We start from the raw sequence: 224,470 nt of genomic DNA on the forward strand, positions 1-224,470 counted from the left end.
CGTCTGCTGTCGCCGTCTGAGTGCCGGAAACGAGGTAAACCTTGTCGGTGACCAGAATGTGGTCGATATTGGCGTCACCCGATACCAGCGACTGGTTCTGCTCCTTGGCTGCCTTGGCGACCGGATTGTCCTCCGCCGGCTTGGCATTGGCATCAGCGGGCTGCTTCTTCTTGTAGAAAACAGTCATCTTGCCAGCCTGCATCGTCGTGGTCCCCTGAACCACCTTGACGTTGCCGGTGAACACGGCCTGGCTTTCCGCATCATGGATTTCCAGCTTGTCGCTTTCGATCTGGATCGGCTGATCCTTGGAAAGCGCAAGCCCTGGCATGTTGCTTGTCGTTGCCTGCGCGCCTGCTTCCGCCGCTGCGAAAAAGGCGAGCGCGCTGAAAGCACAAAAAAGGCCTGCCTTGCGCAGGCCGGAGTTGAAAATTGAATGTGTCCAATCGTTTATCATGAACCGCCCGGCTTCTGTTCGCTAGCTGTGTTGTGGAATGCGGACGGTTCGATACGCATTTGAACCTGCCCGTCGAATTCGATTACGCTCCCCTTATCCGTCATCTTGAGCGAACGCGCAACAACCGACATGCCACCTCGCTGGATTGCAACCTGATCCTGGCTGGACAGGTCGCCCTTCTTCACATCGAGGAAAGCGGTCTTGAACTCGGCGCGCAAGCCGTTGTCCATCTGAACGACGAAGGGCTCGGTCAGTTTCAACGTGTCGGCCTGGCGATCGAAATCCGCGCTCTGGGCCGTCACATGCGCGATCACGTCGGTATTGACAGGCATCGATGCCTTGATCGTCTTCAGCGTGATCATGTTCGGATTCCGGATATCTTGCAGCGCCTTTTCCGCAAGCAGGGAGTAATTGATGCCGTCCTTGTTGCGGCCGGCGATGGCGGGACGCTCCATCACGACCTTGCCGTCTTCGATCTTGGCGCCCTCGATCTGGATGTCGGCCGGCAGATAGGCGCGGATGACGGAGACGGCGATGAAGATGAGCGAGACGATGAAAGCGGCCAAAGGCAGCAATATTCGCAGCCTCTTCACACGTGCGGAGTGGAAAGTGGCGACTTTATACGCATTTCGGTCCGGCGCTGAGTGGATTGCGTGGCCGGAGGTCTCGATCGTATTGAGCATGCAACAGGTCCGTCTTTTCTGATCCGGAGAACGGCATTCACGTCATGCACAGACTGTGCCAAAAGGCCTATCGGATCGTTTCGCATTATTGCACTGGCTTGCCAATATGGATTTTTTTCTGCAGCCGAGGAATTTTGGCAGAAAAATATGCCATTTGCTGGTTTCATCCGATCAGGCGATGTCCTATCTGATGAAGCATCGGAGTGCTGTTCCGTCGAGGACATCGAAAAACGGGATCGCCCTTTGCTGAGGATTGTGCCTGTTTCAAGGTATTATGCATCCGGTTCGTAGCGCATTCGGTTTGTGACAGGGAGAAATAAAGCGTTATGGACAGTTCTGCAATTGCGGACCGGCGACAAATGCGCCGCAAGCTTGGTTTCTGGCGTGTCATCGCTGTTTTACTCCTCGTCGCGCTCGGCTTTGCGCTCTATCGTTTCGTCGCGGGCGACCTGCCCGACACGCGGGGACCGCAGATTGCCCGCGTCACGATTTCCGGGCTTATTCAGGACGATCCCGAACTTCTCGAGCGGCTGAAGAAGATCCGCGACAACGATCAGGTCAAGGCGTTGATCGTGTCGATCTCTTCGACCGGCGGCACGACCTATGGCGGCGAACGCATCTTCAAGGCGATCCGCGCCGTCGCCGCCAAGAAACCCGTTGTCTCCGACATCCGCACCGTCGCGGCGTCTGCGGGCTATATGATCGCAACTGCCGGCGATGATATCGTCGCGGGCGATACCTCGATCACGGGGTCGATCGGCGTCATCTTCCAATATCCGCAGGTCAAGGATCTGCTCGACAAAATCGGGGTTTCGCTCGACGAGATCAAGTCTGCGCCGCTGAAGGCCGAACCGTCGCCTTTCCATCCGGCCAGCGAAGACGCCAAGAATATGATCCGCAATATGGTCATGGACAGCTACGGCTGGTTCGTCGACCTTGTGGCGGATCGTCGCAAATTGCCGCGCGAAGACGTCTTGAAGCTTGCCGACGGCAGCATTTTCACCGGCCGTCAGGCGCTTCAGAACAAGTTGATCGATACGCTTGGTGGCGAAGACGAGATCCTGGCCTACCTCGAAACGCGCAAGGTCAAAAAGGACCTGCCGATCGTCGACTGGAAGGCGGAAGGCAAAAGCTCATCCTTCTTTTGGCCGGGTGCCGCTTCCTGGTTGCTAAATCGTTTCGGTTATGATGATTTTGTGAGGGGAGAGGGCCTCCAGAAAATCATAACCGAGAAGTTGTTTCTTGACGGCCTGCTTTCTCTTTGGCAGGGTGCAGCCAACTGATAAATCAATGATTTAAGGGGGTAGCCGTGATCAAGTCGGAATTGGTGCAGATTGTTGCCGCCCGCAACCCGCATCTCTATCACCGCGACGTCGAAAATATCGTCAACGCTGTCCTCGACGAGATCACCGATGCGCTTGCCGCGGGTAACCGGGTTGAACTTCGCGGCTTCGGCGCTTTCTCCGTCAAGAACCGGCCTTCTCGCTCCGGTCGCAACCCGCGCACGGGCGATACGGTGTTCGTCGAGGAGAAGTGGGTTCCCTTCTTCAAGACCGGCAAGGAACTGCGCGAACGCCTGAATCCGGGCGCCGGCGATGAGGAAGACGACAACTAATAGCCGGCTAGGCTCGTTCTTTCCCGAAATGTGCCCGCGGACATATCCATTGGACATGATTGCGCCGCGACGCGGTGGTACTTGAACTCGGCCGCGTCTTTCCTATTCTGCGGCTGGCGGCATCACGCGTGCAGTCGCACGGATACGCCTGGATAAAGGAGCTGCGCAATGGCCAAAAAGATCGTCAATCTGCTGATATTGCTGCCGCTCGGCATCATCCTGATCGTATTCTGCGTTGCGAACAGGCAGTCCGTGACGCTCGCGCTTAATCCGTTCCGGCCTGAAGATCAGGTCCTGTCGCTGAACGCACCGCTGTTCGTATTGCTGTTCGCGGCATTGATCCTCGGCATGCTCGTCGGCGCTGGGGTGACCTGGTTCAATCAGGGAAAACACCGCAGGCGCGCTCGCAGCCAGTCGCAGGAGGCGGTGCGCTGGCAGGCCGAGGCTGACAAGCACCGCACACGCGCCGAGCAGATCGCCGGACAGCTCCCGTCAAAATGACCGGCTGTTGCCGAGCCGCATCTCTTTGTAATCGCCTTCCGCCGAGGCGCCGTCGCCGATGATTTCGAAGCCCATTGCCTGATAGAAGGCCATCGCACGCGTATTTTTGACCAGGCACTTCAGCCGGTAGTGGCGGCTTTTCCAGTCCGGGAGCGCGGTCAGCAGGGCCTTTCCCGCGCCGTGGCCCTGGAAGGCCGGGAGAATGTACAGCATGTGGATGAAATCATCCGGCTCCCAGATCGCCGCGAAACCCGCGATCATGCCGTGCACGTCTTCGCAGACGAACAGGCGCTCGCCCGTTGTATGGATGGCAAGGTCCTCAAGGCTGAAACGACCGGGATCGACCCAGAGGAATGTTTCCCGGCGCACGCGCAGATAGATCTCGGCAAGAGGCGGCATATCCTGCTCCCGCGCCGGCCGGATGGTCCAAGTCTCTGATCTCGATATCATGAGCGGATTATATGGGCGTCAAAAATGTCAACGGCAATCAGGCGCTGGCCTGACCGTTGATCGCTGCGGTGAAATCGGAAAAAAACTGCTGCGCAAGCTTCTTGGCGCTGGAATCGACCAGCCGCGAACCAAGCTGCGCAATCTTGCCTCCGACCTGTGCCTTGGCCTCGTAATGAAGGATCGTCTCGTTGCCGTCTTCCTTCAGCACGACGTCGGCTCCGCCTTTGGCAAAACCGGCGATCCCGCCCTTTCCTTCGCCCGAGATCGTGTAGCTTTCCGGAGCATTGATGTTGGAGAGCGTCACGTCGCCGCTGAACGATGCGGAAACCGGGCCGATCTTCAATTTCACCTTTGCCGTCAGTTCGGTCGGGGAGACCCATTCCAGGCTCTCACAGCCGGGAATGCACTGCCTGAGGATATCAGGGTTGTTCAGCGCCGCCCACACGGTGTCCCTGGGTGCCGTGATCCGCTCCTCGCCGGTCATGTCCATGCGCAATCCTCCCAATGTGACATTTTGTGCATGGATCATCGCAGATCGGAAAGCGCTTTGCCAAGTGGCGGTCAGATGCTATTTGCACGCTCATATCAATTTCGAGACAAGCATGGTGAAACAGAAGGAACGCCGGCCCGGTCAGAAAGCTGCGGGCGGCCCTGGCGCAAAGCCCCGCCCGGAGGCGCGGCGCGATACGCCCGTCAAGACAGGCGGCAAAATGCCAGCATCGCGTGACCGCGGCGAGCGGATTGCCGAACCGCGTACCGCCGCCTCCACGGTTGCGGCGCCTGAGCGCCCGCTGATCGTGAGAAATGGCGAGCGACCGCCGGAGCGTGTGCCGGTCATCCTGGAATCGTTGGGCGCCGGGGATTTCCATCTGATCGACAGCGGCAACGCACTGAAGCTCGAGCAATATGGCCCGTATCGTATCGTTCGGCCGGAGGCGCAGGCGCTGTGGCAGCCGTCGCTCGCCTCGCATGTCTGGGACAATGCCGATGCCGTATTCACCGGCGATACCGACGAGGATGGCATGGGCCGCTGGCGGTTCCCGCGCGAGGCGTTGGGCGAAACCTGGCCGCTGCAGTTGCTCGGCGTCGATTTTCTCGGCCGCTTCACCGCATTCCGCCATGTCGGCGTCTTTCCCGAGCAGATCGTTCACTGGGCCTGGATGAAGGAACAGGCAGAGGCGGCGAAACGGCCGCTGAAGGTCCTGAACCTCTTCGGCTATACCGGCGTTGCTTCTCTGGTCGCCGCTGCGGCCGGCGCGGAGGTGACCCATGTCGATGCCTCCAAGAAGGCAATCGGCTGGGCGCGGGAAAACCAGGCCCTGGGCCGCATGGAAAAGCTGCCGATCCGCTGGATCTGCGAGGATGCGATGAAGTTCATCCTGCGCGAGGAGCGGCGGGGCAACAAATACGACATCATTCTCACCGACCCGCCCAAATTCGGCCGTGGCCCGAACGGCGAGGTGTGGCATCTTTTCGAGCATCTGCCCTTGATGCTCGATATCTGCCGCGAGATCCTGTCGCCGAAGGCGCTCGGGCTGGTGCTGACGGCCTATTCGATCCGCGCCAGCTTCTATTCGATCCATGAATTGATGCGCGAGACCATGCGCGGCGCCGGCGGTGTCGTCGAATCCGGCGAGTTGGTCATCCGCGAGGCCGGCCTCGACGGCAGCACGCCCGGCAGGGCGCTTTCCACCTCCCTCTTCAGCCGCTGGGTGCCGAAATGAACAAGGATTTCCGTAACGACGGCCCCCGCAAGGTCGGACAGGTCAAGGAAGTCACTTCGCTTGCCAATCCGATCGTCAAGGATATCAAGGCGCTGACGGTCAAAAAATCGCGCGAGGAGAGCGGCGCTTTCCTGGCCGAAGGTTTGAAACTGGTCATCGACGCCCTCGAGCTTGGCTGGACCATCCGCACGCTGGTCTATGCCAAATCCGCCAAGGGCAAGCCTTTGGTCGAGCAGGTCGCCGCCAAGACGGTCGCTGCCGGCGGACTGGTGCTTGAGGCCAGCGAAAAGGTCATTGCGTCGATCACCCGTCGCGACAATCCGCAGATGGTGGTGGGCGTCTTCGACCAGCGTTGGCAGCAGCTTAGGGATGTCAAGCCGGCGGCCGGCGAGACCTGGGTGGCGCTGGACCGCGTGCGCGATCCCGGCAATCTCGGCACGATCATTCGCACTGCCGATGCAGCCGGCGCTTCCGGCGTCATCCTCGTCGGCGAAACGACCGATCCCTTCTCGCTGGAAACCGTGCGCGCCACCATGGGCTCCGTTTTCGCGGTGCCCGTCGTCAAGGCGACGCCGGAAGAGTTTCTGACCTGGAAGAAGAAGGCTGATGTCTCCGTCGTCGCCACTCATCTGGCCGGCGCGGTCGATTACCGCACGATCGACTATAAGAAGAAGCCCGTGGTGCTGCTGATGGGCAATGAACAATCCGGCCTGCCGGATGTCCTGGCGAAAGAGGCCGATGCGCTTGCGCGCATCCCGCAGGCCGGCCGCGCCGACAGCCTCAATCTGGCGGTTGCGACGGCAGTCATGCTGTTCGAAGCCCGCCGCCATCTTCTGACCCTTAGCGAGAGCCGATGACCGAGAGCCAGACCCACGAGCAGGTGCCCGCAAAACCCGCACTGTTTTCCCGGCCCGTGCCGATCCTGATCTTCATCGTCGTCGCAGTCATTCTCGACCAGGCCGTCAAGATCATGGTCGACCAATGGCTGCCGCTGCAGGAGATGGTGCCGGTCATTCCGATGCTGGCGCTGTATCGCACCTACAATCTCGGCGTCGCCTTCTCGATGCTGTCGGGCATGGATGGCTGGTTCATCGTCGGCATGCGGCTCGTCATCGTCGCCTTCGTCCTCTGGCTTTGGCGGCGTGCCCCCAATCATCGCTGGCTTGCCCATCTCGGCTTCGCCTTGATCATCGCCGGGGCGCTTGGCAATTTGATCGACCGCTTTCTCTATGGCCACGTGATCGACTATATTCTCTTCCATACGCAGACATGGTCTTTCGCCGTCTTCAATCTTGCCGACAGCTTCATCACGGTTGGCGCCGGCTGCGTCATCCTGGACGAGCTTCTGACGCCGAAAAAGGCGAAAAACTAAAATTCTAGCGTTTCCTTGAAGGCATCGGGAAGGATGCGTGTGTTAGCCAGACTGCATGAGCACTCTGGCTAACCTGCAGGAAAAGCTTGCGGCTGCGATCGCCCGCGGCCAGACGCCGCCAATCGAAGGAGCGGCCGATGGCGTGTCGTCCCTGATCACGCCGATTGAGACGCCGCGTCATGCCGAACAGCGGGCGCAGCGCGCGACGGCGCCATGGAGGCTGCAACGCCGCTGGTTGAACGGCGGCGGCCTGGTTGCCGGAGCCGCCCTGCTCGCGATCGGCTACGCCGGCGGCCCGCCGGCACTGTTCGCCGCGCTATGCGTTGTGGCGCTGTTGCTGATAGCGATGGCTATCTTCACAAAATGGAGCGTCGTCCGCAGTCCTGCCGTCACCGATCTCAGCGAAAACGAGCATGATCGTCTTTGGGAGCGCAAGGAAAGCACCAGCCTGCTTGCTACCATCCATGACGCACTTGGTGACATTACGGTCACGCGCGGTATCGACCGCCGGATTCTGGATGCCAATGCCACCTTCCGCCGGCTGACGGGGAGAACAAACCCGGAGGGCCTGACGCTGGAGGAAACCGGCCTCGTCTTCCGTGCCGTCACCGATGCGCAACATCAGGATGCGGAGATTGCCACGCCCGAAGGGCAGCGTACGTTCGCCTGGTACGACGTCATGTTCCGCGATCCGACAACGGGACAGTTGTGCATCCAAAGCGTGGCGCGCGATGTGACCGAAGAACGGCAGATCACCCGCCTTCGCGAGGATGCGCGGCTGAAAGCCGAATACAACAGCGCAGCCAAATCGCGGCTGCTGGCCACCGTCAGCCATGAAATCCGCACCCCCTTGTCCGGCATCCTCGGGATGAACCATCTGCTTGCCCAGACGCGGTTGACGCTCGAGCAGGCCAATTATCTGACGGGCATTCGCCAGTCGGGCCACGCCTTGGTGCAGTTGGTCGAAGATCTCCTCGATTTCTCCACGATCGAGGTCGGCCGTTTCCAGTTGCATCCGCGCAAGGAGGCATTGCGGCCGTTGCTGGAAGGCGTCGTCGAAATGCTTGCCCATCGCGCCCACGAAAAGGGCCTGGAAATCGCGGCAAGCGTCGCGTCCGATGTCCCCGAGATGTTGGAGTTCGATCCCGCCCGCCTGCGTCAGGTCCTCTTCAACGTCATCGGCAATGCAGTGAAATTCACGCAGACCGGCGGCATCCTCATCCGAGCGGGCCTCAAAGGGCGGGACCTGACGATAACGGTCCACGACAGCGGCCCGGGAATGACGGAGGAAGAGCAGGCCCGCATTTTCGGTGAATTCGAGCAGGCTGGTTCCATCGTGGAAAAAAGTGCCGGCACCGGCCTTGGGCTTGCGATCTCCGCCCGCATTCTGCGCGAATTCGGTGGTGGGCTCAGTGTTGCCAGCCAGCACGGCAGCGGCAGCGTGTTCACCATCCGCTTTCCGATCGGCCTGGTTGCCGAGGAGGATGGATATAGACGGCGTGACGCCGTGCTCGAGGGGTCGCGTGTCCTGTTGCTGGCGCCGGAGGGCGCGGCAAGCACAGCGATTGCGCAAACCATCCGTGCTCTCGGTGGCCATTGCCGCCTGATCGGCTCAGGCGATATGGGCGAGTTGCGGCAATCTTTCCCGATGGGGGGAGGCGGTGCCTGGACGGATCTTATCGTCGATCATCGCATGGCGCCTTGGTATTTCCGCGAGGGAAGTGAGCTGGCGACACCGGCGCTGCGCAAGATTTTCCTCGTCAATCCCGAGGAGCGCAACACCCATCCGCTCGATCTTTTCGACGCATGGCTCATCCGGCCGCTGCGCGAACAGTCGCTGATCGACGTCTTGAGCGGTCGCATGCGCGGCATGGAAAGGCGCGACCATTCGAGTGACGGTTTGTCCGAGATCGGGATAACGACGCCGGAGGCCGAGGATCCCGCACTCAACATCCTGCTTGGCGAGGATGATCCGGTCAACGCGATGCTGGTTCGCGCCATGCTCGCCAAGGCCGGTCATAGGGTTCGCCTCGTCGAGGATTTCGACGGCCTGCGTGCTCGCGCGCAAGACGGCGAGGCTCGGCCGGATATCATCGTCACCGATTTCAACATGCCCGGCGGCACCGCAGTTGCCGTCCTAGCGCAATTGCGCACCCATGAGCGCCGGCAGGGATTGTCGCCCTTGCCGATCATCGTATTGACCGCCGACAGCCGCGATGCGATACGCCGTCAGGCGCTGCTTGCCGGGGCCGATGCCGTCATCGTCAAGCCCGTCGATCCTAAGCGGCTGATAGCCACCGTGCAGAGCCTGTCGAAGGCGGCTTTCGAACGCGCCTAAGCCAGGCATTTGATTTTCGAATCAAGATCGGGCATATCGATCATGTCGCCTGAACCGATTAGGCGGCAATGACTGATAGTGGCTTGCGGCGACCTTCAACCTGCGCGAATTGCTGTCGTTTAGTTGGGGACGGGGCGCCCATTCAAAAATTGCAACGGGCACACTTCTTGCTTTTAGCAAAGCTGCGTGTCACTTTCCTGTCGCACGAATTTGGTTTATGGCGCTATATCGGCCCGCAGGGGGAGAATCGCCATGTCCATCGAAATCTTGAATCGCGAAGCTCAGGGCGAAATGGTTCAGTCCTCAAAGGCAACGGTTGCGCCGGTTGCCAGCGATGTGCTCGGACGCATCGGAAATCTAGAAACGCGCCTTGCTCGCACGGCGCGCGAAATTGATGCCGCTCAGGCCGTCCGCTATCGCGTTTTCGTCGAGGAGATGAACGCGCAATTGCCGGCCGACGCCATGCGTCGCCAGCGTGATATCGACGGCTGGGACGCAATCTGCGATCATCTGCTGGTATTGGATCGCTCGCTTGAAGGCGATCCGGAAGACCAGATCGTCGGCACCTATCGCCTGCTGCGCCAGGAAGTGGCCATGGCCAACGGCGGCTTCTATTCCTCCTCGGAATTCGACATCGACACGCTGCTCGCTCGCCATCCCGACAAGCGCTTCATGGAGCTCGGCCGTTCGTGCGTGCTGCCGGAATACCGCAACAAGCGCACCGTCGAGTTGCTGTGGCAGGGCAATTGGGCCTATGCGCTGAAGCACGGCATGGGCGCGATGATCGGTTGCGCCTCTTTCCCCGGCGTCCTGCCGGAACAGCATGCGCTGGCTCTGTCCTTCCTTTATCACAACGTCCTTGCGAAGGACGAATGGACGGTCGGCGCCTTGCCGTCGCTTGCCCGCAACATGGACCTGATGCCGGTCGAAGCCGTCAATCCGAAGAAGGCGCTTATGGCGCTGCCGCCGCTGATCAAGGGTTATCTGCGCCTCGGCGCCATGGTCGGTTCGACCGCCGTCGTCGATCAGGCTTTCAACACGACGGACGTCCTGATCGTCCTGCCGATCGCCAGCATCTCGGATCGCTACGTCAATTATTACGGCGCGGATGCCGGTCGTTTCGCAAGCTGACGGATCTCAAGGGATCGCAAAGATATCCATCGCATCCGTGATGCCTCGAAGCGCGACGTGATGAGATTGCGGCGTGAGGCCGCGCGTTGTCATCAGCTCGGCGGCGAGAGGATTATCGAGCACCGAACTGGTTGCGAATATTTCGCGTGACGTGGCGAGATGCTGGACGCGGGATGCGATATTGACCGTTTGCCCGAAATAATCCTGCCGTTCGTTCAGGCTCACCGCGATGCACGGTCCCTCATGGATGCCGATTTTCAGAAGAAGATCGTCGCTGCCGCGCTCCTTGTTGAGGCTGAGCATGGCCTCCCGCATCCGCATTGCCGCCATCAACGCCCGGTCCGGTGTCGGGAAGGTGGCCATGACGGCATCGCCGATGGTCTTGACGACCGCACCCGCCTCCGCCGCCACGATCTCGTGCAGGATGCCGAAATGGGTCTTGACCAGATCGAAGGCTGCGAGGTCGCCGACCCTTTCGTACAGCTCGGTCGAGCCGCGCAGATCGGTGAAGAGAAAGGTGAGGCTGGTGATCTTCAGTCGCTGGTCGATGTCGATCGTGTCCGTGCGGTAGATGTCGCGGAACGTCTGGTTGGAGAGCAGACGCTTGGCGGTCAGGAACGGTCGGCGTTGGCCGAGCAGGGTGTGGAGAGCCTCGTTGGCCAGACAGATCGATGGCAGCACGCGGAGGTCCGTGTGGTTCTCCATCATGATGCGCAGGGGGCCGGGGCGCAGTTCGATGGCCTCGCTGTGTCGGTGCATTCGGTCGAAAACGAGCGAGAGAGTCTGCCTTTCCTTCGATGGTTCTCCCTTCACGTCGAGGAACTGCGCGGCGTGCGTGACCGGTTCGAAGATGATGGTAAACTCCGCAGGTAATTGAAGCGATATGACGGCCTTCTCGCCAGGCGGCAGTTCCAGCGATTCCAGGATGAATTGATCGACCTTCTCCTCGTAGCCCTCATCGGGAAGATCGATACCCGAGCCCCAATAGATTTGTCGGAAATATTCAAGCGGCGGCAGTTCGTGCGGATTGTGGGCTTCGATGTGGCGCACGCGCGGACTGACGGTGAAGGTGACCTCAACCATCTCGTCGAGCGTCGGCTCGTAGCCGGCTGCGCACAGCGTGCAGTTATAGGTTTCGCTTTGCACTGTTTTCAGCGAGGTATTGGCGTCCAACACGCCACCGCAACCCGGGCAAAGAACATTCCACGACATCTCGAACAGGCCGAGGCGCGAGCCATGCAGGAAGGCGTTGATGGTCTGCTCTTCATCGAAGCCCTGGTCGGCCGCGAAGGCAAGCACGTTCACGCGATTGAGCTTGCGATCGGGCGCCTCAACAACGAGCCGCTCGATAGCATCGACGATATCCGACCGCGCCGAATGGCGCAGTATTCCGAACAGGACCTGAGCTTCACTCATCCTGATAGTCTACACCGAATTGATACGGCAGCCCATCACCTTTGTTCGGTCACGGGCTCCGCCATCTGGTGTAGTGGCTACGATCCCGCGCCATAGGCGGCGATGGCGGCCATGTTGACGATGTCGGAATCCTTGGCGCCCATGGAGGTGATCTGCACCGGCTTGTCGAGCCCGACGAGCAGCGGCCCGATCACGGTAGAACCGCCGAGTTCCTGCAGCATCTTGGTGGAGATCGCGGCCGAGTGGAAGGCCGGCATCACAAGCACGTTTGCCGGTCCGGAGAGTCGTGAGAAGGGATAGAGGCTCTCCATGATCTTGCGGTTCAGCGCCACGTCGGCGGCCATTTCGCCATCGAATTCGAAGTTCACATAGCGCTTGTCGAGGATGCTGACCGCTTCGCGCACCCGTTCGGAGCGTTCACCTGACGGATGACCGAAGGTGGAATAGGCGAGCATGGCGACGCGCGGCTCATAGCCCATGCGCCGGGTGAAGCCGGCTGCTTCTTCGGCGATGTCGGCCAGCTCCTCGGCCGTCGGCATGTCGTGCACGGCGGTATCGGCGACGAAGACGGTGCGGCCGCGGGCGATCACCAGCGACACGCCGATGACCCGGTGCCCAGGCTTCGCGTCGATGCAGCGGCGCACGTCTCCGAGCGCTGTCGAATAGTTGCGCGTCACGCCCGTCACCATGCCGTCGGCATCGCCCAATGCCACCATGCAGGCGGCGAAGTGATTGCGGTCGTTATGGATCAGGCGCGTCACGTCGCGGTGCAGATAGCCCTGGCGCTGCAGCCGGGCATAGAGATAGTCGATATAGGCATCGACCCGCTTGGAAATGCGAGCGTTGACGATTTCGAGGCCGGGCCGGTTGAGGTCGATGCCGGCGCGTTCGGCGGTGGAATGGATCAGATCTTCGCGGCCGAGCAGGATGGCGGTGCCGAGCCCCTGGTTGGCATAGGAAAGGGCGGCGCGCATGACCTGCTCTTCTTCCGCCTCGGCAAAGACGATGCGCTTCTGGTGCCGGCGCACACGCTCGTAGAGCTGCGCCAGCGTCGAGGCGATCGGATCGCGCCGGGCTGAAAGCTCGCGGGCATAGGCCGCCATATCGGGCATCTCGCGGCGAGCGACGCCGCTCTCGATCGCCGCCTTGGCCACGGCCACCGGGATTGCCGAGATCAGGCGCGGATCGAACGGCACGGGAATGATATATTGCGCACCGAAACGCGGCCGCGCGCCCTGATAGGCTGCCACGACGTCGTCAGGCACGTCTTCGCGTGCGAGGCTTGCCAGCGCATTGACGGCTGCGATCTTCATCTCGTCGTTGATGGTGGTGGCGCGCACGTCGAGCGCGCCGCGGAAGATGTAGGGAAAACCGAGGACGTTGTTGACCTGGTTCGGATAGTCCGAGCGCCCGGTCGCCATGATCGCGTCGTCGCGGATACGGGCGACTTCCTCGGGCGTGATTTCCGGATCGGGATTGGCCATGGCGAAGATGATCGGCTTGTCTGCCATGGAACGGATCATGTCGGCGGAGAAGGCGTCTTTCTGCGACAGGCCGAACACGACGTCGGCACCTTTCATCGCTTCTTCCAGCGTGCGCTTGTCGGTCTTGACCGCATGCGCCGACTTCCACTGGTTCATGCCCTCGCTGCGGCCCTGGTAGATCACGCCCTTCGTGTCGCAAAGGATGACGTTGTCCGGGTTGAAGCCCATGGCCTTGATCAGCTCGACGCAGGCGATTGCGGCGGCACCCGCGCCATTGCAGACGAGCTTGGTTGTCTTGAGGTCGCGACCTGTCAGCTCGAGCGCATTGATCAGGCCGGCGGCTGCGATGATGGCGGTGCCGTGCTGGTCGTCATGGAAGACGGGGATGTCCATGAGTTCGCGCAGGCGCTGCTCGATGATGAAGCAGTCGGGCGCCTTGATGTCTTCGAGATTGATGCCGCCGAAGGAGGGACCGAGATAGCGCACGCAATTGATGAATTCATCGACATTCTCGGTATCGATCTCAAGGTCGATCGAATCGACGTCGGCAAAGCGCTTGAAGAGAACCGCCTTGCCTTCCATGACCGGTTTGGAGGCCAGTGCCCCGAGATTGCCGAGGCCGAGAATGGCTGTGCCGTTGGAGATGACGGCGACCATGTTGCCGCGCGTGGTATAGTCATAGGCTGTGGCGGGATCGGCGGCGATTGCCTTCACGGGAACGGCGACACCGGGCGAATAGGCAAGGGAAAGGTCGCGCTGCGTCGCCATCGGCTTGGTCGGATTGATCTCAAGCTTGCCGGGGCGGCCCTGCCTGTGGAAATCCAGTGCCTCCTGATCGGTGATCCCCGCTCCTGGACGCGACTTGCTCTTGTTATCAGCCATTTTTCCTCCAAACCTCCTGTGGGCGACCGGTCCCTCTTGCCCGATAGCTGTTGTCTTCTATAGCGGCGCGCGGATAGGGTGACACCTCATTTTTTTGGAAAAACTGCACCTCCGTGAACGAACGTATAACCACCAGCGTCGATGCTTTCTCGGCCGCCGAGCTTGCCTCGGAGGAAAGTCGCGCCTCCGCGACTCCGATGATGGAGCAGTACATCGAGATCAAGGCGAACAATCCGGGTTCGCTCCTGTTCTATCGCATGGGCGATTTCTACGAATTGTTCTTCGAGGACGCCGTCGATGCGTCGCGTGCGCTCGGCATCACGCTCACCAAGCGCGGCCAGCATATGGGCCAGGATATCCCGATGTGCGGGGTGCCCGTGCATGCCGCCGACGATTATCTGCAGAAGCTGATCTCACTGGGTTTCCGCGTGGCCGTCTGCGAGCAGGTGGAAGACCCGGCCGAGGCGAAGAAGCGTGGCGGCAAGTCTGTCGTCCGGCGCGATGTCGTGCGTCTGGTGACGCCGGGCACGATTACCGAGGAAAAGCTGCTCTCGCCCTCGGAATCCAACTATCTGATGGCGCTGACGCGCATTCGCGGCGGCGCCGAGCCGCAACTGGCGCTCGCCTGGATCGACATTTCGACTGGCGTCTTCCGGCTGGCCGAAACGGAAGCCTCGCGGCTGCTCGCCGATATCCTGCGCATCGATCCGCGCGAGCTGATCCTGCCGGATACGATGTTCCACGATCCGGAGCTGAAACCGGTCTTCGACGTGCTTGGCCGCACCGCCGTTCCGCAGCCGGCAGTGCTGTTCGACAGCGCCAGCGCCGAGGGGCGCATCGTGAGATATTTCGGCGTATCGACGCTCGACGGCTTCGGCACTTTTTCCCGCGCCGAGCTTGCCGCAGCTGCCGCTGCCGTCGCCTATGTCGAAAAGACCCAGATCGCCGAGCGGCCGCCGCTTGGGCTGCCGGAACGCGAAAGCGGCGCATCGACGCTGTTCATCGATCCCGCCACCCGTGCCAATCTCGAACTGGTGCGCACGCTCTCCGGCGACCGCAACGGCTCGCTCCTGAAGGCGATCGACCGCACCGTGACCGGTGGCGGCGCTCGTCTGCTCGCCGAGCGACTGATGTCGCCGCTTACCGATCCCCAACGCATCAACGAACGGCTGGATTCGATCGGCTTCCTTGCCGAGGAGCCCTCTCTTTGCAGCGATCTGCGGACAGCGCTGAAGCACGTGCCCGATATGCCGCGCGCCTTGTCGCGCCTGGCGCTCGATCGTGGCGGCCCGCGCGATCTCTGGGCGATCCGCCAGGGGCTGGGCGCGGCTGCCGATATCGCCCGTATGCTCGGTGCAGCACTTCTGCCGGAAGAACTGAAGGCTGCATTTGCTGGGCTCGGTGCCTTGCCTGACGATCTCGAAGCCCTGCTCGCCGCCACGCTCGCCGACGAACTGCCCTTGCTGAAGCGCGACGGCGGCTTTCTGCGGGAAGGGGCGAATGCCGAGCTGGACGAGGTGCGCGCGCTGCGCGACCAGTCGCGCCGCGTCATTGCCGGCCTGCAGCTGCAATATGCCGAGGAAACCGGCATCAAGTCGCTGAAGATCAAGCACAACAATGTGCTCGGTTATTTCATCGAGGTCACAGCCGGCAATGCCGGTCCGATGACCGATACGTCCGAGGCCAAGGCGCGCTTCATTCACCGGCAGACCATGGCGAACGCCATGCGGTTCACCACGACCGAGCTTGCCGATCTCGAAAGCCGCATCGCCAATGCCGCCGACAAGGCGCTCGCCATCGAGCTCGAAGCCTTCGATCGCATGGTCGCGGCAGTTGTCGCCAATGCCGAGCCGATCAAGGCCGGCGCCCGTGCGCTGTCGGTAATCGATGTCGCGGCGGGCCTTGCGCTGCTCGCCGAGGAGCAGGCCTATTGCCGGCCCATTGTCGACGCGAGCCGCATGTTCGCCATCGAAGGCGGCCGCCATCCGGTCGTCGAGCAGGCGCTGCGCCGCCAGGCCGGCGGACCTTTCGTCGCCAACAATTGCGATCTGTCGCCCAAGGCTGACGGCAAGGATGGCGCCATCTGGCTTTTGACCGGCCCGAACATGGGCGGTAAATCGACCTTCCTGCGCCAGAACGCGCTGATCGCCATTCTCGCGCAGATGGGTTCTTTCGTGCCTGCCGCATCGGCGCATATCGGCATCGTCGACCGGCTGTTCTCGCGTGTCGGCGCTTCCGACGATCTGGCGCGCGGCCGCTCCACCTTCATGGTCGAGATGGTCGAGACGGCGGCGATCCTCAATCAGGCGACCGAGCGCTCGCTGGTCATTCTCGACGAGATCGGCCGTGGCACCGCCACCTTCGACGGTCTTTCCATCGCGTGGGCCGCCGTCGAGCATCTGCATGAAGCCAATCGCTGCCGCGGCCTCTTCGCCACGCATTTCCATGAGCTGACCGTGCTGTCGGAGAAGCTCGGGCGACTCTCCAACGCCACCATGCGCGTCAAGGAATGGGATGGCGACGTCATCTTCCTGCATGAGGTCGGGCCGGGTGCTGCGGACCGCTCATACGGCATCCAGGTGGCGCGGCTTGCCGGTCTGCCCGCCTCGGTGGTGGCGCGCGCCCGCGACGTTCTGACGCGGCTTGAGGATGCCGACCGAAAGAATCCGGCAAGCCAGCTCATCGATGATCTGCCGCTCTTCCAGGTGGCGGTTCGCCGCGAGGAAGCCTCCGGCCGGCGCGCGCCGTCCATGGTCGAGGAGAGGTTGAAGACGCTCGATCTCGACGACCTGACCCCGCGCGCCGCCCTCGATGTGCTCTACGAGCTGAAGAAAACTGTGACCAAGGCCGGCTGACCGAAGGCGATTTCCAAGGACAATACAATGCATATCGAAAATCTTCTCGCCGAGGTCCGCATACTGGCCGATCGCTTTTCCCCCATCGCCGCGCGTGGCAAGATCTGCGGCGAGGGCGAGGCGCCGGATTGCGAGTCCGATCGCGGTCTTCTGAACATTGCCCTGTCATGCAGCCGTATTTCCGACATCTGCTCGAGGATCGCAAATGCTGGCTATTGGGAATGCGAGCGCGAAATGGTGACGCAGATCGGTGCCCAATCGCGAAACATATTATATAGCTTGAACGAGCTCAGACGGGCGCTTGATATGCCGAGGCCCTAAAACCGCCGATTTCTGCGTCGATTGCCGTCACGCTTCGTCAACCTTGACCCGATAGAAATCCTGAGATCGTCGATTAGACAGGTTTGGCTCAGGCTGGATTATGGAAATTCGGGCGTAGAATGCCTGTGTCAATCGCTGGGCAAAGAGGCTATAGCGCATGCAGACGAAAAGACAGGCGCGCCAGCGGTGGGCCGCGGTCAACGAACAGGAATCCGGTCGGCAAAGCATGGAAATGCATGACATCGATTTTCCCGCCATTCTCGACGTTCCCTCTCTGAGGGCGGAATGCGAGGCCCTTGCCAACCGTCATCTGGATAAGAGCGAGGAGCGGTCCGCTCTGCTCGCTTTGTTGAAGAAGGCGAGCCAGGAAGGGCGCGAAGAAGCGCGGCGGTTGCTGGCGGCCCAAGGCGGCGGGCTGGATTGCGCCCATCGAATTTCCTGGCTCCAGGACCAGATCATCACCGTTCTCTACGATTTCACCGTTCACCACGTCTATCCGAATCAGGCCGGCAACTTCTCTGTCACCGCCGTTGGTGGCTATGGCCGCGATACGCTGGCACCGGGCTCGGATATCGACCTTCTGTTTATCTTTCGGCCGAAGCCGGACAGCGAAACACACAAGGCGGTCGAATTCATCCTCTACATGCTCTGGGATATGGGCTTCAAGGTCGGCCACGCCACGCGCACCGTCGAGGAGTGCATACGCGAGGCGAAATCCGACATGACGGTGCGCACCGCCATCCTCGAGACGCGCTATATCTGCGGCAGCGAGCCCTTAGCGCACGAGCTGGAAACACGCTTCGACAAGGAAATCGTCACCAATACCGGCCCGGAATTCATCGCCGCCAAGCTGGCCGAACGCGATGAGCGCCACCGCAAGGCCGGCGACACCCGCTATCTGGTCGAGCCCAATGTCAAGGAAGGCAAGGGCGGCCTGCGCGATCTGCACACGCTGTTCTGGATCTCCAAATATTACTATCACGTCCGCGATACTGTGGAATTGGTGAAGCTCGGCGTGCTCTCGAAGCAGGAATACCGCCTCTTCGAGAAGGCCGAGGATTTCCTCTGGGCCGTGCGCTGCCACATGCACTTCCTGACCGGCAAGGCCGAGGAGCGGCTTTCCTTCGATATCCAGCGGGAGATTGCCGAGGCGCTTGGTTACCACGCCCGCCCCGGCCTTTCCGCCGTCGAACGCTTCATGAAGCACTATTTCCTCGTCGCCAAGGATGTTGGCGATCTCACCCGCATCCTCTGCGCGGCGCTTGAGGACCAGCAGGCCAAGGCGACGCCCGGTCTTACCGGCGTCATCAGCCGCTTTGCCAATCGCTCGCGCAAAATCCCCGGCACCGTCGAGTTCGTCGAGGATCGCGGCCGCATCGCGCTCGCCAATCCCGAGGTCTTCAAGCGCGATCCGGTCAGCCTGATCCGGCTGTTTTTCGTTGCAGATATCAACGGTCTGGAATTCCATCCGGACGCCTTGAAGCGCGTCACCCGCTCGCTCGGCCTGATCGACAGCGATCTGCGGGAGAATGAGGAGGCGAACCGGCTTTTCCTCTCCATTCTCACCTCCAAGCGCGATCCTGCGCTGATCCTGCGCCGCATGAACGAGGCCGGCGTGCTCGGCCGCTTCATTCCGGAATTCGGCAAGATCGTCTCGATGATGCAGTTCAATATGTATCATCACTATACGGTGGATGAGCACCTGATCCGTGCCGTCGAGGTGCTGTCGGAGATCGACAAGGGCAAGGCGGAGGATATCCATCCGCTGACCAACAAGCTGATGCCTGCTATCGAGGATCGCGATGCGCTTTACGTTGCGGTGTTGCTGCACGATATCGCCAAGGGCCGCGAGGAGGATCATTCCGAAGCCGGCGCCAAGGTGGCGCGCAAGCTCTGCCCGCGCTTCGGCCTGTCGCCGAAGCAGACCGAGCTGGTGGTGTGGCTGATCGCCGAGCATCTCACAATGTCGATGGTCGCCCAGACGCGCGACCTGACAGACCGCAAGACGATCATCGATTTCGCCGATCGGGTGCAGTCGCTCGACCGGCTGAAGATGCTGCTGATCCTGACGGTCTGCGACATCCGCGCCGTCGGTCCGGGTGTGTGGAACGGCTGGAAGGGCCAGCTTCTGCGCACCCTCTATTATGAGACCGAGCTACTGCTTGCCGGCGGCTTTTCCGAAGTGTCGCGCAAGGAGCGGGCGGAAGCCGCTGCCAATGCGCTCGAAGCGGCATTGGATGATTGGGGTCAGAAGGCTCGCAAGGCCTATGTCAAGCTGCACTACCAGCCCTATCTTCTATCCGTGCCGCTGGAAGATCAGATCCGCCATACGCGGTTCATCCGCCAGACGGACAAATCGGGTCAGGTTCTGGCGACCATGGTGCGCACGGACAGCTTCCACGCCATCACCGAAATCACTGTCTTGTCGCCCGACCATCCGCGCCTTTTGACCGTGATCGCCGGCGCCTGTGCTGCGGCGGGCGCCAACATCGCCGACGCACAGATCTTCACGACGGCCGATGGCCGCGCTCTCGACACCATCCATGTCAGCCGCGAATTCCCCGACGACGCCGATGAGCTTCGCCGCGCAGGCACCATCGGCAAGATGATCGAAGACGTCCTTGCCGGCCGCAAGCGGCTGCCGGAAGTCATCGCCACGCGCACGAAGAACCGTCGCAAGAACAAGGCCTTCGTCATCCCGCCGTCGGTGACCATCTCCAACAGCCTGTCCAACAAGTTCACCGTCATCGAGGTCGAATGCCTCGACCGCACCGGCCTTCTATCGGAAATCACCTCGGTTCTCTCGGATCTGTCGCTCGACATTCACTCGGCGCGCATCACCACCTTCGGCGAAAAGGTCATCGATAGCTTCTACGTGACCGATCTCGTCGGGCAGAAGATCTCCAACGAAAACAAGCGAGCCAATATCACCGCGCGCCTGAAGGCGGTTATGGCGGGTGAAGAGGATGAGGTGCGCGAGCGCATGCCCTCCGGCATCATCGCGCCCGCCGCCACGCGCACTTCCGCCGCCGAAAAGCCAGATACTGAAAAGAAAGCCGGTTCAGCCGCATGAGCCTCGTTAGGAAATTCATCACGGTCGGTGGCGCGACGCTTGGCAGCCGTGTCTTCGGCTTCGCCCGCGAAACGTTGATGGCCGCCGCCCTTGGCACCGGACCGATGGCCGACGTGTTCTACGCCGCCTTCCGCTTTCCGAACCTCTTCCGCCGCCTGTTCGCCGAAGGCGCCTTCAATGCCGCCTTCGTCCCGCTTTTCGCCAAGGAGATCGAGGCGAACGGCATCGAGGGCGCGAAGCGCTTCTCCGAGGAAGTCTTCGGCGTTCTGTTTTCCGTCCTCTTCCTGATCACCGTCGTCATGGAATTGGGCATGCCGCTGATCGTGCGCTGGATCATCGCGCCTGGCTTTGCCGGCGATCCGGACAAGTTCTCGATCACGGTGCGCATGGCCGCCGTCATGTTTCCCTATCTCATGTGCATGTCGTTGACGGCGATGATGAGCGGCATGCTGAACTCGCTGCATCATTTCTTCGCCGCCGCCGTGGCGCCCGTCTTCCTGAACGTTGTCATGATCGGCGCGCTGTTCTATTCGCTCTATTTCGGCGCTGTGCCGCTGCAAACAGCCTGGTATCTCTCCTGGGGCGTGCTTGCCGCCGGCATCCTGCAGTTGTTCGTCGTCTATGTCGGCGTGCGCTATGCCGGCATCAGCATCGGTTTCCGCTGGCCGCGCTTCACGCCGAATGTGAAGCGGCTGCTGATCCTTGCCATACCCGCCGCCGTCACCGGCGGCATTACCCAGATCAACCAGATGATCGGCCAGGCGATCGCCTCCAGCCGCGAAGGTGCGATCGCGGCCCTGCAATATGCCGACCGCATCTATCAGCTCCCGCTCGGTGTCGTCGGCGTTGCCGTCGGCGTCGTCCTCTTGCCCGAACTCGCGCGTGCCTTGAAATCAGGCCATCTGAAGGAGGCCGGCAATCTGCAGAACCGCTCGATCGAATTCGTGCTGTTCCTGACCTTGCCGGCCGCGATGGCGCTCTGGGTTCTCTCGGACGACATCATCCGCGTGCTCTACGAGCGCCGCGCCTTCCATCAGGAAAACACGATCATCGTCGGCTCGATCCTGGCGATCTATGGCCTGGGCCTGCCGGCCTTCGTGTTGATCAAGGCGCTGCAGCCGGGCTTTTATGCCCGCGAGGATACCAAGACCCCGATGCGGTTCTCAGGTGTTGCGGTCGCCACCAACTGCGCGATCGCGCTCAGCCTCTTCCCTTACATGGGCGCGCCCGGCATCGCCGTCGCCGAAGCAACCGCCGGCTGGATCAGCACCGTGCTGCTCTTCACCACGCTCTTGCGCCGGGGCCATCTGACCTGGGAGTGGGGACTTGCCCGCCGCGCGGTGCTGCTGCTTGTTTCAGCCGGCGTCATGACCGGGATGATCATTTTTCTTCAGCATCGCTGGGAACCGTATCTGGCGTCCGGCACGTCGTTGCTGACCAAAGTCGGCACGCTCGGCCTGCTGATCGCAATTTCCATGCTGGTCTATTTTGTGGTCGCTTTCCTCATCGGCGGCGCCGATCTCGGCATGATCCGCCGCAACATGAACCGCAAGCCGGCAGCACCAGCGCCGGATGCTGAGGCGATGAAGGGGAGTGACTAGGCTCCTTTGCCCCGCGATGCGGGAGAAGGTGGCTTGGAGCGATCGAACGGAGTGAGATTGCGGCAAGTCGGATGAGGGGTCTTCACGGATGTCGGCACAAAGATAAACTCTGCCGGCCCCGCCATCGCTGCGGCTGGCCAGGATAATCTGCCGATGCCGGACTTTTGTGCTTGGCCCCTCACCCTAGCCCTCTCCCCGCCAGCGGGGCGAGGGAACGGCTTTACCAAATGCGGAGTTCTTCCATGCCCCAATCCCTCTTTCTCGTCGCCCTCGTCGTCGATGATTATGATCGTGCCAAGGCTTTCTACTGCGATTGCCTCGATTTCGACTGTCTGCTGGATGAGCTGCAGCCGGAGGGCAAGCGCTGGGTCGTGATCAAGCCGAAGGGCGGAGAAGGCGCTGCGCTGCTGCTTGCGCAGGCGGCCGATGACAGGCAGCGCGCCGCGATCGGCAACCAGACCGGCGGCCGCGTCGGGTTCTTCCTCAAGACCGACGATTTCGCCCGCGATCATGCGGCGATGAAGGAGAAGGGCGTGCGCTTCCTGGAAGAGCCGCGCCATGAGGTCTACGGCACCGTGGCGGTCTTTGCCGACCCCTACGGCAATACCTGGGATCTGATCGAGCATTCTTCGTGAGTCGCAACGATATAGCCTCTTGATCCCGGCCTGTCCGGCGTGCATAAGCCGCTCGAAACCAAGGGTCGAGCGCTGCTCACCCGGGCCCTCCACAAGCCTTTCGAGGACGACATGACCGAATTCAAGCCGCTGGTATTCTCCGGCGTTCAACCCACAGGCAATCTCCATCTCGGCAATTATCTTGGCGCGATCCGCAAGTTCGTGGCCCTGCAGGCCAACAACGACTGCATCTACTGCGTCGTAGACATGCATGCGCTGACCGCTCAGCTCGTGCATGACGACATGCCGGGCCAGACGCGGTCGATCACCGCCGCGTTTCTCGCCGCCGGCATCGATCCGGAGAAGCATATCGTCTTCAATCAGTCGGCCGTGCCGCAGCACGCCGAACTCGCCTGGATCTTCAATTGCGTCGCCCGCATCGGCTGGATGAACCGCATGACGCAGTTCAAGGACAAGGCCGGCAAGGATCGCGAGCAGGCCTCGCTCGGCCTTTACGCCTATCCGAGCCTGATGGCCGCCGACATCCTGCTCTATCGCGCCACGCATGTTCCGGTCGGCGACGACCAGAAGCAGCATCTGGAGCTGACCCGCGACATCGCCATGAAGTTCAATCTGGACTACATGGAGCACATTCGCCGCACGGGCTATGGCATCGACATCACCGTCGGCGACGAGCCGGTGCATGCCTATTTCCCCATGGTCGAGCCGTTGATCGACGGCCCGGCACCGCGCGTCATGTCGCTGCGTGACGGCACCAAGAAGATGTCGAAATCCGACGCCTCGGACCTGTCGCGCATCAATCTGCTCGACGATGAAGAGAACATCTCGAAGAAGATCCGCAAGGCCAAGACCGATCCGGACGGCTTGCCGAGCGAAGCAGACGGCCTTGCCGGCCGCCCGGAGGCCGACAATCTGGTCGGCATCTATGCCGCGCTCGCCGACAAGTCGAAGGCGGAGGTTCTCTCCGAATTCGGCGGCCAGCAGTTCTCCGTCTTCAAGCCGGCGCTGGTCGATCTTGCCGTGCAGGTGCTCTCGCCGATCACGAACGAAATGCGCCGGCTGATGGCCGATCCCGGCCATATCGACGCCGTCCTGCGTGACGGCAGCGCCCGCGCCCGCGCTCGCGCCGACGTGACGATGAAGCAGGTCCGCGACATCGTCGGCTTCATCTACTGATGATCTCGTAGACGAGGGCTCCCGTCGAAAAACGGGGGCTTGCAAAACGCCGCCTTCGGGTGTCAGAGTCGCCGCATGGTATCAACACGTCTCTCACGGCTCGAAGGTCATCGCCGCAAGTTCATGGCGGTCATCGACGGCACACCCGAATGCCAGCGCGCCGTCCATTATGCCGGCCGGCGTGCCAAGAATTCCAATGGCGGCCTTGTGCTCCTCTACGTGATCCCCGAGGGCGACTTCCAGCAATGGCTTGGCGTCGAGGAGATCATGCGGGCGGAGGCGCGCGAAGAAGCGGAAGCGGTGACGGCAAAGGCGGCGCAGAATATCCGCGAGAATGTCGGCATCGATGCGGAAATCGTCATTCGCGAGGGATCCGCCGCCGAGCAGATCAACGCCGTGATCGAAGAGGATCGCGATATCGCGCTGCTCGTTCTTGCCGCAGGTTCGGCCAAGGAAGGGCCGGGTCCGCTGGTCTCGTCGATCGCCGGGCGCGCGGCTGCCTTTCCGATCCCGGTGACGGTGCTGCCTGATACGCTGACCAACGAGGAAATCGACGCCCTCAGCTGATCCGTGCGTGCTATTTCTTGAGAATTACTCTCTTGAATAGAGCGGCCAAAAGGCCTATTTTCTTTTGAAGCATTCTAAAGTCGGGACCGGGTTTGTGCCCGCCGCATGGAGATCAAGATGTTCATTCAGACCGAAGCGACGCCGAACCCCGCGACCCTGAAGTTCCTGCCGGGCAAGGTGGTGATGGAAAACGGGACGGCCGAGTTCCGCAGTGCCGAGGAAGCCGAAGTCTCGCCGCTTGCGGCCCAGCTTTTCGAGATCCCGGGCGTCACAGGCGTCTATTTCGGTTACGACTTCATTTCCGTCTCCAAGGAGCAACAGGAATGGCAGCATCTGAAGCCCGCCATTCTCGGCTCGATCATGGAGCACTTCATGTCGGGCAAGCCCGTGATGGGTTCTGCCTCGGTTCTGTCCGAGGTGCAGGATGCAGGCGGCGAATTCTTCGATGAAGGCGATGAGGCGATCGTGCTGACCATCAAGGAACTGCTTGAGACCCGCGTGCGCCCCGCCGTTGCCCAGGATGGCGGCGACATCACCTTCCGCGGCTTCCGTGATGGCAAGGTCTACCTCAATATGAAGGGATCCTGCGCCGGTTGCCCGTCTTCGACGGCGACGCTGAAGCACGGCGTGCAGAATCTGCTGCGCCATTTCGTTCCGGAAGTTCAGGAAGTCGAAGCCGTCTAATCTCCGGCTTTTCGGAAAGTTGACATGATCGTACTGGCGCTCGACACGGCAGGTGTGGATTGCGCTGCCGCTGTGTATGATAGCGGCAGTGATTCTGTGATGGGGGAGGTCACGGAAACGATCGGACGGGGACATGCCGAGCATCTGATGCACGTGGTCGACGAGGCGCTGGCGAAAGCCGGTACGGCGCTCTCAGATGTCGAACGCGTCGTCGTGACGGTCGGTCCCGGTTCCTTCACCGGCATCCGCATCGGCGTTGCCGCCGCGCGTGGTTTTGCACTCTCCCTCGATATTCCGGCCGTTGGCGTCACGACCCTCGAGGTCATGGCGGCGGCAGCCGGAAAGCAGAATCCTGGCAAGCCGGTTTTGGCCGCCATCGACGCCAAGCGCGAGGAGATTTATCTCCAGGCCTTTGGCGCCAATGGCGACCCGCTGGACGAGGCACGTGCGGTGACAGTCGATGAGGCGCGGACGATCGCTGCCGCCTTCGACGGCATTGTCACCGGAACGGCTGTCGCCCGGTTGAGCGATGCGCCGCCAGCGGAGCGGCCTGACGCATTTCCGATTGCCGTCGTCGCCCGGCTGGGCGCTGCCAAACCTGTCAGCGAAAAGCCGAAGCCGCTTTATCTTCGCGGACCCGACGCCAGACCGCAGGCCGGATACGCAGTTGCCAGGCAGTAGAAATGCTCGAATCCTATCTCACTCTGAAAGCCGAATACGAAATCATCCCGATGGAGTTAAAGGATTGCGCCGAGGTGGCGCTCCTGCACGGTGAACGATTTTCGCGGGTTTGGGACGAAACCGAATTTCAGGATCTCCTCTCGCAGGACCTGACTTTCGGCTTCGTCGCCCGCCAGACCAATGCCATTCTGAAGAAGGCGCTTCCCGGCTTCGTGCTGGCAAGGCATGTGGCGGGCGAGGCCGAGATCCTGACGATCGCCGTCAATGCCAAGCTCGGCCGCTCCGGCCTCGGCTGGCGGCTGATGCAGGCGGCATTGCGCGAAGCCCGCAATCGCGGCGGCGACACCATGTTCCTGGAGGTCGATGGCGGCAATAAGCCGGCGCTCGGCCTCTACCGCAAGCTTGGCTTCGAGACGGTCGGTGAACGCAAGGCCTATTATGTCAGCGACACCGGCACGAAGTCGTCGGCGCTTGTCATGCGCCGCGTTCTTCGCTAGTCCGTTGTCGCAGTCCAATAGACCGAAGACAGCAATTGATGGATGATCCGGTAAAAACCCTGGAGGAGCTTTGCGCCGAGCGCGGCATGCGCATGACGGAGCAGCGCCGGGTCATTGCACGTATCATCGAGACCTCCGAGGATCATCCGGATGTCGAAGAGCTTTACCGGCGTTCCGTGAAGGTGGATGCGAAGATCTCGATCTCCACGGTATATCGCACTGTGAAGCTGTTCGAGGACGCAGGGCTGCTCGCTCGCCACGATTTCCGCGATGGCCGCTCGCGCTACGAAACGGTGCCGGAAGAGCACCATGACCATCTGATCGATCTGAAGAGCGGCGAGGTGATCGAATTTCATTCGCCGGAGATCGAGGCGCTGCAGGAGCGCATTGCCCGCGAACACGGTTTCAAGCTCGTCGACCATAGGCTGGAGCTTTACGGCATCCCGCTGAAGAAGGACGAAGGTTGAGGTGAAGGCAGTCGTGCGGGAGCGAATGATTTGGTGACCTGGCTGCGCATCGGCTGTGCCGCCATCGTCATTTCTGTCGTCAGCCTGGTGCTGCTGCCGCTGCAGATCGTTTGCTTGCGTTTCGACTGGAAGCTGAGGCGATATCTGCCGCGCTACTGGCATCGCATCGTCTGCTATTGGCTCGGCGTCCGCATCCATGTGATCGGAAAGATCGAGGCTGACAGACCCTTGATGCTCGCCTCGAACCACTCATCCTGGCTCGATATTCTCGTGCTTTCGGCGGTCGCCGATGTCGCCTTCATCGCCAAATCCGAGGTGAGGGACTGGCCGATCTTCGGTCTTTTCGCGCAATGGCAGAAGAGCGTCTTCATCGAGCGTGAGCAGAAACGCAAGACCGGCGAGCAGGTGAACGAAATCGCGGAGCGTATGGCTGACGGCGAAATCATGGTGCTGTTTCCGGAAGGGACGACCTCCGATGGCAATCGCCTGCTCGAGGTCAAGTCCTCGCTGTTCGGTGCCGCCGCCGCCGCGTTGCCGAAGACGCCGGATGCAGTCGTGCATGTCCAGCCAGTCGCCGTCGCCTATACCCGCATTCACGGTGTCGCGATGGGTCGTTATCACCGACCGATCTCGGCCTGGCCCGGCGACATCGAGCTGGCACCGCATCTGAAGGATATCGTTGCCTGTGGCGCCATCGATGTGGATGTCTGTTTCGGCGAGGCCGTGGATTATCGTGCCGGCTCCAACCGCAAGGACGTCAGCGCCACCATCGCGCGGCGCATCCGCACAATGCTCGCCAGCCGCCTGCTTGGCCGCGAGATCGCTTGATTTCCAGGTGATTCCAACTTTTTCATTTTCTCGGCAAGCAAAAGCCACTACATAGCGGCCATGACCAAGGACAGTGCACTTCTCGACGCCCCGGCGACGGCTGCATCGCAGCTCGGCCACCGCGACGGCTCCAACAGCCGCAAGGTTTTCATCAAGACCTACGGCTGCCAGATGAATGTCTATGACTCCACGCGGATGAGCGACGCGCTTGCCCGCGATGGCTATGAGCCGACCGAGGACATGGAGGAGGCCGATCTCGTCCTCCTGAACACCTGTCATATCCGCGAGAAGGCGGCCGAAAAGGTCTATTCCGCGCTTGGCCGCCTGCGCGACATGAAGAAGCGCAAGGCCGCCGACGGCCGCGAGATGATGATCGGGGTTACCGGCTGCGTCGCCCAGGCAGAGGGCGAGGAGATCCTTCGTCGTGCGCCGGCCGTCGATGTGGTCATTGGCCCGCAGACCTATCACCGCCTGCCGGATGCGCTACGCCGCGCCAAGGAAGGCCATCGTGTCGTCGATACGGAATATGCGATCGAGGACAAGTTCGAACATCTGCCGGCGCCGGAGAGGGCGAAGATCCGTTCCCGCGGCGTCACCGCCTTCCTGACGGTGCAGGAAGGCTGCGACAAGTTCTGCACCTTCTGCGTAGTGCCCTATACGCGCGGCTCCGAAGTCTCCCGCTCGGTCGCCCAGATCGTCGAGGAGGCCGAGAAACTTGTGGATGGCGGCGTGCGCGAAATCACGCTGCTCGGGCAGAACGTCAATGCCTGGCATGGCGCCGGCCCCAATGGTGAAGCCTGGAGCCTGGGTGATCTGCTCTATCGTCTGGCGGAAATCCCTGGCCTTGCGCGGCTGCGCTACACGACCAGCCATCCGCGCGACATGGATGAGCGGCTGATCGATGCGCATCGTAACCTGCGCACGCTGATGCCTTACCTGCATCTGCCTGTTCAGTCCGGTTCCGACCGCATCCTGAAGGCGATGAACCGGCGGCATACGGCTGCCGAATATTTGGCGCTCATCGAGAAAATCCGCGCCGCGCGGCCGGATATCGCCCTTTCCGGGGATTTTATCGTCGGTTTCCCGGGGGAGACAGATCAGGATTTTGAGGATACATTGAGACTGGTCGAGGAGGTGAACTATGCGCAAGCCTTCTCGTTCAAATATTCCACGCGTCCGGGCACACCCGGTGCTGACTTGAAGGACCAGGTGGCCGAAGAGATCAAGGCGGAACGGCTGGAACGGTTGCAGGCGTTGCTGTTGAAACAGCAGCATGCGTTCGCCGACGCTTGTGTGGGCAAAGTCGTGGATATCCTCCTGGAAAAGCCGGGCCGCATGCCGGGCCAGTTGATTGGACGATCTCCCTGGCTGCAATCTGTGAATGTTGATGCAAAAGCATCGCAAATCGGTGACATTATCAACGTACGAATCACCGGAACCAGCACGAACAGCCTTTTCGCTGACTTGCTCTAGGTTCTGGACGGGCACAAGGAGCCACACCGCTTGAACGGACAGGAATTGGTTTCTTCTTCATCGCGCCAGCCCCGCACCGCGAGCGACGCCAATCACTTCATCCTGACGTTCGAGAACAATAGGTTCGCCAGCGAACTCTTCGGACAGTTCGATCAGAACTTGAAGCTGCTTGAGGAACGTCTCGGCATCGATGCCCGCGCCCGCGGCAATTCGGTCGTCATAACAGGCGATGTGCCGGCCACCAATCAGGCGCGCCGCACGCTCGATTATCTCTATGACAAGCTGCAAAAAGGCGGCAATGTAGAGCGTTCCGACGTAGAAGGGGCAATCCGCATGGCGGTTGCCGCCGATGACCAATTGACGCTGCCGACCATGGAGAGAAAAGCCAAGTTGACGATGGCGCAGGTTTCGACGCGCAAGAAGACGATCATCGCTCGCACGCCGACCCAGGATGCCTATCTGCGCGCCCTGGAGCGGTCCGAGATGGTCTTCGGCGCCGGCCCCGCCGGCACAGGCAAGACCTATCTCGCCGTTGCGCACGCTGCCCAGCTTCTGGAGCGCGGCGCCGTGGAGAAGATCATCCTGTCGCGGCCGGCCGTCGAGGCCGGTGAGCGCCTCGGCTTCCTGCCCGGCGACATGAAGGAGAAGGTCGATCCTTATCTGCGTCCGCTTTATGACGCGCTCTACGACATGATGCCGGGCGACAAGGTCGAACGTGCCATCACCGCAGGCGTCATCGAGATCGCGCCGCTTGCCTTCATGCGCGGCCGCACGCTCGCCAACGCCGCCGTCATCCTCGACGAGGCGCAGAACACGACGTCGATGCAGATGAAGATGTTCCTGACCCGCCTCGGCGAGAATTCGCGGATGATCATCACGGGCGATCCGAGCCAGATCGACTTGCCGCGCGGCATCAAGTCCGGCCTGGTGGAAGCGTTGCAGCTGCTCAACGGCGTCGAGGGCATCAGCATCATCCGCTTCAAGGATATCGACGTCGTCCGTCACCCGCTGGTGGGGCGCATCGTTCGGGCCTATGACTCGACCTATGCCGCACAGGCAGAGGAAGGCGCTCCGCAGATTTGATCTGCGGCGCACAAGCTCATGGCCGAACTCGACATACAGATCAGTGTGGAGGAGGGCGCTTGGCCCTCCGAAGAGGTATTGCAGCCGCTCGCCGGGCGTGTGCTGGAAGTAGCCGCGAACTACCTTAGGAAACACGAGAAGCAGCCCTTTCCGAAGATGGCGCCCGAATTGTCGCTGGTGTTCACCGACGACGCCTCGATCCGCGAGATCAACGCCGAATGGCGCTCACAGGACAAGGCGACGAACGTACTTTCCTTTCCCGCCTTTCCGCTGCAGCCCGGCGGCAAGCCCGGCCCCATGCTCGGCGATATCATCATCGCCAGGGAGACGGTGGAGCGCGAGGCGATCGACCTCGAAAAGAGTTTTGACGACCATCTGACCCATTTGATGGTGCATGGTTTCTTGCATCTCTTCGGCTACGACCATATGAATAATAGCGAGGCCGAAAGAATGGAGGGGCTGGAGACTCGCATTTTGGCGGAGCTTGGCCTATCTGACCCCTATGCGGGACAGGACCCCATTTGATTTGAACCCTGTCTGACCAGGAACAATGAGCGACTTTACGACAAGATCGGCCCCCGAGGCCAAAGACGGCGCCGATACGGCCTCCTCCGACGAGGTTGGCAGTAGTAGCAACGGCAAGCGATCCCAATCTTCATTCTGGGCGCGTGCTGCGCGCATTCTGCGCCCGGCACAGGACTCCGCCCGGCTGCGCGAGGATCTCGCCGACGCGTTGATGACCAACGCGACGGGTGACGATGCCTTTTCCCCGGATGAGCGGGCGATGTTGCACAACATCCTTCGCTTCCGCGAGGTGCGCGTCGAAGACGTCATGGTGCCGCGCGCCGACATCGAGGCAGTGGATCAGAACATCACCATCGGCGAGCTGATGATCCTGTTCGAGGAGAGCGGCCGCTCGCGCATGCCTGTCTATGCCGATACGCTGGATGATCCGCGCGGCATGGTGCATATTCGCGACCTCCTGTCCTATGTCGCCAAGCAGGCTCGCAACAAGCGCCGGAGCGGTACAGCCAAGGCTGCCGGGTCCGCGACAGGTGTGACTGCTGCGGCAGAAAAGGCGCCGCGCTCGGCCAAGCCCAATTTCGATCTCTCGCGCGTCGATCTGCAGAAAACGTTGGCGGACGCCGGCATCATCCGCAAGATCCTGTTCGTGCCGCCGTCCATGCTGGCCTCCGACCTCTTGCGCCGCATGCAGGTCAACCGCACGCAGATGGCGCTGGTCATCGACGAATATGGCGGTACGGACGGCCTGGCCTCGCATGAGGATATCGTCGAGATGGTCGTCGGCGACATCGACGATGAGCACGACGATGACGAGGTGATGTTCAAACGCGTTTCCGAGGACGTTTTCGTGGCCGACGCCCGCGTCGAACTGGAGGAGATCGCCGAGGCGATCGGCCCGGATTTCGATATCGCCGAACAGGTGGACGAAGTGGATACGCTCGGCGGCCTGATCTTCTCAGCGCTCGGCCGCATTCCCGTGCGTGGCGAGCTCGTACAGGCGCTGCCGGGCTTCGAATTCCACATTCTCGATGCCGATCCACGCCGCATCAAGCGGGTGCGCATCACGCGCAAGCGGCATGCCGCACGCCGTCGCCCGATCAAGGCAGAGGGCGAAGCCGGCGTGACCGAGCGCGGCCTGCCGTCACCGGAGGCAATCGCCGAGGAAACTTCGGCCGAGCGCAACAGCGCCAGCCAATAAATGGCGCCTCGGCGGGACAAACCGCTGCTTTTTTGAAAGACTGCGGCCAGTTGATTCGCGGTTGGACGGAGCTGGCGCATGGAATGGCTTTCGGGCAGGGTGATCCTCGTCTGGGGTTTTAAACGTGCGCTGCTTGCCATTCTGGCTGGTGCCTTCGGCGTGCTGGCGCTGCCGCCCTTCGGCTTCTTTGCCGCCATGTTCGTCTCCTTTACGCTGCTGGTCTGGCTGCTCGACGGCGTCGCTGCCGGCCCTGATAGCGGGCTTTTAGGCCGGCTATGGCCGGCCTTCTTCACCGGTTGGCTGTTCGGTTTCGGCTATTTCGTCGCCGGTCTGTGGTGGCTTGGCCACGCGCTGCTGATCGACGCCGATGAGTTTGCCTGGGCGCTGCCGCTGGCAATCCTCGGCCTGCCGGCCTTCCTGGCGATCTTTTATGGCGTGGCGACCGTGCTTGCTCGGATTTTGTGGTCCGACGGCATGGGACGCATCGCGGCGCTCGCCTTCAGCTTCGGTCTGCTGGAGTGGTTGCGGAGCTTTCTCTTTACCGGCTTTCCCTGGAATGCCATCGGTTATGGCGCCATGCCCATTCCGCTGATGATGCAGTCGGCGCATGTGGTCGGCGTGCTTGGCGTCACCGTGCTTGCCGTCTTCGTCTTCGCCGCGCCGGCCCTGCTCGGAACGCGTCAGGGCCGGGTGCCAGGGATGGCGCTGGCCGTGCTCCTCGCCGCCGCCGATTTCGGTTACGGATACTATGCACTGAGCCTGCCGGATGCGCCGTCAGCGGGCGGCAAGGCGGCAACCGTCGTGCGCATCGTCCAGCCGTCCATCGATCAGGAAACCAAGATGGACTCGGATGCAGACCGCGCCGCCGTCTTCGACAGGCACCTGGCTCTCTCGGTGCAGCCGCCGGCCAATGGCGGCAAGCGCCCCGATATCATCGTCTGGCCGGAAACCGCCGTGCCCTTCATCCTGACCGACAATCGTGATGCGCTTGCCCGCATCGCGGACCAGCTCGACGACGATCAGATCCTGATCACCGGCGCGGTTCGCGTCGAGGACATGGGCCCTGGCGCTGCGCCGCGCTATTATAATTCGATCTATGTCATCGACGGCCGCGGCCAGATCATCGGCGCATCCGACAAGACCCATCTCGTGCCCTTCGGCGAATATGTGCCCTTTGAAAGTATCCTGAGCTATCTCGGTATCGAGAACGTCGTGGAATTGCCGGGAGGATTTTCCGCGGCCACGAAGCGGCAGTTGCTGACTTTGCCTGATGGCATCAAGCTTTATCCACTGATTTGTTACGAAATCATCTTCCCGAACGAGATGACGCCGGAAATCCGGCAGGCCGACGCGATATTGAACGTCACGAATGATGGCTGGTTCGGCGACACGCCGGGGCCTTATCAGCATTTCCTGCAGGCAAGGGTAAGGGCGGTGGAGCAGGGACTGCCGCTGATTCGCAGTGCCAATACCGGCATCTCGGCCTTTGTCGATCCGCATGGGCGTGTGCTCTCCGGAATCGATTATAATCAGCAGGGCTTCATAGACGCGACTTTGGGTGGTGCAACCCCATCGGGTATCGACGACGGAGCACGAAAAGTATACTTCTGGTTGATTACGGGTATAGGCGGCATAATCGCGCTGATTTCACGCATGGGTTTTATTTCAAGGGTGAATTGACCAAAAAACCCTAAAATTGCATAGTGCTTGGTGTCCGCCTTTTTGAACGTAAACTGGAGGCCTTGGGGGCGTCGGCTGCAACGTGGCGTTATAGGGGTGGTGAAGGGTACCGGGTGGCAAGGGCCTGAATTCAACCTATGTTAGGGTAATATGATGATTGAGAACAAAAAAAAGCCGAACCCCATCGACATTCATGTCGGAAGCCGCATACGCCTCCGCCGCACCATGCTTGGCATGAGCCAGGAGAAGCTCGGCGAAAGCCTCGGAATTACGTTTCAGCAGATCCAGAAGTACGAGAAGGGCACTAACCGCGTCGGGGCAAGCCGTCTCCAGAATATTTCCAGTATTCTCAATGTCCCGGTTTCCTTCTTCTTCGAGGATGCCCCAGGCGAGCATAACACCAGCACCGGCGGCATGGCCGAGGCGTCCAGTTCCAATTATGTCGTCGATTTCCTGTCTTCCTCCGAGGGTCTGCAGCTCAATCGCGCCTTCGTGAAGATTTCGGACGGCAAGGTCCGCCGCAAGGTGGTCGAGCTGGTCAAGGCGCTCGCTGCTGAGGCGGACGCCGAATAGACCTTTGGGGACAGCACCGGTATCGTTAAGTCGAGAGGCGGCCATTTTGGCCGCCTCTTCCGTATTTATGGCAAAATTTTACCACTTCAGCCGGGATATAAAGATATATTTATGTCCTTGTGCGACTTGTTTTTCGAGCCGGAGGCGACTATCAAATGTAGAGATTTGTTCTTTGAGGGGAATCCCGTATGCGCGCGAATTATCTGTTTACGAGTGAGTCTGTTGCCGAAGGTCACCCGGATAAAGTTTGTGATCGTATCTCCGACGAAATCGTCGATCTGGTTTACCGCGAGGCCGCAAAGACCGGCGTGAACCCTTGGGGCGTGCGCATTGCCTGCGAGACCCTTGCCACCACCAACCGCGTCGTCATCGCCGGCGAAGTTCGTCTGCCGCCGAGCCTGATGAAGAAGGACAAGGACGGCAACGACGTCATCAATCCCTCGAAGTTCAAGGCTGCGGCTCGCCGCGCCATCAAGGATATCGGCTACGAGCAGGACGGCTTCCACTGGAAGAAGGCTCGCATCGACGTGCTCCTGCATTCGCAGTCCGCCGACATCGCCCAGGGCGTTGACAACGCCTCCGACCAGCAGGGTGACGAAGGTGCGGGCGACCAGGGCATCATGTTTGGCTACGCCTGCCGCGAAACGCCGGATCTCATGCCGGCGCCGATCTACTATTCGCACAGGATCCTGCAGCTGCTCGCCACCGCCCGCAAGAAGGGCGACGGCGATGTCGCAAAGCTCGGCCCGGACGCCAAGAGCCAGGTGACGGTCCGCTACGTCGACGGCAAGCCCGCTGAAGTGACCTCGATCGTGCTGTCCACCCAGCATCTTGACGACAGCTGGGATTCGAAGAAGGTTCGCGCCGTCGTCGAGCCCTATATCCGCGAAGCGCTTGGCGACCTGAAGATCGCGCATGATTGCAAGTGGTACATCAATCCGACCGGCAAGTTCGTCATCGGCGGTCCGGACGGCGACGCAGGCCTCACCGGCCGCAAGATCATCGTCGACACCTACGGCGGTGCAGCACCGCACGGCGGCGGTGCCTTCTCCGGCAAGGACACCACCAAGGTCGACCGTTCCGCCGCTTATGCAGCGCGCTACCTTGCAAAGAACGTCGTGGCCGCCAGCCTTGCCGATCGTTGCACGATCCAGCTGTCCTACGCCATCGGCGTCGCCCAGCCGTTGTCGATTTATGTCGACCTGCACGGCACGGGCAAGGGTGTCAGCGAAGACGATGTCGAAGCAGCCATCCGCAAGAGCATGGATCTTTCACCGACGGGCATCCGCCGGCATCTCGACCTCAACAAGCCGATCTATGCGAAGACCTCGGCCTATGGCCATTTCGGCCGCAAGGCCGGCCGCGACGGCTCCTTCTCCTGGGAGCGCACGGATTTGGTGAAGGCTCTCAAGGAAGCTGTGAAGGTGCGGGAAGCCGCATGATCGACGTCGCTCGCCGATCGCGGGCGACGGAAGCATTCTTCGGCCGGCGCAAGGGTAAAGCCTTGCGTGGCCAGCAGGCCGAGAAGCTGGAGGTATTGCTGCCGCGATACCTCGTCGATCTTTCCGCTCCGGCGCCGCAGCCGCTGAATGACCTTTTCCCGGTGCCGACCGAGCGTCTGCGCCTGGAGATCGGCTTCGGTGGCGGCGAGCATCTGATTCACAGGGCACTGGAACAGCCGGCCACCGGCTTTATCGGCGTCGAACCATTTGTCAATTCGATGCAGAAGCTGCTTGCGCGTGTCGACGAGACCGGTGCGCGCAATCTCCGCGTCTACAATGATGACGCAACACAGCTGTTGGACTGGCTCCCGGACGGCTGCCTGGACCAGATCGATCTGCTCTATCCCGATCCCTGGCCGAAGAAGAAGCATTGGAAACGACGCTTCGTCTCGCAGGTGAATCTCTCCCGTTTCCATCGCGTGCTGAAGCCGGGCGCGTTGTTCTGCTTCGCTTCCGACATAGACACATATGTCAATTGGACGCTGCAGCACTGCCATGCGCATGGCGGGTTCGAATGGACTGCGCGGAATGCCGCCGATTGGCTGACGCCTTACGAGGGATGGCCGAGCACGCGCTATGAGGCAAAAGCCCGGCGCGAAGGGCGGTCTTCGGCCTATCTGACCTTCGAAAGGGTCTGATTGCAGCCGTCAAGGGTAAGAAGTCGGCAAAAAATGTCGGATTGAAACAGGCGCTATTGCGCCAGGACAGCCACATGCGGCCACTGGCTCGAATACACATGCGCCACGATGTTGGCCGGTGTAGAGCACAGTCCTGTGCGAACGGTGAAGCTCACCGTCAGGCGGCGTGATCTGTCAGTGCAGGCTGACCGTCTTGAGTTCGTCCTCGGCAGCGCGATAGAAGGTGCTGGAGCGATTGTCCGTCAGCAGGATCGGCGTGCCGTCGGCACCGAAGAGAGCCCAGAGGTCGACATCGGGATCGATATCAGGCGCCTCGGGGAAGCAACGGGAGACTTCGTTCCAATCCATCTTTCTGATGTAGGCGACTTCGCCGGTGCCGATATTGGCAAGCTCGGATTCGGTTAGGCGGGCGTTAGCTTCTTTCAAAAGCATGTTCGTACCTCCAGTATGAGGGACCAACGGCAGTGAGCCGTTGTCTTACTGTGAGACCGAAATGTTAATTTTCTTTACTATGCGATCCGGTTCCGGCCGAATGAGATCGACGGAGAGAAGCCCATTCTTCAGAACGGCGCCAAGGACCTGCATGCCGTCGGCAAGGACGAAGACGCGCTGGAACTGCCGGGCCGCGATGCCGCGATAAAGATAGTCGCGCTCCCCCTGTTCAATCTGACGCCCGCGGATCAGAAGTTGGTTCTCTTCCGTTGTGACATCAAGTTCGTCCTCCGAAAAACCGGCAACTGCAAGCGTAATGCGCAGACGCTCCGGCTCGCCCGAGAGACGGTCGGCCTGCATGCGCTCGATATTGTAGGGAGGATAACCGTCACTGGCCTTGGAAATCCGCTCCAGTGTCTTTTCCATGGTGTCGAACCCCAGAAGCAGGGGGCTGGCAAAAGGCGTCGTCCGGCTCATCGTTTCAAGTCCTTGGTGTCAAGCGACTGTTCCGGACCTGATCTTCAGCACCCGGTTGCCGTTAATATGGGATTACGCGCCAATGAGTGCAAGGCATCGTGTCTTCGCATTTGCGAGATCGAATTCCGTCGCGAAATATCGGCTTTCGGCGCGCTTCCGAATGTCTTGACAAAGCCTGATCGGACTCGCATCAAAGCCCGTCGATCTGCACCGGAGGAAAGTTACAAACATGACCGAACCTAGAAAAATCATCATCGATACCGATCCCGGTCAGGACGATGCTGCCGCGATTCTGCTTGCTTTCGGCAGCCGCGACGAGATCGAGGTGCTCGGCATAACGACGGTCGCCGGCAATGTGCCGCTGCGGCTGACGAGCCGCAACGGCCGCATCATCTGCGAGCTCTGCAACCGCCGCGATGTGAAGGTTTTCGCCGGTGCCGACGCGCCGATCAAGCGCAAGCTGGTCACCGCCGAACATGTGCACGGCAAGACCGGCCTCGACGGTCCGGATCTGCCCGAGCCGACCATGGAGTTGCAGCCGGGCCATGCCGTCGATTTCATTATCGACACGCTGCGCGGCCAGCCCGAGGGTACGGTCACGCTCTGCACGCTCGGCCCGCTGACCAATATCGCGCTGGCCTTCCAGAAGGCGCCCGACATCGTCGGACGCGTGCGCGAGCTGGTGATGATGGGCGGCGGCTTTTTCGAGGGCGGCAACATCACGCCGGCGGCGGAATTCAACATTTACGTCGATCCCGAAGCGGCGGATATCGTTTTCCGCGCCGGCGTGCCCATCGTCATGATGCCGCTCGACGTCACGCACAAGCTGCTGACGCGCAAGGATCGCGTCGCTCGCATCGCCGCCCTCGGGACTCCACCCGCCAAGGCCATGGTCGAGATGCTGGAGTTCTTCGAACGCTTCGATATCGAGAAATACGGTTCGGATGGCGGTCCGCTGCACGATCCGACCGTGATCGCCTATCTCCTAAAGCCAGAGCTGTTCAAGGGCCGCGATTGCAATGTCGAGATCGAGGTGACATCCGAGCTGACCGTCGGCATGACCGTGGTCGACTGGTGGGGCGTCACCGATCGCAAGCAGAATGCCAAGGTCATGCGCGATGTCGATGCTGACGGCTTCTTTGCGCTGTTGACGGAACGCTTCGCCCGCATCTGATGCGCGAGCAAGAAAAAAGGCCGCCGGATCGCTCCGGCGGCCTTTTCGGTTGCTGAGTTAACCCGGCTTAGAATTCTTCCCATGCGTCCTGTGCCAGGGCATTGGCGCCCTGGGTCTGCGGACGTGGTTTGCGTACCGGTGCGGGCGCAGGCGAGGCCCTGCGGGCAGAGACGGGCGCCCGCATCTGCTGTGCTGCCGCTCGCAATGCGCCGGCATTGTCCTGGGTGCCGTAGGAGGTGCGGAAGCGCGCGACCAATGTCTTCAGGGTCTGGGCTTCCTCGGCAAGCGTCACGCTTGAGGCGGTGGTCTCCTCGACCATCGCGGCGTTCTGCTGCGTCACCTGGTCCATCTGGTTCATGGCCGAATTGATCTCCTTCAGCCCGATGGCCTGTTCGCTTGCGGAGGCGGAGATCTGGCGGATGAGGCCGTTGATCTCCATCACCTGCTCGGCGATCTTGTGCAGGGCGTTGCCGGCGCGGCCGACCAGATCGACGCCTTCCTTGACCTGTCCGGCCGAGGTGTTGATCAGCGTCTTGATCTCCTTGGCGGCATTGGCCGAGCGTTGCGCCAGTTCGCGGACTTCCTGGGCGACGACCGCAAAGCCCTTGCCTGCTTCGCCCGCGCGCGCGGCTTCGACGCCCGCGTTGAGGGCAAGCAGGTTGGTCTGGAAAGCAATCTCGTCGATCACGCCGATGATGCGCGAGACTTCCTGCGAGGATTGTTCGATACCGTGCATGGAGGCGATGGCCTTCTGCACGATCTCGCCGGAGCGTCCGGCATCCTCTGATGCGGCGTTGACGCTGCTGGCGGCCGTGCGGGCGTTTTCGGCGCTGGAGTTGACCTGTGCGGTAAGCTCGTTGAGGGCCGCAGCCGTTTCCTCGAGGCTTGCCGCCTGCTGCTCGGTGCGTCGGGCAAGGTCCGATGCGCTGTTGCTGATTTCGCCGGTACCGCTGCCGATGTTGCCGACGCTGAGATTGACCGTTTGCACGGTCTCTTCGAGGCTGGCGAGGGCGCCGTTGAAATCCTGCTTGAGCTGGACGTATTCGCCGGGGAAATCGTCGGTAATCCGATGGCTGAGATTGCCCTTCGAAAGCTCCGCAAGGCTGTGGCCAAGAATACCGACAATATGACGCTGCAGAGCGACGCTCTCGTTGCGTTCGGTTTCCGAGCGGCGGCGTTCGCCTTCGGCAGCCAGACGCTGATCGTTGGCTTCACCTTCCAGAAGCTTTGTGTTGGCAAGCGCGAAGCGGAAACCTTCCAGCGCCTTGGCAACCGAACCGACCTCGTCGGCCCGCGCCTGACCGGCAACCGGTTCTGCGTAATTGCCGGCGCTGAGGCCCTTGACGCTGGCCACAAGGCTGGCGAGCGGCGTCTGTACAAAGCCGCGAACGGCGGCATAGAGAGCCAGCATGACGGCGACGAGTACAAGAATACCGGCCACGATCATCGTATAGGTCTGATCACGCACGGGCGCTGCGATCGCGCTATGCGGCACGTCGATGAGAACGACCCAGGTGGCGTTGAGGCCCGGAACGGCGAAGGGATAGACAACGCGGTCGAATTCCTCGCCGCCATTGTCCGACAGGTTCTTCAGGATGCTCGCTGAAGAGGAGGTCAGCGCCGCCTTGATGATATCCGCGCCTGCACCGCTATAATCCTTCATCAGCAGGCCCGCAGTCGGCGCGACCAGCCACTTGTTGTCCTGGGACACCAGCAGGACGCGACCGGAACCGAACGGCTGCATCTTCTGCAGCTTTGTGGAAAGCGAGCCGAGAGAAATGTCGACGCCTGCGACGCCGATCAGCTTGCCGCCAGACATCACCGGATAGGCGATCGAGCTCATGGTCGTCGGAACATCGGTACCTTGGGCGAGATAGGGCGGAGTGATTGCACCCTTGCCGCTTTCGGCGGCGAGCTTCCACCAAGGTGCCGTGTAGTCGTTATCGAAAGTGGAGAACTGGATGCCGCCATCCTTGGTCTTGGACCAATAGGGCGTAAAGGCGCCCTTGTCGTTGACGGCTTGATCCTTGTTGTTGGCAAGCTCCGTCGTCTTGCCGTCGATGGCGCCGAGCTGCTCGCAGAACCAGCTGCCGAAGGCAAACGCATTCTGCTCGACATTCGCCTTGAGGATGTTGATGATACCCTTGCGGTCGAAGGAATGACCTTCGTGGCCACGGCCGATGATGCCGGCCATGGAACGGGCGGCGCTGGCCATCTCGCCGACATTGGCGGCAATTTCGTTGGAAATGGACTTGGCCTCGGTATTGGCCTGATCCATCGTCAGAGTCTCGACGCGATCGCGAGTCTGGGAAATCAGCAGAAAATTGGAAACCAGCAAGACGAGTGCTATCGCCAGCCCCGTGACCAAGATCAGCTTGGCCGCAAGCGACTTCATACGAAAGATGAACATCATTTCCTCGAAAAAGCGATGCGTCGGATAGGCATTATCCAGATGCAAAGTCGGCGCAGGATGGCCCTGTCATGGGGCCGCCGTGAGAATACCTGCCGCAGCCGGAAGGCTTGGACGTCAGGCCAGAGGAGAATGATACCGAAGCGCAAAAATTTAATTAATTACACTTCCCGATGCTTACGAATTCCAGCCGTTAGAGCCGTTCTTCGACTTCGCTGGCAACTGGAATGGAAGGCTGTGCACCCGCCTTGAGGCAGGCGAGCGAACCGGCGACGGCGGCGCGGCGGAGGCTGGCGTGAAAGTCCATGCCCTGGTCGAGGCTTGCGGCAAAATAGCCGCAGAACGTATCGCCGGCGCCGACCGTATCGACAGGCTCGATGACCAGACCCTTGGCGCGTGAAACCTCGCCATCGCGGATGGCGATGACGCCGTCGCCGCCGAGCGTCACGATCAGCGTTTGCCCGGTTTCGGCATGCAGGCGGACGAGCGCTGCCTCGCGTTCCGCTCCCGACATGTTGTCCTGGCCGGCCAGTCTCTCGAATTCCGTCTCGTTGGCGATGACGATATCGGCGAGCCGCCCGAGGCGCGCTGCCTCCGGGATCAGAGGAGCGAGATTGAGCACGGTGCGCACGCCCTTGGACTTTGCTGAAATCAACGCTGTCTCGACCGCGGCAACGGGGATTTCGAATTGAAGCATCAGCGTATCGCCGGGGTTCAGCGCGGCGACAGCCGCTGCTGCGTGTTCGGCCGTATTCGTGCCGTTGGCGCCGGGTACGACGGCGATCATGTTCTCGCCGTCGCCGCCCACGAGGATCAGGGCTGTGCCGGTCGGTTCCGAGACGCGCCGGGTGGTGGAAAGATCGGTGCCGGCAGCGTCAAGCAGCGCGAGGGCAGGCTCTGCGAAGCCGTCATTGCCGACCGCACCGCTCAAGCGGACCGTTGCGCCGGCGCGCCGCGCGGCCAGCGCCTGATTGGCGCCCTTGCCGCCGGCGGCGGTGGAAAAACTGTTGCCGGCGACGGTTTCGCCCGGCTTCGGCAGACGATCTGTCGTGGCGATGAGGTCCATGTTGATGGAGCCGAAAATGGTGATCATGCGATATCCTGCCCTGGGTGTTGATTTTGCATGATCCTGCCCGAAGGCTGCCTTCAGTCTTTTGGGATCACGCGCCGATTTGGCGCGACACTGCCCGAAGCGATCAGTCCTCGTCAACCACCCTCAGCTTGAGTTGGCTGGTGCGGTTGTCGGTCGGCTTCGGCCTGTCCTCCACACGCGTCTTTGCTGGTTCTTTCGCGGTCTCGAATTCCAGGGCCTCTATTCTCTCGCCGCGCCTTGCCAGCTTGTCGGCCGAGGTGACGATCATGTCGACATCCTTCTGCGCCATGGCGAAGTGCCCCTGGAGCTTGCGCACCCGTTCGTCCAGGCGCGAGAGATCGTCCATCAGATGTGCCACCTCGCTTTGGATGACATGCGCCTGCTCGCGCATGCGCTGATCCTTCAGCACGGCCTGTATGACCTGGATCGACAGCATCAGCAGCGACGGCGAGACGATGACGATGCGCGCGCGCTGAGCCTTCTGCACGATCGCCTCGAAATTCTCGTGGATCTCGGCGAAGATCGATTCGGAGGGGACGAACAGGAAGGCCGTGTCCTGCGTCTCGCCCGGAATGAGATATTTCTCGGCTATGTCGCGGATATGCAGTTCCAGATCGCGGCGGAACTGCTGTCCGGCGATCTTGCCGTGCTCAGGATTGGCGGCGGCGCGAATGGCGTTCCAGGCTTCGAGCGGAAACTTGGCATCGATGACCAGCGGCGGCGAGCCATTCGGCATGCGAATAGTGCAGTCCGGCCGCGAGCCATTCGACAGGGTCGGCTGGAAAGAATAGGCGCCCATGGGCAATCCATCGGCGACGATCGTTTCCATGCGTGCCTGGCCGAAAGCGCCGCGCGTCTGCTTGTTGGAGAGGATGGCCTGCAGGCCGACCACGTCCTTTGCCAGCGTTTGGATATTGGTCTGGGCTGCGTCGATGACGGCGAGCCGCTCCTGCAGGCGGCGCAGGTTTTCGTGCGTCGACCGTGTCTGCTCGCCGATCGTCGCCGTCACGCGCTGCGACATGCCGTCCAGACGCTGGCCGATGGCCTGGTTGAGCTCCGCCTGCCGCGAGCCGAACACTTCGGCCATGGTGGCGAGCCGGCCTTGCATCTCTGCCTGCGCCCGCAAAAGCGTCGCCATGTTGTGCTCGGATTCCAGCATGTCGTCCTCGGACCGCCCCCTTCCGCGCATCATCAGGATGATGACGGCGAGCATGAGCAGGATGACGAGACCGGTCAGAACCTGGATCGTGGAGATGGCTTGGCCGAAGATGATGAAGGACATGGAACCGAGTATGCTTGTGGAATTCTTACCGACACCATAACAAAACCGCCGTGAATAGCTAGATCAAAACGTGAACAAGATTTTCCGCCAGCTTATTCCGGCCTGGGTCGGCGTCGTTGAAAAAACACCTCGATACGGCCATCTTGGCGATTCCATCGCACAACAAGATGCGTTATGGGAAAAGTCATGACGATCAAGCCACTTATCATTTTACCCGATCCGCTGCTCCGCCAGGCTTCCAAGCCTATCGAGCGCATCGATACTGAAACTCAGCGCCTCGCTGACGATATGTTGGAAACCATGTATGACGCGCCGGGCATCGGCCTTGCCGCTGTCCAGATCGGCGTTCCGCGCCGCATGCTTGTTATCGACGTGTCGCGCGAGGGCGAAGAGAAGACGCCGCTGGTTTTCATAAATCCGGAAATCGTCGCCTCGTCGGACGATCGTTCGGTTTATGAAGAGGGCTGCCTTTCCATTCCGGACTACTATGCGGAAGTGGAACGCCCGGCCCGCGTCACCGTCAAGTATCTCGACCGCGACGGCAAGGAGCAGCTCACCGAGGCCCACGGCCTGCTCGCGACCTGCGTGCAGCACGAGATCGACCACCTGAACGGTGTGCTGTTCATCGACTATATTTCCCGCCTCAAGCGCGAGATGGTGATCAAGAAATTCACCAAGGCCGCCAAGGCCAAGGCTCTTTGATCTGCGGTTATTGAAAGATTGGGCTGACGCACATATGATATCATTGATATCATACAGAGGTGCGGATGAGTGATCTTTTAATTCGCGGCATTGACGACACGCTGAAAAAGCAATTGCAGGCAAACGCCAACCGGCATGGCCGTAGCCTTTCCGATGAAGCGATTGATCTGTTGCGCCAGTCGCTTGGGCGCCAGGAGGATTCCAACAGTTCCGCAGGGCAACGGCTGAGAACCATTCTTGGCGGAGAGAAGCTGAGCGGAGAAGAGATCGATGCAATCGCCGCCTTTCGGCACGCTCCAGATCGTGAACCGCCGCGATTTGAGTGATTCTATCTTGAGGTACTTCGGATGATTGTGCTCGACACCAATGTCGTATCCGAACTTCAAGGGCGGTTGCATAGCGATCGGATATTGCTTTGGCTCGATGGTTTCGCTGTCGAAACCATTTTCCTAACGACCATTACCGTGGGTGAGATCCGATTTGGTCTGGAGCTATTGGCAGACGGGAAGCGCAAGGCGGCATTGATTGTGCAATTGGAAGCGATAGAGGCTGAGTTTTCCGGCCGCGTCCTCGGGTTTTCCAGCAGTGCGGCGCATCAGTATGGAATAGTTTCCGCCCGACGTCACAAAGTTGGACGGCGAATGGAAACAAAGGATGCCATGATCGCCGCTATCTGCCTTGCGCACGGCGCGACATTGGCGACGCGCAACACAAAAGACTTCGAGGGGCTTGATCTCAAGCTCATAAACCCGTTTGAAGACGGCTAGCGTTTGGTCCCCCGATAGCGCGGCGCGTCTTTGGGGCAGATCACGCGAAACTCGATTTCTTAGCCGGATGGATCGCATGTCGCTCAGCATCATTTTCATGGGAACGCCCGAATTCTCCGTGCCGACGTTGCGGTCCTTGATCGATGCCGGGCACAAGATTCGTGCCGTGTATACGCAGCCGCCGCGCCCAGGCGGCCGGCGCGGGCTGGACCTGCAGAAATCGCCGGTGCATCAGGCTGCGGAATTGCTGGGCCTGCCTGTCTTTACGCCCGTCAACTTTAGGGATCCTGACGAGCGCCAGCGGTTTCGCGATTTGGATGCCGATGTTGCTGTGGTCGTGGCCTATGGCCTGCTGCTGCCGGAAGCCATTCTGACCGGCACGCGGCTCGGCTGCTACAATGGCCATGCTTCGCTGCTGCCGCGCTGGCGTGGAGCGGCGCCTATCCAGCGTGCGATCATGGCTGGTGATAGCAAGACCGGCATGATGGTGATGAAGATGGACAAGGGCCTCGACACCGGCCCTGTTGCCCTGACGCGCGAAGTCGAGATCGGCGCGACCATGACATCAGGCGAACTCCACGACAGGCTGATGCTGGTCGGCGCGAAGGCGATGGCAGAGGCCATGAACAAGCTGGAGCATGACGAACTACCGCTGACCGCCCAGCCGGATGAAGGCGTCCTCTATGCCGCCAAGATTGACAAGGGTGAAACGCGCATCGATTTCGACAAATCCTCGGTGGAGGTGCACAATCATATTCGGGGCCTCTCGCCTTTCCCCGGCGCCTGGTTCGAGGCCGAGATTGCCGGTCGGCCGGAGCGGATAAAGGTGCTCGGCTCGGAACTGGCCGAGGGAAGCGGAGCGCCCGGCAGCGTCTTGACCGATGATCTTGTCATTGCTTGCGCCTCCGGTGCCGTGCGGCTGACGAAGCTGCAGAAGGCCGGCGGCAAGCCTCTGGCATCGGCCGATTTCCTGCGTGGTACGCCGATCGCGCCAGGCACCGTGCTCGCCGCGGAGCGGACCTGATGCCGCGCTACAGAATGACCGTCGAATATGACGGCACCCCCTATGTCGGCTGGCAGCGTCAGGACAACGGTCCCTCCGTGCAAGGGGCGATCGAAGGCGCCATCCTGTCACTGACGGCGGAGACGGTCTCCATCCGCGGCGCCGGGCGTACCGATTCCGGCGTCCATGCCATGGGCCAGGTCATGCATGCCGACCTGACCAAGGAGTGGAAGCCCTATACCCTGCGCAATGCGCTGAATGCCCATCTGAGGCAGGCGGGCGAACGTGTCGCCATTCTCGATATCGCGGAGGTCGACGCCCGCTTCGATGCGCGCTTCTCGGCCATCCGCCGACATTATCTCTATCGCATCATCACGCGCCGCGCGCCCTTGGCGCTGGAGGCCGGGCGCGCCTGGTGGGTGGCGAAGGACATGGATCACGAGGTCATGCATGCCGCGGCGCAGACTTTGGTCGGCCGGCACGACTTCACGACCTTTCGTTCCGTGCATTGCCAGGCAAACAGCCCGGTGCGTACGCTCGACCGGCTTGATGTCACGCGCCATGGCGAGCTGATCGAGATCCGCGCTACGGCGCAGAGCTTCCTCCACAATCAGATCCGCTCCTTTGCCGGAACGTTGAAGCTTGCGGGCGAGGGCAAGTGGACGCCCGACGATGTGCGTGGCGCTCTTGAGGCGCGAGACCGCAAGGCATGCGGCCCCGTTGCCCCGCCGGACGGGCTCTATTTCATGCAGGTGGATTATCGGGATGATGGGGCGCCTGCGATGCCGTTGCCGGATGACGATTCCTGACGACTGCGGCGGTTCGATCACGACCAGCTTCACACCGGCGGATAGACGCCGAGGAAGCGTTGCAGGAAATCCGTCAGTAGCATGCTCGGGATCAGCAACACCAGCGTCAGCGTGCCGATGAAGAGCGGGTGAGTGCCGCAGATCATTCTGAGGATGCGCGCCAGCGCAAAGATGATTGCCATTGTCAGCACCAGCGATAGAAGTGCTGCCAGACCCTTCGAGCCGGGGACAAAGACGATCAATGCGAGGAGCAGCGCGTTCAGATAGTTTGCCGGTACGAAAAGCCAATTCACGGTAACGACGATCGGCGCAAACTTGTCGCCGAAGCGGAAGACCAGAAGCAGCACGCCGGCGAGAATGGGTGGTATCAGCCAGTTCGCCGCTTCGACCAGCGCCAGCCGCAGGAAGAACGCGATGCCGGTCGATGTTTCGGGCGGCATGGCCGTCAGGTAGGCCTGCTGCCACCAGAGCCAGGAAATGCCGATCGACGGCAGGCTCCAGAAGACGGCCCAGAAGGAGCGCAGCATGCCGCGATCCGATATGTCGAGATACTGGAAGCCGCGCGCATCCATCCGGATCAGCAGCCAGAGGCCGGACAGATAATATTGGACTTCCTTAAAGGTCGGCATTCTCGAACCAGCGCTGGATGAAGGTCTCATAGATCTCGGTCAGCGTTTCGAGATCCGATAGCGCCACGCGCTCGTCGACCATGTGCATGGTCTGACCGACCAGGCCGAATTCGACGACGGGGCAATAGTCCTTGATATAGCGGGCATCCGAGGTGCCGCCGGTCGTCGAGAGCGCCGGCCTCAGGCCGGTGACGTTTTCGACCGCCGAAGAGAGCGAAGCGATCAGCGCATTGTTGCGCGTCAGGAAGACCTGGCTCGGACGCTCGGACCAGGTGATGTCGTATCTGGCTGGCGGACGTCCGGGGCGCAGCGTCTGGTCGGCCGCGGCCGCATCCAGGCGCGCAAGGATTTCCGCCTTCAGCGTATCGACCGTCCAGGTATCGTTGAAGCGGATGTTGAAGGCTGCGGTTGCCTTGGCGGCGATGACGTTGGTGGCGGCATTGCCGACATCGATGCTCGTCACCTCGAGGTTCGACGGCTGGAAATTGTCCGTGCCGGCGTCGAAAGGCGGGTCAAGCAGCGCTTCGGTCAGCTTGAGGATACTGCGCACCGGGTTATCGGCGAGATGCGGATAGGCGGCATGGCCTTGAACGCCGTGAACGGTAATGAAGCCGGAAATCGAGCCGCGCCGGCCGATCTTGATCATGTCGCCAAGCTGGTCCGGATTGGTCGGCTCGCCGACGAGGGACGCATCCCATTGCTCGCCGCGCTCGGCCGCCCATTGCAGCAGCTTGACCGTGCCATTGATCGCCGGGCCTTCTTCGTCGCCGGTGATCAGGAAGGAGATCGAGCCCGCAGGTGGCCCGTGCTTCTCGATATGGCGCGCCACGGCCGCCGCGAAGCAGGCAATGCCGCCCTTCATGTCGACGGCGCCGCGGCCGAAGAGCTCGCCATCGGCGATTTCCGCGGCGAAGGGTGGACGGCTCCAGGATGCGGCATCGCCCACCGGAACGACATCCGTATGGCCGGCAAACATCAGATGCGGACCTTCCGTGCCGAGCCGGGCATAAAGATTCTCGATGTCGGGCGTTCCCGGCTCGCGGGCCGTCATGCGCTCGACTTTGAAGCCGAGCGGCAGCAGCATGTCGGCAAGCGCTGTCAGCGCGCCGCCCTCGGCCGGCGTCACGGAGGCACAGCGGATCAGGGTTTGCAGGTTGGCAACGGGATCGGTAACAGTCATCGGAGGCAACTTATCCGGCGGGAAATGGCAAAGCGATGGCAAAGGGTCGGCGATAGGCCGAAAATCCTTGCCGCGATTCCAGCAATCGCACGGGCAAGCTTACCCGGCAAGCGTGAGAGGAGCGCGATATGGCGACCGCGCTCCCGAATTTACAATCAGTCGCGCAGAAGCTCGTTGATACCGGTCTTCGAGCGGGTCCTTTCATCGACGCGCTTGACGATGACGGCGCAATAGAGGCTGGGGGCCGGCTGGCCGTTCGCCATGGTGTTGCCGCTCGGCAGCGCGCCCGCGACGACAACCGAGTAGGGCGGCACTTCGCCATAGGTGATCTCGCCGGTGGCGCGGTCGACGATCTTGGTCGACTTGCCGATGAAGACGCCCATGCCGAGCACCGATCCTTCGCGGATGATGCAGCCCTCGACCACTTCGGAGCGTGCGCCGATGAAGCAATTGTCCTCGATGATGGTCGGGCCGGCCTGCATCGGCTCCAATACACCGCCGATGCCGACGCCGCCGGACAGATGCACATGCTTGCCGATCTGCGCGCAGGAACCGACGGTCGCCCAGGTGTCGACCATGGTGCCTTCGCCGACATAGGCGCCGAGATTGACGAAGGACGGCATCAGGATGGCGTTCGGGGCGATATAGGCGGAGTGGCGCACAACGGCGTTCGGCACCGCGCGGAAGCCGGCTTCGCGGAAGCGGTTCTCGCCCCAGCCTTCGAATTTCGAGGGAACCTTATCCCACCAGGTCGCGCCGCCCGAGCCGCCTTCGACGATCTTCATGTCGTTCAGGCGGAAGGAAAGGAGCACCGCTTTCTTAAGCCACTGGTTGACCGTCCAGATGCCGTCCGCACCGCGTTCGGCCACGCGGACCTTGCCGCTGTCGAGCAGGTTCAGCGCCATCTCCACGGCGTCGCGGACTTCACCCCGCGTCGACGTGTTCACATTGTCGCGATTGTCGAAGGCGGCCTCGATGGTCTTTTCGAGAGAGGCGAGATCGGTAGCGCTCATGGGAATTCCTTAAAACGTCTGTAGCTGTCGTGGTTTTCGGATAGAGGTCCGGATATGGTCGATTGGTCCTACAGCATGGGCTTGAAAAATGGAATGTCTTTTCCGCGCCGATTGAGCTTGGATTCGGGGCGTTGTAGGGGCATATGCTGAGCTCGGCCGTTGCTGCCTACGGACAGGGCGGCTCGGCATGATCTATTTGAAAGGCATGGTCAATGAGCAAGGCGAAGAACGGCAGGCTGAGGCGCAAGGACGGGGTATGGGATCCCTTGAAGACGAGCTCGGCGGACAAGAAGCGAGCCGAATCCGTGCCGCGTACGCCGCAGTCGATGTCGCCTTCCTACAGGCTCGCCTATGCGGACGAGGATTTCCTTTGCCGTGAGGAGTTACGGCCGATCCGCCTGCAGCTGGAATTGCTGAAGACCGAAATGTATCTGACCGAACGCGGCATCAAATCGACCGTCGTCATGTTCGGCGGCGCGCGCATTCCCGCACCGGGTGCAAACGCATGGGCCGCGCGCAACGATGTGCAGCGTGCCAACCTCGAGACCGCATCGGTTTACTATGAGGAAGCGCGCAAGTTCGCCCGGCTTTGCTCGCGTTATTCGGCGAGCTTCGATTTCCATGAATATGTCGTGGTGACCGGCGGCGGTCCGGGCGTAATGGAGGCGGGCAATCGCGGCGCGTCCGAAGAGGGCGCTCCTTCGATCGGCCTCAACATCGTCCTGCCGCACGAGCAGGCGCCGAACGTCTACGTCACGCCCGAGCTCAGCTTCAACTTTCATTATTTCGCGATCCGCAAGATGCACTTCATGGTGCGCGCCAAGGCGATCGCGGTGTTTCCGGGCGGTTTCGGCACACTTGACGAACTGTTCGAATGCCTGACGCTCATCCAGACCGGCCGCATGGAGCGCCTGCCGCTCATCCTCTTCGGCGAGAAGTTCTGGCGCAACATCATCAATTTCGAGGCACTCGCCGAATTCGGCACCATCGCGCCCGATGACGTCAATCTGATCAGCTTCGTCGACACCGCCGACGAGGCCTGGAAGATCGTCGCGGATTTTTACGAGCACGATAACGGCCATTGAACAGCGAAAGCCCGCCGTCGCATGGCGATGGCGGGCTTCGGTCGTAGGGGTACCGCTTAGGGCGCGATCCATGAAGCGTGACGGTGCTTCGTGGAGGGTCGTGCCCGATCGATCGGCTTAAAGCAGCGGGCGGTCCGGCATGTCGTCCAGCGAGATCACGCCGTCATGGTTGCGATCCATGCGGTCGAAGAACTTGCTGGCGGCGTCTTCGGCCTCCTGCTTGCTGATCTGGCCGTTTTCGTCCTTGTCGATGCGATGGAACAGCATCATGCCGCGCATGAGACCTGCCTCATGCATGAAGCGGCCGTGCGGTCCGTGATGGCGCGGGCCATTGTCACCCTTGTTGTCGTTCTGGGCCTGATCGCCCTTGGCCTGGTCGTTTTGGGCCTGGTTGTTGCCCTGATCGTCGTTGGCCTTGGCGTGTGCGGCCTTCCATTCCTTGATGCGTTCCTGACGATAGGCGCGCACCTCGCCGGGCGTGAGCTCGCCGTCATGGTTGGTGTCGATCTGATCGAAGATCTTGTCGACGCCGGCCTTGACCTCATCCTTGGTGACCTTGGTGTCGCCAGGCTGGCCGAATTGCTTCAGCATGCGCACATAGACGATTTCCGGCGAAAAGTGCGGTCCATGCCAGCGACCGCCGTGACCACCCCTTGCCTCATCGCCTTGTGCCGCGAAGGTTGCCTGAGCGCCAGCGCCCACCAGAAGGGCTGCGGAAAGTCCCGCAAGAAGAATTTTTTTCCCGTTCATCGTTTTTCCTTTCGTGTCGAGGAATGGTCAAACGATACGGCGGGCGGCCGAAAACGACCAATTAAACCTCTGTAAGGCGGATGAAACTTTCGTAACCCCGTCTTAAAGAAAGGTTAAACCAATGCCTTGAGGAAAGCTGTGAGATCGTCGGTCACATAGTCGATGTGATCGTCCTCGCCGGTCGTCCGTTCCCACCATTCGACGACGGTCGTCTCGAGATTTTGGGGCACGAGCAGCACTGTCTTCATGCCGAGCGCCTTGGGCACGGTGAGGTTGCGCGGCAGGTCCTCGAACATCGCGGCCCTCTTCGTATCCACTCGATTGAGGCTCATGAACTTGTCGTAGGTGCTGCCGGCTGGCTTCGGCACATAGTCTGCCGCCACGATATCGAAGATGTCGTCGAAATTGTCGAGAATGCCGAGCGCGCCGGCGGTCGCCTCGGCGTGCTTGACGCTTCCGTTGGTGAAGATGAACTTACGTCCCGGCAGCGCCTTGATGGCGGCGGCCAGCTCCGGCTGCGGCATCAGTGCCGAATAGTCGATGGCATGCGCCTTCTCCAGGAAATCGTTGGGGTCGATGCCGTGATGGAGCATCAATCCCTGCAGGGTCGTGCCGTGATCGAGATAATATTGCTTCTGCAGCTTGCGCGCGTCTTCGCGCTCCATCTGCAGGAGAGCCGAGACATAGGCCGTCATGTTCTTGTCGATCTGCGCGAAGAGATCGACATGGTGCGGATAGAGCGTGTTGTCGAGATCGAACACCCACTCGCGGATATCGGCAAAATCTGAAGGTTCGGATAGCGTCTTTGTCTGGCTCATGGCCGTCTTATGGCATGCCGCCTTATCGGAGGAAAAGGAAAATATTCATGCTACGCCATATGGGGGATACCGCCGACATTGCCGACCGATCCAATGCCGGCTATGATTTTACCATTGAATTCCGGGGCTTTGCTCTATTTGCAAAGTGAGGGGGAGCTTACGCTCTTTCGGGGTTGTGAAGAGGAAAGTCGCCCGACCGGGCTTTTCGGAGGGGATACGATGAGTCAGGTGGAAAAGGCGCAGGAATTCGCGCGGCTGCACAAAAAGGGTGAGCCGCTCATCCTTTTCAACATTTGGGATGCCGGTTCGGCCAAGGCGGTCACAGAGGCGGGTGCGAAGGCACTGGCCACGGGCAGCTGGTCTGTCGCCGCCGCCAACGGCTTTGGTGACGGCGAGGCGATACCACTGTCGCTGCTTGCGGTGACGGCGCGGTTGATTTCGGTCACGAGCCCGCTGCCTCTGTCAGTCGATTTCGAAGGCGGCTATGCGGTGGAACCCGAGGCGGTGGCGGCCAATGTCGAAAAGATCATGGATCACGGCGCCATCGGTATCAATTTCGAGGACCAGGTGGTCGGCGGTCAAGGCGTCCATCCGATCGAGCTGCAGGCGGCGCGCATCAGCGCCATCCGGGAAATGGCCGATCGGCGGGAAATACCATTGTTCATCAATGCCCGCACCGATCTTTTCCTTCAGGAAAGCGATACGGCGCACCACCAGATCCTGCTCGATGAAGCCTATAGCCGCGTCGATGCTTTCGCCGAGGCGGGCGCCAGCGGTTTCTTCGCGCCCGGCCTTGTCGACCCGGAACTGATCGGAGCCCTCTGCGAACGCTCTCCCTTGCCGGTCAATATCATGGTGCGTCCGACGACGCCCGACAATGAGACTATGGCCGGCCTCGGCGTCAGCCGCATCAGCTATGGCCCAGCTCCCTACCGCTCTGTCATGGGAATGTTGAAAAGCGAGGCCGAAGCAATTTATCGGCCGGCTTGAGCGAAATTGAAGTCCTCTGAGGCGGTCGCCCTCCTCAGGGGACGATCAGCGTACCGGCGCCGTGCTCGGTGAAGATCTCGAGCAGCACCGAATGAGCCGTCTTGCCGTTGAGGATGACGACGCCCTGAACACCGGCCTTGATGGCGTCGATGCAGGTTTCGACCTTCGGGATCATGCCGCCGGAAATCGTGCCGTCGGCCATAAGTTCACGCGCCTGCGAAACCGAAAGCTCCTTGATGAGCTGGCCCTGCTTGTCGAGCACGCCCGGAACATCCGTCAGGAAGAGCAGGCGCGTGGCGCTGAGCGCGCCGGCGATGGCGCCGGCAAAGGTGTCGGCATTGATGTTATAGGTCGCGCCGTCGCGGCCTGGAGCAACCGGTGCGATGACGGGGATCATCTCAGACTTCGCAAGCAGGTCGAGCAGCGTGCGGTCGACTTCGACCACTTCACCGACGAAGCCGAGATCGAGCACGCGCTCGATATTGGAATCCGGATCCTTGATGGTCTTGTGCGCCTTTTCGGCGAAGACCATGTTGCCGTCCTTGCCGCAAAGACCGATCGCCCATTCGCCCGTCTGGTTGATCAGCGCGACGATTTCCTTGTTGATCGAGCCAGCCAGCACCATTTCGACGATCTCGACCGTCTTTTGATCGGTGACGCGCAGGCCGCCCTCGAATTTCGATTCGATGCCCATCTTCGTCAGCATGGCGCCGATCTGCGGCCCGCCGCCGTGGACGACAATCGGGTTGACGCCCGATTGCTTCAGAAGCGCGATGTCGGCGGCAAATGCCTTGCCGAGTTCGGCATTGCCCATGGCATGGCCACCGTATTTCACCACGATGGTCTTGTTTTCATAGCGTTGCATGTAGGGCAGGGCCTGCGCCAGCAGGCTGGCTTGAAGCTCGCTTTGGGATTCGGACATGGTGCACCCCGTGAGATTGTTTGCGGCCTTTTATCTCAAGTTTCTGACAGAGGGAATAATGATGTCCGGATTAGTTTGCTCGGTGTCACACTGGCGTTGATGAAATTGATTTCGTCACCGCGCTTGCCAGCCGGGACTTTTCTCTTAAAGATTGGTCTTGGTGGAGCAAGCGGGGGTCGGATGGCGAACGAGGAGACGGAAGGGCTTATCGGCCGCGTCGCCATGCGTGATCAGAAGGCTTTTACCACGCTTTATAAACGTACCAGCCCGAAACTCTATGGCGTATGCCTGCGTATTATTGGCAACAGGACGGATGCCGAAGAGGTTTTGCAGGAAGTTTACGTGAAGATCTGGCAGCGGGCCGAGCAGTTCGCCGCAACGGAAGGGCCTGCAATGCCGTGGCTGACGGCGATCGCCCGCAATCGATCCATCGATTTCGTCCGTGCCCGCAAGCCTGTGGCCGATGAAATCGACGCCGCACACGATCTTGCCGACACCGAACCCGGCCCGGAAGAGCAAGCAATCGTGAAGGGAGAGGGTAGGCGGATTGACAGGTGCATGGAAGAGTTGGAAGCTGATCGCGCGCGGGCGGTTCGCAGCGCCTATATCGAAGGCTTGAGCTACCAGGAACTCGCCGATCAATACTCGGTGCCTTTGAATACCATGCGCACCTGGCTGCGCCGAAGCCTGATCAGATTAAGAGAGTGCATGGACCGATGAGTACACCCGATCAAAGCAAGGGAGGCCGCTCCCGCGACGAAGTTCTGGCCGGGGAATATGTACTTGGCGTACTCTCGCTGGAGGATCGGCAGAAGGTCGAGCGGCGCATGCGCAGCGATCGTCAATTTGCCGCGATCGTCAGCCGATGGGAGCAGAACCTTTCGGAGTTCAATGAAGAATACGAAATGGTGACGCCGGCGAAGTCGGTCTTTCCGAAGATAGAAAGACGTATCTTCGGAGATGCGGCGTTGGGCGCTCATCTCTGGAATTCGCTGCTGGTCTGGCGCGTCGTTGCCCTCGGTTCATTGTTCCTTGCCGCAGGCGTGGTGGTTTTCACCATCACAAACAATGGCATATCCCGGTCCGTACCGGGCAAGCAGCTGACGGCTTCCCTTGCCGGCCAGAACAGCGCCATCAATCTCCTGGCCGATTATGACGCCAGCAGCGGGCGGCTGAAGGTGACGCCCGTTGCAGCCGGAAAGCCGGAGGAGAAATCGCTGGAGCTCTGGCTCATTCGCGGCAGCGATCCTGCTGAGGCGCTCGGCGTGCTGCCGCAGACCGGCGAAGGCGAAATCGTCCTGCCGCAGGAACTTCACGGCAAGCTGACCGAAGGCGCAATCATCGCCGTCAGTATCGAGCCTTTCGGCGGTTCTCCGACCGGCAAGCCCACGGGCGATGTCGTGGCATCCGGCACCATCCGTTTCCCCTGAGAATTTATTTCCTTCGAAAGACAATCGCCGCTGAAACTCTTCTCCATGGCCCTCCGTATCTTCCTGTGACCCCACATGATCGGGGCAAGAACAGGAAGAGGAAAAGCTATGATTAAGACCGTGATTCACGTCGTCGCTGTGGCCGCAACGCTTGCCGCCGCAACCAGCCTCGCCCACGCAAAGGACCCCATGGTGGGGGGCGCGGCGATGTACGCCAGCAAGAATATCGTGCAGAACGCCGTGAATTCGAAGGACCACACGACTTTGGTCGCTGCCGTCAAGGCTGCCGGCCTTGTGGACACGCTCGAAGGCAAAGGCCCCTTCACCGTCTTTGCGCCGACGAATGAAGCCTTTGGCAAGCTTCCGCCCGGTACGGTCGAAACCCTGCTGAAGCCCGAGAACAAGGCAACCCTAACCAAGATCCTGACCTGCCATGTCGTCGCCGGTGACGATATGGCCGCCGCCATCAAGAAATGGGCGACGAGCAAGGGCGGCGAATACGACCTGAAGACGGTCGGTGGCTGCACGATCAAGGCGATGGACAAGGGCGGCAAGCTGACGCTGACCGACGAGGCCGGCGGCACCGCTCATATCACCATCGCCGATGTCAAACAGTCGAACGGCGTGATCCACGTTGTCGACAAGGTGTTGTTGCCGAAGATGTAATCCTCGACGGCGACAGGGCCGCCGCTCCCCGCGGGGCGCAGGGCGGCGGCCTCATCCGGCTGACCTGATGTTCAGACCGGAATTCCCACTGTCAGGCCAATCGCCTGGCGCAACTCCTCGAGACCCACACCCTTCTCCGATGAGGTGGCGAGAATGCCGGGATAGGCGGCAGGGCGCTTGCGGATTTTTTCGGCGGTATCGGCCAAAAGCTTCGGCAGGCCCGCCTCCTTGATCTTGTCGGTCTTGGTCAGCACGATCTGATAGGAAACGGCGGCCTTGTCGAGCAGGCCGAGGACCTCGTCGTCGTTCTTCTTGATGCCGTGGCGGCTATCGATCAGCACATAGACGCGCTTCAGCGTCGTGCGTCCGCGCAGATAATCGAAGACCAGCTTCGTCCAGGCATCCACCTGTTCCTTCGGCGCTTCCGCATAGCCGTAGCCCGGCATGTCGACCAGCGCCATGGGCGGCAGGTCGCCACCCTCGCCGGAAAAGCCATCGGGAACGAAATAGTTGAGCTCCTGCGTCCGCCCCGGCGTGTTCGAAGTGCGCGCCAAACCCTTATGGCCGACCAGCGCATTGATCAGCGACGACTTGCCGACATTCGAGCGCCCGGCAAAGGCCACTTCCAAAGGCCCCTCCGGCGGCAGGAATTTCATCGCTGGCACGCCGCGGATGAAAATCCACGGGCGGCCGAAAAGCGGCTTGTCGTCTTTTATGGTCTGTTCTGCCATGCTGCTTCAGGTCTTCCGGTTCGATTGTTGACTGGCTTCGAGGTTTTGCCGGCGAAAGTCAAGTTTTGATCGGTGTGCCCGTCGACGGTCTTTTGGCGATGCATTCTGACCGGCACTCGCAAAAATCCGCAATTGCTGCGCCGCGCGTCCGTAAAGGCCATGCTACTCTTTGGCCTCATGAAGACCAGCACAGAAGAAAATTATCGTCGGCGCATCGCCCGCGTCATCGAAGCGATTATGGTCGATCCGTCAGCGCCTCATTCGATCGAGAGCCTTGCTGCCGTCGCTCATTTCTCGCCATTCCATTTCCATCGGCTCTATCGCGCGCTGACCGGCGAAAGCATTGTTGCCACGACACGCCGGGTTCGGCTTGCCCAGGCGGCGCATCGACTGGCCGGCCGCACCGTCTCGGTTACTGAAACGGCATTAGATGCAGGCTACGACAGCTCGCAAAGCTTCGCGCGCGCCTTTCGCAATCTGACCGGGCTTAGTCCGACCGATTTCCAGATGCAGCAACAGTCGATCACGATGAGCCTTCCTCCGGTGACGATCGTTGATCGGCAGCCGGTGACTGTATTTGGTGTGCGTCACGATGGGCCGTTCACAACGATTCCTCATAGCTATCGGCGTTTGCGGCAATGGTCGTCGGAGCGTGGAATAGCATGGAACGACGTTGCTCGTATCGGCGTCTGCCATGGCGATCCGGATCAAGGTGACGGCTTCCGATATTTTGCCGGGCTGATCCTGTCGAACGATGAGCTGGCGACGGACGGGCTTGAACGATGCGACGTGCCGGGCGGGCGCTATGCCCGGCACCGGCTGATCGGTCCCTATGCGCTCATTTCTCCGACGTTTCAGACGCTCTTCGGCGGATGGCTACCGCAAAGCGGCCTCGAGCCTGACGATCGCCCGGCGCTCGAGATCTATCTCAATCACCCAAGGCACATAGCCGACAGCGAACTCGCCACCGATCTGCTGATTCCGCTTCGCGACGCAGCCGAGTGATGCATTGCACCAACCCCGTTCGATTTTCATTTTGGGAAAAGAAAATGCGTTTCACAAAGACTCTATTCTTCATTGCCGTCAGCTTGACCGCAACGTGGGCTCACGCAGCGGGCCTGAAATCGTTTGAAGTCCCGGCGGACGCAAGCGGTCCCGCTCTCCGCGCCTTCATCTGGTCGCCCTGCACGGTTGCGCCGGTGGACATTACGCTTGGATCGATCGTCGTTTCTGGTGTCCGGAATTGCCCGATCGTGGGCGCTAATCTGCCGTTGGTCGTCATTTCGCATGGTCATGCCGGCAGCTCTCTCGGCCATCACGATACAGCGGAAACCCTGGCGGATGCCGGCTTCGTCGTCGTCGCCTTGAACCATCCGCGCGACAATTTTTCCGACATGAGCCAATCGGGCGATATATCCGTCTTCATCGAGCGACCGACAGATATCAAACGTCTCATCGATTTCATGCTGAACGCCTCTCCGGAAGCGGCACACATCGATCCGAGCCGCATCGGCTTCTTCGGCTTCTCGCGCGGCGGTTATACCGGCCTGGTTCTGGCCGGAGCGATCCCGGATTTTCACGATCCGCATGTCTCATGCCCGGAACCGGCGCCGATTTGCGGACAGATCCGCCGCAACGAGCTTCCGACGCAGCCGCTGACGCAGGATGCGCGCATCAAGGCTTTGGTCATTGCCGATCCGTTCAGTTTCTTTTCGACCAAGGACAGCCTGAAGAATGTCAAGGCGCCCGTTCAGCTCTGGGGCTCGCAATATGGCGGCGATGGCGTGCTGCCGGAAAACGTCGTAGCTCTAACGGATGACTTGCCGGCAAAGCCCGAATTTCATGTCGTCTCCAACGCGGCGCACTTCGCCTTTCTCGCACCTTGCTCGCCGGCGCTCACCCAGTCGCAGCCGGAAATTTGCAAGGATGCCAACGGCTTTGACAGGGTCGCCTTTCACAAGTCGTTCGATGCGGACGTTCTGTCATTCTTCCGGCGGCATCTGATCGAAGCGGGCAAGCCCTGACCGGTCGCCCGGCTTTCAAGGCTATCGCGATCACGAGGAAAACGGATAACCTCGCGCACGCGATATCCCTCAAAAGAAAAGCCCCGCCGAAGCGGGGCTTTGCTGTCTATTTCGATGGCGCCGGTTTTCGTTTGAAGAGGCCCTTGAGATTGTCGAAGAGTTCCACCTTCACGCCGTGGCGCCTCATGATGATCGACTGCTGGATGACCGAGAGCGTGTTGTTCCAGGCCCAGTAGATGACGAGGCCGGCCGGGAAGCTTGCCAGCATGAACATGAACACCAGCGGCATCCAGGTGAAGATCATCGCCTGGGTCGGGTCCGGCGGCGTCGGGTTCATGCGCATCTGCAGGAACATGGTGACGCCCATGATCATCGGCCAGACACCGAGATGCAGGATGGTAGGCGCTGCAAACGGCAGCAGGCCGAAGAGATTGACGATCGAGGTCGGGTCCGGAGCGGAAAGGTCCTGGATCCAGCCGAAGAACGGCGCATGGCGCATCTCGATGGTGATGTAGATCACCTTGTAGAGCGAGAAGAAGATCGGAATCTGCAGGAGCACCGGCCAGCAGCCCGCGATCGGATTGATCTTCTCTTCCTTGTAGAGCTGCATCGTCGCCTGTTGCAGCGCCATTCGGTCGTCGCCGAACTTGGCCTTCAGCTCCTCCATCTTCGGCTGCATGCGCTTCATGTTCGCCATCGAAGCATACTGCTTGCTGGCGAGCGGGAAGAACAACGCCTTGACCACGATGGTGGTGCAGAGGATGGCGACACCGAAATTGCCGAAGTAGCGGAAGAAGAAATCCATCAGCTTGAACATCGGCTTGGTGATGAAATAGAACCAGCCCCAGTCGATCAGGCGGTCGAAGCGCGGGATCGAGTAGCTGGTCTCGTAGCGGTCGATGACCGGTACTTCTTTCGCGCCGGCGAAGACGAGGTTCTTCAACTCGATCGACTGGCTGGGAGCGACCGTGACGGCATCTTGCTTGTAATCGGCCTGATAGCGCGGCGTGCCGTCGCTGAAGTGCGAGAAGCGGGCATCATAGGCCGTCGACTGCGGCGGCACCATGGTTGCGGCCCAGTACTTGTCTGTCATGCCGAGCCAGCCGCCGGTCGACTTGGCGGGCGTCGTGGCTTCCTTCTCGGTTGCCGCATACTTGGTCTCGATCAGGCCGTCATCGCCGATGACACCGATGAAGCCTTCGTGCAGAACGTAGGCGGACGGCGTCTCGGGTTTATTGTAGCGGGTGACGCGGCCGTAGCTCGAGAGGGAAACCGGTGCCTGGCCGCTATTGGCGATTTTGTCGGTGATCGTGAACATGTAGCGATCGTCGACGGAAATCGTGCGCGAGAAGGTGATGCCCTTGTCATTGGTGTAGGAAAGCGTCACCGGCGTCTTGTCGGTCAGCTTGTCGCCGCTCGAGAGCGTCCACATGGTCGAAGGGCCGGGGACCGCACCGGTCGCATCGCTGCCGACATAGCCGAGTTCGGTGAAGTAGCCGTCCTTGGTATCGGCCGGGCTGAACAGCGTAATGATCGGGCTGCTCTTGTCGACGGTCTCGTGATAGGTCTTGAGCCTGAGGTCGTCGAGGCGCGCGCCTTCCAGGTTGATGGAGCCGGCAAGCGCAGGCGTATCGATGACAACGCGCGAAGAGGAGGTCTTGGCGACCGATTGGTCGCGTGTCAGGACCGTCGGCGCAGTCTGGCCGCCTGCCGGCAGCGAGCCGTTGACCGCAGCGCCTGCGCTCGCGGCGGGTGCCTGCGTCGTCTGGGCCTGCTGCGACTGCTGCTGCAGCTTGGCGGCCTGTTCGGCCTGCCGCTGCGCTTCGAGGCGCGGGTTCATATAGAAAAACTGCCAAGCGAGGACGATCAGCACCGACAGGGCAATCGCTATGAAGTAATTGCGGTTGTTTTGCATCATGTGTTCCTGGAGCGGTCCGTTTCCGGTCGCCGGTGTTTCGGCCTGGTTTCGATACGCTGGACGAGTTCACTCACCAGTTTTTCGAAAGGTGCGGTCAGCACATCGCGCCGCGCGACAACCACATAGTCGTGTCCGGGCTGCATTGCAAACCCGGCATGAAGCCGCACGGCTTCTTTCAGCCTGCGCCGCATGCGGTTGCGCTCCACTGCGTTGCCATGTTTTTTGGTGACGGTAAAACCAACGCGGGGGTCGGCGTCGGCAAGCTTGCGGTCCAGCATCTCTAGGAGGAAGAAGCTGCCTCTGCGCTTCTCGCCTTCGCGGACTGCAAGAAACTGCGGCCGGCTCTTCAGCCGCCCGACAGTCTTTTTGGGTCGTTCATTCGTCAATTTGCCCGCCATCCTCGACTATCGGGCATTTCGGCCGTTAGGCCGAAAGACGCTTGCGGCCGCGGCTACGGCGAGCGGAAAGAACCGCGCGACCGCCCTTGGTGGCCATACGGGAACGGAAGCCGTGGCGACGCTTGCGGACAAGCTTGGATGGTTGATAGGTACGCTTCATTTATTTAAACACCGCGGAGTGCGGCCCTTCTTGAGCTTTGCTTCAAAAGCAAGCAGCGTTGTTGATTATGGCGAACGGACTTCGCCCGCAAAAGCAGGCTCCGGGACCGGACGTGCGCGGGCTTATAAGGATGAAGACCCATAGAGTCAATTATATCGGCGCAAATTCCTTGAAGTCCGGGGTTCCAGCCGGTCGGTCGGCGGCCGTTGCCGCCAGCCATAGCATTCGGCCGATTGATTGCATGGCCAACAATATAATTCAGTAAATACTGAAATATACAGCAGAAATAGCAGCGACGTCGCATCTCTCATATATAAATACCGCAATATATCATTAATGAATTTAGCCGATATCTAGGTACATGCTGGAAAAACCCATCGATTTATGGGGAGGAGACCGGCCTCGGAGGGTATCGTGAAGATTCGCGGCAAAATAAACCTGCTTGTATTCGTCATGGCTGGCGCAGCGCTTTTGATCGGCGCTACCGCCCTTTATGCGCTGCATCAGTATGACCAGAAATTACAGAGCTACGATCAGACCGCCGGCCGCGCCTACATGGGCGAGCGCCTCAACCGTTATGTGACGGCGGTGGTCATGGAATCGCGCGGCATCTATGCTGCCGCTTCCGCAAAGGACGCCAAGAGCTTCGCCGATGGGTTGATGGGCGACCTCGACGAGATCGACAAAGTGCTCGCGGCCTGGGCGCCTATGGTTCCGGATGCGCAGAAGGCAGAATTCTCCAAACTGCAGGCCGGCTCTCAGGAGTTTCGCGTCTTCCGCACCGAAACGGCCCGTCTTGGCGTGACGGATGGTCCGGATGCCGCCAGCAAGCAAGGCAACAATGAAGCCAACCGTGCCAATCGCAAGGCTTTCCAGGCCGAGATCGATGCTGTGGTTAAAACCGATAAGGCAGAACTTGCAGCAGCCGAAACCAGCGTCGCGACTTTTCATGACGCTATCTTGTGGGCCGTCCTTTGCATCACGGTGGCGGGCATCAGCGCCGGCGTCGGCCTGGGCTCCTATATTGGCACCGTTCATCTGAGCCGTCCGATCCGCAAGGTGACGGAAGCCATCAACAAGGTTGCCGACGGTCAATTCGATATCGAGGTCCCGTTTGCCGGTCGCCGCGACGAAATCGGCGAGATGGCCGCTGCCGTCGATGTTTTCAAGGAGAACGGCAAGGCCGTGCGCCGCATGAATGCCGAGGAAACGGCCCTGCGCGCCAGGAGCGACGAACTTCAGTCCAGCATGTCTCTGGCCGTCTCGGCCGCCGCTGCCGGCGATTTCAGCCGTCGCATCGAGAAGGATTACGGCGATGCCAACCTCAATCGCTTTGCCAGGAATGTGAACGAGCTGCTGGTGAGCGTCGATACGGGTATCGGCGAGGTGCGTCGCGTGATCGCAAGCCTCGCTGATGGCGATCTGACTCAAGCTATGAAGGGCGAATTCCACGGCGCCTTTGCCGAACTGCAGCAGAACGTCAATGCCACGCTCGCGACCCTCAAGAGCACCATGCGCGAGGTGCGGGAGACGACGGGCTCGATCAACACCAACACCAACGAACTGCGCCACGCCAGCGACGACCTCTCCAAGCGTACCGAACAACAGGCCGCCGCCCTCGAGCAAACCTCGGCGGCGCTCGACGAGATAACCTCCGTCGTCCAGAATTCGACGGAACGGGCGCGCGAAGCGAGCATCATGGTGACCGAGGCCAAGGAAGACGCCGCCCGCTCCGGCAAGGTGGTTCGCAATGCGATCGACGCCATGGGCGGCATTGAACAGGCATCCGGCGCGATCAGCCAGATCATCGGAGTGATCGACGACATCGCCTTCCAGACGAATCTGCTGGCACTCAACGCCGGCGTCGAGGCTGCGCGAGCAGGCGACGCGGGCAAGGGCTTTGCCGTCGTTGCCCAGGAAGTGCGTGAACTCGCCCAGCGCTCCGCCACCGCCGCCAAGGATATCAAGGCGCTGATTAGCAAATCAGGCGATCAGGTGCAGGTCGGCGTCAAGCTGGTGCAGGCCACCGGCGAGGCGCTGTCGACCATCGAAGCCCGCGTGCTCAAGATCAACGACCACATTCATTCCATCGCGACGGCGGCGCGCGAACAGGCAACAGGCCTGTCCGAGGTCAACAAGGCCGTCAACCAGATGGATGAAGTCACGCAGCGCAATGCCGCCATGGTCGAGGAGACCTCGGCCGCGACCCATCGTCTTGCAGGCGAAGCCGATGGCCTCGTCCGCCTGGTATCCCGCTTCAAGGTCGATGCCGGCAGCATGCCCGCTCCGGTGCCTGCACGCGCCGAGACGCACCGCCCGGCGGCATCGCCGGCACGGCGGATGATCGATAAGGTCGCGACTGCCTTCGGCGGCGCAAACGCTCTCTCGCCGGCCGTCGCGACGAAGGGTTGGGAAGAGTTTTGATCCCGTCGGAGAGGGACAACGCGGCCGCGCCTGCGCGCCGTCGTCGTCCCTCTCCAGACCCTTCTCGCCGTTAAAGCCGGGAAGAGATTGGAAAAAAGCCTACAATCACCTATTATCTGGTTTCGATACTTCGCCATCATGTCGCTTTGCAGCGAAGCGGGACAATTGAAATGGATAGTGGGCAGGACAGGAGGGCCGCAAAAAGCGGCAAAGCCGATAAGGGCCGCCTGTCCCAATTTTGTAGGCCCACAGGGATCTTCGGCGGGCTTTCCGGCAAGCTTCTCATCCTCACCGTGGGCTTCATTCTCCTGGCCGAAGTGCTGATCTTCGTACCCTCCGTTGCCAATATGAGGCTGCGTTGGCTGGAGGACCGGCTCAATACGGCCGCTGCAGCCGCGATCGTCATCGACGGCCTGCAGCCTGCCGAGCTACCTCGCGCGCTGCAGAAGGAAACGCTGATGGCCACCGGCACGCGGGCCATCGTCCTGCGCAAGGACGGCACGTCGCGCCTGCTTGCGACGGCCGAGATGCCGGCCTCGGTCGATGATATGTATGATCTGAGCAATGTGTCCCAGCTGACCGCCATCAAGGACGCACTCGACACTCTGCTCTTCGGCGGCAACCGTATCATCCGCGTTTTCGGCCCGGCCGGCGGCGATGTCGGCACCGGCATCGAAGTGGTGTTGAAGGACACCCGGTTGCGCAATGCGATGCTTGCCTATTCGGTCAGCGTCTTCTTCGTTTCCATCCTGATTTCATTGTTCACAGCGACACTGATCTTCTTTGCGATCAACCGCATGATGATTCGCCCGATCCGGCGGCTCACGGATAGCATGCAGGCCTATTCGGACGACCCGGAGGATCCGGGCCGTATTCTCGTGCCCGAGATGGGGCGCGATGAGCTTGCAGTCGCCGGCCGCCATCTCGCCTCCATGCAGTCGCAGCTGCAGAAGACGCTGAAGCAGCAGAAAAATCTGGCGGCGCTCGGCCTCGCCGTCTCGAAGATCAATCACGACATGCGCAACATCCTGTCGGCGGCGCAATTGATGTCCGACCGATTGGTCGATGTCGACGATCCGATGGTCAAGCGTTTCGCGCCGAAGCTGCTGCGCACCATCGACCGCGCCGTCGGTTATACGACCGAGGTCCTTTCCTATGGCCAGACGTCCGAATCGGCGCCGCGCCGGCGCAAGATCCGTCTTGTCGAGCTCATCGGCGAGGTTCGTGATATCCTGGCGATCGATCCTGAAACCGGTGTCGAATTCGTCGAGCAGCTCGGCCCCGAGCTCGAGGTCGATGCCGACAGCGAGCAGCTGTTCCGCATCATCCATAATCTGTGCCGCAACGCCCATCAGGCATTGGTCGCTTTCGGCGAGACGACACCCGACGGTATCAGGCGCATCACGGTTTCGGCGCATCGCATCGGCAGCGTCGTCAGCATCACCGTCGATGACACCGGGCCGGGCATGCCGCAGAAAGCGCGGGAAAATCTCTTCACGGCATTCCGCGGCTCTGCACGTTCCGGCGGTACCGGCCTCGGCCTGGCAATCGCCCGCGAACTTGTGCTTGCTCATGGCGGCACCATAGCGCTCGTGGAAAAACCATCCGCGGGAACGCAGTTTCGCATCGAGATCCCCGATCGCCCCGTATCCCTCGATGATTATCGCAGCCGAAGCTTCCGCGAAAGCTGAGGTTTTTCAGCCTCTTCGCACCGACATGCACGAAAATCGCGATCTTTTTCAGAAATCCACTTGCAATCCCCCAAAGGAGGCTTTAGAGAACCGCCACGCCAACGGTTTCTTCCGTTTCGGCCACGCACCCGTAGCTCAGCTGGATAGAGCACCAGACTACGAATCTGGGGGTCAGGAGTTCGAATCTCTTCGGGTGCGCCATTCTCATCTCTATATAAGTTTGCGATCTGACTGCCTGCACCGCAGGCACGAATGCTTGCGCGTATCCCGCGCCGGGCGACAGGCGATCGTGCTTGCCGCCCGGCGGCTGTGATTTTTTCGTGCTGCTCAGCCCCGGCGCGCCGTTTCCTCTCCATGCTCCGTCGCCAACGGCAATTCCGGCAGGAACAGCAGTGCGACCAGCGCCAATGCGACGATGGCCGTTCCCGTCGCAAAGGTCATGGCAATGGCGTGGCGGTAGAGCGCTATGGCCGCGGCATGGGCTTCGGGGGAGGTGGTGGCAAGTTGCTTCATGCCGGCCTCCGTCAATGACGACATATGAAGACCGTCCAGGGCGGCGCCGGCGTTCTGTACGCGATAGGCGAGGATGGCGCCGGAGCCGGTGACGCCGATGAGGCCGCCGAGCGAGCGGAAGAAGGCGAGCGTCGCCGTGCCGACGCCGCGATGCGCAAAGGGCAGGGCATTCTGCACCGCGATCGTCATGGTGGGCATGACAAGTCCAAGTCCGAGGCCGAGGGCGAAGACGGCTGGCTCGATCACCATGAAGCCCTGGCTGGTGGCGGCCGCCCAGGCGAGCGTAGCGAAGGCGACCGTCGCAAGGCTCAGACCGAATAGCTGGGCCGGCTTGTAGCGTCCGAAGCGATGCAGCAGCACGCGGCCATTGACCATGGACGAGATGACGACGCCGATCATCAGCGGGCCGGTCAGCAGGCCGGAATGCGAGGGGCTGACACCCATGACCATCTGGAAGAACAGCGGGAAGAAGAGGCTGGCCCCGAGCATGCCCACGAAGGTCAATGCCAGCACGAGGCAGGCGACAACGAACAGCCGGTTGCGGAAGAGATCCGGCGGCAGCACCGGCTCGGGCTCCCGCCGGATATGGAGAACGAAGCAAACGCCGAGAATGAGGGCAGCCGCGGACAAGCCGAAAATCTGAGGCGAATCCCAGGCCCATTCGTTGCCGCCGAGCGCCAGCACCAGCAGGAAGCTGGTCGTGCAGGCCGTCAGCAAGACAGCGCCGAGATAGTCGATGCGGCGGCTGCGCGCCTGATACGGCCTCTTGAGTGCTCGGCCGATCATGACGAGGGCAACGGCACCGATGGGCAGGTTGACGTAGAAGATCCAGTGCCACGACAAGAGATCGGTGATGACGCCGCCGGCGATCGGGCCGATGACGCTGCACACGGCGAAGACGGCGGCGATCGAGCCCTGATTGCGCCCACGTCTTGCCGGCGGCACGATGTCGCCGATGATGATCTGCGCAAGCGGCAGCAATCCACCCGCGCCGATGCCCTGGATGGCCCGGAAGACGATGAGTTGCATCAGCGTCTGCGCCATGCCGCTCAGTACGGAGCCGAGCAGGAAGATCAGGATCGCCGCGTAGATCATCGGCTTGCGGCCGTACTGGTCGCTGAGCTTGCCATAGAGGGGCATGGTGCTGGTCGAGGCGAGCACATAGGCGCTGACGACCCACGACAGATGCGTCAGCCCGCCGAGATCGCTGACGATGCGCGGCAAGGCGGTCGCCACGATGCTTTGGTCGATGGCGCCAAGGCCGAGAACGATCATCAGGCCGAGAATGACGGCGCGGATCTCGCGACGATCGGGCGGATCGCTCGCGGCCGGCGCCGATGGCGGAATTGCATTCAGACGCTCGCCGCTCATTGCCCGATCTCCCCGAGTGGCCCGACCGCCGCGCGAATGGCAGCGCGCTCGTCGGGCGACAGTTTGGCCAGTTCGGACGCAAGCCAGTCGGTCCGTTTTTGTTTCATGCTCTGTATCAGCTCTTTTCCTTTGTCGGTCGCGATCAGGCCATTGCGGCGCCGATCGCTCGGGTCGGGCTCCGAGCGAGTGATGAGACCGTCCCGCTCCATCGTCTTCACATGTCCGGATATCGTTGGCCCGCGCAGCTTCTCCATCCGGGCCAGTTCGGCGACGCCGATGCCCGGTTCGCGCATGATGGCGAGGAGCAGCAGGGCATGCAGGGGTGAAAGGCCGGGATCGTCGCTCTCGCGCCGCAATTGCCGGTACAGGCGATGGAGAGCAGGGCGCAACGCCTCGGCGAGCGCATGTGCTTCTTCAAGCACATGATGACGGTCGGGTTTGGTCATGGAGTCTCAATCGAACAGTAGATAGGTAGGCTTCCTATCTATATGACTATTGAATGTCTTTTACTTGCGCAAGCGGTAATATTATGATTCATTTTCAATCATTGCGCGTTGTTCGTTCCGATTACGTCTCTGGAGGAGAAGAGCTGTGAAACGATTCCTGACGACCGTGACAGTGACCGCCTTAAGTGCCCTGCTTGCTGTTACATCATTTGATCCCGCCGTTGCGGCGCCGATTCAGCCGATGGTGCAGCCGGCAATCCTGCAGACGACCGGCCAGGCTGCCGGCGTGACCGACGTGCAATATCGTCGTCACCGTCCCCATTATCGCCCGCACTATCGCCCACATTACCGTCCGCACTATCGCGGCGGCTACTGGCATGGCCATCGCGGCTATCGCTACGCCCGCCCGGGATATCGCCGCTATAGCGATGGTTTCTGGTATCCGCTGGCCGCCTTCACCGCCGGCGCAATTGTTGGCGGCGCCGTCGCACGTCCGCCCCACGGCAGCGCCCATGTTCGCTGGTGCGCGAGCCGGTACAAGACCTATCGCGCTTCTGACAACACCTATCAGCCGACCAATGGTCCGCGTCGGCAGTGCGTCAGCCAGTGAGTTGCCGGTGAATTGAATGCGCGAAGTCCCTCTCCGCTCTTGCGGAGAGGCACATCTTTCAGGCAGTTGCGGGGATAGGCATCTTCAATCCCGTGAATTGCTCCGAGGCATCCCAAAGCCGCCGCCAGATGGCGGGATCGCGGGCATGGGCGGCGATGCTTTTTACCTTCCAGCCCTCGGCGCGGGCGATGCGGTCGAGTTCCAGGCTGCACAACAGCGTCGCCAGCTTCGACTGGCAATAGGCACGCGAAGCCCCATAATTTTTCCGCCATTATAGATCTTCGAAATTGATCCTGCCGCCGCGGTGCGCCAGGCTGCTGACTGTGACCGCACGGGGGTTGTCGGCATCGAAAACCGTGGGCAGCAGTCGCATCGTCCAGGCGAAGTGACCGATATAGTTGGCGCCCATCTGCATCTCGAAGGCAATGTCTGCGCCGGATGTTGCCGAGCGGATTTTGGCGAGCGCCTCGGCGCCCTTTCTCTCGTTGGGTGAGGCGATGATGACCTTTACGCCAGCGCCGGCCAGCGCCTTGGCGGCTTCGTAGCCGATACCGCTATTGGCAACGGTGATAACTGCAATTCGGTCTGACTTGGGGGAATGTCTTTCACTGTCCGGCCGGACATTGCGGGACGCCTGTGGAGGGATTTGGCATCGCCTATTGTATCTGTTTATATATTGCACTAGATGCAAGTTTGTATTTGTTAAAAATATGCAGCAATAGAAATCAGGGATTGTGCTTGCATATCAACGGTTCTCGATGGCCAAATGATGTGGGGTGCCTTCGAAATGCCATGCTGCTCGGCCCTGATCGCGCCATATTTGCTATCGTAGCCGGAGATTGGATTCGCGGAATGACGACAAAGACCTCATGCTCTGATTTTGTGCGGTTTTTCCGCTCCTGGGTAAGCAATCCCATGCGTGTCGCGGCGGTGGCGCCCTCGGGTGAACGCCTGGCCAGGTTGATGACTCAGGAGATCGAGCCGCTCGACGGCCCGATCCTCGAACTCGGCCCCGGCACGGGTGTTTTCACCCGCGCGTTGCTGGCTCGCGGGATTCCGGAAAGCGCGCTGACGCTTGTCGAGTTCGGCGAGGAGTTTGCCGTTCGGCTGCGCGGCCGTTTTCCCGAGGCCCGTGTGGTGCAGATGGATGCTGCGCAGCTTGGCCAGTGCGGCCTCTTTGAGGATGTGCCTTTCGGCGCTGTGATCAGCGGCCTGCCGCTATTGTCCATGCCGCCCGCCAAGATCGTGGACATTGTCGGCGGAGCCTTCGAGACGATGAAGCCGGGTGGAGCCTTCTATCAATTCACCTACGGTCCCCGTTGCCCCATTCCCAGGCCAATCCTCGAAAGCCTCGGCCTGAAGGGGACACGCATCGGCGGCACGGTGCGCAACATTCCGCCGGCCGGTGTCTACAGGATATCACGGCAGAATCCGCTGGAGATCTCGATCGGCGGCTCTTACGCCCCCGAAGCCGGCAAGGCCGATATGAGGCGGCCCGAAGCAAGTGCATGACGGGGGGTAAGATGGCGGATATGCCTGATGTCGTCGTGAAGGAGGGCCGGCGCGAGCGCAAGCGCCGCCAGACTCGCGAGCGCATCGAAGCCGCCGCCCTGAGGCTTTTCCTGGAGCGCGGCTTTGACGGCACCACGATCGAGGACATCACCGAGGCGGCCGATGTGTCCAAGCGCAGCTTCTTCGATTATTTCCCGAGCAAGGAAGATGTGGTCGCTGCCTGGCAGGATGGTTTCTCTGGCGAGTTGATCGAGGCGGTCGCCGCTCAGCCCAAGGATGCGGCCATCGTCGATGTCATCGAGGCGGCTGTCAATGCGGCGCTGCTCGACGCTATCTCGGATCCGCAGTATCTCGCCATCGCCGCCTTGATCCGCGATACCCCCACTCTTCGCGCCCGCGATCAATTGAAATATGCCAAGCTTGAGAGGAAGCTGGCGGATGCGCTGCATGCCCGTTGTCGTGGCGGCGATGAGGAGCTGTTCCGCCTCAGCCTGCTGTCGTCAGCCGTCGTCAGCATGCTGCGCATCGGCGGTGAACGCTGGGGCGCGGGGCTGCGGGATATGTCGCTTGAAGAATTCGCCCGCAGCATGTTCGACGAGCTTTGGACAGCTCTTGCCGATCTGGGTACGCAAGCGCGCCGACACGTGCCCGCGCAGTAATCTCGATGCGCGCGAGCGGCCCGCCCGGCAGCTGCGCCGAAATGGTCGGCGTCGATCCCCGCATTGCGCAAGGATGAATTCGTTACGCGGGTGCGCATTGCATATGCCAACCTGCTGCCCCATCTTTTCCAGGTCGCGACCCTATTCCCCTCTCGCGAAAAGCTCGACCTGCCCGAGAAGCCTCGGCCCGCTCGGATGCCAAAAAAAGCCAGATACATTCCAGACCAGCAAAAAGGACTATAACCATGTCAGATTTCGACGCAGCCAAGTCCGGTCAATTCAAGATCGGCGGCGACCTCTCCGTCCATCGTCTCGGCTTCGGTGCCATGCGCATTACCGGGTCCGGTATCTGGGGCGAGCCGGAGAACCATGACGAAGCTATCCGCACCCTGAAGCGCCTGCCGGAACTCGGCATAAACTTCATCGACACGGCTGATTCCTATGGCCCGGACGTTTCCGAACGTCTCATCAAGGAGGCACTGCATCCCTACGGCAACGGCCTTGTCGTCGCCACCAAGGCCGGATTGACCCGAACCGGCCCCGACGTCTGGGTGCCCGTCGGCCGCCCGGAATATCTGATCCAGCAGGCGCATAAGAGCCTGCGCAATCTCGGTGTCGACCGGATCGATCTCTGGCAGCTTCACCGCATCGATCCCAAGGTGCCGGCGGCCGAACAGTTCGACGCCGTGAAATCTCTGCTCGACGCCGGGATCGTCCGCCATGCGGGCCTCAGCGAAGTCTCCGTCGCCGACATCGAAGCCGCATCGAAGCATTTCAAGGTGGTGACGGTGCAGAACCGCTACAATCTCGTCGATCGCACCAGCGAAGACGTGCTCGATTATTGCGAGAAGCACAATATCGGCTTCATCCCCTGGTTCCCGCTTGCCGCGGGCGATCTCGCCAAGGAAGGCTCGCTTCTCGACACTATCGCCAAGAAGCATGGCGCCGCGCCGAGCCAGATTGCGCTTGCCTGGGTTTTGAAGCGCAGCCCTGTGATGCTGCCGATCCCCGGCACGGGCAAGGTCAAGCACCTGGAAGAAAATACCGCCGCCGTCAACATTGTCCTCTCCGACGAGGAATTCGCGGCTCTGGACGCCGAGGGCCGGAAAGCATTCAAGACGGCTTGAGACCCTCCCAGCTTCGGCGAACAAGGCCGAGGCCGCGAATCGAAAGCAGGTGAAGCGGCGGAGATATCTCCGCCGCTTCAGGACAGAGTTTCCTCGAATGGCATGTCGAAATGTATGATCACGATCATGTGAATCGCGGTCCTCGGCCGTTCGGCGGCTGTAAAATAGGCGGCAAATACCCTGATTATCAGTGCTATGCGGCATTTTCGGCATATGTGAACAAAAGCAATGCACTTGGTGCATTGCTGCATTGCGAAAGCCAATCTGTTCAGGTCCCCGCCGGCGTTTTATTTATTTCATCGAAGGCAGCGCACCTCCTCCTCCCAGCGCTCCTTCATTGATTGGCAACACTCCTCCTCCTCCCAGTTGCCAATCCGGATCAAGAGCCCGATGCATCCTCCTCCCGCGTCGGGCTCTTTTTTTCTTCTGTCATCAGTGACATGCCGGCCTCGATCATGGCGTTGCGCCTTTGCAATGCTGCGCGAATTAGCGTCGCGTCATATGGCCAAGAACGGCCTGAGTCGCTTGCGCCGAAGGCATCGATGCGTAGAGTGGCGCGACATTCAGGCATAGGAAGAGGTTGCATGATGCAGCGCGTGGCAGGTTCGGGCCGATGGGGAAGCGTGCTTCTCCGGACTGTCGCCGTCGCCGTGACGCTGTCACTCGCGGCCTGTGGTCGTCCGATCGGGGTCATGCAACCGATCAGTGAAAGCGTTCCGGGGACATCAAGGGTCGACCTTCTGGTCGCCACCACGCGCTTGCCGGACAAGGATCCGGCAATCCTGTTTTCGGGCGAACGCGGTCCGGGGCTGAAGGTGGATGCGGTCAGCGTCTCGATCCCGCCGGAAGCCAATCGCAAGGTCGGCCAGGTGCAATGGCCGAGCCGCCTGCCAGGCAATCCCCTCAAGAATTTCGTGACGACCGCCGTCAAGCCGATACCGACCGAAGCGGACGGGCGAGCCTGGCTGCATGGGGAACTGCCGAAGGACAAGCGGGTGCTGATCTTCGTGCATGGTTTCAACAACCGCTATGAGGACGCGGTCTATCGTTTCGCCCAGATCGTCCACGATTCGCACGCCGAAGTCGCCCCGATCGTTTTCACCTGGCCGTCGCGAGCCAGCATTTTCGACTATGCCTATGACAAGGAAAGCACCAACTATTCCCGTGACTCTCTGGAGGAGCTGCTGCGCCGCGTCGCCGCGGATCCTTCCGTCGGCGACATCACGGTCATGGCGCATTCGATGGGCAGCTGGCTTGCGGTCGAATCCCTCAGGCAAATGGCGATCCGCAACGGTCGCGTCGCGCCGAAGATCAAGAATGTCATTCTCGCTTCGCCCGATCTCGACGTCGATGTCTTCGGCCGGCAGTTTGCAGCACTTGGCAAGGACAGGCCGCATTTCACGCTGTTCGTCTCGCGTGATGACCGGGCACTATCGCTGTCACGGCGCATTTCCGGCAGTATCGATCGCTTGGGCCAGATCGATCCCGCAGCCGAGCCCTATCGCAGCGAGCTGGAAAAGCAGGGGATCACCGTGCTCGATCTCACCAAGCTCAAGACCGGCGACAGCTTGAATCACGGCAAGTTCGCCGAGAGCCCCGAAGTGGTGAAGCTGATCGGCGCCCGGCTGATTGCTGGCCAGACGATCACTGATTCCGATGTTGGTATCGGCGATGCCGTCGGCGCGGTTGCCATGGGTGCCGCCCAGACCGTCGGCAGCGTGGCTGGCGCTGCCGTCAGCGCCCCGATCGCCATCTTCGACCCCCGAACGCGCGCGAACTATGGTGAGCAATTGCGCCGCGTCGGTGCCTCCGCCGGCAATACCATCGGTTCCGTCGGCGATAGCGTGCAAGCGACGGGCAGCAATGTCGGAGAGGCATTGGGGCAGTAAAGCCCTAACCACACGCCAGAGACTTCGAGCGCCTTTCGAAACTCCATAGCCAGTCTGCTTGATCTGATATATCACAGAGTCGCGCCATATCGGACATGGCGGCACTTTGTGGGTAGGCTTTCGGCATGGGCGAAAACAAGCGTACGGTCATCATTGTCGGCGCCGGCGTCATCGGCGCGGCGATCGCGTTGGAATTGCAGCGGCGTGGCCGGCAGGTGACATTGGTGGACAAGGCGGGGCCGGGGGAGGGCACCTCCTTCGGCAATATGGCAAGCATCGCGCTCGATTTTGCCGCCGGTTCCGGCCCCTCCACCTGGTCGAAGATTCCGGGCTGGCTGCTGGATCCGGAAGGGCCTGTGTGGCTCAGGCCCTCCTACGCTCTGAGAATGCTGCCGTGGTTTCTGCGTTTCGTCGCCGCCGGTCGCCCGTCGCGGCTCCGCGAAATCGAGGATGCCGGCATGAGCCTCTCGCGTCATGCCCTTTCCGATTTCAGGGCGATGCTCGCCGCCGCTGGCGCGCCTGACCTGATGACAGAGGAGGGGTGCCTCTCGATTTACGAGACCGAAGCGGAATTTGCCGGCGACCGCGCGCACCTCGAGCTGATGCAGCGCTATGGCATGGAATACAAGGTTCTCGCCGGCGCGGAAATCCGCGATCACGAACCGGCTTTATCTCCCTCCATCGCCAAGGCCGTGCTGCTGCCGGATAACAAATCCATCCGCGATCCGTATAAGCTGGTGCTCACGCTGATGGAGGCGGCAAAGGCTCTTGGTGCGACCTTCGTCTCCGGCGCGGTACGAACCGTAGAGCGTCAGTCGGACGGCGACGTGGCTGTGCTGTTCGAGAATGGAACCCGGCTTCAAGCCAATGATGTCGTGCTGGCCGCCGGCGTGCGCACGCGCTTCATCGCCTCGGCCCTCGGCGAGCCGATCCCGCTGGAGACCGAAAGAGGCTATCACACACAGATCATGAAGCCCGGCATCGCCATGCGCTATTCCATCATCTGGCCGCGTCGCGCCTTCATGGTGACGCCCACGGCCGGCGGCATCCGCGTCGGCGGCAACGTCGAGCTGGCTGGCCTCGATGCGCCGCCGGATTATCGCCGTCCCCGCATTCTCGTTCGTCACGCCCAAAGAGCGTTGCCCGGATTGCAGGTGGAAGATGCCAAGGATTGGATGGGTCATCGCCCGGCATTGCCGGATACGATCCCGATCATCTCGCCTTCGTCGCGTGTCCCGGGTGTCTGGTACGCGACCGGCCACGGTCATCTCGGGCTGACCTTTTCGGCGACGACAGCGCGGCTGATGGCAGATATGATGACCGGCGTCACCCCTGCTGTCGATATGACGCCGTTCCGCATCAACCGCTACTAGGACAAGACCGATGTCCGGATTGGAGCAAACGATATGAGATGGAAACGCACGATCCAGTTGCTGGACGTTCATTGCGAGGGCGAGATCGGCCGGGTTGCCATCGGCGGCGTGCCGAAGATTCCCGGCAACAGCATTGCCGAGCAATTGCATTGGCTGAACTCCGATCCGAAGGGCGAGGAGTTGCGTCGCTTCCTGGTGCTGGAGCCGCGCGGCGCGCCGATCGGTTCCGTCAACCTGCTGCTGCCGGCCAAGCATCCCGATGCCGATGCCGCCTTCATCATCCTGCAGCCCGATCAGGCGCATGCAAGCTCCGGCTCCAATTCCATCTGCGTGACCACGGCACTGCTTGAATCCGGCATCGTCGAGATGAAGGAGCCGGAAACGGTGGTGACGCTCGAAACCGCCGCCGGTCTGGTCAGGGCAACCGCCACCTGCCGCGACGGCCGCTGCGAGAAGGTGCGGCTGACCATGGTGCCCTCCTTCGTGCATGAGTTGGATGTCGAGATCGACACGCCGCAATGGGGCAGGATCAAGCTCGACCTCTGCTACGGCGGTATTTTCTATGGGCTCGTCGATGTCGGCCAGATCGGCCTGACGATCGAGAAGGCCAATGCCGCATCGCTCGTTCAGGCGGGCATGATCCTCAAGGACTTGATCAACCGCACCATGTTGGTCGTCCATCCGGAAATCCCGGCGATCTCCGGCGTCGCCTATGTGATGTTCCGCGACATCGATGCCGATGGCGCCATCCGCACATGCACGACCATGTGGCCCGGCCGCGCCGATCGCTCGCCCTGCGGCACCGGCAATTCCGCCAATCTGGCGACGCTGCATGCGCGCGGCAAGGCCAAGGTCGGCGATGTCTTCAAGTCCCGCTCGATCATCGGTTCGGAGTTCGAGGTGGGCCTGCAGGCGGTGACCGAAGTTGCCGGCAAACCGGCCATCATCCCCACCATCACCGGCCGGGGCTTCACCTTCGGCCTGAGCCAGGTCGCGCTCGATCCCTTCGATCCGATGGCAGAGGGCTTTGCGATGACGGATGTCTGGGGGCCTTCGGCGGGCGATATTTAAGGGCGGACAAGGAATCGGTTCCGTTCGCATAGAGAGTTTTGCCCCTCACCCTAACCCTCTCCCCGTCTCGACGGGGAGAGGGGATTACTTCTAAGTCTCGTCAGAGCAATTGGCCGGAAAGAAGGCTGTGGGTGCGCCCATCTCCTTCGCCCCGCGTGCGGGGAGAAGGTGGCCGACAGGCCGGATCAGGGGCTTTGGGCGAGGGGCCTCGCTATCCCTTCGGATAAATTACGCCCTTGCGCAGGATGATATTGCCATAGAGCCTGGGCTCACTGGTCTGTATCAGCGCGTGCGCCTGTTTGACGCGCTCGTAGAACTCCGCCGGCAGCAATGGCACGACCTTGATGTCGGGCACATGCCGCGCGCAGCACTCGATCATTTCGGCATGGACGGGATCGACTGCGTCGCGATCCTGGCGGACGGTCGCCCGGAAGATCGCCTGCGGCACGAAATCGTCGATCGGCAGGACGCTGAGCACGGCGTCAAGCACGCGAATGACGCCGTGGCCGTCGAGGCGGATGAGGCGGCGCCCGTGTTCGAGGCCGGGATAATTGCCGTCCACGAGGGCTATCTCGTCGCCGTGGCCCATGGCGCGTAGGGTCGCCAAAAGCTCGGGGCTCAACAGCGGGTCAATGCCCTTCAGCATGCTCTATCTCCTTGAAGAGGACGTTCTGGTCGATGAGGTAGCGGGCGAAGATCGGCAGGCTGGCGCCGCCGATGGCACGTGCCTGCGGCCCGACCGCGCCCTCGATAATGTCGGGCATGACGACGCCCTGCAAGTCCAGCTCCGAAGCGGCCTTGATGGTTGCGCGCACCACGCGTTCCCGCACCCAATGTGGAAAGCCGCCGTCGATGACGGCGGCGCTGAAATCGATGACCGAGGCGCATGCGACGATCGCCTGCGCCAGCGCCTTGGCCGTGTCCTGAATCCAGATTTCCAAAGGCTCGCCGAAATCGACCCAGTCGTTGGCCGAGTACCAGAGCGGACGCGGGTCGAAGCCGTGATCCTTCAACAGGTTTTCGAGCACGAAGATCGAGGCGATTTCCAGAAGCTGGCGGTTCTCGCCGTTGCGGCCACGCACGGGTAGCGGGCCGAGCGCGCCGGCTGTGCCTGTTCGCCCGACGAAAATCGAGGAATTGAGGACAATGCCGCCGCCGAGGAAGGAGCCGATGAAGAAATAGACGAAGTCCGGATAATGCGAGCCGACACCGAAGACGAGTTCGGCGCCGCAAGCGCTGGTGGCGTCGTTCTGCAGGAAGACGGGGTAGGCAACGCGCGAGGCGATCTCTGTCTGCAGGTTGAAGCCGCGCCATACGTCCATCGCTCCGGCCGGCGCACCCACCTGTTCCGCCCAGTTCCACAATTCGAACGGCGCGGCAATGCCGATCCCGGCAATTTTCCGCCGCTCTTCGTTGCTGAGCCGCCCCTCGAGCTCCTGGATGCTGGCCGTGACGAAGGAGAGGATGTCCTGCGGCAACGGATAAGGGTAGATCTGATGAAGCTGCATCCTGATGCTACCGACGAAATCCATCAGCACCAGATCGGCACTGCGGCGGCCGATCTTGACGCCGAAGGAGAGCACAGCATCGGGATTGAGCCGCATGGGGATGGATGGCTGTCCGACGCGGCCGCGCACCGGCGCGTCTCGTGAGAGCAGCCCATCCTTCTCCAGTTCCCGCATGATGACGGAAACGGTCTGCGCCGAAAGGCCGCTGCGTCGGGCGATATCCGCTTTCGACAGCGCCCCATGGCGACGCACCAGCGACAGCACGAGCCGCTCGTTATGGGCGCGCACACCAATCTGGTTCGCGCCCCCGCTGGGGTCGAGAATCACAGGTGCTGTGGGTGTGTCCTCCGGGTCGTGCACGAGAGACATGGGGCTGCTCCTTCCACCATGGCCATGCCTTATTTTTCGGCAGAATGCCACATCCAATTAATAATTCAATCCGATTTATTTATTGACAGGGAGAAATCTTTAGGCTCAGATATGGGCCGTCGAGGATGTGCATATGACCTTGGAGGAGGTCCACCGGAAACAATCTGACAGGCATGGCGCATCTTTAAATCGGGTTCGGACTGAGCCTGTGACTGCCGGAGGGTCCGGCTTTTCAAACATCGGGAGGATTGAATGAAAAAATCTGTTATCTCCGCCGCGCTCGCCGCTCTGGCGATCGGCGTCGCCTTTGCAGTGCCGGCCAAGGCCGCGGGCGTATCCGCCTGCCTCATCACCAAGACCGACACCAATCCTTTCTTCGTCAAGATGAAGGAAGGCGCGACCGCCAAGGCGAAGGAACTCGGCGTGACGCTGAAGTCCTATGCCGGCAAGATCGATGGTGACAGCGAAAGCCAGGTCGCCGCGATCGAAAGCTGCATCGCCGATGGCGCGAAGGGCATTCTGATCGCCGCTTCCGATACCAAGGGCATCGTTTCCTCGGTCAAGAAGGCACGCGATGCCGGCCTGCTGGTCATTGCGCTAGACACGCCGCTGGAGCCGGCTGACGCCGCCGACGCGACCTTCGCCACCGACAATCTTCTCGCTGGCAAGCTCATCGGTCAGTGGGCGAAGGAAACGCTGGGCGACAAGGTGAAGGACGCCAAGGTCGGCTTCCTGGATCTGACGCCGTCGCAGCCTTCCGTCGACGTGCTGCGCGACCAGGGCTTCATGATCGGCTTCGGCATCGACCCGAAGGATCCGAACAAGATCGGCGACGAAACCGATCCGCGTATCGTCGGCCATGACGTCACCAACGGCAATGAGGAAGGCGGCCGCAAGGCCATGGAAAACCTCCTGCAGAAGAATTCGAGCATCAACGTCATCCACACCATCAACGAACCGGCTGCCGTCGGCGCCTACCAGGCCCTGAAGGCCGTCGGCTTGGAAAAGCAGGTTCTGATCGTGTCCGTTGACGGCGGTTGCCCGGGCGTCAAGTCCGTCAAGGAAGGCGTGATCGGCGCGACGTCGCAGCAATATCCGCTGATGATGGCTGCCCTCGGCGTCGAGGCGATCAAGAAGTTCGCTGACACCGGCGCAAAGCCGAAGCCGACCGAAGGCAAGTCCTTCTTCGATACCGGCGTTTCGCTGGTAACGGACAGGCCGGTCCCTGGCCTGAAGTCGATCGACACCAAGGAAGGCACCGCCAAGTGCTGGGGCTAAGCCTCATCCTGAACTTGGCGTGATCTTATCCGAAGACGGCTTCACACTTTTCGCTGAAGCGGTCCTTGGATTTGCGATCATACCTTCCTGACATCAACGCCGGCCGGGCTCTCGCTTCGGCCGGTTTCAACAGCCGGCGGTTTCCGCGTATAATTCGGCGCGGCAGCGGAGGAATACAATGACCGGAGCACAGGAATTCGAGCGTGTTCTCGACGGCAGCGACAAGAATGTTGCCTCGTTCGAGCACCAGGATGTCTCTCTTCTTAAACGCATGCAGCATTTCTTGCATTCGACTCCGGCCGCCGTGCCGTTGATCGTATTGGTGATGGCAATCATCATCTTCGGCTTTGCCATCGGCGGGCGTTTCTTCTCCGCCTACACATTGACGCTGATCCTGCAGCAGATCGCCATTGTCGGCATTCTCGGCGCGGCGCAGACGCTGGTCATCCTGACCGCCGGCATCGATCTGTCGATCGGCGTCATCATGGTCATTTCCTCCGTCGTTATGGGCAACGTCGCCGTCACTTATGGTCTGCCGACGCCAGTCGCCATCTTGGCAGGCATGATCGTGGGCGGTCTCTGTGGATTGCTCAACGGTTTCCTTGTCGCCAACATGAAGCTGCCGCCGTTCATCGTGACGCTCGGTACGTGGAATATCGTCATGGCGACGAATTTCATCTATTCGGCCAATGAAACCATCCGCGATACCGATGTCGATGAACAGGCGCCGCTGCTGCATTTCTTTGCCATCAGCTTCCGGCTCGGTGGCGCGGTGCTGACCCTTGGTGTCATCGCCATGGTGCTCCTGGTGCTGGGCCTATGGTACATTCTCAATCACACCGCCTGGGGCCGGCATGTCTATGCTGTCGGCGATGACCCGGAAGCGGCGAAATTGTCGGGCATCCAGACCAAGAAGGTGCTGCTCGCTGTCTACGGCGTTTCGGGACTGATCGCGGCCTTTGCCGCCTGGGTTTCGATTGGCCGCAACGGCTCGGTCTCGCCTTCTTCGGCTGTGACGGATTTCAATCTTCAGGCAATTACCGCGACCGTGATCGGCGGCATCTCGCTCTTCGGCGGCCGTGGCTCGATCCTCGGCACGCTGTTCGGCGCGATGATCGTCGGCGTGGTCTCCATGGGCCTCAACATGCTCGGAGCCGATCCGCAGTGGAAGGTCCTCCTGACGGGCGTGCTGATCATCGGCGCCGTCGCGATCGATCAATGGATCAGAAAGGTATCGGCATGACCACGACTGGCGAACCCCTTCTCACCGCGCGTGGCCTCGTCAAGCGCTATGGACGCGTGACCGCGCTCGACAATGCCGATTTCGATCTCTATCCCGGCGAAATTCTTGCCGTCATCGGCGACAACGGCGCCGGAAAATCCTCGCTGATCAAGGCGATTTCCGGCGCGGTCACACCCGATGAAGGTGAGATCAGGCTGGAAGGCAAGCCTGTCCATTTCAGGTCGCCGATGGAAGCGCGCGAGGCCGGCATCGAAACGGTCTATCAGAACCTGGCGCTGTCGCCGGCGCTCTCGATTGCGGACAACATGTTCCTCGGTCGCGAGATCCGCAAGCCCGGCATCCTCGGCTCCTGGTTCCGCATGCTCGACCGGCCGGCGATGGAAAAGCGCGCCCGCGACAAGCTCACCGAGCTTGGCCTGATGACGATCCAGAACATCAATCAGGCGGTGGAAACGCTTTCCGGCGGCCAGCGTCAGGGCGTGGCCGTGGCGCGTGCCGCCGCCTTCGGCTCGAAGGTCGTCATCATGGACGAACCGACGGCGGCACTCGGCGTCAAGGAAAGCCGCAAGGTGCTCGAACTCATCCTCGACGTGCGGGCTCGCGGCTTGCCGATCGTGCTGATCTCGCACAATATGCCTCACGTCTTCGAGGTGGCGGACCGCATCCATATCCATCGCCTCGGACGCCGTCTGACCGTCATCAACCCCAAGGACTATACTATGTCGGATGCGGTTGCCTTCATGACCGGGGCCAAGGCTCCGCCGGCGGAGACTGTCGCTGCATGAGTGTTGCGCTCGAAGACGTTGCCGGCGACATCATTGCGCGCGCCGGCGACGCAAAACGCATCCTGGTGGCGATTGCCGGCCCACCCGGCGCCGGCAAATCGACATTGGCAGATAACGTCGTCAAGGCGTTGAAGGCCAAAGGCGAAAGCGCCGAGGTTCTGCCGATGGACGGCTTCCACATGGACAACGCCGTCCTGATCGAAAAGGGGCTTTTGAAGCGGAAGGGCGTGCCAGAGAGCTTCGACGTGCGCGCCTTTCTCGATATCGTCAGGGCCGTGCGGGCTGCCGATCAGGAGGTGCTCGTGCCGGTCTTCGACCGCTCACGCGAGATTGCCATCGCATCGGCCCGCGTCGTTTCGCCGGATCACCGGTTCATCGTGATCGAGGGAAACTATCTGCTGTTCAGTCAGGGAAAATGGGCGGAGATGGAGGGCATGTTCGACTATTCGATCATGCTGGCGCCGCCGATGGAGGTTCTGGAGCAGCGGCTCTGGGAGCGTTGGAAGGGCTATGATCTCGACGACGAGGCCGCCCGCGCCAAGGTCTATGGCAACGATCTGCCGAACGGCCGGCTGATCCTGGAGAACCGCCGCCCGGCCGATGTCACCATCGACATCGTGCAGGACTGAACCTCGCCGTCATTTAACCGCCGTCGCGGATTGTTTTGCGGTGGCGGTTGGTGCTATCGAAGCGCGATAGCCCAAAGCATGATCCCGAAAAATGTGAAGCGTTTTCGGACGAGATCGTGCTTACATTTCCAGAGGTCGTGTCCATGCAAAAGCTCTCCATCCGCCGTCCCGATGACTGGCATCTGCATCTGCGAGATGGAGCGATGCTCGAAGGCGTGATCGGCGATACCTCCAGGCATTTTGCCCGCGCCATCATCATGCCCAATCTCGTGCCGCCGGTCGTGACCACGGCGGATGCGACCGCCTATCGTGAACGCATCCTCAAGGCTTTGCCGGCCGGCGACCGCTTCCAGCCGCTGATGACGCTCTATCTCACCGAACATACCAGCCCTGACGATGTCGAAGAGGGCAAGACGAGTGGCCTGATTACGGCCGTCAAGCTTTATCCAGCAGGTGCTACGACCAATTCCCATGGCGGCGTGCGCAATCTCGACAATGCAATGCCGGTATTGGAGCGCATGGCGAAGGTCGGCCTGCCGCTCTGCGTCCATGGCGAGGTGACGACGCCGGAGGTGGATATTTTCGACCGCGAGGCCGTGTTCATCGAGACCGTGCTCGATCCGTTGCGAAAGCGCCTGCCGGAGCTGAAGGTGACGATGGAGCATGTGACGACATCGGACGGCGTGAATTACATCAAATCGGCAAAGGCCAATCTCGCCGGCTCCATTACGACGCATCATCTGATCATCAACCGCAACGCCATCCTCGTCGGCGGCATTCGTCCGCATTACTATTGCCTGCCTGTCGCCAAGCGGGAAAGCCACCGCCTGGCGCTGCGCGCGGCCGCCACGAGCGGCGACATCAGGTTCTTCCTCGGCACGGATTCGGCGCCGCATGTCGATCCGCTGAAGGAATGCGCCTGCGGCTGCGCCGGCATCTATACTTCGATCAACACGATGAGTTGCCTCGCGCATGTCTTCGAGCAGGAGAATGCGCTGGACAGGCTGGAGGCCTTTGCCTCGCTGAACGGGCCGGCCTGGTATGGACTGCCTGTCAATGAAGACAGCATCACCTTGGTGCGCCGGCCCGATGCCGTGACATTCCCGTCGAAGATCGAGACCGGGGCCGGTCCGGTCACTGTTTTTGACCCGATGTTCCCGTTACATTGGGACGTTGAATCCTAATTTTAGGTTCGGCGTATATAAGCAATAAATGAATTTAACGAGCGATATTGGCGGCAAAGTATTCGTGTCTTGCCACTAAATGAGACGTATATTTTATTGAAATGTATTTTCTTTATTATTTGCCGTAACCAATTCGATACCCCTTGAGGGCTAGCGTGTCATTGATCCCCCCACGGTAATGATGAGACCGTCGAAAGAGCACGATGCTGGTCGATTACAATTCCCTCCTTCTCGCCCTCGGCGTCTCCGCGACCTGCCTCGCGGTCACATTGGTGGGAAGCTGGTTTTCTCGCCGGCCTGATACTTTTCTGCTGACGTGCTCTGCCGGCCTGGTGCCTATCGTGGGTGGCATTTTCATATATGGCGCCTATGTCGACAGGCCGCGGCCGATTTTCGCCGTTCTGACTTTTGTGTTGCTTTTCATCGGTTTCGCGACGGTCTGGGTGGCCGGTCACCAGTTTCGCACCCGCCGCCTTTCGAAAATTCGCTTCTTGCTTGGTTGCCTCCCCGGTATCGCGGTGTCGGTGTCTGCCATGCTTGTCGGTTATGACGGTCTGGCTTTCATCGGTGAGAACGTCGTCATCAGCCTGCTCTTGCTGTTGACGGCGCGTGAATATTGGCTGAGCCGCCATGAGGCACCCACGCCGCTCTATGGCATTACCGCGCTTTACACATTGACCGCGATCTCCTTTGCACTTTGCGCGGCTATGTTGATCGCGGACGGTAAGCTCGTGCTTGGCCATGCGCCTGATAATTGGGCGGAGGATTTCAGCCTTGCCGTCTGCATTGCCGGAATGACCGGGATCGGCGCGCTGTCGCTTGCTCTGCATCAATGGCGTCAGGCCGCGCTGCACCGGCAGGAGGCGATCACCGATGCGCTGACCGGACTGCTGAACCGCCGCGCGCTTTTCGATCTCCACGGGGGCCGCTCCTTCGGTCCGTCGATGGCTGTCATCGTCTTCGACATCGATCGCTTCAAGACGATCAACGATCAGCATGGCCACGCCGCCGGCGATCTCGTGCTCAAATTTTTCGGTCAGGACCTATCCGCGGGCTTGCGCGCTTCGGACACGGTGGCTCGGCTCGGCGGCGAGGAGTTTGCGCTTGTGCTCGACAATACGCTGCCCGGCCGCGCCGAGCAGGTCGCCGAACGGGTGCGCGATGCTTTTGCGGCACGAACAATCAGCATTGACGACAAATACTTGACCTGCACGGTCAGCGCGGGCGTTGCGACCGGCACGGTCGAAGGGGTCGGTTTCGATGACGTCCTTCGCGCAGCCGACAAGGCGCTCTACGAGGCGAAGCGCAACGGCCGCAACCGTGTCGAGGTCGCGGCCTATCTGCACGCAGTTTAATCGATCATTTCGATAAAAAGCCCTGTCATACCGCGACTGATCAGAACAGGGCTCGCACGAAGGCGCAAGCTGCAAGCAGCGATGCCACCGCGCGCACATGGTTCCATCGCGTCCAATCGCTGAGATAGGTCGACCATAGTTGCGCGCCCTCCGCCGTATGGCCATCGACCTTGTCCAGTGCGTCGTTCAACGGCACGTTGAACACGATGGTCGAAAGAAAGCTCGCGACGATATAGAGCACCGCGCCTGTCAGTATCAGCATGCTGATACCATCACGCCAATAGAGGATCGCCATGATAGCAACGAACACCGACAGCGCGGCCGTCAGCAGAAACAGCACGATGAAGGGCGAACGCACGATCGTCGTGTTGATCGATTGCATGGCAGCGATCCCCTGGTCGGCGGGAAGGCGGGCAAAGGCCTGCATGATGAATGTCGAGAAGGCGAAGTAAACGCCGGCGAGGAGGCCGCTGCTGAGCGCCGCGATGATAAGGGCGATATTGGTGATCGGAAAGGTCATGACTGGATACTCCAGATGCCGGTTGCGGCGGTTTCGCGGGCATAAACGGAAAAATCCTTCGGCTGCCTCCCTAGGATCTGTCTAACGCCATCCGCAAAGTGCGAATTGCGCCCGTCCAGAACCTGCGTGAAGAGTTCATGAGGGAGATCGGTCGTTTCTCGTGGCAACCCAAAGGCGGTCATCTAAGTGGGAAGGGGCTCAAAGCAGTCGGCGACGCGGCCGCCGGTTTTTCCCAATCCGCCGATGATGGCGACAGTTGAGATCTGCATATCGAGCTCCTCCAGTTCAAAATGTGATAAATTCTCTCATTTGTGAAATGTGATAAACTCTCTTATATTGTCTGTCAACAGTGACGAACGAGGAATGAGATGGTGCAGGAACCGGTTGCGAGACGCAGGCGCAGCAAGGACGAGGCAGGAACGCCGCGTCGCATCCCCAGCCAGCAGCGTGGCCGCGAACGCGTCGAGCGCATATTGGCCGTGGCGACGGAGCTGATCGCTAGGAATGGCAGCGATGCACTGCGCATGGGAGAAATCGTCGAGAAGGCGGATGTGTCCTTCGGCTCGCTCTATCAATATTTCCCCGATAAAACAGCAATCATCCGCGTCCTGGCCGAACGCTTCAACGAGCAGGGACGCCAATGCGTCGAGGAAGAGCTGGTGGCGATAAAAAGCGCCGGCGATCTACAGGCCGGGCTCAGCCGCATTATCGACGGCTACTATGCCATGTTTCTTGGCGAGCCCGTGATGCGAGATATCTGGCACGCCACCCAGGCGGACAAGCTGCTGCAGCAGGTCGATGCCGAGGACATGGAGTGGCATTCGCAGGCCTTTTTTGCCGTCCTTCAACGTCTCTGGCCGGAGCGCGATCATATGGAACTCGCACGGATCGCTCGATTGACCATGCAGCTGGTCGCAGCCGCGGTTCGCTATGCGATCTCGATCGAGAGGGAAGAGGGCGACAGGGCGATTGCGCTGTTCAAGGCGATGCTGCCTGCCGATCTCGGCGCAGTCCGCTAGACGCTCCAAACTGCCGCATGTTGGCAATCCGGCCATGCCGATGGCGGACGCACGCAAAACCGTCTATTCGTCTGGAAACCGCTGGCGCTAGCTGCTATTGCCGCTGAAACATTCCAGCTGCGAAGGAGGCCCGCATGACCCAGATGACTTTTTCCGATCGCGCCGTCATGGCTGAGTTGGTGGCCAGGATGCTTTGGGAGATCAAGGCGGTGCATTTCAGCGCCGACAAGCCCTACAGGCTGGCTTCCGGCATGGCGAGCCCGGTCTATATCGATTGCCGCAAGCTGATCTCCTATCCGCGCATCCGCTCGACGGTCATGGATTTCGCCGCCAGCCTCATCGTCCGCAATGCCGGCTTCGAGCAGTTCGATTGCGTCGCCGGCGGCGAGACCGCTGGCATTCCCTTCGCTGCCTTCCTGGCCGAGCGGCTGAACCTGCCGATGATCTATGTCCGCAAGCAGCCGAAGGGCCATGGCCGTAATTCGCAGATCGAAGGCCATATGCCCGACGGCGCCCGCGTGCTCGTCATCGAGGACCTGACGACGGCCGGCGGCAGCATGTTCACCTTCATCGATGCCATCCGCGCCGCCGGCGGCATCGTCGAGCACGGCATGGCGCTGTTCTATTATGATATCTTCCCCGAAGCCGAGGAGCGGTTTGCCAACGGCAAGGTCCGCCTGCATCATATCGCCACCTGGCGGGATGTGCTTGCTGTCGCCAGGGAACAGAACCTGTTCGACGACAAGACGCTCGAGGAAGTCGAAGCCTTTCTCAACGCGCCGCTTGCCTGGTCGGGACGGAATGGCGGCGTTTCGGAGCTTCCCAAAAAGTGATGCTTTGCTTTTGCCATGAATTTATCTAATCGATTTATGAGACTGGACATGACAGACGCGCTCTTTGGGAGGTCGGAATGATATTGTGCTGTGGCGAAGCTTTGATCGATATGCTGCCGCGGGAGACGACGCAGGGCGAAAAGGGCTTTGCCCCCTATGCCGGCGGCGCGATCTTCAACACCGCGATTGCGCTCGGCCGCCTCGGCGTTCCCACGGGTTTCTTCACCGGCATCGCCGACGACATGATGGGCGATATCCTGCGCGAGACACTTGCGGCCGCCAAGGTGGATTACAGCTATTGTGCCATCGCTCCCCGTCCGAGCACGATCGCTTTCGTCAAGCTCGTCAACGGCCAGGCTACCTATGCCTTCTACGATGAGGGCTCTGCCGGTCGCATGATCACCGAAGCCGACCTGCCGACCCTCGGCGATGATTGCGAAGCCCTGCATTTCGGTGCAATCAGCCTGATCCCCAACCCGTGCGGCGAGACCTACGAGGCGCTGATGAAGCGCGAATATCAAAGCCGGGTCATCTCGCTCGATCCGAACATCCGCCCGGGGTTCATCAAGGACAAGCAGGCGCATATGGGCCGCATCAGCCGCATGGCCGCCATGTCCGATATCCTGAAATTCTCTGACGAGGACCTGGAATGGTTCGGCATTGCTGGCAATCACGATGAGCTGGCTGCGCATTGGCTGAACCAGGGTGCCAAGCTGGTCGTCGTCACCAAGGGTGCCGAGGGCGCGACGGGCTACACGAAGTCGCTGAAGGTTTCCGTGCCGAGCGAGCGCGTCACCGTCGTCGATACGGTCGGGGCAGGCGACACCTTCGACGCAGGCATCCTGGCGTCGCTGAAGATGAATGGCCTGCTGACCAAGGCGCAGGTTGCCGCGCTCGATGAGAAGGCATTGCAGCATGCCCTGGCTTTGGGCGCCAAGGCTGCGGCAGTTACCGTATCGCGCGCCGGCGCAAACCCGCCTTGGGCGCATGAGATCGGGCTCTGAGCTCGCTCGAATTTCAAGGCTTCCAATAAAAGAGCCCGCCTGATGTTTCAGGCGGGCTCTTTCGTTTACGATGGAGAATATTACTTCGCGCGGCTCGCCAGCGCGGCCACCAGCCCCTGTGTCGAGGAATCGTGGCCGGCAGCGCTTTCCTTGCCTTCGATGACAGGCAGCAGACCGGTTGCCAGTTCCTTGCCGAGCTCGACGCCCCACTGGTCGAAGGAGTTGATGCGGAACAGCACGCCTTCGACGAAGACGCGGTGTTCGTAGAGCGCGATCAGGCGGCCAAGAGCGAATGGCGTCAGCTTGTCGTAGACGAAGGTGATCGACGGGCGGTTGCCGGTGAAGACGCGGTGCGGCGCGATGAAATCGGCCTTCTTGTCGTCCATGCCCTTGGAGGTGAGCTGCGCCTTGGCCTCCTCGAAGGTGCGGCCCTTCATCAATGCTTCCGACTGCGCCAGGCAATTGGCCATCAGCAGCTGATGCTGGTGGCGCAGCTCCGACTCGAAACCGTTGGCGGCGATCATGAATTCGGCCGGGATGACGCTCGTGCCCTGGTGGATCAGCTGGTAGAAGGCGTGCTGGCCGTTGGTGCCGGGCTCGCCCCAGACGACCGGGCCGGAATTGCCTTCGACCGGCGTGCCGTCGATGGTGACGCCCTTGCCGTTCGATTCCATGTCGAGCTGCTGGAGGTAGGCCGGGAAGCGCGACAGGCGCTGGTCATAGGGCAGGATGGCGCGCGTCGGATAGCCGAGCACGTTGCGATGGTAGAAGCCGATGAGGCCGAGCAGCATCGGCAGGTTTTCCTTGAACGGCGCCTTGCGGAAATGGTTGTCCATCGCATGCGCGCCGTCGAGAAACTTGCCGAAGTTTTCGGGGCCGACGGCGATCATCAGCGGCAGGCCGATGGCCGACCAGATCGAGTAGCGGCCGCCGACCCAATCCCAGAAGCCGAAGACGCGCTCGCTGTCGATGCCGAAGGCGGCGACCTTGTCGAGCGCCGTCGAAACGGCGGCGAAGTGGTGCTGCACGGCGGCTTCGCCGAGCGCATCGGCGATGAACTTGCGCGCCGTCTGGGCGTTCGTCATCGTTTCGATCGTGGTGAAGGTCTTCGAGGCGACGATGAACAGCGTCGTTTCCGGCTTAACGAGCTTCAGAATGTCGGCGATGTGCGCGCTGTCGATGTTCGAGACGAAGTGCGAGCGCGGACCGTCATGGAAAGGCGCCAGTGCCAGCGTCGCCATGACCGGGCCGAGATCGGAGCCGCCGATGCCGATATTGATGACGTCGGTGATCGCCTTGCCGGTCGAGCCCTTCAGCGCGCCGGAGCGGATGCCGTCGGCAAACTTGCCCATGGCCGCCAGCACGGCGTTGACATCAGGCATGACATCCTTGCCGTCGACCAGCACAGGCGTATTGGAGCGGTTGCGAAGCGCTGTGTGCAGCACGGCGCGGTTTTCGGTGAAGTTGATGGCGACGCCCGAGAACATCTCTTCGCGCTTGGCCGCAATGCCGCCTTCAGCCGCGAGCTTTTCGAGAAGGACGAGGATATCGTCGTTCACCGCGGTCTTGGAATAGTCCATCAGCAGATCGTCGAACGAAGCGTTGAAGCGGGAGTAGCGTTTGGGATCGGCGGCAAAGGCGGCGCGGATATCCGTGGCCTTCGTTGCCGATGCGGTGCTCTTCAATTGATCGACGAGGGCGTTCATGGGAGGCTCCTTGCGGTTCGCGCCGCTTGCCGTCAGACGGGGCCGGGCGCTTTGAGTTTGGTCGCGGAAACTATTCCCTATGTAGGGCGTAAATCAAGTTCACGTATCGTCCAAAACGAAAAAAGGCCGCTCGCGGATTGGGACGAGCAGCCTCCTGAATGGCATGGAATTATGTCAGCCGCGCAACTCCTTGCGCAGGATCTTGCCGACGTTCGATTTGGGCAGCTCCGCACGGAATTCGACGAAGCGCGGGCGCTTGTAGTTGGTGAGGTTGGCGGCGCAATGCGCCTTGATATCGGCCTCGGTCAGTGCCGGATCCTTCTTGACGATGAAGAGCTTCACCGCTTCGCCGGAATGCGGGTCCGGAACGCCGATCGCTGCCGCCTCGAGAACGCCCGGATGCATGGCGGCGACCTCCTCGATCTCGTTCGGATAGACGTTGAAGCCCGAGACCAGGATCATGTCCTTCTTGCGGTCCACGATCTTCGTATAGCCGCGCTCGTCCATGAAGCCCATGTCGCCGCTGCGGAAGAAACCGTCCGATGTCATCACCCGCGCAGTTTCCGCCGGCTGTTTCCAATAGCCGGCCATGACCTGCGGTCCACGGATGCAGATTTCACCGACCTCGCCGAGCGGCAGCGAATTGCCGTTCTCGTCGCGAATATCGAAATCGGTGCCCGATATAGGCAGGCCGATCGTTCCGGAGAATTCGGAGCTGTCGAAGCGGTTGGCGCTCGCGACCGGCGACGTTTCGGAAAGACCGTAACCTTCGGTGATCCAGGCGCCCGTCATCTTCTGCCAACGTTCGGCCACAGGTCGCTGCACCGCCATGCCACCAGCCAGCGTCGCAGTGTGCGACAGGTCGAGCTTGGTGAACTCGGGATTGTTCATCAGGGCGTTGAACAACGTGTTCAGGCCGGGGAACATGTCGAACTTGTATTTGCCAAGCTCCTTGATGAAGCCCGGTATATCGCGCGGATTGGCAATCAGCACGTTATGGCCGCCGATCGACATGCCCATCAGCGAGTTCACCGTCAATGCGAAGATGTGATAGAGCGGCAGCGCGCAGACGAAGGTCAGCTGCTCGGGCCGCGGCTTGTTGATATAGGCGGACTGCAGCCAGAGCAGCAATTGCAGCTGGTTGGCGAGCAGATTGGTATGCGTCAGTATCGCACCCTTGGCAACGCCGGTCGTGCCGCCGGTATATTGCAGAAACGCGATGTCGCTGCCGGAGAGTTCGGAAGGCTTCAGCGGCAGGCGCGCCCCTTCGGCGATCACGGCCTTGAAATTGCGATGGCCGGGGATGGACCAGGCCGGTACCAGCTTCTTCACCTTGCGGACGATGAAATTGACGATATGGCCCTTCACGCCCAGCATGTCGCCGAGGGCGGTGACGACGACATGGCGCACATCAGTATGCGCCAGGACCTGCTCCACCGTATGGGCGAAATTCTCGAGGACGAAGATCGCCTTGGCGCCGCAATCGCGCAGCTGGTGCTCGAGTTCACGCGGCATATAGAGCGGATTGACGTTGACGACGACGAGGCCGGCGCGAAGTATGCCGTAGGTGGTGACCGGATTTTGCAGCACGTTCGGCATCATGACGGCGACGCGATCGCCCTTCTGAAGGCCGAGGCTTTGCAGCCAGGCGGCGATCTTGCGCGTTTGCGTATCGAGGTCGCGATAGGTGATCGATTTGCCCATGCTGGTGAAGGCGAGCCGGTCGGCGTAGCGCGCGCAGCTTTCCTCCAGCAGTGCGACGAGTGATGTATGCTCCAGCGGCGGCAGTTCGGCCGGTACTATGTCCGGATAGGAAGCAAGCCATATTTTTTTGACTTGCGGTCTATCCGAAGGAGCGGAGACTGAATTCATGCGCACTTCCTCCTCTACGCATCATCACCACGCCCCGCCGCTTGCGCGGCGGTTATGTAAAGTGTCACCGCGCGACGGAAAAGTCTCCCGCTTTTCATATCGTCGCAGCTTTCGCTCGCAACTAAATCATTCGAGCGCGATGAAAGCTATAATAACCTTGACGTAAACGTCAATAATTGTCGTGCGCTCACGTTTTTTTACAGTTTTGAAAAAAATGCTGGAACTTTTGCGGTAACGGAGCGTTAATGGGCCGTGGGCGCATACCCATAGGAGCATCGTCTTGCCCTTATTGAGCAGATGGGGCGCTCCAAAGTTTATGTGACGCGTATCCAAAAGGAGGTGCGCATATGCATAAAGAGAGTGCCGAAATCTCTGGCCGTGACCTCTACGTCAAGGACATGTCGATGCTGGTCGCTTGCGACCGCGTCGAAGGATCGAAGGTATTCGGTTCGGATGGTAGGCAGATTGGTCATATTGAGCGGCTGATGCTTGAAAAAAGTGATGGACGCATTGCTTTCGTCATTCTGAGCTTCGGCGGCTTTTTCGGCATCGGTCAGGATCACTACCGATTGCCTTGGGAAAAGCTGCGCTATGATGCTCGTATAGACGGTTATCGTGTCAGCATGACCAAGAATGACATTGAGAAAGCGCGCCGCTTCGCCAGCAAAGACGAACACGACCATAAGGATCATGGCCACAAGAGCCACGATTATTTTGGCGTGCCGCCCTATTGGATGTAAGCGCGCCGCCAGATCCGGTTTCATAAGCCCCGCCGGTGCCGCGGGGCTTTGGCTTGTGCGGCTCTATTGAAACCGCCCGTGTCTTTGCACGACCTCGATCTTGTAGCCGTCGGGGTCGGTGACGAAAAACAGCAGGGCGAAAAGTTTCCCATCGCGATTGAGTTCGACGATCTTGCCGGGATTGAGCCCGAGGGCGGCCAGCCGTGCGTGTTCGTCTTTCAACTCATCGACCGAGACGGCCAGGTGACCATAGGCTTCACCGAGCACGTAAGGCTCGCTGCGGCCCTGGTTGACTGTCAATTCCAGCTCGAAGCCGGTCTCGGCATTGCTGAGATAGATCAGCGTGAAGGTCGGGAAGGCGACGCGGTCGGCGATTTCAAGCCCGAAAGCCTTGTTGTAGAATTCAACCGAACGCGCCTCGTCGAGGACACGGATCATCGTGTGAATCATCTTGGCCATCGGCGCCTCCGTATATCATCTGAGCATCTTTCCAAGCCAATGCCACCGGTCGCCGGACAAGACAAGTGCGCTTGGGTGGTGCCATACCAACATTCAACTATTGAGATTAAGGCGGCTCCGGGGCTTTTGAATTTCGATCAGCCTGCTTACACTCCGAGCATTCAGGCCAATGGCTCAATGGGCCAAAGCTAACTGATGTTCGAGGGGGGGCCTATGTACTACGCTATCCTGGCCTATCACGAAGAGGGCGTCGTGGAATCCTGGAGCGAGGAAGAGGATGCAGCGCTCATGGCCGAGTTGCTCCAGATCAATGATCGTCTCGTCAAGGAGAAGTCGCTGGGGCCGGCAGCCCGCCTTGGCCAGACGCAGCGCGCCGTGACCTTGCGGGGCAAGGGCGCAGGCATGGTCATCGATGGACCGTTTGCAGAAACCAAAGAGCAGCTGCTCGGCTTCTATGTCGTCGATTTTCCAACGCTGGAGGCAGCCGTTGAAATGGCGCGCGACCTGCGTCGCGTCAACCCGACCGCCGTCTATGAAATCAGGCCGATCTCCCTCTATGTGCCCGGAGCGTCATTGGCCCCGAGCGAGGAAAACTAGCAGGCATTGAGGTATCGTTGATCGTGGGGCCGCTGCTTTCGATCCGACGAGGCGACACCTTGGAGCTTCAGTGGGGCTGCAGGCCGATCTTGCGGGTTATCGAATGTTCGATCATCTCCATGCCATCATAGATCAGCACCGCCATCAGGCCGACGATCAGGCCGCCTTGCAGGATGAAGGCGGTGTTGTCGTTGATCAGCCCGGCGATGATGACCTCGCCGAGGCCCTTGGCGGCGACGGTGGAGCCGATGGTTGCCGTACCGATATTGATGACGGTCGCGATCTTCAGTCCTTCGATGATCAGCGGCAGAGCAAGCGGCAGCTCGACGCGGAACAGCCGCTGCCAGCCATTCATGCCCATGCCGTCGGCGGCATCGAGCACGGAGGCCGGCACCTGCTGCAATCCGGCGACAGTGTTCTCGAAGATCGGCAACAGCGCGTAGAGGAAAAGCGCGATCAATGTCGGGACCGCGCCGAAGCCGGTGGTGGAAATGGCGAGCGCCAGCACGGCAACCGGCGGGAATGTCTGGCCGGCATTGGCGATCGCCCGCGAAAGCGGCAGGAAGTCGGCCCCGATCGGCCGCGTGACGAAGATGCCGCCGAGCACCGCCAGGATACCGCTCGCGCCGATCGAGACGACGATCAGCTCGAGATGGCTGAGGGCAAGGCTCGGCAGACTGTTCTGCGTATAGATCGGTGAGGCGCCGAATTTCGTCAGCGGCGCCAGGATCGGCGTCAGCCATTCCGGACGGAACAGCAACACCAGCAGCAGTGCCAGCGCCAGCAGGCGAAAGAGATTGGCGGCGAGAAGTTTCATGCTTTGCGGCCCAGCTCTATCAGATGCTGGATCGAGATCGAACCGACCGGCACCTTTCTCTCATCCTCGACCGAAGCCTCGTCGGCACCCTGCCAGATCAGTTCGGCCAGCGCGTCACGCAGATTAAGCGTTTGCGGCAGGCTGTAGCCGAGACCGGGCCTGAGAGGCTGCATGCTCTCTTTCAGCGGCAGCAACGACATCAGCTTCAGCGCGCGGTCCGACGTGCCGGTCAATTGCTGCACGAAGGGATCGGCCGGCTCGGTCAGGATCTTCTCGGGCTCTGAACATTGCAGCAGTTTGCCGCCGCTCATCACGGCGATCTTGTCACCGAGATGGAAGGCCTCGTCCATGTCATGGGTCACGAGAACGACCGTCGTGCCGAACTGCTTCTGGATATCAAGCAGATCGTCCTGCGCCTTGCCGCGAATGACAGGATCGAGCGCGCCGAAGGGCTCGTCCATCAGCAACAATTCCGGCTCGGCGGCAAGCGCGCGGGCGACGCCGACGCGCTGCTGCTGGCCGCCGGAAAGCTGGCTCGGATATTTGGCGGCAAAGGTGCCGGGATCCAGACGGAAGAGATTGAGGAGCTCCTCGACCCGGCCGTCGATGCGTGCCCTGTCCCAGCCGAGCAGCTCGGGCACCGTCGCGATATTCTGCGCGACTGTGCGGTGAGGGAACAATCCGTGGCCCTGGATGGCATAGCCGATACGGCGGCGAAGCTCGGTCGCCGGCACACTCATAATATCCTCGCCGCCAACAGAGATGCGGCCCTCGGATATCGGCACCAGCCGGTTGATCATCCGCATCAGGGTCGATTTACCGGAGCCCGACGTGCCGACGATGACGGTGATCGTGCCCTTCTCCATGCTCATGCTGACATCGTCGACCACGGTGGCGGCGCCGTAGCGTTTGGTCACGCCCTTAAGCTCGATCATGTTGCTCATGCGCGTTGTCCCCGGATGCTGTCGATGACCGCATCGAGGATGACGGCCGATGAGAAGGCGAGAATGACTGTCGGCACGGCGCCGAGCAGCACGAGATCATTGGCCGTCTGGCCGATGCCCTGGAAGATAAAGAGGCCGAAACCGCCGCCGCCGATCAGGGCCGCGACCGTGACGAGGCCGATCGCCTGTACCAGCACGATGCGGATGCCGGTGAGGATGACCGGAAAGGCGAGCGGCAGGTCGATGCCCGTCAGGATCTGCCTTCGCGTCAAACCCATGCCGGCGGCAGAATCGCGCACGGAGGGGTCGACGCCGGCAAGGCCGACGACGGTGTTGGCGACGATCGGCAACAAGGAATAGATCACCAGTGCCACCAGCGCCGGCGCCACGCCGATGCCCTGGATGCCGATCGCGGCGGCGAAGGGAACATGGGCGGCGATATAGCCGAGCGGCAGCATCAGAATGCCGAACAGCGCCAGGCTTGGAATGGTCTGCACCAGGCTCAGCGCCCGCAAGACCACGGCGCGCAGGCGCGGCTGCCAAAAGCAGAAGATGCCGAGCGGCAGGGCGAGCACGATGGCGATGGCGACGGAACCGAGGGACAAAAACATGTGGCCGAGCGCCTCGCGCCAGAATTTGTCGGCGTTATTGCCATATTCCTTCATGATCGACAGATTATCGAGCAGGCCGGAGCGCAGAACGGCGACGAGCAGGGCGGCATAGAGCGCCAGCGCGGCGACCCTAAGCCAGGGCGTCAGCCGAAGCTTCACCAGCGCATCCGAAATCATCAACCCCACAACGGCCAGCAACACCCAGAAGGAGCCGCCGGGCGTAATGCGCGCCACCGTGCTTCCAGTCGGCGTTGCCGCCGTCGAAACAAGCCCGAGCGTGACGATGAGCATGGCGATCGCAAGGGTGCCGATGCCGAGGCGAAGAAATTGATTGCGCAGGAACAGCACGGCAAGGGCGGCGGCCACGAGAAGGGCAAGCAGGACCATTGTGGCCGGCTGGCCAAGAAGCTGCGTGAGCAACTGCGGCTTGCCGGCAGCGATGCGGTTTGCCTTGACGATGATGAACGGCATCAAGGCCGCCGCCAGCGCGCCGCCCGCCACCAGCACCACTCCGAGACGGTCCACTCTGCGGACCGCTAGCGCATCTTCCATAAGGCAAGCTCCGTCAGCGCATGAGCCCAAAAAATGAGGCGGTTTCGGACAAGGTCATGCCCATTTTAATGTCCCGCGGCTCCACTCTATCGAAAACGGAGCCGCGAGATCAGCGGCGAAGCCTTATTTCAGGAAGCCATTGTCCTTGAGGTAGGATTCGGCGACAGCCTTGGCCGGCTCGCCATCCACCTGGATGCGGCCGTTCAGCTTGCGCAGTACGTCGGCAGTCAGGCCCTTGAAGACTGGAGCCAGAACCTCTTCGATCTTCGGATTGGCCTTGAGCACGGCCTCACGGATGATCGGCGTCGGGGCATAGACCGGCTGCACGCTCTTGTCGTCTTCGAGAACCGTCAGTTCGGCCGCTTCGATGGCGCCGTCGGTGCCATAAACCATGGCCGTGTTGACGCCGTTGGTCTGGTCGGCTGCCGCCTTGATCGTCGCCGCCGTGTCGCCGCCGGAGAGCACGACTTCCTGGTCGGGCTTGAGCTGGAAGGCGTAGGTCGTCTGGAATGCCGGCAAGGCCGCCGGCGAATTGACGAACTCGGAGGACGCCGCGATCTTCACGGGACCGCCGCCGGCAACCCACTTGCCGAAATCGGACATGGTCTTCAGCTTGGCCGGGCCTGCGACATCGCTGCGAACGGCGATCGCCCAGGTATTGTTGGCGGGCGAGGGCGTCAGCCAGACGATCTTGTTGGCGTCATAGTCCAGCTTCTTGGCAAGGTCGTAGCCCTGCTGCAGGTTCTTCCAGGCCGCATCGTCGGCCTTGTTGAAGAAGAAGCCGGCATTGCCGGTATATTCGGCATAGATGTCGATCTCGCCTGCGGTGATCGCCTTGCGCACGACCGGCGTCGTGCCGAGCGCGATGCGGTCCTGCGCCTTGATGCCGTTGGCATTGAGCGTGGCGAGGATGATGTTACCGAGCAGGGTGCCTTCGGTGTCGATCTTCGAGGAGACGACGACGTCGGCGGCGCTGGCACCACTGGCGAGCAACGCCGTCAGCGTGGCGGCAAGTGCAAGATTCTTGAACATGATGTTTCCCTTTGTACCCCGTTAAACCTTTGTTTTGCAGGCCCGCGCCGCCTCAAGGCCACTGTCCGGACACACAAGAGTTCGTGTGAGCCGACAACCCACAAGCGAATTTCTGACTGCTTCGGGCAAATAGCGCTCATCGAGAAAAAAACGATGTCGCTTCGGTTTCCCGCTGCAGTCGCGCGATTATGACGAGCGTACTCGACATTCGCGCGAAATTGGATTTCTTTTTTCGGGGGCAAGTGCGTTTGTTTTTGTTCCCCTTACCCGTTTGACGCTGTTCCGATCTCATTTCTGTGGCTGGATCGGTTAGGCGACGAAGAAACGATAGCGGCCGCCCCTGTGCTTAGGGATATCTTTTTTCAAGAACACATCATATCGTCGGGCTATCAAAGCCGGTCCCGCTGCCGCAGCAGGACGCTCGCTTGGCGCGGAAGGAAGAAGGGTTTGTATCTCGGCGCATTGTTCATAGCCGACATGGTGTTCTCGGTCGGCTCCGTCAGGGAGACCGCGCGTCGGCTGTCTTTTTCTCCCTCGACCGTTTCCAGTGCGCTCCGCCGTCTGGAAACGGAGCTTGCCATGAAGCTCGTCGAGCGGGCATCCGGTGAGCTCGCAACCCTGCTTGCCAGCTCGAAGGTCCACAAGGGGCTCCAGCCTATCCTTGCCGGTATCCGCCAGCTTTCCGCCCGGGTGAAGGAGCCGCCCGCGCCTGATGATTATGCGCAATGGGCGGCGCGCCTGCCGCTGAAGATCGCCACCATCGAGCGCTTCCTCGAAGTCGCCGATCAGGGCAGCATCAACCGCGCCGCGCGACGCCTGCGGCTGGGACAGCCGCAGCTTTCGCTGCAGATCGCCAATCTGGAGGAGCTGTTCGGCTGCCGCCTGTTCGAGCGGCAGGCGCAGGGTTCGGTGCTGACCGATGCCGGCCAGGAAGTCCATGCCATCCTCGCCGGCATCGCCCAGGCCTGGGACGAGATGAAGGCCGCGGCGGATGAGCGGTTTCAGCGGACCGCGCGTGCCGTTCGCATCGGGTCGATCATCCCGACAGGCTCTGAAAGCTGGGTCGCTCGCTCGCTTGCAAGCCTCGTGTCGCGCTGGAATATCGGCGGCAACCGCAACATGCTGTCGCTGATGCTGATGACCGCGGACGACCTGCGCGAGGCGCTGCGGTTCGGCCGCATCGATGTCGCCATCGTCGATTCCGTCTTCGGCCTCGATGCTTTCGAGCACATGGAACTTGTCGCGACCGATATGGTGGCGATCGCGCCGCTTGACAGCAAGGAGCAGACGCTGGCCGCGCTGGTGGAAAATCACCCGCTCTGCGTGCCGAGTTCGCGTACCGGCATCGGCAATGCCGCGACGGCCTTCGGCTACGATAGCCGCGACCGGCGCCGCTTCCGCGGCCGCGACATCACCTCGGCCGATTCCCTGCCTGTCATCGTCGATCTCGTGGCCAATCACGGTTACGTCTCGTTCCTTGGCCGCGTCAGCGCGCTTCCGATCACCGACAAGGTCAGGATCGTCGACCCCGAGCAGATCCTGCCATTGTCCTATCATCTCGCCCACAATGGCCGCAAAGCGTCGATCGAGGCATGCCGCCTGATCCACCAGGCTGTTCGCGAACTGGTGGCTGACGTGGAAGCACCCGGAAAATATCCGGCATCCCGGGGATAGGTGGAACCATTGTACCACCTTTGCGTTTGGGTAGGTTACGTTAGTCCGGACGTACGGATATTATAAGCCCCCCGGATCTCGTTCGGCACCCAAGGAGAATAAAAATGAAAATTCTGGCAACAGCGCTCGTCGCGCTGGGCATTGTCGCTTTGCCCGCAACTTATGCTGAGGCTCAAGATTATCATCGCTGGCATCATCATCGCCCTATGGTCGTTCAACATCACCAGCCTGACCATGGTTGGAATCGCCACCACGGCTGGCGTAACGACCGGCCATACCATCATCATCGCTGGGATAGGCGGCACCACAACCAGCCGCATTTCTCGCACGACTGACGATAAGCAACTGACATGTATAAACGGCGCCGGAAGGCGCCGTTTCTTATTGAGGCTACCGATGTCCGACCTTGGCAGGTTCCAGAGCGTGACCGGCGCAGGCCCATGTTTTTGCCCACTTTCTTGACGACGAGCGTGTCCGGCCCGCTTGCCGGGCACGGTGAGGCCGGAACCTCTCGAAAATACCCGCCATCTCCGGGCGTTTTGGAACAATCGGAGCGCAACCGCGTTTTATTTGCTGGTCTGGACAAGCGCGGATGATTCTAGCCGCGTCAGCGTCCGGCTTCCAAGGAGGCTGGAAATGAAAATTCTGGCAACAGCGCTCATCGCGCTCGGCGTAGTCATTCTACCCGCAACCCATGTCGATGCACGCCAACATCACCGCTGGCATCATCATCATACGGTGATCATCTATCGTCACTACCACCACCACTATCGACCCTATTACTATCGGCCTTATTCCTATTACCGCCCCTATTATTATAATGATTATTACCAGCCCTATTACTCCTTTGGCTTGTTCGGCTGGCCTGGCTATAGTCATGGCTGGTATGGTGGTCGGGGATACCATTCTGGTTGGTATGGTGACCGAGGATACCATCACGGATGGCATGGCGGCGGTGGCTGGCATAGATGGCGCAACCAGCCGCATTTCTCGCATAACTGAACATGCCGGCTGATATGCAAAACGGCACCTTCCGGCGCCGTTTTCCCGACGGATTACCTGCTGTCCGGCGTCATAAGCTCATGCCGGATTCAGAACATGAACGGCACGGGCAGCCATAAGATGCTTCACCTTCTCGCCATAGGCAGCCATATGCGCTGCGGCGGCGTGGGCTTTCAATGCGTCCATGCTCGCCCATTTCTCGACGACGACGAATGTATCAGGCCCGAATGCCGGATCGGCCCCGTCGACATCGACGACCGCCGTGTATTCGATGCAGCCATTTTCGGCGTGAACGGCCGGAACGTTCGCCTGGAAGGCTTGGAGCACTTCGGCCCGCTTGCCGGGCAGGGCGGTGAGGATGGCGAGAACGTGGATCATGATGATGTCCTTGAAACAATTGGATGATGCCGGTGAAAAATACCGGATGCCGCCGATTCCGCGACCGGTTTCGACCATTATCACAAAAAGACGACGCTCGAACGCTTGACTGTTCGGCTCAGCCCGAAAGCCTCACATGCGGTTGATATTTTTTGGATCGAGCGATCCGCTAAGCAGATGCCCGAATGCAATGATATTGCCCTGCAGGCGGCCGCGCCGGTCGATATAGGCTGGTGGATTGACTGCGCCGACGATATTCGAGGCAACGTTGCCGCCCATCAGCTTGAGCGCCCATTGCAACGACACGGAGCGTTTTTTCACAAGGTAAAGCGGATTGGCGACCTGGGAGTATCCGAGACGCGTGCCCGATGTACGCCCCATTTTGACCCCGAGATGGACGCCGCGCAGCCGATTGAACCTGACGATCTTGCCGTATGGACGCAGCCTCCGGCACAGATCGACGTCCTCCTGCCAGGCATAAAGCGGCAAGGCTTCATCGAAATAGACACGATTGGCCAGGATCGGCTGCAAGCGGAAGATCATATTGCAGCCATAGGCATTGTGAGCGGCTTCGATCGATGGAACAGGATCAGGGGTCGCGTCCTCCTCGATGGCCCGGTCCGCTTCTTCCGCCGTCAGGCCCGGTCCGAGGATGCCGTCGCGGATGACCTCTCCGGTCGCCACGACAATCTCCTTGTCGGCCTCGAACAGCGCTTCCGTTTCGGCAAGATAGTTTGCCGCGGGAAAGAAATCGTCGTCAAAGAAGATAAGTGCATCCATGCCGGCGGCGGCATCGATGATCGCGTTGCGCTGCGGGCAGCTTCCTCGTTGAGATGAGATGATGCTCACGGGAAACGGCGCCGATTGCAATCGTTCCATGTCGATATCTTCGTCTGTGGCCGGGCAGAGGAAAAGGTGATCCGGCCTGCGCGTCTGCGCGGCAAGCCTGTCGATCATGCATGCCAAAATCGCTTTGCGACCGCATGTCGCAACACCCACAGCAATCTTCATGGTGCATCCCCCAATGTCATCCAGAACGCACAGAAACATCAAAATCTGAATCTTTGGTTGTATTTATCGCGCGGATTCAACGCATCGCTCGCAAAGCAATTTCCCGTGCCATGGTCCGCAAAGGAGGGTAACGACCGAAGTCCTGCGAAGGCCCCCGAGATGACCGGCACGCCAATCGTGGCCGAAGCGGATGGCGGCCCCGAATGCCTGACGCAAGCCATGAATGCCAAGAATTTCGCATCCATGGTTTTCAAAGCGGGCCGTCTCTGCGGTCTTGGCCGAAGTCAACGTCGAAGGTATCCGCCAGCATGAACACGCGCGATTCAAGATTTCACTACAAGGGCGGCATGCCGCATACGCAACTCAGCCTGCACCATACGGAAAATGCCCGGCTGCTGCCCGATCGTGGCGAGCTTCTTCACCGGTTGCCGCACGGAGGCATCTGCGCGGAGATCGGCGCGGCCTTCGGCGACTTCACCGGGGAGATCCTTGAAAAGAACGCGCCACGGGAGCTCTACCTCATCGATGCATGGGATACGCCCCGCTACCAGGACGGTCTGGAGCAGATCAGGACGACATTCAGAGGGGCGCTGGAAAACGGCCGCCTGCATATCGTGCAAGGCTATTCGACGGTAAGGCTGGCGGAGTTTCCGAACAGCTTCTTCGACTGGGTCTATATCGATACCAATCATAGTTTCGAGACGACATGGGAAGAGCTGTCGATCTGCCACTTCAAGGTGAAGCAGGATGGGCGCATCGCCGGTCACGACTTCTGCACCGGCAACGTCGTCGACGCTATCCCCTATGGCGTGGTCGAAGCCTGCACCAAGTTCTGCAAGGATTTCCATTGGCAATTCGAATACCTGACCGTGGAATCCCAGGGGCACTTTTCGTTTTCGCTGAAACGGCTCTGAGTGCGTCTGATCTCGGCTTGCGGAACCGATTGTTGCCGCAGGCGATGATTCCGAAGAGGCTTACTTGGAAGCATCGGGTGTGTAAGGCTTGCACTTATAAGGTATCGAGCCTTCCTTATCACGAACGACCGCATTGCCTTCCGGATCGAGCTTCAAAGTCCAAGATGTTTGCAGGCCGTTCGAGCCCATAAAACCTCCCGTGAAGGTCACGTCGTCTCCTTGCCGGGTGAATCCGGTGACACCGCCAAGGTGGCGTTGATAGTCCTGCGAGCGCATGACGACGCCGACGAGAGCCGTCGATCCGGTGGGAGATGACAAACCGTATCCGCCATTGGGCGCGCACGGCATCATGTCGGCGATGAATGGGCCGCTGACGCAACTAAGGACGTGGCCGAACTGCTTTTTGGAATTTAGGTGAACATATACGTTATCAATACCGTCGCCCTTGCAGAGCATATGCATTGGCTTCTCCGCGGGAGCTGCTAATGCCATGCCGGTGGCTGCCAGATAAGCGGCGGCGGCGATTGCGTTCATGAGATTCATAGAGGCCTCCGATGGCAGCCATCATTAGCTTGCACGTTCGATAAGTCGAGTGCAGCCCATCTTGTTCTTGACTATCTTCGGTCTCTAAACTGGCCGCTTCGGATCGCGATATCGCAGCCACGAAATAGGGGAAACAGACACCTAGGAACGGCTGTAGCAATGTGTGGAAAGAGTAGTGCCTGGAAAAATGGTGCCGCTTGCAGGACTCGAACCTGCGACCCCATCATTACGAATGATGTGCTCTACCACCTGAGCTAAAGCGGCATTCAAGGGGCTTTGGTTCGGCCCCGCGATTTGCATGGCGCTGATACAGTCTATACGGCCAGATTTCAAGCGTCCAAATCGCCATTTCGCAAAAAAGCGAAAAGCCTGTGAAAAAACAGGCCGCCCCTTGCCCGTTCAAAGCGCCAGCCGTGCACGCGCCTGACGATATTCCGTCTCCAGCCGGTCCACCAGCGCCGCAACGGGCTCGATGGCCTTGACTGCGCCGATGCCCTGGCCGGAGCCCCAGATGTCCTTCCAGGCCTTGACGCCGGTCGTGGCCGCCTCGAAATCCATCTTCGAAGGGTCGGCTTCGGGCAGCTTGTCCGGATCCATCCCGGCGGCAAGTATGGAAGGTTTCAGGTAGTTGCCGTACACGCCGGTGAAATAGTTGGAATAGACGATATCGGCGGCGGCGCCGTCGACGATCGCCTGCTTGTAGGCGTCGGCAGCGCGGGCTTCCTCCGTCGCGATGAAGGGCGAGCCGATATAGGCCATATCGGCGCCAGCGGCCTGGGCTGCCAGAATGGCGCCGCCGGTGGCGATGGCGCCGGCGAGCAGCAGCGGCCCATCGAACCATTCGCGGATTTCCTGGACGAGCGCAAAGGGCGAGAGTTGGCCGGCATGGCCGCCGGCACCCGCGGCGACCGCGATCAGCCCGTCCGCGCCCTTGCGGATAGCCGAGTTGGCGTGGCGGTTGTTGATGATATCATGCAGCACGATGCCGCCATAGGAGTGCACGGCCGCATTCACCTCAGGCACGGCGCCGAGCGAGGAGATGACGATCGGCACTTTGTATTTCACGCAAAGCATCAAATCGTGTTCCAGCCGCTTGTTTGACGTATGGACGATCTGATTGACCGCAAATGGAGCTGCCGGCCGTTCGGGGTTTGCGGCATTATGTGCGGCAAGATCCTCGGTGATCATCGCCAGCCATTCATCGAGCTGGCTTTCCGGGCGCGCGTTCAGGGCCGGGAAGGATCCGACCACGCCGGCCTTGCATTGCGCCAGCGTCAGCGCCGGATGCGAGATGATGAAGAGGGGTGAGGCCACGACCGGCAGCCGCAGCCGCTCGGTCAGGATCGAGGGGAGGGCCATGAACATCATCCGTTTTTGACGTTTACGAAAACGTCAAAGAAATAGCAGATGTCCCAACCGGTGGGAAGTGCGGAGATGCCGGACAGTGTTCAGGTGCGACCCCCGCGAAAGTCGGCCCTGCCGGATCGGCCTTTTCGCCATCGCAATTGCGTCGTCTTTGACGTTTATCCCCGCCCGAGTGCGCGTGGCCTTGGTCGAAGGCTTGCGTATTGCCGGGCGGGGCGTTACCGAATCCGGTTAACGAATGATAAAGAATATGGCCGTCTTGTCGGTAGAGTATGCAGGTATGTTGCGAGTGAGAGTAAAGGACCTGATGTGAGCGGATTAGAAACGGCTATCAGAAGCGCGTTGGAGCGGTCCGATCGCGCCAATCCGGAAATCCGGGCTCGCATCTATCAGTCGGCGCGGCAGGCTTTGGAAGCCGGCCTCCGCAAGCAGGATATTACCGATATCAATGTCGTCTCCGCCCAGCGTCAGCGGCTGGAAGCGACGATCCGGCAGATCGAGGCCGAGGAGCGCGTCCGCCCGGCGGAGGAAATATCGGTTTCGCCGCAGCTCGATGTCCCGCATGTTTCCCCGGCGGTGCCACGACCGGCGGCCGGGCAGCCGGCACAACAGCATGAACCGGTCATGAGCGTGCGCGGTGAAACCCGCAACCCCTCGCTTTCCGTCCACGCTTCCGCTCCGGTCGAACCCGAAACAGTCGAGCCCGCAGCACCGGAGAGCGATTTCGGTGATATGCGCGCAGGGCCGGCCGACCATCTCGGCGCCGATAGCGCCATAAGGCCGGCGACCGCAGCCGCACCGGCAGCGGCGCGAACAATGAATTTCAAGCCGGAGCGCGCTGCGGTTCGCCGCAAGCCGCGCAAGTTCTTCTCGCGCCTGCTGGTGTTCTGCATTCTGCTCGCCTTCCTTGGTGTCGGAGCCTGGTGGATCAAGACTTCGGGCGTGTTCATGTCGGCGGCGCAGAGAGACACGAGTGTCCGCAATCCGCCGGCGCATGTCGATTCGCAGGATTTCAGCGGCGGCAACGGCGACGAAGATACGTCGGGCGACGGGGATAGCAGCGGCCCTGCCAATCCGGGGCTGGCGACCATCGACCCGCAGAACAGCTTTTCCGAAGAGTGGGTCGCGATACTGAAGCCGACGGACGCGTCGAAGGTCACCGCCGGCGCGCAGGCTAAGGCTGAGAATATTTCGGAAAACGAGGGGCCGGCCGTGCGGCTGACCTCTCTCAGCAGCGGCGCAGATGGCGCGGCCTCGGTCCAGGTGCCTATCAATGTGCTGCAGCAGATGGCGGGCAAGCCGTCGACGATCGCGCTGACGTTACAGTCCACCTCGGACACGCCGACGCAGATTACCGTCGAATGCGACTTCGGCTCGCTCGGCAGCTGTGGACGGCATCGCTTTACGGTCAGCCGCCAGAAGACGGATGCGCTGTTTCAGGTCCGCTACGATCGCTCGCTGGCGTCGACGAGCCCCGGCCGCCTGATCATCAACAGCGACGTCGACGGCAAGGCCCGCGGCATCAACGTCTACGCCATCCGCGTGCTGCCCGGACAATAGGCCCGGGCCGCCGTTCCTCTATTTGAGAACGTCTGGCCCCATGCCGAGGATCTTTTCGTCGATTTCGCCAATGGCCTTTTTGTCTTTGTTGTCATAGTCGAGCGTCAGCAGGATGTGACGGATGAGGTTCAGACGAGCGCGACGCTTGTCGTTGGCGCGGATGACCGTCCATGGCGCGTAATCGGTATGCGTATCCTTCAGCATCCGGTCGCGCTTTTCGCCGTAGTCCTTCCATTTCGGCAGGGCGGCTATATCCATGGAGGAAAGCTTCCAGACGGCGCGCGGATCGTGGCATCGGTCGTGGAAACGCTTCAATTGCATCTCTCTGCCGATATCCAGATAGAATTTGAAGAAGGAGATGCCATCCTGGACGATGAGCTTTTCCATCTGCGGCGCCTGCTTCAGGAACTGCTCGTACTGCTTCGGGGTGCAGAAGCCCATGACCGGTTCGACACCGGCGCGGTTGTACCATGAGCGGTCGAAGAGAACGAATTCGCCCGCCGTTGGGAATTGGGCGACATAGCGCTGGAAGTACCATTGCCCGGCCTCGCGGTCCGTCGGTTTGGTGAGCGCCACGACGCGTGCCAGGCGAGGGTTCATATGCGCCGAGGTTGCGGCGATCGAGCCTCCCTTGCCCGCGGCATCGCGTCCCTCGAACAGCGCCATCACCCGCTTGCCTGTCGCCTGCAGCCAGAACTGCACCTTGATGAGCTCGATCTGCAGCATCTCCAACTCTTGCTGATATTCCTCTTCCTTGAGCTTCTTTTTGTAAGGATAACCCCCCGAAGTCAGCGCTTCGTCGTTGATCCAGCCCGGCAGCACGGGATCATCGACATCGAATATGCGCTTGCTGCCGCGGATATCCAGCTCCACAGCACGGCTCTTCGCTTGTTCCTCTCCCATATGTCAGGCTCCTCGGCTCTTTACGCTCTGTAAAACATGTCGCTTGGGCACGACAAAAGGCTCGCTGGGCAAACTGGGACTTTTATCCAATGGTTTCAAGCCCTTTGCGGGTTTCCTTCTTTGCCGGCTACGTTTATTGTTGTGAGTTATCGCCTTCTGTGGATAGAGCCGAATACTTCTGTCATGAATCCCGGTTAAGAGGCGGAATCCAGCATTCCGTAACGACAGACAAAGGGACGGGCGCAATTGGAAGACGAATGGTCATTTGTCAGGAGACTGGCGCTGCGGTTGCGGCAGGAGAGCGCTATGCTGATCCTGGCGACGCTGATCGCCGTACTTGCGCTCATCGAGGGCATCAATACCGGCGCTGTCTTTTGGATCTGGGCCATCGTCATGATCGTCGCGCTGATCCGGCCTCCGCTGGTGGAGCGGATCGTCGTGCCGTCGCGGGAGGAACCTCAGCCGATCGATCCGGAAGTTCTGCTGCGCATGGTTTTTGCGGGATTGGCTGCACTCGACATCCCGGTGCTGATCATCGATCGCGAGGCATCCGTACTGGTGCAGAACGCAGCCGTCGAAAAGGCCTTCGGCGCCTTCCCCGCAGGGGCGCATATCTCCTCGAAGCTGCGCTCCCCCGGCCTGCTCGATATGGTGCGCGAGACCATAGCCACCAACACGCCGAACCAGATCGAGCATTCCGAGCGCCTGCCGTCGGAGCGCGTCTATATCGTGCGCATCGCGCCGGTCGAGCTGCCGGAGGCCGATGTCGAGACCGGCTTCTTCCTGCTGTCGTTTCGCGACATATCGGAACTGCGTCACATCGATCGCATGCGCTCCGATTTCGTTGCCAATGCCAGCCATGAACTGCGCACGCCGCTTGCGTCGCTGCGGGGGTTCATCGAAACCATCCAGGGGCCGGCCAAAGCGGATCCGAAGGCACAGCAGCGCTTCCTCGGCATCATGCTCGACCAGACGACGCGCATGAGCCGGCTGGTCGATGATCTCCTGTCGCTATCCAGGCTGGAGCTGAAATCGCACATCGCCCCGGATCAGAAGGTCGATCTCGTGCCGCTGCTCGGTCATGTGCGCGACTCGCTGCTGCCGCTTGCTGGCGATCTTGACGTGACGATCAATCTGCATATGCCGGCGGGCAAGGTGGAGGTGCTGGGCGACCGCGACGAGCTGGTGCAGGTCTTCGAAAATCTCATGGAGAATGCCTGCAAATACGGCCAGGAAGGCAAGGCGGTGGAGGTTACCTTGCTGAACGAGCCGGGCCAGGCGGTTGAGGTCGTCGTGTCCGACAGCGGGCCGGGAATTCCCGCAGAACATGTACCGCGCCTGACCGAGCGCTTCTATCGCGTCAATGTCGAGGACAGCCGCTCCAAAAAGGGAACCGGCCTCGGGCTTGCCATCGTCAAGCACATTCTGACCCGGCACCGCGCCAGATTGATCGTCAAGTCGGAAGTGGGGAAGGGAACGGACTTTACCGTCCGTTTCTAAGAACCTCCATAAATCGCCCATTTTTGGCGTGATTTATTCCATTAATTTCAAAGAGATGACCTGTCATAATTGTTTCACTCGCCTGACATAAAAGGGCGGTGCTTTGGCCGCTAAGAAAGTGATGCTGAACCAGGCGGATGTGGCATCCGTTACAGCGCTCTTCAGAGCTCGTCAGGGGGATTCATTATGAATGCTTTGAAATTGTCTATTCTTGCGCTGGTTGCATCGGCTGCCTTTGCTGGCGCCGCGACGGCTCGCGATCAGATTCAGATCGCCGGCTCTTCTACGGTATTCCCGTATGCCAAGATCGTTGCCGAAAGCTTCGGCGAGACCTTTACCAATTTCAAGACGCCCGTGGTCGAGTCGGGTGGCTCCGGGGCCGGCCTCAAGGAATTCTGCAAGGGCGTCGGAACGGATTCCATCGACATCGCCAATTCATCGCGCCCGATCAAGGACAGTGAAATCGAAGCCTGCAAGGCTGCCGGCGTCGCTGATATCCAGCAGATCAAGATCGGCTACGACGGCATCGTTTTCGCTTTCGACAAGAGCAATCCGGACATCAAGTTCGAGCCCGTCGATCTCTACAAGGCACTTGCCGCCGAAGTGGTCGTTGATGGCAAGCTGGTTCCCAATCCCTACAGGAAGTGGTCGGAGATCAAGCCGTCGCTGCCGGATTTCGAGATATCAGCCTATATTCCGGGCGAGAAGCACGGGACGCGGGAAGTCTTCGAGGAGCGGGTGCTTGCCGCCGGCTGCAAGGCTTCCGGCGCGGTCGACGTGATCAAGGCAGCCGTTTCCGATGCTGGCCAGCAAACCAAGAAATGCGTCGCTGTACGCAAGGATGGCGTCGCAGTCGATATCGACGGCGACTATCCCGAGACACTCGCCCGCATCAATGCCAACAAGCACGGCGTCGGCGTTTTCGGCCTGTATTTCTACCAGAACAATGCCGACAAGCTGAAGGTCGCCACCGTCAGCGGCATCGTGCCGTCGGGCCAGACGATCGCCGATGGCACCTATCCGGTGTCGCGTCCATTGTTCTTCTACGTCAAGAAGGCGCATCTCGGCGTCATTCCGGGCCTCAAGGAATATGTCGATTTCTTCACGAGCGATCAGATGATCGGACCGGACGGCCCGCTGGCGGAATATGGCCTCGTGCCCGCTCCGGATGGCGAGCGCGACCAGATCCGCAAGGACTTCGCCGGCGGGAAGATCATGTAAGTGCATAGAGACTATGCGCCGGTGCGGGTTTGATCCGCGCCGGTGTTCGCCGGGGAGTGGGAATGAGCATATCGCTGCTGTTGTTGTGTCTGTCGGTCATTGGTGCCCTTGCCTTCGTGCTCGGGCGCGCGCGGGCGACTGCGCTATCAGGCGGCAGGTCTTCCTCGATGCACTCCCGGCTCGGCTATCATGGCGCCTATGCCGCGATCTGGGCGGTGCTGCCGGCCCTGGCGCTCGTCTGTGTCTGGCTGATCGTCAGCCCGATTATTATCGATCGCCTGGTGGTCAAGTCCTTTCCGGAAGAGGTGAGAACCCTTCCGCAGGCGGAGCTTAACCTCAGCTATGGCATGGTGCGCAGCATTGCCCACGGCATGCGCCTGCTCGATGGCCAGGAACTCGCCGCGGTTGACGGTGGCTCGGCCGATCTCCAGTTGCTTCTGGCGCAGAAGGGCGTGCCACTCGCGGTCCGCCCAACGGGTTACATGATCGATGCCGCCAACAAATATAGCGGCATGCGCGAAGTCAGCCGGATGGTGATGTCCGCATCGGCGATCCTTCTGTCGTTGCTTTGCGCGGTTCATGGCTTGCGTGCCATCGCCCCGCGTTTTCGCGCCCGCAACCGTGTCGAGCAGGTCATCCTCGGCGCCCTGATCGTCGCCTCCTCCATTGCGGTGCTGACGACGGTCGGGATCGCCTTTTCGATGCTTTCGGAGGCGGCGCGTTTCTTCAGCATGGTACCTGCCCATGAGTTCTTCTTCGGCACTGTCTGGGATCCGCGCTTCACCGGTGCCGGTTCACAGATATCCGGAACTTTCGGCTTGATACCCTTGCTGGCCGGCACGATCTATATCGGTCTCGTCGCCATGTTGTTCGCGGTGCCGATCGGCTTGTTCGCCGCCATCTACATGGCCGAATATGCTTCGGCCCGCGTGCGCTCGATCGCCAAGCCGCTGCTCGAAGTGCTGGCCGGCATTCCCACGATCGTCTACGGCTTCTTTGCCCTCGTCACGGTCGGGCCGTTCCTGAGAGACATCTCGGCGGAGATCGATGGCCTGCTAGCGGGAAGCTATACAAGTTTCATCGAGGCGCAGAGCGTCCTGACGGCGGGCTTCGTCATGGGCGTCATGCTCATTCCCTATGTCTCCTCGCTGTCAGACGACATCATCATGGCCGTGCCGCGGTCGCTGCGCGATGGCTCGCTCGGTCTTGGCGCCACCCGCTCGGAAACGGTCAAGCGCGTTTTGCTGCCGGCGGCACTTCCGGGCATCGTCGGCGCGCTGCTGATGACCGCCTCGCGGGCAATCGGCGAAACGATGATCGTCGTACTGGCCGCCGGTGTCGCGGCTCGCATGCAGTTCGATCCCTTCGAACCCATGACGACGGTTACCGTGAAAATCGTCAACCAGTTGACCGGCGATCTGGAGTTCACCTCGCCGCAGACACTGGTCGCCTTCGCGCTCGGCATAACGCTGTTCTGCCTGACGCTCTGCCTGAACGTCTACGCGCTCTACATCGTCCGCCGCTACAGGGAGCAATACGAATGAGCGACATCGTATCCTCCCCGTCACAGAATATTCCGCGCGGGCTTACGCCGGGCGCCCCGGCGCGGCGCGATATCGGCATCAAGCGGCGCTATGCCGCCGAGCGCCGCTTTCGGGCCTATGGCATCGCCGCCGTAGTCTTCGGCCTGGTCTTCCTTCTCACGCTTGTCTCGACCGTGGTCCGCAACGGCTATACCGCCTTCGTGCAGACCTCGATAACCCTACCGATCGAATTCACCGAGAAAGTCATCGACCCCACCGGCAAGCGCGCCAGCGATCCGAAGGTGCTGATATCAGCCAACTATCCGGTCCTCATGCGCGATGCGCTGGTGAAGGCCTTGGGCATCGATCCTTCCGATCGCGTACTCGTGCGCGAAGCCACGACAATGGTGTCGGACAGTGCGCGGATTGCACTGCGCAACAAGATCATGGCCGATCCCTCGATCATCGGAACGACTGGGAATGTGACGTTCCTTGCGAGCGCCAATATCGACTCCGCCAACAAGGGGCAGATCGACCTGGCGGCCGACGAGAAGGATCGCAAGGTTTCCGATCGGCAGCTCGGCTGGATGAAGCAGCTGACAGCCAGCGGCGCGCTGCACGAAGCTTTCAACAGCGGTCTCTTCCTCTCGGGTAACTCGAGCCGCCCCGAGGCCGCGGGCCTCGGCGTCGCGCTGATCGGCTCGCTCTATCTGATGCTGACTGTCCTCGTGCTCGCCTTGCCCGTCGGTGTCGCCGCTTCGATCTATCTGGAGGAATTCGCGCCAAAAAACCGGCTGACGGATCTGATCGAGGTCAACATCAACAATCTCGCGGCGGTGCCCTCCATCGTCTACGGCCTGCTCGGCCTTTCGGTGTTCATCAACATGATGGGGCTGCCGCGCTCTGCCTCGCTGGTCGGCGGGCTGGTGCTCAGCCTGATGACGCTGCCGATGATCATCATCGCCACGCGCTCGGCACTGCGCGCGGTACCGCCATCGATCCGCAGCGCGGCACTCGGCCTTGGCGCGTCGCGCATGCAGATGGTCTTCCATCATGTGCTCCCGCTCGCCATGCCGGGCATCCTCACGGGCACCATCCTCGGGCTGGCGCATGCGCTCGGCGAGACGGCGCCGCTGCTTCTGATCGGCATGGTCGCCTTCGTCGCCAACTATCCGGCCTCGCCGCTCGATCCTTCGACGGCGCTGCCGGTGCAGATCTACATGTGGGCGAGCGAAGCGGAGCGGGCCTTCGTTGAGAGGACCTCCGGAGCGATTATCGTGCTGCTCTTCTTCCTCGTTGCGATGAATATCGGCGCGATCCTGCTGCGGCGCCGCTTCGAACGGCGCTGGTAGGGGAGGGCGACCAAATGAACATGATGACGGAAGCCGCGGGCGAAAGAGCATTAGCCAAGAAGATGATGACGATCCCCTATAAGATGATCGGCCAGGACGTCTCGGTCTTTTACGGCGACAAGCGCGCGCTCTTCGATGTCAACCTGAACATTCGCGCCAATACGGTCACGGCGCTGATCGGTCCTTCCGGCTGCGGCAAGTCCACTTTCCTGCGTTGCCTCAACCGCATGAACGACACGATCGAGACCTGCCGCATCACCGGCAAGATCACGCTCGACGATCAGGATGTTTATGACAACAGCATCGATGTCGTGGAGCTGCGCGCGCGTGTCGGCATGGTCTTCCAGAAGCCCAACCCGTTTCCGAAGTCGATCTACGAGAACGTCGCCTACGGACCACGCATCCATGGCCTGCACAGCTCGAAAGCCGATCTCGAGCATATCGTCGAGACCAGCCTGCAGAAAGCCGGTCTCTGGGGCGAGGTCAAGGATCGGCTCTATGATGCCGGCACGAGCCTGTCCGGCGGCCAACAGCAGCGTCTGTGCATCGCTCGCGCGGTCGCAGTCAGTCCAGAGGTCATCCTGATGGACGAGCCATGTTCGGCGCTCGACCCCATCGCAACCGCAAAGGTCGAGGATCTGATCCATGAGCTGCGGGAAAACTTCACCATCGTCATCGTGACGCATTCCATGCAGCAGGCAGCCCGCGTTTCGCAACGCACCGCAATGTTTCATCTCGGCCATCTGGTTGAGGAGAACGATACCGATAAAATGTTCACCAATCCCGACGATTTCCGCACGCAGGATTACATCATGGGCCGTTTTGGTTGATGATGCCGTGCGCGCGGCTCCTTTCACACAGTTCACCTTGAGGATAGAAAAATGGTCTCCACTCACATTCTCTCTGCCTATGACGAAGACCTGAAGTTCCTGACGCGCCGCATTGCGGAAATGGGCGGTCTGGCCGAGCAAATGGTCAGCGACAGCGTTCGCGCACTGGTCCAAAGCGATACCAGTCTTGCGCAGAAGGTCATTTCCGACGACGTCATTCTCGATCATGCGGAACGGGAAGTCGGCGACAAGGCGATCGTCACCATCGCCCGCCGGCAGCCGATGGCCGCCGACCTGCGCGAGATCATGGGCTCGATTCGCATCGCTTCCGATCTGGAGCGTGTCGGCGACCTCGGCAAGAACACCGCCAAGCGCGTCATCGCCGTGCAGGGCACAGGCGTTCCGCGGCGGCTTGCCCGCGGCATCGAGCATCTCTCCGAACTGGCGCTCAGCCAGCTCAAGGAAGTGCTTGACGTCTATGCCACCCGTTCGCCGGACAAGGCTGTGTCGATCCGAGAGCGCGACGAGGAAATCGACGCGATGTACACCTCGCTCTTCCGCGAGATGCTGACCTACATGATGGAAGATCCGCGCAACATCACCACCTGCACGCATCTTCTCTTCTGCGCCAAGAACATCGAGCGCATCGGTGACCATGCCACCAACATCGCCGAGACGATCTATTACATGGCGACCGGCGCCCAGCCAGAAGGCGAGCGCCCGAAGGATGATACCGCCAACACCGTTGGCGCGGTGACGGAATAATCTGGAAGCGAAGAAAAGGAGACCAGAGGCGCATGGTTCCGAGAGTTGCTGTTGTAGAAGACGAGGAAGCGCTCAGCGTTCTGCTGCGCTACAATCTCGAGGCTGAGGGCTTCGAGGTCGATACGATCCTCAGAGGCGATGAAGCCGAATTGCGTCTCCAGGAGCGCATCCCCGATCTTCTGATCCTTGACTGGATGCTCCCCGGTGTATCCGGCATCGAGCTCTGCCGCCGGCTGCGTATGCGGCCGGAGACGGAGCGCCTGCCGATCATCATGCTGACGGCCCGCGGCGAGGAAAGCGAGCGCGTGCGCGGTCTTTCCACCGGCGCGGACGATTACGTCGTCAAGCCGTTCTCGACGCCGGAGCTGATGGCCCGCGTCAAGGCGATGCTGCGGCGCGCCCGCCCGGAGGTTCTCTCCACGGTACTGCGTTGCGGCGATATCGAGCTGGATCGCGAGACCCATCGCGTTCACCGCAAGAGCCGCGAAGTGCGGCTGGGACCGACGGAATTCCGCCTGCTGGAGTTCCTGATGTCCTCGCCGGGCCGGGTCTTCTCGCGTTCGCAGCTGCTCGACGGCGTATGGGGACACGATATCTATGTCGACGAACGTACCGTCGACGTGCATGTCGGCCGCCTGCGCAAGGCGCTCAATTTCTCCAATATGCAGGATGTCATCCGCACCGTTCGCGGTGCGGGTTACTCCATGGAAGCTTGAGCGGGTACGCCCGTTCAGGCATCGACATAGCGGCGGAAACAGAAAACGGGCCTTTCGGCCCGTTTCGTTTATCTGATCTAGAGCGGCTACGCGTTTCACCGACTCGCGTGACGGCTCTATGCTATTGTTTTTACGCAATTCCAGGAAAACCGCTTCGCACTTTTCCTGGAATTGCTCTATGGGGCATCTCAGCCGCGCGGTTGAGCTGGCCGACGCCGTTCATGCACCGGCTGGTAGGCCAGGCGCTGATGGTAGCCGCAATAGGGCGATGCATCCGGGCTCTCGTTGCCGCAGAAGTGGAAATCGTCCTTCAGCGGGTCACCGACGGGCCATTTGCAGGTGCGTTCCGTCAGCTCGGTCAGGACGAGGCGCCGAGAGATCGGAACGACGACGTTGGCAGCCGGACGATATTGGATCTCGTTGACCGCATCGACCTCAATCTCTTCCTTGAGCATGGTCGCGCCCTGCTGGCGGGTAACCGTGCGGGTTGCGACGCGCGATGTATAATTCGATGCGCGGGGCGCCGAGGCGCCGCGCTTCGGCGTTCGGGCAGCGGTCGCCGTGCCGCCCGCCTTCGCTCGGCCCGGCAGGCTCAAGCGGTGCACCTTGCCGATGACGGCGTTACGGCTGACACCGCCCAGCTGCGCCGCGATCTGGCTGGCGCTCAACCCTTCGGACCATAGCTTTTTAAGCTTCTCGACGCGTTCGTCTGTCCAATTCATGCCCTGTCTCCGCTGTCGCGTTTCCGATGGCAGAATCCTTCACCATTGCCCCGCATAGGATCGAGGCGCGAAACGCTCTAAAATTGTGGTGACTAGTTCCGCCGCATGCAGTCTAGCAATTGGTTTTTAACCTAGTGTGAGGCTGACTCCGTGACAAGAGTCGCGGGAATCTTGAGGAATCGATTTCGAGGTTTTCCCCAACTTGCTGTCCTGGCGTGGCATTTATGCAATATGATCCGGCCAACGCATCCCGTTCGGCTGCGGCCGCTCTCTCGCACCTGCTAAATCGCCAGTTTTGTTGACATCGCGGTGCAAAACATCAATAGTGCCCACGCCGCCGCAAGGCGGCATTTTTGATTTTTTCGGACCCGTTTCATGGAAAGGAAGCGATTGGTCCTTAGGGTTGTGATCGAGGAGATACGCCATGGCCGAGACAGCGGCGCTTTATGACACCTATATGCGCGCTCCGCTGCGGTTCGAGCGAGGCGAGGGCGTCTGGCTGATCACGGAAAATGGCGAACGCTACCTCGATTTCGCGGCCGGTGTGGCAGTCAATTCGCTCGGTCATGCGCATCCCCATCTCGTGGCCGAACTGAAGGCGCAGGCTGACAAGGTATGGCACCTGTCCAACCTCTACGAAGTGCCCGGTCAGGAGAAGCTGTCGAAGCGGCTGACGGAAGCCACATTCGCTGACAAGGTGTTCTTTACCAATTCGGGCGCCGAAGCGCTGGAATGCGCCATCAAGACGGCGCGGCGCTATCAGTTTGCCAACGGGCATCCCGAGAAGTTCCATATCATCACCTTCGAAGGTGCCTTCCACGGTCGTACCATCGCGACGATCGCTGCCGGTGGCCAGGAAAAGTATATCGAAGGCTTCGGCCCGAAGGCCCCCGGCTTCGACCAGGTGGCTTTCGGCGATCTTGACGCGGTTCGTGCCGCAATCACCGATGCGACGGCTGCGATCCTGATCGAGCCGGTGCAGGGCGAGGGCGGTATCCGCCCGGCGACCAACGAATTCCTGCGCGGTCTCCGCGATATCTGCGACGAGCACGGTCTGCTCCTGGTGCTCGATGAAGTACAGTGCGGCGTCGGCCGCACGGGCAAGCTTTTCGCCCATGAATGGGCCGGCATCAAGCCCGATATCATGGCGGTGGCCAAGGGTATCGGCGGTGGTTTCCCGCTCGGCGCATGCCTTGCGACGGCAGAGGCAGCCTCCGGCATGAAGGCCGGCACGCACGGGTCGACCTATGGCGGCAATCCGCTTGCCATGGCGGTCGGCAATGCGGTGCTCGATATCGTGCTGGCCGATGGCTTCCTGGAGCATGTGCGTGATATGGCGCTGGTCTTCCGCCAGGGCCTTGCTTCGCTCAAGGATCGCTTCCCGGATATCATCGAGGACATCCGCGGCGAAGGTCTCATGCTCGGCATCAAGGCAGCCATCCCGCAAGCGGATCTGCTGCAGGCGATCCGCGCCGAGCATCTGCTGGGTGTTCCGGCCGGCAACAATGTCATTCGCCTGCTGCCGCCGCTGGTCGTGACCGCCGAGGAAGCGCGCGAAGGTCTTGCTCGCATCGAGCGTGCGGCCGAGCGTGTACGCGCCGCCCGCGTCAAGAAATCAGCCTAAGTTCGACGCCCGCAGTCGGGGCGTTCTTGCCCTATGCGGGCGTTATTGTTTTTTCTGGAGTACAGGTGAGGACATGGCTTCTCCGAAACACTTTCTCGATCTCTCGGCTGTCGCGGCCGCCGATCTGCGCCACATCATCGATGACGCGATCGTGCGAAAAAGGGCGTTGAAGGCGGGTACCGCCGATAAGCCGCTTGCCGGCAAGATGCTGGCGATGATCTTCGAGAAGCCTTCCACCCGGACCCGCGTCTCCTTCGACGTCGGCATGCGCCAGCTCGGTGGCGAGACACTTTTCCTGTCCGGAACCGAAATGCAGCTCGGCCGCGCCGAGACGATCGGCGATACGGCGAAGGTGCTGTCGCGCTATGTCGATGCGATCATGATCCGCACGACCGATCATTCGCGCCTGCTGGAACTGGCGGAGCATGCGACCGTTCCGGTCATCAACGCGCTGACCGACGATACGCATCCCTGCCAGATCATGGCCGACATCATGACCTTCGAGGAGCATCGCGGCCCGGTCAAGGGCAAGACCATTGCCTGGACGGGCGACGGCAACAACGTGCTGCATTCGTTGATCGAAGGCGCTGCGCGGTTCGGCTATCGCATGAACATGGCGGTACCTCTTGGTTCCGAGCCCAAGGATCACTATTTGAACTGGGCCCGCAACCAGGGCGCCGAAATCATGCTCTCGCATGATGCCGACCGTGCGGTCGCCGGTGTCGATTGCGTGGTAACCGATACCTGGGTTTCCATGAATCAGGAACACCGGGCCCGCGGTCACAACGTCTTCCAGCCCTATCAGGTCAACGCGGCTTTGATGGCACAGGCCGGCAAGGACGCGTTGTTCATGCATTGCCTGCCCGCCCATCGCGGGGAGGAAGTGACTGATGAAGTGATCGATGGTCCGCAATCCGTTGTTTTCGATGAGGCGGAAAACCGCCTGCATGCGCAAAAGTCGATTCTTGCTTGGTGCCTGGGCGCAATCTGAGGATATGAAACCGCGTCTGAGGGCGCGGGCGCAGTAGGAGTAGAGCAATGGCCGAAAATGCAGCCTCGCTGGGTCAGTTTGATTTTGCCGGTGACGATCACGTGGTTCCCTTCCAGGTGGAAGGGCTCGATGTGCGCGGTCGTGCCGTACAGCTTGGTTCGTTGCTGGACGCAATTCTTGCCCGGCACAACTATCCGACCCCGGTCGCCCGGCTTTTGGCCGAGGCCATCGTCCTGACCGTCCTGCTCGGAACCTCGCTGAAGTTCGAGGGCAAGTTCACCGTGCAGACCAAGAGCGACGGTCCCGTCGACCTCCTGGTTGCCGATTTCTCGACGCCGGAAAATGTCCGCGCCTACGCTCGTTTCGATGAAGAGGCTCTGGCAAAGGCGATCGCCGCCGGTGAAACCGAGCCGGAACAGCTGCTCGGCAAGGGCGTGCTCGCCTTCACTATCGATCAGGGTCGCTACAGCCAGCCCTATCAGGGCATCGTCGCTCTCGACGGCGCCTCGCTCGAGGAGATTGCCGGCACTTATTTCCGCCAGTCGGAGCAGATACCGACTCGGGTTCGCCTGGGCGCCGCAGAACTTTTCGATCGTGACGAGAACGGCAAGCCGCGGCATCGCTGGCGGGCGGGCGGCCTGATCGCGCAGTTCCTGCCGGAAGCGCCGGAGCGCATGCGCCAGCCGGATCTCCATGGCGGCGATGGTGATAGCGGCATGCGTGATCATGTCGAGGACGATGCCTGGGCGGAAGCACGCAGCCTGGTGGAGACCATCGATGCCGATGAATTGACGGATCCGCTTGTCGGCACCGAGCGCCTGCTGTTCCGCCTCTTCCATGAGCGCGGCGTGCGCGTCTACGAACCCAAGGCGGTTTTCGACCGCTGTTCCTGTTCGCGCGACAAGCTGAAGGGCGTGTTGCAGGGGTTCTCGGCCGAGGAGATCGAGGCCAGCCAGGAGAACGGCGAAATCGCCGTCACCTGCGAATTCTGCTCGACCACGTACCGCTTCGAGGCAGCCGAGATAAATGTGGCCTGATCGGGCTCAGTTCAGCGTGCGCATCAGGTTGGGCGTATCGAGGGAGAAGGCGGGGATCTTGACATGGAAAAGCTCCCCGTCATCCGTCTCCATCTGGTAGTGGCCGAACATCATTCCCGAGGGTGTGTCCAGCGGGCATCCTGAGGAATATTCATAGGTGTCGCCAGGCCGCAGATGCGGCTGTTCGCCGACGACGCCGGGGCCGGTCACTTCGTCGACTATTCCGTTCATGTCGGTGATATGCCAATAGCGCGTCACCAGCCGAACGGAAACTTTCGAGTGGTTGGAGATGATGATGCGATACCCCCAGACATAGCGATCGTCATCCGGATCGGATTGCTCCTCCAGATAAAACGGCTCCACGACCACTTCTATGTCGCGTGTTAGGGCGCGATACATGCCTGATACCTTACCACTGCGCTGGAGCATCAAGCGTCGGACAAACGCTGGAAAAGCCTCAGTATCTTTAAGTCTGCGGCATATTATCCGCTTTCCACCGTCCCGCAAAATGCAGGATCTCTAGCGGTATCCTACAAGCAACCTATTCCGTCAAGGAACGGATCGGTGAAAACCCGTGTGATCGGCCCGAGCATCCCGGTTTTTAGCTATTACGGCTAATATCGAAGGTTAATAGGCCGCAGCCAAAAGTATCACAGGCCGCTTCTCTTTCACTGTTATCCCGCATACTGCTGCCCGAATACCCTCCATGGGCGGAAACGCTTACGGAAATTGCAGGTTGACTTGAGACTCGATTGTCATGTCCGCCACGCCTCAATCCAAATCTCTAGATCATATAATTCCCAAACCCGTCTTGTGTTCCCCGCGAAGCGCTTCTCTGCGATTTCCCGGCGAGGGGATTTCGGCTATCATCTGATTCTGGCATGGCCCGTGCCTCCCCCCTCCATCCGGGAAAGTAGACTTCATGCGGGGCTGTCGATCATCAAACCGACTGTTTGAGCGCCGGGCATAAGGAGGGGTTGCGGTCATTGCTCGCAATAGGAGGTTTACAATGAGGCTTTCCGCCCCTGTTTATCATTTGAAGCGCAAGGCGCGGCTGCTGTCGCGTCAACAGAATATTCCTTTGCATGCCGCGCTGGATCGCGTAGCGGCCCGCGAAGGATTTCAAGGCTGGAGCTTGCTTGCGGCCAAGACGCAAGCGCCCGTACCCGCCGACGATTTGTTCTCGCTCTTGAGTCCGGGCGATCTGGTGCTGGTCGGCGCGCGGCCCGGCCAGGGCAAGACATTGATGAGCCTCAAGCTCGCCGTCGGAGCCATGAAGGCTGGCAATCGCAGCGCCTTTTTCACGCTGGAGGATACGGAGAAGGTCGTCCTGGATCGCTTTCGGATCATCGGCGTGGATCAGGCCGAGTTCAGGGAACTGTTCGAGCTCGACAGTTCCGATGCCATAAGTGCCGATTACATCACGCGCAAATTGGCCTCAGTGCCGCGCGGCACATTGGCGGTGGTCGACTATCTGCAGATACTCGATCAGAAGCGGGAGAAGCCAGAATTGATGACCCAGGTCCGGGCATTGAAGGCCTTCGCGCGCGACAAGGGCGTGATCGTCGTGTTCATCTCGCAAATCGACCGTTCATACGATCCGGCGCTGAAGCCATTGCCCGATCTCGATGACGTTCGTCTGCCGAACCCGCTGGATCTCGCGCTTTTCGACAAGCTGTTCTTCTTGCATGCCGGCAAGGTTCAATACAAGGCGGCGAGCTGACGCTGGCCGTCTGCTTGCATCATGGCCTGCTCAGGGCAGGTCGGGCCGCCCGGAAAATCTCCGGGCGGCTTGTCGATTGATATCAGGCGGAGACCTGTTCCAGAGCGCGGGCGAAATCCTCGACCAGATCCTCGCTGTCTTCGATACCGGCGGAGAAGCGAACGGTGCCCGGCGAAATGCCGAGTTCGGCGCGCGCCTCGTCGGTGAGGTTCTTGTGCGTCGTGGTGGCCGGATGGGTGATCAGGCTCTTGCTGTCGCCGAGATTGTTGGAAATCCGCACGATTTCCAGTGCGTTCTGCAGCTTGAAGGCTGCTTCCTTGCCGCCCTTCAGCTCGAAGGCCACCAGCGTCGAGCCGCCGGTCATCTGCTTTGCGATGATATCGGCCTGCGGGTGATCCTTGCGGCCGGGATAGATCACGCGGGCGACCTTGCCGGGCTGCCCGGCAAGGAAATCGGCCACCTTGGCGGCATTCGCCGTCTGCTGCGCGACGCGTAGCGGTAGCGTCTCGATGCCCTTCAGCAGCGTCCAGGCGGTGAACGGCGACATGGCCGGGCCGGTGTGGCGGAAATAATCCTGCAGGTTCTCGTCGATCCACTGCTTGTCGGAAAGGATGACGCCGCCGAGCGAGCGGCCCTGGCCGTCGATATGCTTGGTGGCGGAGTAGACGACGATATGGGCGCCGAGCTCCAGCGGCTTCTGGAAGAGCGGGGTGGCGAAGACGTTGTCGACCACGAGCTTGGCGCCGATCTGGTTGGCGAGCTTGGCAACGGCAGCGATATCGACCACTTCCAATGTCGGATTGGTCGGGCTTTCCAGGAAGAAGACCTTGGTCGTGGGACGGATAGCCTTTTCCCAGTTTTCGACGAAACGTCCGTCGACCAGCGTGCATTCGATACCGTATTTCGGCGCCAGTGTTTCGACGACCCAGCGGCAGGAGCCGAAGAGCGCGCGAGCGGCAACGATATGGTCGCCGGCCTTCAACTGGCAGAGAATGGCGGCGGTGACGGCGGCCATGCCCGAGGCCGTGGCGCGTGCATCTTCCGCGCCTTCCAGCGCGCACATGCGCTTTTCGAACATGTCGTTGGTCGGGCTGCCGTAGCGGGCGTAGATGAAACCATCCGTCTCGCCCTTGAAGCGGGCTTCGGCCGCTTCCGAGGTGTCGTAGACGAAGCCCTGGGTCAGATAGATTGCTTCGGATGTTTCGCCGAATTGCGAACGGAGCGTTCCGCTGTGAACGAGCTGGGTTGCGGGGCGCCAAGTCTTGCTCATGCCATCACCACTTTCAAAACAAAAAAACCGGCCGCAATTGCAGACCGGTTTCAACCCGGTCTTTTTAGCCACTTATTTAACGTGGCTGCAAGCCGACCGGCCAAATCACCACGGGATAAGTTGCAATACTGCCGTTGATCGCTTGCGTCAATTCCCTGAGTTTGGTTTTGTCTGCGACAAATTACTGTGCCTGGCGCCCGTAGGCTGCGCAAAGGATCACGGTAACACTTGGAATTTGCACATGACCCTTCAGATCGCGCTATGGTTTGCAGGATTGTGTGCCGGGGATGAGGCATGATGGCTCGCAATACTGGAATTCTAGCCGATCGCGCCATTGCGGCGCTTTTTGACGCGGGGCGGCTGACGAGCGAACGGGAACTGGACGCCGATCAGATCCAGCCGGCGAGCCTCGATCTTCGGCTCAGCGCGCATGCTTTCCGCGTCCGCGCCAGCTTCATGCCCGGCCCGTCGCATCTCGTCGCCGACAAGCTCGACCGGCTGAAGCTGCATGTCATCGATCTCTCCGAAGGCGCTGTGCTGGAAACCGGCTGCGTCTATATCGTGCCGCTGATGGAGCGCCTCGATCTGCCGGCTGACATGTCGGCGTCGGCCAATCCGAAAAGTTCGACCGGCCGCCTCGATATCTTCACCCGCGTCATCACCGACCGGGCGCAAGAGTTCGATAAGATCCCGGCCGGCTATTCCGGCCCGCTCTATCTGGAAATCAGCCCGCGCACCTTCCCGATCGTCGTGCGCCGCGGCTCGCGCCTGTCGCAGATCCGTTTTCGCGTCGGCCAGGCCGTGCTCACCGAGCCGGAACTGCTGGCCCTGCACGAGACCGAAACGCTGGTGGCCAGCAAGAAGCCGAACATCACCGGCGGCGGCATCGCGCTGTCGATCGATCTTGCCGGCGACAAGGAGGGCCTGATCGGCTATCGCGGCAAGCATCACACCGCCGTTGTCGATGTCGACAAGAAGGCCCAGCACGATATCTTCGATTTCTGGGAGCCACTCTATAGCCGCGGCCGCACCGAACTGATCCTCGACCCGGACGAATTCTATATTCTCGTCTCTCGCGAGGCCGTGCATGTGCCGCCGCATTATGCCGCCGAGATGACGCCCTTCGATCCCCTGGTCGGCGAATTTCGCGTCCACTATGCCGGCTTCTTCGATCCGGGCTTCGGCCACGCGCCGTCCGGCGGCCGCGGCAGCCGCGCCGTGCTCGAAGTGCGCAGCCACGAGGTGCCTTTCATCCTCGAGGACGGCCAGATCGTCGGGCGCCTGATCTACGAACACATGCTGGAACAGCCGAGCAGCCTCTATGGCTCCGGCCTCGGCTCGAACTATCAGGCGCAGGGCCTGAAGCTGTCGAAGCACTTTCGGCTCTGAGGGGCTAGCGACTGGCCTTGACAGAGACCGCCAACTGTTGGACATCTCAGGGTGTCAGGCGGGTGTAGCTCAATGGTAGAGCAGCAGCTTCCCAAGCTGAATACGAGGGTTCGATTCCCTTCACCCGCTCCAACTTGCCCTTGTCAAAAACGGCCTCTTGTTTTCAGCGCAACCTTCAGCGCTTCGCCGAAGGTTGCGATCGGGCGGGCGAGGGGTCCTGCCGGCGGGCGATGCACCAGCCAGTTGACGACTTTCGGGCTGAAATCCGGCGCCTCGATGACCTCGACGGCATCGCGCCAGCGGCTTTCCGATAGCGCCGCCGGTGTCAGGACGCCGATACCGAGACCGCGTGATACCAGCGACATGTGCAAATCGGCGCTCATGGCTTTGCCAGCTCGACGCATCAATGGCCTCTTCGTCGGCATCTTCTTTCTCGGCGGCGCGCTGGGCTCGGCGCTTGCCGGCACCGCATGGGATTTTGGTGGCTGGGTTGCCGTCTGTGCAGCGGCCGCAGGCTTTGGCGCGGTTGCCTTGATCACAGGCCTTGCGGAGCGTAGGTGAAGGATGCGAGAAAACGGCAACACTTGCCGCCTCGCCTCCGCGTCGCCATATGCTGGCTCATTCAGGTGGGTGCCAGACAAGAATGGCAAAAGGAGTGCCCCTTGAAAGGAGCGTCCTTATGCGCGGCATTGCATGGTTCTACAGATTGAAGGCGATCTTTGTGCGTGGCGTGCTCACGATATCGCGCAGCACGAAAATTCCGCTGGGAACGACGATCATCTGGAAGCGCGGCAGTGTTCGCATCGGCGCAAAGGGGCATTTCCGCAAGGGCGTCGTCATCGATGCGCAAAAAGGCAACATCGATATCGGCAATCACGTCTCCTTCAACGAGTACACAATTCTGTTGGGCAGTGGCGGGATTTCGATCGGCAACGATGTGCGGATCGCCGCCCATGCCATGGTCGTATCCTTCGATCACAATTTCGATGATCTCACCCAGCCCATCCGCCAGCAGGGTCTCACGAGGAAGCCTGTCGTCATCGAGGATGATGTCTGGATCGGCGCGGGAGCGAAGATCCTGGGCGGCTCCCATATCGCTAGGGGATGCGTCATCGGCGCGAATGCCGTCGTCAAGGGGAAGACCGAGCCATACGGCATCTATGTCGGTGCGCCCGCCAGATTGCTGAAATGGCGCGGACAGAAAGACAACTCCACTGCCGAAAATATCGAGCAGCTTCCTTCTTCGAAGAGATTGACAAACCGATAGGCATTGACGTGTCAAAACAGGCGGCATTCGTTAAGACGTGCCGCCTGCAGTCTATTCGCCAAATGGTTTAGGATCGCGGCGTTCTCAGAATTCCGTCCAGTCCGCGTCCTTGCTCGTCGTGGCCGGTGGCTGATTGCCACTGAACGCACTCAGCAATTTCTGGCCGAGCGCGCGCGCCGGCGAGGGGGTCGGACGTGCCTTCACGCCGTCGACAGCCCGGATGACGGGAGCTGGCGCAGGTCGTGGCAGGGGTCGCACAGTGGGCCGCGGCGCATTGGTTGCGGCAGGCGCCGCACGTACATGTGCAGCCTCGCCGCCGCTCGTGCGGAACTGGCCGATGAGTGCCGCCAGAGAGGCGGCCTCGGTCGCCAGACTGTGGCTCGCAGCCGTGCTTTCCTCCACCATGGCGGCGTTCTGCTGGGTGCCGTGATCCATGGCGTTGACGGCGGTATTGATCTCCTGCAGGCCGGCCGACTGCTCGCGCGAGGCTTCGGCGATCGCGTGTACATGCCGGTTGATTTCCTGCACGTCCGAGACGATGGCGTCGAGTGCCTTGCCGGTTTCGTTGACCAGGCCGACGCCCGTCCGGACATGCGTTTCGGAGGTGGCGATGAGCGTCTTGATCTCCTTGGCGGCATTGGCGGACCGTTGGGCGAGCTCGCGCACTTCCTGGGCGACCACGGCAAAGCCCTTGCCGGCCTCGCCGGCGCGGGCGGCTTCGACGCCGGCGTTCAGCGCCAGCAGATTGGTCTGGAAGGCGATCTCGTCGATGACGCCGATGATGTTGCTGATCTCACCGGAGGATTTTTCGATCTGCTGCATGGCTTCTACGGCATTGCGAACGACCTCGCCGGACCGCTCCGCGCCTGCGCGCGTATGGACGACGAGTTGACTTGCTTCCTGCATACGCCTGGCGGCGTCCTTGACCGTCGTGGTGATCTGTTCCAGCGCGGCGGCGGTTTCCTCGACGGATGCCGCTTGTTGTTCCGTGCGCCTTGAAAGCTCGTCGGCCGCGCCACGGACTTCGTTGGCGCCGGCGTTGATGGCGCGGGCATTGGCGCCGACCGCATGCATTGCCCCGTCGAGCTTGAGGAGCGCGTTGTTGAAGTCCTGCCGGAGCTGATCGAGATGTTCGACGAATTGGGTGTCGATGCGCGTCACGAGATCGCCTTCCGCAAGACGCTTCAAGCCATCGCCGACCGCTTGAACGGCCTGCTGCAGATGCGCTGCCTCGGCAGCCTGCCGAACCTCGCGTTGAGCGCGTTCGCTGTCGCTGAGCGTCCGGTCGGCTTCGGCCTGCGCCGCGAGCCGCGCGCGTTCTATCGCGTGGTCGCGGAACACGACGACGGCGGATGCCATCTGGCCGATCTCGTCGCGACGGTCGTGGCCTTCGATTTCGCTTGCCGTATCGCCGCCGGCGAGCGTCGTCATGCGGTGATGCAGACGCATCAGCGGCGCAGCAATGCTTTTCTGCGCGACATACATGCCGAAGATCAGGGAGAGAAGTGTCACGGCACCGAGGGCGCCGAGCGTATAATCGATGGCGCTGTTGACCTCCGCCGACAAGGCATCGCCGCCGCTGTTCATTCGGTTTGCCAGCGCATCGCCATTGGCTTGCATCTGCGCCATCAGCTTGAGCAGTTCGTCGTTGACCACGGCCATGCCCGCCTCGGCGCCTTTGGCGTCGCCATTCTTGCGCTGCTCGATCGCCTTGTTCGTGAGCGTTTGCAAGTCATCCAGTCCGGCGAGGATCGCGTCGATGGGCTGCTTCCGGGCAGGGACAAGGCTCTCGGCATGCTTCAGCCTGTCCTTCGCCTCGCTGAAATAGCTGCTGCCCGCCGTCGCCGCCGTCTTGAAGGCATCGCTGCCGGGATCGAAATTCAGCATCAGGCTTGCCTGCAGTACCCCAGCCAGTGCGGCGGAATTCGAGCGCGCGCCTTCCGTCGCCGCAATGGCTTCCCGATCGAGGAAGGCGCTGTAGGCCTGGTCCGCCTTGCGGGACTCGCCGGCGATATACAGCAGGCCGGCGAAGGAGATGAGGCCGAGAAAAAGGATCACGGCAAGCATCTTGGTTTTGATTTTCAGGTTCCTGAACATGATGGTCCATCTGGGTGCCGCGCCTTATCGAGGAGAATGCGCAAGGGTCCGCCCGTCTTGGAAGGACGGTGAGGATCGCGCCGCCTGATATGCGCGGATGAAGCCGAATTTGCGGGATACCTTGCGAAGAAGGCTCGGACGACTTGCATCATGCGATCGGCTGCCGGGCCGACGTCGTCGATGCCGCGAGTACAATCAATAGAGCTTAATCGACCGCTAACGAGGGCACTTATGCGGCCGAATTCCCACGGCAATTTTGTGCTTGTTCAAAATCTCGCAACCGACCGGTGCGGCAGGCGTCCGCCATTCATCTTGCGGACGCTGCCGCCATCATTCCTTGGCGTGATATTCCCCCTGCGGCATGACTCTGCTACATCGGTTGGTGAATCAGGGATCGATACACACGACCGGAGGCTGGATCATCACCATGCGTGTTTGCCTTTCGTCGCCAACCTCCGCAACGAAGCTTCTGGCGCGCGCGGCGCTGATCGCCATGTCGTGCGCCTTGCCGCTTGCCGCCCAGGAAGCCAAGCCGCCGAGCCTGCCGATCCTGTTCGATGCGCGCGAGCGACTGCCGAAGCCTGATCTGTCTTCTTTGGTGAGATTGAGGTTTCTGACCTCGATCGATTTCCCGCCCTTCAATTTCGTCGATCAGAACGGCAAGCTCGCAGGCTTTCATGTCGAGCTCGCCCGCAAGATCTGCGACGAACTCGGCATATCGGACAAATGCCAGATCCAGGCGTTACCGTTCAACGAATTGCAGGGAGCGCTCGCGGCTTCGCAGGGCGATGCGGTGATTGCCGGCGTCGCCGTGACCCCGGAGCTGCGCAAGACCTTCGCCTTTTCACGCCCCTTCCTGACGTTGCCGGCTCGCTTCGTCCGCAACCTCAAGGCTCCGATCAGCGGCACGACAGCCGCATCGCTTGCCGGACACCCCGTCGGCGTGGTCAAGGGGACGATGCACGAGGCTATGATGGCGGCTTTCTTCCCGGCGATCAAGCCGGTGCCGTTTGACGACAAGGCGGCTCTTCTGGCGGCCGTCAAAGACGGCAAGATCGATGCCGCCTTTGCCGACGGCTTGCAGCTGTCCTTCTGGGTATCGTCGCCGGCGGCGGAAAAATGCTGCGCCCTTTTCGACGGTCCCTATCTCTCCCAGCAGTTCCTCGGCGAAGGCATGACCATCATGCTGCGTCAGCAGGACGCCGATCTGACGGCGGCGATCAATCATTCCCTCGCCACTCTGTCCCGCGATGGCAGGCTGCAGGAAATCTATCTGCGTTATTTCCCTTACGGGCTCTATTGATCAGGCCTTGCGGTAGCGGGCAATCGCGCTGCGCTCGATGGCCGCGCAGGTGAGCTTGTCGAGGCCCAGGCGGTCGCGAAGCAGGCTGAGAAGGCGCAATTCCTCCGCCTTGACCGACAGATCGGCCGACGCGACTTCCACGGCGAGTGCATACGCCGTGTCGTAGAGCCGGGCCGGCAAGGTGTCGCGCACGGTTTCAAGTACGATATCGAGCCCCTCATTGTTCGCCAGAAGCTTGGCGCAATCGCGGGAGACCGAGATCAGCGTCTCGTCGTCAAAACCCTTGAAAACCGGCAGGGCGTGGATGAGTTCTCCAATCCGGCTGAGTTCCCGGTCGTTCATCGTTCGATCGACGGCCGAGGCCAGTACCATGACGTAGATGAGGGCCTCGTGAGCGGAAAGCGGCTTGTTCATGACAGGCGAAGTCCTTCGAATTTGGCAGACTGAAAAGTCGCGCGTCTCATGGCAAAAGCTGGTGGCGGAAGCAAGGCGTCAGATCGGATTGAGCGGATCTTCCTTGGGCAAAGCAGGTCCAAGGGTTGATTTTCCAGTCTTTCGTGGGTCGTCCCCATAGATGCCGCGCTGCTTCTGCTTTGCTTCGTCGACAAGCGGCGCCAGCGGCGATCCGGGTTCCGGCTCGGCCCAGCCGAAACGCACGAGCCAGGCGCTGAGATCGACGCGAACATAGCGGCAGGCACCTTTCACCGTGCCCTGCCAGGTCGCGCTCGGCAGGTCGCAGTCGATGGTGCGTCCGCGCAAATACATGCGGAATGCGGTGCGGGCAGCCAGTCCGCAAGGCCAGCTTTTGCCGCTCGGGCCGGTGCACATCCGATCGACATCGGTCGGGATGATGCCGGTGAGCTGCACGCTCCTGCCCGCAATGGTCAGCACACCAGCCTGATCTGCGAAGGGTCTGACAAGCTCGATGGGCTTTATCTGCTCCTCAGGTTTCTGCGCATCACCGAGCGAAGCCTGCTCCGACTGAGGCCGGGGCGGAAGGGTCTGATGTTCGGATGCAGCCATCTGCCTGTCGATCTGATCGGCCGGCATCCGGTTGTCCGGCGTCGGATCTACTTTAGCCTGGTCGGCAGGCGCAGGTTCCGGCGATGTCGATGCGGCGCTGGGCTTGTCCGCCGCGACTTCGGTTGGCCCTGAAGTCTGGTCCGAGGGCGTGTCCGTGTTTTTCAAGAACCGTGCCGGCGGCGCCTCATTCGGCTTTGCCGAAACATTGGTCGACTGCGCTGTGGCGGGAAGGGCCTTGCTCTCTTGCGCCACTGCCGGCTGAGCAGTGACTGCGTTGTTTTCCTCAGCCTTACTCACATCGCTGCCAGGCGCTATCTCCACGGCCGGCTTGGCGGGCGGCGCCCCGGTCTGATCTTCCGGCTGCGTTTTATTGGAGGTCGTAGCGTCCTGCTTAGCTGTATCGATGGGCTTTGGCGCCTCATTATTCTTCGCAGGCGTGAGATCGGCCTTGGCGGTTTCCGCCGGCGCTGTCGCCGGCCGATTTTCCGTCACCGCGCCGCTAGCGCCTCGGTGGGGCAGAGAAAAGCCATGCTCTCCCAGCTGGACCACGATCAGCGTCAACCACGAACCGACCACCGCGCCCGCCACACCTCCAAGCAAAATATTACGACGCATACCGAGAAAACTTTCCTATTGGCTTGCCCATATGATCCGGGCGATCCATTCCACATCCGCCAGATCGAAGCTGCGGTTGGGGTGCTCGGGGTTGAGCGACATCAACTCGATCGAGCGTGCACTCTGCCGCAGCAAGACCTTGGCCATGACTTCGCCTTCGCGGGTCTTGACCACGACACGGTCGTTTCGCCGGATCTGAGCCCCTGGTTCGACGATCAGAATGTCGCCGTCGCGGTAAAGCGGCAGCATGCTTTCACCCTGTATCTCCAGCGCATAGACGCCGGCCTCATGCCCGGTCGCGGCGGGAAATTCCACCATATCCCAGCCCTGGCCCGCCGGGAAGCCGCCGTCATCGAAGAAACCGCCGGCGCCTGCCTGGGCAAAACCGATAAGCGGAATGGAGCTGCCGGCTGGTGAAATTCCCTGGGCGGACATCTCGCCACTCCGCAGGAAACCCAGAAATTGCTCGAGGCTCGCGCCTGTCGCATCCAGCACCTTGGCGATCGATTCCGTCGATGGCCAGCGCAGGCGCCCGTCCTGGCTCAACCGCTTCGACTTGTTGAAGGACGTAGCATCGAGCCCGGCGCGGCGTGCCAGACCGGAGGGCGTCAAGGCATATCGCTCGGCGAGCCTGTCTATCGCACCCCATATCTGCTCATGTGACAGCATCGCCGCTCAGCATCCGCGCGCCGGATGGCCCGGCGCTCAACTCATTGCAAAAAGGTTAACCGAGGCATTTTGGCGAGTAAAGGGCGAGATAGGAATACGGTCCTTTATCCCTGTGCTTTCATCGCCCAGCTATCCCGGGCCTCAGGTCTTCTGTGGCTGCGGCTTGGTGTCCGGCTGCTCGTTCTGGAATTCCTTCGCCATGCCCATGAAGCCGCGCATGAATTTCTGCATGATGCCGAGCGTGCGATCGACATCGGCGTCGCTCGGAAGGCTTGATCCGTTGTTGGAGGCAACGGTCTTTTCAAGCTTGGTCACGCGGTCGGAGAGACGGTCGAGCTCGTCGTCATAGGCGGCGCGCTCGTCGGCGGCCATGCGGCAGACGAGGTTGCCGTTCTGATCCTGGCAGATGGACATCGCGCCGGTCTGCCGATCGAGGCGGACGAAATGATCGCCGCTGCGCTCCAGCTGGAAGCGTGTTGCGTCCGGCTCGGCCGCGAATGCGGGTGCAGTCAGAAGAACAGCGGCGGGCAGAAGCAGGGCCGCGATGCCGATTCTCATTTCCTTCGTCATGTCATCCTCCGGATTTTCTGCTTAACTGTGCATCTTCGCGCACGTTTCCCCGTGGACATCGACGGCGGTTTTCGTGCAAAGCCCTATTAGAGCAAATGTTCACATAGGGATGATGACCGCGATGCCAGTGGTTTACAAGATCGTGCCGGACGCGCTCTGGCAGCAGGCCAGACAAACCGGCGTTTTTAATGGCGCGGCGATCGATCTGACCGACGGCTTCATTCATCTGTCCACGGCCGGGCAGGCGGTGAAGACCGCGGAGCTCTATTTCGCCGGCCAGGCAGGGCTGCTGCTGGTGGCGGTCGACGGCGATGTGCTTGGCGAGAAGCTGGTGTTCGAGCCCTCGCGTGGCGGCGATCTCTTCCCGCATCTCTACGCGCCGCTGCCGCTTTCGGCGGTGCTCTGGGAAAAGCCGCTGCCGATCGGTTCCGATGGTGTGCATGTCTTTCCGGAGATGGCCGAATGATCGGAGCCTTTCGTGATCTCGGCCGGCGCGGCCTCTTCCTCCTCGATCCGGAAACGGCGCATGGCATGTCGATTGCGGCGCTGAAGTCCGGCCTCGTGCCGGCTTGCCGCGTCAGCGCCGATCCGCGCCTGCGCCAGACCGTCGCCGGGCTCGACTTCGCCAATCCCATCGGCATGGCGGCCGGCTTCGATAAGAACGCCGAGGTGCCGGAAGCCCTGTTGAAGCTCGGTTTCGGCTTTACCGAAATCGGCACGGTGACGCCGAAGGCGCAGCCCGGCAATCCGCGCCCGCGCATCTTCCGTCTCGTCGAGGACGAGGGCGTCATCAACCGCCTCGGCTTCAACAATGAAGGTCATGAAGCGGCTCTCCGCCGGCTGCAGGCTGTTCGCGGCAAGGGCATCATCGGCGTCAATATCGGTGCCAACAAGGACAGCGTCGACCGCATCGCCGACTACGTCACCGGCATCCGCCGCTTCTATTCCGTGGCGCGCTATTTCACCGCCAACATTTCTTCGCCCAATACGCCGGGCCTGCGCGATCTGCAGGGGCGCGAAAGCCTGTCGGCGCTGCTGTCGGCTGTGCTCGCCGCCCGCGACGAGGAGGCAGCGAAGGCCGGCAAGCGCATCCCCGTCTTCCTGAAGATCGCGCCTGATCTGACCGAGGAGGGCATGGACGACATCGCGGCCGAAACCTTGGCCCACGCTTTGGACGGCCTGATCGTCTCCAACACCACGCTTTCGCGAGACAGACTGAAGGATCAGCGGCAGGCGAAAGAGGCGGGTGGCCTTTCCGGCAAGCCGGTCTTCGAGAAGTCGACCATTGTGCTGGCGAAGATGCGCCGCCGTGTCGGCAGCGCTCTCCCGATCATCGGGGTCGGCGGCGTCTCATCGGCCGAGACGGCGCTGGAGAAGATCAAGGCAGGTGCCGATCTGGTGCAGCTTTATTCCTGCATGGTCTATGAAGGGCCGGGCTTGCCCGGCCAGATTGTCGCCGGCCTGTCGAAGCTGCTCGACCGCGAGCGTGCGGGCTCGATCCGCGACCTGCGCGACATCAGGCTGGACTACTGGGCGAACCGGAACGTCTGATCGGCCCGTTTCTTCAGGCCCATGGCCAGGAAGATGCCGCGGAACAGCAGGAAGGCGTTCATGGCCATCCACAGGCCGTGATTGCCGAGCGTCGGGACGAGGATCGCAAGCGCTATAAGGTAGCCACCGAAGGACATCAGCATCCGGTTGCGCATGTCGCGCGACCAGGTGGCGCCGATGAAGACGCCGTCCATCAAGAAGGCGAGAGCGCCTGTCAGACCCGTGACGGCGGCCCAGGGCAGATAGGTTTCGGCAGCGGCGCGAACCTCCTGCGAAGTCGTCAGCAGGCGGATCAGCGCCGGGCCGACGGTGAAGAAGAACACGGCAGCGGCAAGCGCCAGCCCGAAGGACCAAAGCCCGGTCAGCTTCAACCCGCGTTCGAAGGCAGGGCGATAGTTGGCGCCGATTGAACGGCCGGTAATCTGCTCTGCGGCGTTCGCCAGTCCGTCGAGATAATAGCCGGACAGCAGGAAGAAGTTCATCAGCACCGCATTGGCGGCCAGCATCACCGCGCCGAAGCTGTTGCCGATGCGCGTCATCAGCGTGAATGCGCCGATCAGCACGAAGGTCCGGATGAGGATATCGCGATTGAGCGCAAAGAGCTGCGTGAGCTTGGAGCGCGACAGCAATTCGGCGCGCGCCGGCCTCTCTTCGGCGGCAAAGCTGCGTATCACGATGGCGAGCCCCAGCAGCGTGCCGGTCGCCTCACCGATCAGCGTGCCCCAGGCGACGCCGGCAACCCCCCAGCCGAGCCAGAGGCCGAGAAGAATGGCGAGCGCGATGTTGACGCCGTTGATGACGGTCTGCAGCAGCAGCCCGATGCGGCCCTGGCCGCGACCGAGCACGAAGCCGAGCAGCGCGTAATTGGCAAGTGCCGCCGGGCCGGAGAGCATGCGGATGGAGAAGTAAGTGCGTGTTGCATCGGCAATGGCACCTTGCGGCCCCATCAGCTTGATGCCGAGCCAGAGCAGGACGGGCGACAGTACGACGATCAGGATGCCGCAGCCGAGGGCCGAGATCAGGGCGCGCCAGAAGACCGCCTGCTGTTCGTGCCGGTCATGGCGGCCATAGGCCTGTGCGGTAAGCCCGGTCGTGGAGGCGCGCAGAAAGTTGAAACTTGCGAAGATGAGATCGAAGAGCACCGCGCCGATCGCAAGTCCCGCAAGCGCATCCGGCTGGCCGAGATGGCCGACGACGGCGGTGTCGGCAAGACCGAGCAGCGGCGTCGTCATGAAGCCGAGGGTCATCGGAAGCGCGATCGACAGCACGAGCCGATGTGTGACATCGAAGGGCAGAACCCTTCCGCTCGCGTCCTGAACATTCATATCTGCTTCGCGCCTCCTCAATCCGTGGAGAGCACCATGGACCAATAGGGCTTGCTGCCGGAAGAGGGGGCATAGGCAAGAGCGACGCCGATACCGTCATATTTGCCGAGCATGTTGTGCAAATGCTTCGGCGAATTGATCCAGGCCGTGACAGCGGCGTTCACGTCGCGCTGGCCCTCGGCGATGTTTTCGGCGGCCGGCAACTTGACGCCGCTCGCCTTGACCCGCTTGCCGAAATCGTCGCCGATGCCGATCAGATGTTCCATCTTGCCGGCATCCGCCATGCGTCGCGCCTGATAGACGGCGGCGGTGCTGGCGGCGGTGTCGATCTTCAGCGGCGGCAGCCCGTTCTTGGCGCGCAGCGCGTTGACGAGCGGTAGGGCGGAGGCGGTCTGGTCGCTGGCCGGCGTGTTGGAAAGGCGGGCAGGCGGCGTGGCGCAGCTCGCAACGGAGGCAGCGAGCGCAAGGGCGGCGAGGCGCAGCGTATCGCGGCGCGTATAAGGCAATGTCTGGGAATTCATGTCAGCGGTTATAATTGAACAATCGGAGAATGATGAAGAGCGGGATGACAATGGATGCGCCAATAACCAGATAATCACCGAATTCACCGAGCGCAGCAAAGCCGCTGTGCCAGAGATCGACGACGAAGCGGCGCAGGCCGTTGAGGAAATCGAGCGGCCGCCAGCCGAAGAACTTCATCACGAAGCCGACGACGAGCGACACGACAACGAGCTTCACCACTGTGCGGCCCGGCGAGTCGCCGAGGAATCTGTTCACCTGATCGGACATGCTGACGTCTCCATAGTGGGCAGTCGGTCGGTTTTGAGATAGGGCCGCGGGCTGCGACGCGCAAGCGCTTTTGCCTGGCATCCATCTCAAACACGCGTCTGCCTGAAATAGGACTTGAGTTTTTTTGTGGCCGCGTCCAAAGCCGAGCGTCAAACAGGATCGAACCCATGCTGCCGAGCCAGCTTTCCTCCGGCGATGTCATTGCCGACCGTCGTGCCGACTACGCGAAAATGCTTGCCGAAGGCGGCGAGCCAGCGAGCGCCGGCGAATTGATGGAACAGGCGCTGGAGCTTGTGCCGCACTGGGCCGCGGGCTGGTTCACCCTCGCGACCTATCGCGAAAAGGCCGGCGATGTGCCGGGCGCGATCGCTGCATTGAACGAGGTGCTGGCGCTGGATGCCGGCGACGTCTTCGGCGCGCGCCTTAAGCTTGCGGTTCTGGGAGCAGTGGCGGTGCCGGATCGGCCCCCGAGCCTTTACGTCGAGCGGCTGTTCGACGATTACGCCGATCGGTTCGAGACTTCGCTGGTGGGGAAGCTTGGCTATAGCGTTCCGGGCAAGCTTGCGGCCCTGATCGCCGGCACGGCCGATATATCAACGCATTTCCAACTCGCCGTCGATCTCGGCTGCGGCACCGGCCTGTTCGGGCCGGAGATCCGCGGGCGCGTCGATCGGCTCGAAGGCTTCGATCTGTCGAAGGGCATGCTCGCCAAGGCAGCGGAGAAGGGCGTCTACGACCATCTCGGCCAGGCCGATCTGTCGCGGGAGCCGCTTCTGTCGGGCGTTTTCGATGCCGGGCTGGCGCCGAGACGGGCGGATCTCATCACCGCCGCCGATGTCTTGATGTATCTGGGCGATCTGCATGGCGTCATGGCGATCACGCGCATGCTGGCGGCCGACAATGCCGTCTTCGCCTTTTCGGTCGAGGATGCGGAGCATCCTGAGGGCTATGTGCTACGCCACTCTCTGCGTTTCGCCCATTCGGAAGCCTATGTGAGGGAGGTGTTGGCCGACAATGGCTTTGCGGTACAGGATCTCGCGCGCAGCATCATTCGCATGGATGCCGGAAAACCGGTCCACGGCATTCTGTTCATTACGCGCAAATCCGCCTGACCGATCGATTCTTGCGAATTTTAAATAGGTCAGCATTCCTTACATATTTGCTCTTGATTGTGGTACGGGCTTTCAGCAAATTCCCTGAAAACAAAGGGGAAAGCACATGGCAAACCTGAAGAGCGCCTTTGGCGTCTGGAACACGTCCGCGACCCGGCATTCCCTGGTCGAGGATATTCAAGGCATAGTTTCCGGCAGTCTGGTTTCGTCGCTCGGGCTTTTCTGCCTTTCGAGCGCCGGGCTGTTGACGGGCAGCACCGCCGGCGTCGCCTTCCTGCTGCATTATGCGATCGGCGTGAATTTCGGCCTGGCCTTCTTCGTGGTCAATCTGCCGTTCTTCTATCTGTCGCTGAAGCAGCTCGGTCCCGCCTTCACGGTGAAGACCTTCATCGCCATTGCGCTGACCTCGCTGCTCACCAATATTCAGCCGCGCCTGTTCGAGGTGGCCCATGTCAACGCCCTCTGGTCGGCACTTCTCGGCGGCATCCTGCTCGGCTTCGGGCTGCTCGCACTCTACCGTCACCGCGCCAGCCTGGGCGGTGTCGGCATATTGGGGATCTATTTGCAGGAGCGTTTCGGCATACGTGCGGGGCTGGTGCAGCTTGCGGTCGACCTTTGCGTTCTCGCGGTCGCTTTTGCAGTGACCTCGCCATTCGTGGTCATCTGCTCGGTTTTGGGCGCAATCGCCCTCAACCTGTTCCTCGCGATCAATCACCGCTCGGATCGCTATATCGCCTTCTAGACGGCCAGTGATTTACTGTTTGCGGGTCTCGTCGGACTCGACGATCGCAGCTTCGTGATACCAGCTGTCGAATGCAGCCGTCGCGATGCTCGTGCCGATGTCCGGGGTGAGGTTTAGCTTAGCGCGCTGGCCCACCGCGGTAGGGCGGGCCTTGACGGGAAACTGATAAATCTTTGCCGTTTCGTGTTGAACACGGATTACCATTCTTTGTCTCTCCTTTTGGTGTTCAAGCGGGCGTGCTTGAAGAGACAACTCATATATAGCAGAGCCAAACGCAGATTTCAGCATTTTGCTCAAAAAAAATGCTAAACGTTGAAATTATAGGCAATTTAGATGTCGCCAGATCGGCGCCCCTGTCTGAACCGGCCGATTTTTCAGGCCGGCCCGAATCGGCGGGGGTGCGACAAGTTGGCAGCACCTGCCGTCGAGCGGCTTACGATTTGAAAAGATTTGGGCATTTAATGCTCATAAATCCCCGCGCAAAAGCGTGCGAATTGCGAAATCCTCGTCGCTCGAGTCGAACAGCCGCGTAATCTGGCATGTCAAATGCATGTCATGTGGCAGCCGTTTGTAGTGAAGGATTTTTCGGCGGGCGTGCCGGCAATTTTTTCTACTTCGCCTGATTAACTGTTATGAGGTGCGTAATGACGAAATTTAAGCTCGAGTATATCTGGCTCGACGGGTACACCCCGGTACCGAACCTGCGCGGTAAAACGCAGATCAAGGAATTCGACGCATTTCCGACGCTTGAGCAGCTTCCGCTTTGGGGCTTCGACGGTTCGTCGACGATGCAGGCCGAAGGCCGCAGCTCCGATTGCGTGCTCAAGCCCGTCGCCCTCTATCCCGACCCGGCCCGCACCAACGGCGCTCTCGTCATGTGCGAAGTCATGATGCCGGACGGCGTTACGCCGCACGCTTCCAACAGCCGCGCGACCATCCTTGACGATGAAGACGCATGGTTCGGCTTCGAGCAGGAATACTTCTTCTATAAGGACGGCCGTCCGCTCGGCTTCCCGGAAGCCGGCTACCCGGCTCCGCAGGGCCCGTACTACACCGGCGTCGGCTACAGCAATGTCGGCGACGTTGCTCGCGAAATCGTCGAAGAGCATCTCGATCTTTGCCTGGAAGCCGGCATCAACCATGAAGGCATCAACGCCGAAGTGGCCAAAGGCCAGTGGGAATTCCAGATTTTCGGCAAGGGCTCCAAGAAGGCCGCCGACCAGATCTGGATGGCCCGCTACCTGCTGCAGCGCCTGACGGAAAAGTACGGCATCGACATCGAGTTCCATTGCAAGCCGCTCGGCGACACCGACTGGAACGGCTCGGGCATGCACTGCAACTTCTCGACCAAGTTCATGCGCGAAGTCGGCGGCAAGGCTTATTTCGAAGCGCTGATGGCTCAGTTCGACAAGAACCTCGACGCTCATATCGCCGTCTACGGCCCGGACAACGACAAGCGTCTGACCGGCAAGCACGAAACTGCTCCGTGGAACAAGTTCAGCTACGGCGTTGCTGACCGCGGCGCCTCGATCCGCGTTCCGCACTCCTTCATCAAGAACGACTACAAGGGCTACCTCGAAGATCGTCGCCCGAACTCGCAAGGCGACCCCTACCAGATCGCTTCGCAGGTTCTGAAGACCATCTCGGAAGTCTCGACTGAAGGCTTCGCTTCGGCTGCCGCCTAAAGCTTCCAAGCTTGGCTTGCTGAGCATAGGAAATAGAAAAGTGAATGAATGACGCGGGACTTCGGTCCCGCGTCATTCGTTTTTTTGGGCCAGTTCTGAGCTTATCAAATGGCGTTTATCGCCCAGATTCTCGTGTGCGCCGGCTGCTAACCCAAACTCCGTCATCCTCGGGCTTGACCCGAGGATGACGGAGTCTAGTGGCGAGCGGAGACGCACAGCATGTTTAGGAAAAGGAAACTCAGGCCGCCTTGTTTGCCGCATCGACCGGATGCAGCGCGCGGAAGCCGACGGCGAGCCGGTTCCAGATATTGATCGCGCCGATCGCCACGGTGATCTTGACGATCTCCTCTTCGCTGAAATGCTGTTTCAGCGGTTCGTAGTCGGCATCCGGTATGCCCGTCTGTGCAATCTTGGTGACGGAGTCGACCCAGCGAAGCAGGGCGCGTTCGCGGTCGTCATAAACAGGCGATTCCCACCAGACGCACAGCAGGTTGATCCATTGTTCGCTAAGTCCGTCGTGCCGGGCTTCTTTCACATGCATGTCGACGCAATAGGCGCAGCCATTGATCTGCGAGGCGCGAAGCTTGATCAGGTGGATGAAGCGGCGCTCCAGACCCGAGCTCTGGACGAAGTTTTCCAGTGCGACGATGGCCTTGTAGGAGTCGGGCGAGGCTTTGGCGAAATTGAAACGGGGATGCATGATCTTCTCCTTGGGTTCTCGTTTTTTTGGGTTCAGCTTTTGGTCTTGCGTTCATGGATCGCGAGAAAGGCGCAGCCCCTCGCGTTTATGCCGCCGTCCGTGTCCGTTTGCCTGAGGTCGGTCAGCACGTCGGCGATGCTGGTTTTGGCCAGTTCGGCCCGATAGGCGCGTTCAGCCGCAAGCATGGCGGCGTTGATGCCGCAGGGCTTGGCGAAATAGCGCCCCGGCAATGGGCTCGGGCCGCGCTGGCGGATTTCCGCGCAGCGGAAGGCGGGCGCCGGACCCTCGGCGGCCAGCACGATATCAAGCAGGCTGATCGCCTCGGGCTTGCGCGCCAGCCGATAGCCGCCTTTCGGCCCCGGAACCGTATCGAGAATGCCGGCGCCCGAAAGCGCCTGCAGATGCTTCAGAAGGTAGCTGACCGAGACGCCATGAAATTCGGCAAGGGCAGCGGCCGAAAGCACACCTCCATCCGACAATCCAGCCAGCATGCTGACGCAATGGATGGATTGTTCGACGCCGTCTCCGAGCTTCATGTCTCTGCCTTTCTAATCATGGATATTTTTTATCTGCGATTATTCTGGGAGTCAATTGCTTTTTTAATTGGGGCGGTACGTAGCCTGAAAGGTGGCTGTCGATATGCTGCGTGCCCGACACCCCCCTTGTGGGGAGATGTCACGACAGTGACAGAGGGGGGTGCACACTTTCTACGAACTCCAAAACCAACGATGCGAAGTCAAACATCCCCGCTTCTCATCCGCCGCATATCCATTACATTTGCCCGCGTGGACCAGATCGACCCGGAGCACCCTCTTGCCCTGCCTGCCCCCTTCATCCGCTGGTTTGCGGAAAAGGGCTGGCAGCCGCGTGCCCATCAGCTCGAACTGCTAGCTCGCGCCGAGGCCGGCGAAAGCACGCTATTGATCGCACCGACGGGCGCGGGCAAGACGCTGGCCGGCTTCCTGCCGTCGCTCACCGATCTCACCCGCCGCGGCAAGGTCCCGCCCGGCTCGGCCTTCACCGGCATCCATACGCTCTACATTTCGCCGCTGAAGGCGCTCGCCGTCGATATCGAGCGCAACCTGATGAAGCCCGTTACCGAAATGGGTCTGCCTGTTTCGGTCGAAAACCGCACCGGCGATACGCCTGCCGGCAAGCGCCAGCGCCAGAAGCTCAATCCGCCCGATATTCTTCTGACGACGCCGGAACAGGTGGCGCTTTTGCTTGCCAATCGCGAGGCCGAGCGCTTCTTCAAGGATCTGAAATATATCGTCTTCGACGAGCTGCATTCGCTGGTCACCTCCAAGCGCGGTCACATGCTCTCACTTGGTCTCGCCCGCATCCGCAGGCTCGCGCCAAGCGTCCGGACCATCGGCCTTTCGGCCACCGTCGCCCAGCCGATGGACCTGCAGAAATGGCTGGTGGCGCAAGAGCAAGGGAAGGAGCAACATGCCGGCCTGGTTCTGGTCGATGGCGGCGCCAAGCCTGACATATCGATACTATCAACCGAAGAGCGCATCCCCTGGTCCGGCCATTCCGCGAAGTATGCGATCCCCGATATCTATCGCGAACTGAAGGCCCATCGCACCACGCTGCTCTTCGTCAATACGCGCTCGCAGGCAGAAATGCTGTTTCAGGAGCTGTGGTCCGCCAATGACGACAATCTGCCGATCGCCCTGCACCACGGCTCGCTCGATGTCGGCCAGCGCCGCAAGGTGGAGGCGGCCATGGCCGCCAACCGCCTGCGCGCTGTCGTCGCCACCTCGACGCTCGATCTCGGCATAGACTGGGGCGATGTCGATCTCGTCATCCATGTCGGTGCACCCAAAGGCGCAAGCCGTCTCGCCCAGCGTATAGGCCGCGCCAATCACCGCATGGACGAGCCTTCCAAGGCAATCCTGGTGCCGGCCAATCGCTTCGAGGTCATGGAATGCCAGGCAGCCCTCGACGCCAATTATATCGGCGCGCAGGATACGCCGCCGATCGGCGCCGGTGCGCTCGATGTTCTCGCCCAGCATGTGCTCGGCATGGCCTGCGCCGAGCCCTTCGACATGTTGGAACTCTATGATGAGGTGCAGAGCGCCGCTCCCTATGCCGATCTCTCCTGGGAAACCTTCGAGCGCATCGTCGATTTCGTCGCCACTGGCGGCTATGCGCTCCGGACCTATGAGCGCTATGCCCGCATCCGCAAGACGCCGGAAGGGCGCTGGCGCGTTTCCAATCCGCAGGTCGCCCAACAATACCGTCTCAACCTCGGCACCATCGTCGAAGAGGCGATGCTGAATATCCGCATGGTGAAGCGTAATGCGCTCGGCTCGCTCGGGCGAGGGGGAGCGCCGCTCGGCAAGGTCGAGGAGTATTTTCTCGAACAGCTTTCGCCCGGGGATACGTTTCTGTTCTCCGGTAAGGTGCTGCGCTTCGAAGGCATCCGAGAGAACGAATGCCTGGCGTCGCAGGCTTTCTCCATGGACCCGAAAATCCCATCCTATGCCGGCGGCAAGTTTCCGCTGTCAACCTATCTCGCCGATCAGGTGCGGGCGATGATCGCCGATCCCGACCGACGGCATCGCCTGCCGGATCAGGTGCGTGACTGGTTGGAACTCCAGAAGGAAAAATCGCTGCTGCCACGGCGCGACGAGTTTCTCATCGAGACTTTCCCACGCGGCAGCCGCGCCTACATGGTCGCCTATCCCTTTGAGGGGCGTTTGGCGCACCAGACGCTCGGCATGCTCTTGACCCGCCGGCTGGAGCGGGCCGGGGCCAAGCCGATGGGCTTTGTCGCCACCGATTATTCCCTTGGCATATGGGGATTGGAGGATATGGGGATGATGATCGCCAATCGCCGTCTCAGCCTCTCCGATCTCTTCGATGAGGACATGCTCGGCGATGATCTCGAGGCCTGGCTCGACGAATCCTTCCTGCTGAAACGCACCTTCCGCAATTGTGCCGTGATTGCCGGCTTGATCGAGCGCCGGCATCCCGGCAAGGAAAAGACCGGCCGTCAGGTGACGGTATCCGCCGACCTGATCTATGACGTGCTGCGCAGCCACGAGCCGGATCATATCCTGCTGCAGGCGACCCGGCAGGATGCCGCGACGGGACTTTTGGATATCGGCCGACTTGGAGATATGCTGAGACGAATCAAAGGCCATATCACCCACCGGGCGCTGGATCACATCTCGCCGCTCGCCGTGCCGGTGATGCTGGAAATCGGCAAGGTGCCGGTGCCTGGCGAGGCCCACGATGCCGTGCTTGCGGAGGCTGCCGACGACCTGATCCGCGAGGCCATGGAATGAAGCATGATCCCAAAAAGTGTGAAGCGGTTTTTGGATGAGATCATGCGAAACAGACGACAAAGGTAGAGTATTAGGGTGATGAACCGCCTGGCGCTAGCGCGAGATATGAACGGTCAAGGGAACGGCGCGACGCCTGCCGCGAGCGTCGAGACCGTCGTTCACGGCGTTGCCGCCCTCTGCGATCCGCTCGGCGCGCTCTATCTGCCGGATGCCGGCATTCTCGTCGTCTCCGATCTGCATCTGGAAAAGGGCGCCGCTTTCGCCCGCCGCGGCATGCTGCTGCCGCCCTACGATACGTTGGCGACGCTGACCGTGCTGGCCGCCGTCATCTCCCGTTACGACCCGAAGCTCGTCGTCTCGCTTGGCGACAATTTCCACGATCGCGTCGGTTCGCAGCATTTGCCCGAGGAGTTTCGGAGTCTGATCGTCACCATGGCGCGCGGCCGCGAATGGATCTGGATCAACGGCAATCACGATCCGGACGGTACCGTCGATCTGCCCGGTCATTCGGTTGACGAGATGCACTATGGCGGGCTGACCTTCCGCCACGAGCCGAAGGCGGGACGGCATGCCGGCGAGATCGCCGGCCACCTGCATCCTTCCGCCACCGTCCGTCGCCGTGAGAAATCGGTGCGACGCCCGTGTTTCGCCACGGACGGCGCACGTCTGCTGATGCCCGCCTTCGGCGTCATGACCGGCGGCCTCGACCTTCGTCACAAGGCCATGGCCGGCCTGTTCGAGCCGGAGAGCCTGATCGCCCATCTGCTCGGCCGCGACCGCATCTATTCGGTGCGGTTTGGCAATCTGTCGGCCTGAAGCATTTCAGGCAAATTTCACCGGCTCGTAGCGCAGGACCACCGCTCCCGTTTTCAGCGCTCTGGATTCAAGCAGCTTCAACGGTCTCTGCTCGGCTGCCGGCTTGAAATGCGGATTGCCGGCGCCCAGCACGACGGGAACGAGGCAGGTGCGGATCTCGTCCACCAGATCAGCCTTGAGCAACACATCCGTCACCTCGGCGCTGCCGAAGACGAACATGGTCTTGCCGGGCTCTTCCTTCAGCTTCCTGACTTCGGCGGCAATGTCGCGAACCACGCGGGTATTGTTCCATTCCGCCTTGTCGAGCGTCCGCGAGGCGGCGATCTTGGCGATGCCGTTCATATAGGCGGCGATATCGGGTGTCTCAGTTGCGGTCCGCCAGTAGGCGGCCATTCCCTCATAGGTCTTGCGGCCGAAGATCAATAGGTCGCCCTCGTTGCCGAGCTCGGTCGCATAGCGTTCCAGTTCGTCGCCCCAGGCGAGCATGTGAAAATCGAGGTCCCATGGCTTGATTCCCTCGAAGTAGCCGTCGAGCGTCATGAGATTCCAGACAACAAGCTTCCTCATCGTTTTTCCTTCGCCATAACCGTATCATGATCAAAACCGCTTGCTAAATGCAAGCAGTTGAAAACTAGTTCGACTGATGGCAAAATGCAAGCAGTTTTTGGAGACTCTTATGGACGCATTGCACCGCTCAGGCTGCCCGATCAATCTGACGCTGGAAATCCTCGGCGATCGCTGGAGCCTGATCATCATCAGGGACATCATGTTCGGCAATCGCCGGCATTTTCGCGAGCTGCTGCAGAAGTCGGAGGAGGGTATCGCTTCAAATATTCTCGCCGACCGCCTGAAGCGGCTGGTCGAGCGCGGGCTTCTCACCCGTGACGATGATCCCACCCACAAACAGAAAGCCGTCTACAGCCTCACCGAGATGGCGATCGATCTCGTGCCGCTGTTTGCCCACATGGGCGCCTGGGGCCGCAAGCATCTTCCGGCCTCGGAGGAACTGTCGATCCGCGCCGAGCTGCTGGAAGAGGGTGGGCCGAAGCTCTGGGAGGATTTCATGGACGAACTGCGCGCCAGGCATCTCGGCAAGGTGCTGCCGCCGGGCACGCCGTCGGTGCTTGGCAGATTGACGCAAGCCTATCTCGCGGTGGTCGAGCGCAAGAAAAGCGAATGATCAGCTTTTCCGGAATATGAAGCTTGCCGCCCATCCGGTAATCAATGCCAGCAAGACGGAGAACACGCCGTAGGTGATCGGTCGCTGGTGCGCGGCGTCGGTTATCATCTGCTCTATGCCGGTCTTGATGACCCGCAGCGGCAGGGATTTTTCGTTCAGAAACTTGCCGGTTTTGAAGAGATAGGCGCGCACCGTATGCACGCCGTTCGGCACATCGGCGGGTATTCTGAGCGTCGCTTTGAACAGTGTGGAACTGACGAAGCGCACGCCTGCCGGATCGCTTTCATAGAGGCCTCCGGCCGATTGCAGCCGACGGAAGGCCTGCCGGAATTCCGGCACATCGGCGACATTGCCGACGAAGCCGACCGGGGTCAGGGGAATATGGTCGACGCCGATGCCGCGGTCGCTGAGCTCGAGCGGCGCGGTGATATTGTCGACGGCGCGCGTGCTCGACAGAGAATAGGCCTGCGGCACATGCTCGAATGTCATCGACCGGGTGTTGACCCAGATGCCGAAGACGCGCTCTTTCCTGCGCACCGTGGCGTTTTCGCGTGGGCCCTCCAGCACGACGACGATGTCGTACTGGCCGATCGCCAGAAGCAGCTGGTCGGTGTTCGAAAGGGCGCCGAAGATCGTCAGGTCGGCGCCGGCGAAGTCTGAGGTGATGGCGATCTCGCTCGTCGAGGTGCCGATCTCCATAGTCTCGCGCGATGATGTCGAGGTCGTCGGCTGATCGAGAAGCACCTGCGCCTGGCCGCCGAGCGGCGCAAGCAGTAGTGTCGCGGCGATGAGCAAGCCGAGGCGCCTCATCTGCTTACCCCTTCGAGCACGACAGAATAGACGTCTGCTGGCGTGACCACCAGGGCGATCGCCAGGCGAAGCCCGACGGCGAGAACGAGGAGGCCGAGCAAGGCGCGCAACTGCTCGCCGCGCAGCCTCTGGCCGACGCGCACGCCGTATTGGGCGCCGACGACGCCCGCCACCATAAGCAGGAAGGCCAGTATGATATCGACGGAATAGTTGGTTGCGGCCTGGACGATGGTGGTGAAGGCCGTCACGAAAATGACCTGGAACAGCGAGGTGCCGACGACCACGTTCGTCGGAACGCGCAGCAGATAGATCATGGCCGGCACGAGGATGAAGCCGCCGCCGATACCCATGGGCGTCAGCATGCCGACGAAGAAGCCGAGGCCGACGACCGGTATGGCGCTGAGATAGAGCTTGGATTTCTTGAAGCGCAGCTTCAAAGGCAGGCGCTGCACCCAGTTATGATGGCGCGGCTTGCCGGAGGACGGCGGCAGCTTTCCCGCGGCCCGGCGCATCGCCCGCACGCTTTCCCACAGCATCAGCGTTCCGACGGTGCCGAGCAAAAGCACGTAGATCAGCGAGATGATCAGGTCGATCTGGCCCAGTCGGCGCAGCAGCACGAACAGCCAGAGGCCGAACGTCGCACCCGCAAGGCCGCCCGCCAGAAGTATCGCCCCCAGCTTCAGATCGAGCGAGCCGCGGCGAAAATGGGTAAGCGCGCCCGAGACCGAGGAGGCGACGACCTGATTGGAGCCGGTGGCGACCGCGACGACGGGCGGGATGTTGTAGAAGATCAGGAGGGGCGTGATGAGAAAGCCGCCGCCGACGCCGAACATGCCGGAGAGGAACCCTACGGCTGCGCCCATGCCGAGAATAATGAGGATATTCACCGACAGTTCTGCGATCGGCAGATAGATCGTCACGCGTTGTTCCCATTTGCAGGCATTCCGGCATGTCGACCGGAGCCCGGACCATTTTCCCCTTTAAACAGCGGATTCTAATCTGAAATCGTTGCCAGAGCCTTAGGAAAAGCCATGCCGCTTCAGTTTTCGAATTGCTGGCTCCACTCTAGCGCGGATTTTTCCGCATTTCTGTGACGTTGATCCAGCAGATGGGTGACAGGATGTGGACGGCAGTGCGTATCGCGGCTCCCCGAAACGAAAAATGCCGGCGTGGTGGCGCCGGCATGTCGATGTCCTGAACTCCGCAGGAGCCGCAAAGCCTATTTGTTGCGGGCCAGAAGCTCCTTGACGACCTGATCGGTCACCCGGCCGTCCGACGGGAGACCGACCGACTTCTGGAAGCTTTTCAATGCCGCCACGGTCTTGTCGCCCATGCTGCCATCAGGCGCACCGGCGTCGAAACCGTTCTTGTTGAGGATCGCCTGGATGTTGCGAATAGCCTTCTTCATGTCGATGGAGGCTGTGTTCACACCCTTGCCGGTCGTCCATTCCTCCGGAATGTCGGTGCCGTTGGCCTTGGCGTCGGTCGGCTGCACTTTCCAGAGGTCGACCTTGGCGCGAGCGCTTTCGAGATCGGCCGGCTTCATGGCGTTGGCGACCTCGTCGCGCTTCTGAGCGGCGTCCTTGTCGCCGCTCTTTGCGGCGATCGCGAACCACTTGTAGGATTCCTGCAGATCCGCCTTCACGCCGTTGCCGCGCGCATAGAGGATCGCGAGGTTGAACTGGCTGTCGGACACGCCGAGGTTGGCGGCGCGGATGAACCAGTTTGCCGCCGAATCATAATCCTGCTGGCCGGCAGCGCCCGAGGCGTAGAGGACGGCGAGGTTATGCATGGCGCTGGCGTTGCCCTGATTGGAGGCCTGCTCGTAATATTGCTTGGCCTTGGCCAGATCGTGGTCGATGCCGTTGCCCTTCTCGTACATGCTGGCAAGACGGTACTGCGCGGGCGCGTAACCCTTGTCGGCCGAAAGCTGATACCAGCTTGCCGCTTGCTTGAGATCCGCCGCGACGCCGCGACCATCCGTATAGCGTGCGCCGATTTCGAAAAGCGCGACCGGGTCGCCCGACTTGGCGGCGGCGGCGAGCGAAGGCGGCTGGATGCCGTCGGGCACGCTGATGTCCGTTGGCGCTGGGGAAGCTGCTGCCAGCGCTGCCTTGTCGGCCGGAACGAAGGCAGCGGTCTGCTGTGCGGACGGCGGCGTGCTGCCGACCGGAGTCAGAGTCTCGCTTGCCTGGTTGCCGTCGAGCGGAGCAGCGACCGTCAGGTGATCGTTTGTCTGCGCAGGGGCCGGATTGGTGGGCGCTGCCGTCTGTTGAACGTCCGCCGCATTGCCCGTGGAAACGGCAGGCAAGGCGGATTGGTTTGCGAGCTGCTGGTTGTTCACCATCGGGCTTGCATTGGCAGCGATGCCGTTGGTCGCGGCGCTGGCTGCCGGCGAGGCCATCGTCGAGACCTCTGCGGGCGGCAGGGCCTTTTGGCCGCGCGTCAGCGTGTTGACCAGCGGAAACGCCATGATGGCGAGCAGGGCTGCGCCGACGGCAAGCAGGATCGGCCGACGGAAGCGCGAAAATGCACCGCCCTTTTTTGCGTCCTTCTTGGACGAAGGGGTCGAGCGCTGCGTCTGGTCGACTTCCATCGCCGCTGCCTGCGCGGCGCGGCGGGCTGCTGCGATATAGTCGGCGCGTTCGATTTCGGTCGGCTGGCGGCTGTTGCCGTTGCGCGCGGCATTCTGGCTGGCGCGCACGCGCTCCAGGATTTTTTTGATGTCGGGCGCGCCCGAGCCCGGCTCCAGCAGCGCGTTGGCCTCTTCGGCGGGCATCATGTCGGCGGGATCGATCGACGGTGCCTGTTCGATGACCGGGCGGTCCGGCGGGAAGATCGGTTCCGCCTTTTCGGGCGTGAACAAACGCTTGCCAAGGCTGGCGAGCAGACCGGCCTTCGAGCCGCTCTTCTTCACGGCCGCCTTGATTTCGGCTTTCGTGTTGGCATCGATCGCTTCCGCGATGGCGACCTCGGAAGAGGCGGCGGATTCGGCGGGCGCAATCGTGCGGATGATCGGCCCGGCCTTCTGCTGCGCAGCCATCGGCGGCTTCACGGCCGGCGCGTTCTCTTCGGCGAAGACGTCGCTTTCGAAGCCGGCGCCGGGCATGGCAGGTGTCGGCCGGCGATGCTCCATGTGATCCAGGCGGTCGGCGATCTGCAGCAGCGTGCCATGCAGCGCCTCGAAGGTGCGGTGCGTGCGTTCGTCGCTGCTGCGGCTGAGATCCTCTAAATGGCGAAGATCCTCGGCGAGCGCGCTAAGAGCGGACATATCGGCGGCCTGCACGCCATTGCCGATCCCGCCGTCCCGGGAATAGGCCTCGACGACTGCTTCCGCCGCGTGGCGCGCCGCTTCGATGATGTATTCGTCATTGGTCGCCATATAGTCTTCGATGGCGCTCATCCGGCGGTCGAAATCGACCGGGATGTGGTCGGCAGCAGCCCTCGGTTCATTCGTCAGCAATGCGGACAGATGGGCAATCTGCTCTTCGAGATTGCGCAGCGCCTGCGTGTCCGTCGGCGCTGCGGCCGTGCTGGCCTCCAGCCGTGCCGCGATATCGGACAGGCGCCCCTCCAGCCGGTGTGCCATGCCGTCGTCGAGGCCGGCCGCGGGAAGCGGCGGATGAAAATCCATCTCGTCGATGCGGCGGGCCAGGTAATCGAGCCGGTCCGCCAGCACGTGATCGACCGACCCATGCTCCAGTGCATCGATCTTGTGGGAGATGTCGGCGAGATAACCGACGAGCTCGGGCTGCACGGCGGCCTTCTGCGCGTGCTCCATCATGTAGGAAAGCTGGTCCAGACGTTCCTCGAGCCGGGCGACGGCCTTGGCGCTGCCCAGTTCGTCGATACGCACGGCAAGCGCTTCAAGACGACCGGAGAGATCGTCGGCCGGCTGGCGCCGCGCCGCATCGCGGCCCATCAGGTCTATCTGATCGGCAAGGCCGCCGATGCGGCCTTCCAGCCGTTGCATCGCCTGATCCTGCGGCTGCATCATGCTGCCGAAGCTCTCCACGGCGGTCGCGATCGCCAGCAGCTTGTTTTCCAGGGCATGCACGGCCGGGCTGTCGTTCCTGCCGGCCAGCTGCTGTTTCATGTCGTCGAGGCGATAAGCAAGCGAAACGAGCTCATCCTGCAGGCCGGCGGTGTCGATTGCCTTAACCTGGCGCTCGACATGATGCAGGGATTCCTCGCGGGCAAGGCCGTCCATCAGGGAGCGGAGCTCGTCGAACTCGGCCTTCAAGCCCATCGTTTCCGGCTGGCCAGCGAGTTGATTGATGCTGTCGGCAAGGCGAGTCATGTCTTCGCGCACGTCGGCGGCGAATTGCGTGTTCTGCGCGCTCTCGCGGATGTCGCGGATTTCGAGGCGTAAGGCGCCGACTTCGCGGGTCACGCTTTCGGCGATGTCACGCTTGAGATCCTGGCGAAGGTTGACGAGCGCCTGGGCGATGTCGACTGAGCTTTCGGCGGTCGGCTGCTGTGGCTGGCGCGCGGAGGTATAAGGATCGACCGGCCGGCGGGTCGGCTGCGGTTCGGCATGCGCGATATCGTCACGGCGCGCGTGCAGCCGCTCGCGGTTCGCCTCAAGCGCGCGCTGACGCTGGCGGATCTCCGCAAGCGGGTCGGGACGGATATCGTTTTCCTGGCGCTCGGCGCGCAGCGGGCGTTCATAGGGTCGGCTGACAGGGGCCTCGCGTTCGACGCGGGGCGACATGCGCTCCGGTACAGCGGCCCGCTCGGGAGCGGCTGCATAGCCGCCGGCAACGCGCTGGCGGGTGTCCCGGGAGGCGGCGGTGCCCATCAGGCCCTCTATGCGCGCCTCCAGCCCCTCGATCGTGCGGCTCAAAGCGTCCAGCGACGCCCAGTCGCCCGTACCGGTAGGATTTGATCGCGATCCGCTCATGTCTTTTGCTCGCTTCGAACTATCGACCACTACGGGCCACCGGACTGACAGGACGAGGACATCGCGACGTTTCCGCGCCGCCCGCATCCCACCATTCGGAAAGGGATAAATATATTGGCTTTCCTCAAACCGAGCCGCAAAACGGCGTTTCCTCAAAGGACAAAATTGAAGAAACGCGAAGCATTGCTGCTCAACTCGTACAATTTACGAAACGTGGTAAACAACTCGTTAAGTTTTGCCGAAGTCTTAACCTTTTATTTCGGTTCCATAATCGAATGTTCGGATATTCTTATGAAGGGACTGCGCCGGCGGCACTTCCAAAACCGGTGTTTCCCACTGCCTGGATCCAACAGTTCCCGCATCGCCCGTCACCAAAATTTCAACGCGCGGCACAAATTTGACGTTTACGCAAACGTCAATATTTTGTAAGAGTAGCCCAGTGGCCGGAATCTGAGATCCGGCGGCGAATTGGAGGAATTCGAGAAATGCCAGTCTACAAGGCACCGGTGAACGATACGCTCTTCGTCCTGAACGATGTGCTCGGGCTCGAGCGTTACAACAATCTGCCGGGTTACGCCGAAGCCACGCCCGACATGATCGAAGCGATCGTCGGCGAAGCGGCCAAGCTGTCCGAAGAGGTGCTCTTCCCCCTGAACTATTCGGGCGACCAGGAAGGCTGCGTGCGCCATGATGACGGCACCGTCTCGACGCCGAAGGGCTTCAAGGACGCCTATCGCGCCTATCGCGAAGGCGGCTGGCTGGGTCTGGCGGTGCCGGAGGAATTCGGCGGCCAGGGGCTTCCCTATGTGCTGCATTGCGCTGTCGGCGAATACACCTCCGCCGCCAATATGTCGCTGATGATGTATCCCGGCCTCACCCAGGGCGCGATCGCGGCCGTCCTCGTGCATGGCTCCGACGCGCAGAAGCAGACCTATTTGCCGAAGATGGTGGATGGCACATGGTCCGGCACCATGAACCTCACCGAGCCGCATTGCGGCACCGATCTCGGGCTGCTGCGCACCAAGGCGGTTCCGCAAGGCGACGGCAGCTACAAGATTTCCGGCCAGAAGATCTTCATTTCCGCCGGCGAGCACGACATGACGGACAATATCGTCCATCTCGTTCTTGCCCGCATCGAGGGGGCGCCTGAAGGCACCAAGGGCATTTCGCTGTTCATCGTTCCGAAGTTTCTCGTTAGGGAAGACGGCTCGCTTGGCGCCCGCAACCCGGTCTCCTGCGGCGCGATCGAGCATAAGATGGGCATCCATGGCAACGCGACCTGCGTGATGAACTATGACGGGGCGACGGGCTTCCTGATCGGGGCCGAGAACAAGGGCCTCAACGCCATGTTCGTCATGATGAACGAGGCGCGCCTCGGCGTCGGCCTGCAGGGGCTTTCGATCGCCGAGATTGCCTATCAGAACGCCGCCGCCTATGCCCGCGAACGCATCCAGGGCCGTTCGCTGTCCGGCCCGAAGGCGCCGGACAAGAAGGCCGATCCGATCATCGTCCATCCCGATATCCGCCGCACGCTGATGACCATCCGTGCCTTCAACGAGGCCGGCCGTGCCTTTCTGCTGTGGACGGCGCTGAAGTCTGATATCGCCCATCGCTCGCCAGACGAGAAGGAACGCCAGTCCGCCGACGATATTCTCGGCCTGGCGACGCCGATCCTCAAGGGCGTCATGACTGACAAGGGTTTCGAACATGCCGTCATGGCGCAGCAGGTCTTCGGCGGCCACGGCTATATCGAAGAGCATGGCATGAGCCAGTATGTCCGCGATGCCCGCATCACCATGATCTATGAAGGGGCCAACGGCATTCAGGCGCTGGATCTCGTCGGTCGCAAGCTGGCGCTGAACGGCGGTCGCGCCGTCATGGCCATGTTCAAGGAGATCGGCGATTTCTGCGAGGAGCATCGCAACGACGAACAGATGGGCTTCTTCACCAAGCATTTGAAGAAGGGCTTGAACGACGTGCAGGCCGCGACCATGTGGTTCATGCAGAACGCCATGGCCAAGCCCGACAATGCCGGTGCCGGCTCGACCGATTACATGCACCTCTTCGGCCTCGTCGTCCTCGGCTATATGTGGGCGAAGATGGCGAAGGCGGCGCAGGATGGCCTTGCGAACGGCGACAGCGCGCGCGAAGACTATTTGAAGAACAAGCTTGTCACGGCGCGGTTCTACATGGAGCGCATCATGCCGGAAACGGCGCTGCGCAAGGCCCGCATCGAAACCGGCGCCGACACGATGATGGAACTGGCGGCGGAAGCCTTTTGAGTTCGACCTTCTCCCCGGCGGGGAGAGTGGGGAATTCGCGGCTTCGGTCGCCATATGCTGAATTGGAAGGCGGCACGCCGCCGCAGGGAGATGAGACATGACCGAGGTTTTCATTTACGACCACGTGCGCACGCCGCGCGGGCGGGGCAAGAAGGATGGATCGCTGCACGAAGTGCCGTCCGTACGTCTTGCCGCCAAGACGCTTGAAGCGATCCGCGACCGCAACGGTCTCGACACAGCGACGGTTGACGACATCATCATGGGCTGCGTCGATCCGGTCATGGAAGCAGGCGCCGTCATCCCGAGGGGTGCTGCCTTCGAAGCGGGCTACTCCACCAAGGCGCCCGGCATGCAGATTTCCCGTTTCTGCGCCTCCGGCCTCGATGCCGTGAATTTCGGTGCGGCCAAGATCGCGCAAGGGGCTGATGATATCGTCATTGCCGGCGGCGTCGAAAGCATGTCGCGCGTCGGTCTCGGCATGTCCGGCGGCGCGTGGTTCATGGATCCCTCGGTCAACTTCCCGGCCTATTTCATGCCGCAGGGCGTCTCAGCCGATCTGATCGCCACCAAATACGGCTTCTCGCGCGATGATGTCGATGCCTATGCCGTTGAAAGCCAGAAGCGCGCTGGTAATGCCTGGGAGAAGGGCTACTTCAAGAATTCTGTCATTCCGGTGAAGGATATCAACGGCCTGACGATCCTCGACAGGGATGAGCATATGCGCCCCGGCACCGATATGCAGGCGCTGGCCTCGCTCAATCCCTCCTTCCAGATGCCGGGTGAGATGGGCGGCTTCGAAGCCGTCGGCATCCAGGCGCATCCGGAAGTGGAGCGCATCAACTACGTCCATCATGCCGGCAATTCTTCCGGCATCGTCGATGGCGCTGCCGCCGTGCTGCTCGGCTCCAAGGCGGGCGGCGAGAGCATGGGCTTGAAGCCGCGCGGCCGCATCAAGGCTTTCGCCAATATCGGCTCCGATCCGGCATTGATGCTGACCGGCCCCGTCGACGTCACCGAAAAGCTGTTGAAGCGCTCGGGCATGACCCTTGCCGATATCGATCTCTTCGAGCTCAACGAAGCCTTCGCCGCCGTCGTGCTGCGCTACATGCAGGCCTTCGCCATTCCGCACGACAAGATCAACGTCAACGGCGGCGCCATCGCAATGGGCCATCCGCTGGGCGCGACCGGCGCGATGATCCTCGGCACCGTTCTGGACGAGCTGGAGCGCCGCGACCTCAATACCGCGCTGGTCACGCTCTGCATCGGCGCCGGCATGGGCACGGCCACGATCATCGAACGCGTCTGAGGGAGGGGAAACCAATGGCTTACACAAATTTCACTGTCGAGACCGACGCAGACGGCATCGCACTCGTCACCTGGGACATGCCCGGCAAGTCCATGAACGTCTTCACCGCCGAGGTGATGGACGAGCTGAACGCCATCATCGACGCGACAGTTGCCGATGCAGCCGTCAAGGGCGTGGTCTTCACCTCGGGCAAATCGTCCTTCTCCGGCGGTGCCGATCTGTCGATGATCAAGTCGATGTTCTCGTTCTATCAGGAGGAGAAGGCCAGGGATCCGGCCGCCGCGACGCAGAAGCTCTTCGATCTCGTCGGTCGCATGACTGGCCTGTTCCGCAAGCTGGAGACCTGCGGCAAGCCGTGGGTTTCGGCCATCAACGGCACCTGCATGGGCGGTGCCTTCGAGCTGTCGCTGGCCTGCCATGGTCGCGTCGCTTCGAGTGCCAAGAGCGTCAAGATCGCGCTGCCCGAGGTCAAGGTCGGCATCTTCCCGGGTGCCGGCGGCACGCAGCGTGTGTCACGATTGACTGACGCTCAGTCGGCCCTACAGATGATGACGACGGGCCAGTCGCTGACGGCGGCGCGCGCCAAGGCGATGAACCTCCTGCACCAGGTGGTCGAGCCGGACCAGCTGATCCCCGCGGCCAAACAGATGATCAAGGACGGCCTGAAGCCGGTCGCACCCTGGGATGAAAAGGGTTTCAAGGCGCCGGGCGGCGGCATCTGGACGCCGGCCGCAGCCCAGCTCTGGCCGGCAGCCCCGGCCATTCTGCGCCGCGAGACATCGGGCAACTATCCGGCCGCACTCGCTATCCTGAAATGCGTCTATGAAGGTCTGCAGGTTCCCTTCGACACCGGCCTGAAGATCGAGCAGCGCTATTTCACACATGTGCTGCAGACCACTGAAGCCTATTCGATGATCCGCTCGCTGTTCATCTCCATGCAGGAACTCGGCAAGGGTGCTCGTCGCCCGGCGGGGCAACCGAAGACGGTGTTGAAGAAAGTCGGCGTTGTCGGCGCCGGCTTCATGGGGGCTTCCATCGCCTATGTCACCGCAGCGGCCGGCATCCCGGTCACGCTCATCGATCGTGATATGGAAGCCGCGACCAAGGGCAAGGGTGTCGGCGAAGGTCTGGTCAAGGATTCAATTGGTAAGGGAAGACTGACTCAGGATGAGGGAGCAGCCCTGCTTTCCCGCATTACGCCCTCGGCCGATTACTCCGATCTGAAGGATGCGGATCTCGTCATCGAGGCGGTGTTCGAGGATCGCGACGTCAAGAAGGCCGTCATCGAAGCGGTGGAAGCCGTGCTGCCGGCAGGCGCCATCTTCGCCTCCAACACCTCGACGTTGCCGATCACCGGTCTCGCTAAGAATTCCAAGCGCCCGGCGGATTTCATCGGGGTCCATTTCTTCTCGCCCGTCGAGAAGATGATGCTGACCGAGGTCATCCTCGGCAAGGAAACGGGCGACCGTGCCATTGCCGTCGCGCTGGATTACGTCGCCGCCATCAAGAAGACGCCGATCGTCGTCAACGACACCCGCGGCTTCTTCGTCAATCGCTGCGTCTTCCGTTACATCCATGAAGCCTATGACATGCTGATCGAAGGCGTGCCCGCGGCGATGATCGAGAATGCCGCCAAGATGGCCGGCATGCCTGTCGGCCCGTTGGCGCTCAACGACGAAGTTGCCATCGATCTGTCCTACAAGATCCTGAAGGCGACCGTCGCGGATCTCGGTGAGAAAGCGGTCGATCCGCGTCACATGCAGCTAGTCAGCGGTCTTGTGGAAGGCGAAGGTCGCCTCGGTCGGAAGAATACCAAGGGTTTCTACGACTATCCGCCGAAACCGGCCAAGAAGTCGCTTTGGCCGGGCCTGAAAGAGCTTTATCCGCAGAAGAAGGCCGATGACGTCGATGTCGGCGTGCTGAAGCAGCGCTTCCTCGTCACCATCGCGCTTGAGGCGGCGCGTACCATGGAAGAGGGCATCGTCACCGATCCACGTGAGGCCGATGTCGGCTCCATTCTCGGCTTCGGCTTTGCACCTTATGCCGGTGGCGCGCTGTCTTACATCGATGGCATGGGCGCCCAGGCTTTTGTCGATCTCTGCGAAAAGCTTGCGACGGCCTATGGTCCGCATTTCATACCAACGGCACTTCTGAAGGACATGGCCGCGAAGGGCGAGAGCTTCTACGGCCGCTTCAATCCCTACGGCGTCGAGAAGGCGGCTTGAGGCAATAATCCATCGCGGACAGCAAAAAATGGGCCGCTCCTGTCGGGATCGGCCCATTTCGTTCGTCCTCTGCTCAGTCCACCAAACCGAGGAGAGTGACATGACAGAGATCATCGGCAATCGCGACGAGGCCGAAGCCATTGGTGACGTGCTTGCAAGCTGGGCCACCGCCCTTGGCAACAAGGATGCGGCTGGTGTCGTTGGGCATCTGAGCGACGATATCGTCAGCTTCACGCTGGCGGCACCCCTGGTGCACAAGGGCAAAGGTGCAGACGGCTTGGAGAATTGGTTTTCGACCTGGCAAGGCCCGATCGGTGGCGATGCCGTCGACGTCAAGCTGACTGTCGGTGAAGACGTCGCCTTCTGGACCGGGCTTGTGCATATGACTGGCCGGAAGACCGATGGCTTCGAAGTCGACCTCTGGTTCCGCCAGACGCTCGGCCTCAGAAAGCAGGCCGGTGTCTGGAAGATCGTGCACGAGCACACGTCGGTGCCATTTGCGATGGACGGCAGCGGCCGCGCCGAACTCGAACTGAAACCGTAAGGATTATCTTACGCTATGCTCAACGGTTTCTCCTTGCCAGCCCGCAGGGCAAGGACACCCCAGCCGACCAGCAGAAGGATCGCCGCCGCGTAAATGTCGGCTGCCGCAGCAAATCCGAGCGCCTTCGACAGGAAGCCTGCCAGGATAGCCGGCACGCTGAAGGCGAGGTAGCTCTGGATATAGAAGGCCGAAAGCAGCCCGGCGCGCTCGTCCGGCTTTGCCAGCGGCATGATGCTGCGCACGGTGCCGAGGAAAGTCGCGCCGAAGCCTGCGCCGGCGATCAGCGTTCCCGCGGCAAGGATCGACACCTCAGCCGCATGCACGCCGGCGACGACAGTCAATACGCCGAGCGTCATGCTCGATATGCCAAATGTCATTGATGTCGCGGCCGATCTCTTGCGCAGCAGAAACACAGCACCCGCGCCGCTGATCGTCAGCGCCGCGACCACGGAGCCGCCGACGAGAGGCGCCGTGCTGCCGGTCGTCGCACTCACGAGCGAGGGCACCAGCGATAGATAGAAGCCGCCGAGGGCCCAGACGGCAACATTGATCGGCGTCAGCGCCAGCAATGCGCGGCGAGCCTGCGGCGGAACCGCCACTTCCGGCTTCAGCGATGCGAGAAGCCCGGCCCGGCGTCGGGTCGTTTCCGGCACCAGCCAGAGAAGCACGGCCTGAATGGCAAGCAGGACGAGCGTCACGGCATAGACAAACAGCGTTGGCGCCGGCGCGTACTCGACCAGCAGGCTCGTACCGAGCGCGCCGATCGCCATGCCGGCAAGCGGCGCAAGGCTGTTGGTGATCGAACCCTTGATCGGATCGAGATCGACAAGCGCGGCGCCGATGGAGCTTGCTGCGGCGCCCGTTGCCAGGCCCTGCACGATGCGCGCGACGATCAGCCAATTCGGACCCTCGGCCATTAAAAACAACGCCATCGCCACCATATTGAGGAGGATGGACACAAAGATCACCGGGCGGCGGCCGAGATGATCGGAGATCGAACCGACGATGAGCAGCGCGACGAGCAGGGCGAAGGCATAGACGGCGAAGATCACCGTGATCAGCACCGGCGAAAAGGCGAAGGCCTGCTGGTAGAGGCGATAAAGCGGTGTCGGCGCGGAGGAAGCGGCAAAGAACAGGGCGCTCGTCACTGCATAATAGAACGGCGCCAGGCGTCTGGCCGGCGAAATCGGAGTGCTGGCGGTGGATTCGATCGAGGGCATCGACTATATCCTGCTTAAAGCTAAAAGATTGCGTTAGGCTCATATAGAGCGCCGCATGCACAAAAGCAAATAATTTGCGTTAGTGGACAGTCAACCCCGTTCACGATAGGCAAAAGGGAAAGATTGGCAAGGTTTATGGGCTATAGGGAAAACCCGCGTCCGGGTGGGCGCAGCGCCAGGGTTCAGGCTGCGGTGCACCAGTCCGTCCGCGATATGCTCTCGACAATGGATCGCGCCGATGTGACGATCCCGTTGATCGCGCAGCGCGCCAATGTCACGCCGTCGACGATCTATCGCCGCTGGGGCGATCTGCAGGAGCTCCTGGCCGATGTCGCTGCCTCGCGCCTGCAGCCTGACGGCGCGCCGCCAAAGATCGGCAGCGCGCGCGACGATCTCGAAGCCTGGGTCGAGCAATATGCAGACGAAATGGCCTCCGGCGTCGGCCGCGAGATGATCCGCGATGTGCTCTCGGCCGCCGATGCGACAAATGCCGAAAGGTGCAGCGGCTATACCCAGCATCAATTATGTGTGCTCATTGCCCGGGCCAAGGAATACGGTGAAGCTTTTCCGACCCTGGTCGAGCTGATGGATCACGTCATTTCGCCGATCATGTACCGCGTCCTTTTCGATCAGGCGCCCGGCACAGACTATGTTCGCGAACTCATCGCACGAGCAATGCCGAGGGACACATCCCGAACTTGAGACGGCGGTCGATTCCGGCGCACGACTCACCAGACGCTGTCGGGCTGTCTTCTTTGCGACTTTGATTGGTTGCCCGCAACTGACGAACAAGTTAACGGATGAATACACGCAAAAATTGTCAATGCAATGGAATTTCCTTGGAATACGCGTGCCGGAATGGGGCCCTTCGTCAATTTGTTATTGAAAAATAAAGCAGAAGATGATGCTAATTATCTTTAGCGAATTCAACGGCAACGCGAAGGGGTCTGCTCAATGCTTAATGAATTCAAGGCATTTATCGCACGCGGCAATGTCATGGATCTCGCCGTCGGAGTGATCATCGGCGGTGCTTTCGGCGGCATCGTGAAATCGCTGGTTGACGATATCATCATGCCGGTCGTCGGTGCGATTTTCGGCGGCTTCGATTTCTCGAACTACTTCTTCGGTCTCTCCTCGGCGGTCAATGCGCCGACACTGGCGGCTGCCCGCGCCCAGGGTGCGGTTTTCGCCTACGGTAATTTCATCACCGTCCTCATCAACTTCCTCATCCTCGCCTGGATCATCTTCCTGATGGTCAAGGGCGTGAACACGTTGCGCAAGCAAGTCGAGCGCAAGGAAGAGAAGATCGCCGAGGCAGCGCCTCCGCCGGCGGATGTCCAGTTGCTCACCGAGATCCGCGACCTTCTCGCCAAGCGTTGAGGGGGCTCCGCGCCGCTGATTTTAAAGCCTCGGCCCGACAAGGGCCGGGGCTTTATTCATCACCAAAATCGATCGGTCACTAAGGCAAAGTCATGGGATTTGCCCACCATTGTGCTCTATGAAGGCGAAAACCGGAGACTTTGCATGTCGATACTGAATAGCCTCAGCCCGCGTGCGCTTGCAGCACCCGAAAGCGGGATCGTCGAAGTTGTGAATTATGCCCGTGGCCGTGACGGCCTCCTGCCGCTCTGGGTCGGCGAGGGCGATCTGCCGACGCCGGATTTCATCAATCGCGCCGCCATGGCCTCGCTCAACGCCGGCGAAACCTTCTACACCTGGCAACGCGGCATTCCGGAACTGCGCCAGGCGCTCGCCGATTACTATGGCCGGCACTTCGGCACCTCCTTGCCGATGGAGCATTTCTACGTCACCGGCTCCGGCATGCAGGCGATCCAGCTTTCCGTACAGGCGATCACCTCGCCCGGCGACGAAATGGTCTATCTGACACCCGCTTGGCCGAATATCGCCGCCGCGCTGGAGATATCAGGCGCCCGCTCCGTCGGTGTGCCGCTGCAGTTCGAGAATGGCAAATGGTCGCTCGATCTCGGGCGTCTCGAGGCTGCGATCACGCCGAAGACCAAGGGTCTTTTCATCAACACCCCATCCAACCCGACCGGCTGGACGGCAACGCATCAGGATCTTGCCGATATTCTGGCGCTGGCGCGAAAGCACGGTCTCTGGATCATGGCGGACGAAATCTACGCGCTCTACTATTATGCCGGCGGCCGCGCGCCGAGTTTCCTCGATATCAAGGAAGCCGACGACAAGATCCTCTTCGTCAATTCCTTCTCGAAGAACTGGTCGATGACCGGCTGGCGGGTCGGCTGGATCGTCGCGCCGGCCGAACTCGGCCAGGTAATCGAAAATCTCGTACAATATTCGACATCCGGCGTCGCGCAATTCATGCAGCGCGGCGCGGTCGCCGCCCTGAACGAGGGCGATGACTTCGTTCGCTCGAACATCGCCAAGGCCACCCGTTCTCGCGATATTCTCTGCGATGCCCTGATCGCCACCAACCGCGTGCAGACGCTGAAGCCGGATGGAGCGCTCTATTCCTTCCTCAAGATCGACGGCGTCACCGACAGCCGCGGAGCCGCCATCGACATCGTCGACAAGACCGGCGTTGGCCTCGCGCCCGGAACGGCTTTCGGGCAGGGCGGCGAACTCTTCCTGCGCGCCTGCTTCCTGCGCGACCCGGCTCAGGTCGCCGATGCCGCAGAGCGGTTGAGCCGGTATATTTTGAGTTTGTAACGAGAAGCATCTTCGCGATTGCCGCACCTCTGATACCCCCTCTGTCACGACAGTGACAGAGGGGGATGCGCATCCTCCCCGATATCGATACTTACCCGTCGTATAGCCAATCGATAAAATGCAACCGATCCCGCAAATCCCTACCTAACCATAGAAACAAACTTCCCGTTCCTAAAGTCTGCTCAGCGCAGGCTTTTAATCAAATCGCACGAATACAACCCTCATATATTCGCCAATACGACTTGGCGGGGACGCGAAGAATGACGGTGTTGGTGACGGGCGGAGCCGGATATATCGGCAGCCATATGGTCTGGAGATTGCTTGACGCGGGCGAGGACGTGGTGGTCGTCGACCGCCTTTCGACCGGTTTTCGCTGGGCTGTTCCGCCCGCCGCCCGGTTCTATCTCGGCGACATGGCGGACGAAGCGCTGCTGCAGAAGATTTTCGCCGAAAACGACATAGACGCCATCATCCACTTTGCCGGTTCGGCCGTGGTGCCGATGTCGATCGAGGACCCTCTCGCCTATTACGAAAACAACACCGGCAAGACCCGCATCCTGATGAGCGCCGCCGTCAAGGCTGGCATCCGTCATTTCGTCTTTTCTTCCACCGCCGCCGTCTACGGTCCGCAGCCCGCGGAAAGGCCGGTCAGCGAAGGCGCACCATTGCGGCCTGAATCGCCCTATGGTCAATCCAAGCTCATGTCGGAGCTGATGCTGCGCGATGCCGCTGCGGCCTATGATTTCCGCTATGTCGCGCTGCGCTACTTCAACGTCGCCGGCGCCGACCCTAAGGGGCGGGCCGGCCAGTCGACCGAGGGTGCGACCCATCTCATCAAGGTTGCCTGCGAGGCGGCACTCGGCCGCCGCCATCAGGTCGATATCTATGGCACCGACTATCCGACGCATGATGGTACGGGCGTTCGCGACTACATCCATGTCAGCGATCTTGCGGATGCGCACCTCATGGCGCTGCGCCATCTGCGCAGCGGCGGCCGGCCGCTGGTCGCCAATTGCGGGTATGGCCTGGGCTATTCCGTGCTTGATGTGCTCAACATGGTCATGCGCGTCCATGGCCGTGCATTCCGCATCCACATGTCGCCGCGCCGGCCGGGCGACACGGCCAGCGTCGTCGCCGATGCGACGCTCGCCCATCGGGAACTCGGCTGGGCGCCGAAATACAATTGCCTGGAAACGATCGTGCGCTCGTCGCTGGATTGGGAACTGCAGCTTGCGCAACGTTCAGGCTTCGATGCGGGCGGCCTCAAGAAGGTCTACGCTGCCCCGAGCATCCGGTAGCCCGGAGGACCGGAGCCGACCGCATCAGCTGTCAGCACGTCTCCAAGGCCCGAGAAAGGCCGGCGCATTCCGGCGTACAGCTTCCGTCAGAAAATCGATGACGGTGCGCACGCGCGGCGATTGGCGCAGATCGCGGTGGCAGGTAATCCAATAGTGGCGCTTGAGATCCACTTCCTGCGGCAGCACGACCTGCAGATCCGGATGCTTGCCGGCGATGAAAAACGGCAGCACGCAAAGCCCCAGTCCGTTCTTGGTCGCCGTCAGTTGCGCGAAGATGCTCGAGCTCTGGAATTGCGGCCTGATGCGCGGATGGACGTCGCCGAGATAGTCCAGCCCCGGCGCGAAGATCATGTCCTCGATATAGCCGATGAAAGCGCAGTCGGGCAGGTCGTCGCGGCTCTCGATCGCTCGATGGCTGGCGAGATAATCTTGCGATCCATAGACCTGAAGGTGATAGTCGGTCAGCTTCTCGGTGAAATAGGGGCCGGCCTTCGGCGGGTCGAGCACGACGACGATGTCGGCCTCCTTGCGCGAGAGCGACATGATCTGCTGGATGGTGATCAGCTCCAGCGAAATGGTCGGATGTTTCGCCGTGAATTCCGGCAGCACGCCGGTAAAGAAGAAATTCGAAAAGCCTTCCGGCGCGCTGATGCGCACTACACCGCGCTGCGCCGCCGATCCGGCGGAAAGATCCGTCCGAAGACGCTCGGTTTCCTGCTCCATGCGCTCCGCCGTGTCGATGAACCGCTGGCCCATGCCCGTCAGCATGTAGCCGCGCGGATTGCGCTCGAATAACTTGACCTTCAGGGCGAATTCCAGCCGGTCGATGCGGCGCGAAACGGTGGCATGGCTGGTGCGCAACTGCCGGGCCGCGGTCGAAAGCTGTCCGGTTCGTGCCACGGCGAGGAAGAATTGCAGATCGTCCCAGGTAAAGTGCGGCGTGCCCTTCATGTTTCCCCCTTCTGTTCAAAAATGAACAGACCCTGTTTGGAATTAATTGCAATCGCGACTTGCGTCAACGCGCGATTTCCTTGATCCTGCCCGTCTCGGAAAGTCGTTTGGAGGAAAGCGGCTGGCCAAATTTGAACAGATTCATTTTTGCCAAATCTCTGGGAGGAGAATATGCGAAAGAGTCTTATTGCATCCCTGGCACTTCTGCTTGCAACCAGCACAGCGGCTTTCGCCGCCGGCGCGTCCGACGGTGTCGTGAAGATCGGCATCCTGAATGACCAGTCGGGCGTCTATGCCGATTTCGGCGGCAAGTCGTCCGTGGAGGCTGCAAAGATGGCCGTCGAGGATTTCGGCGGCAAGGTGCTCGGCGTGCCGATCGAGATCGTCGATGCCGACCATCAGAACAAGCCGGATATCGCTTCGAACATCGCCCGCCAGTGGTACGACCAGGACAAGGTCGACGCGATCATGGAGCTGACGACCTCGTCGGTGGCGCTTGCCGTGCAGGCCGTCGCCAAGGAGAAGAAGAAGATCGATATCGTCACCGGCGCTGCAACGACGGATCTGACAGGCAAGCAATGCTCGCCCTATGGCTTTCACTGGGCCTACGACACGCATGCTCTGGCCGTCGGCACCGGCGGCGCGCTGGTCAAGCAGGGCGGCGATACCTGGTTCTTCCTCACGGCCGACTACGCCTTCGGCTATTCGCTGGAGCAGCAGACCGGCGATTACGTCAAGGCAAGCGGCGGCAAGATTTTGGGTTCCGTTCGCCATCCGCTGTCGACGAATGATTTCTCATCCTTCCTTTTGCAGGCGCAATCGTCCGGCGCCAAGGTCATCGGCCTTGCCAATGCCGGCCTCGATACCTCCAACGCCATTAAGCAGGCCTCGGAATTCGGCATCACCCAGGGCGGCCAGCATCTGGCGGCACTTCTCTTCACGCTCGCCGAAGTCCACGGCCTCGGCCTGCAGGCGGCTCAAGGGTTGACGCTGACCGAGGGCTATTACTGGAACCTCGACGACAAGAGCCGCGAATTCGGCAAGCGCTTCTTCGCCCGCACCGGCAAGATGCCGAACATGATCCACGCCGGCACCTATTCCGCCGTCACGCAATATCTGAAGGCGGTGCAGAAGGCCGGCACTGATGATACCGAGGCCGTCGCCAAGGAACTGCATGAAATGCCGGTCGATGATTTCTTCGGCCGCGGCGGCACGGTCGGCGCCAACGGCCGCATGATCCACGACATGTATCTGCTCCAGGTCAAGAAGCCGGATGAGAGCAAGCAGCCGTGGGATTACTTCAACGTGCTGGCAACCATTCCTGGCAAGGAAGCCTATATCGATCCCGCCAAGAGTGGTTGCGATCTCGTCAAGCAATGAGGTTACGGCCGGCCGATGGCGATATCAGCAATAGATCAGCATGAAGAGCCTCGGGTGGTCTTGTCCGCCCGGGGACTCCGCCGCGATTTCGGTGGTTTTACCGCCGTCAAGAATGTCGATCTCGATGTGCAGCATGCCCGCGTCCACGCGCTGATCGGCCCGAACGGCGCCGGCAAGACGACGGTGTTCAACCTGCTCACCAAGTTCCTGCAGCCCACCCACGGCACGATCACGCTGCTCGGCACCGATATTACCCGCACGAGACCCGACAAGGTGGCGCGCATGGGCCTCGTGCGCTCCTTCCAGATTTCGGCTGTTTTCCCGCATCTAACCGTGCTCGACAATGTTCGTGTCGCCTTGCAGAGGACGAGCAATCTCGCCCATCAATTCTGGCGGCCGATCTCGGCGCTCGACAGCCTCAACGCCCGCGCCGAGCAGCTTCTCGCGTCCGTCGGACTTTCGAAGGAGCGGGATGCCGTTGCCGCCGATCTTTCCTATGGCCGCAAGCGCGTGCTGGAGATCGCGACGACCCTGGCGCTCGACCCGAAAGTGCTGCTGCTCGACGAGCCGATGGCCGGCATGGGGCTGGAGGATGTCAACACCGTCTCCGCCATCATCCGCGAGGTGGCGCGCGACAGGGCCGTGCTGATGGTGGAGCATAATCTCTCCGTCGTCGCTGATATCTGCCATCAGGTTACCGTGCTGCAGCGCGGCGAGATCCTGGCTCAGGGCGATTACGCAACGGTCAGCCGCGACCCGCGCGTCCGTGAAGCCTATATGGGCACAGAGGAGGCTTGAGGATGGCGGCGTTGCTCGAAGTCCAGGGGCTGAATGCCTGGTATGGCGAAAGCCACATTCTGCATGGCGTCGATATGCGGGTCGGCGAGGGCGAAACCATCACCATCCTTGGCCGCAACGGCGTCGGCAAGACGACGACATTGCGCACCATCGTCGGCATCGTCCGCGCGCGCAAGGGCAGGATCGCCTTTGCCGGCGCCGACATGATGCAGGTGCCTTTGCACAAGACCGCCCACAAGGGCATCGGTTTCGTTCCGGAGGAACGCGGCATCTTTTCGACGCTCAGCGTCTATGAAAACCTGATGTTACCGCCGGTCGTGGCATCAGGCGGGATGACGGTCGACGAGATTTTCGAACTGTTTCCCAATCTGCACGAGCGCCGCAACAGCGCCGGCACCAAGCTTTCCGGCGGCGAGCAGCAGATGCTCGCCATGGCGCGCATCCTGCGCACCGGCGTCCGCATGTTGCTGCTCGACGAGCCCACGGAAGGCCTTGCGCCCGTCATCGTCCAGCGCATCGGCGAGGTCCTGCAGAAGCTCAAGGCGCGAGGGATGACCATATTGCTGGTCGAGCAGAACTTCCGTTTCGCCAGCCGCATCGCCGATCGCTTCTACGTGATGGATCACGGCCAGATGGTCTCGGAGTTTCCGGTCGGCGAACTGCCCGAGCGCATGGACATGCTGCACAAAGTGCTGGGGGTCTGAACCATGACGACGATATTCGGTATCCCCGCCCAGGCCCTTCTCGGGCAATTGCTGATCGGCCTCATCAACGGCTCCTTTTATGCGCTGCTGAGCCTGGGGCTCGCGATCATCTTCGGCATGCTGCGGGTGATCAATTTTGCTCACGGCGCGCTTTACATGCTCGGCGCCTTCACAGCCTATCTGCTGCTCGCCTATGCCGGGGTCGGCTATTGGCCGGCCTTGATCGTGGCGCCGCTGATCGTCGGTCTGTTCGGTGCCCTCGTCGAGCGGCTATGCCTGCGCCAGCTTTACAACATCGATCCGCTCTACGGCCTGCTCTTCACTTTCGGCATGGCGCTGACCATCGAGGGCACGTTCCGCTATCTCTACGGCTCCTCAGGCCAGCCTTATGCGGTGCCGGCGGAACTGGCGGGTGCCAGGAACATCGGTTTCATGTTCCTGCCCGTCTATCGCGGCTGGGTGATCATCGCCTCTCTCATCGTCTGCATCGGCACCTGGCTGCTGATCGAGAAGACAAAGCTCGGCGCCTATCTGCGCGCGGCGACGGAAAATTCCGTGCTCGTCCAGGTCTTCGGCGTCAATGTGCCCGTGCTCCTGACGCTGACTTATGGTTTCGGTGTCGCACTTGCCGCCTTTGCCGGCGTGCTGGCGGCGCCGATCTATCAGGTCTCGCCGCTGATGGGATCGAACATGATCATCATCGTCTTTGCCGTGGTCGTCGTCGGCGGCATGGGGTCGATCATGGGCGCGATCGTGACAGGTTATATGCTCGGAATTGCAGAGGGCCTGACCAAGGTCTTCTATCCGGAAGCGTCGAATATCGTCATCTTCGTGATCATGGCGATCGTGCTGCTCATCAGGCCTGCGGGCCTCTTCGGTCGGGATGCGTGAGATGGTTGATCTGACCACATTGGGATCCAGGCGACACCAGAGGTTTTCGGCGCAGAAACTGCTGCTGGTTATCGGCGTCGTCGGGCTGATCTGGGCGCCGTTCTTCATCTACCCGATCTTCGTCATGAAGGTGCTTTGCTTCGCGCTTTTCGCCTGCGCCTTCAACCTGCTGCTCGGCTATGCCGGCCTGCTCTCCTTCGGTCATGCCACCTTCTTCGGCGGTGCCGCCTATTTCACCGCCTATGCGGTGAAGGAGTGGGGCGTGCCGCCGGAGCTCGGCATCCTGATCGGCGTCGCCGGCGCGGCGCTGCTCGGCCTGGTCATGGGCTTCGTCGCGATCCGACGGCAGGGCATCTACTTCGCCATGATCACGCTGGCGCTGTCCTACATGTTCTATTTCTTCTGCCTGCAGGCTGCGTTTACCCATGGCGAGGACGGCATTCAGTCCGTGCCGCGCGGCTATCTCTTCGGCATCCTCGATCTCAACAATTCCTTCAACATGTATTATTTCGTCCTCGCCGTGTTCCTGATCGGCGTTCTGATCATCTGGCGCTTCATCAATTCGCCTTTCGGCATGATCCTGAAGTCGATCCGCGAGAATGAGCAGCGGGCGATCTCGCTCGGCTATTCCGTCGCGCATTACAAGCTTGGCGCCTTCGTCATGTCGGCGGCGCTGGCGGGACTCGCTGGAGCGGTCAAGGCGCTGGTCTTCCAGTTCGCGACGCTCACCGACGTCGCATGGCAGATGTCGGGCGAAGTGATCCTGATGACCCTGCTCGGCGGCATAGGCACGCTGATCGGCCCGCTCTTCGGCGCGGGATTCGTAGCGACCCTGGAAAACTACCTCGCGACGTCGGAATTCCCCGTCACCATCATCACCGGCATCGTCTTCATGGTCTGTGTCCTGCTCTTCCGGCGTGGCGTCATCGGCGAATTCTATGCGTCGCGGCTGGGACGGAAGCTGGGATTTGAATATCGGCGTTGATTGGTTGCCTTTCCTTCTCCCCGTTCGCGGGGAGAAGGTGCCCGAAGGGCGAATGAGGGGCTATTTCGAGATTGATCCGCAAGCCGGGATTTGCCGAACCTTCATGCCCCTCACCCTAACCCTCTTCCCGCACGTGGGAGAGGGAATGACTGAGTTTTGAACATGGATCGCTTCGACTACATTATCATCGGTGCCGGCAGTGCCGGCTGCCTGCTTGCCAACCGGCTCTCGGCCGATCCCAACAACCGGGTGCTGCTGCTGGAGGCGGGCGGCAATGACAACTACCACTGGATCCATATTCCCGTCGGCTATCTCTATTGCATTAACAATCCCCGCACCGACTGGTGCTTCACCACGACGCCCGAGGCGGGGCTGAACGGTCGCTCGCTGAACTATCCGCGCGGCAAGGTGCTTGGCGGCTGCTCCTCCATCAACGGCATGATCTACATGCGCGGCCAGGCGCGCGACTATGATCTCTGGCGGCAGCTCGGCTGCACCGGCTGGGGCTGGGAAGATGTGCTGCCCTATTTCACCAAGTCCGAGGATCATTACAGGGGCAAGGACGAGATGCACGGCGCCGGCGGCGAATGGCGGGTGGAGAAGGCGCGTGTGCGCTGGGCCGTGCTCGACGCCTTCCAGGCGGCAGCCCGCGAGGCAGGCATCCCCGAAACGGCCGATTTCAACCGTGGCAACAACGAGGGTTCCGGCTATTTCGACGTCAACCAGCGTTCCGGTATCCGCTGGAATACGGCGAAGGCCTTCCTGCGGCCGGCAATGAAGCGAGGCAATCTGACGGTCTACACCAAGGCCCAGGTGCGGCGCCTCGTCATCGAGGGCGATGCCGTGACCGGCGTCGAGTTCCAGCACGATGGCGTGACGAAGCGCGTCTACGCAAGCAAGGAGACGGTGCTGTCGGCCGGCTCCATCGGCTCGCCGCAGATCCTCGAACTGTCGGGCATCGGGCAGGGCGATGTGTTGAGCAAGGCAGGCATCGAGGTCGTCCGCGAGGTCAAGTCCGTCGGCGAAAACCTGCAGGATCACTTGCAGCTTCGCATGGCTTACAAAGTGACCGGCGTTCCCACCTTGAATGAGAAGGCGACGAAGCTCATGGGCAAGGCGGCGATCGGCCTCGAATATCTCATCCGCCGCTCCGGGCCGATGGCGATGGCGCCGAGTCAGCTCGGCATCTTCACCCGCTCCGGGCCGGACAAGGAAACGCCGGATCTGCAATATCACGTGCAGCCGGTCTCGCTCGACAAGTTCGGCGATCCCGTCCATCCTTTTCCGGCGATCACCGCCAGCGTCTGCAACCTGAGGCCGGAAAGCCGAGGCTCGGTGCATGTCCGCAGCCCCGACTTTGCCACGCAGCCGGCAATCAGCCCGAATTATCTCTCCGCATCGCGCGACCGCGAGATCGCCGTGCGCTCCATCCGCCTGACGCGGCGGATTGTGGCGCAGCCTTCCTTCGCGAGATTCAGTCCGGAGGAGTTCAAGCCCGGCCCGTCCTATCAGACCGATGCTGATCTCGAGCGCGCCGCCGGCGACATCGGCACAACGATTTTCCATCCCGTCGGCACATGCCGCATGGGTAGCGATCCGCAAAGCGTCGTAGATCCCCGTCTGCGGCTGCGCGCCCTTGCAGGGCTGCGCATCGCGGATGCGTCGATCATGCCGTCGATCACATCGGGCAACACCAACTCGCCGACGATCATGATCGCCGAAAAGGCGGCTGAGATGATCCTTGCCGACAACCGCTGAACGCCTATTGACGAGAGCAAGTCCAGGAAAAGTGCGCAGCGGTTTTCCGGCCGGAGTTGCGATAAGACAAAGAACCGTAACGGTCCGGCAGTTCCGTGAAACGCGAACCGTTCTGGCGGCAAGGACAGGAGATTTGCATGGATAGCACGGACGAAGTGATCATCGGGCGACGCGGATCGGCTGGCATCATCCGGCTCAACCGGCCGAAGGCGCTGAACAGCCTGACGCTGCCTATGGTGCGGACGATAACCTCGGCCCTTGAGGAGTTCGCCATCGATCCCGCCATCGCCGCCGTCATCGTCAAGGGCGAGGGCGAGCGTGGCTTCTGCGCGGGCGGCGATATCCGCCTGCTGCACCAGAGCGGCAAGGAGGGTTCGGACGGCGCGGAAACTTTTTGGCGCGAGGAATTCCGGCTAAACCATGCCATTTCACGCTATCCCAAACCCTATGTCGTGCTCATGGACGGCATCACCATGGGCGGCGGCGTCGGCCTTTCGGCGCACGGCAGCCATCGCATCGTTACCGAGCGCACGCGCCTTGCCATGCCTGAAACAGGCATCGGGTATTTCCCCGATGTCGGCGCCACCTGGCTCTTGCCGCGCGCGCCGGGCGAAGCCGGCACCTGGCTGGGCCTGACTGGTCTTCCCGTCGACGCCGCCGATGTGCTGCACGCGGGATTCGCCGATCATTGCGTTGCCTCCTCGGCGCTTCCTGTATTGATAGATGCGATCGCGGCGCTGCCTGCCTCGGCCTCCGCCGCCGATGTGCATGCCCTGATCAAGACCATGGCAACGGATGCCGGCGAGAGCCGCCTTGCGGCAAATCGTGACGTGATCGATCGCGCCTTTGCAGGGGATACGGTCGAGGAGATTCTACAGGTACTGGCCAAAGAATCGGGGGAATTCGCCGCCGAAAGCGCCGGCGTGATTGCCGGCCGCTCGCCGACCAGCCTGAAGCTGACGCTGCGGCTGCTGCGCGCCGGGCGTACGAGCGCAAATCTCGCCGAGTGCCTCAATCGTGAACTCGGCGCCTGCCTGGGCATATTGTATAATCATGATTTCTACGAAGGCGTCCGTGCCGCCGTCATCGACAAGGACCGCAACCCGAAATGGTCGCCGGCCAGTCTTGCCGAGGTGAGGTCTAGCGATATCGACCGCTTCTTCGTACCGGCGCAGCCGCCGCTTTTCGCAGCATAACGGATCATGGGAGGAAAATCATGACACGGATCGCATTCATCGGCCTCGGCAACATGGGAGGCCCGATGGCCGCCAATCTGGTCAAGGCCGGTCACGCCGTCATCGGTTACGATCTCTCGCATGACATGCTCAAGGCCGCCGAGGCAACGGGAGTCAAACCTGCGAACGTGCTGACCGAAGCCTTGGCGGAGGCTGAGGTGGTGGTGACCATGCTGCCGAAAGGTCAGCATGTCCTTACGGTCTGGACCGATATCCTGCGCTCCGTGCCGAAGGGTACCCTGCTGATCGACAGTTCCACCATCGATGTCGATAGTGCCCGCAAGGCTCACGTCATGGCGGGTGAGGTTGGTTGCCTCTCGCTTGACGCGCCGGTCTCGGGCGGCACGGGTGGCGCCTCGGCGGGAACGCTGACCTTCATGGCGGGTGGCTCCCCGGAAAGTTTTGCGGCCGCCAAGCCATTGCTGGAGGTGATGGGCCACAAGATCGTCCATTGCGGCGATGCCGGCGCCGGACAGGCGGCGAAAATCTGCAACAATATGATCCTCGGCATTTCCATGATCGGCGTCTGCGAGGCCTTCGTGCTCGGCGAAAAGCTCGGCCTTTCGCATCAGGCCCTGTTCGATGTCGCCTCGACCTCCTCCGGCCAATGCTGGTCGATCAACACCTATTGCCCGGTGCCGGGCCCCGTGCCGACATCGCCGGCCAATAACGACTATAAGCCCGGGTTCTCGGCAGCCTTGATGCTGAAGGACCTGCGCCTGTCGCAGGAGGCGGCGCTGTCGAGCGGTGCATCGACGCCGCTAGGCGCGGAAGCGGCGCAGCTCTACGCGCTGTTTGAAAAGCTCGGCAATGGGGGGCGTGATTTTTCCGCGATCATCGAGATGTTTCGGGAAGCTGGCTGAGTATAACCGGTAACAGTCCAGTGAGTTGAAAGCCCGGATTGCTCCTCACCCCGGCCCTCTCCCCGCTCGCGGGGAGAGGGGGATTGTGCCCCATGCTACTTCAACCGGACTGAGAGCAGGCTGTTTTACGCTATAGTTCCCTCTCTCAGCGAGCCGCGCGAGGGCGAGGGGCTCTTTGCCGAGCAACAGCCTCAAAGAATGAGCTTGAACTCACCGCCACATGCCGCGCATGCGCGCGCCGACATCGACGCGCACCTGCCGGGCTCGAATGGCGGCGGGGCTTTCCGCCCGCGCCTGAGGCCAGCCGCAGACTTCGAAGAATTGCAGCAATGTCGCCGGGATGAAGCGCGTGCGCGAGGCAAAGACATGCTTGTCGCCCTGCGCATGCTGGCCGTGAATGAAGAACCGTTGCGGCGTGACGAGATCGAGATTGTCCTTGGCCCGCGTCATCGCGACATAGAGCAGGCGCCGCTCCTCCTCGATCTCGGCGGATGATCCGACGGCGAGATCGGCGGGGATGCAGCCGTCGACGGCATTGAGGATGAAGACCTTCGTCCACTCCTGCCCCTTGGCGGAATGGATGGTCGACAGGATCAGATAGTCTTCGTCGAGCAGCGGCACGCCGGCCTGGTCGCTGGTGGCATCCGGAGGATCGAGCGTCAGTTCGGTCAGAAAACGCTCGCGCGAACCATAGCCGGCGGCAATCTGCTCAAGCTGGACGAGATCCGCCTGGCGCGTCGCGGCATCCTCGTGCGCCCGCTCCAGATGCGGTTCGTACCATTGCCGCACCAGCCCGATTTCTGCTGGCCAGCCGGCCTTGCCGCTCTTCACGTCTCGCATCGTCTCGACGAAGACGGTCCAGTCATCGCCCGTGCGCGGCGGCGTCGGAAGCTCGGCGAGGGCGGCGATCGGATTGGCATGTTCGCCGATCTGGTCGAGCACGCGCTGCGCCGTGGAGGGGCCGACGCCGGGCAGAAGCTGCATCAGCCTGAAACCCGCCACCCGGTCACGCGGGTTCTGGGCGAAACGCAGCGCGGCCAGCATGTCCTTCACATGAGCGCTGTCGAGAAACTTCAGCCCACCGAATTTGACGAAGGGGATATTGCGTCGGGTAAGCTCCACTTCCAGCGGCCCGCTATGACTTGAGGTGCGGAACAGCACCGCCTGCTGCTTCAGCCTGGTGCCGCCCTCGCGATTTTCCAGCACTTCATCGGCGACATAACGCGCCTGATCGCTTTCGTCGCGCACCGTCACCAGCCGCGGTCGCTCGACGCTCTGCCGTTCCGTGCGCAGATTCTTGGTGAAGCGCTCGGAAGCAAGATCGATGACAGCATTGGCGGCGGCGAGGATTGGCTGCGTCGAGCGGTAATTGCGGTCGAGCGTCACGATATCGGCAGCGGGCGTGAAGGCTTTCGGGAAGTCGAGGATGTTGCGCACCGTCGCCGCGCGGAAGGAGTAGATCGATTGCGCATCGTCGCCGACAACGGTCAGGCCGCGGCCGTCCGGTTTCAGCGCCAGCAGGATCGACGATTGCAGGCGGTTGGTATCCTGGTATTCGTCGACGAGCACATGGTCGAAACGACCGCCGATATCCTCGGCGATCAGCGGCTCTTGAAGCATATGCGCCCAGTAGAGCAGCAGATCGTCGTAATCGAGCACATTCTGCGCCTGTTTCGCCTCGACATAGGCGGCGAAGAGATCGCGCAATTGTTGTTCCCAGGTCGCGCACCATGGGAAGAAGTCGCGCAGCATCTCTGCGAGCGGCGCTTCCGAATTGATGGAGCGTGAATAGATGGCAAGGCATGTCGCCTTGGTCGGAAAGCGGCTTTCGAGCTTGGAAAAGCCGAGGTCGTGGCGCGCGAGGTTCATGAGGTCGGCGCTGTCTTCCCGGTCGTGGATCGTGAAGGCCGGATCGAGCCCGATCTGCTCGGCATAATCTCGCAGAAGACGTGCGCCGATGCCGTGAAACGTGCCGCTCCAGGCGAGCGCATCGGCTGTAATACCCGCATTGGCACCGATCACCTCGCGGCAGATTCGCTCGACACGGCGGCCCATTTCGGCGGCGGCACGGCGCGAGAAGGTCATCAGCAGGATCCGGCGCGGGTCCGCGCCCTTGACGATCAGATGCGCGACACGATGAGCAAGCGTATTGGTCTTGCCGGATCCGGCCCCGGCGATGACAAGCAGCGGCCCTGCGACATGGCCGTCGCCGGCCGTTGTGCCGTGCTCCACCGCCAGTCGCTGCTCCGGGTTCAGCTTTTCCAGATAGGCCGCGCTCATGAACTCTCCTGAATGCCTCGGATGAAGGGCGCGCCAGGCGCAAATCCGCGACGAATCGAATCGGCGAAATGATCCGGACGTTCTATGGATGTTCCGAATTGCCTAAACCTGTCAAGATTTGTGGGATTCGCTGGGGATGTGATCTTTTGCGCAAGAATCCCGCCCGGATTTGGTCAGGCATGGCTCGAAAAGGACTATCCTCATGCTTATGTATCATTATGGCGCGCATCTTGAGTTTTGGGTTTCAGCAGTGCGTTGAGTGAAGGTTTCAGAATATGAACGAAACGATCGCCACTGGGCTGCATCTGCCGGGCGGACTGGTGGCTTTGCCGGATGGGCGCATCGCGCTCGTTGAGATGGATCATACCCGCCGCGGTCTGAAGCTTTTCGACACTAGCGGTGCGCATCGGGAAGTTTGTCGGATCGGTGGTCGTCCGACCGGGATTGCGATCGACGGCGATGGCTGCTTCTGGATAACCGACGGCCCAGAGCATTCCCTCGTCAGGCTCTCGCCGCAGGGCCGGGTGCTGCAGGTGATCGAAGGTGGCGCGGACGGCTCGTTTCTCCATCCGAACGATCTCGCTTTCGGGCCTGACGGCTTGCTCTACATGACCGATTCGGGCATCCGCACCGCCGATCTGCTCGAAGGCGGCCATATTCATCCGGATTTCTTCAAGGCGGCCTACAATGGCTGCGTCTATCAGATCGATCCCGCCGAAGGCCGCGTCATCAGGGTCTTGGCCGCGGGCTTGCTCCTTGCCAATGGCATCGCCTTCAGCGCCGACGGGCTGCTCTATTACAGCGAGACCCTGACCGGAAAAATTCATCGGCAGATCGTCGGCGGGCGGCAGGAGATGTTCGCGCAGTCGATGACATCGCCCACCGTCAACGCGTTGCGCGGGCCGGCCGGCATCGCTTTCGATCGCAGCGGCGTGCTCTATTGCGCCATGTACGGATTGGGCGAAATTTCGCTTGTCGATACCGAGGGCAGGATGGCGGGCCATATCCGCACGAACGGCGCGCGGCCCGGCAAGATTGCCTTTACTGTCGACGGCAAGCATTTGCTCGTCAGCGAGCAGGACAATGGTGCTGTGGAAAAGATAACGGCGCCGCGACCCGGGCTGCCATTGCATATGCCGTCCATCTAGAGACTCGATCTCCCGCCATATCCGTAGTCATGAAGCGATGAAAGGAAAGTTGCCGGGGTCTGGTTGGGAGAACCACGTGCTTATCACACATCACACAAATTTCCTCGCGTGATCCGTCTCCGCAATCCTGCTTGGCGCAGTTCTTGTCGCTTCTCCTGCTCTCGCCAAAAATGGCAAGGGCGGTGGCGCTGGCAATGGCAATGGCCATGAAGATAGCAAAAACGCCGACAATTCCGCTCAGGACGCATCGGCGAGCGATGCTTCGACGTCAAAAGCCGAATCGGCGAGTAGCCTTGGTGCTTTGAACGGCTTCATGCACGCCTCGCCCAAAGCTTTGGCACATGCCTCTGCCAAATCGGAAATCGGCAGGGTTGCTGTCGTCTATGGTGGCCTCCCGCAGAATTACCTGTCACCGCAGCAGGGTACCACGCCCCATCGGCCCGCCGGAGCCGGCGAGAGCGCTTCCATATCCACTGTCGATATGATTGCTGAAGCGGCTCTTGTGTCCGCGAAATCATGTCCGTGATCGACCGGACTTCTCCGGAAAAGACTTAGAGCGGCTAGGCGTTTCACTGAATCGCTTAACCGCTCTATGTTTTTGCTTTGCGCAATTCCGGACGGAAAGAACGCCCCGGTGTCCAGTGTGGACGCCGGTGGACATGCCCGGAGGCCGGGTATGTCCTGTTCCAATCGCGCTGCCGCTTATTCCGCGGCGGGGACCTGCTTATTATCCTTGCCGGACTTGCCGTCCGCCGGCTTCTCGTCGTTGGCAACCGTCTTGGCGTGACGGCGGCGCCAGTCGCCGAGGAAGAGCAGGATGGGTGCTGCGATGAAGATCGACGAGGCGCCAGCGACAAGTATGCCGAACACCATCGGGATCGCGAAGCTGGAGACGGCGCTGCCGCCCCAGATCGCCATCGGCACCAGCGCCAGGAAGGCGGTGGCGTTGGTATAGAGGCTTCGCGCCAGGGTCTCGTTGATCGACTTGTCGATGATCTCGCGCAGCGGCATCGACTTGTAGAGCCGCATGTTTTCACGCATACGGTCATAGACCACGACCTTGTCGTTCACCGAATATCCCACAAGCGTCAGGATCGCGGCGATGGCCGTGAGGTTGAAATCGAGGCCGGTGATCGCGAAGAAGCCGATCGCCTTGGTGACGTCTAGCACCAGCGTGACGATGGCGCCGACCGCGAACGGCCATTCGAACCGCACCCAGATGTAGACGAGCATCGCCAGGCTGGCGATCACGACCGACAGGATGCCGGCCCAGGCAAGCTCGCCCGAGACCTTCGGACCGATGACATCGGTGCCTTCAATGGTCGCGGCTGGGTCGATCTTGGTGATTTCCGCCTTGAGCTTGGTCACCGCTGCTGTCTGTGCCTCTTCGCCGCCGTCCTGGCGCTGGGCGCGGACAAGGATGCTGTTGTTGTCGCCGAAAGACTGCAGTGAGATTTCGCCGAGGCCGAGTGTGTTCAGCCCCTGGCGGAACGTCGACAAGTCGGCCGCGTCCTTGGTCTTGACCGACATCTGGATGCCGCCGCGGAAATCGACGCCGTAGTTGAGGCCTGGATGGATGAATAGCACCACCGAGGCGATCGACAGGATCGCCGAGACGGTGACGCCAAAGAAGCGGGCCTTCATGAAGTGAATGTGCCTGTCATAGGGGCTGAAGGGGATCAGCGGCCTGATGTTGAGCACCTTCAGCTTGCGGCGACGGGTGATGGCGATCATCACGACGCGCACGAAGGCGACGGAGGTGAACATCGAAATAATGAGGCCGAGCCCCATGGTCACGGCAAAGCCGCGAACCGGGCCGGAGCCAAAGTAGAACAGGATGGCGGCCGCGATCAGGGCCGTCATATTGCCGTCGATAATCGTCGAATAAGCCTTCTTGAAGCCGTTATCGATAGCGGCGAAGGCGCCGCGGCCCTTGCGGGTTTCTTCGCGGATACGTTCGTTGATGAGAACGTTGGCATCAACCGCAAGGCCGATACCAAGGACGATGCCGGCGATGCCGGGCAGCGTCAGCGTGGCGCCGACCAGCGTCAGGGCCGAGAAGGTCAGGATCGTGTGAACGAGCAGTGCAAAATTCGCGAGAATGCCCCAGGCGCCATAAAGCACGAAGATGAAGGCGGCAACCAGGACGAAGCCTACTAGGCCGCTATAGATGCCCTTCTGGATCGCATCGGCGCCGAGGTCAGCGCCGACGGTGCGTTCTTCGATGACGGTCAATTTGGCCGGGAGCGCGCCGGCGCGCAGCAGGGCTGCGAGCGTGGTGGCGCTGTCGGCGGTGAAGTTGCCGGAGATCTGGCCCGAACCGCCGGTGATTGGCTCACGAATATTCGGGGCACTCAGCACCTTGTTGTCAAGGACGATGGCGAAAGGCTTGCCGACATTTTCACGGGTGATTTCGGCAAAGCGGTTGGCACCGGCGCTGTCGAAACGGAAGGTGACGAGCGGCTCATGCGTGTTCGGATCGAAGCTCACGCGGGCGTCCGTCAGGCGGTCGCCGGACAGTTCGATACGATCCAGGACCGGATAGCTGTTGCCCTGCTCATCCTTGAGGATCGTGACGCCGGGACCGGGATTGTTCGGATCGGCATTGTCGGCAAGCAGGTGGAAGGACATCTTCGCGGTCGAGCCGAGCAGCTCGCGCAGGCGCGACGGGTCCTGTGCGCCCGGAAGCTGCACGAGAACGCGGTTCGGGCCGACGCGCTGGATGGTCGGTTCGGCAACGCCCACCTGGTCGACGCGCTTGCGGATGACTTCAAGGCTCTGCTGGACGGCGGAATCGACATTGCTGGCGATACCGGCCTGCGAGAAGGACATGGTGATCGTGCCGCCGTTCGGGGCAATCGTCAGGTCGGACTGGCCGGCGGAGAGGCCGGAGGTGACCGTGTTGGCAAGCGTCTGCAACTGCGTCACCGCATCGCCGCTTTGCGTGGGATCGGTGAGCGTTACGACGACCTGGTTGCCGTTGCGGATGATCGAGCGGGTCTGGATGTTCTTGTCGCGCAGAACGCGGCGCGAATCCTGCTGCAGCGATTGCAGCCGGCCATTCGTCAGGTCCTTCTCGTCGACTTCGAGGACGAGATAGGAGCCGCCGCGAAGGTCGAGGCCGAGCGGTACCTGGCTATGCGGCAGCCAGTTTGGGATTTTGCTGAGAGCCGACTGCGGAAGTACGTTCGGCAAGGCAACGAGAATGCCAAGCACGATGATCACCGAGTAGAGTGCCACCAGCCATGGTGAAGTGCGCATGGGTATTATCCTTGGAAATACGCTGATGCCAGCGGTGATGCCGCTGGCGGACGTAGGTCATGTCGGGGAATGCGCCAAAGGGCGCGTTAACCGGTCAGATGAGGCCGACCGGCGGGGCGCGCGCGAGGTAGGCGCGAAATGCCAGGATTTCAGGCTGCGTGACGTCATTGCGATCGCGCGGCTGCCAGAGATCGATGAGAAGTCGGAACGATGGAGCGGTCGCGAGCGTCGCGGGCCCAATATCATGCCAGGTGGCTTTCGGCAGAGCCGTGCGATCGGCGACCACCATGCCGCGAACCGGGTCCCGCAGCGAAAGGTAAAGAGGTTGATTGTCCTTACCGGAAGAAAGCGCGTCTGCATCCGAGCGAGCGGCAAGGTTGATGCCGCCGCCAAGCGCCAGCCCGAGATAAGCGAAGAAGGCGAGGAACAGCGAGGCGATCACGCGCGCTCCGGCGCGGTGCGTCCTGTTGTCCTTATCTTCGCTGTCGGCGGCGCCGAATTCGAGCGGGTTCAACGGTAAAAGATGCCTTCATTCCTTTGCCGGCGCGGGCTCCGGCGGCTCGGTCATGATATCAGGACGCTCCGCGTCTTCATAGTGCGGCCTGTCATGATGCACTTGCGCGAGCCGGTCAACCATGCCAAGCGCGATTTCTCGCTCTCCCATGATGACGGTATCGGCGCCGTATTGCTTCAGCACGTCGATCTCGATGTCGGAATGCGCCCGTGCGACGATCAGCAGCGGAGGGTTGATCGCCCGAGCCTGCTCGGCGATGCTGCAGGCTTCGAATGCGTTGGGAATGGCGATGACCAGGCTGCGGGCTGCGGCGATATTGGCATATCCCAGCACCAGCGCCGAGGCGGCGTTGCCGTAGATCGCTTCGATCCCCGCCTGCTTGAGCTCGCCGATCCGCTTTTCGGAATCCTCGATGACGACGAAGGGCGTAGCAGACGATTTCAGATTCTCGCCGACGATGCTGCCGACCCGGCCATAGCCTATCAGCACGGCGTGACCGGTCATGGTGACCCTGCGCAACTCTTCATCGACTTCGGCGGCAGCTGGCTGTTCGGCAGGAATGGGCGATGGCTCGACGGTCGCCGCCTTATCGGCCTGCACAGCTGCCTGCTCTCCGCTTTCGGGTGTCTCGCCGCCCTGCCGCCTGGCGTCCAGCATCTTGCGCAGCCAGTCGCAGGCGATGAAGGCGAGAGGGTTCAGGATGATCGAGATGATCGCGCCGCCGAGAATGAGGTCGCGCCCTTCGCTCGGCAGCAGACCGAGTTCGACGCCGAGGGCAGCGAGGATAAAGGAGAATTCGCCGATCTGCGCCAGACTGGCGGAGATGATCAATGCCGTACTCATCGGCTTGCGGAAGGCGAGCACGATAACGAAGGAGGCGACCGATTTGCCGATGACGATGATGAATACGGTCGCGAGCAACGGCAGCGGATTGTCGATCAGGATATTGGGGTCGAACAGCATGCCGACGGAAACGAAGAAGAGCACGGCGAAGGCATCGCGCAGCGGCAGGCTTTCCTGCGCTGCCCTGTGGCTGAGCTCGCTTTCCGAAAGGATCATGCCGGCGAAGAAGGCGCCGAGCGCCAGCGAGACGCCGAAGAGCTTTGCCGCGCCAAAGGCGACACCGAGCGCGATGGCGAGGACGCCGAGGCGGAAAAGTTCGCGCGAACCGGTGTGAGCGATGCGGTGGAGGATCCAGGGAATGACCCTGCGCCCGACAACCAGCATGAGGCCGACGAAAGCCGCGACCTTGAGCAGCGTCACCCCGATGATGCCAGTGATGCCGAGATCGAGGCCGAGCAGCCGGCTCAAGCCGGCCGACAGCGGCTCGACGCTGCCGTGGCCGTTACCGGAAATGCTGGCCGCGGCCGGAATGAGCACGAGAGCCAGAACCATCGCGAGGTCTTCGACGATCAGCCAGCCGACTGCGATCTTGCCCCGCTCGGTCTCGACCAGCCGCCGCTCCTGCAGGGCTTTCAGAAGCACGACCGTCGAAGCGACCGAAAGCGCAAGGCCGAACACCAGGCTGCCGCCGAGCGGCCATCCCATCAGTGTGCCGAGGCCCCAGCCGAGCAGGGTGGCAAAGCCTATCTGGACGATTGCACCGGGAACGGCGATGCCGCGCACCGACAGGAGATCCTTCAGCGAGAAATGCAGGCCGACGCCGAACATCAGAAGGATGACGCCGATTTCCGCCAGTTCCGGCGCGAGGTTCTGGTCGGCAACGAAGCCCGGCGTATGCGGGCCGGCCAGCACGCCTGCGATGAGATATCCCACCAGCGGCGGCAGTTTGAACCGGTTGGCGATGGCACCGAGGATGAATGCCAGGACAAGGCCTATGACGATAGTCGAAATCAAGGGCGTGTCATGTGGCATTGCCGTCTCCTCGATGCTGGAAATCCTGTGCGATTATGCTATAATTTGGTTTATGTTGACCAATATGGTTGGTTTTTGATCGTGAATCAAGGCATGAAACCAATGATTCTGACCCCGGCGCTGTGTCGCGCGGCACGTGGCCTGCTCGATTGGACTCAATCGGACATAGCGGAGAAGGCTGGCGTATCGCGAAGCACGATACGCGACTACGAAGGCGGCCATCACGAAATCCACCGGGCGACCGAGGCACAACTGCGCCTCGCCTTCGAGGAAGGCGGCGTCGTTTTCACGGAGATGCCGGGTCTCGGCTGGGGGCTTTGCCCGCGCGCGCCTGTCATTCGCGATTAGAGCAATTCCAGGAAAAGTGCGTAGCGGTTTTCCGTCCGGAATTGCGTAAAAACAATAGCATAGAGCGGTCGGGCGATTCCGTGAAACACGTAACCGCTCTAGGATTTGGGCGACAGGCAGCTCGCTGGGACGCGATAGGCGTAGAGCGTCTTTCCCTTCATGTCACCGAGATCGGGCGACCAGCTCTTCACCAGCTCCGCTTGGCCCCCGACACAGTCGAACGGATCGTCGGAGACATAGAGCACGCTGCCGGTCACGGTCGCTGGCAGAGAGAAATTCTGCTCGTAATAGCTTTTCGGGAAGCCGCCGAAGTTGCGCGCATAGATGTGGAACGGCTTGCCCTTCAGCGTATAGAAGAGATCGGCGAGAATATCGCGGTCTTCGCCGACGATATCCGGTGTCTTCGCCGTTGTTGCGATGTCGGCGATTTCCAGGCTGATGGCGCTGCGGCCGATATAGCGCTTCATGACCAGATCGCCGTTGGGCAGCTTGATGTCATAGGCGAAGACGGTCAGGATCGGGATGACGAAGGCGACGACGCCACCGATGATCAATGAGGTGACCAATCCCTTTTTCGTCAGCCGATAGAGCAGCCAGACGGCGAGGATGGTGCCGGCGGCATAGGCGGTAACAGCCCAATTGGCATAGGCCTTGGCGAAAAGGGCCTGTAGGGTGATCAGGGCCACCACCGGAACGGAAAACCAGAACAGCAGCTTTTCTCGGTCGTCGCTCTGGCCCCGGATCAGCCGCCACCCGGCCCACAGCATGGCATAGAAGACAACCGGCCCGACCACGCCGAACTGCGCCCCGACGAACCCGAGTGCGCTCAGCACGTGTTTCAGCAGCCCGCCGTTGCCGCCGCCCGTGCCCCAATGGGCGATGGTTTGCGTATGGCGCACGGTCGCCGCTCCATGGGTGACGTTCCACCACAGATTGGGCGCAACGACGATGGCGCCCGCAATGGCGGCGATTGCGACGTCGCGCCAGGCGATGCGGGCAGAGCGCAGCGTCAGCATGGCGATGCCGACACCCGGCAGCAGGAAGAGTACCGAATATTTGGTGAGGAAGGCTATGCCGAGGCTGATACCCAGGATCAGCGCCTCGAGAACAGAGGAGCGCTTCGTGAGGCCGAGAAAAGCCCAGATCGCAATTGTCACGAACAGGATCTGGATCGTGTCTGTCGATACCAGCACGGCCGAGAGCGAGGCGGCAGGCAGGGTGATGAAGATCACGCCGACCCAGGGCTCGATATCGCGCCCGGCATCTCCGTCGATCAGCCGCCGTGTCGTACGCATCAGCATCAGGGCGGTTGCGAGATGAAAGAGCGGCGCCGATACGCGGATCCAGAATGTCGAATCCGATCCCGATATGGTGTTGAAGAAGCGGATGACCCAGGCGATCATCGGCGGCTTGGAATAATAGCCGAAGTCCAGGTTCTGACCCCAGAACCAATATTGCGCCTCGTCGACGAACAGGTCCGTCCTGTTGAGCAGTAACATGATCACGCGCCAAAGCGTGACACCGAAGATGATTGCAAGACCGAGCCCCAGCGAAAGTTTCTGGGTGTCTGTTCGGGAATGGGTCGTATCGGGCATTGACTGATGGATCTCGGTGCCGGGTCGTGAGGCTTAATACGGAACTATCAAGCTCAATGCTAGCTCCCGGCGGCCGGGAAAGATGGCGAGACGCCCGTTGCCGCCGCCTCCCAAAGGCTCGGCAACCGATTTGTGCGCCGGAGATACCGGGTAGGTCTTCCTTAGAGGACGCGAGATGCGGTCTTGCCGCGCGCCTGTTCTATGCGGCATAGAAGCATGAACGCCGCGAGCGTCAGGCTGGCCATCAGCGAAGCGGTCAAACCAAGAACAATCATTGCTCTCTCCGTATCGACATCGAAGGTGTCTATGCCTTCAGCAGTAGGGCATGAAGCTTGCTCGTGACTTGCGATCGGCAGCTTTTTTCAGTCGGCTGAACGTTCATGAAGCGCATCGCTAAATTAGGGCTGTTCGAAACAGGACGCTCGGCATGATGTCATTAACCTTCGGGCAAGGAATTAACCATAAACATTGAGCTTGAACGTCGGAATGGGAAAATTGTGACTCGTTCTCACCAGGCATGAAGCCGCCCCGCCGTACCGTGTAGATCCGGTATCCATCTCATCAGACAGGTCCGCAAAAGACTTTGATGAACGAGCGAGCTTCAGCGCCTAGATCTCACGATCGAAGGCTAAGGGCCCCTTTCTCGCCTCCTCATAGCGTCCGGCGCGGATCATCAGCGGTTTCGCCAGCGCTTGGGCGCGCGGCAGTTGCGAGGACGATTTTGGCGCAGGATTCGCCGTCAGATCAGGCAGGTAGGGCGCAGGCTGGCAGCCTTCGCGACCGCTTGCGTTTTGCTGGCCTCGACGCCGGACAATGCGAAACCTTGCGCCGCAGCCGACCGATGCTCGAAGCCCATCTCAAGGCTGGCCTTCGCGATCTCTTCCATCGGTTCCAAAGCTTTCCGGACGCCGCCCGCAATTTTACGAGTGAAAGCCAGCTCCAACGGCTTCAGGATCTGCAAACCTCGCATTGGGACGTGCTGACGGATGCGCGCTTCGACAGTCTCTATGCCGAGCGTGTCAAGGTTCTCTCCGACAGCGAAAGCAAGATGGGGCTCGATCCGCGCTGGCATGTCGCGGGCCACGGGGTGGTTCTGGAGCATATGCTTGCCGGTATCATCGACGAGATGGGCGCCCGCGCCATCCTGCCGGGAAGCAAACGTCGTGCCCGGGAACTGAGCGAGCTCGTCGCCGCCGTCATTCGCCTCGTCATGGTGGATGTCGAGATTGCGGTGTCGCTTCGGTTCAATGAATTGCGTGTCGGCCACCAGCGCGCGCTTGCCGAGCAGCGGGCTGCCGATCGCGCCGAGGCGGCCGACCTCATTGCGGAAGTCGTCAACGGTCTTGCCGTGCGCGACCTGACGGTTCGCCTGCCCATGGATTGTCCCGAAGCCTATGCGGAAGTGGCCGAGGCCCTGAACGCAGCTCTCGACGACATCCAGCAGCAATTTGCCGCTCTGTCCGGTAGTGTTCAGGCGGCGGAGACCGCAACGGACGCCATCGCCCGCGCGTCCAGATCCTTCGCCGAGGATTCGGCAGAACAGTCGCAAGGGCTTGCAGCATCCGCGCGGCAGCTCGCCGAACTGGCCGATCAGGTGCGTGGCAATGCGGCCAATACGCGCTCGGCCGAACGCGCTGCCGCTTCTACCCGGGTGGCTGCGGAAGACAGTGGCCGGATTGTCGGCCAGGCCATATCGGCCATGTCGGATATCGAGACCTCGGCCGAAAAGATCGGTCAGATCATCGGTGTCATCGACGAGATCGCCTTCCAAACCAATCTGCTCGCCCTGAATGCCGGTATCGAAGCGGCCCGCGCCGGCGACAGCGGTCGCGGTTTTGCCGTTGTCGCGCAGGAAGTTCGCGCCCTGGCGCAGCGTTCCGCCGATGCCGCCCGCGAGATCAAGGTTCTGGTGACCGGCACCAAGGCACAGGTGGATGCCGGCGTGCAGATGGTCGGCCGTACGCAGGACGCGATCGGCAGCATCGTTCGCCAGGTGACCGACATCAATGACGTCATCTCCGAGATCGCGACGGCCAGCGATGAGCAGGCCGTCGGCCTGCATTCGGTCACGACCGATATCGGGGGCTTCAGCCAACGCGCTGCTGCGGGGGAAAGCCTCGCAAGCCGCGCGCACGAAGGCGCCGATCATTTGCAGACCGTCGTCGTTGAGCTTGGCCGGACGATCCGTGAATTCCGCATCGAACGCGAACGACACCATGCTGCCGCGCCGGTGCAGGTGGCGGCCGCGCGCCAGCGCCAGCTTCCCGGTCGCGACGAGTTCGTTGCCCGGCGGGATGAGGACGATGTGTCCGAATTCGATTTTCCGCTTCGCAGGATCGGCCTGGGAGGCGAGCGGAATGCCTATTGATGTCTCTGTTTTATGCGCATGCGGGCCGTCAGGCCCGATTTCAGACAACTAAGGAATGAAGCGATGCGGAGTAGGAAAAGCGAAAAGGCAGTCAGTCTGGCCGCGGTGCTGGACCTCAACGAGGCCGCGGCACTTCGCGGCAAGTTGATGGGGTTGCGCGGCAGCAATGTCGTGATTGATGCGTCCGGCGTCGAGAGGATCGGGGCCTTGTGCGTTCAGGTCATCATGGCCGCTGCCAAGACGTGGAATGAAGACAAGCTGTCCTTCACTTTCTCAAAGGTGTCGGACGCATTTCAGAAAACGATGCAGGTGATCGGGGTGGATATCTCCCATCTGCTTGCCAAGGAGATCCGGCAATGAAGAAAAAAGTTCTGACCGTGGATGACTCACGGACCATTCGAAACATGCTTCTCGTCACCCTCAACAATGCGGGCTTCGAGACCATTCAGGCCGAAGACGGTGTCGAGGGCCTGGAGATTCTGGAAGAAGCCAACCCGGACGTCATCGTCACCGACATCAACATGCCGCGTCTCGATGGGTTCGGCTTCATCGAGGGCGTGCGCCGCAACGACAAATACCGCGCCGTTCCGATCCTCGTGCTGACGACCGAGAGCGATGCTGAAAAGAAGAACCGTGCCCGCCAGGCCGGTGCGACCGGCTGGATCGTCAAGCCGTTCGATCCCGCCAAGCTGATCGATGCCATCGAGCGTGTAACCGCTTAAACAGGATTCACCCCTCATGGATATGAACGAAATCAAAGAGATTTTCTTCCAGGAGTGCGAAGAGCAACTCGCCGAACTGGAATCCGGTCTCCTGAAAATGAATGATGGCGACCGCGACCCGGAAACCGTCAATGCCGTATTCCGAGCTGTTCATTCCATCAAGGGTGGGGCGGGGGCCTTCGGTCTGGACGATCTGGTCGCATTCGCCCACGTCTTCGAGACCACGCTCGATTGCGTTCGATCCAACAAGCTGGAGCCGACTCAGGATGTCTTGAAGGTCATGCTCAAGGCCGCCGACGTTCTGGCCGACCTGACCAATGCCGCTCGCGACGGCGGCAGTGTCGATCAGGCGCGCAGCCGGGGCCTGGTCAAGGAGCTGGAGGCGCTGGCGCACGGTGCCCTGCCGGCACCATCCGCCGCTGTTGTCGCCGAGGCGGCTCCGAAGGCCGCCACACCCGCGCCCGCGCCGACGGATGACAGCGGCTTCCAGCCGATCCCCTTCAGCTTCGATGATGATTTCGGTGCCGACGAGGCCGCTGGCGCCGTACCGGAATACGAAGTGAGCTTCCGCCCGCGCTCCGATCTCTACGCCAAGGGCAACGATGCCACGCTGCTGCTGCGCGATCTCGCGCGCTTGGGCGAGATGAGCATCTATTGCGACGTAGATGAGTTGCCGGGTCTTCCCGAACTCGATCCGGAAGCGGCTTATTTCAAGTGGACGATCTCGATCAAGACGGACAAGGGCGAGGATGCCATTCGCACCGTCTTCGAATTTGCCGAATGGGATTGCGACCTTGATGTCCGGCAGGTCGCAGATGCCGCCGGGCCTTCCGGTAACGAAGAATTGCCGATGGTGCCCGTGCCCTTCGATCTTTCCATCCTCGACGAGGAGAGCACCGAGCCGGAAGCCGAGCCGATCGAGGAAGCACCGCTGCCGAAGAGCGATGCGGCCGCGGCCGTTGCGGCGGCTGAAACCGCCAGCAACGTCACCCAGCTTGCCGCTGTCGCCGCTCGCGTCGAAAAGAAGGAAGCGGCCCTGGCCGCTGCCGCCGCTGCCAACGCCGCCGCCGCTCAGAACAGCGCTGCCGCCGCTGCGGGACAGACCATTCGCGTCGACCTCGACCGCGTCGATCGACTGATCAACCTGGTGGGTGAACTCGTCATCAACCAGGCCATGCTGTCCCAGAGCGTCATCGAAAACGACAACAATGGCACGTCCTCGATCAACATGGGCCTCGAAGAGCTGCAGCAGCTCACCCGCGAGATCCAGGACAGCGTCATGGCGATCCGCGCCCAGCCGGTGAAGCCGGTGTTCCAGCGCATGTCGCGTATCGTGCGCGAAATCGCCGACATGACGGGCAAGTCGATCCGTCTGATCACCGAGGGTGAGAACACCGAGGTCGACAAGACAGTCATCGACAAGCTCGCCGAACCGCTGACCCACATGATCCGCAATGCCGTCGACCACGGCATCGAAACCCCTGAAAAGCGCGAGACGCTCGGCAAGAACCCGGAAGGCACCGTGCGCCTGACGGCAAAGCACCGTTCGGGCCGCATCCTGATCGAGCTTGCCGACGACGGCGCCGGCATCAACCGCGAAAAGGTGCGCCAGAAGGCCATTGACAATGATCTGATCGCCGCCGACGCCAATCTTTCCGACGAGGAGATCGACAACCTGATCTTCCTGCCGGGCTTTTCGACCGCCGACAAGATTTCCGACATCTCGGGACGTGGTGTCGGCATGGACGTGGTCAAGCGCTCGATCCAGGCGCTCGGCGGCCGCATCAACATCACCTCCAAGCCGGGGCAGGGCTCGGTCTTCACCATGAGCCTGCCTCTGACGCTTGCCGTCCTCGACGGCATGGTCGTGACGGTTGCCGGCCAGACCCTGGTCGTGCCGCTGACCGCGATCGTCGAGACGCTGCAGCCGGAGGCCGCCGCCATCCATTCCTTCGGCGCGAACCATCGCCTGATCTCGATCCGCAACAGCTTCTGCCCGTTGGTCGATGTCGGGCGCATCCTGAATTTCCGCGCCACACAGGCCAATCCGGTCGAGGGTGTCGCACTGCTGGTCGAATCGGAAGGCGGCGGTCAGCGCGCGCTCATGGTCGATGCCATTCAGGGTCAGCGTCAGGTCGTCATCAAGAGCCTTGAAGCGAATTATACGCATGTGCCCGGCATTGCGGCCGCGACCATCCTCGGCGATGGCCGCGTCGCCTTGATCCTCGATGTCGATGCGGTGGTCGGCGCTTCGCGCGGCCAGTCGCTGAAGGCCGAGATGTCTTACGCAGCGGTGGGGTAAGTCTATGTCCTATGCCGTCAAGAACCTGACCCAGGAAGACCGCGAGCTGATCGCCTTCCGGATCGGCGACCAGGAATTTTGCATCGACATCATGTCGGTTCGCGAAATTCGCGGCTGGACACCGGCTACAGCGATGCCGCATGCACCTGCCTACATGCTTGGCGTCATCAACCTGCGTGGCGCGGTGCTGCCGATCGTCGATCTCTCGGCCCGGCTCGGCATGAAGCGTGCGGAACTGACTGCGCGGCATGTCATCATCGTGGCGCAGGTCAAGCGAAAGGTCGTCGGCCTTCTGGTCGACGCCGTGTCCGACATACTGACGATCACGACCGACAATATCCAACCGACACCGGAAGTCTCCTCGGACCATGAGCGGCAGTTCGCGCGCGGCATCGTCGCAATCGAGCGCCGCATGATCTGCCTGATCGAACTGGAAGCCCTGTTTCCTGAAAACGAAAGCGAAGCTGCATGAGCGTGATGGGAGCAATAGATCTCAAGGCATCGCCAGACGAGGTCCTGGCCAGCGGCGAATATCCGCTGACCCGGCGCGATCTCGCCGAGATCGCCGCCATGATCTATGCGGATGCGGGCATTTCCCTCAACGAAAGCAAGGCGTCGCTGGTCTATTCACGGCTGTCGAAGCATATTCGTGCGCTGGGCCTGCGGGGCTTCAGAGACTATTGCCTGCTGGTTTCCTCTCCGGCGGGAAGCGCTGCACGGCGCGAGATGCTGTCGCATCTGACGACCAATTTTACCCGTTTCTTCCGGGAAAATCATCATTTCGATCATCTTCGCGATGAGGTTCTGCCTGGTCTCCTCGCCCGCGCCAAGGCCGGAGGCCGTGTGCGGATCTGGTCGGCTGCCTGTTCCGACGGGCAGGAGCCCTATTCGATAGCATTGACGGTTCTGGCGCTCATGCCGAATGCCGCGGACTTCGATTTCAAGATTCTGGCGACGGATATCGACCCCAAGATCCTCAGTCTGGCCCGCGCAGGCGCCTATGACGAAGCAGCCCTCGAGACGATCTCGCCTGCCATGCGCAAGCAATGGTTCCAGGATGTTGATGTTCAGGGGCGACGCAAGTTCCAGATCGACGATCGCGTCAAGCGGCTGATCACCTACAATGAGCTGAACCTGATGGCGCAGTGGCCCCTCAAGGGTGCCTTCGACGTCATCTTCTGCCGCAACGTCGTCATCTATTTCGACGAACCGACACAGGTGAAGATCTGGTCGCGCTTTGCGGGACAGCTGCAGGAGGGCGGCCACCTCTATATCGGCCATTCCGAGCGGGTTGCCGGCGAGGCGAAACATCTCTTCGACAATGTCGGCATTACGACCTACCGCTATCTCGGTAAAAACGCGGGGAGAAAGTCATGAGCGCCGCTGCCCGTGTTCTCGTGGTCGACGATTCCCCGACCATGCGTGGCCTGATCACCGCTGTACTGCGCTCCGATCCGGAGGTCGACGTCATCGGTCAGGCCGGCGATGCTCTTGAAGCACGCGCTGCGATCAAGGCGCTCAATCCGGATGTCGTCACGCTCGATATCGAGATGCCGAACATGAACGGCCTCGATTTTCTGGAAAAGATCATGACGCTACGGCCCATGCCGGTCATCATGGTATCCACAATGACACATCGCGGGGCGGATGCGACGCTCGCCGCGCTGGAAATCGGTGCGTTCGATTGTGTCGGAAAGCCCTCCCCAGGCGAGCCGCACCCCTTCGGCGACCTGGCGGAGAAGGTCAAGGCCGCCGCCCGCTCGCAGCGGCAATATGTCAAGCCCGTCGCCAGCCGTACGCCGCCGCCGGCCGTTGCCGATTTCCGCGTCGGCCGCAAGATCGTCGCCATCGGCTCGTCCACCGGCGGCGTCGAGGCATTGATCAACGTGCTGCAGAAATTTCCGGCCAACTGCCCGCCGACCGTCATCACCCAGCATATGCCTCCGAGCTTCACGCGCAGCTTTGCCGAGCGACTGAACCGCCTCTGTGCGCCTGTCGTGGAGGAGGCGACCGACGGCGCACGGCTTGAAATAGGCAAGATCTATCTGGCGCCCGGCGGCGAAAGGCACCTGCGGGTCGCCAACGCTTCGGCACCCCATTGCCGTCTGGCAGACGGTGGGCCGGTGAATGGCCATCGCCCTTCCGTCGACGTGCTCTTTGATTCGGTCGCCGAACTGGCGGGCCGCAATGCCGTCGGCGTGATACTGACCGGCATGGGGCGCGACGGCGCCTCCGGTCTCCTCAAGATGCGTCATGCCGGCGCGCGCACCATCGGCCAGAATGAAAAGACCTGCGTGGTCTACGGGATGCCGAGGGTCGCCTACGAGCTTGGTGCCGTCGAACAACAGTTTCCGCTGAACGCCATTGGCGAGGAAATTTTGAAAATAACAGCCGCCCGAAAGGAAGGGAGCGAATAATGTCTCTAGCGGAGAAAATCAAAGTTCTGATCGTCGACGATCAGGTCACCAGCCGCCTCTTGTTGAGTGACGCGCTGACGCAGCTCGGGTTCAAGCAGATCACGGCTGCCGGTGACGGCGAACAGGGGATGAAGATCATGCAGCAGCAGCCGCATCATCTGGTCATCTCCGATTTCAACATGCCCAAGATGGATGGGCTCGGCCTTCTTCAGGCCGTCCGCAACAATCCGGCGACCAAGAAGGCGGCCTTCATCATCCTGACGGCGCAAGGCGACCGTGCTCTGGTTCAGAAGGCGGCACAACTCGGGGCCAACAACGTTCTGGCCAAGCCTTTCACCATGGAGAAAATGAAAGCGGCCATCGAGGCCGTGTTCGGAGCGCTGAAATGATTGCTGAGGGTGCGGTCCGTCGCATGCACATCATCCAGGGTGAGTACAAGGTTGTCAGCGATCCGGACGTGGTGCTGGCGACCATCCTCGGCTCGTGCGTGGCGGCCTGCCTGCGTGATCCGGTCGCTGGCGTCGGCGGCATGAACCATTTCCTCCTCCCGGGAATGGCGACTTCGCCGATGAGCGGTGGCGATGCGACGCGTTACGGCGTGCACCTGATGGAACTTCTGATCAACGGCCTCCTGAAAAAGGGCGCGCGGCGTGATCGGCTGGAGGCTAAGGTCTTCGGCGGCGCCAAGACGATCGCGACCTTTTCCAATGTCGGTGAGCAGAATGCGGCTTTCGCCATGCAGTTTCTGAAAGACGAAGGTATCCCGGTTGTCGGCTCCAGCACGGGCGGCGAGCATGGGCGCAAGATCGAATATTGGCCGATCTCCGGACGTGCCAGGCAATATCCGCTAACCGGCGCAGAGACGCAGAAGACCGTGGCGCTCGAGCAGCGTCCGGTTGTTGCACCCAAGCCGGTCGACAACACGATCGAGTTTTTCTGATCAGCGAGGCTACTGCATGACCCCCTTCCAGCGTGCCGAAACGTCCACCATCGAGGAAACGCTTCCGGCCATCCTTCTGCGCATTGTTTCCGAATTGCATGACGTCGCCTATCTGATCGAACGCATCGAACCGCAACTGCTCGACATCAGTGGTATCAACGTGCTCGAATCGCCCGACACGATGAAGGTCATCCAGGGTATCGATCTCGCTGTCCAGAAGACGCGCGGCATCGCTGAATTCATCGACACGATTGCCGGCGCCATGCCGGAGGGCTGGACGGTCGATCTTGCGACGGCCTTGAGCCTGGTCAAGCTGACGGAAATGCAAAAGGCGCTCGGCGGGGGCAGTTTCCATGCGCACTCCCAACCCATGGCGAAGGCCGCCGGCGATTTCGATTTCTTCTGATCGAAGCCGGCCACGGTGAATGCTGTTTTTCTTTTGTAATTTTCTCTAATTTACACCGGGTTTTTTCCTGTTTTTCGGCCCGACGAAACGTTCGCACAAGTTTCGATTTCTATTTTCGCTGCACGGCACAAAGCCATCAGGTCTTTGACGAATCGTGCGAGAACAGAATGAATCTGTTAAATCAATTAGTTCCCTTGTTCCGGAATCTCCAGAATCTCGGGAGAACACGCCTGCTGATCATGGGCGGCGTGGGCGCAGCTTCCATTGTGCTGGTCCTTCTTGCCGCCCTTTACGTCAATAAGCCCACCCAGGAGACGCTTTATGTCGGCCTGGATGCCACTGATCTCAATCAGATCAGCATCGCGCTTGCCGAAGCAAAGATCAACTTTCAGGTCGGTACGGATGGTACCAGCCTGACTGTGCCGACCGGCATGACCGGCAAAGCCCGCGCTCTTCTCGCCGAGCGTGGTCTGCCGAATAGCGGCAATGCCGGCTATGAGCTGTTCGACAATGTCGGTTCGCTCGGCCTGACCTCATTCATGCAGGAAGTCACCCGCGTTCGTGCGCTCGAAGGAGAAATCAGCCGCACGATCACCTCCATCGCCGGCATCAGCGCGGCGCGCGTGCACATTGTCATGCAGGATGTCGGCAACTTCCGAAAGGCGGATCAGAAGCCGACTGCCTCGGTCATGATCCGCGCCAGTGCGGAAGCGGCGCGCAAGTCGGCGCCGGCTATCCGGCATCTCGTCGCGTCCGCCGTTCCGGGTCTTGAGGTCGATGACGTCACGATTCTCGATTCGACCGGCCAGTTGCTTGCCTCCGGCGACGATCCCAGCAACGGTGCGCTCAGCCGCAATCTCGGCATCGTGCAGAATGTGCAGGGCGAAGTTGAGTCGAATATCGACAAGGCGCTCGCACCCTTCCTCGGCATGGACAACTTCCGCTCCAGCGTAACGGCGCAGCTCAATACCGACAGCCAGCAGGTGCAGGAAACCACCTTCGATCCGGAATCGAAGGTCGAGCGCTCCGTCCGCACGGTGAAGGAAGCGCAGAAGTCGCAGCAGAGCCAGCCCGACAGCGCGGCAACCGTCCAGCAGAATATTCCGCAGGCGGCCCCGCAATCCGGCGGCAACACGCCGACCTCGAACGATCAGTCCGACAAGCGCGAAGAACAGACCAACTACGAAATCAACAGCAAGACGACGGCGACGACACGCAACAGCTACAAGATCGAGAAGCTGTCCGTCGCCGTGGTCGTCAACAGGGGCCGCGTCGCGCAGATGGTCGGCCAGGGCGCGGATCAGGCGAAAATCGACGCCTATATCGCCGAGATGCAGAAGATCGTGGCGACTGCGGCCGGCGTCGATCCGAGCCGTGGCGACATCGTCACCGTCAATGCGATGGACTTCCTCGACAATCAGTTGCTCGACGACAATTCCTCCAGCTTCAGCGTCACGGATATGCTGGGCCGTAACATGGCCGGCATCATCAACTCGCTCGCCTTCGTCGCGGTTGCCTTCCTGATCGTCTGGGTCGGCTTCCGCCCACTGATCCGCTCGCTCGGCGCTGGCGCGGGCAGCGGCACGGCTCTGCCGGAAGCAGCGGGCCTGGAACTACCGGACTTCGCTCCCGCGGTCGAGGGACCCGGCGCCGCCCTGATGGACGGCTTCGGCTCGGATTTCGGCTTCGACAGCACCGACGATTTGCTGACGATGGGCGACGATGGCGGCACCTTCAACCGCCGCGTCAAGGAAGGGCCTGAACGCCGCCTCTCGCGGATGGTGGAGATCAGCGAGGAACGAGCCGCGAAGATCCTCAGAAAATGGGCCGTCGACCAGGCAGCCTGACGAAAGGACCGGGAGAGATCCCGGTCCTTTCTCATTTGAGGGTACTTGAAATGCCGCTCTTCCCTTGCCCTTGCCGTCCCGGGGCCTCTCTGATTCAACTGGGTAATTTGACGTGTGCGTAAGATGGAATTTCACTGGAAATGCCGTTGCTGGGTAGAAAGAATCGACTTACAACTGATATGCCTTTCCGCAATGGTTGTTTAAGCAGCGCGATTCGGCCCTCGATTTCCGTGTTTCGCAGGTTCGAAGAGTTTGCAGAGTCCGGGAACGCGGAAAAATCAATTCATGGTTCGATGGTTGTGTATGCGGCGATTGATGCCAATGCGATTGCCGACATGGAATTCAGTAGTGAGTGCGCTCATCTGCCCCGCCCGCGCCGGGATGTATTTTAGTCGCGGAAGAGAATGAATCGGCGCGAATGCCTTGCCGAGAACCGAAAGCGGCTTTCTTGGCAATGCGCTGGGCGCTGACGGAACAATGCTCTCGTTTGACGGCCGATCGTCCAGCAGCGGCAGGAAATGCAAGAATGGATATGCAGATATCGCAGGCGAGCAAGGGCGACAGGGATGCGCGATCAGCGGCATCCATCGGCGCCATGTCGCGCGAGCAGCTCATTCTGCAGCTGAGCGCCATTGCCGGCCCATCCTATCTGCAGGCCGGCCTGCGCGCGCTGGCGAGCTATGCCGGCGCCTCTCATTATCTTCTGGCGCGGTGCGATCTCATACAGGAGAACGGTCTCGATTTCGTCGTGGCCTGCGATTGGCCTTTCGATCTTGTCAGGCGCCTTGCACCGGAGTTGACGAGCGGCTATGGCCGCACCGGCGAGTTGGAAAAATGCATGGCGCTGTTCCAGCCGAGTGCGGCTGTCTTGCCCGACGATGTCGAGCTGCCGGAAGGCGTCGGTCGCCAATATTATGCTATGACTTTCAACGTCGGCCGAACGCGCTTCTCCTTGCTGCTGTTGACCCGCGACTCCGTGCCGTTCTTGCTCGAACGGCTCCGCGATGTCGGTCTATTGTCGGGTTATCTCGCCAGCTTCACGCGTTGCGTCGAAGTCAGGTCGGAGCGCGATTTCGATCTGACTGAACGTGAGCTGGAATGTCTGTTCTGGATCGCCGAGGGAAAGACGAGCGACGAGATTGCCATGATCCTTGGAATATCGCGCAATACCATCAACAATTACATCACCAGTGTCATGCGTAAGACCGCGACCAAGACCAGATCGGAGGCAATTGCCTTCGCCGTCCGAAACAATCTCGTTTGAAGGCATAGTGAATGCGATATCAGCCAGACAGGACGACGGGTACGCCGGCAGAAACACGGCTTACCCGCTCGGGCAGGATTTCTGGCCGCTCCGATCTTTTTCCGAAGCTCGTCTCGATGCTGAAGTTGATCGATGCGCAGCATTTTGCGGTTTATCGTCTCCACGGCTCCGGCCTGCCGCACAAGCAGCGCCTGGTATGCGAGCTCGACAATTGGGGCTCAGCGAACTCCGTCGTCGGCAAGGCTTTCGTCGACGCCTATAGCGATGCGCTGATCGAGCATATCGAGAAATCGATGCTTCCTCTCATGTGGAACGGCCGCGATAGCGACAGCACCGCCGAGACGCTGGACTTCGCCTCGTTCACGCAGCGCCTGAAACCGCATCTCGTGCCATTTGCCGGCGTTGCCTTTCCCGTACGGCTGGGTAGCGTGGGGAACGGCTATGTCGTCTTCACTGCGAAATTCATGGATCTGGCGAGCGACATGATCGTGGAGCTGCACGGCCGCTGCTGCCAGCTCATGATGGAGCTCCTGTCGCTTGATGAACGCCGCTCGCAGGCCGCCGAAGCACTCAGCGAGCGTGAGATCGTCTGTCTGCAGCTCGCCGGCGACGGCCGCATCAGCGAGGAAATTGCCGAGAAGCTCGGATTGTCGGTACACACCGTCAACGCCTATCTCGGCTCGGCCACGATAAAGCTTGACAGCGTGAACCGCATCCAGGCGATCGCGAAGGCGATCCGCTTCGGTTATATAAGCTGATAGGCTGAGCCGCCGCGCCGCGGCGGATAGCCCTTATCACATAAATTGCAAGATTTGGAAGCAGCTCAGCTCGCGCGAGCAATCTCGCCATGGATTACGTAGCGGGCATCCATGAGACTACGTGCGAGCAGCGCCGTATTCTCGTCCGGATCGGTCGACGCCCTGTCAAAGGCGATGTGATTGATCTCGATGCCGGCATGATGCTCGGCCAGCGCCAGTTTCGCATAGATGGTGACGCCGTGCGGCTTGATTTCGAGGTCGATCGTGACCTCCGCCGGGCCGCCCCAATCGAGCTTGTAATCGCCGCCAAGTCCGAAATTGACTGTGCCGGGGAGGAAATAGAGCTCGGCCGCCGAGGCAACGAGGTCAGCAATATTACCATATCGTTCGAAACGCAGCAGCGATATCAGGTCGGCGGCGTCGAGGAGGCGCAGCTCGCTCGCGACCGGGCTGATGGCTTCGGCAAGTATTTGTTCACGTTGGGCAGAGTAGGGGCATTTTTTCATTTGGTTTATCGTACCCGTTTTCTATTCGTCTGCGCGGCGTAGATCCTATGGATGAGCTCGGCGACAGCTTTGTAAAATACTGACGGGATGACGCTATCAACCGAGACTTGCGCAAACATGGAGCGTGCGAGGGGCACGTCTTCGAAAACGGGAATATTGTTGGCCTCTGCTATCTCTCTGATTTTCAAGGCGATAAGGTCCTGCCCCTTCGCGACGACGACGGGCGCGTCATTCTCTTCGCGCACATAGCGCAGCGCCACGGCAAAGTGCGTCGGGTTGGCGATGACGAGGGTCGCGCGCGGCACTTGCTTCATCATGCGGCGCCGGGCGCGGTCTCGCGCGATCGAGCGCTGGCGCGATTTGACGATCGGGTCGCCCTGGGATTGCTTGTGCTCGTCCTTGATCTCCTGCTTGGTCATTTTCAGCTGATCGAACCAGTGATATCGGCTCCACAACACGTCGGCGATACCGACGACCGCCGTCGCCATGAGCACGATGACCAGAATCCGCTGAACGATCGTCGACAGGCGCACGAAGATTGTCTGCGGGTCGGAAGACATGGAGTCCATCGCGTGGAAGAACTGGCTTCGCAGCACGAAAAACATGATGATGCCGACCACCACGATCTTGGCGAGAGATTTTCCGAATTCCACCAGGCCGGATGTGCTGAAGATCCGCTTCCATCCGGAGACGGGCGATATTCGGGAAAATTGCGGCTGGATGCGGTCGAGAACCGGCGTCGGCAGATTCTGGAACATCGAGGAGCCGATGCCGAAGGCGAAGAACAACACGACGGCCGGCAGCACCAGATTGCCGACTTCCCAGCCCAGGCGGGTAAACAGCAACATGGCGTCGGGGCCTGTTTCAAGTTGCCATTGATCCGGCTTTTCGAAGAGGTCGCGCAGGACTTCGCCCATGCGGCCCATGCGCTCCGGCAGGAAGAAGGTGACGTAGATGATGGTCGCGAGCATGGAAGCAAAGATGGTTGCGTCCCTGGAGTGGGGAACGTTGCCCTTCTCCACCGTGTCGCGGAGTTTTTTCTCCGTCGGCTTTTCTGTTTTACTGTCCTTGTCTTCGTCAGCCAAAACAGCCGTCCTTCATGAAACGGAAAGAGGCCGCGCATCACACGCGGCCCTGAGCTTGAACATACTAAGACGAATTAGGTGAGTCGTGCGGAGATTACGCTGCTTCTTCCACAGGCGTATTTTCCTTGGACTTGAGCTCGATCTGGCCGGAATTGGCGAGCCGGATGGCCTCCTGCGCGATAGCGCGTCTCGCGATGGCGATTTCGCGTGGGTTGATGCCGGTATTGCCCATCTGCAGATCGGATTCGATCATGCGCCGTTGGCGCGGGCTGATCGAGGAAAGCACGATCTCGCGGATTTCGTTGTTCGAACCCCGGAGCGCCATGGTGAGAATGTCTGCGGCGATGTCGTTGAGCAGCAACACGCGGCTCGGCTGCGGCATGCGGATGAGATCGTCGAACAGGAAGATCTTCGGACGGACCTTCTCGACCGATTCCTTGTTGATCGATTCCAGCGAGTTGAGCAGGGTATCGACCACCGGCTTGTCGAGTTCGTTCATCAGATCCGCGACCTTGGTCGAGCCGGAAGCGTTGCGTTCGGCATCGATCTCCGCCATCAGCCCGAGAACGCGGTTCTCGATGATCTGCGCCGCCTTCGGACTGACTTCCTTCAAGTTGACAGTACGGTTCATGATGTCTGGGCGCTGCGCTTCCGGAAGCTGCAGCAATACCTTCGCGCCGAAGGCCGACGGCATCATCGACAGCACATAGGCGACGGTTTGCGGATGCTCGCGCAGGAGGAACTTCGCGACGAAAACCGGATCGGCCTCGCCGAGACGGTCCCATATCGAGGTTTCGTAAGCCTGGAAGGCGGTACGCCTGCCGAGCAGGCTGTCCACCTCGTCCGGCGTCAGGCCTTCCTCGAGAATGCTCTCGATGGCCTTGGCGTTGTCCATCAGGCCGGCGCCCTCCGTGAAGAGGTCCTCGAATTCCGCCACGAGTAGCGCCAATTCATCCGGTGGAATGAGCCTCAGCGATTGCGCCGAGGCGATGATGAGCTGCAGTTCATTCTGGGTAAAATACTTGAGCAGCCGTCCCGCCACCTGCTTTCCCATGGCAAGAAGGACGGCCGCCGCTTTTTCAGTCTGAGATAACGGTTTCTCGGCAAGCGCGCCGCTGAAATCGTCAAAGTCCATCATGGTCTTCGTCTCCATCCCGCACGGGGAGTGGGCTCATCCTGAGCCGGGTTCAGCTTTTTTTCGTATTGTATATTTCAATGAGCTTGATACCGAACCTGGTGTCGTCATGTTCCAGAACGGTAATTTCGCCCCGGCCGATCTTGCGGCCGTTTACGGTAATTTCGACCGGCTCGCCGATCTTCTTGTCGAGTGCGATAATGGCACCTTCGGTCAGGTTCATCAGGCCGGAGACCTGCATCCGGCAATTACCGAGAACGATCTGGACGTCGATCGGGATATCCATGATCAGGTCGAGATTGGCGGCAAGAGCGCTACCCGGCGGGACAGGCTCGGAGGATGGGCTACCGAAGTCGCTGTCGCCGAAGGCCGAGCCGGAGTTGTCGTCGCCAAAATCGCCGAATGTCGAAAGGCCGGTGCTTGGTTCCGCGCCGAATGCATCGGCATCGAGATCCGGCATGCCGCCTTCATTGCCCTTTTTCAGGACGCCGCGCAGGCCATCGATGGCCTCGTCCAACGCGGCGTCGCTGCTTGAAACTTCGAGCGATTCCTCGCTGCTTTGCTGTATCGTCTTCGTAGCCATGAAATCACTATTCCAGTTGAAACTTGCCTCAAGCTGCCGTGGGTGGCGGGCACCGCCAGCCGGTCAATTCATCAGGTGCCGAAGAAGCTCGTCATCGGAATTCACATTGTCCTTGACGCGCACCGTATAGTTTTCGCCAGAGCGTCCGAATTCACAGATGTAGAGATCCTTGCTGTTGGCGCTGACCTCGACCCGCACGTCGCCCGCATCCATGAATGGAATGACGTCGCCGACGGCGAGCCTGGAAATCGTATCGAGCGTCAGGGATTGCAGCCGGATGCGCGCATCCAGCGTCACCTGCGAGCGACGCACCTGCTCGCCGAGCTGTTCCGACCATGTCTCGGAGGCTGCCGTCGTGTTCTTCGGCCGCGGTGCACTGACGACGGTCCGCAACAGTTCGCGCTGGGGCACGATGATGACGACCTGGGAAAGCGACTTGCCGAGCGAAACCGTCATCGTGATCGCCGCGGCGAATTCATCCTTTTCGCCGCTGACCGGTGCCGGACGATCTTCGACATTGTGGGGCGGGTCCAGATAGGGCTCGAAGCCGCCGGTCGCATTGACGGCCGAACGCAACACATTGGCGATCTTGTCGAACACCATGACGGAAAGATCGAGTTCGATCACCGAAAGCGGCCGGGGAACGGCGGCTTCCATGTCCTCCAGACGAGCTCCCAGCATATGTTCCATGAGCGTCATGATAAAGCCGGCGCCGCAGCCGAGCACGAATTTCGGCGCCCAGTTGCGCAGCGAACCGTTTACCAGGGCGTAGCTGCCGCCAAGTCCGGCAACCAGATCGTTCATGAGACCCGGCTGACAGCTGGCATAGGCGATCCCTATGTCGAGACCGGTTTCGCTCTTGATCATATCGGGCAGAAATTCAGCATAGACCTGTCCGAACGCCGTGCCGAGCTTTGTAAGCGCCGCCTCATCGCCAAGGCTGCCCGTGAGCTTGGCGTAGAGGATTCGATCCATCGTCTGCATCTTGTGTGCGGATTGCTGGCTCATGGTCATCAGGCCGCCTTGCTCTCACCGCCGGGGTTCATCATTTCCTGCTCGACGGCGTCGATGGACGGACGCTCGTAGGAGGAGATGGTCTTGCGACCATATTCAAGCGCCACCTGCGGTACGGAGCCGTTCATATAGGCCAGCAGCGTCTGCTTCACGATGACGTAGAGACGATGCTGCTTGTTGCGCACGACCTTGATCTGCGAGACCAGCGGCGCGCAGACAGAGTAGGACAGGATGATACCGAGGAAGGTGCCGACCAGCGCCGAGCCGATGAGATGGCCGAGCACTTCGGGTGATTCGTTGATGTGGCTCATAGCCTTGATGACGCCGAGAACGGCGGCGACGATACCGATGGCGGGGAAGGAATCGCCCATGATCGTGATCGAATGATAGGGCTTCATCTTATCGTGCTGCATGGTGTCGAGTTCTTCATCCATCAGCGCCTCGATCTCGTGGGAGCGGGCGTTGCCTATGATGATGAGACGAACATAATCGCAGATGAAGGCCGTCAGATCCTTGTTCTTCAGCACGGTCGGCGCCGCCTTGAAGATCACCGATTCATCGGGGTTGTCGATATGGGCTTCGATTTCGTTGCGCGACTTGGTGCGCAGGTCCCGCATCAGGGCGTAGAGCACGCCGAGCGTGTCGAGATAGTCGCGCTCCTTCGGAACTGCATGCCGGAACGCTTCCAGCAGTGCCTTGCCCGAGTCCTTCACGACCTTCATTGGATTGGCCATGATGAAGCCGCCGAGACCGGCGCCTGCGATAATGACAAATTCGAAGGGCTGGAATAGCGCGCCTACGTCTCCGCCCATGGCCATGAAGCTGCCTATGATGCAGCCGCAGGTCACTACAAATCCGATAATAATGTTCATCGTCGGTCCACACCTGAACGTTGCTTCATACGATGAACTAGGAGACCTGCCTTGCGTGAGGCTGTTCGTCGTGTTGCGCGGCCGCCTTTTGCCTTGTCAGCTTCGCACAAGCCAGTGCAGGCAGAGTAACGTGCAAGGGCATCCATGCCCCGCTAACGAAATGTAGGAGCGCCGTTCGGCGTTTCCTTTCCCGTTATTCTCCAATGTCCGGAGGGCGTTGAAAATGCAGTCTGGTATCTATGTGGCGCTGTCGTCCCAGATGGCGCTTGAGCGGCGTCTGACCACGATCGCCGACAACTTGGCAAACGTGAATACGACGGGCTTCCGGGGCACCGAGGTCAAGTTCGATCAAGTCCTCAGCAATACCCAAAACAAGCTGAACGCCAAAGTCGCCTTCGTGTCGCAAGGCAACGACTATCTCTCGACCGACAATGGCGAATTGCAGAACACCGGCAATCTATTCGACTTCGCCGTCAAGGGCGACGCCTGGTTCGGCCTCAACACACCGGCGGGTCTGGTGTTGACGCGCGACGGCCGTTTCACCATGACCGACAGCGGTGCTCTGGTGTCCGTGCGGGGCTTTCCGGTGGTCGATCCCGGCGGCGGACCAATCCAGCTCGACCCGGCGGGCGGCGCGCCGACCGTTTCGTCGGATGGTACCGTCTCGCAGAACGGCAAGCGCATGGGCCAGATCGGTCTCTATGATGCGGATGTCGGCAAGGGCTTCCTGCGCTACGAGAACAGCGGCATTCTGCCGACGGACACGCCCCAGCCGGTTGTCGACCGCTCGAATGTCGGCGTCGCCCAGGGTTACCTCGAAAACTCCAACGTCAACGGCATGCGGGAAATGACCCAGCTGATCGAGGTCAATCGCGCCTTCGACAGTATCAGCACGCTGACGAGCAGCAGTGAGGGCACGCTCACGGACGCGATCAAGACCCTCGGCGGCAGCCAGTAAAGAGGGCGGATCATGTTCGAGGATCGGTTGCCGGATGGTGCATTGTCGCCGAAGCTTTCGCACATGGCAGTCCTGGCGGGCCAGTATGCTGTGGCGGAAAATGCCGTGGCCCATGGCGGCCACGTGCGGACGATCGCCGCCGGGCATTACACGGTTGCCGGTCTCTCCAGACAGGTGCGTCTCGGCGATTTCGTCGCGCATCGTTCGCAAACGGGCGTCCATCTCGGCGAGGTCGTCCGCGTCGAACCCGAGCTGACCTATGTCTGTCCGATCGAGCCGGGAGAACCGATCGGCATTCAGGATACCATCATCCGCAAGGGCGCCTTCCGCATCGCGCCGAGCGACGGCTGGTGCGGCCGCACGATCAATTCGCTGGGTGAACCGATCGACGGGCTGGGACCGCTGGCGGTGGGGCTGGAATCGCGCGCCATCTCCAACACCGCGCCGCCCTCGATGACGCGCAAGCGCGTCGATACCGGCTTCAAGACGGGCGTGCGTGCCATCGATATCTTTTCGCCGCTGTGCCTCGGCCAGCGCCTCGGCATCTTTGCCGGCTCCGGCGTCGGCAAGTCGACGCTGCTGTCGATGCTGGCCAGAGCCGACGCCTTCGACAAGGTCGTGATCGCACTGGTCGGCGAACGCGGCCGCGAAGTGCGCGAATTCATCGAGGACACGCTCGGCACGGATATGCAGAAATCGGTGGCCGTCGTTGCGACCAGCGATGAGAGCCCGATGCTGCGCAAGATGGCGCCGCTGTCGGCGATGACCATCGCCGAACATTTCCGCGATCAGGGCGATAACGTGCTGTTGATTGTCGACAGCGTCACCCGCTTCGCCCATGCCATTCGCGAGGTTGCGACCGCGTCGGGCGAACCGCCAATCGCGCGCGGATATCCGGCCTCGGTCTTCACCGAACTGCCGCGTCTTCTGGAGCGCGCCGGTCCAGGACCGGAGGGCACCGGCACGATCACCGCCATCATTTCCATCCTCGTCGACGGCGATAACCACAACGATCCGATCGCCGATTCCACCCGCGGTATTCTCGACGGCCATATCGTCCTGCAGCGCAGCCTTGCCGAGGAAGGCCGCTATCCACCGATCGATCCGCTGGCGTCGATCTCGCGTCTGGCGCGCAAGGCCTGGACACCGGATCAGGAAAAATTGGTTTCGCGTCTGAAGGCGCTTGTGCATCGCTATGAAGAAACCCGGGACCTGCGCCTCATCGGCGGGTATCGCCAAGGGGCTGACGCGGATCTCGATATCGCCGTCCGCCAGGTTCCGATCATCTACGAGATACTGAAGCAGACCCCCGGCGAGCGGCCGTCGGCCGACGCTTTTACCGACCTTGCGACCGCTTTGAAGAATGCCTCGGCCGGAATGGTTCCGGCCAAGGGAAGATAGCGGTGGCAAGATGCATCACCTCATCCATCCCTTTGAATTCAAAGATCCTGTTCTCAGCTAGCCGACATTTCCTAACTTCGTGCCGAAAGAGGGACCAAACGTGAGAGAATCCGATGCAGACGAACCGGTCGCTCCGCTGAAGCCGGCGAAGAAGCGAACTGTCACGGACAGGGCCTTGGTCTGCGCGGGCCTGGCGCTTGCCGGCGCGTCAGCCTTTTTCCCCTGGTACGTCTTCCTGAACCCTGACAAGTTCGGCATCCACGTGGCCGAAGGCGACCGCTCGCGCGATTTGCCGAACTGGCCGGGCCGCGAGATCGTCAGCGTGTCGCCGCTTGCCATGGTCAACAAGAACCCAAACGGCCCGAAGGACCTCATTCCCGATCCCTTGACGACCGCGACTGTCAGCAATGCCGGGCGCGAGGACGATAAGGGACAGCCCGCCGAGGACCAGCCGCTCCCCGGCAAGTCCCCGTTTCATCTGCTGCACGTCGCAAACGGCCGCGCTCTGATCGAGGATGACACGGGTATGTACGTCGTACGCGTCGGATCGATTCTGCCCGACAACAGCCGTCTGGCCACCATCGAGCAGCGCGATGGAAAGTGGGTGATCGTCACCTCGACGGGTGATGTTTACGGCCACAATTGAAAAGCCTGGAATCGCCTGCGTTTCAGGCGTTTCGAAGAGTTTGCAGGAACGCATTTCCCGCAAGTCCCACGCAAGATTATCCCGCTAGGGTGATAGTGTAAGAACGGAGAGAAGCCATGCAACCCATTCAGCTCTTTGACCTCGCCTCGCGGCAAGCCGAGTGGCTCCAGGCGCGTCAGGAAGTTGTTGCCGGCAATATCGCCAATGCCAATACCCCGAAATATCGCGCCAAGGACGTTACGCCGTTCCAGGCCGTTCTGGACAACCAGAACGTCGGCATGGTGAAAACCAATCCTGCACATCTTTCGGGCAATGAATTCAGCGCGAGCGGCGACGTCAACGTCGAAGAAGCGTCGCTCAGCCAGGAAATAGGCGTCCAGGAGTCGGGTAATACCGTCGGCCTGGAAGACGAACTCTCCAAAGCCGGCGATATCAAGCGGCAATACAGCTTGAACACCGCGCTCGTGAGCTCCTTTCATCGCATGATGTTGATGACCGTAAAACAATAGATGAAGTGAAGATGTCATGGACCCCTTATCAGCCGCATTGAAGATTGCAGGCTCCGGCCTGGAGGCCCAATCGACCCGTTTGCGTGTCGTTTCCGAAAATATCGCCAACGCCCGCTCGACGGGCGATACACCCGGCGCCGATCCCTACCGGCGCAAGACCGTGACTTTCGGCGCCGAGCTGGACCGCGCCAACGGGTTGACGACGGTCGGCGTCAAGAAGCTGGGCGAAGACACTGGCAAGTTCGTCGAGGAATACGATCCGGACAATCCGGCAGCGGACCAGAAGGGCTACGTCAAGATGCCTAATGTCAACGTCCTCGTCGAGATGGCCGATATGCGGGAAGCCAACCGCTCCTATGAGGCCAACCTGCAGACGGTCAGGCAGGCCCGCGATCTCATCTCTTCCACTATTGACCTGTTGAAGAACCAATAATGATCGATTCAATCAAGAATGTCGCCTCTCTCTCAGCCACTCGCGGCCTTGGCAGCATTGCCACGGACCTGACCTCCGCCGCATCCGGAGTGCTTGGCTCATCGCCGGCCGTCGCGATGGGAACCACGGCCGGAATGAGCTTCGCTTCGGTCATGTCGAATGTCGCGAAGGACTCCGTCAACACGCTGAAGGAAGCTGAAAATGCTTCCTTTGCCGGCATGAAGGGCCAGATGAGCACACGCGAAGTCGTCGACAAGGTCATGCAGGCGGACCAGACGTTGCAGACCGCGATCGCACTGCGTGACAAGCTCGTGTCAGCCTTTCTCGACGTTACGAAAATGCAGATCTAGAGCGGTGTTACCGCTCTAATTAACTGATTTGGCGGGAATTATTCGCAGGCCGCGCCGCGGTTTCGAAGGCCCCGCCCCACCTCGAAGGACGAAAGCATGAGAGCGCTCGCAATTGCCGCGACGGGCATGGACGCCCAGCAGACCAACCTGGAAGTGATCGCGAACAACATCGCGAACATCAATACGACGGGTTACAAGCGTTCGCGCGCCGAATTCTCCGACCTTCTCTATCAGACCGAGCGTGCCAAGGGCATCGCCAACCGGCCGAACCAGGCCGTGGTTCCCGAAGGCGCCAACATCGGTCTCGGCGTGCAGACCGTGGCTGTGCGCAACATCCAGATCCAGGGCGAACTGTCGCAGACGCAGAACGATCTCGACGTCGCGCTCGTCGGCCGCGGCTGGTTCCAGATTCAGATGCCGGATGGCACGACGGCCTATACCCGCGCCGGATCGTTCAACAAGAGCGACACCGGCCAGATCGTCACGCCCGACGGCAACGTGCTCGAGCCCGGCATCACGATCCCGAACAATGCCAGCAACATTACCATCAGCTCGGCCGGCCAGATCGCAGCCACCATCGGCACGGCGACGACGCCGACCGTTCTCGGCCAGCTGCAGATCGCCAACTTCGTCAACGAAGCCGGCCTGCAGCCGATGGGCAGCAACCTTTTCACACAGACGCCGGCCTCCGGCAATCCGGTCGTCTCCGATCCGAACGAGAACGGTTTCGCATACCTGAAGCAGGGTTATCTGGAATCGTCGAACGTCGATCCGGTCAAGGAAATCACCGATCTGATCACGGCACAGCGCGCCTATGAGATGAATTCCAAGGTCATCACGACGGCTGACGACATGGCGCAGATCGTCAGCAAGAACCTGAAGTAGCGGGAAGGACGGGCCGAACATGAGGTTTCGCCGGATGAAAAGCTTAGCAATGGCCTGGCTCGCCGCAGCGAGCCTCTCCGTCGTGTTCGTGTCGATCGCGCCCGTAGGCGCGGCACGCGCCGACGCGGCCGGCATGGGTACCGCGGTGGTGCCGACCGAAACGATCTATCCGGGCGACATCATCAGCAGCGGTCAGCTTGAGGAGGTCGAAGTCACCAACCCCAATCTGACGGGCGATTATGCCAAGCGGCTCCGGGAGGTGACGGGTCTGGTGTCGAAGCGGACGCTTCTGCCTGGCCGGACCATCTCCGTCTCCGCTTTGCGCCAGCCCTACGCGGTAACGCGCGGCTCCAACATCCGCCTGGTGATGACCATGGGCAGCATGACGATCACCGCGGCCGGGACGCCGCTGGATGACGGCGCCGTCGGCGACAGCGTGCGTGCCCGCAATATGGATTCCGGCATCATCGTCAACGGCACGGTTCTCGAAGACGGCACGATCCGCGTGGTCGCAAAATGAAGAGACTTCGTCAATTTCTCGCGGTTCTGCTTGCATTGCCAAGCCTGATCGTTGCCGATCCGGCCATGGCGATGCAAGCGCGCATCAAGGATATCGCCTCGCTGCAGTCAGGACGTGACAACCAGCTCATCGGCTACGGCTTGATCGTCGGTCTCCAGGGGACCGGCGACGGCTTGCGTTCCTCGCCTTTCACCGAGCAGTCCATGCGCGCGATGCTGCAGAATCTAGGTATCTCGACCCAGGGCGGCCAATCTGCCGCCAGGAACACCGCCGCCGTCATGGTCACGGCGAACCTGCCGCCGTTTGCAAGCCCCGGGAGCCGCATCGACGTGACAGTCAGCTCGCTCGGCGATGCGACGTCGCTTCGCGGCGGTACGCTCATCATGACCTCGCTGAGCGGTGCAGACGGGCAGATCTATGCCGTCGCGCAGGGCTCGGTCATCGTCTCGGGCTTCCAGGCCCAGGGCGCTGCCGCAACGGTCACCGAAGGGGTCACGACGGCCGGCCGCGTACCCGGCGGCGCCATCATCGAACGCGAGCTGCCGTCGCGTTTCAAGGATTCGGTCAATCTGGTCCTGCAGCTGCGCAATCCGGACTTTTCCACCTCCATCCGCATTGCCGACACCGTCAATACCTGGGCGACCTCGCGCTTCGGCGCGCCGATCGCAGAGGCCAAGGATTCGCAGGAAGTCGCGATCGCCAAGCCCAAGATGGCGGATCTGACGCGGTTGATGGCCGACCTCGAAAACCTCAGTGTCCAGACCGACACACCAGCCAAGGTCGTCATCAACGAGCGGACCGGAACGATCGTCATCGGCGCCGACGTTCGCGTCTCGCCGGTCGCCGTCAGCTATGGAACGCTGACGGTACAGGTCAGCGAGAACCCGCAGGTGATCCAGCCGGAGCCCTTCTCGAACGGCCAGACGGCCGTCCAGGATCAGACCGACATCACCGCCACCAAGAGCGGCGGCCGTGTCGCGGTGCTGGAAGGGCCCGACCTGAAAACGCTGGTCTCCGGCCTCAACAACATCGGCGTCAAGCCGGACGGTATCATCGCCATCCTGCAAGGCATCAAATCGGCCGGCGCCCTGCAAGCGGAGCTCGTATTGCAATGATATCGATCGCCATCGCCCGGAAAATGCTGAACTCCTGTGGCCTCGCGGCAACCTTGGCAACAGTTACCATGGTGTTGTCGCTCGGCTTCGCAACGGCGCAGGAAGCGCCAAAGCCGGTCGTCGTCGACCCGGCTTCCAGCCAGGATGAGATCCGGCAATTCTGCACCAACATCGCCAATCCGGCCCGGGATCAGCGCTACCTGCTGCAGAAGCAGGAATTGGAGAAGCTGCAGGCGGATGTCGATCAGCGCATCGCCACCATGGAAAAGCGCAAGGCGGAATACGAGGACTGGCTCAAACGCCGCGACGACTTCCTGAAGACCGCGGATCTCGGCCTGGTCGACATCTACAAGAACATGAAACCGGATGCGGCGGCGGCGAGCCTCAACGATGTCAGGATCACGGTGGCGGCAGCGATCATCATGAAACTTTCGGCGCGCCAGTCGAGCCTCATTCTCGCGGAAATGGATGCAAAGAAGGCGGCTGTCATCACCAACATCATCGCCAGCGCATCGGACCCGAATACATCGAAGTCGAAGGACCCCACATGAACATGCGTCTTACGGCCACGTGCGCGGTCGTCGTCTTTCTCGCCGGTTGCAACTCTCAAGCTCTGAAGGAGATCGGCAGGGCGCCGGCCATGAGCCCGATCGGCAGCGGCCTGCAATACGCACAGACGCCACAGATGTCGCAATATCCGAAGCGGCCCCACCAGGTCGCGCAGGGCTATTCGCTCTGGAACGATTCGCAGGCGGCCCTCTTCAAGGACGCGCGCGCGCTCAATGTCGGCGACATCCTGACCGTCACGATCCAGATCAACGACAAGGCGAACTGGGATAACGAGACCAACCGCAATCGCACGAACAAGAGCGACATGAACTGGGATATTTCCGCCAAGATCTTCGGCTGGAAGCCCGCCACCAACGCCGATGCAACCTCCGGCTCTGATACCAGTACCGACAGCAAGGGCAAGATGCAGCGTTCCGAGCAGATCAACCTGCTGGTCGCTGCGGTCGTGACCGGCATTCTCGAAAACGGCAACCTGATGATCAGCGGCTCGCAGGAAGTCCGCATGAACCAGGAAATTCGCATTCTTAACGTCGCCGGTATCGTGCGGCCACAGGACGTTACCGCGGAGAATACGATTTCATACGACAAGATAGCCGAGGCGCGCATCTCCTATGGCGGACGCGGTCGCCTGACAGAAATACAGCAGCCGCCCAGGGGACAGCAGGCCGTCGACCTGTTGTCGCCGCTTTGACCGCCGGTGGCATCGGATAGTTTGAGAACGGACGGACAAGGATATGGCAGTAGCCACAGACGAACCGGCTAAAGGCAAGGGATCGCCGCTGATCATGACGATCGTTGGGCTGCTGGTGCTGACCGTGCTCGGCGGCGGCGGCGGCTGGCTGCTCGGCACAGTGGTTGCCCCGAAGATCAAGACCGCAACGGCGGCCGTGCAGGCAACGGCGCAAGCCGCCGGTAACGGCAAGCAAGCTGCGGCGGCCGCGCAGGCGAACGGCGTCATCGCGCTTGACCCGATCACCGCCAATCTCGCCTATCCCTCGCAAAACTGGATAAGGCTTGAACTTGCGCTGGTATTCAAGGGTCAGCCCGACGCGCAGCTCGCCCAGAGCATCCATCAGGACATCATGGCCTATATCCGCACGGTCTCCCTGCAGCAGATCGAAGGCGCACGGGGACTGCAATATCTTCGGGATGACATTCAAGAGCGTGTTGACCTACGCTCGGAAGGACGCGTATCGAAAGTTATGTTCAGAACTTTCGTGATCGAATGATTCGATTAATACTTGTCATATCTGTATTAGCTATTGCTGTATTGTCGCCTGAACTGGCGATGGCGCAGCAATTGCCGCAACAGCTCCCCACCGATCTTCTGAACGTCCCCGTGAATGGCTCGGTCGCGGCCTGGATCATCCGCACGTTCGGCCTGTTGACCATCCTGTCGATCGCGCCCGGCATCCTGATCATGGTGACGAGCTTTCCGCGCTTCATCATTGCTTTCTCGATCCTGCGTTCCGGCATGGGCCTGGCGACCACGCCGTCGAACATGATCCTGCTCAGCCTGGCCCTGTTCATGACCTTCTACGTCATGTCGCCGACCTTCGATCAGGCATGGAAGGATGGCGTGCAGCCGCTGCTTGCCAACCAGATTTCGGAGGCCGATGCCGTGCAGCGCATCGCCGAGCCGTTCCGCACGTTCATGTCCAACAATACGCGCGACAAGGACATCAAGCTTTTCGTCGATCTGGCGCAGGAGCGCGGTCAGACGCCGGTGCTCGACAACAAGATCGACTACCGTGTTCTGATCCCGGCCTTCATGATCTCGGAGATCCGTCGCGGTTTCGAGATCGGTTTTCTGGTCGTCCTGCCGTTTCTCGTCATCGACCTGATCGTATCGACCATCGTCATGGCCATGGGCATGATGATGTTGCCGCCGACGTCGATCTCGCTGCCGTTCAAAATTCTCTTCTTCGTGCTGATCGACGGCTGGAACCTGCTGGTCGGCAGCCTCGTCCGTTCCTTCCACTGACAGGTCAGCCGCCGGCGGTCGTCGGAAACCTGGTTCCCGACGATCTGCAAGCCTTACTCGGCGGCGATAGCCGCCGCGTTCTGGTCATAAGTCAGAAAAGGCTCCATGCGCGGCGGCAGCGCCGGCACATCCATGTGGTCGGGTGCAAGGCCCTGCTTGGCGCGTGCCACCATCATCTCGAAGGCCGTCTCCAGATGGTGGGTGAAGCGTTCGGCGTCGAAGAGCGGCTTAATGGAGCGATTGACGGCCAGTGTTTCCTTGAACTGCGCAATGCGTTCCGGCTGGCCGGCGAGCTGCACGGCCATGTCTTCATAGGCCTGGATATCGTCGGCCACCAGCTCCGACAAGCCTATCGCGTTCAACAGGCTTTCGCTGACGCGGGAGGCGAAGTTGGTGCCCTTCACGGTGAGGACCGGCAGGCCGCCCCAGAGCTGTTCCGATGTGGTGGTATGGCCATTGACCGGGAAGGTATCGAGGCCGAGATCGGCAAGCTGCTGACGATCGATGTGGTCCTCGTAGCGAATACGGGTGGTGAAGACGACCCGTTTGCGGTTGATGCCGCGCGCTTCCAGGCGTGACCAGAGATTGGCTTCGGCGCGCGGGCCGTTGCACAGCAGCCAGAGCACGCTGTTCTTGCTGCGCTTCAGGATGTTGCACCACACGTCGACCATCTGCGACGTGACCTTGCGGTTGCCGTTGAAGGAGGCGAAGACAAAGGCCTCCTCGGGCAGCCCGTGCTGCGCGCGCGTCGTCGGCCGTGGCTTCGGGCGGTACAGCGGATCGTTCGGCTGATAGCATTCGGGCAGGCGGCAGAACTTCTCGTGAAAATGCGGCTTCGAATGGTCCGGCAGCACGTAGGGGTCGCCGACGATGTAGTCGAGATCGATATTGACGGCCGTGCCGGGGAAGCCGAGCCAGGCGGCCTGGATCGGGGCGGCCATGTGATTGAGGATGCGGGCGCGGCTTTCCTTGGTATGTCCCTTGAGGTCGACCAGAATGTCGATACCGCGGGCGCGGATCATTTCCGCCGCAGCCTGGTCGGAAAGGCTGCGGACGTCGACCATCGCCCCCCATTTCGCGTGATCGAATTCCTGCTCCCGCTGGGAAGACAGATCCGAATGGTCGAAGAGCGTGATCTCGAACCGATCCCTGTCGTGCAATTCCAGGGTACGCTGCATGAGTTTCATGGTCGCATGTCCCGGCCAGAAGTCGGACGACAGATAGCCGATGCGTATCTTGTTGCCCCATGCATGCGGGGCGTTGCGCCGTGCCTCGGCATGGCCGGCTGGCAGCGGCACGGTATCGTGGATCGCAAGCTTGTTGATCGCCTCGTCGCCGCACCAGTGCAGATGGAAAAAGGGATTGTCCGGAATCACGTAATCGAGATTGCCTTGCGCGATCGACGCGGTGATGGGGGCCATGTGCCTGTCGACGACTGCAAGGTCGGACACCTCGCGGGCGAAGATCAAATAGAGCGTGCGAAAGATGATGTTGTCGGGGTGCTTCTTGAACAGCGTCGCGACGATGTGTCGGTTGCCTTCGTCATAGAGATCGTCCGTCAGCAGTTTCGCTGCCATGAGCCGATGTCTAAGTTCGGGTCCCTCGACGAGTACGGTCTTGAAGCCGACGAGGAGTTCTTTCTGCTGGCGGCTGAGGAAAATGCGGGTGAGGATGAAGGCAAGGTCAGGATCCTTGAATGCCATAGGCAGGATCATGCTTCCGATCGCCAGCGCCTGATCGTCGTTGCCGCAATCGCCGTGCAACAGCAGCGCTTCGCGAAGATACTCCTCGCGATGGGGCTTTTGCCTGCCTGCCAGTTCGTAGGCGCTTGCCGCATCCGATTTGAACCCGAGCTTCAGCAATGTTTTCGCCAGCAGCGCGTAGGTCTTGGGTGACCTGTCGACGTTAAGCAATTCGTTCAGCGTTTCCAGCGCGCGCGTATATTGCCCCTTCTGATAGAAACCGGACGCTGTCACAAAGGCGTTTTTCGTATTCACGAGCGAGAACTCCGAGCGGAATGTTGAATTGGGCTCCGGTCGAAGACCGAGCACCGGCATCATGGATTCGCCGCATCATCGCGCGCGTAGCTTGCCTGAAACCGAAGCATCTATCGAAAGGCCTTCATGCTTTCTTAGCCACGTTCCGGAGAGATATTTCCCGGCAGCCGGCGTTTAAGGAATTCGCAAGCAATGGATGCGAGTGTCCTTGCGACATGACGGGTTTGGTCCGCTAGGAAATGGATCGAGGTGCATGAAGCCGCTCCGTCATCGCCGGTGTTTTCAGTCCGGTATGTCCTCCTTTTTGTATCCAGTTTCCAGGGGACAACCTCAATGACCAGCATTATTACCAACAATTCCGCAATGGCCGCCCTCCAGACGCTGAAGGGCATCAGCAGCAGCCTGCAGAGCACACAGAGCGCCGTTTCATCCGGCCTGCGCATCTCCAAGGCTTCCGACAACGCTGCTTACTGGTCGATCGCCACCAGCATGAAGTCCGACGACAGCGCCCTCGGCGCCGTTTCCGACGCTCTCGGCCTCGGCGCCGCCAAGGTTGACACCGCATCGACGGCCGTCACCAGCGCCATCGACGTCGTCGGCCAGATCAAGGACAAGCTCGTCAGCGCCATGGAAGGCTCGGTCGACAAGTCGTCCATCCAGGAAGAAATCGGCCAGCTGCAGCAGCAGCTGCAGAGCGTTGCCCAGTCGGCTTCGTTCAACGGCGAAAACTGGGTCATGGCCAAAAGCGGCGACTCCGCTTCGGTTGTTGCCTCCTTCATCCGTGGCACCAACGGCACCGTTTCGGTCAGCACGACGTCCTACGCGTTCAACTCCGGCGCAACCGGCAACGTTCTGTTCGGCGCAACCGCATCCGGTTCGATCGACACGACGTCGGGCATTCTCGGCACCAAGACCGGTTCCTACTCGGTCTTCAGCCTTGACATCACCGGCATGACCTCCGGCCAGATCTCCACCTCCCTCAACATGGTTCAGACCGCTCTGAACTCGTTGACCAGCATGGGTTCGAAGCTTGGCTCGATCTCCAGCCGCATCGACCTGCAGACGAGCTTCGCTTCCTCGCTCTCCAGCTCCATCGAATCGGGCGTTGGCAAGCTGGTTGACGCCAACATGGAACAGGAATCGAGCAAGCTGTCCGCTCTGCAGACGCAGCAGCAGCTGGCCATCCAGTCCCTGTCGATCGCCAACTCTTCGACGCAGTCGATCCTGTCGCTCTTCCGTTAATCGGAAGCGTCAGCTACCCGCTGATCGAAATTCCTAAACAGGAAGTTAACCGCGCCTATCTAAGGCGCGGTTTTTTTTATATTTTCAGGCCTAACACGGTTCAGCTTTTCTTAACTATATTGCTGTTTCTTAGGACCATCGAAACGGCGAGTTAACCTTAACGGATTTGGTTAACAGGCATGATGCTGAATGCCGTTACCGGTTTTTGGTCCGGAATGTCCCTTATTTAACCACTGCCAAAGGGGCAAAATATCATGACGAGCATTCTTACCAACAACGCCGCAATGGCTGCTCTCCAGACACTGCGCAGCATCGGCTCCGATCTGCAGAACACACAGAGCGCCGTTTCGTCCGGCCTGCGCATCTCCAAGGCTTCCGACAACGCTGCTTACTGGTCGATCGCCACCAGCATGAAGTCCGACGACAGCGCCATTGGCGCCGTTTCCGACGCTCTCGGCCTCGGCGCCGCCAAGGTTGACACCGCAACCACCGCCGTCACCAGCGCCATCGACGTCGTCGGCCAGATCAAGGACAAGCTCGTCACCGCCATGGAAGGCTCGGTCGACAAGTCGTCCATCCAGGAAGAAATCGGCCAGCTGCAGCAGCAGCTGCAGAGCGTTGCCCAGTCGGCTTCGTTCAACGGCGAAAACTGGGTCGTAGCCAAGGGCGGCGACTCCGCTTCGGTTGTTGCCTCCTTCATCCGTGGCACCAACGGCACCGTTTCGGTCAGCACGACGTCCTACGCGTTCAACTCCGGCGCAACCGGCAACGTTCTGTTCGGCGCAACCGCGACCGGTTCGATCGACACGACGTCGGGCATTCTCGGCACCGTGACCGGCACTTACTCGGTCTTCAGCCTTGACATCACCGGCATGACCGGCGGCCAGATCTCCACCTCCCTCAACATGGTTCAGACCGCTCTGAACGCCCTGACCAGCATGGGTTCGAAGCTTGGCTCGATCTCGGCTCGCATCGACCTGCAGACGAGCTTCGCCTCTTCGCTCTCCGACTCGATCGAATCGGGCGTTGGCAAGCTGGTTGACGCCAACATGGAACAGGAATCGAGCAAGCTGTCCGCTTTGCAGACGCAGCAGCAGCTGGCCGTCCAGTCCCTGTCGATCGCCAACTCTTCGACGCAGTCGATCCTGTCGCTCTTCCGTTAATCGGAAGCGTCGGCGCAGCGCGCCGGTCGAGTTTCCTGAACAAGAAGTCAACCGCGCCTGCCAAAGGCGCGGTTTTCCTTTTTTGTCGCTTGCTGCTGCAGTGGCCTCTACGAAGCGGCCGCGAGTGTGGCGCCAGCCTTGCCGCAAACCGCATCGACGAAACCGTCGAACAGCTTGCGCATGGCGACCTGTTTGTAGGGATAGATGGCCGGATCATCCATATTGTGGACCACCATCGCGACATCGAGCTCGAACACCAGCAGGCGCCCGTCGGGGAGTTCGGCGCAGTCAATGCCGAAATAATCGAGCCCGATGTGGCGGTGGAGAGCTGCAAAACTGGTCTTGTGACGAACCGCGAAGTCCGTATCGAAGTTCTCCATCCAGGCCTGCTCGACGGCGCGCTTTGCCGCGCTTTGCCCCATGCCTGCGCTCAGATAGTGCACGATCCAATGGTCGGAAAGCGCCATGTGGCTCGCAAAAGCCCTCCCGTTGATGAACACGACGCGCTGCTTGTTGTAGTAGCCGTCCGGCCCGCGGAAATCGATGAAGGGCGCGACGTAAAGCTCGGCAGCCGGCTGTATCTCCAGCCAGGCTGACAGTCCCGCGAGATCGGCGATGCGCTCCATTCCGTGGCCGGCATGGGTGCTGATCGGCCGGATGACGAGCGGGAACGCGAGACCCGGAACGCAATCTTCCAGGCGTTTGACACCCGCGCCCACGGCGACGAGATCCTGGCGTGATACGCGATAGGTGGTCGGCGAGAGGATTGATGGCTCGTTGGCCAGCATTTCGCTCACGCCGTCACGTGTCAGCCTGCTGATCAGTTCGGGATTGCGGTTCATGACAGGGCCGTCGAAACCCGCAAGCAGCTTTTCCATATGGGCGAGGAGAGGCGCGTTTTCGGTCGATTCCCCGATTGCCATGAAGGCTACGTCGTATTCCGGCAGATCTGCGAGCGCGGTGGTTTCGAGGTCGACGTAGCGCAGCCACAACACACAATTGCTGCCCGCCAGCAGGAAGTCCACTGGCGTGTTCGCCATGAAATCGCCTTCCGTGACGAAGGCCAGAAGGCGGGGGCCGGTTCCATTGCCGTGGACCACACAGAAATCGCGGCGCAGCTGCACGGCATTGTGCAGGATCTGGCGGGCCTCCTCGGTGCGGCTCAGTGTTTGCAGGATCGTCGCCATGTCCAGGAGTGTTGCGGCATCGGTAGGATCCGCCGTCGCGCGCTGCATCAGCTCGTTCCAGAGCGGCGTCACGTCGCGGCCGGCATAGATGAGCGATACGATCCTCTGCATGCCCAGTATGCGGGCGCCAGCCCATGTGTCTGAAGAAACCGGGGCGGCAATGGGGGCTTTGGTCATCAGCATTGGCGTAGATCCTGTCGGGAACCGAGTGTCAAAATGCCCTGAACGAGCGCGTCTATGTCCGCCTGTCGGGTGCGATGGTTCACGATCGCGGCGCGGATTGCCGGCTGTCCGTTCAGATGGGTCAGAGACGGAGCAACCCGGCCTTCGGCATGGAGGTGTTCGACGATATCGGCGTTGATGGCCGGTGGCGCCTTGCAGTCGGGGCCGACATAGGCAAAGCAGACGATATTGAGCGCGACAGGCGCCAGCAGCTTCAGGGCCGGCTCTCGCTCGACCTTTTGCGCAAGGCCGCGCGCCAGCATGCAATTCGCGCTCATCGCATTGCCCAGCGCCTTGACGCCGTAGGTCTTCAGGGTGAACCAGGTCTTCAGCGCGCGGAAGCCGCGGGAAAGATCCGGACCGTAATCGCAGGGCCACCAGTCGCCGCCGGCAAGGCCCGTGGCTGCGCGGCTGAGATAGGCGGCTTCCGACGCAAAGGTTTGACGCTGCCACTCGCTGTCTCGAACGAGCAGGAAGCCGGCATCGTAGGGTACCTGGCCCCATTTGTGGAAATCGAAGGCCAGCGAATCGCAGGTCTCGATGCCCGCGAACAGATCGGCGAGATCCTCGCTCAGGATACCCAGCGCGCCCAGTGCACCGTCGACGTGAAAATGAAGATCGTATCGGTCGGCGATGCCGCGCAGGGCGGCCAGATCGTCAACGGCACCGGTATTGACGGTTCCCGCGCTTCCGATCACGAGGAACGGCGTATGCCCATCCTGCCTGTCGCGCAGAATCGCCTGCTCCAAGGCCTCGATATCGATCTGCCCGGCGGCGTTGACCGGGATGCGCCTCAGCTGATCGCTGCCGATCCCGGACATCTCGAAGGCGCGCGGCACGCAGCCATGCACCTCACGCGACGCATAGGCCACCAGACGAGCTTCGTCGGATAGCCCTGTCGCACGAACATCGGTGCCGAGTTTGCGGCATCTTGCAAGTTGCACCGCTACGAAATTGGCTTGAGATGCGCCGGTCAGGAATATGCCGCCGGCCGTATCCGGAAACGAGAATATCTGGCGTGTCCAGCGGATGATCTGGCGTTCGACCTCGATCGGCATATGATCTCGCCCGCCGAGATTGGCGTTCAGCCCTCCAGCGAGCATTTCGGCAAGCATGCCGGTAACCGTGCCGCCGCCCTGCACCCAACCCATGAATCCCGGATGGATATTGCCACTGCCATAGGGGAGGATGTTGTCGCGGAAAATCGCATGGACATCTTCGAGGTCACTTGCTTCGATGGGCAACGGTGCATCGAACAGCGCGCGTCCGGAAGACGGGGCGGGTTGCCAGACCGGCTTTGCAGCAAGTGTTTGCAGATGATCGAACATGTCGTCCAGCATCTGATGACCCTGCTTGCGCAAGGCCTGCCAGTCGTCGGGATCGAGGCTCGTCCGCTGATGGCGATCATCCGCCACCCGCCCGGCCTCCTGCAAGCTAAACATCGTCACCTCGTATTCGGCCGTTGTGCCGACATTGCCGCCCGGCCGCGTCTTACTCGACATTCGTCCGATCGGCGCAATGCTATGCTGTCCAAGATGGCGCGAGGCTGACTTGCATTGTTCAAACGCTCCAAAATGGCAAGATCACCCCGAAATCGACGCTTTCATGCACGTGTTGCGAAAGACTCCTGGGCATACGCAATGCAAGGTGGTGCATATGGAATCCCCGAGAGTTTGATCAGCTATTCTCCAGAAAGTATGATTCCGTTAACTTTTACGCACGGCATTAACCTTTTGTTAAGGCTAATGCTGTCATTTGCAGCTAACGCAACGGTTGGTTAACCACTCTTAAGAGCCGGTTAACAAGCATGAGGCTGATTGCCGTTCCCGGCCGCAGACCGGAATGTCCCTTCCAAATTCAGCCACAAGGGGCACCCTTCGATGACCAGCATTCTCACCAATAACGCGGCAATGTCCGCTCTTCAGACTCTGCGCTCCATCAATACGAACCTCGAAGATACTCAAAGCCAGGTTTCTTCCGGCTATCGTGTCGCCAAGGCATCCGACAACGCCGCCTATTGGTCGATTGCGACCACCATGCGTTCCGACAACAGCGCGCTTTCCGCCGTCTCCGACGCGCTGGGGCTGGGTGCCGCCAAGGTCGATACCGCCTATACGGCCATGGACAATTCCATCACCGTCGTTCAGCAGATCAAGGACAAGCTCGTCGCTGCAACCGAAAACAGCGTCGACAAGGCCGATGTGCAGGAGGAGCTCGCGCAGCTTCAGCAGCAATTGGAGAGCATTGCTCAATCCGCCTCCTTCTCCGGACAGAACTGGATGTATGCCGTCAATGGCGCGTCGGCTTCCGTCGTTTCTTCCTTTGTGCGCAACAATGACGGTACTGTCGCCGTCAACAGCACCAGCTACAGCTTCGATACCGGATCGCAGGGCAATGTCATGTTCGGCGCGGATGCCACGGGCGCCATCGATACCAGTTCGGGCATCCTCGGTACCCAGCAGGATATCAACGGCACAGCCTATTCCGTCTTCAGCCTCGATATCACCAACATGACGGGCGGTGATATCGCCAAATCGATGAACCTTGTACAGGGCGCCCTCAACGCCATGACAAGCACCGCTTCGCAGCTCGGTTCGCTCTCGACCCGCATCGATCTGCAGACCAGCTTCGTCTCCTCCCTGCGGGACACGATCGACTCCGGCGTCGGCAAGCTCGTCGATGCGAACATGGAAGAAGAGTCGAGCAAGCTTTCCGCATTGCAGACGCAGCAGCAACTGGCGATCCAATCGCTGCAAATCGCCAACAGCAGCGCGCAGAACGTCCTGGCGCTCTTCAAGTGAGCCTTGACCGGAGCTTACCTTGAGATGGCGCGGCGGCTTTTCTCTCTTGTCGCCGCGCATAAGCTTTTGTTAACCTTGCCGCGTAACTGATTTGCAGTTTTCTGCGCAGGGCCGTTTTTCGATCTCTTTGGAGCGATTTCGGCACCTTGTTTTAGCGACGGGCCGTGCTGGGATATCTCCCGCTGGTGGGCATGAGGCCAATCGTTGCTGCCGGATCGGCCCGGTTTGCCAGTTCCAATGGAATTACGGATATTCAGATGAGCAATGTGACGACGAATCGTGCCACGTCCGCGGCACTGACCGTGTTACGCGGAGTCAACAAAGACCTGGGTGTCGTGCAGCAGCAGGTTTCATCCGGCTTTCGCGTCCAAACTGCAAGCGACGATCCCACCTATTGGTCGATGGCGACAACGATGCGCTCGGACCGGAGCAGTCTTTCCACGATTACGGACGCACTCGGCCTCGGCTCCTCCAAGGTCGACACGGCGTCCACGGCCATGGATTCAGTCGTAAGCCTGCTGACCCAGATCCAGGCCAAGCTGGTTTCTGCAAAGGAGCCCGGCACGAACAAGGATGCCGTCAATGCCGATATTCAGCAGCTCAAGGGCCAGCTGCAATCGGTCACGCAGTCGGCGTCCTTCTCCGGCGAGAACTGGCTCTACAATGCCAATCAGCAGGCCACGACGCAGCAATCCGTCATCAGCAACTTCACCCGCGGTGCCAGCGGGCAGATAAGCCCCGTGTCGATCAACTACGACAGTTCGCAAACCCTGATGATCGATACTGCCGATCCGAGCCGCGGATTGCTGACGAAGAATGTCGATGCAAGCACGTTCGACACCTCGAGCGGCGGCAGCACTACGGCCCGCAATTATTATCTTCTGGCCGCCGATAGCGGCACGACGCCGGCCGGTGGGACGGAGATCTCGATCTCGAGCAGTACGACGGACGCTGAATTGACGGATATGCTCAATGTCACGAATTCGCTTCTGACGTCTGCAACCGCGGCGGATTCGACCCTTGGCCTGATGAAGTCGCGCATCGACGATCAGTCCAGCTATATTTCAAAGCTCAGTGACGCCATCAAGAGCAGCGTCGGCGATCTTGTCGATACGAACATGGAAGAGGCATCGGTGCGGCAGAATGCCCTTCAGACGGCGCAGCAGATGGGCGTTCAGTCATTGTCGATCGCCAATAGCATGGCGAGCAAGGTGTTGATTCTCCTTCAAGGGAAATGATGGTGGGGCGGCGCGGCCAGATCGGCAGCGGTCCCGTCTTCATCCTCGCACAAGTTTGACTGCCTACGGTCCATCGCAGTGGCATGGTTGCGCAGTTTGCCGATGACATCAGTCGTCATTTCCGGCAGCGCAGCCACAGGACGGAAACCGGAAGCGTGATGATCGACGTTTTGAGCATGGGAATTGTTCGGCCCTCTTATGGCATCCACTCGCAACGCCATGCCGATGCGAACGGGGAGATACACGCGTGAGCTTGGTATTATCCCGATACCTCAAGGATTTCAGTGCAGAGCAGGTGCCACCTTCCGAGGTGGCGGACATGCCATTCGGCGAGACAGCCTTTGTCCCGGATAGTCCGGTAGAGCCGCCGGTTGATATCGAGGCGGAGCGCCGCGAGGCATATGCGGAAGGGCACGAGGCGGCCACGCAGGAACTGTCTGAGAAGCATCAGGCTGAGCTCGATGCCATGGCGGACTCGTTCCGCAGTGAAATCGACGCCCTCCGAGCGCGCTACGAGGAGCAGGCAGCGGAAAGGATTGCGGCAGACATGACGCGTATGGCGGCGATGCTCGGCCAGGCGATCAGCGCGGAAGCAGCCGCGGCGCTTGCACCGATCATGACCGAAACGCTGACCGCCAGCGCTGTCGCTGATCTTGCCGATCTGGTCAAGGCAGCGATCCTCGACGGCAGCGCCGGCCCGATGGTGGTCAGTGGGCCGCATCATCTCTTTGAAGCCCTTCAAGACCATCTCGGCGACGATGGCGCTCTCCTGCGCCACGTCGAGGCGCCGGATGTCGATCTCGCCGTTACCATCGGCGATAGCGTTCTTGTGACGCGCATGTCCGCCTGGGCCGCCAGTCTGAGAGAGATTCTGAAATGAGCGACGGCGATCAAAATCAGGGCAAGCACGAGATCATCATCGTCAAGCGTCATGGCGGCGGCGATCACGAAGGCGGCCACGGCGGCGCATGGAAGATCGCCTATGCCGACTTCATGACGGCCATGATGGCATTCTTCCTGGTGATGTGGCTGGTGAACGCTGCAAACGAGGAGACGAAGGCCTCGGTCGCCTCCTATTTCAATCCGATCAAGCTTGCCGATGAGAAGCCGACGGAGAAGGGCGTCAAGAAGCCTGTGGACCAGGCTGAAGGCGAGAAGAATCAGCAGAAGTCAAATCAGCCGCAGGACAGACCGAACGACGGCAAATCCGCCAAGACTGGCGAAGACCTGACGTCCACCTCCGGCGACCAGACGAACTACTCGGAGGCCGACTTCTTCGAGAACCCTTATTCGGTCCTGGCGGAAATCGCACAGGAAGTCGGTCAGCAGGCCAATGTCAGCGCCAAGGGTGAGGGCGGTGCCGCCCAGTCGGGTCCGGCCACGGGCGCGGACGGCGGTCAAGCCTATCGCGATCCATTCGATCCGGATTTCTGGACCAAGCAGGTCAAGGTCTCCAGCGCGTCGAAGAATGCGAACGAGGAACAGTCCGCCAAGTCGGATCAGTCGCCAAAGGGCGAAGTCATCGCGCTTTCCAAGGCAACCGCGGCCGATACCGGCCAGCCGGCTAATCAACTGCAGACCCCCGAACAGCAACCGACGGTGAGCGAGCAGCAGGCATCCGGCGCGCAGCAGCAGAACAATCGGGCAGGGAAGTCGGCACAGACCGCGAGCGCCGCCGGGCAAAGCGATGCCTCGACCTTCGAGGACAACGCCGCCGTGGCGCAGGGCAAGAGCACGACGCCGACCAAGGCGCAGCAGCAGGAAGCCAAGGAACTGCAGCAGGCGATACAGGCTGAGATCAACGGTGTCGCGGGCCAGCTGGCCGAGGGTCTGCAGGTTACGTCGACAGAAGGCGGTCTGTTGGTGACGATCTCCGACCAGAGCAACGATCCGATGTTCAACATAGGCTCAGCCGTGCCGCGCCGGGAAATGGTGATGGCTATGGAGAAGATCGGCAAGATCTTGGCGGAGCGCAAGGGATCGATCCTGGTCCGGGGTCATACCGACGGCCGCCCCTATATGGTTGGCGGCCGCAACGACAACTGGCGGCTGTCGCTCGACCGCGCCCAGAGTGCCTACTATATGCTGACCAGCGGCGGACTGGATGAGAAGCGGATCGTGCAGGTCTCCGGCTTTGCAGACCGGCGCCTGAAATTGCCCGACGATCCCTTCAACGACGCCAATCGCCGTATCGAGATCCTGATTGCGAACCCGTCGAGCCAGGCGTCGAAAGACCAGGCACCTCCCGATACCCAGAACCCCGTGAAGCCCATTCCGGGCAAGGGCAAGTCAGGTCAAGGCAAACAGGGATAGTCCATGGCGCGCAAACAGCATCGTCATAGCCTTGTGCTCGCGCTGACCTTAGGCATGCTCGTGCCGGGTGGTGTTCGCGCCGAGGGGCAGGACGTCCTGCCACTCTACAAGATGCTGCGGTCGCTCGAATTCATCCAGGATTCCGTCGTCGCAGGCGACAGCTCCGCCGGTGAAATGCAGCGTTTCATGCTGGCCACCATCGATGAGCGCCTGCGCAATGTGGACAAGGCGGTCTTCGACGACGACCGTAACGTCGATGCGGCCCTGATCTACACCATGAGCGGTGGCAATCCGGCAACGCTCGAATATCTGATGTCGCGTGACGTCAACGGCAATTTCGACAACCGGGTTGCCGACGTTCTCAGGAAGTATCTGAACGGCAAGGGTCTTCTGGTCGTCAACACGCTCGCCGACATTGCCAGGGAATATCGTGACAAGCCGATCGGCCCCTACCTCGCACTGGTTGCCGGCAATGTGATGTCCGGAAAGAACCCGACGGCAGCCTTGAAGCTTTATGACTGGGCGCGTTTGACCGCGCCGGGGACGATCGTAGAGGAATCGGCACTTCGACGTTCGCTTGCCCTGTGCACCGATGCCGGGCTGGTGCCATCAGGGCTCGAATACGCGCGGCGCTACACGAGGCGCTTTCTGCATTCGCCCTATGCAAGCCAGTTCGCCGATCTTTTCGTGCAGCTGGTCGTCGATCACGACTCCGCTGTCAAACAGCAGGATATCGTCGATATCCTCTCCTTCATGGATCCTCCCAGGCAACGGGAAATCTATCTGCGTATGGCACGCCGTGCGGCGATCGCCGGCAAGTCCGATCTCGCGACGCTCGCGGCCGGTCGCGCCCAGGCGATATCAAACGACGGCAGCGATGCCTTCGGCGCATTGGCGGGCTTCTACGGCGGGGTTGCGGGCGTATCCACGCCAGCTTTGCAATCGGCGGTCAACAATCTCGACCAGATGCCTGCGGGTGAACTGAACGCGGAGGATCGTGCGTTGCGCGATGCCGCCAAGGCGGTGGCGCAGGAGATTCTACGCGCACCCGACCCCGTAAGCCTCGGGCAAGGCACTGTTCCTAACCTGCCCAACCAACAGAGTACTGAACACGATGCTGCTGTGACGAATCAACCGGGAGGCCAATTGCCCGGCACGGCGGGTGTTGAGGAGGGAGCCGCGGCAAGCGCTGCTCTTACCCCGGAGGGAGGGCGGCAGGAGGCCGACCCTTCGTTCAACGCATTCGTCACGACGAGCCGTTCGAAGCTTGATGCGATCGACGGCATGTTGAAGCAGGAAAGTCACTGATCATGAACGACATCGGTATATCCGGCGCCTCTTCAGGGGTGGATGTTCTTGCTTCCTCCAAGGGCGCGCGCCCGGGAAAACAGGATGACGGCAAGGGATTTCTGGATGCGCTGACCGGCTCACTCGGCAACGGACGTAACACGTCCGGGACGAGTGCCGGCCCGGACGCGAAAGTCGCTGCCGATATGAACGGGAATGCGGACACCGGGAAGGCGGCATCGGGCGATCAGGCGCCTGACGCTCCGGCTCCCAGCACTTCGGTTATCGATGAAAGCATCAATGCCGGGGCTGGAATGATCGATACTTCCGCCGCCGATCTCGCCAATCTTCCCAGCCTTCCCAAGGGCGCCAAGCTCGGGCAGGGTGCCGGGACGGCGACCCTCTCTAAATCTCTGATAGAGCTTCAAAAAGCCATTTCGGCCGGTTCCGATACCGACCCGGCCGCGGCAACGACCGATCCGACCGCAGCGACGACTGATCCAGCTATGCCTTCTCCCGAGGCGCGTGACGTGCCGGCGCAGCCCAAGGTCCTGGATCAGTTTGCGGATATCGCGCAGCAGCTGGTCGAGGTGGCCGCAGCCGCTGACCAGCCGGCGCCAGCCGAAGGTGACGGCAAGGCACCGGTCGTAAAGGGCGGCAAAGGCACCTCGACGACGGATGACGGTAAGTATTCACTAACGCAATCCGCCCATGCGGCTGGCACGATCTCTGACGCCTTGTCGCTCCTCAACGCTCCGCAGACCGTTGCCGCGGTGCAAGGCGTAACGGTCCCAGATAGTCAGGCTGCAGGCGGCGATACGAAGGTTCAGGGAGCTGTACTCGGCAATGCGGCGCTGACGCAAGACTCGTCGGACAATACGGCGGCGTTGCCAAGCGACGGCAATGGAGCGGATGCGGCGCAGACCTTTCGGCTGACGCGCGCAGACGGGCGAGGCGGCGCGCTCGACATGTCGATCACCAAGAATGGTCACGACGCGGCAGATGTCAATGTGGCGGCCTCCGCGAACGGCGATGGGCAGGCGGTCACAGTGCTCGAAAGTCGCCGCTATCTGGGCCTGACCGCCAGCCCCAACTCGGCGCTCGTTGCCGGTTCGCTTGCCGGCGATCGCGAATGGTCGGCTGCGATGCAGCCGGGCTCGGCGCTCTCCAACGCAGCAAGCTTGACGAGCACCGGCAAGGTCGTCAACACCCTCAAGATCCAGCTGCGTCCCGACAATCTCGGCGATGTCACGGCCACCATGCGGCTCTCCGGCGACCAGTTGAGCGTCGACCTGAAGGTGCAGACGGGCGAGGCCTACAGACAGCTCCATGCCGATCAGAGCCGCATGGTCGATGCGCTGCGGGCTCAGGGCTATCAGGTCGACAGCATCACGGTGACCATGGCTTCGAATGCGGATCAGCAGTCCGACAGCGGCAGCTGGCAATCCGGATCGGGGCAGTCGCAACAGCAATCCCTCTTGAACCAGGGGCAAGGCGGCGATGCACGTCCGAAGGGCCAGAACTATTCGGGACAGCAGGCAAATGGCAATGACGGCAATCGCAGCTCGGGTGAGCGCGGCGTGGAAGATGGCGCTGCTGGCAACGCTCAGCGTTCTCGCTCTGGCGCAGTTTACCTGTGAGGCGTTCGCATCCGGAAACGCGACGCCACCCGATAACGGTGCCGCCGGCCTCTGCGAACGTGAAATTCAGTCGGCCGCCGCGAAATACGGAATACCGGAAGGAATTCTTTACTCGGTCGGGTTGACGGAAACGGGACGCAAGGGTTCGCTCTATCCTTACGCCCTCAATATTGAAGGCCGGCCGGTCTTCCCGCCGTCCGAAAATGCCGCTCTGCAAGCTTTCGCCGCAGCGCGACAGAACGGCGCAAAGCTTATCGATATCGGCTGCATGCAGATAAACCAGTATTTCCACGGCGAGAATTTTCCCTCTGTTGCCGCTATGTTCGATCCTCGCAGTAACGTCGAGTATGCCGCAAAGTTTCTCCGCAATCTCCATGACCAGCATGAGACATGGACGATGGCGGTAGCTAGATACCATGCCGGTCCGAACAATAACCCCGCCCAGAAGGTCTATGTCTG

At 61.0% G+C, this 224,470-nt stretch carries 218 protein-coding genes, 3 tRNA genes and 1 riboswitch (2 of these 222 only partly in view); of the genes, 145 read left to right on the plus strand and 76 right to left on the minus strand.

Annotated elements, in window-relative coordinates; genetic code table 11:
- Both FHT29_RS09810 and lptC read right to left on the minus strand, forming a co-directional pair.
- Positions 1-454, minus strand: the 5' portion of a protein-coding gene (locus tag FHT29_RS09810; protein ID WP_037202988.1) for an LptA/OstA family protein. The gene continues 209 nt to the left of window position 1, outside the view; only the first 454 of its 663 coding nucleotides appear in the window; its start codon is at positions 452-454; its stop codon lies beyond the left edge, outside the window.
- Positions 451-1,137, minus strand: a complete 687-nt coding sequence (lptC, locus tag FHT29_RS09815) for an LPS export ABC transporter periplasmic protein LptC (protein WP_037202989.1) — start codon at positions 1,135-1,137, stop codon at positions 451-453. The genes FHT29_RS09810 and lptC overlap by 4 nt, the downstream gene beginning before the upstream one ends.
- Before the next feature lie 326 nt (positions 1,138-1,463).
- On the opposite strand from lptC, the gene sppA reads away from it, so the two are divergent.
- The 3 genes from sppA to FHT29_RS09830 all read left to right on the plus strand — a co-directional run bounded on the left by sppA (position 1,464) and on the right by FHT29_RS09830 (position 3,253).
- On the plus strand, positions 1,464-2,420 hold the full coding sequence (gene sppA, locus FHT29_RS09820) for a signal peptide peptidase SppA (protein ID WP_047556211.1): 957 nt from the start codon (positions 1,464-1,466) through the stop codon (positions 2,418-2,420).
- A gap of 26 nt (positions 2,421-2,446) precedes the next feature.
- Complete coding sequence (locus FHT29_RS09825) at positions 2,447-2,752, plus strand: integration host factor subunit beta (RefSeq protein WP_004120746.1); 306 nt, start codon at positions 2,447-2,449, stop codon at positions 2,750-2,752.
- Between the two features lie 168 nt (positions 2,753-2,920).
- Positions 2,921-3,253, plus strand: a complete 333-nt coding sequence (locus tag FHT29_RS09830; RefSeq protein WP_037202994.1) for a LapA family protein — start codon at positions 2,921-2,923, stop codon at positions 3,251-3,253.
- Here the strand turns inward: FHT29_RS09830 and FHT29_RS09835 are convergent.
- Positions 3,245-3,703 carry a GNAT family N-acetyltransferase gene (locus tag FHT29_RS09835; RefSeq protein WP_037202996.1) on the minus strand — a complete coding sequence of 153 codons (459 nt, stop codon included), beginning with the start codon at positions 3,701-3,703 and terminating at the stop codon, positions 3,245-3,247. The two genes, FHT29_RS09830 and FHT29_RS09835, sit on opposite strands and share 9 nt — an antisense overlap.
- A gap of 37 nt (positions 3,704-3,740) precedes the next feature.
- Positions 3,741-4,193, minus strand: a complete 453-nt coding sequence (locus FHT29_RS09840; protein WP_037202998.1) for a carbon monoxide dehydrogenase subunit G — start codon at positions 4,191-4,193, stop codon at positions 3,741-3,743.
- 112 nt (positions 4,194-4,305) lie between these two features.
- Between FHT29_RS09840 and FHT29_RS09845 the strand changes: the two genes are divergently transcribed.
- The 5 genes from FHT29_RS09845 to FHT29_RS09865 all read left to right on the plus strand — a co-directional run bounded on the left by FHT29_RS09845 (position 4,306) and on the right by FHT29_RS09865 (position 10,268).
- On the plus strand, positions 4,306-5,427 hold the full coding sequence (locus FHT29_RS09845) for a class I SAM-dependent methyltransferase (RefSeq protein ID WP_080760515.1): 1,122 nt from the start codon (positions 4,306-4,308) through the stop codon (positions 5,425-5,427).
- Positions 5,424-6,284 carry an RNA methyltransferase gene (locus FHT29_RS09850; protein ID WP_037203000.1) on the plus strand — a complete coding sequence of 287 codons (861 nt, stop codon included), beginning with the start codon at positions 5,424-5,426 and terminating at the stop codon, positions 6,282-6,284. The genes FHT29_RS09845 and FHT29_RS09850 overlap by 4 nt, the downstream gene beginning before the upstream one ends.
- Positions 6,281-6,799 carry a signal peptidase II gene (gene lspA / locus FHT29_RS09855; RefSeq protein ID WP_037203001.1) on the plus strand — a complete coding sequence of 173 codons (519 nt, stop codon included), beginning with the start codon at positions 6,281-6,283 and terminating at the stop codon, positions 6,797-6,799. The genes FHT29_RS09850 and lspA overlap by 4 nt, the downstream gene beginning before the upstream one ends.
- A gap of 55 nt (positions 6,800-6,854) precedes the next feature.
- Positions 6,855-9,137: a PAS domain-containing hybrid sensor histidine kinase/response regulator gene (locus tag FHT29_RS09860; protein WP_168599626.1), complete on the plus strand. Its 2,283-nt coding sequence runs from the start codon at positions 6,855-6,857 to the stop codon at positions 9,135-9,137.
- A gap of 291 nt (positions 9,138-9,428) precedes the next feature.
- Entirely contained in the window at positions 9,429-10,268 is an 840-nt protein-coding gene (locus tag FHT29_RS09865; protein WP_234903762.1) for a GNAT family N-acetyltransferase, read from the plus strand.
- Positions 10,269-10,274: 6 nt separating this feature from the next.
- On the opposite strand, the gene FHT29_RS09870 is transcribed toward FHT29_RS09865, so the two are convergent.
- Together FHT29_RS09870 and FHT29_RS09875 are read right to left on the minus strand one after the other, a co-directional pair.
- Complete coding sequence (locus FHT29_RS09870) at positions 10,275-11,684, minus strand: adenylate/guanylate cyclase domain-containing protein (RefSeq protein WP_047556207.1); 1,410 nt, start codon at positions 11,682-11,684, stop codon at positions 10,275-10,277.
- Between the two features lie 77 nt (positions 11,685-11,761).
- Positions 11,762-14,050, minus strand: coding sequence for an NADP-dependent malic enzyme (locus FHT29_RS09875; protein WP_037203008.1), 2,289 nt, complete (start codon positions 14,048-14,050; stop codon positions 11,762-11,764).
- Between the two features lie 113 nt (positions 14,051-14,163).
- Between FHT29_RS09875 and mutS the strand changes: the two genes are divergently transcribed.
- From mutS to FHT29_RS09975, 20 genes are all read left to right on the plus strand, one after another.
- Positions 14,164-16,905 carry a DNA mismatch repair protein MutS gene (mutS, locus tag FHT29_RS09880; RefSeq protein ID WP_047556205.1) on the plus strand — a complete coding sequence of 914 codons (2,742 nt, stop codon included), beginning with the start codon at positions 14,164-14,166 and terminating at the stop codon, positions 16,903-16,905.
- Positions 16,906-16,932: 27 nt separating this feature from the next.
- The gene (locus tag FHT29_RS09885; protein WP_037203011.1) at positions 16,933-17,226 is read left to right on the plus strand and encodes a hypothetical protein; all 294 of its coding nucleotides are present in this window, start codon (positions 16,933-16,935) and stop codon (positions 17,224-17,226) included.
- Between the two features lie 157 nt (positions 17,227-17,383).
- On the plus strand, positions 17,384-20,299 hold the full coding sequence (locus FHT29_RS09890; RefSeq protein WP_037203012.1) for a [protein-PII] uridylyltransferase: 2,916 nt from the start codon (positions 17,384-17,386) through the stop codon (positions 20,297-20,299).
- Complete coding sequence (murJ, locus tag FHT29_RS09895) at positions 20,296-21,900, plus strand: murein biosynthesis integral membrane protein MurJ (protein ID WP_168599627.1); 1,605 nt, start codon at positions 20,296-20,298, stop codon at positions 21,898-21,900. Before FHT29_RS09890 ends, murJ begins: the two co-directional genes overlap by 4 nt.
- A gap of 242 nt (positions 21,901-22,142) precedes the next feature.
- Positions 22,143-22,535 (plus strand): VOC family protein, encoded by a 393-nt coding sequence (locus tag FHT29_RS09900; RefSeq protein WP_037203016.1) that lies wholly within the window; start codon positions 22,143-22,145, stop codon positions 22,533-22,535.
- 111 nt (positions 22,536-22,646) lie between these two features.
- Positions 22,647-23,711, plus strand: coding sequence for a tryptophan--tRNA ligase (trpS, locus tag FHT29_RS09905; RefSeq protein ID WP_037203316.1), 1,065 nt, complete (start codon positions 22,647-22,649; stop codon positions 23,709-23,711).
- Positions 23,712-23,786: 75 nt separating this feature from the next.
- On the plus strand, positions 23,787-24,278 hold the full coding sequence (locus FHT29_RS09910) for a universal stress protein (protein ID WP_037203017.1): 492 nt from the start codon (positions 23,787-23,789) through the stop codon (positions 24,276-24,278).
- Between the two features lie 117 nt (positions 24,279-24,395).
- On the plus strand, positions 24,396-24,962 hold the full coding sequence (locus tag FHT29_RS09915; protein WP_037203019.1) for a NifU family protein: 567 nt from the start codon (positions 24,396-24,398) through the stop codon (positions 24,960-24,962).
- Positions 24,963-24,986: 24 nt separating this feature from the next.
- Positions 24,987-25,643 (plus strand): tRNA (adenosine(37)-N6)-threonylcarbamoyltransferase complex dimerization subunit type 1 TsaB, encoded by a 657-nt coding sequence (gene tsaB / locus FHT29_RS09920; protein WP_037203021.1) that lies wholly within the window; start codon positions 24,987-24,989, stop codon positions 25,641-25,643.
- 2 nt (positions 25,644-25,645) lie between these two features.
- Complete coding sequence (locus tag FHT29_RS09925; RefSeq protein ID WP_047641079.1) at positions 25,646-26,140, plus strand: N-acetyltransferase; 495 nt, start codon at positions 25,646-25,648, stop codon at positions 26,138-26,140.
- A 38-nt stretch (positions 26,141-26,178) separates the two neighbouring features.
- On the plus strand, positions 26,179-26,607 hold the full coding sequence (locus FHT29_RS09930) for a Fur family transcriptional regulator (protein ID WP_037203024.1): 429 nt from the start codon (positions 26,179-26,181) through the stop codon (positions 26,605-26,607).
- A gap of 30 nt (positions 26,608-26,637) precedes the next feature.
- Positions 26,638-27,435: a lysophospholipid acyltransferase family protein gene (locus tag FHT29_RS09935; protein WP_037203026.1), complete on the plus strand. Its 798-nt coding sequence runs from the start codon at positions 26,638-26,640 to the stop codon at positions 27,433-27,435.
- Positions 27,436-27,495: 60 nt separating this feature from the next.
- Positions 27,496-28,908, plus strand: a complete 1,413-nt coding sequence (gene miaB, locus FHT29_RS09940; protein WP_168596540.1) for a tRNA (N6-isopentenyl adenosine(37)-C2)-methylthiotransferase MiaB — start codon at positions 27,496-27,498, stop codon at positions 28,906-28,908.
- 30 nt (positions 28,909-28,938) lie between these two features.
- Entirely contained in the window at positions 28,939-29,991 is a 1,053-nt protein-coding gene (locus FHT29_RS09945) for a PhoH family protein (protein WP_037203030.1), read from the plus strand.
- A gap of 18 nt (positions 29,992-30,009) precedes the next feature.
- The gene (ybeY, locus tag FHT29_RS09950) at positions 30,010-30,516 is read left to right on the plus strand and encodes an rRNA maturation RNase YbeY (RefSeq protein ID WP_047556201.1); all 507 of its coding nucleotides are present in this window, start codon (positions 30,010-30,012) and stop codon (positions 30,514-30,516) included.
- Between the two features lie 25 nt (positions 30,517-30,541).
- Positions 30,542-31,714: a hemolysin family protein gene (locus tag FHT29_RS09955; RefSeq protein WP_047556199.1), complete on the plus strand. Its 1,173-nt coding sequence runs from the start codon at positions 30,542-30,544 to the stop codon at positions 31,712-31,714.
- Between the two features lie 78 nt (positions 31,715-31,792).
- Entirely contained in the window at positions 31,793-33,394 is a 1,602-nt protein-coding gene (lnt, locus tag FHT29_RS09960; RefSeq protein WP_047556198.1) for an apolipoprotein N-acyltransferase, read from the plus strand.
- Positions 33,395-33,547: 153 nt separating this feature from the next.
- Positions 33,548-33,967, plus strand: a complete 420-nt coding sequence (locus tag FHT29_RS09965; RefSeq protein WP_037203317.1) for a helix-turn-helix domain-containing protein — start codon at positions 33,548-33,550, stop codon at positions 33,965-33,967.
- Positions 33,968-34,155: 188 nt separating this feature from the next.
- Positions 34,156-35,409 carry a methionine adenosyltransferase gene (metK, locus tag FHT29_RS09970; protein WP_037203038.1) on the plus strand — a complete coding sequence of 418 codons (1,254 nt, stop codon included), beginning with the start codon at positions 34,156-34,158 and terminating at the stop codon, positions 35,407-35,409.
- Positions 35,406-36,107 carry a tRNA (guanosine(46)-N(7))-methyltransferase TrmB gene (locus FHT29_RS09975; RefSeq protein WP_037203041.1) on the plus strand — a complete coding sequence of 234 codons (702 nt, stop codon included), beginning with the start codon at positions 35,406-35,408 and terminating at the stop codon, positions 36,105-36,107. The genes metK and FHT29_RS09975 overlap by 4 nt, the downstream gene beginning before the upstream one ends.
- Positions 36,108-36,281: 174 nt before the next feature.
- Here FHT29_RS09975 and FHT29_RS09980 read toward each other — a convergent pair whose 3' ends face one another.
- Both FHT29_RS09980 and FHT29_RS09985 read right to left on the minus strand, forming a co-directional pair.
- The gene (locus FHT29_RS09980; RefSeq protein ID WP_037203042.1) at positions 36,282-36,539 is read right to left on the minus strand and encodes a DUF1150 family protein; all 258 of its coding nucleotides are present in this window, start codon (positions 36,537-36,539) and stop codon (positions 36,282-36,284) included.
- 45 nt (positions 36,540-36,584) lie between these two features.
- The gene (locus tag FHT29_RS09985) at positions 36,585-37,016 is read right to left on the minus strand and encodes an Hsp20 family protein (RefSeq protein ID WP_037203043.1); all 432 of its coding nucleotides are present in this window, start codon (positions 37,014-37,016) and stop codon (positions 36,585-36,587) included.
- A 229-nt stretch (positions 37,017-37,245) separates the two neighbouring features.
- On the opposite strand from FHT29_RS09985, the gene FHT29_RS09990 reads away from it, so the two are divergent.
- Entirely contained in the window at positions 37,246-38,190 is a 945-nt protein-coding gene (locus FHT29_RS09990; RefSeq protein WP_047556196.1) for a nucleoside hydrolase, read from the plus strand.
- A gap of 67 nt (positions 38,191-38,257) precedes the next feature.
- Here the strand turns inward: FHT29_RS09990 and FHT29_RS09995 are convergent, their stop codons facing one another.
- The 3 genes from FHT29_RS09995 to FHT29_RS10005 form a co-directional block, all read right to left on the minus strand.
- The gene (locus FHT29_RS09995) at positions 38,258-40,600 is read right to left on the minus strand and encodes a methyl-accepting chemotaxis protein (protein WP_047556404.1); all 2,343 of its coding nucleotides are present in this window, start codon (positions 40,598-40,600) and stop codon (positions 38,258-38,260) included.
- Between the two features lie 193 nt (positions 40,601-40,793).
- Positions 40,794-41,693, minus strand: a complete 900-nt coding sequence (locus FHT29_RS10000; protein ID WP_047556194.1) for a ribokinase — start codon at positions 41,691-41,693, stop codon at positions 40,794-40,796.
- Between the two features lie 103 nt (positions 41,694-41,796).
- Positions 41,797-42,975: a DNA recombination protein RmuC gene (locus FHT29_RS10005; protein ID WP_047556192.1), complete on the minus strand. Its 1,179-nt coding sequence runs from the start codon at positions 42,973-42,975 to the stop codon at positions 41,797-41,799.
- A 186-nt stretch (positions 42,976-43,161) separates the two neighbouring features.
- On the opposite strand from FHT29_RS10005, the gene def reads away from it, so the two are divergent.
- From def to truA, 5 genes are all read left to right on the plus strand, one after another.
- Positions 43,162-43,677 (plus strand): peptide deformylase, encoded by a 516-nt coding sequence (gene def, locus FHT29_RS10010; protein WP_037203047.1) that lies wholly within the window; start codon positions 43,162-43,164, stop codon positions 43,675-43,677.
- A gap of 65 nt (positions 43,678-43,742) precedes the next feature.
- Positions 43,743-44,003 carry a plasmid stabilization protein gene (locus FHT29_RS10015; RefSeq protein ID WP_080760509.1) on the plus strand — a complete coding sequence of 87 codons (261 nt, stop codon included), beginning with the start codon at positions 43,743-43,745 and terminating at the stop codon, positions 44,001-44,003.
- Positions 44,004-44,024: 21 nt separating this feature from the next.
- Positions 44,025-44,444, plus strand: coding sequence for a type II toxin-antitoxin system VapC family toxin (locus tag FHT29_RS10020; RefSeq protein ID WP_047556188.1), 420 nt, complete (start codon positions 44,025-44,027; stop codon positions 44,442-44,444).
- Positions 44,445-44,520: 76 nt separating this feature from the next.
- A complete protein-coding gene (gene fmt / locus FHT29_RS10025) occupies positions 44,521-45,468 on the plus strand; it encodes a methionyl-tRNA formyltransferase (RefSeq protein WP_047556403.1) in 948 nt (315 codons plus the stop codon).
- Positions 45,468-46,256: a tRNA pseudouridine(38-40) synthase TruA gene (truA, locus tag FHT29_RS10030; RefSeq protein WP_047556186.1), complete on the plus strand. Its 789-nt coding sequence runs from the start codon at positions 45,468-45,470 to the stop codon at positions 46,254-46,256. The genes fmt and truA overlap by 1 nt, the downstream gene beginning before the upstream one ends.
- Before the next feature lie 29 nt (positions 46,257-46,285).
- Here truA and FHT29_RS10035 read toward each other — a convergent pair whose 3' ends face one another.
- The 3 genes from FHT29_RS10035 to dapD all read right to left on the minus strand — a co-directional run bounded on the left by FHT29_RS10035 (position 46,286) and on the right by dapD (position 49,078).
- Entirely contained in the window at positions 46,286-46,885 is a 600-nt protein-coding gene (locus FHT29_RS10035; RefSeq protein WP_047556181.1) for a hypothetical protein, read from the minus strand.
- Positions 46,872-48,065, minus strand: a complete 1,194-nt coding sequence (gene dapE / locus FHT29_RS10040; protein WP_047556179.1) for a succinyl-diaminopimelate desuccinylase — start codon at positions 48,063-48,065, stop codon at positions 46,872-46,874. The genes FHT29_RS10035 and dapE overlap by 14 nt, the downstream gene beginning before the upstream one ends.
- A gap of 155 nt (positions 48,066-48,220) precedes the next feature.
- Entirely contained in the window at positions 48,221-49,078 is an 858-nt protein-coding gene (gene dapD, locus FHT29_RS10045) for a 2,3,4,5-tetrahydropyridine-2,6-dicarboxylate N-succinyltransferase (RefSeq protein ID WP_037203053.1), read from the minus strand.
- A gap of 212 nt (positions 49,079-49,290) precedes the next feature.
- Here dapD and FHT29_RS10050 point away from each other — a divergent pair, with 212 nt between their 5' ends.
- Positions 49,291-50,163 (plus strand): LOG family protein, encoded by an 873-nt coding sequence (locus tag FHT29_RS10050; RefSeq protein WP_037203054.1) that lies wholly within the window; start codon positions 49,291-49,293, stop codon positions 50,161-50,163.
- A 117-nt stretch (positions 50,164-50,280) separates the two neighbouring features.
- Here FHT29_RS10050 and FHT29_RS10055 read toward each other — a convergent pair whose 3' ends face one another.
- Positions 50,281-50,913, minus strand: coding sequence for an EF-hand domain-containing protein (locus FHT29_RS10055; RefSeq protein WP_047556177.1), 633 nt, complete (start codon positions 50,911-50,913; stop codon positions 50,281-50,283).
- Between the two features lie 113 nt (positions 50,914-51,026).
- Entirely contained in the window at positions 51,027-51,731 is a 705-nt protein-coding gene (locus tag FHT29_RS10060; protein WP_168599628.1) for a pyrimidine 5'-nucleotidase, read from the minus strand.
- Positions 51,732-51,950: 219 nt separating this feature from the next.
- Here FHT29_RS10060 and FHT29_RS10065 point away from each other — a divergent pair, with 219 nt between their 5' ends.
- Complete coding sequence (locus FHT29_RS10065) at positions 51,951-52,721, plus strand: isocitrate lyase/phosphoenolpyruvate mutase family protein (RefSeq protein ID WP_168599629.1); 771 nt, start codon at positions 51,951-51,953, stop codon at positions 52,719-52,721.
- Between the two features lie 34 nt (positions 52,722-52,755).
- Here FHT29_RS10065 and argB read toward each other — a convergent pair whose 3' ends face one another.
- Positions 52,756-53,643, minus strand: coding sequence for an acetylglutamate kinase (gene argB, locus FHT29_RS10070; protein WP_037203058.1), 888 nt, complete (start codon positions 53,641-53,643; stop codon positions 52,756-52,758).
- Between the two features lie 180 nt (positions 53,644-53,823).
- Here argB and FHT29_RS10075 point away from each other — a divergent pair, with 180 nt between their 5' ends.
- The 3 genes from FHT29_RS10075 to FHT29_RS10085 all read left to right on the plus strand — a co-directional run bounded on the left by FHT29_RS10075 (position 53,824) and on the right by FHT29_RS10085 (position 55,739).
- Positions 53,824-54,363, plus strand: a complete 540-nt coding sequence (locus tag FHT29_RS10075) for a sigma-70 family RNA polymerase sigma factor (RefSeq protein ID WP_168599686.1) — start codon at positions 53,824-53,826, stop codon at positions 54,361-54,363.
- Positions 54,360-55,073, plus strand: a complete 714-nt coding sequence (locus FHT29_RS10080) for an anti-sigma factor (protein WP_037203060.1) — start codon at positions 54,360-54,362, stop codon at positions 55,071-55,073. The genes FHT29_RS10075 and FHT29_RS10080 overlap by 4 nt, the downstream gene beginning before the upstream one ends.
- 108 nt (positions 55,074-55,181) lie before the next feature.
- Positions 55,182-55,739, plus strand: a complete 558-nt coding sequence (locus FHT29_RS10085; protein ID WP_047641069.1) for a fasciclin domain-containing protein — start codon at positions 55,182-55,184, stop codon at positions 55,737-55,739.
- 71 nt (positions 55,740-55,810) lie between these two features.
- Here FHT29_RS10085 and yihA read toward each other — a convergent pair whose 3' ends face one another.
- The gene (gene yihA, locus FHT29_RS10090; protein ID WP_037203063.1) at positions 55,811-56,470 is read right to left on the minus strand and encodes a ribosome biogenesis GTP-binding protein YihA/YsxC; all 660 of its coding nucleotides are present in this window, start codon (positions 56,468-56,470) and stop codon (positions 55,811-55,813) included.
- A 177-nt stretch (positions 56,471-56,647) separates the two neighbouring features.
- On the opposite strand from yihA, the gene FHT29_RS10095 reads away from it, so the two are divergent.
- Both FHT29_RS10095 and FHT29_RS10100 read left to right on the plus strand, forming a co-directional pair.
- Positions 56,648-57,475, plus strand: a complete 828-nt coding sequence (locus FHT29_RS10095; protein ID WP_168599630.1) for an AraC family transcriptional regulator — start codon at positions 56,648-56,650, stop codon at positions 57,473-57,475.
- A gap of 44 nt (positions 57,476-57,519) precedes the next feature.
- Positions 57,520-58,494, plus strand: coding sequence for a dienelactone hydrolase (locus FHT29_RS10100; protein ID WP_168599631.1), 975 nt, complete (start codon positions 57,520-57,522; stop codon positions 58,492-58,494).
- Between the two features lie 106 nt (positions 58,495-58,600).
- Here FHT29_RS10100 and yidC read toward each other — a convergent pair whose 3' ends face one another.
- The 3 genes from yidC to rpmH are packed head-to-tail and all read right to left on the minus strand — an operon-like array spanning position 58,601 to position 60,970.
- A complete protein-coding gene (gene yidC, locus FHT29_RS10105) occupies positions 58,601-60,409 on the minus strand; it encodes a membrane protein insertase YidC (RefSeq protein ID WP_168599632.1) in 1,809 nt (602 codons plus the stop codon).
- Complete coding sequence (rnpA, locus tag FHT29_RS10110; RefSeq protein WP_037203066.1) at positions 60,409-60,810, minus strand: ribonuclease P protein component; 402 nt, start codon at positions 60,808-60,810, stop codon at positions 60,409-60,411. The genes yidC and rnpA overlap by 1 nt, the downstream gene beginning before the upstream one ends.
- Positions 60,811-60,835: 25 nt before the next feature.
- The gene (rpmH, locus tag FHT29_RS10115; RefSeq protein WP_034488840.1) at positions 60,836-60,970 is read right to left on the minus strand and encodes a 50S ribosomal protein L34; all 135 of its coding nucleotides are present in this window, start codon (positions 60,968-60,970) and stop codon (positions 60,836-60,838) included.
- Between the two features lie 414 nt (positions 60,971-61,384).
- Between rpmH and FHT29_RS10120 the strand changes: the two genes are divergently transcribed.
- The 3 genes from FHT29_RS10120 (at position 61,385) to FHT29_RS10130 (ending at position 65,286) form a co-directional block, all read left to right on the plus strand.
- Entirely contained in the window at positions 61,385-63,394 is a 2,010-nt protein-coding gene (locus FHT29_RS10120) for a methyl-accepting chemotaxis protein (RefSeq protein WP_168599633.1), read from the plus strand.
- Positions 63,395-63,564: 170 nt separating this feature from the next.
- Positions 63,565-65,085, plus strand: coding sequence for a HAMP domain-containing sensor histidine kinase (locus FHT29_RS10125; protein ID WP_168599634.1), 1,521 nt, complete (start codon positions 63,565-63,567; stop codon positions 65,083-65,085).
- A 124-nt stretch (positions 65,086-65,209) separates the two neighbouring features.
- Positions 65,210-65,286 (plus strand) — tRNA-Arg (locus FHT29_RS10130).
- Positions 65,287-65,412: 126 nt separating this feature from the next.
- Here FHT29_RS10130 and FHT29_RS10135 read toward each other — a convergent pair.
- The gene (locus FHT29_RS10135; protein WP_168599635.1) at positions 65,413-66,969 is read right to left on the minus strand and encodes an MDR family MFS transporter; all 1,557 of its coding nucleotides are present in this window, start codon (positions 66,967-66,969) and stop codon (positions 65,413-65,415) included.
- Positions 66,966-67,415 carry a MarR family transcriptional regulator gene (locus FHT29_RS10140; protein ID WP_047556162.1) on the minus strand — a complete coding sequence of 150 codons (450 nt, stop codon included), beginning with the start codon at positions 67,413-67,415 and terminating at the stop codon, positions 66,966-66,968. The genes FHT29_RS10135 and FHT29_RS10140 overlap by 4 nt, the downstream gene beginning before the upstream one ends.
- Positions 67,416-67,560: 145 nt before the next feature.
- Here FHT29_RS10140 and FHT29_RS10145 point away from each other — a divergent pair, with 145 nt between their 5' ends.
- Complete coding sequence (locus tag FHT29_RS10145) at positions 67,561-68,025, plus strand: BA14K family protein (protein ID WP_052212119.1); 465 nt, start codon at positions 67,561-67,563, stop codon at positions 68,023-68,025.
- A gap of 58 nt (positions 68,026-68,083) precedes the next feature.
- Here the strand turns inward: FHT29_RS10145 and FHT29_RS34445 are convergent, their stop codons facing one another.
- The gene (locus FHT29_RS34445) at positions 68,084-68,239 is read right to left on the minus strand and encodes a hypothetical protein (protein WP_246703017.1); all 156 of its coding nucleotides are present in this window, start codon (positions 68,237-68,239) and stop codon (positions 68,084-68,086) included.
- A 57-nt stretch (positions 68,240-68,296) separates the two neighbouring features.
- Positions 68,297-68,707 (minus strand): SDR family NAD(P)-dependent oxidoreductase, encoded by a 411-nt coding sequence (locus tag FHT29_RS34450; protein WP_348644862.1) that lies wholly within the window; start codon positions 68,705-68,707, stop codon positions 68,297-68,299.
- A gap of 170 nt (positions 68,708-68,877) precedes the next feature.
- Between FHT29_RS34450 and FHT29_RS10155 the strand changes: the two genes are divergently transcribed.
- The 6 genes from FHT29_RS10155 (at position 68,878) to FHT29_RS10180 (ending at position 75,656) form a co-directional block, all read left to right on the plus strand.
- Positions 68,878-69,537, plus strand: a complete 660-nt coding sequence (locus tag FHT29_RS10155; protein ID WP_047556398.1) for a methyltransferase domain-containing protein — start codon at positions 68,878-68,880, stop codon at positions 69,535-69,537.
- Between the two features lie 11 nt (positions 69,538-69,548).
- On the plus strand, positions 69,549-70,196 hold the full coding sequence (locus FHT29_RS10160) for a TetR family transcriptional regulator (RefSeq protein ID WP_047556396.1): 648 nt from the start codon (positions 69,549-69,551) through the stop codon (positions 70,194-70,196).
- A gap of 245 nt (positions 70,197-70,441) precedes the next feature.
- Positions 70,442-71,323, plus strand: a complete 882-nt coding sequence (locus tag FHT29_RS10165; protein WP_037203070.1) for an aldo/keto reductase — start codon at positions 70,442-70,444, stop codon at positions 71,321-71,323.
- A gap of 584 nt (positions 71,324-71,907) precedes the next feature.
- The gene (locus FHT29_RS10170; RefSeq protein WP_052212113.1) at positions 71,908-73,212 is read left to right on the plus strand and encodes an alpha/beta hydrolase; all 1,305 of its coding nucleotides are present in this window, start codon (positions 71,908-71,910) and stop codon (positions 73,210-73,212) included.
- Positions 73,213-73,337: 125 nt separating this feature from the next.
- Positions 73,338-74,585, plus strand: coding sequence for an FAD-dependent oxidoreductase (locus tag FHT29_RS10175; protein WP_047556157.1), 1,248 nt, complete (start codon positions 73,338-73,340; stop codon positions 74,583-74,585).
- A 33-nt stretch (positions 74,586-74,618) separates the two neighbouring features.
- The gene (locus FHT29_RS10180; RefSeq protein ID WP_037203072.1) at positions 74,619-75,656 is read left to right on the plus strand and encodes a 4-hydroxyproline epimerase; all 1,038 of its coding nucleotides are present in this window, start codon (positions 74,619-74,621) and stop codon (positions 75,654-75,656) included.
- 211 nt (positions 75,657-75,867) lie between these two features.
- Here the strand turns inward: FHT29_RS10180 and FHT29_RS10185 are convergent, their stop codons facing one another.
- Entirely contained in the window at positions 75,868-76,302 is a 435-nt protein-coding gene (locus FHT29_RS10185; protein WP_047556392.1) for an RbsD/FucU family protein, read from the minus strand.
- Complete coding sequence (locus FHT29_RS10190; RefSeq protein ID WP_037203074.1) at positions 76,286-77,533, minus strand: ROK family transcriptional regulator; 1,248 nt, start codon at positions 77,531-77,533, stop codon at positions 76,286-76,288. The genes FHT29_RS10185 and FHT29_RS10190 overlap by 17 nt, the downstream gene beginning before the upstream one ends.
- A 252-nt stretch (positions 77,534-77,785) precedes the next feature.
- Here FHT29_RS10190 and FHT29_RS10195 point away from each other — a divergent pair, with 252 nt between their 5' ends.
- From FHT29_RS10195 to FHT29_RS10220, 6 genes are all read left to right on the plus strand, one after another.
- Entirely contained in the window at positions 77,786-78,811 is a 1,026-nt protein-coding gene (locus FHT29_RS10195; protein ID WP_037203075.1) for a sugar ABC transporter substrate-binding protein, read from the plus strand.
- A 178-nt stretch (positions 78,812-78,989) separates the two neighbouring features.
- Positions 78,990-80,054, plus strand: a complete 1,065-nt coding sequence (locus FHT29_RS10200; RefSeq protein ID WP_037203076.1) for an ABC transporter permease — start codon at positions 78,990-78,992, stop codon at positions 80,052-80,054.
- The gene (locus tag FHT29_RS10205) at positions 80,030-80,839 is read left to right on the plus strand and encodes an ATP-binding cassette domain-containing protein (RefSeq protein ID WP_173410348.1); all 810 of its coding nucleotides are present in this window, start codon (positions 80,030-80,032) and stop codon (positions 80,837-80,839) included. The genes FHT29_RS10200 and FHT29_RS10205 overlap by 25 nt, the downstream gene beginning before the upstream one ends.
- Positions 80,836-81,468 (plus strand): nucleoside triphosphate hydrolase, encoded by a 633-nt coding sequence (locus tag FHT29_RS10210; RefSeq protein WP_168599636.1) that lies wholly within the window; start codon positions 80,836-80,838, stop codon positions 81,466-81,468. The genes FHT29_RS10205 and FHT29_RS10210 overlap by 4 nt, the downstream gene beginning before the upstream one ends.
- Positions 81,469-81,611: 143 nt before the next feature.
- The gene (gene pyrC, locus FHT29_RS10215; RefSeq protein ID WP_037203331.1) at positions 81,612-82,652 is read left to right on the plus strand and encodes a dihydroorotase; all 1,041 of its coding nucleotides are present in this window, start codon (positions 81,612-81,614) and stop codon (positions 82,650-82,652) included.
- Positions 82,653-82,855: 203 nt separating this feature from the next.
- Positions 82,856-84,007, plus strand: a complete 1,152-nt coding sequence (locus FHT29_RS10220; protein WP_037203078.1) for a GGDEF domain-containing protein — start codon at positions 82,856-82,858, stop codon at positions 84,005-84,007.
- A gap of 40 nt (positions 84,008-84,047) precedes the next feature.
- Here FHT29_RS10220 and FHT29_RS10225 read toward each other — a convergent pair whose 3' ends face one another.
- Positions 84,048-84,527, minus strand: coding sequence for an anthrone oxygenase family protein (locus FHT29_RS10225; protein ID WP_168599637.1), 480 nt, complete (start codon positions 84,525-84,527; stop codon positions 84,048-84,050).
- A 368-nt stretch (positions 84,528-84,895) separates the two neighbouring features.
- Between FHT29_RS10225 and FHT29_RS10230 the strand changes: the two genes are divergently transcribed.
- The 3 genes from FHT29_RS10230 to FHT29_RS10240 all read left to right on the plus strand — a co-directional run bounded on the left by FHT29_RS10230 (position 84,896) and on the right by FHT29_RS10240 (position 87,383).
- Positions 84,896-85,546: a TetR/AcrR family transcriptional regulator gene (locus tag FHT29_RS10230; RefSeq protein WP_168599638.1), complete on the plus strand. Its 651-nt coding sequence runs from the start codon at positions 84,896-84,898 to the stop codon at positions 85,544-85,546.
- 134 nt (positions 85,547-85,680) lie between these two features.
- Positions 85,681-86,379 carry an orotate phosphoribosyltransferase gene (locus FHT29_RS10235; RefSeq protein WP_037203084.1) on the plus strand — a complete coding sequence of 233 codons (699 nt, stop codon included), beginning with the start codon at positions 85,681-85,683 and terminating at the stop codon, positions 86,377-86,379.
- Positions 86,380-86,456: 77 nt separating this feature from the next.
- The gene (locus FHT29_RS10240; protein ID WP_037203086.1) at positions 86,457-87,383 is read left to right on the plus strand and encodes a carbohydrate kinase; all 927 of its coding nucleotides are present in this window, start codon (positions 86,457-86,459) and stop codon (positions 87,381-87,383) included.
- An 80-nt stretch (positions 87,384-87,463) separates the two neighbouring features.
- On the opposite strand, the gene pgi is transcribed toward FHT29_RS10240, so the two are convergent.
- Entirely contained in the window at positions 87,464-89,089 is a 1,626-nt protein-coding gene (gene pgi, locus FHT29_RS10245; protein ID WP_168599639.1) for a glucose-6-phosphate isomerase, read from the minus strand.
- A 174-nt stretch (positions 89,090-89,263) separates the two neighbouring features.
- Complete coding sequence (locus FHT29_RS10250) at positions 89,264-90,961, minus strand: long-chain fatty acid--CoA ligase (protein WP_168599640.1); 1,698 nt, start codon at positions 90,959-90,961, stop codon at positions 89,264-89,266.
- 347 nt (positions 90,962-91,308) lie between these two features.
- On the opposite strand from FHT29_RS10250, the gene FHT29_RS10255 reads away from it, so the two are divergent.
- On the plus strand, positions 91,309-91,701 hold the full coding sequence (locus FHT29_RS10255; RefSeq protein ID WP_037203090.1) for a PRC-barrel domain-containing protein: 393 nt from the start codon (positions 91,309-91,311) through the stop codon (positions 91,699-91,701).
- A 63-nt stretch (positions 91,702-91,764) separates the two neighbouring features.
- Here FHT29_RS10255 and FHT29_RS10260 read toward each other — a convergent pair whose 3' ends face one another.
- Positions 91,765-92,160: a VOC family protein gene (locus FHT29_RS10260; RefSeq protein WP_037203092.1), complete on the minus strand. Its 396-nt coding sequence runs from the start codon at positions 92,158-92,160 to the stop codon at positions 91,765-91,767.
- A gap of 213 nt (positions 92,161-92,373) precedes the next feature.
- Here FHT29_RS10260 and FHT29_RS10265 point away from each other — a divergent pair, with 213 nt between their 5' ends.
- The gene (locus FHT29_RS10265) at positions 92,374-92,757 is read left to right on the plus strand and encodes a YciI family protein (protein WP_047556137.1); all 384 of its coding nucleotides are present in this window, start codon (positions 92,374-92,376) and stop codon (positions 92,755-92,757) included.
- 67 nt (positions 92,758-92,824) lie between these two features.
- Here FHT29_RS10265 and FHT29_RS10270 read toward each other — a convergent pair whose 3' ends face one another.
- From FHT29_RS10270 to FHT29_RS10285, 4 genes are all read right to left on the minus strand, one after another.
- Positions 92,825-93,574: an ABC transporter permease gene (locus tag FHT29_RS10270; RefSeq protein WP_047556135.1), complete on the minus strand. Its 750-nt coding sequence runs from the start codon at positions 93,572-93,574 to the stop codon at positions 92,825-92,827.
- Positions 93,571-94,509 carry an ABC transporter ATP-binding protein gene (locus FHT29_RS10275; RefSeq protein ID WP_234903763.1) on the minus strand — a complete coding sequence of 313 codons (939 nt, stop codon included), beginning with the start codon at positions 94,507-94,509 and terminating at the stop codon, positions 93,571-93,573. Before FHT29_RS10275 ends, FHT29_RS10270 begins: the two co-directional genes overlap by 4 nt.
- Positions 94,510-94,514: 5 nt before the next feature.
- The gene (locus tag FHT29_RS10280; protein WP_047556131.1) at positions 94,515-95,681 is read right to left on the minus strand and encodes an ABC transporter permease; all 1,167 of its coding nucleotides are present in this window, start codon (positions 95,679-95,681) and stop codon (positions 94,515-94,517) included.
- 123 nt (positions 95,682-95,804) lie between these two features.
- Entirely contained in the window at positions 95,805-96,713 is a 909-nt protein-coding gene (locus FHT29_RS10285) for an ABC transporter substrate-binding protein (protein WP_037203099.1), read from the minus strand.
- Between the two features lie 447 nt (positions 96,714-97,160).
- Here FHT29_RS10285 and FHT29_RS10290 point away from each other — a divergent pair, with 447 nt between their 5' ends.
- The 3 genes from FHT29_RS10290 to FHT29_RS10300 all read left to right on the plus strand — a co-directional run bounded on the left by FHT29_RS10290 (position 97,161) and on the right by FHT29_RS10300 (position 99,389).
- Positions 97,161-98,387 carry a LysR family transcriptional regulator gene (locus tag FHT29_RS10290; RefSeq protein WP_168599641.1) on the plus strand — a complete coding sequence of 409 codons (1,227 nt, stop codon included), beginning with the start codon at positions 97,161-97,163 and terminating at the stop codon, positions 98,385-98,387.
- 104 nt (positions 98,388-98,491) lie between these two features.
- A complete protein-coding gene (locus FHT29_RS10295; protein WP_131511987.1) occupies positions 98,492-98,722 on the plus strand; it encodes a hypothetical protein in 231 nt (76 codons plus the stop codon).
- A gap of 301 nt (positions 98,723-99,023) precedes the next feature.
- Positions 99,024-99,389 (plus strand): hypothetical protein, encoded by a 366-nt coding sequence (locus tag FHT29_RS10300; protein ID WP_234903696.1) that lies wholly within the window; start codon positions 99,024-99,026, stop codon positions 99,387-99,389.
- Positions 99,390-99,467: 78 nt separating this feature from the next.
- On the opposite strand, the gene FHT29_RS10305 is transcribed toward FHT29_RS10300, so the two are convergent.
- Together FHT29_RS10305 and FHT29_RS10310 are read right to left on the minus strand one after the other, a co-directional pair.
- Positions 99,468-99,767, minus strand: a complete 300-nt coding sequence (locus tag FHT29_RS10305; protein ID WP_037203333.1) for a putative quinol monooxygenase — start codon at positions 99,765-99,767, stop codon at positions 99,468-99,470.
- 132 nt (positions 99,768-99,899) lie between these two features.
- Entirely contained in the window at positions 99,900-100,646 is a 747-nt protein-coding gene (locus FHT29_RS10310; protein WP_246703019.1) for a glucosyll transferase family 2, read from the minus strand.
- Here FHT29_RS10310 and FHT29_RS34455 point away from each other — a divergent pair.
- Positions 100,632-101,090: a hypothetical protein gene (locus tag FHT29_RS34455; protein ID WP_246703020.1), complete on the plus strand. Its 459-nt coding sequence runs from the start codon at positions 100,632-100,634 to the stop codon at positions 101,088-101,090. The genes FHT29_RS10310 and FHT29_RS34455 overlap by 15 nt on opposite strands.
- The gene (locus FHT29_RS10315; RefSeq protein ID WP_037203110.1) at positions 101,087-101,692 is read left to right on the plus strand and encodes a class I SAM-dependent methyltransferase; all 606 of its coding nucleotides are present in this window, start codon (positions 101,087-101,089) and stop codon (positions 101,690-101,692) included. The genes FHT29_RS34455 and FHT29_RS10315 overlap by 4 nt, the downstream gene beginning before the upstream one ends.
- A 60-nt stretch (positions 101,693-101,752) precedes the next feature.
- Here the strand turns inward: FHT29_RS10315 and FHT29_RS10320 are convergent, their stop codons facing one another.
- From FHT29_RS10320 to FHT29_RS10330, 3 genes are all read right to left on the minus strand, one after another.
- Positions 101,753-102,235: a hypothetical protein gene (locus tag FHT29_RS10320; RefSeq protein ID WP_051964473.1), complete on the minus strand. Its 483-nt coding sequence runs from the start codon at positions 102,233-102,235 to the stop codon at positions 101,753-101,755.
- A gap of 188 nt (positions 102,236-102,423) precedes the next feature.
- Positions 102,424-102,499 (minus strand) — tRNA-Thr (locus FHT29_RS10325).
- Positions 102,500-102,634: 135 nt separating this feature from the next.
- Positions 102,635-103,594 (minus strand): nitronate monooxygenase family protein, encoded by a 960-nt coding sequence (locus FHT29_RS10330; protein WP_037203112.1) that lies wholly within the window; start codon positions 103,592-103,594, stop codon positions 102,635-102,637.
- Positions 103,595-103,909: 315 nt separating this feature from the next.
- On the opposite strand from FHT29_RS10330, the gene FHT29_RS10335 reads away from it, so the two are divergent.
- A complete protein-coding gene (locus tag FHT29_RS10335) occupies positions 103,910-105,160 on the plus strand; it encodes a hypothetical protein (RefSeq protein ID WP_047556122.1) in 1,251 nt (416 codons plus the stop codon).
- A gap of 18 nt (positions 105,161-105,178) precedes the next feature.
- On the opposite strand, the gene ppk2 is transcribed toward FHT29_RS10335, so the two are convergent.
- Complete coding sequence (gene ppk2 / locus FHT29_RS10340) at positions 105,179-106,063, minus strand: polyphosphate kinase 2 (protein ID WP_047556120.1); 885 nt, start codon at positions 106,061-106,063, stop codon at positions 105,179-105,181.
- 306 nt (positions 106,064-106,369) lie between these two features.
- Between ppk2 and phoR the strand changes: the two genes are divergently transcribed.
- From phoR to phoB, 7 genes are all read left to right on the plus strand, one after another.
- Entirely contained in the window at positions 106,370-107,563 is a 1,194-nt protein-coding gene (gene phoR, locus FHT29_RS10345; protein ID WP_037203117.1) for a phosphate regulon sensor histidine kinase PhoR, read from the plus strand.
- A gap of 186 nt (positions 107,564-107,749) precedes the next feature.
- Positions 107,750-108,784 (plus strand): substrate-binding domain-containing protein, encoded by a 1,035-nt coding sequence (locus FHT29_RS10350; RefSeq protein ID WP_168599642.1) that lies wholly within the window; start codon positions 107,750-107,752, stop codon positions 108,782-108,784.
- Positions 108,785-108,846: 62 nt separating this feature from the next.
- Positions 108,847-110,328: a phosphate ABC transporter permease subunit PstC gene (gene pstC / locus FHT29_RS10355; protein ID WP_168599643.1), complete on the plus strand. Its 1,482-nt coding sequence runs from the start codon at positions 108,847-108,849 to the stop codon at positions 110,326-110,328.
- Entirely contained in the window at positions 110,325-111,659 is a 1,335-nt protein-coding gene (pstA, locus tag FHT29_RS10360; RefSeq protein WP_168599644.1) for a phosphate ABC transporter permease PstA, read from the plus strand. The genes pstC and pstA overlap by 4 nt, the downstream gene beginning before the upstream one ends.
- A gap of 14 nt (positions 111,660-111,673) precedes the next feature.
- The gene (gene pstB, locus FHT29_RS10365; protein ID WP_047641053.1) at positions 111,674-112,489 is read left to right on the plus strand and encodes a phosphate ABC transporter ATP-binding protein PstB; all 816 of its coding nucleotides are present in this window, start codon (positions 111,674-111,676) and stop codon (positions 112,487-112,489) included.
- 51 nt (positions 112,490-112,540) lie between these two features.
- A complete protein-coding gene (gene phoU, locus FHT29_RS10370) occupies positions 112,541-113,254 on the plus strand; it encodes a phosphate signaling complex protein PhoU (protein ID WP_037203126.1) in 714 nt (237 codons plus the stop codon).
- Positions 113,255-113,286: 32 nt separating this feature from the next.
- Positions 113,287-113,970, plus strand: a complete 684-nt coding sequence (phoB, locus tag FHT29_RS10375; protein ID WP_004128368.1) for a phosphate regulon transcriptional regulator PhoB — start codon at positions 113,287-113,289, stop codon at positions 113,968-113,970.
- A 188-nt stretch (positions 113,971-114,158) separates the two neighbouring features.
- On the opposite strand, the gene FHT29_RS10380 is transcribed toward phoB, so the two are convergent.
- Complete coding sequence (locus FHT29_RS10380; RefSeq protein ID WP_037203127.1) at positions 114,159-114,692, minus strand: GcrA family cell cycle regulator; 534 nt, start codon at positions 114,690-114,692, stop codon at positions 114,159-114,161.
- Positions 114,693-115,116: 424 nt separating this feature from the next.
- On the opposite strand from FHT29_RS10380, the gene FHT29_RS10385 reads away from it, so the two are divergent.
- From FHT29_RS10385 to FHT29_RS10395, 3 genes are all read left to right on the plus strand, one after another.
- Positions 115,117-116,316, plus strand: a complete 1,200-nt coding sequence (locus FHT29_RS10385; protein WP_047641052.1) for an aspartate aminotransferase family protein — start codon at positions 115,117-115,119, stop codon at positions 116,314-116,316.
- A gap of 73 nt (positions 116,317-116,389) precedes the next feature.
- Positions 116,390-117,307 (plus strand): ornithine carbamoyltransferase, encoded by a 918-nt coding sequence (argF, locus tag FHT29_RS10390; protein WP_037203131.1) that lies wholly within the window; start codon positions 116,390-116,392, stop codon positions 117,305-117,307.
- A gap of 47 nt (positions 117,308-117,354) precedes the next feature.
- Positions 117,355-118,344 carry an Hsp33 family molecular chaperone gene (locus tag FHT29_RS10395; RefSeq protein WP_047556104.1) on the plus strand — a complete coding sequence of 330 codons (990 nt, stop codon included), beginning with the start codon at positions 117,355-117,357 and terminating at the stop codon, positions 118,342-118,344.
- Positions 118,345-118,350: 6 nt separating this feature from the next.
- On the opposite strand, the gene apaG is transcribed toward FHT29_RS10395, so the two are convergent.
- Positions 118,351-118,743 (minus strand): Co2+/Mg2+ efflux protein ApaG, encoded by a 393-nt coding sequence (apaG, locus tag FHT29_RS10400; protein WP_047641050.1) that lies wholly within the window; start codon positions 118,741-118,743, stop codon positions 118,351-118,353.
- Between the two features lie 610 nt (positions 118,744-119,353).
- Between apaG and FHT29_RS10405 the strand changes: the two genes are divergently transcribed.
- Positions 119,354-120,067: a DNA helicase gene (locus tag FHT29_RS10405; RefSeq protein WP_168599645.1), complete on the plus strand. Its 714-nt coding sequence runs from the start codon at positions 119,354-119,356 to the stop codon at positions 120,065-120,067.
- An 82-nt stretch (positions 120,068-120,149) separates the two neighbouring features.
- On the opposite strand, the gene FHT29_RS10410 is transcribed toward FHT29_RS10405, so the two are convergent.
- Positions 120,150-121,337 carry an O-succinylhomoserine sulfhydrylase gene (locus FHT29_RS10410; RefSeq protein WP_168599646.1) on the minus strand — a complete coding sequence of 396 codons (1,188 nt, stop codon included), beginning with the start codon at positions 121,335-121,337 and terminating at the stop codon, positions 120,150-120,152.
- A 43-nt stretch (positions 121,338-121,380) separates the two neighbouring features.
- Positions 121,381-121,459: riboswitch (SAM riboswitch) on the minus strand.
- Between the two features lie 172 nt (positions 121,460-121,631).
- On the opposite strand from FHT29_RS10410, the gene FHT29_RS10415 reads away from it, so the two are divergent.
- The gene (locus tag FHT29_RS10415; protein ID WP_037203141.1) at positions 121,632-122,726 is read left to right on the plus strand and encodes a 2'-deoxycytidine 5'-triphosphate deaminase; all 1,095 of its coding nucleotides are present in this window, start codon (positions 121,632-121,634) and stop codon (positions 122,724-122,726) included.
- Positions 122,727-122,784: 58 nt separating this feature from the next.
- Positions 122,785-122,858: transfer RNA gene (locus tag FHT29_RS10420), tRNA-Gly, on the plus strand.
- 11 nt (positions 122,859-122,869) lie between these two features.
- Here FHT29_RS10420 and FHT29_RS10425 read toward each other — a convergent pair.
- Positions 122,870-123,109, minus strand: a complete 240-nt coding sequence (locus FHT29_RS10425; RefSeq protein WP_047556097.1) for a hypothetical protein — start codon at positions 123,107-123,109, stop codon at positions 122,870-122,872.
- Here FHT29_RS10425 and FHT29_RS10430 point away from each other — a divergent pair.
- On the plus strand, positions 123,108-123,287 hold the full coding sequence (locus FHT29_RS10430; protein WP_168599647.1) for a hypothetical protein: 180 nt from the start codon (positions 123,108-123,110) through the stop codon (positions 123,285-123,287). The two genes, FHT29_RS10425 and FHT29_RS10430, sit on opposite strands and share 2 nt — an antisense overlap.
- Positions 123,288-123,405: 118 nt before the next feature.
- Complete coding sequence (locus tag FHT29_RS10435) at positions 123,406-123,993, plus strand: acyltransferase (protein WP_168599648.1); 588 nt, start codon at positions 123,406-123,408, stop codon at positions 123,991-123,993.
- Between the two features lie 84 nt (positions 123,994-124,077).
- On the opposite strand, the gene FHT29_RS10440 is transcribed toward FHT29_RS10435, so the two are convergent.
- A complete protein-coding gene (locus FHT29_RS10440; RefSeq protein WP_168599649.1) occupies positions 124,078-126,090 on the minus strand; it encodes a methyl-accepting chemotaxis protein in 2,013 nt (670 codons plus the stop codon).
- 493 nt (positions 126,091-126,583) lie between these two features.
- Here FHT29_RS10440 and FHT29_RS10445 point away from each other — a divergent pair, with 493 nt between their 5' ends.
- Positions 126,584-127,393, plus strand: a complete 810-nt coding sequence (locus FHT29_RS10445) for a transporter substrate-binding domain-containing protein (RefSeq protein WP_244655111.1) — start codon at positions 126,584-126,586, stop codon at positions 127,391-127,393.
- On the opposite strand, the gene FHT29_RS10450 is transcribed toward FHT29_RS10445, so the two are convergent.
- The 4 genes from FHT29_RS10450 to FHT29_RS10465 form a co-directional block, all read right to left on the minus strand.
- A complete protein-coding gene (locus FHT29_RS10450) occupies positions 127,394-127,807 on the minus strand; it encodes a tellurite resistance TerB family protein (protein ID WP_034513789.1) in 414 nt (137 codons plus the stop codon).
- A gap of 78 nt (positions 127,808-127,885) precedes the next feature.
- A complete protein-coding gene (locus FHT29_RS10455; protein ID WP_168599650.1) occupies positions 127,886-129,031 on the minus strand; it encodes a thermonuclease family protein in 1,146 nt (381 codons plus the stop codon).
- Between the two features lie 15 nt (positions 129,032-129,046).
- Positions 129,047-129,700: a helix-turn-helix transcriptional regulator gene (locus FHT29_RS10460; RefSeq protein WP_047641046.1), complete on the minus strand. Its 654-nt coding sequence runs from the start codon at positions 129,698-129,700 to the stop codon at positions 129,047-129,049.
- A 141-nt stretch (positions 129,701-129,841) separates the two neighbouring features.
- Positions 129,842-130,270: a hypothetical protein gene (locus FHT29_RS10465; RefSeq protein WP_037203157.1), complete on the minus strand. Its 429-nt coding sequence runs from the start codon at positions 130,268-130,270 to the stop codon at positions 129,842-129,844.
- Positions 130,271-130,379: 109 nt separating this feature from the next.
- Between FHT29_RS10465 and FHT29_RS10470 the strand changes: the two genes are divergently transcribed.
- Both FHT29_RS10470 and FHT29_RS10475 read left to right on the plus strand, forming a co-directional pair.
- A complete protein-coding gene (locus FHT29_RS10470; protein ID WP_168599651.1) occupies positions 130,380-130,736 on the plus strand; it encodes a DUF952 domain-containing protein in 357 nt (118 codons plus the stop codon).
- Positions 130,733-131,821 (plus strand): quinone-dependent dihydroorotate dehydrogenase, encoded by a 1,089-nt coding sequence (locus FHT29_RS10475; RefSeq protein ID WP_168599652.1) that lies wholly within the window; start codon positions 130,733-130,735, stop codon positions 131,819-131,821. The genes FHT29_RS10470 and FHT29_RS10475 overlap by 4 nt, the downstream gene beginning before the upstream one ends.
- Here FHT29_RS10475 and FHT29_RS10480 read toward each other — a convergent pair.
- From FHT29_RS10480 to FHT29_RS10490, 3 genes are read right to left on the minus strand one after another with little or no spacing between them, the layout of a single operon-like run.
- Entirely contained in the window at positions 131,797-133,146 is a 1,350-nt protein-coding gene (locus FHT29_RS10480) for an MATE family efflux transporter (protein ID WP_168599653.1), read from the minus strand. The genes FHT29_RS10475 and FHT29_RS10480 overlap by 25 nt on opposite strands.
- Positions 133,147-133,163: 17 nt before the next feature.
- Positions 133,164-133,667, minus strand: a complete 504-nt coding sequence (locus FHT29_RS10485) for a CAP domain-containing protein (RefSeq protein ID WP_037203163.1) — start codon at positions 133,665-133,667, stop codon at positions 133,164-133,166.
- A 1-nt stretch (position 133,668) separates the two neighbouring features.
- The gene (locus FHT29_RS10490; protein ID WP_037203165.1) at positions 133,669-133,935 is read right to left on the minus strand and encodes a DUF6460 domain-containing protein; all 267 of its coding nucleotides are present in this window, start codon (positions 133,933-133,935) and stop codon (positions 133,669-133,671) included.
- Between the two features lie 167 nt (positions 133,936-134,102).
- Here FHT29_RS10490 and FHT29_RS10495 point away from each other — a divergent pair, with 167 nt between their 5' ends.
- Together FHT29_RS10495 and FHT29_RS10500 are read left to right on the plus strand one after the other, a co-directional pair.
- Positions 134,103-135,047: a methyltransferase domain-containing protein gene (locus FHT29_RS10495; protein WP_168599654.1), complete on the plus strand. Its 945-nt coding sequence runs from the start codon at positions 134,103-134,105 to the stop codon at positions 135,045-135,047.
- A 106-nt stretch (positions 135,048-135,153) separates the two neighbouring features.
- Positions 135,154-135,789, plus strand: a complete 636-nt coding sequence (locus FHT29_RS10500) for a YitT family protein (protein WP_037203167.1) — start codon at positions 135,154-135,156, stop codon at positions 135,787-135,789.
- Positions 135,790-135,801: 12 nt separating this feature from the next.
- On the opposite strand, the gene FHT29_RS10505 is transcribed toward FHT29_RS10500, so the two are convergent.
- Positions 135,802-135,993, minus strand: coding sequence for a DUF2735 domain-containing protein (locus FHT29_RS10505; RefSeq protein ID WP_047641204.1), 192 nt, complete (start codon positions 135,991-135,993; stop codon positions 135,802-135,804).
- 440 nt (positions 135,994-136,433) lie between these two features.
- On the opposite strand from FHT29_RS10505, the gene FHT29_RS10510 reads away from it, so the two are divergent.
- The gene (locus FHT29_RS10510; RefSeq protein ID WP_037203169.1) at positions 136,434-137,474 is read left to right on the plus strand and encodes a glutamine synthetase beta-grasp domain-containing protein; all 1,041 of its coding nucleotides are present in this window, start codon (positions 136,434-136,436) and stop codon (positions 137,472-137,474) included.
- A 238-nt stretch (positions 137,475-137,712) separates the two neighbouring features.
- On the opposite strand, the gene FHT29_RS10515 is transcribed toward FHT29_RS10510, so the two are convergent.
- Both FHT29_RS10515 and FHT29_RS10520 read right to left on the minus strand, forming a co-directional pair.
- Positions 137,713-138,174, minus strand: coding sequence for a carboxymuconolactone decarboxylase family protein (locus FHT29_RS10515; protein WP_168599655.1), 462 nt, complete (start codon positions 138,172-138,174; stop codon positions 137,713-137,715).
- Between the two features lie 32 nt (positions 138,175-138,206).
- Positions 138,207-138,710, minus strand: coding sequence for an Rrf2 family transcriptional regulator (locus FHT29_RS10520; protein ID WP_037203171.1), 504 nt, complete (start codon positions 138,708-138,710; stop codon positions 138,207-138,209).
- 249 nt (positions 138,711-138,959) lie between these two features.
- Between FHT29_RS10520 and FHT29_RS10525 the strand changes: the two genes are divergently transcribed.
- Together FHT29_RS10525 and pdeM are read left to right on the plus strand one after the other, a co-directional pair.
- On the plus strand, positions 138,960-141,470 hold the full coding sequence (locus FHT29_RS10525) for a ligase-associated DNA damage response DEXH box helicase (protein WP_047556063.1): 2,511 nt from the start codon (positions 138,960-138,962) through the stop codon (positions 141,468-141,470).
- A 78-nt stretch (positions 141,471-141,548) separates the two neighbouring features.
- A complete protein-coding gene (gene pdeM / locus FHT29_RS10530) occupies positions 141,549-142,286 on the plus strand; it encodes a ligase-associated DNA damage response endonuclease PdeM (protein ID WP_047556061.1) in 738 nt (245 codons plus the stop codon).
- Positions 142,287-142,292: 6 nt separating this feature from the next.
- Here pdeM and FHT29_RS10535 read toward each other — a convergent pair whose 3' ends face one another.
- Complete coding sequence (locus FHT29_RS10535) at positions 142,293-142,853, minus strand: dihydrofolate reductase family protein (protein ID WP_047556059.1); 561 nt, start codon at positions 142,851-142,853, stop codon at positions 142,293-142,295.
- Between the two features lie 109 nt (positions 142,854-142,962).
- Here FHT29_RS10535 and FHT29_RS10540 point away from each other — a divergent pair, with 109 nt between their 5' ends.
- Positions 142,963-143,466, plus strand: coding sequence for a helix-turn-helix domain-containing protein (locus FHT29_RS10540; RefSeq protein ID WP_047556057.1), 504 nt, complete (start codon positions 142,963-142,965; stop codon positions 143,464-143,466).
- Here the strand turns inward: FHT29_RS10540 and FHT29_RS10545 are convergent, their stop codons facing one another.
- The 3 genes from FHT29_RS10545 to FHT29_RS10555 form a co-directional block, all read right to left on the minus strand.
- Positions 143,467-144,276, minus strand: coding sequence for a TIGR02186 family protein (locus tag FHT29_RS10545; protein WP_047556055.1), 810 nt, complete (start codon positions 144,274-144,276; stop codon positions 143,467-143,469).
- Positions 144,273-145,196 (minus strand): sulfite exporter TauE/SafE family protein, encoded by a 924-nt coding sequence (locus tag FHT29_RS10550; protein WP_037203176.1) that lies wholly within the window; start codon positions 145,194-145,196, stop codon positions 144,273-144,275. Before FHT29_RS10550 ends, FHT29_RS10545 begins: the two co-directional genes overlap by 4 nt.
- Positions 145,197-145,495: 299 nt before the next feature.
- The gene (locus FHT29_RS10555) at positions 145,496-149,179 is read right to left on the minus strand and encodes a peptidoglycan-binding protein (RefSeq protein WP_168599656.1); all 3,684 of its coding nucleotides are present in this window, start codon (positions 149,177-149,179) and stop codon (positions 145,496-145,498) included.
- 485 nt (positions 149,180-149,664) lie between these two features.
- Here FHT29_RS10555 and FHT29_RS10560 point away from each other — a divergent pair, with 485 nt between their 5' ends.
- The 4 genes from FHT29_RS10560 (at position 149,665) to FHT29_RS10575 (ending at position 155,536) form a co-directional block, all read left to right on the plus strand.
- Positions 149,665-151,461, plus strand: coding sequence for an acyl-CoA dehydrogenase C-terminal domain-containing protein (locus FHT29_RS10560; RefSeq protein ID WP_168599657.1), 1,797 nt, complete (start codon positions 149,665-149,667; stop codon positions 151,459-151,461).
- A 97-nt stretch (positions 151,462-151,558) separates the two neighbouring features.
- A complete protein-coding gene (locus tag FHT29_RS10565) occupies positions 151,559-152,767 on the plus strand; it encodes an acetyl-CoA C-acetyltransferase (protein WP_168599658.1) in 1,209 nt (402 codons plus the stop codon).
- A gap of 14 nt (positions 152,768-152,781) precedes the next feature.
- The gene (locus FHT29_RS10570) at positions 152,782-154,992 is read left to right on the plus strand and encodes a 3-hydroxyacyl-CoA dehydrogenase NAD-binding domain-containing protein (RefSeq protein ID WP_168599659.1); all 2,211 of its coding nucleotides are present in this window, start codon (positions 152,782-152,784) and stop codon (positions 154,990-154,992) included.
- A gap of 100 nt (positions 154,993-155,092) precedes the next feature.
- The gene (locus FHT29_RS10575; RefSeq protein WP_047556382.1) at positions 155,093-155,536 is read left to right on the plus strand and encodes a nuclear transport factor 2 family protein; all 444 of its coding nucleotides are present in this window, start codon (positions 155,093-155,095) and stop codon (positions 155,534-155,536) included.
- Between the two features lie 8 nt (positions 155,537-155,544).
- Here FHT29_RS10575 and FHT29_RS10580 read toward each other — a convergent pair whose 3' ends face one another.
- Entirely contained in the window at positions 155,545-156,756 is a 1,212-nt protein-coding gene (locus FHT29_RS10580; protein ID WP_168599660.1) for an MFS transporter, read from the minus strand.
- 135 nt (positions 156,757-156,891) lie between these two features.
- Here FHT29_RS10580 and FHT29_RS10585 point away from each other — a divergent pair, with 135 nt between their 5' ends.
- The 4 genes from FHT29_RS10585 to galE all read left to right on the plus strand — a co-directional run bounded on the left by FHT29_RS10585 (position 156,892) and on the right by galE (position 160,745).
- The gene (locus FHT29_RS10585) at positions 156,892-157,458 is read left to right on the plus strand and encodes a TetR/AcrR family transcriptional regulator (RefSeq protein ID WP_037203186.1); all 567 of its coding nucleotides are present in this window, start codon (positions 156,892-156,894) and stop codon (positions 157,456-157,458) included.
- Between the two features lie 252 nt (positions 157,459-157,710).
- Complete coding sequence (gene mscL / locus FHT29_RS10590; protein WP_037203190.1) at positions 157,711-158,136, plus strand: large conductance mechanosensitive channel protein MscL; 426 nt, start codon at positions 157,711-157,713, stop codon at positions 158,134-158,136.
- Positions 158,137-158,280: 144 nt separating this feature from the next.
- A complete protein-coding gene (locus FHT29_RS10595) occupies positions 158,281-159,447 on the plus strand; it encodes a pyridoxal phosphate-dependent aminotransferase (RefSeq protein ID WP_037203192.1) in 1,167 nt (388 codons plus the stop codon).
- Positions 159,448-159,707: 260 nt separating this feature from the next.
- A complete protein-coding gene (gene galE, locus FHT29_RS10600) occupies positions 159,708-160,745 on the plus strand; it encodes a UDP-glucose 4-epimerase GalE (protein ID WP_037203194.1) in 1,038 nt (345 codons plus the stop codon).
- A 24-nt stretch (positions 160,746-160,769) separates the two neighbouring features.
- Here galE and FHT29_RS10605 read toward each other — a convergent pair whose 3' ends face one another.
- Positions 160,770-161,696: a LysR family transcriptional regulator gene (locus FHT29_RS10605; protein WP_037203195.1), complete on the minus strand. Its 927-nt coding sequence runs from the start codon at positions 161,694-161,696 to the stop codon at positions 160,770-160,772.
- A 171-nt stretch (positions 161,697-161,867) separates the two neighbouring features.
- Here FHT29_RS10605 and FHT29_RS10610 point away from each other — a divergent pair, with 171 nt between their 5' ends.
- The 8 genes from FHT29_RS10610 to mmsB all read left to right on the plus strand — a co-directional run bounded on the left by FHT29_RS10610 (position 161,868) and on the right by mmsB (position 170,310).
- Positions 161,868-163,076 carry an ABC transporter substrate-binding protein gene (locus FHT29_RS10610; protein WP_037203197.1) on the plus strand — a complete coding sequence of 403 codons (1,209 nt, stop codon included), beginning with the start codon at positions 161,868-161,870 and terminating at the stop codon, positions 163,074-163,076.
- A 15-nt stretch (positions 163,077-163,091) separates the two neighbouring features.
- Positions 163,092-163,874 carry an ABC transporter ATP-binding protein gene (locus tag FHT29_RS10615; RefSeq protein WP_037203199.1) on the plus strand — a complete coding sequence of 261 codons (783 nt, stop codon included), beginning with the start codon at positions 163,092-163,094 and terminating at the stop codon, positions 163,872-163,874.
- A 2-nt stretch (positions 163,875-163,876) separates the two neighbouring features.
- Positions 163,877-164,578 (plus strand): ABC transporter ATP-binding protein, encoded by a 702-nt coding sequence (locus FHT29_RS10620; RefSeq protein WP_047556036.1) that lies wholly within the window; start codon positions 163,877-163,879, stop codon positions 164,576-164,578.
- A gap of 3 nt (positions 164,579-164,581) precedes the next feature.
- Positions 164,582-165,469: a branched-chain amino acid ABC transporter permease gene (locus FHT29_RS10625; RefSeq protein WP_047556033.1), complete on the plus strand. Its 888-nt coding sequence runs from the start codon at positions 164,582-164,584 to the stop codon at positions 165,467-165,469.
- 1 nt (position 165,470) lies between these two features.
- Positions 165,471-166,454, plus strand: coding sequence for a branched-chain amino acid ABC transporter permease (locus FHT29_RS10630; protein ID WP_037203203.1), 984 nt, complete (start codon positions 165,471-165,473; stop codon positions 166,452-166,454).
- Between the two features lie 162 nt (positions 166,455-166,616).
- Positions 166,617-168,212: a GMC family oxidoreductase N-terminal domain-containing protein gene (locus FHT29_RS10635; RefSeq protein WP_047556031.1), complete on the plus strand. Its 1,596-nt coding sequence runs from the start codon at positions 166,617-166,619 to the stop codon at positions 168,210-168,212.
- A gap of 137 nt (positions 168,213-168,349) precedes the next feature.
- Complete coding sequence (locus FHT29_RS10640) at positions 168,350-169,408, plus strand: enoyl-CoA hydratase/isomerase family protein (protein WP_047556030.1); 1,059 nt, start codon at positions 168,350-168,352, stop codon at positions 169,406-169,408.
- A gap of 20 nt (positions 169,409-169,428) precedes the next feature.
- Positions 169,429-170,310: a 3-hydroxyisobutyrate dehydrogenase gene (gene mmsB / locus FHT29_RS10645; protein ID WP_047556027.1), complete on the plus strand. Its 882-nt coding sequence runs from the start codon at positions 169,429-169,431 to the stop codon at positions 170,308-170,310.
- 210 nt (positions 170,311-170,520) lie between these two features.
- On the opposite strand, the gene FHT29_RS10650 is transcribed toward mmsB, so the two are convergent.
- Entirely contained in the window at positions 170,521-172,590 is a 2,070-nt protein-coding gene (locus tag FHT29_RS10650; RefSeq protein ID WP_047556024.1) for an ATP-dependent helicase, read from the minus strand.
- Positions 172,591-172,865: 275 nt separating this feature from the next.
- Between FHT29_RS10650 and FHT29_RS10655 the strand changes: the two genes are divergently transcribed.
- Entirely contained in the window at positions 172,866-173,738 is an 873-nt protein-coding gene (locus FHT29_RS10655; RefSeq protein WP_037203208.1) for an SMP-30/gluconolactonase/LRE family protein, read from the plus strand.
- 702 nt (positions 173,739-174,440) lie between these two features.
- Here the strand turns inward: FHT29_RS10655 and secD are convergent.
- From secD to ybaL, 3 genes are all read right to left on the minus strand, one after another.
- Positions 174,441-176,999 (minus strand): protein translocase subunit SecD, encoded by a 2,559-nt coding sequence (gene secD, locus FHT29_RS10660; protein ID WP_047556019.1) that lies wholly within the window; start codon positions 176,997-176,999, stop codon positions 174,441-174,443.
- Between the two features lie 94 nt (positions 177,000-177,093).
- A complete protein-coding gene (locus FHT29_RS10665; protein WP_037203211.1) occupies positions 177,094-177,513 on the minus strand; it encodes a hypothetical protein in 420 nt (139 codons plus the stop codon).
- A 15-nt stretch (positions 177,514-177,528) separates the two neighbouring features.
- On the minus strand, positions 177,529-179,388 hold the full coding sequence (ybaL, locus tag FHT29_RS10670) for a YbaL family putative K(+) efflux transporter (protein WP_037203213.1): 1,860 nt from the start codon (positions 179,386-179,388) through the stop codon (positions 177,529-177,531).
- On the opposite strand from ybaL, the gene FHT29_RS10675 reads away from it, so the two are divergent.
- Entirely contained in the window at positions 179,380-179,736 is a 357-nt protein-coding gene (locus tag FHT29_RS10675; RefSeq protein WP_052212128.1) for a helix-turn-helix transcriptional regulator, read from the plus strand. The two genes, ybaL and FHT29_RS10675, sit on opposite strands and share 9 nt — an antisense overlap.
- Positions 179,737-179,834: 98 nt before the next feature.
- On the opposite strand, the gene FHT29_RS10680 is transcribed toward FHT29_RS10675, so the two are convergent.
- Positions 179,835-181,331, minus strand: coding sequence for a glycosyltransferase family 39 protein (locus tag FHT29_RS10680; RefSeq protein ID WP_047556013.1), 1,497 nt, complete (start codon positions 181,329-181,331; stop codon positions 179,835-179,837).
- A 721-nt stretch (positions 181,332-182,052) separates the two neighbouring features.
- Between FHT29_RS10680 and FHT29_RS10685 the strand changes: the two genes are divergently transcribed.
- The 13 genes from FHT29_RS10685 (at position 182,053) to FHT29_RS10745 (ending at position 194,355) form a co-directional block, all read left to right on the plus strand.
- Positions 182,053-183,699: a globin-coupled sensor protein gene (locus FHT29_RS10685; protein ID WP_047556011.1), complete on the plus strand. Its 1,647-nt coding sequence runs from the start codon at positions 182,053-182,055 to the stop codon at positions 183,697-183,699.
- Positions 183,700-183,762: 63 nt separating this feature from the next.
- Positions 183,763-184,059 carry an STAS domain-containing protein gene (locus FHT29_RS10690; protein WP_037203221.1) on the plus strand — a complete coding sequence of 99 codons (297 nt, stop codon included), beginning with the start codon at positions 183,763-183,765 and terminating at the stop codon, positions 184,057-184,059.
- Positions 184,056-184,421, plus strand: a complete 366-nt coding sequence (cheY1, locus tag FHT29_RS10695) for a chemotaxis response regulator CheY1 (protein WP_034488652.1) — start codon at positions 184,056-184,058, stop codon at positions 184,419-184,421. The genes FHT29_RS10690 and cheY1 overlap by 4 nt, the downstream gene beginning before the upstream one ends.
- A 16-nt stretch (positions 184,422-184,437) precedes the next feature.
- Positions 184,438-186,723 carry a chemotaxis protein CheA gene (locus FHT29_RS10700; protein ID WP_047556007.1) on the plus strand — a complete coding sequence of 762 codons (2,286 nt, stop codon included), beginning with the start codon at positions 184,438-184,440 and terminating at the stop codon, positions 186,721-186,723.
- Positions 186,724-186,727: 4 nt separating this feature from the next.
- On the plus strand, positions 186,728-187,195 hold the full coding sequence (locus tag FHT29_RS10705; RefSeq protein ID WP_037203223.1) for a chemotaxis protein CheW: 468 nt from the start codon (positions 186,728-186,730) through the stop codon (positions 187,193-187,195).
- Positions 187,192-188,100: a protein-glutamate O-methyltransferase CheR gene (gene cheR / locus FHT29_RS10710; protein ID WP_037203224.1), complete on the plus strand. Its 909-nt coding sequence runs from the start codon at positions 187,192-187,194 to the stop codon at positions 188,098-188,100. The genes FHT29_RS10705 and cheR overlap by 4 nt, the downstream gene beginning before the upstream one ends.
- On the plus strand, positions 188,097-189,140 hold the full coding sequence (cheB, locus tag FHT29_RS10715) for a protein-glutamate O-methylesterase CheB (protein ID WP_047556004.1): 1,044 nt from the start codon (positions 188,097-188,099) through the stop codon (positions 189,138-189,140). The genes cheR and cheB overlap by 4 nt, the downstream gene beginning before the upstream one ends.
- Complete coding sequence (locus FHT29_RS10720) at positions 189,140-189,529, plus strand: response regulator (protein WP_037203226.1); 390 nt, start codon at positions 189,140-189,142, stop codon at positions 189,527-189,529. The genes cheB and FHT29_RS10720 overlap by 1 nt, the downstream gene beginning before the upstream one ends.
- A complete protein-coding gene (cheD, locus tag FHT29_RS10725; protein WP_037203228.1) occupies positions 189,526-190,080 on the plus strand; it encodes a chemoreceptor glutamine deamidase CheD in 555 nt (184 codons plus the stop codon). Before FHT29_RS10720 ends, cheD begins: the two co-directional genes overlap by 4 nt.
- A 16-nt stretch (positions 190,081-190,096) precedes the next feature.
- Positions 190,097-190,486, plus strand: coding sequence for a hypothetical protein (locus FHT29_RS10730; protein ID WP_037203230.1), 390 nt, complete (start codon positions 190,097-190,099; stop codon positions 190,484-190,486).
- Positions 190,487-190,653: 167 nt separating this feature from the next.
- The gene (fliF, locus tag FHT29_RS10735) at positions 190,654-192,333 is read left to right on the plus strand and encodes a flagellar basal-body MS-ring/collar protein FliF (RefSeq protein ID WP_037203232.1); all 1,680 of its coding nucleotides are present in this window, start codon (positions 190,654-190,656) and stop codon (positions 192,331-192,333) included.
- A gap of 526 nt (positions 192,334-192,859) precedes the next feature.
- Positions 192,860-193,597, plus strand: coding sequence for a helix-turn-helix transcriptional regulator (locus FHT29_RS10740; protein WP_037203234.1), 738 nt, complete (start codon positions 192,860-192,862; stop codon positions 193,595-193,597).
- A gap of 11 nt (positions 193,598-193,608) precedes the next feature.
- Positions 193,609-194,355, plus strand: coding sequence for a helix-turn-helix transcriptional regulator (locus tag FHT29_RS10745; protein ID WP_037203235.1), 747 nt, complete (start codon positions 193,609-193,611; stop codon positions 194,353-194,355).
- Positions 194,356-194,420: 65 nt separating this feature from the next.
- Here the strand turns inward: FHT29_RS10745 and FHT29_RS10750 are convergent, their stop codons facing one another.
- The 6 genes from FHT29_RS10750 to motA form a co-directional block, all read right to left on the minus strand.
- Positions 194,421-194,861 (minus strand): hypothetical protein, encoded by a 441-nt coding sequence (locus tag FHT29_RS10750; RefSeq protein WP_047555998.1) that lies wholly within the window; start codon positions 194,859-194,861, stop codon positions 194,421-194,423.
- A 5-nt stretch (positions 194,862-194,866) separates the two neighbouring features.
- Complete coding sequence (gene flhB, locus FHT29_RS10755; protein ID WP_037203238.1) at positions 194,867-195,946, minus strand: flagellar biosynthesis protein FlhB; 1,080 nt, start codon at positions 195,944-195,946, stop codon at positions 194,867-194,869.
- A 94-nt stretch (positions 195,947-196,040) separates the two neighbouring features.
- The gene (fliG, locus tag FHT29_RS10760; protein ID WP_037203338.1) at positions 196,041-197,084 is read right to left on the minus strand and encodes a flagellar motor switch protein FliG; all 1,044 of its coding nucleotides are present in this window, start codon (positions 197,082-197,084) and stop codon (positions 196,041-196,043) included.
- Positions 197,085-197,133: 49 nt separating this feature from the next.
- Complete coding sequence (gene fliN / locus FHT29_RS10765; RefSeq protein ID WP_037203239.1) at positions 197,134-197,664, minus strand: flagellar motor switch protein FliN; 531 nt, start codon at positions 197,662-197,664, stop codon at positions 197,134-197,136.
- A 63-nt stretch (positions 197,665-197,727) separates the two neighbouring features.
- A complete protein-coding gene (locus tag FHT29_RS10770) occupies positions 197,728-198,678 on the minus strand; it encodes a FliM/FliN family flagellar motor switch protein (protein WP_167669587.1) in 951 nt (316 codons plus the stop codon).
- The gene (motA, locus tag FHT29_RS10775) at positions 198,678-199,550 is read right to left on the minus strand and encodes a flagellar motor stator protein MotA (RefSeq protein ID WP_037203242.1); all 873 of its coding nucleotides are present in this window, start codon (positions 199,548-199,550) and stop codon (positions 198,678-198,680) included. The genes FHT29_RS10770 and motA overlap by 1 nt, the downstream gene beginning before the upstream one ends.
- 223 nt (positions 199,551-199,773) lie before the next feature.
- Here motA and flgF point away from each other — a divergent pair, with 223 nt between their 5' ends.
- From flgF to fliP, 13 genes are all read left to right on the plus strand, one after another.
- Complete coding sequence (gene flgF / locus FHT29_RS10780) at positions 199,774-200,508, plus strand: flagellar basal-body rod protein FlgF (RefSeq protein WP_037203244.1); 735 nt, start codon at positions 199,774-199,776, stop codon at positions 200,506-200,508.
- Between the two features lie 12 nt (positions 200,509-200,520).
- On the plus strand, positions 200,521-201,909 hold the full coding sequence (fliI, locus tag FHT29_RS10785) for a flagellar protein export ATPase FliI (protein WP_168599661.1): 1,389 nt from the start codon (positions 200,521-200,523) through the stop codon (positions 201,907-201,909).
- A 100-nt stretch (positions 201,910-202,009) separates the two neighbouring features.
- A complete protein-coding gene (locus FHT29_RS10790; RefSeq protein WP_037203247.1) occupies positions 202,010-202,555 on the plus strand; it encodes a hypothetical protein in 546 nt (181 codons plus the stop codon).
- Positions 202,556-202,671: 116 nt separating this feature from the next.
- Entirely contained in the window at positions 202,672-203,064 is a 393-nt protein-coding gene (flgB, locus tag FHT29_RS10795; protein ID WP_037203248.1) for a flagellar basal body rod protein FlgB, read from the plus strand.
- A gap of 16 nt (positions 203,065-203,080) precedes the next feature.
- Entirely contained in the window at positions 203,081-203,497 is a 417-nt protein-coding gene (gene flgC / locus FHT29_RS10800; RefSeq protein ID WP_037203249.1) for a flagellar basal body rod protein FlgC, read from the plus strand.
- On the plus strand, positions 203,497-203,847 hold the full coding sequence (locus FHT29_RS10805) for a flagellar hook-basal body complex protein FliE (protein ID WP_037203251.1): 351 nt from the start codon (positions 203,497-203,499) through the stop codon (positions 203,845-203,847). The genes flgC and FHT29_RS10805 overlap by 1 nt, the downstream gene beginning before the upstream one ends.
- 96 nt (positions 203,848-203,943) lie before the next feature.
- Positions 203,944-204,732: a flagellar basal-body rod protein FlgG gene (gene flgG, locus FHT29_RS10810; protein ID WP_037203253.1), complete on the plus strand. Its 789-nt coding sequence runs from the start codon at positions 203,944-203,946 to the stop codon at positions 204,730-204,732.
- A 19-nt stretch (positions 204,733-204,751) separates the two neighbouring features.
- On the plus strand, positions 204,752-205,252 hold the full coding sequence (gene flgA / locus FHT29_RS10815) for a flagellar basal body P-ring formation chaperone FlgA (protein ID WP_037203255.1): 501 nt from the start codon (positions 204,752-204,754) through the stop codon (positions 205,250-205,252).
- Entirely contained in the window at positions 205,249-206,367 is a 1,119-nt protein-coding gene (locus tag FHT29_RS10820; protein ID WP_168597985.1) for a flagellar basal body P-ring protein FlgI, read from the plus strand. The genes flgA and FHT29_RS10820 overlap by 4 nt, the downstream gene beginning before the upstream one ends.
- A gap of 23 nt (positions 206,368-206,390) precedes the next feature.
- Positions 206,391-206,918 carry a MotE family protein gene (locus FHT29_RS10825; protein ID WP_246703024.1) on the plus strand — a complete coding sequence of 176 codons (528 nt, stop codon included), beginning with the start codon at positions 206,391-206,393 and terminating at the stop codon, positions 206,916-206,918.
- Complete coding sequence (gene flgH / locus FHT29_RS10830) at positions 206,915-207,628, plus strand: flagellar basal body L-ring protein FlgH (protein ID WP_037203261.1); 714 nt, start codon at positions 206,915-206,917, stop codon at positions 207,626-207,628. The genes FHT29_RS10825 and flgH overlap by 4 nt, the downstream gene beginning before the upstream one ends.
- Before the next feature lie 43 nt (positions 207,629-207,671).
- Positions 207,672-208,166 carry a flagellar basal body-associated FliL family protein gene (locus FHT29_RS10835; protein ID WP_037203263.1) on the plus strand — a complete coding sequence of 165 codons (495 nt, stop codon included), beginning with the start codon at positions 207,672-207,674 and terminating at the stop codon, positions 208,164-208,166.
- Positions 208,163-208,921, plus strand: coding sequence for a flagellar type III secretion system pore protein FliP (gene fliP / locus FHT29_RS10840; RefSeq protein WP_037203264.1), 759 nt, complete (start codon positions 208,163-208,165; stop codon positions 208,919-208,921). Before FHT29_RS10835 ends, fliP begins: the two co-directional genes overlap by 4 nt.
- Positions 208,922-208,974: 53 nt before the next feature.
- Here fliP and FHT29_RS10845 read toward each other — a convergent pair whose 3' ends face one another.
- Positions 208,975-210,918: a glycosyl transferase gene (locus tag FHT29_RS10845; RefSeq protein ID WP_168599663.1), complete on the minus strand. Its 1,944-nt coding sequence runs from the start codon at positions 210,916-210,918 to the stop codon at positions 208,975-208,977.
- Positions 210,919-211,251: 333 nt separating this feature from the next.
- Here FHT29_RS10845 and FHT29_RS10850 point away from each other — a divergent pair, with 333 nt between their 5' ends.
- Together FHT29_RS10850 and FHT29_RS10855 are read left to right on the plus strand one after the other, a co-directional pair.
- Positions 211,252-212,160 carry a flagellin gene (locus tag FHT29_RS10850; protein WP_145675919.1) on the plus strand — a complete coding sequence of 303 codons (909 nt, stop codon included), beginning with the start codon at positions 211,252-211,254 and terminating at the stop codon, positions 212,158-212,160.
- A 254-nt stretch (positions 212,161-212,414) separates the two neighbouring features.
- Complete coding sequence (locus FHT29_RS10855; protein WP_113118244.1) at positions 212,415-213,323, plus strand: flagellin; 909 nt, start codon at positions 212,415-212,417, stop codon at positions 213,321-213,323.
- Between the two features lie 107 nt (positions 213,324-213,430).
- Here the strand turns inward: FHT29_RS10855 and FHT29_RS10860 are convergent, their stop codons facing one another.
- Together FHT29_RS10860 and FHT29_RS10865 are read right to left on the minus strand one after the other, a co-directional pair.
- Entirely contained in the window at positions 213,431-214,693 is a 1,263-nt protein-coding gene (locus FHT29_RS10860) for a glutathione synthase (RefSeq protein ID WP_037203270.1), read from the minus strand.
- Positions 214,687-216,174, minus strand: a complete 1,488-nt coding sequence (locus FHT29_RS10865; RefSeq protein WP_047556380.1) for a pyridoxal-dependent decarboxylase — start codon at positions 216,172-216,174, stop codon at positions 214,687-214,689. The genes FHT29_RS10860 and FHT29_RS10865 overlap by 7 nt, the downstream gene beginning before the upstream one ends.
- A gap of 438 nt (positions 216,175-216,612) precedes the next feature.
- Here FHT29_RS10865 and FHT29_RS10870 point away from each other — a divergent pair, with 438 nt between their 5' ends.
- From FHT29_RS10870 to FHT29_RS10900, 7 genes are all read left to right on the plus strand, one after another.
- On the plus strand, positions 216,613-217,533 hold the full coding sequence (locus FHT29_RS10870) for a flagellin (RefSeq protein ID WP_047555981.1): 921 nt from the start codon (positions 216,613-216,615) through the stop codon (positions 217,531-217,533).
- A 257-nt stretch (positions 217,534-217,790) separates the two neighbouring features.
- On the plus strand, positions 217,791-218,771 hold the full coding sequence (locus tag FHT29_RS10875; protein WP_047556378.1) for a flagellin: 981 nt from the start codon (positions 217,791-217,793) through the stop codon (positions 218,769-218,771).
- Positions 218,772-219,018: 247 nt separating this feature from the next.
- Positions 219,019-219,651: a hypothetical protein gene (locus FHT29_RS10880; RefSeq protein ID WP_168599664.1), complete on the plus strand. Its 633-nt coding sequence runs from the start codon at positions 219,019-219,021 to the stop codon at positions 219,649-219,651.
- Positions 219,648-221,084, plus strand: coding sequence for a MotB family protein (locus tag FHT29_RS10885; RefSeq protein ID WP_047555975.1), 1,437 nt, complete (start codon positions 219,648-219,650; stop codon positions 221,082-221,084). The genes FHT29_RS10880 and FHT29_RS10885 overlap by 4 nt, the downstream gene beginning before the upstream one ends.
- A 3-nt stretch (positions 221,085-221,087) precedes the next feature.
- Complete coding sequence (motC, locus tag FHT29_RS10890; RefSeq protein WP_168599665.1) at positions 221,088-222,392, plus strand: chemotaxis protein MotC; 1,305 nt, start codon at positions 221,088-221,090, stop codon at positions 222,390-222,392.
- Positions 222,393-222,394: 2 nt separating this feature from the next.
- A complete protein-coding gene (locus FHT29_RS10895) occupies positions 222,395-224,011 on the plus strand; it encodes a flagellar hook-length control protein FliK (protein ID WP_047555969.1) in 1,617 nt (538 codons plus the stop codon).
- Positions 223,959-224,470: the 5' portion of a transglycosylase SLT domain-containing protein gene (locus FHT29_RS10900; RefSeq protein ID WP_037203279.1), read on the plus strand. Its footprint extends 76 nt past the window's final position; only the first 512 of its 588 coding nucleotides appear in the window; it begins with the start codon at positions 223,959-223,961; its stop codon lies beyond the right edge, outside the window. The genes FHT29_RS10895 and FHT29_RS10900 overlap by 53 nt, the downstream gene beginning before the upstream one ends.

It is taken from the genome of Rhizobium sp. SG741, from assembly GCF_012275435.1.
GTDB lineage: Bacteria > Pseudomonadota > Alphaproteobacteria > Rhizobiales > Rhizobiaceae > Rhizobium > Rhizobium lusitanum.

What these genes read in the sequence shown, in the direction of transcription:
- FHT29_RS10100 (WP_168599631.1), top strand. Translation starts at nt 57,520, where the DNA reads ATGCGTTTCACAAAGACTCTATTCTTCATTGCCGTCAGCTTGACCGCA.
- flgG (WP_037203253.1), top strand. Translation starts at nt 203,944, where the DNA reads ATGAGAGCGCTCGCAATTGCCGCGACGGGCATGGACGCCCAGCAGACC.
- mscL (WP_037203190.1), top strand. Translation starts at nt 157,711, where the DNA reads ATGCTTAATGAATTCAAGGCATTTATCGCACGCGGCAATGTCATGGAT.
- FHT29_RS09845 (WP_080760515.1), top strand. Translation starts at nt 4,306, where the DNA reads ATGGTGAAACAGAAGGAACGCCGGCCCGGTCAGAAAGCTGCGGGCGGC.
- FHT29_RS10085 (WP_047641069.1), top strand. Translation starts at nt 55,182, where the DNA reads ATGATTAAGACCGTGATTCACGTCGTCGCTGTGGCCGCAACGCTTGCC.
- FHT29_RS10175 (WP_047556157.1), top strand. Translation starts at nt 73,338, where the DNA reads ATGGGCGAAAACAAGCGTACGGTCATCATTGTCGGCGCCGGCGTCATC.
- FHT29_RS10465 (WP_037203157.1), bottom strand. Translation starts at nt 130,270, where the DNA reads ATGACGAAGGAAATGAGAATCGGCATCGCGGCCCTGCTTCTGCCCGCC.
- FHT29_RS09850 (WP_037203000.1), top strand. Translation starts at nt 5,424, where the DNA reads ATGAACAAGGATTTCCGTAACGACGGCCCCCGCAAGGTCGGACAGGTC.
- FHT29_RS10405 (WP_168599645.1), top strand. Translation starts at nt 119,354, where the DNA reads ATGAGGCTTTCCGCCCCTGTTTATCATTTGAAGCGCAAGGCGCGGCTG.
- FHT29_RS10635 (WP_047556031.1), top strand. Translation starts at nt 166,617, where the DNA reads ATGGATCGCTTCGACTACATTATCATCGGTGCCGGCAGTGCCGGCTGC.
- sppA (WP_047556211.1), top strand. Translation starts at nt 1,464, where the DNA reads ATGGACAGTTCTGCAATTGCGGACCGGCGACAAATGCGCCGCAAGCTT.
- FHT29_RS10095 (WP_168599630.1), top strand. Translation starts at nt 56,648, where the DNA reads ATGAAGACCAGCACAGAAGAAAATTATCGTCGGCGCATCGCCCGCGTC.
- fmt (WP_047556403.1), top strand. Translation starts at nt 44,521, where the DNA reads ATGTCGCTCAGCATCATTTTCATGGGAACGCCCGAATTCTCCGTGCCG.
- galE (WP_037203194.1), top strand. Translation starts at nt 159,708, where the DNA reads ATGACGGTGTTGGTGACGGGCGGAGCCGGATATATCGGCAGCCATATG.
- phoB (WP_004128368.1), top strand. Translation starts at nt 113,287, where the DNA reads ATGGTTCCGAGAGTTGCTGTTGTAGAAGACGAGGAAGCGCTCAGCGTT.
- FHT29_RS10700 (WP_047556007.1), top strand. Translation starts at nt 184,438, where the DNA reads ATGGATATGAACGAAATCAAAGAGATTTTCTTCCAGGAGTGCGAAGAG.
- FHT29_RS09965 (WP_037203317.1), top strand. Translation starts at nt 33,548, where the DNA reads ATGATTGAGAACAAAAAAAAGCCGAACCCCATCGACATTCATGTCGGA.
- FHT29_RS10020 (WP_047556188.1), top strand. Translation starts at nt 44,025, where the DNA reads ATGATTGTGCTCGACACCAATGTCGTATCCGAACTTCAAGGGCGGTTG.
- FHT29_RS10455 (WP_168599650.1), bottom strand. Translation starts at nt 129,031, where the DNA reads ATGCGTCGTAATATTTTGCTTGGAGGTGTGGCGGGCGCGGTGGTCGGT.
- FHT29_RS10450 (WP_034513789.1), bottom strand. Translation starts at nt 127,807, where the DNA reads ATGAACAAGCCGCTTTCCGCTCACGAGGCCCTCATCTACGTCATGGTA.
- FHT29_RS10855 (WP_113118244.1), top strand. Translation starts at nt 212,415, where the DNA reads ATGACGAGCATTCTTACCAACAACGCCGCAATGGCTGCTCTCCAGACA.
- ppk2 (WP_047556120.1), bottom strand. Translation starts at nt 106,063, where the DNA reads ATGGGAGAGGAACAAGCGAAGAGCCGTGCTGTGGAGCTGGATATCCGC.
- FHT29_RS10180 (WP_037203072.1), top strand. Translation starts at nt 74,619, where the DNA reads ATGAGATGGAAACGCACGATCCAGTTGCTGGACGTTCATTGCGAGGGC.
- cheY1 (WP_034488652.1), top strand. Translation starts at nt 184,056, where the DNA reads ATGAAGAAAAAAGTTCTGACCGTGGATGACTCACGGACCATTCGAAAC.
- FHT29_RS10230 (WP_168599638.1), top strand. Translation starts at nt 84,896, where the DNA reads ATGGTGCAGGAACCGGTTGCGAGACGCAGGCGCAGCAAGGACGAGGCA.
- FHT29_RS09865 (WP_234903762.1), top strand. Translation starts at nt 9,429, where the DNA reads ATGGTTCAGTCCTCAAAGGCAACGGTTGCGCCGGTTGCCAGCGATGTG.
- dapD (WP_037203053.1), bottom strand. Translation starts at nt 49,078, where the DNA reads ATGAGCGCTACCGATCTCGCCTCTCTCGAAAAGACCATCGAGGCCGCC.
- FHT29_RS10015 (WP_080760509.1), top strand. Translation starts at nt 43,743, where the DNA reads ATGAGTGATCTTTTAATTCGCGGCATTGACGACACGCTGAAAAAGCAA.
- FHT29_RS10155 (WP_047556398.1), top strand. Translation starts at nt 68,878, where the DNA reads ATGACGACAAAGACCTCATGCTCTGATTTTGTGCGGTTTTTCCGCTCC.
- FHT29_RS10240 (WP_037203086.1), top strand. Translation starts at nt 86,457, where the DNA reads ATGATATTGTGCTGTGGCGAAGCTTTGATCGATATGCTGCCGCGGGAG.
- FHT29_RS10225 (WP_168599637.1), bottom strand. Translation starts at nt 84,527, where the DNA reads ATGACCTTTCCGATCACCAATATCGCCCTTATCATCGCGGCGCTCAGC.
- metK (WP_037203038.1), top strand. Translation starts at nt 34,156, where the DNA reads ATGCGCGCGAATTATCTGTTTACGAGTGAGTCTGTTGCCGAAGGTCAC.
- tsaB (WP_037203021.1), top strand. Translation starts at nt 24,987, where the DNA reads ATGATCGTACTGGCGCTCGACACGGCAGGTGTGGATTGCGCTGCCGCT.
- FHT29_RS10050 (WP_037203054.1), top strand. Translation starts at nt 49,291, where the DNA reads ATGAGCAAGGCGAAGAACGGCAGGCTGAGGCGCAAGGACGGGGTATGG.
- fliI (WP_168599661.1), top strand. Translation starts at nt 200,521, where the DNA reads ATGTTCGAGGATCGGTTGCCGGATGGTGCATTGTCGCCGAAGCTTTCG.
- FHT29_RS10875 (WP_047556378.1), top strand. Translation starts at nt 217,791, where the DNA reads ATGAGCAATGTGACGACGAATCGTGCCACGTCCGCGGCACTGACCGTG.
- FHT29_RS10075 (WP_168599686.1), top strand. Translation starts at nt 53,824, where the DNA reads ATGGCGAACGAGGAGACGGAAGGGCTTATCGGCCGCGTCGCCATGCGT.
- FHT29_RS10675 (WP_052212128.1), top strand. Translation starts at nt 179,380, where the DNA reads ATGTGGCATTGCCGTCTCCTCGATGCTGGAAATCCTGTGCGATTATGC.
- FHT29_RS09955 (WP_047556199.1), top strand. Translation starts at nt 30,542, where the DNA reads ATGAGCGACTTTACGACAAGATCGGCCCCCGAGGCCAAAGACGGCGCC.
- flgA (WP_037203255.1), top strand. Translation starts at nt 204,752, where the DNA reads ATGAGGTTTCGCCGGATGAAAAGCTTAGCAATGGCCTGGCTCGCCGCA.
- FHT29_RS10065 (WP_168599629.1), top strand. Translation starts at nt 51,951, where the DNA reads ATGAGTCAGGTGGAAAAGGCGCAGGAATTCGCGCGGCTGCACAAAAAG.
- pstC (WP_168599643.1), top strand. Translation starts at nt 108,847, where the DNA reads ATGAGCATATCGCTGCTGTTGTTGTGTCTGTCGGTCATTGGTGCCCTT.
- flgC (WP_037203249.1), top strand. Translation starts at nt 203,081, where the DNA reads ATGGACCCCTTATCAGCCGCATTGAAGATTGCAGGCTCCGGCCTGGAG.
- FHT29_RS10265 (WP_047556137.1), top strand. Translation starts at nt 92,374, where the DNA reads ATGTACTACGCTATCCTGGCCTATCACGAAGAGGGCGTCGTGGAATCC.
- dapE (WP_047556179.1), bottom strand. Translation starts at nt 48,065, where the DNA reads ATGACTGTTACCGATCCCGTTGCCAACCTGCAAACCCTGATCCGCTGT.
- FHT29_RS10460 (WP_047641046.1), bottom strand. Translation starts at nt 129,700, where the DNA reads ATGCTGTCACATGAGCAGATATGGGGTGCGATAGACAGGCTCGCCGAG.
- FHT29_RS10495 (WP_168599654.1), top strand. Translation starts at nt 134,103, where the DNA reads ATGCTGCCGAGCCAGCTTTCCTCCGGCGATGTCATTGCCGACCGTCGT.
- FHT29_RS10740 (WP_037203234.1), top strand. Translation starts at nt 192,860, where the DNA reads ATGGATATGCAGATATCGCAGGCGAGCAAGGGCGACAGGGATGCGCGA.
- flgH (WP_037203261.1), top strand. Translation starts at nt 206,915, where the DNA reads ATGAACATGCGTCTTACGGCCACGTGCGCGGTCGTCGTCTTTCTCGCC.
- lnt (WP_047556198.1), top strand. Translation starts at nt 31,793, where the DNA reads ATGGAATGGCTTTCGGGCAGGGTGATCCTCGTCTGGGGTTTTAAACGT.
- FHT29_RS10205 (WP_173410348.1), top strand. Translation starts at nt 80,030, where the DNA reads ATGGATCAGAAAGGTATCGGCATGACCACGACTGGCGAACCCCTTCTC.
- FHT29_RS10575 (WP_047556382.1), top strand. Translation starts at nt 155,093, where the DNA reads ATGACAGAGATCATCGGCAATCGCGACGAGGCCGAAGCCATTGGTGAC.
- FHT29_RS10195 (WP_037203075.1), top strand. Translation starts at nt 77,786, where the DNA reads ATGAAAAAATCTGTTATCTCCGCCGCGCTCGCCGCTCTGGCGATCGGC.
- FHT29_RS10280 (WP_047556131.1), bottom strand. Translation starts at nt 95,681, where the DNA reads ATGGAAGATGCGCTAGCGGTCCGCAGAGTGGACCGTCTCGGAGTGGTG.
- FHT29_RS09835 (WP_037202996.1), bottom strand. Translation starts at nt 3,703, where the DNA reads ATGATATCGAGATCAGAGACTTGGACCATCCGGCCGGCGCGGGAGCAG.
- rpmH (WP_034488840.1), bottom strand. Translation starts at nt 60,970, where the DNA reads ATGAAGCGTACCTATCAACCATCCAAGCTTGTCCGCAAGCGTCGCCAC.
- FHT29_RS10190 (WP_037203074.1), bottom strand. Translation starts at nt 77,533, where the DNA reads ATGTCTCTCGTGCACGACCCGGAGGACACACCCACAGCACCTGTGATT.
- yidC (WP_168599632.1), bottom strand. Translation starts at nt 60,409, where the DNA reads ATGCAAAACAACCGCAATTACTTCATAGCGATTGCCCTGTCGGTGCTG.
- FHT29_RS10500 (WP_037203167.1), top strand. Translation starts at nt 135,154, where the DNA reads ATGGCAAACCTGAAGAGCGCCTTTGGCGTCTGGAACACGTCCGCGACC.
- FHT29_RS10750 (WP_047555998.1), bottom strand. Translation starts at nt 194,861, where the DNA reads ATGAAAAAATGCCCCTACTCTGCCCAACGTGAACAAATACTTGCCGAA.
- FHT29_RS10270 (WP_047556135.1), bottom strand. Translation starts at nt 93,574, where the DNA reads ATGAAACTTCTCGCCGCCAATCTCTTTCGCCTGCTGGCGCTGGCACTG.
- FHT29_RS10275 (WP_234903763.1), bottom strand. Translation starts at nt 94,509, where the DNA reads ATGATCGAGCTTAAGGGCGTGACCAAACGCTACGGCGCCGCCACCGTG.
- FHT29_RS10125 (WP_168599634.1), top strand. Translation starts at nt 63,565, where the DNA reads ATGGATAGTGGGCAGGACAGGAGGGCCGCAAAAAGCGGCAAAGCCGAT.
- FHT29_RS10650 (WP_047556024.1), bottom strand. Translation starts at nt 172,590, where the DNA reads ATGAGCGCGGCCTATCTGGAAAAGCTGAACCCGGAGCAGCGACTGGCG.
- truA (WP_047556186.1), top strand. Translation starts at nt 45,468, where the DNA reads ATGCCGCGCTACAGAATGACCGTCGAATATGACGGCACCCCCTATGTC.
- FHT29_RS10655 (WP_037203208.1), top strand. Translation starts at nt 172,866, where the DNA reads ATGAACGAAACGATCGCCACTGGGCTGCATCTGCCGGGCGGACTGGTG.
- fliP (WP_037203264.1), top strand. Translation starts at nt 208,163, where the DNA reads ATGATTCGATTAATACTTGTCATATCTGTATTAGCTATTGCTGTATTG.
- FHT29_RS10535 (WP_047556059.1), bottom strand. Translation starts at nt 142,853, where the DNA reads ATGAGGAAGCTTGTTGTCTGGAATCTCATGACGCTCGACGGCTACTTC.
- FHT29_RS10285 (WP_037203099.1), bottom strand. Translation starts at nt 96,713, where the DNA reads ATGTTCAAGAATCTTGCACTTGCCGCCACGCTGACGGCGTTGCTCGCC.
- FHT29_RS09990 (WP_047556196.1), top strand. Translation starts at nt 37,246, where the DNA reads ATGACCGAACCTAGAAAAATCATCATCGATACCGATCCCGGTCAGGAC.
- motC (WP_168599665.1), top strand. Translation starts at nt 221,088, where the DNA reads ATGGCGCGCAAACAGCATCGTCATAGCCTTGTGCTCGCGCTGACCTTA.
- FHT29_RS09870 (WP_047556207.1), bottom strand. Translation starts at nt 11,684, where the DNA reads ATGAGTGAAGCTCAGGTCCTGTTCGGAATACTGCGCCATTCGGCGCGG.
- FHT29_RS10705 (WP_037203223.1), top strand. Translation starts at nt 186,728, where the DNA reads ATGTCCTATGCCGTCAAGAACCTGACCCAGGAAGACCGCGAGCTGATC.
- lspA (WP_037203001.1), top strand. Translation starts at nt 6,281, where the DNA reads ATGACCGAGAGCCAGACCCACGAGCAGGTGCCCGCAAAACCCGCACTG.
- FHT29_RS10385 (WP_047641052.1), top strand. Translation starts at nt 115,117, where the DNA reads ATGGCCGAGACAGCGGCGCTTTATGACACCTATATGCGCGCTCCGCTG.
- ybaL (WP_037203213.1), bottom strand. Translation starts at nt 179,388, where the DNA reads ATGCCACATGACACGCCCTTGATTTCGACTATCGTCATAGGCCTTGTC.
- FHT29_RS10580 (WP_168599660.1), bottom strand. Translation starts at nt 156,756, where the DNA reads ATGCCCTCGATCGAATCCACCGCCAGCACTCCGATTTCGCCGGCCAGA.
- FHT29_RS09915 (WP_037203019.1), top strand. Translation starts at nt 24,396, where the DNA reads ATGTTCATTCAGACCGAAGCGACGCCGAACCCCGCGACCCTGAAGTTC.
- FHT29_RS10805 (WP_037203251.1), top strand. Translation starts at nt 203,497, where the DNA reads ATGATCGATTCAATCAAGAATGTCGCCTCTCTCTCAGCCACTCGCGGC.
- FHT29_RS10055 (WP_047556177.1), bottom strand. Translation starts at nt 50,913, where the DNA reads ATGAACGGGAAAAAAATTCTTCTTGCGGGACTTTCCGCAGCCCTTCTG.
- FHT29_RS10380 (WP_037203127.1), bottom strand. Translation starts at nt 114,692, where the DNA reads ATGAATTGGACAGACGAACGCGTCGAGAAGCTTAAAAAGCTATGGTCC.
- lptC (WP_037202989.1), bottom strand. Translation starts at nt 1,137, where the DNA reads ATGCTCAATACGATCGAGACCTCCGGCCACGCAATCCACTCAGCGCCG.
- FHT29_RS10200 (WP_037203076.1), top strand. Translation starts at nt 78,990, where the DNA reads ATGACCGGAGCACAGGAATTCGAGCGTGTTCTCGACGGCAGCGACAAG.
- FHT29_RS10430 (WP_168599647.1), top strand. Translation starts at nt 123,108, where the DNA reads ATGGCTTTGCCAGCTCGACGCATCAATGGCCTCTTCGTCGGCATCTTC.
- FHT29_RS10435 (WP_168599648.1), top strand. Translation starts at nt 123,406, where the DNA reads ATGCGCGGCATTGCATGGTTCTACAGATTGAAGGCGATCTTTGTGCGT.
- FHT29_RS10640 (WP_047556030.1), top strand. Translation starts at nt 168,350, where the DNA reads ATGGATAGCACGGACGAAGTGATCATCGGGCGACGCGGATCGGCTGGC.
- FHT29_RS10310 (WP_246703019.1), bottom strand. Translation starts at nt 100,646, where the DNA reads ATGGAACGATTGCAATCGGCGCCGTTTCCCGTGAGCATCATCTCATCT.
- FHT29_RS10555 (WP_168599656.1), bottom strand. Translation starts at nt 149,179, where the DNA reads ATGAGCGGATCGCGATCAAATCCTACCGGTACGGGCGACTGGGCGTCG.
- FHT29_RS10480 (WP_168599653.1), bottom strand. Translation starts at nt 133,146, where the DNA reads ATGAATGTTCAGGACGCGAGCGGAAGGGTTCTGCCCTTCGATGTCACA.
- FHT29_RS10610 (WP_037203197.1), top strand. Translation starts at nt 161,868, where the DNA reads ATGCGAAAGAGTCTTATTGCATCCCTGGCACTTCTGCTTGCAACCAGC.
- FHT29_RS10260 (WP_037203092.1), bottom strand. Translation starts at nt 92,160, where the DNA reads ATGGCCAAGATGATTCACACGATGATCCGTGTCCTCGACGAGGCGCGT.
- cheB (WP_047556004.1), top strand. Translation starts at nt 188,097, where the DNA reads ATGAGCGCCGCTGCCCGTGTTCTCGTGGTCGACGATTCCCCGACCATG.
- motA (WP_037203242.1), bottom strand. Translation starts at nt 199,550, where the DNA reads ATGAACATTATTATCGGATTTGTAGTGACCTGCGGCTGCATCATAGGC.
- FHT29_RS10585 (WP_037203186.1), top strand. Translation starts at nt 156,892, where the DNA reads ATGGGCTATAGGGAAAACCCGCGTCCGGGTGGGCGCAGCGCCAGGGTT.
- FHT29_RS10000 (WP_047556194.1), bottom strand. Translation starts at nt 41,693, where the DNA reads ATGATCACCATTTTCGGCTCCATCAACATGGACCTCATCGCCACGACA.
- phoR (WP_037203117.1), top strand. Translation starts at nt 106,370, where the DNA reads ATGCTGATCCTGGCGACGCTGATCGCCGTACTTGCGCTCATCGAGGGC.
- FHT29_RS10885 (WP_047555975.1), top strand. Translation starts at nt 219,648, where the DNA reads ATGAGCGACGGCGATCAAAATCAGGGCAAGCACGAGATCATCATCGTC.
- fliG (WP_037203338.1), bottom strand. Translation starts at nt 197,084, where the DNA reads ATGATGGACTTTGACGATTTCAGCGGCGCGCTTGCCGAGAAACCGTTA.
- phoU (WP_037203126.1), top strand. Translation starts at nt 112,541, where the DNA reads ATGGTCTCCACTCACATTCTCTCTGCCTATGACGAAGACCTGAAGTTC.
- FHT29_RS09910 (WP_037203017.1), top strand. Translation starts at nt 23,787, where the DNA reads ATGGTATCAACACGTCTCTCACGGCTCGAAGGTCATCGCCGCAAGTTC.
- FHT29_RS10250 (WP_168599640.1), bottom strand. Translation starts at nt 90,961, where the DNA reads ATGAATTCAGTCTCCGCTCCTTCGGATAGACCGCAAGTCAAAAAAATA.
- pyrC (WP_037203331.1), top strand. Translation starts at nt 81,612, where the DNA reads ATGCAAAAGCTCTCCATCCGCCGTCCCGATGACTGGCATCTGCATCTG.
- ybeY (WP_047556201.1), top strand. Translation starts at nt 30,010, where the DNA reads ATGGCCGAACTCGACATACAGATCAGTGTGGAGGAGGGCGCTTGGCCC.
- FHT29_RS09890 (WP_037203012.1), top strand. Translation starts at nt 17,384, where the DNA reads ATGCAGACGAAAAGACAGGCGCGCCAGCGGTGGGCCGCGGTCAACGAA.
- fliF (WP_037203232.1), top strand. Translation starts at nt 190,654, where the DNA reads ATGAATCTGTTAAATCAATTAGTTCCCTTGTTCCGGAATCTCCAGAAT.
- FHT29_RS10720 (WP_037203226.1), top strand. Translation starts at nt 189,140, where the DNA reads ATGTCTCTAGCGGAGAAAATCAAAGTTCTGATCGTCGACGATCAGGTC.
- secD (WP_047556019.1), bottom strand. Translation starts at nt 176,999, where the DNA reads ATGCGCACTTCACCATGGCTGGTGGCACTCTACTCGGTGATCATCGTG.
- FHT29_RS10255 (WP_037203090.1), top strand. Translation starts at nt 91,309, where the DNA reads ATGCATAAAGAGAGTGCCGAAATCTCTGGCCGTGACCTCTACGTCAAG.
- FHT29_RS09925 (WP_047641079.1), top strand. Translation starts at nt 25,646, where the DNA reads ATGCTCGAATCCTATCTCACTCTGAAAGCCGAATACGAAATCATCCCG.
- cheD (WP_037203228.1), top strand. Translation starts at nt 189,526, where the DNA reads ATGATTGCTGAGGGTGCGGTCCGTCGCATGCACATCATCCAGGGTGAG.
- FHT29_RS10185 (WP_047556392.1), bottom strand. Translation starts at nt 76,302, where the DNA reads ATGCTGAAGGGCATTGACCCGCTGTTGAGCCCCGAGCTTTTGGCGACC.
- FHT29_RS10235 (WP_037203084.1), top strand. Translation starts at nt 85,681, where the DNA reads ATGACCCAGATGACTTTTTCCGATCGCGCCGTCATGGCTGAGTTGGTG.
- FHT29_RS10865 (WP_047556380.1), bottom strand. Translation starts at nt 216,174, where the DNA reads ATGTTTAGCTTGCAGGAGGCCGGGCGGGTGGCGGATGATCGCCATCAG.
- FHT29_RS10315 (WP_037203110.1), top strand. Translation starts at nt 101,087, where the DNA reads ATGAACACGCGCGATTCAAGATTTCACTACAAGGGCGGCATGCCGCAT.
- FHT29_RS10035 (WP_047556181.1), bottom strand. Translation starts at nt 46,885, where the DNA reads ATGCCGACCTTTAAGGAAGTCCAATATTATCTGTCCGGCCTCTGGCTG.
- FHT29_RS10680 (WP_047556013.1), bottom strand. Translation starts at nt 181,331, where the DNA reads ATGCCCGATACGACCCATTCCCGAACAGACACCCAGAAACTTTCGCTG.
- FHT29_RS10170 (WP_052212113.1), top strand. Translation starts at nt 71,908, where the DNA reads ATGATGCAGCGCGTGGCAGGTTCGGGCCGATGGGGAAGCGTGCTTCTC.
- pstA (WP_168599644.1), top strand. Translation starts at nt 110,325, where the DNA reads ATGAGCGACATCGTATCCTCCCCGTCACAGAATATTCCGCGCGGGCTT.
- FHT29_RS10560 (WP_168599657.1), top strand. Translation starts at nt 149,665, where the DNA reads ATGCCAGTCTACAAGGCACCGGTGAACGATACGCTCTTCGTCCTGAAC.
- FHT29_RS10615 (WP_037203199.1), top strand. Translation starts at nt 163,092, where the DNA reads ATGGCGATATCAGCAATAGATCAGCATGAAGAGCCTCGGGTGGTCTTG.
- FHT29_RS10515 (WP_168599655.1), bottom strand. Translation starts at nt 138,174, where the DNA reads ATGCATCCCCGTTTCAATTTCGCCAAAGCCTCGCCCGACTCCTACAAG.
- FHT29_RS10870 (WP_047555981.1), top strand. Translation starts at nt 216,613, where the DNA reads ATGACCAGCATTCTCACCAATAACGCGGCAATGTCCGCTCTTCAGACT.
- FHT29_RS10350 (WP_168599642.1), top strand. Translation starts at nt 107,750, where the DNA reads ATGAATGCTTTGAAATTGTCTATTCTTGCGCTGGTTGCATCGGCTGCC.
- FHT29_RS10080 (WP_037203060.1), top strand. Translation starts at nt 54,360, where the DNA reads ATGAGTACACCCGATCAAAGCAAGGGAGGCCGCTCCCGCGACGAAGTT.
- FHT29_RS10605 (WP_037203195.1), bottom strand. Translation starts at nt 161,696, where the DNA reads ATGAAGGGCACGCCGCACTTTACCTGGGACGATCTGCAATTCTTCCTC.
- FHT29_RS10470 (WP_168599651.1), top strand. Translation starts at nt 130,380, where the DNA reads ATGATGACCGCGATGCCAGTGGTTTACAAGATCGTGCCGGACGCGCTC.
- yihA (WP_037203063.1), bottom strand. Translation starts at nt 56,470, where the DNA reads ATGGCAGAACAGACCATAAAAGACGACAAGCCGCTTTTCGGCCGCCCG.
- FHT29_RS10060 (WP_168599628.1), bottom strand. Translation starts at nt 51,731, where the DNA reads ATGAGCCAGACAAAGACGCTATCCGAACCTTCAGATTTTGCCGATATC.
- FHT29_RS09875 (WP_037203008.1), bottom strand. Translation starts at nt 14,050, where the DNA reads ATGGCTGATAACAAGAGCAAGTCGCGTCCAGGAGCGGGGATCACCGAT.
- flgF (WP_037203244.1), top strand. Translation starts at nt 199,774, where the DNA reads ATGCAGTCTGGTATCTATGTGGCGCTGTCGTCCCAGATGGCGCTTGAG.
- FHT29_RS10595 (WP_037203192.1), top strand. Translation starts at nt 158,281, where the DNA reads ATGTCGATACTGAATAGCCTCAGCCCGCGTGCGCTTGCAGCACCCGAA.
- apaG (WP_047641050.1), bottom strand. Translation starts at nt 118,743, where the DNA reads ATGTATCGCGCCCTAACACGCGACATAGAAGTGGTCGTGGAGCCGTTT.
- FHT29_RS10415 (WP_037203141.1), top strand. Translation starts at nt 121,632, where the DNA reads ATGATGGCTCGCAATACTGGAATTCTAGCCGATCGCGCCATTGCGGCG.
- FHT29_RS09900 (WP_037203016.1), top strand. Translation starts at nt 22,143, where the DNA reads ATGCCCCAATCCCTCTTTCTCGTCGCCCTCGTCGTCGATGATTATGAT.
- argF (WP_037203131.1), top strand. Translation starts at nt 116,390, where the DNA reads ATGGCTTCTCCGAAACACTTTCTCGATCTCTCGGCTGTCGCGGCCGCC.
- FHT29_RS10730 (WP_037203230.1), top strand. Translation starts at nt 190,097, where the DNA reads ATGACCCCCTTCCAGCGTGCCGAAACGTCCACCATCGAGGAAACGCTT.
- FHT29_RS10625 (WP_047556033.1), top strand. Translation starts at nt 164,582, where the DNA reads ATGACGACGATATTCGGTATCCCCGCCCAGGCCCTTCTCGGGCAATTG.
- pdeM (WP_047556061.1), top strand. Translation starts at nt 141,549, where the DNA reads ATGAACCGCCTGGCGCTAGCGCGAGATATGAACGGTCAAGGGAACGGC.
- FHT29_RS10440 (WP_168599649.1), bottom strand. Translation starts at nt 126,090, where the DNA reads ATGTTCAGGAACCTGAAAATCAAAACCAAGATGCTTGCCGTGATCCTT.
- FHT29_RS10490 (WP_037203165.1), bottom strand. Translation starts at nt 133,935, where the DNA reads ATGTCCGATCAGGTGAACAGATTCCTCGGCGACTCGCCGGGCCGCACA.
- FHT29_RS10690 (WP_037203221.1), top strand. Translation starts at nt 183,763, where the DNA reads ATGCGGAGTAGGAAAAGCGAAAAGGCAGTCAGTCTGGCCGCGGTGCTG.
- FHT29_RS10570 (WP_168599659.1), top strand. Translation starts at nt 152,782, where the DNA reads ATGGCTTACACAAATTTCACTGTCGAGACCGACGCAGACGGCATCGCA.
- FHT29_RS10540 (WP_047556057.1), top strand. Translation starts at nt 142,963, where the DNA reads ATGGACGCATTGCACCGCTCAGGCTGCCCGATCAATCTGACGCTGGAA.
- FHT29_RS10825 (WP_246703024.1), top strand. Translation starts at nt 206,391, where the DNA reads ATGCTGAACTCCTGTGGCCTCGCGGCAACCTTGGCAACAGTTACCATG.
- FHT29_RS10545 (WP_047556055.1), bottom strand. Translation starts at nt 144,276, where the DNA reads ATGAGGCGCCTCGGCTTGCTCATCGCCGCGACACTACTGCTTGCGCCG.
- pgi (WP_168599639.1), bottom strand. Translation starts at nt 89,089, where the DNA reads ATGAACGCCCTCGTCGATCAATTGAAGAGCACCGCATCGGCAACGAAG.
- FHT29_RS10160 (WP_047556396.1), top strand. Translation starts at nt 69,549, where the DNA reads ATGGCGGATATGCCTGATGTCGTCGTGAAGGAGGGCCGGCGCGAGCGC.
- FHT29_RS10510 (WP_037203169.1), top strand. Translation starts at nt 136,434, where the DNA reads ATGACGAAATTTAAGCTCGAGTATATCTGGCTCGACGGGTACACCCCG.
- fliN (WP_037203239.1), bottom strand. Translation starts at nt 197,664, where the DNA reads ATGGCTACGAAGACGATACAGCAAAGCAGCGAGGAATCGCTCGAAGTT.
- FHT29_RS10520 (WP_037203171.1), bottom strand. Translation starts at nt 138,710, where the DNA reads ATGAAGCTCGGAGACGGCGTCGAACAATCCATCCATTGCGTCAGCATG.
- miaB (WP_168596540.1), top strand. Translation starts at nt 27,496, where the DNA reads ATGACCAAGGACAGTGCACTTCTCGACGCCCCGGCGACGGCTGCATCG.
- FHT29_RS10620 (WP_047556036.1), top strand. Translation starts at nt 163,877, where the DNA reads ATGGCGGCGTTGCTCGAAGTCCAGGGGCTGAATGCCTGGTATGGCGAA.
- FHT29_RS09860 (WP_168599626.1), top strand. Translation starts at nt 6,855, where the DNA reads ATGAGCACTCTGGCTAACCTGCAGGAAAAGCTTGCGGCTGCGATCGCC.
- FHT29_RS10300 (WP_234903696.1), top strand. Translation starts at nt 99,024, where the DNA reads ATGAAAATTCTGGCAACAGCGCTCATCGCGCTCGGCGTAGTCATTCTA.
- FHT29_RS10860 (WP_037203270.1), bottom strand. Translation starts at nt 214,693, where the DNA reads ATGCTGATGACCAAAGCCCCCATTGCCGCCCCGGTTTCTTCAGACACA.
- FHT29_RS09980 (WP_037203042.1), bottom strand. Translation starts at nt 36,539, where the DNA reads ATGCTTTTGAAAGAAGCTAACGCCCGCCTAACCGAATCCGAGCTTGCC.
- FHT29_RS10745 (WP_037203235.1), top strand. Translation starts at nt 193,609, where the DNA reads ATGCGATATCAGCCAGACAGGACGACGGGTACGCCGGCAGAAACACGG.
- FHT29_RS09995 (WP_047556404.1), bottom strand. Translation starts at nt 40,600, where the DNA reads ATGTTCATCTTTCGTATGAAGTCGCTTGCGGCCAAGCTGATCTTGGTC.
- FHT29_RS10320 (WP_051964473.1), bottom strand. Translation starts at nt 102,235, where the DNA reads ATGAATCTCATGAACGCAATCGCCGCCGCCGCTTATCTGGCAGCCACC.
- flgB (WP_037203248.1), top strand. Translation starts at nt 202,672, where the DNA reads ATGCAACCCATTCAGCTCTTTGACCTCGCCTCGCGGCAAGCCGAGTGG.
- FHT29_RS10410 (WP_168599646.1), bottom strand. Translation starts at nt 121,337, where the DNA reads ATGAGCAAGACTTGGCGCCCCGCAACCCAGCTCGTTCACAGCGGAACG.
- FHT29_RS10220 (WP_037203078.1), top strand. Translation starts at nt 82,856, where the DNA reads ATGCTGGTCGATTACAATTCCCTCCTTCTCGCCCTCGGCGTCTCCGCG.
- FHT29_RS10835 (WP_037203263.1), top strand. Translation starts at nt 207,672, where the DNA reads ATGGCAGTAGCCACAGACGAACCGGCTAAAGGCAAGGGATCGCCGCTG.
- FHT29_RS10165 (WP_037203070.1), top strand. Translation starts at nt 70,442, where the DNA reads ATGTCAGATTTCGACGCAGCCAAGTCCGGTCAATTCAAGATCGGCGGC.
- FHT29_RS09885 (WP_037203011.1), top strand. Translation starts at nt 16,933, where the DNA reads ATGCATATCGAAAATCTTCTCGCCGAGGTCCGCATACTGGCCGATCGC.
- mmsB (WP_047556027.1), top strand. Translation starts at nt 169,429, where the DNA reads ATGACACGGATCGCATTCATCGGCCTCGGCAACATGGGAGGCCCGATG.
- FHT29_RS10475 (WP_168599652.1), top strand. Translation starts at nt 130,733, where the DNA reads ATGATCGGAGCCTTTCGTGATCTCGGCCGGCGCGGCCTCTTCCTCCTC.
- FHT29_RS10395 (WP_047556104.1), top strand. Translation starts at nt 117,355, where the DNA reads ATGGCCGAAAATGCAGCCTCGCTGGGTCAGTTTGATTTTGCCGGTGAC.
- FHT29_RS10305 (WP_037203333.1), bottom strand. Translation starts at nt 99,767, where the DNA reads ATGATCCACGTTCTCGCCATCCTCACCGCCCTGCCCGGCAAGCGGGCC.
- FHT29_RS10425 (WP_047556097.1), bottom strand. Translation starts at nt 123,109, where the DNA reads ATGAGCGCCGATTTGCACATGTCGCTGGTATCACGCGGTCTCGGTATC.
- FHT29_RS10445 (WP_244655111.1), top strand. Translation starts at nt 126,584, where the DNA reads ATGTCGTGCGCCTTGCCGCTTGCCGCCCAGGAAGCCAAGCCGCCGAGC.
- cheR (WP_037203224.1), top strand. Translation starts at nt 187,192, where the DNA reads ATGAGCGTGATGGGAGCAATAGATCTCAAGGCATCGCCAGACGAGGTC.
- FHT29_RS10210 (WP_168599636.1), top strand. Translation starts at nt 80,836, where the DNA reads ATGAGTGTTGCGCTCGAAGACGTTGCCGGCGACATCATTGCGCGCGCC.
- FHT29_RS10565 (WP_168599658.1), top strand. Translation starts at nt 151,559, where the DNA reads ATGACCGAGGTTTTCATTTACGACCACGTGCGCACGCCGCGCGGGCGG.
- rnpA (WP_037203066.1), bottom strand. Translation starts at nt 60,810, where the DNA reads ATGGCGGGCAAATTGACGAATGAACGACCCAAAAAGACTGTCGGGCGG.
- FHT29_RS10820 (WP_168597985.1), top strand. Translation starts at nt 205,249, where the DNA reads ATGAAGAGACTTCGTCAATTTCTCGCGGTTCTGCTTGCATTGCCAAGC.
- FHT29_RS10770 (WP_167669587.1), bottom strand. Translation starts at nt 198,678, where the DNA reads ATGACCATGAGCCAGCAATCCGCACACAAGATGCAGACGATGGATCGA.
- pstB (WP_047641053.1), top strand. Translation starts at nt 111,674, where the DNA reads ATGAACATGATGACGGAAGCCGCGGGCGAAAGAGCATTAGCCAAGAAG.
- FHT29_RS10850 (WP_145675919.1), top strand. Translation starts at nt 211,252, where the DNA reads ATGACCAGCATTATTACCAACAATTCCGCAATGGCCGCCCTCCAGACG.
- def (WP_037203047.1), top strand. Translation starts at nt 43,162, where the DNA reads ATGACGATCAAGCCACTTATCATTTTACCCGATCCGCTGCTCCGCCAG.
- FHT29_RS09830 (WP_037202994.1), top strand. Translation starts at nt 2,921, where the DNA reads ATGGCCAAAAAGATCGTCAATCTGCTGATATTGCTGCCGCTCGGCATC.
- FHT29_RS09985 (WP_037203043.1), bottom strand. Translation starts at nt 37,016, where the DNA reads ATGAGCCGGACGACGCCTTTTGCCAGCCCCCTGCTTCTGGGGTTCGAC.
- FHT29_RS10630 (WP_037203203.1), top strand. Translation starts at nt 165,471, where the DNA reads ATGGTTGATCTGACCACATTGGGATCCAGGCGACACCAGAGGTTTTCG.
- FHT29_RS09975 (WP_037203041.1), top strand. Translation starts at nt 35,406, where the DNA reads ATGATCGACGTCGCTCGCCGATCGCGGGCGACGGAAGCATTCTTCGGC.
- FHT29_RS10505 (WP_047641204.1), bottom strand. Translation starts at nt 135,993, where the DNA reads ATGGTAATCCGTGTTCAACACGAAACGGCAAAGATTTATCAGTTTCCC.
- FHT29_RS10295 (WP_131511987.1), top strand. Translation starts at nt 98,492, where the DNA reads ATGAAAATTCTGGCAACAGCGCTCGTCGCGCTGGGCATTGTCGCTTTG.
- trpS (WP_037203316.1), top strand. Translation starts at nt 22,647, where the DNA reads ATGACCGAATTCAAGCCGCTGGTATTCTCCGGCGTTCAACCCACAGGC.
- FHT29_RS10330 (WP_037203112.1), bottom strand. Translation starts at nt 103,594, where the DNA reads ATGGCCCTCCCCTCGATCCTGACCGAGCGGCTGCGGCTGCCGGTCGTG.
- FHT29_RS10895 (WP_047555969.1), top strand. Translation starts at nt 222,395, where the DNA reads ATGAACGACATCGGTATATCCGGCGCCTCTTCAGGGGTGGATGTTCTT.
- murJ (WP_168599627.1), top strand. Translation starts at nt 20,296, where the DNA reads ATGAGCCTCGTTAGGAAATTCATCACGGTCGGTGGCGCGACGCTTGGC.
- argB (WP_037203058.1), bottom strand. Translation starts at nt 53,643, where the DNA reads ATGTCCGAATCCCAAAGCGAGCTTCAAGCCAGCCTGCTGGCGCAGGCC.
- FHT29_RS09930 (WP_037203024.1), top strand. Translation starts at nt 26,179, where the DNA reads ATGGATGATCCGGTAAAAACCCTGGAGGAGCTTTGCGCCGAGCGCGGC.
- FHT29_RS10005 (WP_047556192.1), bottom strand. Translation starts at nt 42,975, where the DNA reads ATGTCCTTCATCATCTTCGGCCAAGCCATCTCCACGATCCAGGTTCTG.
- FHT29_RS10140 (WP_047556162.1), bottom strand. Translation starts at nt 67,415, where the DNA reads ATGACCAAACCCGACCGTCATCATGTGCTTGAAGAAGCACATGCGCTC.
- FHT29_RS10485 (WP_037203163.1), bottom strand. Translation starts at nt 133,667, where the DNA reads ATGAATTCCCAGACATTGCCTTATACGCGCCGCGATACGCTGCGCCTC.
- FHT29_RS09840 (WP_037202998.1), bottom strand. Translation starts at nt 4,193, where the DNA reads ATGGACATGACCGGCGAGGAGCGGATCACGGCACCCAGGGACACCGTG.
- FHT29_RS10135 (WP_168599635.1), bottom strand. Translation starts at nt 66,969, where the DNA reads ATGAGCGGCGAGCGTCTGAATGCAATTCCGCCATCGGCGCCGGCCGCG.